The following is a 230,686-nucleotide window of genomic DNA, read 5'->3' on the forward strand; positions in this document are numbered from 1 at the left end:
CGTTCGTGCATCAGCTGTAGATAGCGCTTGGTGGCAGGTTCGGTAATCATCTCGGTTGCTCTTTTTTTACTCTGATAAAGCTCAAATGCCATCCATGCCCGTCCCCATTCACGCATTGCAGGTATGTGGTGGAATAGCTCTTGGAAATCGTCAAATTTCACTTTCCATAGAGTACAGTCGGTCAGGCATTGGATATACTCTTGGGTGGGGACGCGTTGAAATAACGAGGCGACCTCGATAGCCACTTCTTGGTTCCCTTTGAAGTCGGTAGTGATCTCATTGCCTTCGTAATCGTAGAGATAGGAACGAACCAATCCGCTTTCTACAATATAGTATTCGTTGGCGACCTGATCTTTTTGTAACAGGAAATCTCCTTTCGACTTTAGTACTTTCTCATGGGCTTGACCTATTAGCTCGAAGTCTTTGGTTTCAAATAAAGGGTGTTGGTATACGTAGCGTAATATTTCCATTGTTGGATCTAATTTAGCCCAAGTTAAGGAAATGCATCAAAATTCTATAATTCTATTAGAAGGGATCTTCGACTTGAAATGTGATTTCTTTTTTTGTACTGGGGTGTATAAATTGAATAAAGCCGGCATGTAAATGCAGCCGATCTGCACGTCTGCCATAGAGGTCATCCCCGCATATTGGGGCATTTAGTCCCTGTTGGTGGGCAGAATGTACCCGTAATTGATGGGTGCGACCTGTGAGAGGGAAGTAGTGGATACGTGTTTTTTCTCCCTCGATAGCCACTACCTTGTATTGCGTGCGTGCATTTTTGCCATGCTCATAACATAGCATTTGGCGGGGACGGTCCTCGAGGTCGACCCGTAGTGGAAAGTCTATCGTTCCTTCCTGGCTTTCAATAATACCATCCAATAAAGCGGTGTATCTTTTTTTAACGGTATGTCTGATAAACTGGTCTTGTATAAATTGGTGTGCCTCTTTATTCTTAGCCAGAACAAGGATGCCTGATGTTGACATATCGAGCCGATGTATGATCAGCGGTCCTGTTATTTCAGGATTACGTGCTTGTATTCTGGTTTGTACAGAATCTTGGATGTGTATACCCGGAACGGACAGGAATTCTTCGGGTTTGTTGACCACAATGATATCGTTGTCTTCAAATAATATGGGCAATTCTTTTTCCGAGGCAGGGTTTTCCAGTAGAGGATTAGGATCTACATCCAGTCCTTGTAGCATGTGGCTTAATATGGGCTCACATTTTCCTTTGCAAGCCGGGTAGAAATATCGGTGTTTTCTGATCTCGGAACCTGGAGAGGCTCCCCACCAAAACTCGGCCATGCAAACAGGGATGAGTTCATTTTGATAGGCGTACTGTAATAGCTTGGGCGCGGCGCATTCTCCCGCACCTGCGGGTGGGAGCATGTGTATGGCTTCCTCAAATATCGGTAATAGTGATTTTGAATAACCGTTGGCATTTAAAAAAATATATTGATCAAATAGCTGCTGCTGTAGATTCGCTGACAGTTGCTTTCGGAACTCCTTCTTTTCTGTAATTTGAAGCAAAAGGGTCTCTAGTTGCCGTTCTATCTTGTTGATACTTTCTTTGGTCTGTTGCTTGAGGATATCATATTCGTGTTGATCTCTGTAGCTTTGTTTGACCAGGTCCTGTTCCAGAGTAAGGTATTCTTCATCAGAAAGTAGTGAGCGTTGTGCTGTGCGTATCTCTTTGCGTTGCTTTTTGTTCTGTTTGTGCAGATTTCTCATGTTGCTCAAAGCGCTGGCTACTTGTTGCTCGGTGTCAGTCAATTGTTTTTGGAGAGCTGGAATATCAGGAAGGGACTCTAAGTTTTCAATCTCCCGGTTGAGTTGATTTATCGTAGCTTCTTGTCGTAAAAAGAAACCATCGGGATTGAGCATGTCAAAAAGTGGAGGGACGAAATATTTATGAATATTGGTGCCTGCTAATTTTCCTGAACAAGCGGCTAGATAACCTAATGTACCTTGTTTGTTTTCAACGACTAATACACCAAACATCTTACCGATAGGATTACCGCCCTGTCCTTGATCAAGACCAAAATTGTGCTGAAAGTCTTGTTGTTCGCTTAGGTACTGTTGCAATTCCTGCGCAGCCTGTAGGCTGAGCGGATGTGGGTCATAACAGAAAGGAAAGGTGAATCTTTTGGGCTTCTCCATTTTATTAATGTCCTGTTTAAACGTATGGAAAAAAGGTGTCGATTCATTCATCTCGCTTCAATTCTTTATGAAATGCAAAAGTAGGAAGAAATATATTAAGAAGTTATGAGGTTAAGAAGTTATCGAGTTATCAAGTGAACTGGATCACTCGATAACCAGCATAATAACTGACTTAAATATTACATGATAACTTCTGAAATGATTCGAAAAATGGGTAACTTGTAATACTTCAAAAAACGATATACTTATGCGAGATAAAAGACGATTGGGGAGCTCTTCCCTGGAAATAGTTCCTTTGATATTTGGTGGAAATGTATTTGGATGGACCTTGGATCAACAGGCTTCTTTTGGTATTTTGGATGCTTTCAAAGATCTAGGCTTTAATGCGATTGATACAGCTAATAATTATTCGCATTGGGTTCCCGGCAACAAGGGAGGCGAATCGGAAACTATTATTGGTAACTGGTTACAGGAGCGGGGAGGCCGCAGTGATGTCGTTCTGATGACTAAGGTGGGAGGTCGCTTTGGGTATGACAGTAAGCCAAATGTACGGGGAACCTATATTAAGGAGGAGGTGGAGAACTCGTTGAGACGATTGCGTACAGATTATATTGATCTTTATCAAACACATTATGATGACGAAGCTATTCCTGTGGAAGAGACTTTGCGTGCTTATGATGATTTAATACAGGAGGGTAAGGTCCGTTTTATCGGTGCTTCGAATATATCTCCAGAACGTCTGGTAGAAAGTCTGGATACTTCGGTGGAGAAAGGCATTGCGTCTTATGTTTCACTTCAACCTGAGTATAATCTTTATGATCGGTCCAAATTCGAGAACTTGTACGAAAAAATAAGTTTTGAAAAACAAATTGGCGTTATTCCATATTATTCATTAGCGAGTGGTTTCCTGACTGGAAAATATATAGCAGAATCCGACTTCGGTCAATCTGCTCGCGGGGCGGATATTCAAAAGAAGTATTGGAATGATCGTGGGCGTCGTATTGTGACCGCGCTTAAGGAAGTAGCCGATTCTTATTCTGTTTCTGCCTCAGCTGTAGCATTGGCTTGGTTGCTTGCACAACGTGCGGTTACTGCTCCTATAGCGAGTGCGACGAAGAATCAACATATGGATGCCTTTGTCGAGGCTGTCAGTTTACGATTGGATGCTGCTAGTTTGGCAAAATTAGAACTGGCAAGTAGTTAGAGAAGCTGAAAGGTAGAATTTTAAATAGTTAAGAAGTTAAATCAAATTATACATATCATGAAAGCAAATATTGGAATTAAAGAAAAGGATACAGCAGCGGTTGCTGTGTTATTGAACAAATTATTGGCTGACGAAAATGTATTGTACATCAAAGTCCGTAATGCACATTGGAATATTGAGGGAGTGGATTTTCATGCACAGCATTTGTTTTTTGAGGGAATATATGATGAGTTGGCAGAATTGATCGATGAGATCGCTGAACGTGTACGTGCTATCGGGCATTATGCTGTGGGCACGATGAAGCAGTTTTTGGAGCTTACGCAGCTTACAGAGATGAAATATGGTAAAAATGATAGCCAAGGTTATATCAAAGAGTTGTTAGGTGACTTTGAGAGCTTGATCATTACGCTCCGAGAGTATATCGAGACGGCGGAGAAGCATGGTGATGCAGGTACGGAGGATTTCTTGGTGGGTATTCTTGGTCAGCACGAAAAGACAGCATGGATGCTACGAGCACATCTAAAATAGTAGACCTACAAAGGCTTTCGGAAACGGAAGCCTTTGTAGTTATTTAGACAATTAACTTTTTGTATTACCTATTGCGCGAATGCAAAGCATTTTGCATAAGTTTGTACTTTGTTAACATCATTAACATCTAAGTATTAAATATGATTATTCAACCACGTGTAAGAGGTTTTATCTGTTTGACTTCACACCCTGAAGGAACAGCACAGAATGTTAAAAACCAAATTGAATATGTAAAATCAAAAGGCAAAATCGCCAATGGTCCCAAGAAAGTATTGGTTATAGGAGCTTCTACAGGCTTCGGCTTGGCTTCGCGGATTACGGCTGCTTTTGGTTCGGATGCAGCTACTATCGGTGTCTTTTTTGAGAAGCCGGCTGCTGAGGGTAAGCCAGGTACTGCTGGATGGTATAACACCGCAGCATTTGAGAAAGAAGCACAGTCTGCTGGCTTATATGCTAAGAGTATCAATGGTGATGCATTCTCGGATGATATTAAAAAGCAAGCTATTGAGTTGATTAAGAAAGACTTGGGTCAAGTTGACTTGGTTGTTTATTCTTTAGCATCTCCTAGACGTACACATCCAAAAACTGGTGTTGCACACGCTTCTGTATTGAAGCCCATTGCTAATCCTTTTACGAATAAAACAGTGGATTTTCATGCTGGAGTAGTTTCTGATATTTCGATCCAACCGGTAGAAAATGAGGAAGATGTAGCCAATACTATAGCCGTAATGGGCGGAGAGGATTGGAAGTTCTGGATCGAAGATCTGAAAGCTGCTGGTGTATTGGCTGACGGAGTGAAGACTGTAGCTTATTCTTATATCGGCCCTGAGCTTACTTATCCTATCTATAGAAATGGTACGATCGGTAAGGCAAAAGATGATTTGGAAAATACAGTGCCGGTTATCAACGATTTGTTGAAAGACCTGAACGGTATTTCTTATGTATCTGTAAACAAGGCTTTGGTTACACAGTCTAGTTCAGCTATTCCGGTAGTTCCTCTATATATTTCATTGCTTTACAAAGTGATGAAAGCTAAAGGCATCCATGAAGGGACGATTGAGCAAATGCAGCGCTTATTTGCGGACCGTCTTTACAGTACGGATGGAAAACTTACTTTGGATGAAAAAGGGCGTATTCGTGTCGATGACTGGGAAATGCGTGCTGATGTACAGGAAGAAGTAGCAAAACTTTGGGATGAGGCTACTACTGAAAACTTGGAAGAAATTTCGGATATCAAAGGATACCGTGATGAGTTCTTTAACCTTTTCGGTTTCAACTTCCCTGAGGTAAATTACGAAGCAGATACGAATGAGGTCATTACTGTCCCGAGTATAGAAGGCTAGTTTTAGTCTCCTGTCTTGAAATATAATAAAAGCCATCTCGAAGTCAATTCGGGATGGCTTTTATTATAATAGTTTAGATTTTTGCTTTTCTTTCTTTGAAAAACTGAGTGATCTCTTTTAGGCTGAACGCATTAAGGCATTTTTCTTTTGTCAGTCCTCCTTTACGGGCTACATATATGCCGTAATGCATATCCAAGAGTCCTTCTGTGCGGTGGGCATCAGGGTTAATGGAAAGAAGCACACCTTTTTCTAACGCATAACGGTGCCAGCGCCAGTCCAAATCGAGACGTAAAGGATTGGCATTGATTTCAATGACTACGTCGTTCGCGGCACAGGCATCTATAACCTTTTTGAAGTCTAGTGGGTATCCGGCTCTAGAGAGCAGTAAGCGTCCCGTAGGATGTCCTAAGATTGTTGTATAGGGGTTTTCAATTGCTTTGATCAATCGAGCAGTGGCCTTTTCCTCATCCATCTTTAGGTTGCTGTGTACCGAAGCGACTACGAAATCAAATTGAGCCAATATTTCGTCAGGATAATCTAGGGAACCGTCGGAGAGTATATCGCTTTCTATTCCTTTAAAGATCTTGAACGGAGTGAGCTCTTGGTTTAGCTTGTCCACTTCAGCCCATTGTTGCTGTAGGCGCTCCTCTGTCAGACCATTGGCATATACGGCGGTCTTGGAGTGGTCGCAGATACCAAAATAAGAGAGCCCTAATTGATCTTTGCAGTATAAAGCCATTTCTTTTAGACTGTGCACACCATCCGAGTAGGTGGAGTGATTGTGGACAGTGCCCTTTACATCGCCAAACTCTATTAATTTGGGAAGGTTGTGTGCCTGCGCCAATACTACTTCGTCCAGGCCCTCACGTAGTTCGGGAGCGATGTAATCCAGTCCCATAGCCTGGTATATATCAGTCTCGGTTGCTGCAAGAGGGAGTATTGGATTTATTTCTTTTAGTAAATCTAAATGTGCCTCTGAACCTGTGCGGAGCAGCCAATCCTGAGCAAACGTATATGTAGTCGAGGTATATATGATAAAAGGGCAGGTCTGCTCGTCTTTAAAGGAAATGCTGTTGTTGTTTTGGTGGACTTCCAGTTCATAGTTTAATCCGGCAATAGCCTTTTGCAAGCTAGAAAGATCGGTATCTACGATCAATTCTACTTGTGACAGTACTTCGCATTTTCTACGGAAATCGCCTGTGAATTCTACGTGATTATTGGGGATTGCCTGTTTTAATTTGCTTAATAAGGTGTCGGCGGAACTCTCCACTTTGGCATATAAGAACCATCCCTGATTTGCCAAAGAAAACTCAATTGCCTTTTTGATGTCCTCTTGCGTTTTTAAGCCAAAGCCTTTCGCTTCGATAAGTCTATTTTCATTGCAGGCATAGTACAATTCTCCTACGGATTCTATTTCTAGGTCATTCCATATGGTCTGCACTTTTTTAGGGCCCAGTCCTTTGATTTTGAGTACTTCGAGGATTCCCTCTGGAGTTTTGGCAAGCAGTTCATCCAATTCCGGAAAAGTGCCAGTGGTAATAATTTGTGTTATTTTTTCTGCTGTACTCTTACCGATGCCTGGTTGTTCGCTGAGTTTTTCAAGACTTGCTTCTGCTGCTTGGAAGGGCAGTTTATCTATTTTGAACGAAGCACTGGCCACGGCTTTACTACGGAAAGGGTTTTCATTATGCAGTTCCATTAATTGACCACATAGCTTAAAAGTGCGTGCTATCGTTTTATTGTCCATATTTATATAAATTTTGAAGGTTGTCCAAAGTTAACAAACTTAACTTGTGTTCGGAATAGTTACCAGGGGATACTTGTTTTTTTGAATGGTGTAGATGAAAGGAATATTAAAATATTTTTTGTTGTTGCTGGGACGGAGCCTTCTTTGTTTTTCAATTTAAAGGTATTCCCCCCTTTTTGTGGGTTTGCTTGACGAATAGAGAAGCAAACAAATCAAGATTTGGGTTCTTTCTGATTTCTTAACGCGACAGCGTCCTAGGTCGTTTTCTTTAGCTTTTTCTTAATTTACGGAAACCTTCTAGTAGATGCAGATTGAACGTGACCTGGTAGCGTATGGAGTCAAAGGTCGCGAAAGTAGGCAATAATCAAGAAGTAAACTACTAGCAGATCCTTTCACCTTGAAATGTCACCTTGTCGGGGTACTGGTTGGAGGAATGGTCCTGTATCTCACAATAAAGGCTATCCTTTTGAGATAGCCTTTATTGTAATCTTATTTTACTGTCTGTTCTTTGTCGTGATTGATAGGTAACGGTCTTTCGTATTTGTTGACGATCAGTCTTATGCCGGAATTCTTTGTTAAGAATTTGATAGACCAGTTGACGAAGGTTACGACTTTGTTGCGGAACCCGAAAATGGAGACTAAGTGAACGAACATCCATGTCAACCAAGCGATAAAGCCTTTCATATGCAGTTTGCCCATGTCTACGACTGCTCTATTACGACCTACAGTAGCCATAGAGCCCTTGTCGAAGTATTTGAAGTTTTCTTCGTTGGGTTTTTCTGAAATGATATTCATGATATGCTGTGCCACATATTTACCCTGTTGCTGGGCAGCAGGTGCTACTCCAGGAAGCCCTCTAGGGGTGTCTTCTGTGATCATAGCAGATACATCACCGATTGCATAGATGCCATCAAAACCTTCTACTTGGCATTGTCCGTTAGTACGGATGCGGTTACCTCTTTCGATATAATCTGCGTGTATGCCTTCGGGAAACTGTCCTTTTACTCCTGCACCCCAGATTACTGTTTTGGTCGGTATGCTCTCGCCGTTATTGAATGTGATGGTATTGCCGTCATAACCTGTTACCTGTGTGCTGAGCATAACCTTGACACCAAGTTCTTTGAGATAACGTTCGGCATCCCGTGATGACTTTTCCGAAAGTGCTCCCAATATTTTACCTGTACCTTCGACCAGGTAGACTTTCATTTCATTTTCAGCAAGTTCGGGATAGTCTTTTTTCAACATGTGCAGTTGAATTTCGGCGATAGCGCCCGAAAGCTCAACTCCTGTCGGTCCACCTCCTACGACTACGAAGTTAAGGTAACGTTCGCGATCAGATATGTTTTTGCGAAGAACAGCCTCTTCTAGATTTTGTAAAACGTAGCTTCGGATATTTAAGGCTTCTTTGATACTTTTCATCGGTAGTGAATATTTTTCCACTTCTGCATTACCAAAGAAATTGGATGTTGCTCCTGTTGCGATGACCAGGTAGTCGTAATCATACACGCCCACAGAGGTGTGCACTTCCTTTTTGTCTTTATCTATGCGTAATACTTCAGCCATACGGAATCGGAAATTCTGCTGCGACTTAAACATTTTACGAATAGGAAAGGAGATGGCATCTTCCGCCAGGGTTCCTGTAGCCACTTGATACATCAAGGGTTGGAAAGTATGAAAATTGTTTCGATCGATCAATACGACTTCTACCTCTTTGTCCTTAAGCTTGCGCGCAACTTCCACACCTCCAAAGCCTCCACCAATAATGATTACTCGAGGGAAAGAACGTTCTGTACGATTCAACAACATATATCGTTAGTTTTTATTGTTATAAATTAATGCAAATATCTTAAAAAAATATAATATTTCAATAGCAAATTTTTATTGATATCACCTTATTTTTATGATTAAAACAGTGTTGTCTACCGCTTGAAGGCCTTTCTAGTTGTTTAAACAATATTCACTTAGTGTTTCTTGTACACAGTTTATTGTAGCGCTCCTCTTAACCTAATCGATAATCCATGGTCTTGATCTGTCAGGTGAATCTGACAGGCTAATCTGCTGTTGTCGTCTGCATCCGGCAGGGTATCCAGCATGTCAAGTTCTTGATCCTCAGGTTCGGCAAGATTCTCTCCTCCCGATTTGATTTCTACGTGACATGTGGCACACAGTGCCATTCCTCCACAGGTTGCAAGGACCTCGTATTCGGATGCCTTTAGAATTTCCATCAAGCTAAAATTAACATCCGTGGGAACTTCGATGGTCGCTGTGCTGCCATCTCTGTCTTCTATTTCTATTTCGATGATGTGGTTTTCCATTTTTATGTTCTATTGTTATCTTGTTAACATGTTATCTTGTTAACTCGTTCACTTGATAACATGTTCACTTTCTAAAATGCATGTACTCCGTTGACGGTTGTATATTTGAAACTCAATTTTTGGTCGGGGTATACATATTTAAATGCCGACTGAACCATTAGGGTTGCTTCATGGTAACCGCAAAGAATCAGCTTCAGTTTGCCTGGGTAGGTGTTGATATCACCGATGGCATAGATGCGCTCTACATTGGTTGAATAGTCAAAGGTGTTTACTTCGATTGCATTCTTGTCAATGTTGAGCCCCCAATCCGCTATTGGCCCTAATTTAGGTGTCAGTCCATAGAGAGGGATCAGATAATCAGCATCCAGTAAATATTCCTCTTTACTTTTATTGGCTACTTTTACTTGAGCGAGTGATCCATTGCCATGTACGCTGAGTAGATTGTGTGAAAGTAAGAGGTCTATTTTTCCTTTCTGTGCCAGATCGTATACCTTATCTGCGGAATCCGGAGCTCCACGGAAGCTGTCGCTTCGGTGAACCAAAGTCACTTTTTTGGCGATATCGCTCAAGAATATAGTCCAATCGAGTGCCGAGTCACCGCCACCTGCAATAACGAGTGTTTTGTCGCGATAGGTTTCGGGATTTTTGACCATGTAGTCTATACCTTTGCGCTCAAAGGTATTCACACCTTCCAGTTCCGGTTTTCTAGGTTCGAAACAGCCCAAGCCTCCCGCAATTGCTATGGCTTGGCAGTGTACCTGTGTATTGTCTGAGGTGATGACGATGTAAGAGCCATCATCTTGTTTTTCGACTTTCTCTACGCGTTCACCTAAGGTAAAGGTGGGGGCAAAGGGTTTAATCTGCTCCATCTGGTTGTCTATCAGCTCTTGTGCTTTGACGATGGGGTATCCAGGTATGTCGTATATGGGTTTGTGAGGATATATTTCGGACAGCTGTCCACCTACCTGTGGCAATACGTCGATCAAGTGGCAGCGCATTTTCAACAAACCGGCTTCAAAAACGGCAAATAGTCCAACTGGACCGGCACCTATAATGCAAATATCTGTTTGTATCATACTGGTATTTTTAAGTTAAGTTATCGTATATGGTGTTTAATATCCTTGTGAAATGGGCAAAGTCTTCTTTGTTTAGATTTTTCCATGCCTGCATACGGAAGTCGGCAACTTTGGGTGCGATTTCCTGTATTTTGTCTTCTCCTTTTTGTGTTATATGTAGTCGTAAAGACCTACGATCGGAAGGGTGACTGACGCGTTCAGCAAATTCTTTTTTTATCAATAGATCGATGATTCTCGTTAAGGTCGGCTGATCTTTGCCGCATAGCTCGGCCATTTCCTTGTTGCTGAGAGAAGGGTTTTCGTATATGGTACGGAGGACGATCCATTGATCTACGGTAAGGTCGAACTGTTGTTCGGCAAAAGCAGTCTGGGCGTACTGTTTCACCTTCCTCGCCGTTCGGTCGAGAATAAAAGAGTATTGATTGTAACTTTCGTTTAGCATAACAATAATTAGTGTGACAAATATATGTTATAATCTTGAAAGTTATATCTCAGGAACGTCAAAAAAATATAAATAGTATTGTTATTTATCGCAGCCAAGTGATAGGAAAAAAAACGTCTACTCTCCAGTAAGGAAAATAGACGTCTTTTTTTTATTTGATAGGATGTTGTTGTTATTTGGCTATACCATAGACAAAGTCGTTTGGATCGTTTATCTTTTGATAGGCTCCCATTATAAGTTTGTTATGGGCCGGATTGGTACTGTTTATCCACTTCTTGATAAATGTGCTGTTTTCGAAATATGCTTTGATCGGTTCGAACGACTTTTCGTGAACTTCCCAGTTGCCACTCATCGTGCCCTCGCCTAAGGTGAACTGATTTCCATCATAAGTAACAGGGAAAACGCAGTCTGAGCTAAATTGGTTTTCTGACGTAGGATCTCCAAAAAAATCTGCTTTACTGTAGTTGATTATGATCTGGAATTCGGAAGGACCTGAAAAACGGAAGCTGGCGAATTGAATAGCACGTCCCGTAGCCTTGAATTTAGTTTTTACATTGTTCCATACGTCATTGAAGGCCGACTGTATCTCATAAGGAAGTCGGTGATCATTGATCTGTATGTAGGTATATGTTTTACCATAACCTAGGCTTTCCTGTACATTTGCAGGATAGCTGGTTTGGTTGTCTAGATAGACAGGCGTATTTCCGTCCAACAGATAGAAATTTTGTTGTGCCTCATCCCATTGGAGACTTTTGTAGGATTTTCCTTTATATAGCAAGGGCTTGACAAAACGTACTTCATCCAAATCGAAGGCATACCCCAATTGCTGTATAGGCCCTGTTTTGCCGTTTTCGAATGGTGTAAATGTTATTTTACGTTTGCTGGTATCCAGTCCGATTAGTAATTGACTGTTATCGAATTGGAGATAGGGAAAGTTGCTTTTACTGTAATAGTCTGTAAATCGATTAATAGTCTGTGCCCATCCTCCTTGCACGATACGTTGGGCACGGGCGGCATCTAGCTTGGTTAGGCCTGCATAGTTTTTGTTGAAATTGCCATAAAGCGCTATACTGTCCGGGTGCAAACCCAAGAATGAAAAGCTAAAGTCGGCGGCGGATCCCTTGCCACGATCGCCGTCATTGACGTTAGGTTCGGGATCACTTACTAGGTGTAGATAATTATAAGTGTCAAAAATAATCGATGGCCGCATCAGTGCTGCTAGGCTGTAGTTACTTGTCATTGGTACAGATGCATAGGTTTGATTGATTTCTGACAGCATCTGTACACGACTTTCGTCCTCAAATTTTAAAAGGAAGCTGTAAAACTGTCCTGATCGTGTCGGTAGGTCAAGCTGCCAATATTGCTCATGATTCGCGAATACCTGCGCGTATTTGTTCAGGGTGTCGGTGACTCTTTGGTCGGGGCTTTCTAATAGTGGAGTGAATTTCTCCGTACAGGACTGTGATAGCAGCAGTACCGACAGAAATATGAATATTATTGATTTTGATTTCATGTTCGTTAATTAATAAATGGTTGCCGAGAAATAATCGCTTGCATTGTTTACATTGATCAAAGAGGCTTTGTATTTATCGGTATTATACGTTGTGATTTTTCCTGTAAACTCCGTCTTAAACGTTGTTGTGCTCAAGTAATTCAAGAAAGGTTCGAGACCAGGCCATATGTTTGTTGCCGTGGAACCTACCGCAACAGGATTTGATAGTTTGATGGTATTTTTAGTCTTGTCAAAATCCAGTGTAAAGTTGACCTGAGCTGTTGCTGAAGAAACAGAACCAATGTGGGTAAAGCGAATGAATAGTTCTGCTCGTTTAGCTTGTGGATTGTCAATGATATTGAGCACATAATGATCTAATGACCGTCCTTTTCCTTCCCAGGTTATTTTGGTTTCGAAGTCTGCTTTCGAACGTTCCAAAGCCGTTTTTGCTGCTCCGAAGAATTCACTCTCGCCATCTTTGAGCTGAAATTTGTAGAATCCTTCTCCCAGCATATACTGCATTGGTATGGGTTCGATTGGATAATCTATGTAGTCGTTAGCGTCTTCGATATTCGTCAATCTTGCCATCGAGTTTTCTTTGGTATAGACGGTACTGCCTTCGTTAAAGGAAATGCGGAATTTGCGACTGGTCAGATAATCTGTCAATTGGTTAAGACCTGGTTTTATAATATCATATACTGAATTCGGTGCTGTCGTCACCTGTTTGAAAGTTAAGATATTATTGGTCCTGTCAAATTCTGTTTCGAGATTTATCGTTTGGAGCGCGCGATAGGAATTAGGAGTTGTGAAATTATATTTATTAAGCTCGTTGTATAGCAAAAACCTGGTAAATAGGGCTGTTGAATTGGGAGTTTCGGGATTGAAATTCAATCGTATAAACGAGAATTTACGTTGTCCAGCATCTGCGTATAACTTTGATTTCAAATCCTTCACTACGGCTAATGCTTTGCCTGACCATAAACCTTCATTGTAGATACTCAAGTTGATATACGGATAGGCATGTCCAAATACTCGGTGCATTTTGATGTCGTTCAACATACCGTACGCATACTCGTCTGGATTGGTGGCACTAAGGAGACCTCCAATTAATTCGCCCTGCGTATTGGGTTCTTGTCCTTCTTTGAAATTGAGCTTGAATTCTTGGCTTGTGAGGTAGGTCAAAAGTGGATCCATCTCATTCCTAACCAAAGTAGCGTTGCTGCCTGATTCTGTTGGGTTGGAAAAGCGTATGCGGTTTGTTTCTTTGTTGAAGGACGTCTTTAGATAATAAGTCGCAGTAGCAGATGATAGTTGATTCTTAGCTGTAAATCGAATCATCACATCTGTTTTATCCACTTTGTTAGAGGAAAAATAAAGCCGTATATAATCAAATTGACGCCCATCTTTGGTCTTGATCCTCTCTCTTACCTGTCGGATTGCCTGTATTCCCATTGGCCCCCAGAGGGACTCGTCATGGATATCTAGGTTGATATATTGGTATTGCTCTCCGATATAATCGTGCAGGTTTAAAGGGGTTATTCCATTTATCGACTCCTGTGTTTTCTCGATCAACTTATCAAAGTCTATGTTCCAGTAGGTTTTATAGTAATCTACGATCAATGCCTCCTTGGCTCTTAACTTACTGACAGCGGTCGGGTTTGAAATGTTGGCGAGCATCTGTTCGTAGGCTTGACGGCCTTCGGTAACCATTATAGATACCATTTCGGCGATATCCTCGCCCGGTGCGCTGGCAGCATAGCTGGATACAAAGCCAAGATCATTTGCTTGTTGTGCTGAAAGCTGTGCGAAGGTCGATGTATATTCTTGCGCGGATATCAGTTCGAACTCTGGTTGATAGTTTTTCTTTTGATTGAGTATGTGTAAATATTCGTGGTGAACGGTTTTCAACATTCTTTTGATCAACGATCTGTTTTCTATATTGAACCAGTTGATACGAAAGATGGCTATTTTGGTGCCACCTTCTGCAAAACCAGTTGTCAATCCGCCACTGGAATTGTATTCAGCGCTGCCTACCAACAGGTATTGTTTAGGGGAGTGTTTTTTGATAAACTCGGGATCTCCCATGGCGTTGTACACATCAATCCAGGATTTCTGGATAATGTCCATCACTGGAATAACGTGTTTTTCCTCCGGTGGTACCAATGTATTGGTTGTGGACAGCTCGGAAGCATCCCAGCGGTATAATACTTCGATATTGTACGGTTTCAAGTAGTGCTCTTGCAACCATGCATCTATCTCGGCATTGCCGGGTTGTCCTGTACCGAAGCGTAATTTACTGTCGTCTACGATTTCCTTCTTGCAGCTTAAAGAAAGGAGCGTGAAGACTATGATTATAAAAGATATGATTCTGTTCATATGTGTAAGTCTCAATAATTATTGGTGTATCATTTATCTTATCTGGGATTGGCATCCAATCCGCTGGAAATGGCCAATGCGGGAAGCTGTATGACTTTTTTTGCATCATCTTCCTTCAGTTTAATGGTGTTGCCTTCGCGGGTCTGATGGGTTACGGGAAGTTTATGCCGTAAGATATCAAACCAGCGCATACCTTCGGAAGTGAATTCCATTCTCCTGAACTGAAGACAGGTTTTGACGATGCCGTCACGTAGCTCATTGGCTGTTATTGTTTCAGCTTGGTTTTTTCCATAATAGTAGGATTTTATAAGATCTTCATTGATGATATATGGTGCGCCATAGTTCGCATCCAGGACCCGGGCTTTTACGAAAGTGTTGATGTCCTTGAGAGCCTGTTCGGCATTTTGGTTGTAGGCATAGGCTTCAGCTCTGTTAAATAAAACCTCTTCAGCAGTGAATAGGGGAGCGATGGCCCAGCCCACTCCAGTGGTCGAGTTGACACTGTTGGTAATCCATATCTCGTTAAACTTGCGTACATAATGGATATAGGTACTGCCAATCCAAGTTTTATAGGCATTGGGACGAGGTGTAATACCTTTGTCATAGATGTCTGCACGTAGGGTACCTGTCATGGAATAGTGTTGTTGACTGAGTTGACGTGCATACCATGAAGTTGTTTCTGTGAGCAATAGGTTCGCATTTTCTGTGGCACTGACGTATTGATACCCATATGCGGTAGAGCCCAGTCCATAATATATACCTTTTAAGTCTCTCAACTGGGATTCGGCTTGTGTCTCAGGCAAGACCCTATTGGCATGTAGTATGACTTTGTCATATTCCTTTTTGTAGAGATAAAATCTCGAAGCAAAAGCATTCGCTGCTTTGCTGTTAAAATGGAACTTTGGTTTTTTGTAACTGTCATCATTGATTAAGGGAAGGCCTTCGAGTAGGTCTTTCTCTATCATTTGGTAGACATAATCAACGGTATGTCGCTCATATTTTTTGTTGACCGTTGTTTCTGGTTCGGTCACATAGGGTATACCTGGGCTGCTGTTGTCAGTCTCTGGATCATAGAATTTAGCAAAAAACTGTGCCAACATAAAATGTCCGTATGCTCGGCAGAGTAATGCTTCTCCTTTTTGCGCATTGAACTGACGTGGGTTTGCCGCATTTTCAATTTCGCGGAGTACATGGTTTGCTGCCGCTATTGCCTTGTAGGTATTGTTCCAGAAATAATTTGGTGCATCTTGGCTTTCGTCATCCAGATCATTCCAGAAGTATCCTGTTGTATTGGTGTTGACGTAGGTCGTTATTTCAGGATTGGATGTGACATTGTCCGTCCGACTCTCCGCCATATTGAAATAGTTGGCGTTGGAATAAGCTGATGTCAGTAATTCGGACATTTTCTCTGCTGTAGAGATGTCTGTACGTAGATCAGGGTCCTTGTCAAGGTATTTGTCACAGCCTGATAGGGATACAACAATAAGTAAGGGAAATATATATCTTTTCATTATAAACCTAATTTGAGCGTGAATGTAAATTGTTTGGGCATGGGTAAGGCTACGCCTTCGGAATTGAAAAATTCGGGATCTTGTCCTCTTAATGCTTTGTCTGCATAGAGTAGTGCTATGTTGTTGGCATTGAATGCCAGTGCGGCGCTTTTTAGCTTCATGCGCTGTGCGAAGCTTTTTGGAACCGTATAATTCAAGGCGATGGTTTTCAAACGTACGAATGAGCCATCTACAACGCGTACTGTCGAATAGTTGTAATAGTTGTATGGAAAAGTTGATATCAAGTCTTTATTGGTCTGCCAATCTATGATAGATGGTATATTGGTATACTGTTCATCGCCTGGCATGATCCAGCGATCCTTGAACTCGTTGGGCATAGCATCAAGGTCCGAATAAGTCGCCTTGAATTTGGAATCCAATCTGATCTTGTTTTGCAACTGGTAGCTGATGAAGATGTTTAAAGACAGTCCTTTGTAGGTAAGTGTGTTATTGAACCCACCGGTAATCAATGGGTCTACTGATCCTTCATAGTTGAGGTGGTCTAGGTTGGTAGATTGCAAACTTACGTAATTGCTAACCTGTCCAGCTTGATTGATAAATTGTGGTATACCCGTAAGGTGATCTAGGGAGTGATAAACCACAGAATAGAGTCCCCTTACTGGACCGCCTTCGATGGCTCCTCCTTCGGCGCGTACCAGATCCCATATACGAGGTGTGTTCTTGAGGTTTCGGATGGTATTGGTATTGTAACCAAAGGTAAAGTTGGTGCGGTATGCAAAGTTTGTATTCGAATAGACGCGGCCTCCCAATGTCATCTCGATTCCCTTGGAGTCCATATCGGCATAGTTGGCTATTTTGGTAGACTGTCCACCTATACCGTGTACTTTGATGGTATTGATCAGGTTGAAGCTGTTGCGCTTGTACATGTCGATATTAAAATTGATACGATTGTTGAACAATCCCAGATCCAATCCAAGATTTGTTTCGTATTGACTTTCCCATGTCAACTCGGAGTTCTCTAAGCTGGCAATGTCGATCATGTTTTCGTTGTTGGTCAGATTGCCTCGCTTAGTAAGCGTGTTGTTATATATGACGGCAGTGTTTATGGCATTTCCCATACTTGCTGTGAGTCCGTAGGTACCACGCAATTTAAGTTGAGATATAGGAGTGACCTGTTGCATAAACTCTTCTTCGTCTATGTTCCATGCTCCACTGATGGTCCATGTAGGAAGGTAACGTGCTGTTTTGCTTTTCCCCATTTTATTCGACCCGTCGTAACGCCCCGTCAGGTTGATAACATATTTGTTGTTATAAGCGTAGTTGATGTTACTGAACATGGATACGAAGCGATCGTAGGAATAATCAACTCCAAAATAGCTGTAGTTGTTTTCGCTGGCTTGTTTGATAATGTGATAGTCTGTAAAGACGGTTCCGCCTTTATAGTATTGTAGTCCATAGCCATTAAAATAGGTGTTTTGTCTATCTGCGTAACGGATTTCCTGTCCCAAGAATGCGGAAATCTGATGTATATCATCGATAGTCGTTTTATAGCTCAGTGTATGCCTTCCATAGAATGACTTGAGAAAATCTTCATTACGGATGTAGAATCCACCTTCAGGTAGTACACTTAGATTGTCACGTATTGGGGTATCGGGATCATTGTAGAGGTATCCGTTGCCGTTCGCTATGATTCCGTCTCCGTTGCCATCTGCTCGATAGGCATTGGCCATGTTTGAATATTCGGTAGCCATGTGTTCGCGTGTGTTTTTGACGTATCGGAAAGAGCCTAGGACTTTATATTCCAGGTTGTCGAGAAATTTGTAACCTACTTCGGCTTGCCCTTTGATATCCATTACATTGATGTTGATCTTGTTTTCAGCGAGCTCGTTGATGATATTGAACGGAGCATAGTTTTTAGTGAAATACTCTAAGTCTCCATATTCGTCCCAAGCTGTCAATGTTCTGCTCGTGTTGAGCGCATAGCTGTAGGGGTTGATGTCAAAGTCCCGAGATACTTCGCCAAACACTGCGCTGTTGAGTCTGCCTTGGGTACCTGGAGCCAATTGGTCGCGTAATGATGCAGTGACTATGGTACTGGCTGAAAGTTTATCATTGAATTTGTAGTCGGTACGGATGTTTGCCGTGTATCGTTTTACATCATCTGCAATTGTCCATCCGTTGTCTTTGTAAAATGAACCTGAGAAATAATGCTGTACGTGCTCTGTACCTGAGGATACGGACAGTGCATGTTCTTGGATAAATGAGTTATTGAAGAGGATGTCAAACCAATTGGTATTCGTTCGAGCATATCGTCTTAAGTAGTTTTCTTTTGCTTCGGGTGTATTTGGCATCCCGTATGCCCCTGTAGTGTTGTCGTATAGGTCTATCTGTTGGTACATTTTTGCAAATACTCCTCCGTTCTGTGCTCTTAAGTTCTGCGAAAAGTTCAACAGCCCCTTTTTTTCCATTTCCAGGTATACTGACATTTGGTCGACGGAGTTCATGATATTGAAAGAACCATAACTTGGTTTGAGGTAAGTGGAATAGTTGCCCGAGTAGTTGACCTGTGGCTTTCCAACTTTTCCTTTTTTTGTGTTTATGACTACAACCCCGTTCATGGCACGGGCTCCATACATTGCTGTTGCCGAGGCATCTTTTAGTATTTCTAGGCTTTCTATATCTTCGGTGTTGATGCCCGCTACAGAAGAACCTATCAAGGTGAGGGCATCGCCACTGGAAAGTTGGTCGTTGGAGATATTGACCACATCTTCGAGAACTACACCATCGACGACCCATAAAGGCTTGTTGTCTCCAGTAATTGAAGTGACACCGCGTACGCGCAATTTAGGTGCAGAGCCAAATGTCCCGGATACATTCTGAACGGATACACCTGCAACCCGCCCTTCCAGCATACGGCTTACATCGGTAGTACCCTCTATTTTGATATCTTTCATCTGTACCGTAGCAGCTGATCCGGTAAATAGTTTTTTGTTTATTGTCTGATATCCTGTGGAGACTACATCGACTTCTTCTATTATATTATTTTCTTCCTGTAATACAATTTTTATGGGTGCAGCTGTTATTTTTATGCGTTGTACTTGGTATCCCAAGAAAGTGATGAGCAACGTATTGCCTACTTGAGCGTCAATAACGAAGGAGCCATCCTGTCTACTGGATGTCTGTTTGTTGGTTTCGATAACCGTGATGGTGACCCCGCCTAATTTTTTTGCGTTTACATTTTCTATCGTTCCGGTAATGGGCGTTTGCTTGTGGGATATACTTGTTGCCTTAGGCGTATTGCTCTCGGCTATGGATATCGTGTTTCCTACTATTTTGTAGGTCAAGTCGGTCTTGGATAATATGGTTTTTAGAACGTCCTCGATGTTGTCAGAGTAAATATTCAGATCCGACACGGCAACACGGTCGATCAAGGCCTTTTCGTAGAAAAAGTTGTACTTCGTTTGTTTGGATAATTCTTCGATAACTTTATGTACCGTACTGTTATCGGTCTTTAACTTGATCTGTTGATAACTTGCAAAAGATGCCTGACTGAGCAACAGGAATGTACATAGGGCTTTTAGTTGTCTGTTTAAGGACAATCTACCCCTCCATCGAGTAGGAATAATAGGTTTAATTGGCATTGTTTATTTTTTCTTTGTGACGATTATAGTATTTGTATCAGTGATATGTAATGTGTAGGATGTTCCGAAGTTGAGAATATCCAGTGCTTCTTTAAGTGGCAGGTTGCGGTCTATGGCTCCACTGTATTTTCTTTGGGACAGGCTGTTGTCCTGAATCTCGAATTTTACTTGGTACCATTCACTTAGTTCGCTTAGTATCTGTGCGATGTTCTCATTGTCAAAATAGAATTGATTGTTTTTCCATGCTATTACTTTTTTTAGATTTGGTGTATATTTTGATAACCCTGTTAGCGATGCTCGTGCTGCTTCACCTGGGAACAAGTCCAGTTCTTGTGAGGCCGTTGTGAGCTGTATTTTTCCTGTGAAAAGTGTTGCGTCAACTTGTTTTCTTAGGTTGTTGGTCTTGAGATTGAAAGTTGTGCCAAGAACTTTTGTTTCGGTTCCCTCAGCGACTACGACGAACGGCGTATTGTTTTTAACGACATCGAGGTATACTTCTCCCTTGATGAGTATTCTTCTTTCGTTACTGTTAAAGTGTTCGGGGAAAGTGACTTCACTGTTGGCATTGAGCCATATCTTACTTCCATCAGGTAAGGTGAAGTTATAGGTGTTTGAATTATGGGTGTTGACGCTAAGCTGGTTTAGTGAACCGGTATTGTGTTCTTTAGGCAATGTATTGATTATATCTTCGATGCTTTGATCGGATAGATTGCCTGTCTTTTTTGCATTAACGGATAATGTTACAGCTTCATTTCCACCTACGATATGGGTGAGTGAATGCTGGGAGTGATGGAGATGTTCTTGATTGTCGTGTAAATTGAGGACCAAATAGGTAAAGCCTCCGATCAGTAATATGGCTGCTGCCGCAACCCAGCGAGTACTTATCTTGCGGATAGATCTTGGGCGTATATAGGACTGATAAAGGTGTTTCCAATTCTTGTCGGGCTGTGGATCGGCCAATAGCCATTCCGTTTGAAGAATACGGTCTAATTCGCTACGTTCTTCGTCGCTGATATGTTGTTCAACTTGTTTGTTAAGTAGTTCTTCTTTTCTGGGATTGTCCATGTATTAATAATGTGGCTTTATTAATAGGACAATGCTATTTTAGATTTGTACTAGTGCAAAGACGAAAAAATTAAAAAAGGTACCAGACTAGGAAGGTAAGGAAGTGGAGCTTCTTGTTTAGGAACTGGTCTTTTAGGGTATTGGTGGCGGCCAACAGGTGGTTTCTTACGGTGTTCTCAGAGATATGTAGCAGGTCTGCTATTTCTTTTCTACTATGTCCTTCAAGCTTTGCCAGTTCGAATATTCTTCTTTGTTGTGGCGGTAACGTGTTGAGTATCTGTAGTAGGAAGTTCTCGGTTTCCTTAAATGCGATAGCGTGTTCTGTATAATTACATTGTAATTCTTGTGTTGAAGCATAGTTGACGATGTGCTTTTCTATGTTTTTCTGTTGTTTCAACATGTTTAGCGCCATGTTTTTGGTCATGGTGTAGAGATAGGCATTAATGTTTGTTATTTCTACGGCTTTATTACGGTCATCCCAAAAACGGGCAAAAATGGATACAAGAACATCTTCTGCATCGGCGTCTTCCTTGAGTATGGAGTGGGCTAGGGTGTACACCTTGTGCCGGAATCTATTGTACAGCTCATTAAACGCAGGCTCATCTCCAGCGGCTATTTTTAGTAACAACTGTTTCTCTTTATGCGTAGCTTCCGTCGGTATAACAGGCATCTGTATTCGTATATTAGGCTTGGGGCCAAACATAAAAAATTTTTTTCAATTTTGAAGTATACCGCTTTTGACCGCTATTTATTCTTAACAGTCTTTTTCATGGAGCACTCTTGTGTAGTGTTAATTTGTTTTCAAGTTTCCGTCATTGTTTTTTGTGGGATTTTTATTGGTTATTATAATGGATTATAAGTCGCTATAATACCTACGGGGTTTAAGTCTTTGGAATTTAATAGGGAGGTATGGTTTCCGTATTTGGTGATATAAAGTATTGCCAGAGATACTACGATACTATTGTATTTGGTGTTGTTTACGTCATGGACGAGAGTCTGGGGATCAATTCCTTCTCCTTGTTGGCTGTATATGGGCAATTCGATTTCGTGGCTCCCGATTGTTTCAAAGTGCCTGAAACCAAAATTAAAACCTACAGTTTCTATTTTTAGAATGATATGGCTACAGTTTTTGGGTATATGAAAATTGCGCTGTGCGTTGAGAGAAGGTAACGATATGGATGTTGTACCGTTAGACTCGAACGTGACTTGCGGATCACAATACAGGTAATCATGGATATGGCATTTTTCATTAAATTGGAAGTCAACCAGTCGTTGAATGTTACCATCACTGACGTTAAGCATTCCGGAGTATCGTTTTCCATACCCGCGCAGCACACGCTGCATGTGCTGCTGTAAGCGATTGTGCATTCCACTATCGTGCATATCCAGATGTAGGGATCTGAAGGCTCGCCGTATTACTGCACCTGCTGCACTAGCGGTTCCGAAATCGGTTGCTGCGTTTTGTGTCCATTGGGTCTGCTTTAGCTTATCCGATGGTTTGGTCTGTACAACATTTTTGTTGCCTACTTTTCGATTGACCAGATTCCCGATCTGGCCTCTCAGATATCCATTCTCTATAATCGCCATAATCTAAAGATAGCTATTTAAATGTTTGAAAAACAATATTTTGTAACTTTTTCGGAATTGGAAAACGTGATGTATTGGCTGTTGTGAAATTTGAAATTGGTGGTGCTTTACGATTATGAAATTGGCAATTGGATACTATGTCCAAGTACTGTAGCTATAGTATAGATAGTACTTAGATTCGGTTAAGAGAGTAACTGTGTCCGAAGTGTCTTTTAGGTGCTAGTGATTTGCTACTGACTGAGACACGCTGTCAACTCGGAGAGAACACGGACTCAACACGGAGAGAACGGCCTTTTGAATGGCATATGCTGTGCTTTATCCGTGGATGATTAGCGGATAAGACCACTTTGGTGAATATACGATGTTTTGTTGAATAGAATGGTGGATATTGGATCTCGTTTTAGCTTTTTATATTCCTCTCTTGGCATCAGCTAACTCTTTTTCTAACCGTACGATTTTTTCGGATTGAAGTTCTTTTGTCTCTTCTAGTAGTACTAGTTGCTTTTGTAATAAACTAATCATTGTATTTGGTTCTAATTCATGGGAGACTAGTGGGGCTTTTAAGACATCTGTTTTGTTGGGTTTTAACATGCTGCCTTTTCCAGTCACTAGCCACTCTGCATTTAATTCTGGATAGCTTTCTAGTATTTTGGATAAATTTATATCTGATATTCCAGATTTTTGATGCGAACGGTCTACAAAACCTTTTGCTAGGCCTGTTTTTAATAAAAAATCTTTTGGTCTAATGGATTGATTTTCAATAAAATCTATGATTCTTTTTCTGGCTGTATCCAAAATATTTGATATTTATTTGTTTTTATCTAAAATATTAGTCTATCTTTGTTTTGTTGATTAAGACAGTTTAACACTACACAAAACTAATAAAAAACGCGATAACTGCTATAGGTGTGTTGTCCATGTTTTGTGCATAAAAAAGATGTTTTGTTCCTGTTTTAAATCAATGAAAGATACCCGATTATGAACTATTCCTGCCGCAGATTTGCGCGATAGGTGATAATATTAATATAAACTAATTGATTATGGAACTAAACAAAGACTTATTAATCGAACGATTGTCTTCAAAATTGGAGCTACGGGGCGTTTTCTTGTATGAAGACTGGCTTGGAGATACGTGGGTTGAACATCTCATGCTGGTGGTTAGTGCTGTAAAAGGTGTTTCACCTACTACTATGGCGCCTATAGTCAGGTTGTGTATGGTAGATATGCCCGAAATCCCCTTTCATATTATTATTGAGGGGGAGTGGCTGAATCAGTTACGCAAAGGATCGTTGTACCATAGTTATGCCTCTCTGCCTATACATCGTATCTACTATTCCCGACCTAAGGAGATCGATCTGTTATTAAATAAGAAAATTATCAATTCTATGGCGGAGGTGAACCAAAAGGAATATGAGAAGGCTTTAGGTTATGCGAAGGAATACTTAAGTGCGAGTAGCGAATTTGCATTGAAAGAGAAGTATGACCAAGGAGTCTTTATGCTACATCAGTATTTAGAAGTAAAGATTCGTGCTTTTTATGGGCTAATGGGGGGACAGTTTGGGAAGACGCATAACCTCGAGTATATTATCAAGAAAGTCAGAAGTGCTGCTCCGTCACTTTTGTCGATATTTGCTTATGACGTTGCTGACGTGGAATTGTATAGGTTGCTGGATACGGCTTATAAGTCTTGTGTGAAGGGAGGTTCTATGGAGGTGTCGGCCGAACAATATGAATTTGTAAGAACGCAAAGTGTCTTTCTGGCGGAGCTACTTGATGCGATGGTGAACCGTATGATAGCAGAGGTGGCAACTTACCGCGCTCAGTTGCCCACGGATAAGCCGAAGGAGGAGAAGAGGTCTGCTGTCCAAGTTGTGGAGCAGAAAGAGAATTCGAATAAGTCGCATCAGGTTGTTGTTGAGGATTTTTCGGATTTTCCTTGGCCTCAACGATATAAAGATGATGCTAAAGCGTTATTGGATGATATTTATTCGAAGCACAGACCCGAACAAATTCTGTTGGTCAATTATAGAACCGGAGGGTTGACCAAAGGAAATCCTTTTCAAGAAAAGGCGTCTAAGCCTATGGAAGAGCTTGAGATGCATTTGGTCGTGTTGATGAAGAACAGAGGGCCATTTCGTTATCGCGAGGTACGACGAGGTGTAGTTTGCGTGACTATGGTTTTTTTGAACGTTTCTTATGTCGAAAGAAGTCTTAAAGAGGGCGGACGATTTGTGAATGCGGTATGGAAGAATGGTTGGCTGTTGCGGAAGAAGGCTACGTTTGATACGCCTTTGGTTCCTGTTGAGATCGATTGGAAGGAGAAGGCAGTCAGAATGGATACGCTCGTGTGTAACGCTGAGGCTTCTATGAAAAACATGTTGAGTTTGATAAAGGATTCTCCGGTTTTGATGGATGATACGAGTTTGCTTCTATTGCATCAGTTGATCGATATGGGAGTTAAGACATATCTGAGATGTGTAGTAGGATTTATTCCAGAAGGTGTCAGTCTGCACAGGTTAATGGATTGGTGTGCTATTGCGGATACACAGGTTATTGATTTCTTTTTCGAGTGGAATGAAGTGGAAAAGAAGGTTCTTGTTCTCGCCATGGAGTCCGAACGGGTTTGTTGGATGGGGGAGGCAAAGAATTTTAGTTCGGAGTCTAAGCAAGTTGTTCGAAAGAGGGCAGAAAGATTGGTGGAGTTTTTTTTGCATCTGTGCAAGGAGTCCGTTCAATCTATGCAATCCCGTATTGTAGAGCCGATAGCTGAATCGGCAACTATTTAAAAACTAAACGAAAAACTATATGAAAGATACAGTAAAGACGGATGCCACAGAGGCATCTGCAGCCACCGCTTTGTCTAAGCGGAAAGCTTCTGAACCTTTTTTTTATTCAATTGGCGAGGAGAGGGTTGTTTGACTAATCAAAACTATAAATTATGGAAAAGATAGCAATAGGCCGTAACAGCTACGCTGGCGTGATGTATTCATCTGACTTTGTGTATTGGTACACTTATCTGAAGCGACGCATAGCAAAGGGATGGTCTTCTGAAGAATTATCCTTCTTATTGGGGAAGGCTCCTTTTTACTATAATGATTTTGAGCTGATGCATGTTGTTGGAAAGTTTTTACAAAATGAACGTATTATGCTGGATCGGATTTATCAGGACTCTACTGTAGAGCCTATTATGCCTTCAAGGAAGTCTTATGAAACGAATGAGGAGCGTCTAATTCGGGTTAATATTGAGGAGGGAGAGTTTTATCGGGAATTTGAGCTTATTGTTCCTTGGACTTTTTTGCGTGAAGAGCGGTACAAGGAGGATGGCGTATCAAAGTGTAAGAAGTATAGGCTGCCCGAGCTAAGATTTAAGGAATGGTTTTTAGAAGAAAGTCTAGAAATGGTTTCGGATGCGACCATCGATATTCGTAATAAGCTGAATAGATTTCTCGATAACAGAGGTCTAAAGGACGGAAAGATGGCGATGGAGTTGTTTCGAGAAGTGGAGTTTACAGGACGACATAACTTCAAGATATATCCGAGGCACCTGAAAAACGGTTTGTATAATCTGATTAAGGCTGGAAAAGTGTATGTGCGGAATATGAATCAACGGTATGTGTTTTTTGAGGCTTAAAGGAGAAAAAATATGGAGGGATTATTCAACATAGGGAATGACGTGGTGAAAAAAACATTCACGATGGCATATGCTAGCTCTGTTTATTTGTTGATAGTGAATAGAATAGCTAAGGGGTATTCAGCAAAGGAGCTTTCTTTTCTTCTAGGACAAGATGATGGGTTTGTAGATGAACTTCAACGCTTGAAGCGCTCTACTAATGATTTGGAATTATTGGTGGCATTAAATAATATTTTTCGTGAAGGAAATCTGGTTATTGGAGAATATGATGATGAACAGCGCTATCAATTTGAACAACGTATTTGGAAGGAGACTTTTGGGACGTGTTATCGTATGGGATATTATCTTAACGAGGTCGAATCTATTGTTTTCTTTCATTTAATAGATCATATAAAATACGATGAAAGCCAGGAAAAATTTATTGAAGAGCGAATCTTGATTGAAGTTGCAATACAAGATCTTATCGATGCAGACTACTTCAAAAGACTGAGAACACCTCTAGAATTGTACAATAGAATTCAATTATGGTTAGAACGTAGTATTCGGCCAATGTCATTAAAACTGGTGTTAGACAACTACTGGGGAAGAAAGGGGAAAGCTCCTCTTAAGCGAACGAGACAGCGAAGTTTTGGTTACCGTTTTCAGCAGCATAAATCAGATTCTTAATATTAAAGCGATGAAAGAAGTAAATACCAGTGTTATTGAAGTGCCTGAATCTTTTCGATTGGCATGTGAACTTTTCGGAATTACAGTGCCAGACTTTATACAACTTTTTGTCAATCACTATTCGTTTGTGGATAATTTTTTTCACGATAATTCTCCGTATGACTTGGCAACCAAATCGTTCCCGTATGTTATGGAGGGTAAAGGAAAAGGCGTGCAGCATGATAACCCTAAATTGGAAAAAGCACAAATTGGGCATCTGCAAAAACTAATGCAGCGCATTATAAAGGTTTCTATAAATCGAAGCTATAGCTATGGTCAGCGGCGAAACCGAGGTAGAGTGCTGACTAATAGTATGTTCGATATTCTATCAAAAAACAAGAACGTGAAAACCGTGATCTATATGGATGAGGAGACTAAAATAAACTTGAATAAAGATATTTTGGTTAATTCGATTTTTTCAGGTGTATCTGTTGCAGAGTTCCTAAACAGAGTGATGCGTTGTGTTACATTGCCAGATCATTTAGCCCGAATGCATTTAGATAAAGGAGTATATAATCCAGTTATTGCATTATATATAAGAGTTTATGATGGATATGGAGATATTGTTGATGAAGAGTATAGATCCACTGCATGGGCAAAGGAATTTATTATGGACATTCAGGAATTAGATAAAAGGTTCTTTTTCAATAGAAAGATTGAACACCGAATAGCTGCATATGAAGATTGGTTAGACGATTACTTATTAAACAATAAATATTAATGGAAACTTTAAACAAGATAGAATTAACAAAAGAGTTTACACAGTTTTGTGATATTTTTGGTTTTACAGCTTCTGAAGTGCTTCAGGAGTTTGTCAATAATGTGGATATTGCAAAGTACCTATGTTATCCCCTAGATCCCTATCGTTGGGCAAACCTCTTTATGATGGAATACCTAATTGCACTTACCAAATCTGAGGATATATTGATGAAATATGGGGAGTTTGGAGAAAAGTGGGCTGCTGTAATGCAGAAAGATAAATCGGATGCATTAAACAATACTCGGGCGCTGCTGGATGATTGGCATAAAGCTGTATTGGAAAATCGTATTCACGAAATTATGAAGGATGATAGTGATACAGAAGATGGTGAGCTAATAACTGAAGAGTAGTTGTATTATTTGTTATCCCTGTTCCATAGACTGTTTCCTACGGAAATTACATTTACACGAAATAGGGGTCTTAATATAAAATTATGCTCAAATAAAAAGCAATGCCATACTTAAATTGCTTTTTATTTGAGCAATAAAAAAAGGTTTCCCGTTTTGTAGCGAATAAATAAACTGCTGAATAAACCAATCGCGTGTTAACTAGTCTACCTTTATAAAGAACCTTATGGGTATGAAGAAACTTATAATTGTCCTAGCACTGGTATTGTCTTCCAGTCTGCTATTTGCCCAGCGAGGTACGGTGGACACTGATATATTTGGTAATCTGCAATTTAAATCTATTGATGGAAAGTATAAAGCCAGTTTAGAGAAAAATATTTTTGATGATCTGGTTTTTACGGACAGTAGAAATAACAAGTTGCACTACGAAAAGAAGTATCTTGATAAAATGGAGCCTGGCTTAAGGGGGGATAAGGAGGCACAGGCCCATATGCTGAGAAGGTTGGTGCGGGAGAATAAACGGAGCTCGGAGTATAAGGCTACTTTCAAGATAGATATCTTTGACAAGACAATAATTGAGGATAATAAGGGCTATAAATTAGAAGAGGGTAAGGATATATTCGGTAATACCAATATTCAGGAGCAGTCGAGTGGGAGGAAGTCGGTATTTAAAAGGAACTTGAGGGGTGGATTGGAATATACGGAAGGTAGGAATACAGCTTCGCTTGAAAAGGATATCTTTGACCGATGGCTGTATAAAGATAGTTTTGGAAATGAGATACAGTTCAGTAAAGAAACTTGGAAGCGTGTGTTACAGCAATATGGTAGTGATGAAAAGTTTTTTTGGGACCTGCTCGATCGCTGGTTTTATTGATGGAATGGTTTTGTGAAATAAACGCCCTGGCATTCGAGATGACAGGGCGTTTATTTTATCCATATATCCACTTGAACTTGTACTGTAGTTCGGGGATTTTGATGCGGTCGGCCAATCTGGCCAAACGATCGGGAAGTTTCATCAAATAGTCTCGTGCTTTTTCGCCCTGCTCATTTAATCCTGATACTTGGTCGATTTTCCACTCGCTAAGCAATTCTTTTAGGATGTCGATATAGTCTAATGCTGTATATACTTCCATTCGCTGTGCGGCATCGGAAAAGTGTGCGAAGGCTTCTCCTTGTGGGCCGCCTGATTCTCTTAAGAAATGGGCAGGCATCACGATTTTCTTGCGCATCATATCCTCAAAGGCCAGCATGACCTCGCTGGCGTCAACAGTCAGTGCTTTGGAAATAAAAGACATATAGGCTTTGGCGTGTCTGGCTTCATCGGCCGCAATAACGCCGCACATTTTAGCCAATAATTTGTCGCCGCTTTTTTTGGAGATACCTGCTACGCGACGGTGTGATACGTTGGTTGCCAGCTCCTGAAAAGAGGTGTATATAAAGTTGCGGTAGGGATCTGCACCTGTACCTATATCGAAGCCGTCAGCGATAAGATATTGGGTGCTCATCTCGAACTCGCGCATGTTGACCCTGCCGGATAGGTAGAGGTATTTGTTTAACAAGTCTCCATGTCTGTTTTCTTCTGCTGTCCATGCACGTACCCATTTCATCCAGCCACCTTGTTCGTTTTTCTCTACGTCCTCTACCATGGTCAGCCAAGACTCGTAAGTGGGAAGAGCTTCCTCGGTGACTGTATCGCCGATTAAAACGGCTACTAGGTCATAGGGGAGTTCTCGAGAACTTTCTTGCAAATCCCGAACCTCTTCAAAGAACGTACTGCGGGAAGCATCAGGCAGAAAATCTGCGGGTTGCCACATTTGCTCTACGGGCTTAAGATACTCGCTCATTTCATTGAGCATGAAGGGCTCTAGGTAAGTCATTACTTCTTTACGGGATCCTTCGGGTATATTTAAGGGTTTTTCTTGCATAGTTAATACAAAATTAATTAAAATGCTTAGCATTCACGAATGTGGAGGAAAAAAGCTTGATTTAAATATTGGTGTATAGATGATTTTTAATGAAGGTTTTTTTGCGCCTCTATGCCGGCGCAAGGCATGTTACTTTTGTCTTGACACAAAAGTAACCCAAAAGTCAAGGCTGTACCTTATTTGTTGTTCCAGTGACGCCATAGTGTAAGTGCAGCTCCAAGGTCTCCTTCGCTCCCCCCCGCTAAAGACAAGGGATCTGCTGGAGATAGTGCAATATGTAAGGATCAGCGTACACTATGCCTACTTTCACTACCAAATAAGCTAAGGCCGTTTTTTGTATTCTTTACAATAGTTGTTGGCAATTACTTTCGTATTAGAAAAATGTCACTGTGCCAGCTTGCCACAACGGGTCACCATTACTACAATTGGCAACCCGACAAGGTGACATTTTTCAAAGTGAAAGAAGCTGCGAACAAGGTGTAAAATTTTGAGTAAGCGACCTTATAGCATAACATAAAACCAAAAAGAATACACTATCTTGATACTATTTGGTGATATATATAGTAACTTTGTACCTCAAAATTACTTAGAAACGTCTTGAAAACATTTGATATCCATAAAGTACGTGCTGATTTTCCATTGTTGAAACGAGAGGTGAATGGTAAGCCTTTAGTGTATCTGGACAACGGTGCTACTACGCAAAAACCGCAATCGGTCATCGATGCTATTATCCATTATTATTCGGATATGAACTCCAATGTGCATCGTGGGGTGCATTATCTCAGTCAAATCTCTACGGATGCATTTGAAGTGACTCGCCGTAAGGTGAAAGACTTTATTAATGCTGCGGAAGAGGTGGAGGTAATCATTACGAAAGGCACAACAGATAGTATTAACCTTGTAGCGCAATGTTACGGTAAGGCTTTTATCGGTGAGGGTGATGAAATCATTATCTCGGCAATGGAGCACCATTCGAATATTGTGCCTTGGCAGATGTTGTGTGATGAGAAGGGCTGTGTGCTGAAGGTGATTCCTATGGATGAGCGGGGTATGTTGGATATGGAGGCTTATGCGAAATTGTTTTCGGATAGGACTAAAATTGTATCTGTGACTTATGTTTCTAATGCGCTGGGTACTATTAATCCTGTCGAGGAAATTATTTCTGTAGCTCATAAACATGATGTCCCGGTATTGTTGGATGCTGCACAAGCGGTACAGCATATTGCGGTGGATGTTCAGAAACTGGATGTTGATTTCTTGGTGTTCTCGGGGCACAAGATGTATGCTCCTACGGGAGTGGGGGTGCTGTATGGTAAGGCGAAGTGGTTGAATGCGATGCCTCCTTATCAGGGTGGTGGGGATATGATCAAGGATGTTTCTTTTGAGAAGACCACTTATAATGAATTGCCATTTAAATTCGAGGCTGGCACGCCTAATATTGAGGCGGGAATATGTCTAGCAGCTGCTATTGATTATATCAATGAAATCGGTATTGACAATATCAAGGCTTATGAGGATGAATTGTTGGCGTATGCGACAGCGAAGTTGGGCGAGATAGAAGGGGTGCGTATCGTCGGAACAGCTGATAAAAAGTCTTCGGTATTATCTTTTGTAGTGGATGGTGTGCATCCTTATGATATCGGTGTTATCCTTGACAAGCAAGGTATAGCGGTGCGTACGGGACACCACTGTGCTCAACCGATCATGGATCAGTTTGAGATACCGGGTACAGTACGCGCGAGTCTGGCGATGTACAATACGAAAGAAGATGTGGATGCTTTTATTGCTGGTCTGGAGCGTGCATTGAATATGTTGCGCTAAGGGATAGGTAAAAAGGTGAAGTTGTAAAAAGGTAAATTCGAGAATTAAGATGACGATAAACGAAGTACAGGACGAATTGGTAGAAGATTTTGCTTTCTATTCGGATTGGATGGAGAAATATGAATATATCATTCAACTGGGAAAAGAGTTGCCCTTAATAGAGGAGCAATATAAACAGGAGCAATATATCATAAAGGGATGTCAGTCCAAGGTGTGGTTGTATCCGGAGCTGAAAGATGGTAAGTTGTATTTTTCTGCGGATAGTGATGCGATCATTACAAAGGGACTGGTGAGTCTGATGGTGAAGGTGCTGTCTGGGCACAGTCCAAAGGAAATCTTGGATACGGATTTATATTTTATTGATCAGATAGGCTTGAAAGATCATTTGTCACCGACGCGTGCAAATGGGTTGTTGTCTATGGTCAAACAAATGAAGCTTTACGCTTTGGCATTACAGAATAAATAGAAAGTATAAAAAAGCCCTAGAAATATTTCTAGGGCTTTTTTATACTTTAATGTGTTCTGCAGTGATAGGTTTTCCGAAAAATATGGTTGCTTTCTCTTCGAAATCTTCAGCACTGTCTGTTGTGTAGAAGTTCAACTGTTTTCTTTTACTACATATCTCTTCTATCTCGGGATGTCTCTGTAGATAGTTTTCTAAACTTTTTGCTACTAGCTCGCCCTGTGATAAGATAGTTATACCTTGGGGTACATATTGTTCAATAATAGGCAATAACAGGGGGTAGTGGGTGCAGGCCAAAACGAGGGTATCGATATTGTTGGATTGGGATAATATAGATTCGATGTCTTTCTGTATAAAATAGTGTGCTCCCTCGCTATGGATTTCGTTGTTTTCTACCAAAGGTACCCAAAATGGGCAAGCGTGCTGGAAAACTTCTATGTCGGGATGGAACTTCTGTATTTCTATTTTATAGGATTCCGATAGGACTGTACCTTGTGTGGCCAGTATGCCAACTCTGTTGGTCTTGGTATATTGATCAACTGCTTCGGTGGTCGGCCTGATGACTCCCAGTACTTTTTTGCCGGGAGGTAAATCTCGCTGTTGTATGGTACGAAGGGCTTTGGCTGATGCAGTATTACAAGCCAATATGACTAAATTACAACCCAGATCGAATAGTTTGAATACGCATTCTTTGGTGAACTCGTAGACCGTATCGAAGGAACGCGTCCCATAAGGTACGCGAGCGTTGTCTCCCAGATATATGTAATCATATTGAGGTAGTCGTTTTTGTATTTCTTTAAATACTGTTAGTCCACCGTAGCCCGAATCAAAAATCCCAATAGGTCCGCTCATGATATGTTTTCAAAAAATAAGGAGATTTGTCCCTTGTTCTAGGTGCAAATCTCCTTAAAAAAAATTAATGTCAAGCTATTTTAAGTCAACAAATGTGGCTTTTCTTTATAGGTCTTCCAAAGTAGCTCTCCAAAGAGAGTATTGGCCCAAGCGAACCAATGACGTGTGAATTTTTTGGGATCATCTTTGTGAAAAGATTCGTGCATGAAGCCGGTGTCTCCATGTGTGGCTGCTAATGTCTTGATACAGTCACGAATCTCGTTATCGTCTGTCGAGGTGAAAGCACGCATGATGATCGCCATGGGCCATATCATGTCTCTTCCGATATGCGGTCCTCCAACTCCTTCGGCAGCTGTCCCTTTGAAGAAGAAGGGGTTGTTTTTAGACAGTATATATTTTCTGGTACGTTGGTACACTTCGTCTTTGACGTCAACGGACTCGAGGTAGGGGAGAGCGAGGAGTGATGGCACATTGGCATCGTCCATCATCATAAAGCTGCCAAATCCATCTACTTCAAATGCGTATACACGTCCGTGTTGTGGGTGGTCAACGATACCGTGCTTGTGTACAGCTTGTTGTACTTCATCGGCTAGGCTTTCCATTTTATTTGCCAATTCGGTATTGTTGATCTTTCTGAGAATCTCTGCGGATTGGCGTAGGCTTTTGATAGCAAATAGATTGGATGGTATCAAGAAAGGAAACATCGTGCAATCATCTGAAGGACGGAAGCTTGAACATATCAGTCCAACGGGATTGACAGGATATCCCCAGCCATCAACTTGTAGGGTGTCTGTCCCACGAGAGGTTGTACGTGAAAAATTGTAGGGACCCAGGTTGTCTTTGCGCTGTTGTTCTACAAATGTTTTGTAGGTGTTTTCCTGTGCTCTGATCCAATCGGTATCAAAGGGTGTCGTATCTCCGGTTTCTTTCCAGTAGCGATGGGCCAACCGTATGGGGTAGCATAGGGAGTCTATCTCCCACTTACGTTCGTGGATACCGGGTTTCATTTGGGTATGATCTGAAAACCATTCTCCTTTTTTTGTCGGATCATTATAGAACGCGTTGGCATAGGGGTCTATATTGATACATTGCGACTGTTTGTTGATCAAGCCTAAGATAAGATCTTTGAGCTTTGTATCCTTTTTCATGAAAGGAATATAGGGCCATACCTGCGCACTGCTGTCACGGAGCCACATCGCATCGATATCACCAGTGATGACGTAGGTCAACTTTTTATTCGCGGTGGATTCGTCGTATATCGTGGTGTCCAGTGTATTAGGGAAGCAGTTATTGAATAACCAGCCTAGCTCTGGGTTTTTAACGTTTTTCTGGAACTCTTTTATCGCATCTTCCACAACAGGGCTACTGAAATGTCTCTTGTCCGCGGTAACGCGTACGGTTGGAAAGGTATGTGTGGTGTTCGCAAAAGAGAGTTTGCTAGCTAAGGCGCCTGCTCCTAAGAGGGCACTCTGTTGTAGGAATGTTCTGCGTTTCATTATAATTTATGTTGTGTTTATGGTCCAAATTTAGATAGCAATATGCAAATAAAAATTTACAGAAACAATAGTAAAAACGTTTTAGCAATGTTTGTTGTCAGGTGTTTTTGTTTTTTAATTGATGATTTGATTCTAGCAACCCCATTCTTTGCACCTAGAAAGAGGCGTTAATAAACATTCTTTTAAAATTGACTGTTTTAGTGCGTTTCAGAAAAAAACTTACCTTTGCCTCGAGGATTAGGAACAGATTTTGAGAATAAGGTTAAAATTTAAAAAATAAGAGAATATGAATAGAAAGATTACTACAGGTTTATTAGCAACGTTTTTGTTGTCAGGATCCGTGATTACTTTACGTGCGCAAGTGCAGAATCAACCCTATTCATTTCAGCAAACACAAAAATATAGTGATATTCTATATTCTCCAGATACTCGTTTTCATACTGCGTCTAAGCCCTTTTTATATAATGGTAGGCTTTTGGACCGTAAGGATTCGTTAGCATCTGCCAATCCTACGGACTCTCAAAATTGGTTTATGCGTAAGCTGTTCAATGAGCATCTGGTGCAGGTGGAAAAGGAAGATCATACCTTTTACATGGATTTTTTGCCGGATTTTCAGATTGGGTCGGAATTGATGGGGACGGACAAAAGAACGACCTGGCTGAATGGGCGTGGTTTTCAGGCGGGATTGACAATCGGTGATAAACTAACGTTCTATACGAACTTTTTTGAGAATCAAGGGGTATATCCACAGTATATTGATGATTATGCCTTAGCAAATGGTGTAATGCCTGGACATGGAACGGTGAAGAACCAATCAAAAAATGTAAAGGATTGGATGTATGCAACTGCTAGTCTTACATATGATTTTAGTCCTTATTTTCAAACGACCTTAGCCTATGATAAGAATCATATTGGGGATGGTTATCGTTCGATGTTATTGTCTGATTTTTCAGGAAACTATACGCATCTGAAGTTAACAGGGACAATAGGTAATGTACAATATACCTCCATATGGGCTTATATGTTGGACCAGAAGAACCCACGGATAGATCCTACAGATCCTACAGCTAGACTGGGCGACGGTATCAAATGGGGGGCTTTTCAATACTTGGATTATAATGCGACTAATAGATTGTCTATAGGTTTTTTTCAGGCTATCACCTGGGCGAACGAAAATGAGGCTGGACATCGGGGATTTGATTTTAATTACCTGAACCCTGTTATCTTCTTAAGACCTGTAGAATCTAATAATTCTTCTTCTCCGGATAAGATGTTCTTGGGACTGAATGCAAAGTATAAAGCGTTGAAAAATGTGTCTGTATATGGACAATTCTTGCTTGGCGAGTTTACGGCTAAGGAGTTCTTTGCTAACAACGGCTATGCCCACAATAAATGGGGAGCACAGATCGGTGTGCGTGGGTTTGATGCCTTTGGTGTAAAAAATCTTAACTTCCTTGGTGAGTATAATCTCGCTCGACCTTATACTTATCAGCATTTTTCTTCAACATCGAATTATAGTAATCATGGTGAGCCGTTGGCACACCCTCGTGGGGCTAACTTTAGAGAGTTGGTCGGTATAGCGAACTACTCCTGGAAACGTTTTGACTTCTCTTTGCAAGGAATGTATAATCTGTATGGTACTGATCCGGCGGATGGTTCGAATATGGGGGGAGATATATTCCAATCGTATACCACGATCCCTAATATGTACAATAATAAAATCGGTCAGGGAGTAAAGAACAATCTGTATTATGCGGATGCGAAAGCTGCTTATGTATTGAACCCGAAGTATAATTTGCGGTTGGAGCTGGGCTATACGCAACGGTACCGTAAAATCGAGGATCAGGCGACTCAAAAATCGGGTGTGATCTCTGTTGGATTGCGCTCGTCGTTCCGTAGTTTTTACAACGATTTTTAATATATTTACTTTTTTAAGCGGTAGTTATTATAACGTGCTTGCTTAAGCTGACAATTGTTCTGGATTTATGAAGAAAATATTGATAATGAATGGACCCAACCTCAACTTGTTGGGGATTAGGGAAAAGAGTATATATGGGGATCAATCCTTTGAAGAATACTTTGAGACTTTGAAAAACAAGTATGGGGCTGTAGATCTGTCTTATTTCCAAAGCAATACGGAGGGGGTGCTTATTGATAAGCTTCATGAAGTGGGATTTGACTTTGATGGTATTGTGCTTAACGCTGGGGCGTATACGCATACGTCAGTGGCTATAGCGGATGCTATCGCCGCAATACATACGCCTGTCGTCGAGGTACATATTTCTAATGTACATCAACGAGAGGCTTATAGACATCATTCTTATCTTTCGAAGAATTGCAAGGGTGTAATCTTGGGCTTTGGTCTAGATAGTTATCGATTGGCCCTAGAAAGTCTGCTCTAAGATCTCGCTTGTGCTCTGGCGGGGTGGAACAGCAAAAAGATGTAATAGCAAAGCAATACAAGCACAACTGCACATGACCAATAGCATCGGTACTTCCGTTCCATTATGAAAGAGGCTGACTATACCGGATGAGACGGCTCCTAGTCCCATCTGTAGACAACCTAGCAGTGCCGAAGCACTTCCTGCTGTCTGTTTAAAGGGTGCAAGGGCCATGGCAGAGGTGTTGGGGAATATAAAGCCTTGACATAAGAGATAACCGAATACTAAAGCGATTAGAACTTGGAGGTTGAGGGTATGTGTCCATACAGTCACTAACATCGCTATGCCTACGAGTGCCTGCCCACAGTTTGCTATCCTGCTAATTTCAGACATTGACCAGCGTTTTAGAAATTGGCGGTTCAATTGTGTCGCTATAATGAGAGCAGAAGCGACAAAGGCAAATATTAACCCATACTCTTTTTTGGAAAGCCCGTATAATTCTTGGATAATAAAAGAGGAGCCGGCAAGGTAGGCATATAGACCTGCTGCTGCGATAGATCCGATAAGGCAATAGCTGATAAAGGTTCTGTTGATAAACACGCTCCAATATTGGCGTATTATGGCTGGGGGAAGTAGTGAAAAATCGGGATTCCCTTTGTAGCTCTCTGGTAAAAAGAAAATGGTGCCTATAATGATTAGTACGCCCAGTGAGGCCAATGTTATAAAAATGTAATGCCAGTCTAGATGTTCCATTAGAAATGCCCCTGCGGAAGGTGCTAATATCGGTGATATGGCCACGACGAGCATCAATAGGCTGAAAGTACGAGCGGCTTCCTGCGGCTCGTAGTAGTCTTGTACCATGGCTCTTGATGCTACCATTCCTGCACAGCTGCCGAGTGCCTGTAGAAAGCGAAGGGCTATGAGGCTTTCGATATCTCTTGTGAATACACAGAGTATAGAGGTGGTGATATAGATGAATAAGCCAATAATCAATGGTTTTTTACGTCCGAATCGGTCTAAAAGGGGACCATAGATAATCTGTCCTATTGCAATTCCTACAAAGAATGCGGTAAGTGATAGTTGTACCCTGTCAATTGAGGTGTTGAAATCTTTGGAAATAGTCTCGAATGCAGGAAGATACATGTCGATGGAGAATGGGCCTATCGCTGAGAGGAGGCCAAGGATCAGCAGGATTACTTTTTTGTTTTTATGCATATTGATAGTCAAAATAAAAGCCCCTTGGTAAGGGGCTCTATGTTTATCTTTTTATAGTATTGTCTTTATGTTTTCGAAATATAAAGTATAATCCTATGATTATTAGTGGTATGCTGAGTAGTTGTCCCATGTTGAAGAGCATGCCTGCCTCGAAATCTTCTTGGTTTTCTTTGAAGAACTCCATTACGAAACGTATAGCGAATAGCACAGCGAAAAATAGACCAAATAAAAGTCCTGGCTTAGGGGCTTTATTCTTTTGGTACATGGCCCATAGAATAAAGAACAAAATGACATAGCCAATTGCTTCATATAATTGGGCTGGATGTCTAGGTAGCATATTCAACTCGGCAGGTCTTAGCCCTGCATTCTGAAATACGACTGCCCAAGGTAGACTCGGATCAGCAGGCTTACCAATGATTTCAGAGTTGAAGAAGTTGCCTAAGCGCACAAAGGCTCCAGCTATAGGGACAACAAGTACCAAGCGATCTGCAACCCATAGGAAATCGGTCTTTGTTTTTTTTGCGTAAAGGTATAGTGCTATGAGTGTGCCTACTACTGCTCCATGGGATGCCAGGCCTTGGAAACCGGTAAAGTGCCATTCGCCACGGGCATCGATTTGAAAGGGAAGGAACATCATCCAGGGTTTGGTGATATATTCGTCAAACTCATAGAAAAGACAGTGACCGACACGGGCACCTATCAATATTCCCAAGAAAATATAAATGCTTAGTTTGTCCAGATCTTCTTGAGTTTTACCTTCTCTTTTGAATACCTTGAGCATCAAAATATAGGAAACTGCGAAGGCGAGCAACCAACAAAGGGAATAGTAGCGAATTCCAAAAGAACCTATTTTGAATAATTCCTGGTCTATATTCCAATGAATAGCATTAAAGATAAAATCCATAGTGTAATTTTTTGCGAAGTAAACTTAGATAAAATGCACGGGATTCACCAATTGTTATTGTATAATTTTAGGATTAGCATAATTATTTTTATTTTGGGAGCAAACTAATTAGATATGGCAAAGAAGAGTAGTAAAGAAGTAGAACACCAATCTGTTGTTACGAAAACATCACTGACATTTTTTGAAAAATATATAAATAATCCTTCGCCTACGGGTTTTGAGTGGGCAGGACAGCGACTTTGGTTGGATTACTTAAAGCCTTTTGTCGATGAGACTTATATTGATAACTATGGTACGGCGGTAGGTATTATCAATCCTAAAGCTAAATATAAGGTGGTTATCGAGGCACATGCAGATGAGATATCTTGGTTTGTCAATTATATCACGAAAGATGGGTTGATCTATGTGATTCGTAATGGTGGTTCGGATCATCAGATTGCGCCATCTAAACGGGTGAATATCCATACGGATAAGGGGATTGTGAAAGCCGTATTTGGTTGGCCGGCAATCCATACACGCTCGGGCGAGAAGGAGGAAGCTCCTACGTTGAAGAATATTTTTCTAGATTGTGGCTGTACGTCTAAGGAGGAGGTTGAGGCACTGGGTATACACGTGGGATCGGTGGTGACTTATGAAGATGAATTTATGGTGCTTAATGATCGCTACTATGTGGGACGGGCCTTGGATAACCGTGCCGGTGGATTTATGATTGCAGAGGTTGCGCGCCTGTTGAAAGAGAATAAAAAGAAGCTTCCTTTTGGTTTGTATATCGTCAATTCGGTACAGGAGGAAATCGGCTTGAGAGGTGCTGAAATGATCGCTGATTATATCAAACCTAATGTGGCTATTGTAACGGATGTGACGCATGATACGCAGACTCCTATGATCAATAAGATTACACAGGGGGATCTTGCTTGCGGAAAGGGACCTGTAGTATCTTATGCTCCAGCTGTGCAGATTAACTTGAATCGTTTGTTGATTGAAGTGGCTGAGAAAAATGGAATTCCATTCCAACGCCAGGCTTCTTCACGGTATACAGGAACGGATACGGATGCTTTTGCTTATTCTAACGGCGGAGTTCCTTCGGCACTGATTTCGCTGCCATTGCGTTATATGCACACGACGGTGGAAATGATCCATAAGGAAGATGTGGATAATGTGATACGTCTTATCTATGAGATGGTGCTGACGATAGAAGATGGTCAGGATTTTAGAAGTTTTACTAAATAATGGTATCAAGTTATCGTGGTTAACAAGTTAACTTGTTAAAAGGTGACGATGTAACTGGAGATTAGAATAAAAATATACAAAAAATGAATAACGATAATAACACGCCTAATGGCGACAATAACGAGATCAGTATTGAACTGAGCGAAGAAGTTGCTGAGGGAACGTATTCTAACTTGGCTATAATCACACATTCGAATACGGAGTTTGTGTTGGATTTTGTACGTATTATGCCAGGATTACCTAAAGCGAAAGTAAAATCTAGGATTATACTTACTCCTGAACATGCTAAACGTTTATTGGGAGCATTGCAGGATAACGTTAACCGCTTTGAGGGGCAGAATGGTTCCATATCTTCTAAGGATGTGCCGTTTCCCTTGAACTTTGGAGGAACAAAAGGAGAGGCTTAGGTAGCGCTTGCTCGGGGAGAGGCGTCTTGTTTGGCTATGTATTCTACGGTAATTATAGCTAGACAAGACGCTTTTTTTATGGAGTTTCTTTAGGTATAATATTCAAGATTACGGCCAGTACAATAGCGTTTGGGTTATTTCTAGCCGTAATTCAGTAGAATTATGAATGTTTTGCATAGAATGGTATCACTTTTGAATGATTAATTTTAAACTGTTTAGCTTAAATATATACTGTAGAATATATGATGGATATTAAAGTAAGGTTGCTTTCGAAAGAAGATTATAAAGATCTTAAAAAGTCTATGTCGGAAGCATACCAAGGTGTAGGTGAGGTGTGGACCCGAGAGAATATTGTGGATCTGATCGATGTTTTTCCTGAGGGGCAGCTCGCTGTTGAAGTGAACGGTCGCGTAGTAGCCTGTGCACTATCGATTATTCTGAATTCAAAAAAGAGTAATATCTACGACAGTTATTACGAGATTATCGACGACGGTAAGTTTTCCAAGCACGATTACGAAGGCGATACGCTGTATGGTATAGAGGTATTTGTACATCCCGACTACCGATCGTTGCGTCTGGGACGGCGTCTGTATGATTCTAGAAAGGAATTGTGTGAGGAGCTGAATCTAAAGAGTATTGTGGCAGGTGGACGTATTCCCAATTATTTTAATTATGCTGATGAGATGAGCCCTCGGGTCTATATCGAAAGGGTGAAGCGTAAGGAAATATTTGATCCTACATTAACCTTTCAGCTGTCTAATGATTTTCATGTCAAGAAGATTCTAAAGAATTATTTGCCGGAGGATAGTGAGTCTATGGAGTTTGCGACGTTGTTGGAGTGGAATAATATCTACTATGAACCGGATGCTCGCTCTCACTCTGCTTCTAAACAGACCATACGTTTGGGACTGATCCAATGGCAGATGCGCTTGTTTACCGGGTTGGAGGATTTTTATGATCAGGTAGAGTTTTTCGTTGATGCGGTCAGTGACTACGGTGCAGACTTTGCGTTGTTCCCTGAGTTTTTCAATACCCCATTGATGCGGTATTATAATGATCTGCCAGAGCGAGAGGCGATGGAGAAGTTGGCTGGGCAGACAAAAGAAATCGTCAATAAAATACGACAGTTTGCGGTATCTTATAACGTGAATATTATCGCGGGATCGATGCCTTTGTACGAGCGGAATAAATTGTATAATGTGTCTTATCTCTGTCACCGTAGCGGGAACATTGATTCATTTCGTAAAGTGCATATTACACCCAATGAATTCAAGCATTATGGTATGGCCGGAGGAAATGAGGTGAAAGTGTTTGATACGGACTGCGGTAAGGTGGGACTATTGATCTGTTATGATGTAGAGTTCCCAGAATTGGGAAGGATATTGGCAGACCAAGGTATGCAAATTCTCTTTGTGCCTTTTATGACGGATACGCAAAATGGTTATATGCGGGTAAGGCATTGTGCACAGGCTCGTGCCATTGAGAATGAATGCTATGTGGCAATAGCCGGATCGGTGGGTAACTTGCCTCGGGTGAATAATATGGATATACAGTATTCTCAATCTGCGGTGTTCACCCCGTCTGATTTTGCTTTTCCAAACAATGCAGTAAAAGCGGAGGCAACGCCTAATACGGAGATGGTACTGATCGCGGATGTGGATCTATATGCGCTGCGTGATTTACATGAATACGGTACGGTGAAGATTCTGAAGGATAGAAGAAAGGATCTTTATGAGGTGAATCTCTTGAAGTAATTTTACGGAAAGGAAGAAATCTAAATACTAAAGTAGTCCCTATTTTAGTATTTAGATTTAACTGGGTTGAGCCGTACAGGGTTCTCCGCAGGATCGGAATGAAGGCCTGGAGAGACCTTGGCTAAGAATTCTTATTTACAATAAAAATATATTTTCACTGGCTAACTTTTCTTTGCGTTCAGGATCCCAAATGCTGACTTGTACTTCGCCAATGTGAGCGAGCTTGAGCATAAACATGCATACGCGTGATTGTCCAATTCCGCCTCCTATGGATTCTGGAAGGAGGTCATTTAAGAGCATTTGGTGAAAGGATAGCTCGCTGCGCTCGGTACAATGGCGTATTGCCAATTGTTTTATCAGGGCTTCTTTGTTGACACGTATTCCCATGGAAGATAATTCAAATGCACTATTAAGTAAAGGGTTCCAAACGAGTATATCACCGTTGAGCCCTTTATAACCTGCATCATTCTCGGTGCTCCAGTCATCATAGTCTGCAGCACGGCCATCGTGTGCAAAGCCGTTGGACAGCTCTCCGCCTATACCGTAAATGAAGACGGCTCCGTATTCTTTTGCAATCGCATTTTCTCGTTCTTTGGGGGTATACGTTGGGTACCTGTTCAATAATTCTTCGGATGATATGAAGAATATTTGCTCGGGAAGTATGGCCTTTCTTTCTGGATATTGATGTTCTACAGCTTTTTCTGTTTCTACTAAAGCAGCGTATATTTTGTTTACTGTCTCTTTTAAATAGTTGAGATTACGGTTTTCGCTTTGGATTGTTTTTTCCCAATCCCACTGGTCTACATATATGGAATGTATGGGCGAATAGTCTTCGTCCGGACGTAGTGCGCGCATGTCGGTAATGATGCCTTCTTCTGGCTCGAGTTCAAGCTCTTTTAGACGTACCCTTTTCCATTTGGCTAGGGAGTGTACAACTACTGCTCGTTCTTCATTCAATGATTTAATAGGGAAAGATACCGGACGTTCTATCCCGTTGAGATCGTCGTTTATTCCTGTCCCATCTAAGACTATCAGGGGTGATGATATGGGGATTAGATTTAAAGCTTGCCTCAAATGAGTCGAAAAAGTTTCCTTTACAAAGGTTATAGCTTGTTCTCTTTTTAATAGGTTGCGTACCATATAGTATTACACTTTTTTGCTTCTGTAGAAGCGTCTATCATCAATTTAGATATTAATATAGCAACATTGCTCTACAAATGTAATCAAAATGATAATTGTTTGTTGGTTTTTATTGTAATATTTTAAAATGAAGTCTGCTGAATGTTCGTCTGGACGGGGCTGTGTCTATATGTTTATAAAAAAGAAGACAAAAGCGGAGGGAAGTGGTATGGTACAATAGGTAAAACAAGACTGCTTGTTTTACCTATTGTATCCTGATAAGGAGTATCTTTGTTTTAAACTGAAAAGCTTTCGCCACAAGCGCAAGTGCGTGAGGCATTCGGGTTATGGAACTCGAAACCTTTGCCTGTGAGGCCGTCTGAATAATCCAGCTCTGTCCCGGCTAAGTACAGGTATGATTTGATATCCAAACAGATTTTTATTCCTTTGTCTTCGCAGAATTGATCCCCCTTTTTCTCTTCGTTGTCAAAATTAAGATGATACGAAAGTCCGGAGCAACCGCCGCTAGTAACAGCTACCCGAACAAAATAGCTTTCATCATATTGTTCATCCTCGATGACTTTCAGGATACGCTCTTTGGCTTTGTCTGTAATCGTTACCATAATGTAATTAATTAATCTCTTACAAATTTCGTAATTTTTTTTCTAAACACAAGTGTACCTGGTTAAGGAACTGTCATATTATCCTAAAAGGCCTTTTTTGTACATCTGCCATATAGGCGAGTGTTGCCGAATGGTGCTAACTGCTGTTTTTAAAGCTTCTACGGTCTGGTCTATTTCCTGCGCTGTGGAGTACTTGGACAAACTGAAACGTAGGCTGCAGAAGGCGTCTTCATCAGTGAGTCCCATAGCTTTGAGTACATGTGAGGAGTCTCTGCTGCCTGATACGCAAGCGGATCCTGAGGATACTGCAATGTCGGAAATCTTGGTCATGATCTCATTAGCGCGTACATGCCTGAAGGTGATATTACTGGTGTTACAGATTCTATGTGCTTCTTGAGCATTAACTATAGTTTCTTCTATTTCATGCTGTATGCGGTCTTCAAAATAATCGCGCAGTTGTCTGATTGCTGTATAGTCGACTTCTTTGGTGTGTAGGATGGCTGTCCCCATCCCGACGATGGAAGGGACATTGTAGGTGCCTCCTCGAAGTGCTTGTTCTTGGTTGCCTCCTGTGATAAGGGGGGCTATTTGAATGGGTTTGGTCTTTCGGCGTACGAACAGTGCGCCGATTCCTTTGGGACCATGGAACTTATGCGCACTGAGACAACAGATATCTATCGGGTATGTTGTGAGGTCAAATGCTTGTTTTCCGATGGACTGTGTGCTGTCACAAAAGAACAGGACGTCTTTTGCCTGGCATATTTCAGCGATCTCTTTTATAGGGTGTATGACACCGGTTTCGTTGTTGACAGACATCAAGCTTACTAGTATGGTCTGGGCTGTTATTCGATTTTTTAATTCGTCGAGATCTATAGCACCGCTTTTGTTTACTGGGAGATAGGTGACTTTTGCACCTTTCTTTTCCAGGTATTCACACGTGGTCAAGGTAGCTTTGTGTTCTGTTTGGCAGGTAATGATATGTTTGCCTTTAGATTGGTACCGTTCGAATACGCCTCGAAGTACCATGTTGATACTTTCTGTGGCACTAGAAGTGAAGAATATTTCTTTGGGTTGAGTCTGTAACACCTTAGCGATGGTATTGCGGGCTTCTTCTATAGCCTGGTTTGCGTGTCTTCCCATTTTGTGCTGTAGGCTTGAAGCATTGGCATAATCTTCTCTGAGGTAGGGGAGCATACGGTCGAGAACTCTTTCATCCAACCGACTGGTTGCATTGTTGTCTAGGTATATCATATGTGTTTAGTTATTCGTTAATTGTTTTCTCGATGGAACTCATGAATGCTTCGCATTTATTTCATGATCCGCCAGCTTGCGTACTCATGGGCATTTGTACTTGGGTAAATATGAATTTTTGATAAGGCTAAAGATATTCAAAATATGCAGTAGTATTCCTATTCTCATGTGGATATTTTATAGATTTGTATAACGGATAAATTCAAATATAAAATATTTGCTTATGGAAAATGTTGAAACTAGAATTGAAAAGTTGATCGACCTGATCGTTTTGAAGTTGCCTACTATTGCTGCCGCTCTGATTGTATTGGTGGTGGGACGATATGCGATTAAATTCTTTCTGAAATTTTTAAACAGTCGCTTCGAAAAGCGAAATGTGGATCGTTCGATTCGCAGTTTTGTATCGAGCTTGTTGAAGTTTGTGCTTTATGCCATGCTGGTATTGACCGTAGCGAATACTATGGGAATACAGACTACGTCTTTTATCGCTGTATTGTCGGCTTTTGGCTTGGCAGTGGGTATGGCACTGCAAGGGAGTCTGTCGAACTTCGCTGGAGGGGTATTGATTCTTGTTTTTCGTCCTTTTGAGGTCGGTGATTATATCTCGAGTGCCAATGGGTCTGGTGGGACGGTAGATCGCATCGATATTCTGTACACTACGCTGTCTGATGATAATGGGATTAAGATTTTTAGTCCGAATGGTACGCTTGCTAACTCAGTGATTAAGAACTATACGAAGATTTTGTCGAGAAGATTCGAATTTGTGGTCGGTATTAGCTATGAAGATAACATTAAAGTTGCCAAGGATACGATTTTAACCGTTTTGAGCAATGAAACTGAGGTGTTGAAAACACCTGCACCGGATGTTTTTGTAGGTGACCTGGCTGACAGTTCGGTCAATTTGACTATTCGAGGGTGGGTAAAGAGAGAGGCATTTTGGACGACTACTAATGGACTAAGGGAGAAAATAAAGGTTGCATTGGATGAGAAAGGTATTTCTATTCCTTATCCTCAAACTGATATGCATATCAAAAGTGATGACGGTGGTGTGATTGCTAATGCGAGTATATCGACGAAGTCTTAATCTAAGGCTGATGTGAGGATATAATATCGGTAAGCTACAACAGCCTGTTGTAGCTTGCTTAGTTTTGAGGGGTCTTTGTGGCTGTAACGAGGTAGGATGTATTTGTTGATCCTGTTCAGAACACGGAATATTTTCTTTTTCATCTGCATAGAATTAGCTCATGATCCATTAATTGTTAGATCGCTTTGTTTTATAGTACTATGTATAATCTCCGAACATATGGAAATATATATTGTTCGGAGATTATACAATGTAAACAGATATCGCGCCAAATTTAAGCTGACCTTGTCGGTTCTAGCTTTATTTGAGACGTAGGAATTCTTTTTCCTTATTCCAGGTGAATGCTGTAAATAGTATAGCGAAAACTGAAGCTAAGAGGATGATTTCAAAGGAAGCATCCCAACCACTCTTGTCGACAACAGCCCCTAGTGCGGCATTTGCTAGCAGGTCACCTATGAAATAGCCAAATAGTCCGGTGAGGCCTGCAGCAGTTCCTGCGGCTTTTTTAGGAACAAGATCCAAAGCTTGTACACCGATGAGCATGACAGGACCATATATGAGGAAGCCGATGGCCCATAGGGAAAGGTTTACTACGAGTTGGTTTTCTCCAGGTGTAAGCCAATAGATAGCGACAGCTAGAAAGGTCAGGATCATATAGATGATGGTTACAGGTGCTCTTCTGCCTTTGAAAATTTTGTCACTCATGACCCCACAGAGAATGGTGCCAGGTATGGCGGCCAATTCGTAGATCGAGGCAGACCAAGTGGCCTCGGATGCGGTGAAATGTTTTGCCTCCTGAAGGAAGGTAGGAGCCCAGTTAATAATGCCATTTCTTACTAAATAGACAAAAGCATTTGCAATCGCGATATACCAAAGCAATTTGTTGTTTAATACATATTTGAAGAAAATCTCTTTGGAACTGAATTCTTTTTCCTGTGAGGCTTCATAGGTTTTGGGATAGTCGTTTTTGTACTCTTCAATAGGGGGCAACCCGCAGGACTGAGGGGTATCTCTGACGAGAAATATAGATATGATGGCAACGAGCATGGCTGCGAGTCCTGGAAAGTATAGACGTGCTTGCCAATCTACGAATAATTCTACACCCAGGATCGCTAGGGGGCCTACTAAGAAGCCTCCAACATTGTGGGCTAGATTCCATATGGACATGGCTGTTCCGCGCTCTTTGATGGAATACCAATGTACGACGACACGTCCACAAGCAGGCCATCCCATGCCTTGTACCCATCCATTGATGAATAATAAGATGAACATAACGGTGATGGAAGAGGTTGCAAAGGAAGAAAATCCCATAAAGATCATCGTCAAGGAGGATAGGATGAGTCCTGCCGCTAGAAAATAACGTGCGTTGCTTCGGTCAGAAACGTTTCCCATGAAAAACTTGCTTAATCCATATGCTATAGAAATGGCGGACATAGCAAACCCAAGCTCGGCCTTGCTGTAACCAAGGGAGTCTTGCAGATCTTTTACAGCGAAGGAGAAGTTTTTGCGAACAAAGTAGTAAGCGGCATACCCTATAAATATTCCTATAAATACTTGAAGTCTGAGTTTTTTGTATTCGGGATCAATACGGTCTTCTGGCAGCCTCGCTTTGTGCGAGGCTGGTTTAAATATACTGAACATAGTTAGTTTGTTTTAGAATAGGTTCGGATAGTCGGTAATGATGCCATCGACTTTGAGGGCTTGCTGAGCGATAATTCCTTTTTTGTCATTGACCGTCCACGGAATTATCTTAATGCCGAGATTATGTGCTTCTTTTACAAAGTCTGCATTGACACTACTGTAGTGGGGGCTTATGATGAAAGGTGTGAATCCAAGTTCAGCAACAAGTTCTTTGATACTTTTACTGTTTTTAGCTCCAATCAGATATGATGTTTTGATCTGTGGGTAGTTTTTGTTGATATATTGAATGGTCCTTTTGTCAAAAGATTGTATGACGGTTCTAGCGGCTATGCCTTGTTCTATAACAACCTCTAGTATAAGGTCTGAGAATTCTTGTGGAGCCGGATGCCATTCGTGGTCTTTACCCTCTTTACTTTTTGTTTCAATGTTATAGAACATCGGCGCACGTTTTTTTTCTTTTGCGTAGGCTTCCGATTCTTTGATTAGATCTTTTAACAGGTTTAATGAGGCAGGAGTTTTTTGTTGCTGGGGAAAATCAATGTTTCCTTTGAGGCCTATGTCAAAGTTTCCTAATTCTTTCCAAGTGTATTTATATATAGTACCCTTTATATCCTTTCCTTTAAGCTCGCTGCCATCTTTGTAGGTGACAAACTTGGGGTTTAAATAATCGTCATGATAGACTACTACCTTTTTGTCTTTGGTAATATGGCAGTCCATTTCTAGTGTAGTGACTTTAGGCAGGTCTATCGCAAGCTTCATGGCTCCAATCGTATTTTCTGGATAGAGTCCTCTAGCTCCACGGTGTCCTTCGTAGGAGAAGGTTGGGAATTCAGGGTTTTGCATACGAGCTTGTTTTTGAGTGTTGCAGGAAGATGTTAATAATCCTAGTAGTAAGGCCGTCGCTATAATGTTTCTTTTATTAAATGACATATTCAATTAATTTTATGATTTGTAAAAATAAAAAATAAAGATGTATTCCCTATTAACGCATACTATATGAAAAAGCTTTAGGTCTTGTCATTGTCTCTTCATAAATGTTACCGTACTCATCTTCAACCATGATTTCTAATGTACTTTTAGGACTAGAGGCTGTAACCAGAAACAAATGTGATGTGTTTCCTGATATAAAAGATGAGGTAGGTTCCGCATTGACATTGAGACGTTGCATTGCATAAGAAATAATATGTAATGGATCTTTCTTCGTAGTTTGTTTTACCTCAAGTTCTTTTCCATTTTCCTTCACTGTGATTTTCCAATTTTTGTTATAGCCCCAAACATTCAATAAAACTTCATTTTTCTTGTTTTCTTTGGTGTATTCACCTGCATACGTTGCTGTTTTTGCTTTGTATGTAGCATTTGCTTTCGGTGCATGTGTCTCGGAAGTAATCAGTACATTGTTTAAGTCGTATGTTCTGAATTGGTATTCTTTTGCAAAGCCTATTCCTTTGTAATACGATTTTGTTTTACTTCCTTCAGCTTCCATAATGGAATAACCTCCTGGGCTACCATCTTTACATATATGATTGTCTGCGTAACCTGAACGTCCTGTCCACCACCAAGTTGCACTTACTGCTCCGATGTTTTCTTCACTGATGTGTGGTGTCTCGAGTTTATTAACACGATAGTTTATATGAGTATGGCCGCTCATTATTTTAACATTGGTAAATCCTGCTAAAGCATCGACAATCTCTTGTCCGTTTTTTGTAGCATAATTTGACCCGGATGTGGGATTTGAGTACAATGGTACGTGCATGACTACTACTACAGGTTTTGATTTGTCTTCAATAAAAGATAAGTTCGTTTGTAACCACTTCACCTGCTCGGGAGTAACTATATTGTCATATTCCCTATCTCCAATGATACCATTATTTCCTCCAGTATTGGTGTAAACAACGTTGTCTAAGATTACGTAATGTACATTGCCAAGATTCATAGAATAGTAAGTCGGCCCCAAGATGTTTCTATATTCGGCGGAGGCAACGAAGTCATTCATAGCTATATAGGGGTTGTAGTCGTGATTGCCAATGGTATTGAATATGGTGAAGGGGAGGTCTTTGACATTATCCAAGTATTCTTTTATTTTGAAATTGTTGTCATACCAATAAGCATCCCAAGATTGATCTCCTAAGGTCAAAGCGTAGAATTGCTTGTTTTGTGCTCGATAATATTCGCTTGTTTCTTGTATATCTTTTAGGAAATTTTCTTGAAATTGTTTTATATCATCGTTTCGATTGGCCAAATGGATGTCGGCTAAGAAAGCGATGGCGTGATTTTGTGTATTCAATGGTTTGATTTCAAAATCCCTAATTTCGCTTTCTGATGTAATACCCGTTAAGAGTTTGAAGAATTGAGGGACTGTATTTCTCCTCGCTACCTGGTAGTTACTTGGTATGGTAATATAAACTACTCCATTTTTTTTGGAAGAAGGAAGGTAATAGATACCATCAGCGTCTGTTTTTGTAAAGATCTCACCATCGGTGACCAATACATTAGCTATTCCTTTTCCTTCGGTATGGACAATTCCCTTGACAGTCATGTTAGGCTTGTCAGGTATGTCAAGTCTTAATACGTGGTTGACAACTGTTTTTCCGATGAGCTGAGAGGTAGATTCTCTTTTAATAGTAATGTCATACTTGCCGTCTTCTAAAGCATCGGAATAATCGAGTGTTATACCTTTGTCGTTGAATTCTTTAATTGATAAGTCTATAATAGTTCCCTGTCCACTGCGGGGAGAGAAGCTAATTATATCTTTTTCTTTGAATCCTGTTCCGATAATATTTATGGCATTCCCTTTACTCAGGTTAAGGACTGCCGGCATGCTAAGGTGTTTGAGTTGTAGTGGATTGCTCGTTGCTTCCTTTACAACTGGTTCGGATTTGCTACAACCGACAAATGTATAGTTAAGGAGTGTTGTAGAAAGCAATATAGTTTTACAAAGTGTGTTGAACTTCATGATTCAGCGTTGTTATTGTTTTTTAGATATTTAGTAACTTCTAAAAATGGCTATGTCATCGATACCTAGACGACCATTACTAATTTCGTTGGTACTTCCACCTAATCCAAGTTTGTTTATTCTAAATCTTACCGGACCTTGGATATTCATTAGAAACACAGCCTGTTTGGGTGTCATGCTCTCTGTCGTGGTAGTGGCATCAGAAATGACTTCGCCTGTTTGAGTCCACGTCTTGCCTTGATCTTGAGAATACTCTAGGGTAAACGATGAAGAACGGTCATTCCAGTAGCAACCATACCACAAAGTAACTTTTGATGCGCCATTGGGGACATCAAAATTCATCTGTAATAAGGCGGGGGTTTTGAGGTTTTGTTGAAAACGAACGGCGTGAGTACCAGATACAATACGGTCTCTACCGGGGGTGAAACCTAGAAGGCTTTGGTCGAACAACCAATCTCCTGTTGTTAGTTTTACCATCCGTGCTGCATATCCATCTTTGGGTGCATCAAAAGTGTCAAAGTTTTCCGGCCAACCTGCATAGACACGACCACTGGGGTAGCGCATGTCTGTGTATGATTGAAGTCTTAGTTCAATATCATTTGTGTTTCGAAAGGCTATCCCCGTAAAAGTTGCACTGGGAGCTATGGATTGCTCAGAGAACGTAGCGTCGTCTGCGGTAAATAGGACTAGATTGTTTTTCTCACTATCTACCAATGGTTTGGCTCCTTTTATTGGGGTGCCATTTTCAGGTTCTGTAGCTAGATCTGCAGTGACACCAACAAAGGTTGATTCGTAGTCTGAAAACTTGTTTTTCAATGTCGCTATGGAGACTGATTTTGATTGAACTTTGTTTCCGCTGTTTAACTTCGTGATATTAGTTTCTGCTATCCCTTTTAATACTAGTAAGTCATTGAATTTGCTTAGCATAGGATTGGCTAACCCGATGCGAAGTGAGTCTCCGAATTGATAATTATGATCATTAGGAACTTCGATAAGTATACCACGAGTCTGTCCTCTCCATGTGTTTTGTACAGCAACTACGTTTGTTGGAAAGTTTTTAGTCTGTGCGTTGGAAATAACTAAGCAGTTCAAATAATTGGCACCGTTTAGTTTTTCAGTATCAAGTGCAACATCGTTTCCTTTGTAAAGATTGCGTAATACATAAATCGAGGATTCAGGATTTTGTGTGCCTTCTGCATAATTTGTGTCCTCTTTTAAACAGCTGACTGTTAGGGTTGAAGCAAGTATGCTTAATATATATAATTTGTGTGTTGTTTTCATAACGTAATTATTGAGTTAACCCGATCTGCCACCACATACTCTTGTTTATGGCATCTTGACCTAAACGTGCTACTGCATCATCGTAATTTTTCTTATTTAATGATTGGACGATGAGCGGGTAAGTAAGTCTTATGGGCATTTTACCATCGTTTTCCAGATCGGTTCCTATATAAAGGTCAAGTAATCCGGTTCGGCGATATTCGTACCATTGCTGAAAGTCAGTAAACATTAAAGTAAGGTACTTTTGGAGATGTATTTTTTTAAGACGTTGTTCTTCGTTGTCTGAGTCTAAAAAAGCTACATATTCATTGGCAAAGTAATCAGTTGGAAGGGTGCTTCCCCATAACGTAATAGAAGATTCAACTCCCTCTTTATAGGCCGTGTAAGAATCACCAAAAATTATATCTTTCTCCATCAATTCTGCGATAATAAATTTAACTTCAGCATAATTCATGATATTTCCAAGTAAAGCTGTGCCTTTAAGAGTGGTAGGAAATACAGATTGCACTTCAGGAACCGATCCTTTGGGATAGCCGGATTGCATGCCTCCATATACGCCTAGTGAAGCTTCAGTAGCCCACGTTTTTAGTCGGGGATCCTGTAAATTCAGCATGTTGTTTATAAAGAACTCAGAATAGCCTTTGTTGCCATTAAAATCGATGTCACGCAGGTTAAAAAATGGATTGATATACGGTTCCTGACTTTGAAAACGTAAAACAGCCGAGTCATCGTTGGACAACATAATTGGGTATTCTGCAGTATTTGATTCTAATATCTCTTTTAGTTTAACTATCGGATTTAGTTCCGCTTTATGGGAGACGCGAAGTAATAAACGTAGGTAAAGAGAGTTGCCGAATTTTCGCCATTGTTCAGGGTTTGTTGCGAAGAGTGGATCAAAGTTACTGTAACTGTCCTCGACTTTTTTGTTTTCCTTTAATAGAGCGTTAGCTCGTTCCAGTTTTAAAAATAGGTCGCGATAAATATCTATCTGTTTGTCGAAATAAGGAGTGGTATTATTTTCTTTATAGCCCAAATTACTCTCGAAATATGGAATGTCTCCATACATATCTGTGAGCAAGGAGGTCGTCCAAGCATCTAAGATTAAAGATATGCCTTGATAGGTTTGGTAGCCAGGTTGTAGTCCTTGTTCGGCACGTTGATACATATCACGTATATTAGTCAGTTCTAGAAACCAACTTCTCCACATGTATTCTGTTTCAGAGCTACGTATGCTGTAGCGGTGAAATTCTCTATTTTCATTAGTAGTAACGGTTACCTGCATAAACTCGTTGTTGACACGTAGGTTACGGTCTAAGTTTGCGCTTACCATTTTATATATAGTTGGTCCAATCAGACTTTGAGGAGCTACGGCCGCACTTTGATTAGGGTTAGTGTTGATATCCACGAAGTCTTTCGTGCAGCTGCTAAAGGATGTCGATATTACTATCGCGATTAGACTGGCTTTTATGACATTTTTCATGTTTTATCAGATTAAAAAGTTAAGGATAAGTTGATGCCGAAATTTCGAGTTGATGGGAATTGAGCGATTTCGGCGCCTTTTTCAATACCGCTGCCATTTAGCGATGCAAACTCTGGGTCGAAAGAAGGCCAGTTTGTGAATACAAATAAGTCACGTCCGTAAAGACCGATAGTTGCTTTTTGTAGCTTATATCTTTTTAATACATCTTTTGAAATGGTGTAATCAAATCGAACTTCTCTTAATTTAATGAAATCGGTTGAAAATGTGTTTGATTCGATATTGTCACGATTAAAGTGTGTGCTGTAATATCGTGCTGCTGATACTGCGGTGCTATTTTCAGAGAAGACGTTGTTACCATTGTCTACCATACCGTGTCCTATAATCCCATTATAGCGTCCAGGAATAGTCTTTTTTAACTTACCTTCTTCCATTAGTACAGCATGTGTCAATGAATAGCCTACTCCTCCAAATTGGCCGTCAATCAAAAAGTTAAAGCCAAAGTTTTTGTAGTTAAATTGATTTCCGAAACCAAATTTTGTAGTAGCATTGGCATTGCCGATATAAATTAAATCTTCGGTGAGTTGCGGCAATCCATTTTTATAGATGATATCTCCATTTGTGTTTCTCAGATATCCTAATCCGTACATGTCTCCAAAACGTCCCCCTGTCCGTGCTTCAACCGATCCTCTAGAACCATATATTGTCGATAAAACCAGTGCGTCTACATTATTGGGCAGTTCGTTAATGCGGGTGTTGTAATTAGTGAAGTTTCCGAAGACAGACCAACTAAATCCATCCGCTTTTTTGAAGATGTCGTAGTTCGCCTCTAACTCGAAACCGGTGTTTTCTACTTCGCCAGCATTGATTATCTGTGTGCGGTATCCGCTAGATGGATCAATTGGTGTTTCTAGGATTTGGTCATATGTATAGTTTTTGTAGACGGTCATGTCTAACTTTAATCTGTTTCTGAACATCCTGAAGTCTGTACCCAACTCATATGATACCGTATTTTCGTACCTTAAGTTTTCGTCTGGGATTGCTGTCGGATTGGATGAGCCACCAGGGAATTGTTTTACTCTAGGATAACTATATGTATTTAGATAAGGTCTTTTCCCTCCTCCTCCTACGGCAGCTATAGTTGCACGCATTTTCCAGAAGCTGATTTGACCCGGAAGGTCTAAAATCTCTGATAGAATAAGACTTGTGTTTAGAGATGGATAGAAGAATGGTTTTACCTCATCGCGTATTGGCGAAGCAAGCGTACTTGCCCAATCAACACGAATTGTTCCGTCTACAAAGAGAAAGTCCTTATAGGAGAAATTAGCTAACCCATATAAGCTATGCACAGCGTATTCGGCTTGATATGGGTCGTAAATTATAGTGTTAGCAGCGTTAGCGAAGCTGTATACATTCGGGTACATCAATTTGTTGGTCGAAGCATCGTCTCTATTGTATTTGTTACGCATCATCGAACCTCCAAAATTACCTCCAAACTTAAAGTCTTCGTGTCGTTGGTTGTTGTACGTGAACAAAAAGTCGGTATTGACTTCTTGGCTGTAAATACCTTGCTCCCTGTAGTATCCATAAGCGTATTTATAGGTATCGAAGGGTCTAGATTGTTTTCGCTTGTCGAAGCTGAAGTCTATCCCTGTACGTATCATTAGGTTTAACTCTTCGCTAAACTTGTAGTCTGCTTGAATATTACCGATGACATGATTTTTACTTTGAGCGTTAATCATATCATAAGACATGGTTTTTGGGTTGTCTAATAGATTTGAGAACGGAGTGGTTTGCGTAATCCCATATTGCCCTGGTCTCCAGTTTTCTTCAAACCATTCAGGATTCATATTTGGTGTGAGTCCGCGTACAAAATACATGTAACTCTGATTGTTGTATCCGCTATTAGGCAGGTTGTCAGAAGATCTATTATTGTAGTTTATTTTCGTGGACACACTGAATTTGTCAGTAAGCCTATTGGTTAGATTTGTAGCGACTGAATGCCTATTATACCCCATATTAGGGACTATCCATGAATTGTGTACATTCGTGTAGGAAAATCTCGCTGATGTTTTTTCGGTAGATCCTGATACACTGATACTGTTGGTTGTAGTAACTTCTGGATCAAAAAAATCACGTTGATTATTTTTATAAGGGCGCCAAAGGGCTCTTTCGGGAGCACGCTCTCTGTAATATTCAGGATTGTATTGGTAGAACATTTGCCCGTCAAATTTTGGTCCCCAAGCTGATGACGTACTGAAGGTAGAAGAACCATCATCTGATTGTCCATAGGAATAGTATAAGTCTTGACCATCTGTACCTTGTCCATACTCGTATTGATAATCTGGCCAACGGTTTATAGTTCCTATTGAAGTATTGGAGTTGATGGAGATATTAAATTTTCCATCACCTACGCCGGATTTAGTTGTAATGATAATGGCTCCACGAGAACCTCTGAACCCATAAAGAGCTGCAGCTGCGGGGCCCTTCAAGACTGTGATTGAGGCGATATCGTCAGGATTGATATCGGATAATGAGCTACCAAAGTCTACAGGTGAATCTGAGTCAAGATAGTTGGAATTACCGCTTCCTGTCATGGCCTTGCCTGCTTCCATAACAATACCATCTATAACAATCAATGCTCCATTGTCTCCAGATAAGGATGTCTCTCCGCGCAAAACGATTTGATTTGAACCTAGTGGACCTCCTCCTGATTTAACAATGTTTAGTCCTGCAACTTTGCCAGTTAATGCGTCTGACCAATTGTTGGAGATGGCATTGGTTAACTCGTCTCCCGATACAGTAGTCGCTGCGTAACCTAGTGCCTTCTGATCTCTTTTTATTCCCAACGCTGTAACCACGACCTCTTCAATGCCTTCAGATGTTTCTGTTAATTGGATTATCGTATTTGTATTCCCGCTGCTGAATGTTTGCGTGATACTATCATACCCGATCAGTTGAAAACTGACGCTTGTTCCGGGAGCGAGGTCAATAGTGAAAGTCCCTTCCAAGTTACTGGAAGCGATCGTTTTTCCATTGACTCGGATAGAGACACCTTGTAAAGGCGATTTGGTGTTTTTGTCTACTACTTTACCCTGAATTTTTATTTTTTCCTGGCTAGTTGTTTTCTCGAAAGAGATGGAGTGATTGGCATAGACCTGAGCTCCAGAATAACAAGCAGTAGCTAAAGCAATCCACAGGAGTTTAGATCCTATACGGTGTGGCTTAACTTTTTCTTGATTGTTTGTTAACATAAGTTGTGTGATTAAATTGGTCGCTAAATTGATGTTTTAATATTAACTCAATGTTAATTGTGCGTTTTGTTTCGCGTTATTTTAATATAATGAATAATAATGCAGCTAACGATGCTCCTATAAGCGGCCCCACTACAGGTACCCAAGCATAGCGGAGGTCGAAGTGTGCTTTGTTTTTGATGGGGAGCAAGGCGTGTATGATCCGCGGGCCCAAATCTCGGGCAGGATTGATGGCATAGCCTGTGGTACCCCCTAAAGATAGTCCAATAACCCAGACGAGAAATGTCACAGGAATAGCGCCTATCGAGCCTAAGCCAACAGGTGAGTGGTCTGCCAAGCTTGCATCTTTGAAGTGTAATATGGTGAATATCAAAACGAATGTTCCTAATGCTTCACTAAATAGATTTATTGGGATATTTCGGATGGCTGGTGCTGTACAGAATACGGCTTGTTTAGCTCCGGGATTATCGGTTTGATCAAAATGGTCTTTGTATGTAATCCATACGAGGGTGGCTCCGGCCATCGCACCTAAAAACTGTGCTCCAATGTAGGATAGGGTAGATTGTAGGTCAATATTCCCCATGATGTAGTTGGCTAATGTAACCGCTGGATTGAGGTGTGCACCACTGTAAGGACCTGCTATGGTCACTCCAACAAATACTGCGAATGCCCAAGCTGTGGTGATGACAATCCAACCCGAATTGTTTCCTTTGGTCTGGTTTAAGACGACATTGGCGACTACGCCTCCTCCAAGGAGTATCATCGCGGCAGTTCCTATTAGTTCTGCTGTAAAAGGTGTCATAGTATAGGGTTTATTTGATTGGTTAGCGGATTATTGATTGTTATAATTTGCCCAAAATTTGGCTGTTTCGGTCGCTCGTTTCCATTCTGCGAGTTGTGTACCGTATTTACTTGATTTTGTAGGGGCAAATATTTTATCTTCTTCCCATAATGCTTGGAGTTCTTTTGTGTCTTTCCAGAATCCAACAGCTAATCCGGCAAGGAATGCAGCCCCCATTGCTGTCGTTTCAGTAATAGCTGGTCGAATTACTTTGGTTTTTAAAATATCGGCTTGAAACTGCATGAGGAAGCTATTCTGTGTGGCTCCGCCATCTACCCGTAGTTCTTTTATTCGGGAAGAGGAATCTGCTTCCATCGCTTTTAAGATATCGTATGTTTGGTATGCTATGCTTTCTAGTGAGGCCCTGGCGATGTGCGCGGCATTGGATCCGCGGGATAGACCTACCATCGTGCCCCGTGCTTCGGCATTCCAGTGGGGAGCACCTAATCCAGAAAATGCAGGTATAAGGTAGACGCCATTGGTGTCTGGTACGCTGTTAGCCAGTTTTTCTACTTCATGGGATTTACGTATAATACCCAGTTCATCCCGGAGCCATTGTACTACAGCTCCTCCAATAAAGATGCTGCCTTCTAGCGCGTAATTGACTTCTTTTCCAATCTTCCAGGCAATGGTGGTAACCAGTTTGTTGTTAGATATGACTGGTTTTTTTCCAATATTCATTAACAAGAAGCAACCTGTTCCATAAGTGTTTTTGACCATGCCTTTTTGGGTGCATAATTGCCCGAAAAGAGCTGCTTGCTGATCTCCAGCAATGCCGGCTATAGGAACTTGGACCTTCGTGATTTCTTGCGTAGTATGGCCATATACTTCCGAACTGCTGCATACCGTTGGTAACATGGACTCTGGTATTTCGAAGATATCCAGAAGTTCTTTGTCCCATTGCAATGTGTGTATATTTAGCAGTAAGGTACGTGAGGCGTTTGAAACATCGGTGATATGCTTCTCTCCATTGGTGAGATTGTACACTAGCCAGGAATCTACCGTGCCAAAGGCAAGCTCTCCTTTTTCTGCCAATTGTTTGGCTCCTTTTACATTATTGATTATCCAATTGATCTTGGACGCTGAGAAGTATGCATCAATCAGTAGACCTGTTTTTTCTTGTATAATCCGTTCGAACCCTTTCTCTGCAATTTTTTTACAGTAATCAGCTGTTCTACGATCTTGCCAAACGATAGCATTGTAGATTGGTTTTCCTGTTTTTTTGTTCCATACTATGGTGGTCTCCCGCTGATTGGTAATACCTATAGCTTTAATAGCTTCTAGTTTTAATTTTGTTTTGGCTATGACCTCGGTCATGACTGCAAGTTGGGTCGACCATATTTCCTGCGCATCATGCTCTACCCAACCTGATTTGGGGTATATCTGGGTAAACTCTTTCTGAGCAATCTCTACGATTTCTCCTTTTTGGCTGAAAAGGATAGCTCTGGAGCTGGTGGTTCCTTGGTCCAAAGCGAGTATGTATTCCTTCTTCATCATATATCTGGTTTATTATTAGGCGTTTTTATGATTATAGCGTGTAATTGTTGACTAAGATTGTATAATCTTCGATTTCTCTAGCTATCCATGCTTCATCTTTGCCGAGTTCTTGTGCCATAAGCATTGCTACCTTTGGTGCGGCTTGAAGCGAGGCTTTGGCATCTAATAGGAGAAAGCGTACTCGTCTTGCTAAAAAGTCTTCGATCTTGGCAATCATTTCATAACGGCAGGCCCAAACCACTTCAGCCGCTAGAAATTCATAAGAAGGGTGAAGTTTCTCTCCTAAGGCAGGAGATTCTGATGCTAATTTCATCAGGGGCACAATATCTGAACCGTATACTTGCCAGTGTCCTGGCTTTTTCTCCAGGGAATAACCGTGTATAGGAAGGTTGTGTGTCTTGCATGCTGCAGGTTGTAAATTTGCTGTTGTTATGGCTAAATTTACTGTTTCCTCAGCCATTTTTCGATAAGTGGTCCACTTTCCGCCAGTGATTGTAATCAGTTGTGAATTACTCTTGATAAGTTTATGATCTCTCGATATTTCTTTGGTGCTTTCAGAGTTGCCATCGGTAGGGGCGGCTAGTGGTCGTAAGCCTGCGAATACGCTCAAGACATCTTTTTCTGTAGGAGCGTTCTCCAAGTAGTCGTTTGCTGTTTTAAGAATGAACTCGATTTCCTCATTCAGTGGTCTAGGTTCGATTTGATGAGCATGCAAGGGAGTATCTGTCGTGCCAAGTAATACCTTGTCATGCCATGGCACTCCAAATAGTACGCGTCCGTCACTGGTTTCTGGTATCATCAGTGCGTCTTCATTGCCCAAGAACTTCTTGTCAATGACGATGTGTGCACCTTGACTTGGACGAACGATGTCCTTATGGGTAGGAGTATCCAGTTTGAGTATATCATCTACAAACACTCCAGTCGCGTTTATGACTGCTTTGGCTTGAATAGTAAAGTTGTCTCCCGTCATGGTGTCTGTTAGGGTCAGACCATTTGTCTTTCCTGAGGAGTCTTTGGTAATATTGATTACCTCCGCATAATTCAGTAGTGTAGCGCCATGAGCAGAGGCTGTTTGTCCTAAATTGATGGCTAATCTTGTATCATCAAATTGACCGTCATAGTATTGTACACCGCCTACGAGTCCTTTAGTTTTTATCTTTGGCAGTTTTAAACTTACTTCGTCTTTGTTTAATAATATAGATTTTCCTATTCTGAGTTTTCCGGCCATCCAGTCATATAGTTTGAGGCCGATTAGGAATTTCAATTTATTAAAAGTAGAATAGGAAGGTATTACAAAGCTCTGTACAAAAGAAACATGGGGGGCATTTTTAAAGAGCAGACCTCTTTCTTTTAACGCAGACAGCACCAATTTCACATCGCCGTTTGCCAAATAGCGTACGCCGCCGTGTACGAGCTTTGTGCTTTTACTTGAGGTTCCCTTTGCAAAATCATATTTTTCGACAAGCAGTGTACGGTACCCTCTTGACGCGGCATCAACGGCAATTCCTAAGCCTGTCGCGCCTCCGCCTATAATGGCAATGTCCCAAGTCGGTGTATTTTGAATGCTTTTTAAAGCTTCGTTTCTTGTGAATTTCATTTTGATTTACTGTGTTTGTTTATGCTTTGTTTTGTAAAAATAACAAAAAACGTAAATAAACGAAAGTTTATGAAGTCTTTTAGATAAATGCCTTGATTTTGGAATAACTTAATTATCTTGGGATTGTGAATGTTGTGGGCAGCGATTCTGTGCTAATAGCTGCTACGGAAAGCAAGGAATAATCGTTAAGCAAATAGTATTATCAAAAATATATAGTAATAATCCCTATGAATAATGTCGAACGACATCAGTATATTATTAAACAGGTAAATCAAAACGGACATGTTTCTGTGTTGGATTTATGTGAAGAATTGGGCGTTTCTTCTGTAACAATCCGTAAGGATTTACAGTTTTTGGAAGACACGGGGTTGGTTTATCGAACACATGGAGGTGCTACAAGGCAAAATCCCTATCAAACAGATAGGCCTGTTATTGAAAAGGAAAAGCTGTATGAGGATGAGAAAATTCGTATAGCTGGTGTGGCTTCTCGTTTAGTGCTGGCTAATGATTCTATTATCATTGGTTCTGGGACAACAACTCAGTTTTTGGCTAGGGAAATCATGCCGCAAGGTAACTTAACGGTGGTCACTTCGGCCTTAAATGTGACTTTGGAGCTACTGAAGCATCAAAATGTAGAGGTTATTCAATTGGGTGGGTCTGTACGACGGACGTCTTCGTCGGTGACTGGCCAATATGCAAATAATATCTTAGATCATTTTTTCTGCTCTAAATTGTTCTTGGGGGTTGATGGAATTGACCTGGACTATGGTATATCTACGACAAATGCTCAAGAGGCAATGTTGAATCAAAAGATGATTACGGTCGCTCAACAGGTCATTGTATTAACAGATTCCAGTAAATTTGGTCGGAAGAGTTTTGGGAAAATAGTTGATTTTTCGCATATCGATATCATTATTAGTAATGAGATACCGCCTGCTTTTCAGGAACTTTTTGACTCGCTGGGAATTGAAACGATAATCGCGAAATAGCGAATTTGTATCAACAAAAAGGGGCTTAATTGTAATTAAGCCCCTTTTTGTTATATCTGTGTTCTTTTAGAACTTAGCACCTAACGTCAGGACGCCGCTTGTTCTTTTGTGATCAATAGATGCTACCGGGCTAGGAGCTTTCCAAAAGTCCTCTGCTATAGCGTAAGCGGTTTGATTATACGAATTGACTTGATGTACAACAGCTAGATCCATATAAAGGGAGTTTGTTAATTTTACACCCAACCCTAAGCTGCCACTGTAGTTTTCATCTTTAATGCCATCTTTATAAGGATTGCCAAAATAATTGAAGCCAGCACGACCACTTAAGATATTAGTAAATAAGAATTCTCCTCCGATTCTGAAGTTGACAGCGTTTTTATATAAATTTTTAATATCCCTGTTTATATTATCGTAGTTTCCTCCACCTGAATAATTGGCCGATGAATAACGCATGGTATTGTATGTGACATACTCCATGTCTGCTGTTAAGAGTCCTCTACTGAAGAACTTGGATAGACCTAAGCCAAATTTCCAAGGGGTAGTCATGTTGTAGTCGTATTCTCCAGGATGAAAATCAGATTTGTATACATGAAATGGATCTTTGGCAGTATCATCATCATAGTAATACACATCGGTGTAGGCTCTTGTATCATCTTGGATGGTCATCCAAGTGGGGGTACTGATTGTCAAACCAATATTCCAATCTGTTGCTGGTTTATAGATCATGCCTAATTTGATGTCGACACCGGATCCTTCTGTCACCTGATCTTGATTGTCAAAGAGTTCATAACTTGCTTCTACGAAATCATATTCATTATTTGCCGGATCCGCATAGACAGAATTTGGATTATCTGCTAATATTTCATCTCTGCTTTTGGTCCAGCCATTTTCAATAAACTGGGTGTTCTTTTCGTATCGGAATGAGGTGATTCCAAGTGTAGCACCAATGTAGAATTTATTATTGTAGTTGGAACCAAAAGCAATAGCTGTTTTGCTGCGGTTACCACGTGTAATAATATCGTTGTATTGCCTTTTGTCAGATGCCTCTTTGGCTAACGAAAAGTATCCCATATTAGGATCTTCGAATTGCTCTACAATGTTTGATTTAGCGAAATCACTTCTAAAATCACCAATTTTATCATTTGCCATCAAATCCGAAAGTGCATTTACAATCGTGGTTTGATTGTTTACTCCTTCGTAGGTTAGTCTATTGTTAAAATTTTGTGTTTTATTATAGCTTAATCCTACATTGAAATTCAACCATCCGGAATTGGAGCGGTAGTTCGAGGACGGGAAACTGAATACAACACCTGCCTGATCTATTCCAAAGTTGTCTTTTTTACTGTTAGAATTCATGCCTTGGTAAGCGGTTTTGTTTGTATTTCCGAGGTAATCAAAGGTAATAGACATATCTGAGCGACTGAAAAAACCGAGTCCAGCTGGGTTTCCGCCAATAGCTGAAATATCGCCACCTAGTGCTGTCTGGGTATTTCCCATTCCTTTCATTCTCGCCGATCCCCCATTGTCCTCTCTTGAAAATATCAATGCGTCGTCTACGGACTGGGCATGTGACTGTGTCCAAAATACGCTAGATACGAAAACTGATAGGATTATATATTTAAACTTCATAAAGTATTATTTGTCCGTTAAATAAACAGCCAATCATATAATTGGCTGTTTATAAACTATATAAATATTTGTATTTTTAATTTTAAAGAACTTCAGTTGTGCACATTCCTCTTGTTTCTAGATAGCTGTAACAATCTAGCGTCTTGATGAACCTGATGAACGCGTCGATGAAGCGCCACCTCCGCCTCCGCGGGACATAGAACCACCACCACTGGACATGGATGAACCGCTGCTTCTAGAAGGAGGTGTGTATGTACTTCCGGAAGATCGAGAGCTGCCGCTATTTGAACGACGACTTTGTGGGGCTGTAGTTGGTCTCGAAGTGCTTGATCTGTCTGTAGTCGTAGGCCTTGCTACGGTACCCTGGTTTGTGGTCTGTCCACGTCTACTACTTGTTGCACGAGTGGCTGTTCCTCTTCCTGAGTCCATATTTCCTCTATTTACTTCAGTAGAAGTTCCTCTACGTGATGTATTGGCTGAGCCTCTTAGGCTTCCAGCATCTCCGCGAGATGTTCCTACTCGGTTTGATATTGTACCATCGGTAGTACCTCTACGACTTGATGTGGTGGACCTAGTGTCGATACGACCGTTAGCATCACGGACCACTCCTGTGGAACCTCTTCTACTAGAGGTAGATCCTGCGTCTCTACGGCTAGAGCTTGCTGTTCTCGTGTTGAATCTATCTCGGTTGGTAGAGCGTACAGAAGAATTAGCAGGACGTCTACTGCCATAATAACCATTGTTATAATAGTAGTTGTTATTGTATCCGTAGTATGGGTGTCCCCAAGAATTGTAATAGGAGTTGTGCCCCCAATAGCCGCCATACCCGTAGTATGGTCTTCCCCAGCCGTATCCGTAATAGGGTGAGCCCCAGCCGTAGCTGTAGTAAGGAGAGCCCCAACCAAATCCAATCGACCAGCTAGATCCCCATCCCCAATTGGACCATCCTAAACCAAAACCACCGTATCCGTACCACGGGTCAAACCAAGGATCGTAATAGGTCATCCCAGGTGATGAATAATAGAATCTGTTTATACGGTTAGCGTACTCTAAATCTTGATATCCGCCATCGTTGTATTCTTCATCTGAATATTCATCTGAATAGTATCCGTTGTCAACATTTGAATTAGATGGTTGTTGTTCCGTGTAGTAGTAGTCTGGACTTTGATAAACTGGTGCCGGTCTTCCCGCAGCTTGATTGTTATAGACATCGTCTCTATACGTAACTTGTCTACTCGTCGAGCAGGAGCTCAATACGGCAACAAGTGCTAAGGTCCATCCGCCGATAAGTAATCTATTTGTTTTCATCTGCTTGTTTTTTATTTAGTTTCCAGAAGGAGTCTTTGTTGTGAATAGTTCATCAGATTCTGTGATGTTCACATTGGGGCTCTTTATATCTTTATCACTAAAGTGTCTATATAATCTAGTGTCTTTTTACTATCTTAGACGCATATTTTTGCAAAGGTTTAATCCCGGTCTTAAAAATATAAATAAATTTATTAGCGAAAAAAGATATTGCTACGGATTGTCCGTAACGACAATATATTGTTACAAATTAAATAGTTATAAAAGAACAATGAGCAAAGGAATAACGAGTAGAAGCGAGGATTATTCTCAATGGTACAATGACCTGGTGATTAAGGCTGATTTAGCAGAGAATTCTGCTGTGCGCGGTTGTATGGTCATTAAGCCCTATGGGTATGCAATTTGGGAGCGTATGCAGGCCATCTTGGACAAGCGCTTTAAGGAGACAGGGCATAGTAATGCTTATTTTCCCTTGTTTATTCCGAAGTCTTTTTTTTCGAAAGAAGCTTCTCACGTAGAAGGTTTTGCTACAGAGTGTGCTGTGGTGACACATTATAGGCTCAAAAATGATGGAAGCGGAAATATTGTTGTTGATGAAGAGGCTAAGTTAGAAGAGGAGCTTATTGTACGTCCAACGTCGGAAACCATTATCTGGAATACCTATAAGGGCTGGATTGAGTCTTATAGGGATTTGCCAATCTTGGTCAATCAATGGGCTAACGTGGTTCGTTGGGAAATGAGGACACGTTTGTTTTTGAGAACTGCAGAGTTTTTATGGCAAGAAGGACATACAGCACATGCTACAAGTGAAGAAGCAATTGCAGAGGCCGAGCAAATGCTGGAAGTATATGCGGATTTTGCTGAAAACACGTTAGCGGTTCCAGTAGTCCGTGGCCGAAAAACAGAAAACGAACGTTTTGCCGGAGCACTGGATACTTTTTGTATAGAAGCCTTGATGCAGGATGGTAAGGCGTTACAGGCTGGTACTTCTCATTTCTTGGGTCAGAATTTTGCAAAGGCTTTTGATGTTAAATTTACCAGTAAAGAAGGAAAGCAGGAGTATGTATGGGCAACATCGTGGGGTGTGTCGACCCGTCTGATGGGTGCACTTATCATGGCTCATTCGGATGATCAAGGTTTAGTATTGCCTCCAAAATTAGCGCCTATACAAGTCGTTATTGTGCCTATCTATAAAACAGATGAGGAGAAAGCTAACATTGATGGATTTGTTAAGAATCTACAAAAGGAGCTGAGCGGTAAGGATATCTCTGTTAAGTATGATGACCGTGATACACAGCGTCCTGGGTTTAAATTTGCGGAATGGGAATTGAAAGGGGTGCCCGTACGTGTGGCGGTAGGTGCACGTGACATGCAGAACGGAACAGTGGAACTGGCGCGTCGTGATAAGCAAACAAAAGAAACAGTAGCGCAAGAAGATCTAGCCAATACGATAGAAGTACTTTTGGAAGATATTCAACAGCATATCTATCAGAAAGCGATTGATTTTAGGGCGTCACATACTACGGAAGTAAATTCTTATGAAGAATTTAAACAGGTTATAGAAGGTAAGGGCGGTTTTGTCTCTTGTCATTGGGATGGTACGGTAGAAACGGAAAAGCGGGTGAAGGAAGAGACAAAAGCTACTATCCGCTGTATTCCTTTAGACGCTAAAGAAGAAGAGGGAGTATGTATTTTTACAGGTAAACCTTCGTCTAGAAGAGTTCTTTTTGCGAAAGCATATTAGATATAGCACGACGTATTTGTATAAAAACAGTGAAACCGTAAAATTCGACAATTTTACGGTTTTATTATTTATGTTATTTTAGGAGGGAGAAATCTTTATGGTTAACACCGATTCGCAAAAATCCAGTCAGCGTATTCTTATTTTAGGGGGTGGCTGGGTAGGTCAAGATGTCGCCGCGCTTATGTATGGAGCTGGATATGAGGTGTGGATGTCTACGACTTCATTAGATAAAGTCATTCTGTTTGAGAGCTTGGGATATCATGGGGTTTACATTGACTTCGATGAGGAATTGGAAGGGGAGATAGCGTTGCCTGATTCCGTTGATTTTGTTCTGAACTCTGTCCCCGCTGCATCGAGAAATACCGCAGAGGTGCTCGGCAGTAGGTTCCGTAATGTTGCATGTCTTTTGCAACGGATTGTTTTTAAAAAACATATTTTTTTGAGTTCTATCGGTGTATATCCAGATAAAGACGGTTTGTATGATGAAGAATGGACGGGTGAATTGGATGAAAGACTGTGTGCGGCCGAGCGGATTATGGTGGAGTTACCTGGTACGCTTGTATATCGATTGGGGGGACTGTTTGGTAAGGAACGGATATTCGCAAAATATTTTGGCGGGAGAGTGTGTCAAAGTGGGGAGCAGCCTGCTAATTTTGTGCATTTGGAAGATGTGTCTGCGTTGATCAAGCAGGGATTTGAATCGTTGGCTACTCCTGACATTTATAATATTGTAGCTCCAATGCATCCAATGAAAAAGGAGGTCATCCTAACGTCCGCATCCAAGTACGGATTACCTCTTCCATCCAGTTTTGATACTACAGTTAGCCATCAAAAGTTCGTATCGGGGCAGAAGATTATCGATAAGCTGAAATATTCGTATAAGTATCCTTCACCACTAGATTTTTAGTAAGTTTATATGAACAAAATTTTTGAATACTATGGCTTATAAGTTTGCAACCCGTGCTATACATGCCGGACAGGAAGCAGATCCTGCCACTGGAGCTATTATGACTCCTATATATCAGACATCCACCTATAAGCAGCCGTATCCAGGAGAGCATAAGGGATTTGAATACTCGCGGGGAACGAATCCGACGAGGAAGGCTCTAGAGGATTGTTTGGCGTCGCTAGAAAATGGTAAGTATGGTCTAGCCTTTGCATCGGGGATGGCTGCCACGGATTGTGTGTTACGTCTGTTAAAACCAGGTGATGAGGTATTGACCGGTGATGATCTGTATGGTGGGTCTTATCGTATTTTTACCAAGGTGTATGCTGATTATGGAATTCATTTTCGTTTTGTCGATACTACGGATGTGGAGGCTATAAGGCAAGCAATTACGGAAAGAACGAAGTTAATATGGATTGAGACGCCTACCAACCCTACCTTGCAGTTGGCAGATCTGGAGGCCATTGGTCGTATTGCTAAGGCTACTTCTGTATATTATGTGGTTGATAATACATTTGCGTCACCTTATTTGCAGAACCCATTGGATATGGGGGCTGATATCGTAATGCATTCTGCTACAAAGTACATTAATGGACATTCGGATGTTGTAATGGGGGCTTTGATCATGAATGATGAAGTACTCTACAAGCGGTTGCGTTTTTATTATAATACCTGTGGTGGGACGCCTGGCCCTCAAGACTGCTTTTTAGCCTTGCGCGGTATAAAAACGCTTTACTTGCGTATGCGTGCACATTGCGAAAATGCTAGAAAAGTGGCCGAGTTCCTGAAAGATCATCCTAAGATAGAAACTATTTATTGGCCAGGATTCGAAACGCATAAGGGACATGAGATTGCGAAAAGGCAGATGCGGGATTTTGGTGCGGTGGTTTCTATTGTGCTACGGGATGCCGATTTGGAGGAGACATTTCGTATCGCTTCTAGGTTTAAGCTATTTTCGATCGCAGAGTCATTAGGAGGGGTGGAGTCGATGGTTAATCATTCGGCGACAATGTCCCATGGTTCTATGACCAACGAAGAGCGTCTGCGTGTAGGTGTGGTTGATAATATGTTACGGCTTTCTGTCGGTATTGAAGATGCCGATGATTTGATTGCCGATTTAAAGCAAGCGTTGAGGTAGTATGGGGAGTTTTAACCTGAAGGAATTTCTTGATAACAAGGTGGATGAGTATAATCGTCCGGATTTTATAGAAAATGACCCGATATTGATTCCTCATCTTTTTAGTGATAAAAAGGATATCGAAATCATGGGTTTTATTGCTGCTATCTTGGCGTGGGGACAGCGGAAGACTATTATTAATAAATGTAAAGAACTAATCGACAGGATGGATGGTACACCTTATGATTTTATACGAAATCATAAGGATACTGATCTCAAGAGCTTGTTGGGATTTAAGCATCGTACTTTTAATGATACGGATCTGCTTTACTTTGTTGCTTTCTTTAGGCATCATTATATGGAATCTGATTCGTTGGAGGATGCTTTTTTGATAGGGCAGGAAGCGGGATATCCGTTGATCGACATTGAGATAGCATTAAATAGGTTTAAGGCTTATTTTTTTTCTTTAGCGGATTATCCCACACGTACGAGAAAACACGTGAGCTCGCCCTTCCAAAAGTCGACTTGTAAGCGGCTAAATATGTTTTTGCGCTGGATGGTGCGTCGTGACGAGCAGGGAGTAGATTTTGGTATATGGAAGCGAATATCTCCAGCTCAGTTGGTGTGTCCTTGTGATGTGCATGTGGAGCGCGTAGCGCGTAAGTTTGGATTAATCACTTTAGATAAGGTCAATTGGAAGACGGCCCTAGAACTGACGGAGAATCTTTTGATCCTAGATCCGAATGATCCCGTGAAATATGATTTTGCCCTGTTTGGATTGGGGGTGGAACGAGAAATGTAATCGTTTGTGAGAGAATATTTACAACATCTTAAACATTTCACGATGTGGTCCTATTCCTGGGATATCAAATTCGTCGGACATGTACTCAAATCCTAAGGCTTCGTAAAAGGGAAAAGCGATTACTCTTGCATTGAACCATAGGTATTCTATGTGGAGCTGCGAGCGGAGATGTTCCATCGCTGCTCCCAGTAATTGGGCAGCATATCCTTTCCGTCTTCCTTCGGGAGCGGTGGCCATCCCACGCAATCTATATGCTGATTTCGGAAGTTTACCGTGGTTCTCTTGCATACAGGTAAGTATACATACTAGGTCGTCTCCCTCGTAATATCCCATGTGAAATGTTGTTGGATATAGGTCATGATCAAACATACATTCGGTAGTAGGAAGGCTACCTCGAAGTACAAGAGATCGTAGCTGTAGAGTCTGCTCTGCTGTTATAAAACGAATCACAGTTTGCTTATTTTGTCCAATATATCTACTAATCTGTTGGAATATCCAAACTCATTGTCGTACCAACCTACTACTTTGACCAAGCCTCCGACAATGGAGGTCAGCTGAGCGTCAAATACGCAAGAATAGGGGTTGTTTATAATATCAACGGATACAATAGGATCTTCTGTATAGTATAATACTTGTTTGAGATCCCCTGCAGCAGCAGCTTTGAACTTTTCGTTGATCTCCGCAACAGTAGTTTTTTTCTTGAGTGTACAAGTGAAATCAGTTAATGAACCATTCAATACAGGAACGCGTATGCCAGCTCCGCCTAGTTTTCCTTCTAAATGTGGAAAGACATTGGTAATGGCTTTAGCTGCTCCTGTGCTGGTTGGTATGATGGATGAGGAGGCAGCTCTTGCTCTGCGCAAATCTCGATGAGGAGCGTCATGTAGGTTTTGGTCTCCAGTCATCGAGTGGACGGTGGTAATATAGCCATCTTCAATTTGCCAGTTTTCGTCGAGGATCTTTACTAAAGGTGCTACATTGTTTGTGGTACAGGAAGCGTTAGAGAAAACAGGAGCTCGCCAATCAAAATCTATATCGTTTATCCCTAATACTACGGTAGGTACATCCTTGTCTGAAGATGGAGCAGAAATAATTACTTGTTTGGCTCCAGCATCAAGGTGTAGGCTCGCTTTGTCACGAGAGGTGAAAAAACCTGTGGATTCTACAACTATATCAATTTGCAAATCGGACCAAGGTAGCTCCACAGGATTTTTTTTGTTGAGTATCGTTATTTTCTTCCCGTTTACATTCAGAAAATCTTCGCCATGGGTTATTTCTCCTGGAAAGGGGCCATGTACTGAATCGTATTTCAATAGATGGGCTAGCGTAGCGGGGTCTGTCAGATCATTGATTGCTACAATGTTGATGTTAGGAATCTGACGAACCAGTAGGTTGCGTAAGGTATGTCTACCTATGCGACCAAAGCCATTTATTGCTATTTTCATATGTAAATTATATGTTTTTCAAAGGCCATCAATTTGTCCCAATTTGTCGAGATGGAATATCCAAGCTGTTTTTATTGGCGCTTGTGCATCCAATGTTAGATGGATATTTCATGATGGATATAACTTGTTGTGTCGAGCTTATTATTTTGTGTAGGCTGCTATTATTTCATTGATGTTTTTGTCACCATCCCAATGTGTCTGTAGTTTATTGTCTTTCCCATAGACATAGTTAGCAGGGAATTGTCCTGGGACATGGAATTTTTGTATGAATTCCTGATTTCTGTCGTACAGCACCTCAACGTTGGGTTTGCCAACTAATTCTTTGGCAAATGTTTCTAAGAAAGAAGCCATCAATGCTGGGTCGTTCATGGAAACAAAGTATATATTGACACCTTTAATCCGGTCGTAGTTTTTTCCTAATGCTGCTGCCTCTGTTCTGCAGTGGGAACATCCCGGGTCAAAAAGAATGAAAACTGTTTTTTTTCCTGTAGGGATATCGCTATTCGTAAATGAAATACCTGATTTTACTTTATAAAAAGTAAAGGCCGGAATCTGTGCTATAGGATCGCCTTGAGCAAGATTGCTCATGTTGCTTTCGGGAGTTTGAGGGGCTGCACTATTGGTATTATGTTCATGCGCACTATGATCGTGACCGCTGTGATCGTGACCTTGATGGGCGTCCGCTTCTGTTTTGGTTTTTTCCGTATTACTTGGGGTATTAGAGCAACTGGATAACCCCAACGATACGCTTACAATAAGATAAGCTGGTATAATCATTTTCTTCATACGTTTGTTTTTTGTCCTTACAAACTTAGATAAAATGCTTTGTATTTAGCGAATGCCTATAGGAAAAAACTGTGAATCTGACGTTGTTATGTTGAATCTAATAGACATAAAAAAAGGCTATCATTCGATAGCCTTTTTTTATAATATCTGATGACAGATTAAGGTGTCACTACTTTTACTTTTTCCTCAGCTGGCTTAGCAATTGCTTTGTCTTTACCTAAGTCATATACTGTAGGAGCCGCTAGTACAATCGAAGAGTATGTACCTACGACAATACCGATCAGGATCGCAAAAGAGAAACCTCTGATAACCTCTCCACCGAATACGAACAATACTGCTAGTACGAAGATAATTGTTAATGAAGTAATAATTGTACGGCTCAATGTGGTATTGATTGCTTGATTTACAACATCTCCAAAGTATTTATTCATACCTTTTGACTTGCTTACATCTTCACGTATACGGTCAAATACAACTACTGTATCATTGACCGAATAGGCCAGTACAGTAAGGAATGCCGCTACAAAGTGCTGGTCAATATCCAATGAGAATGGAACAATGCCATCTAATATAGAGAATAGACCTAATAGAATAATACCATCATGTATCGTTGCGACAGCTGCACCCACTGAATATTGCCATTTGTGGAAACGCACTAAGATATAAGCTGCAATAATCAATACAGAAAGTATACTAGACCAGGCTGCTCTTCCTTTAATATCTGATGCAATAGATGGCCCTACCTTTTGAGAAGAAAGGATTTCGTATTTATTTCCTTGCTCTTTGGATAGACCTTCATTTAATTTTGCTAATACTTCCGCATCAGCTTCATCCGAAGTTTCTGTGATATGATAAGTTGTTGTTACACGAACCTGGTTCTCACTACCAAATGTTTTTACCTCTGTGGTGGACTGGAAAGTTTCATCTAAGTTTTTACGAATAGTTTCTAGATTAACAGCTTTGTCATAACGAACAGTATAGGTACGTCCTCCTTGGAAATCTACACCTAAAGTGAATCCTTTGGTGAAAACGAAACCTAAAGAGATTGCTACAGCGATCAGTGATACGATATAGAATTTTTTACGGTTTTTGATAAATTGATAGTTTGCGTTTTGAAGTGTTTTCTCCGACCAAGGGAATGAAACTGATATTTTCATATCTCTGTCTAACATAAACTCGAAAATCAAACGCGATATAAAAATAGACGTAAATAGCGATGTGATAATACCAATCATCAATGTTGTCGCAAAACCTAAGATAGGTCCTGAACCAAAGAAGAATAATACAACACCAACTAGACCTGTCGTAATCTGGGAGTCTAAGATGGATGGTAATGCATGTTTATAACCATCGGCTATAGCTTGACGAACACTTTTGCCTAGGCGAAGTTCTTCACGTATACGTTCGTATATCAGTACGTTGGCATCCACAGCGGTACCCATTGTCAATACGATACCAGCAATACCAGGTAGTGTCAATACTGCGTTTAATGATGCTAAAATACCTAATAAGAAGAATACGTTGAATAATACCGCAATATTAGCTGCCCAACCTGCTCTATTGTAATAGACAACCATGAATATCATTACGACTACAATACCAATTATCGCAGAGTTAACTCCTGAGTCAATTGCTGCCTGTCCTAATGAAGGACCTACAATAGCTTCTTCTACGATTTTAGCTGTTGTAGGAAGGCGACCTGCCTTCAATACGTTAGCTAAATCTTTCGTATCTTCAATAGTGAAGTTTCCTGAGATTGAAGAACTACCTCCTGGGATTTCATTGCTTACGGTAGGGGCTGAATATACCACGCCATCTAAGACGATAGCGATTGATGCTTTAGTCTGCGCTGCTTTAGCAGTGATACGTCTCCATTCTTTAGCACCATAAGAATTCATCTGCATGGATACTTCAGGAGCATTGGTTTGTGGATTGAAAGCATCTCTAGCGTCTGTAATAACTTCACCTGTCAATACTGCTCCGTGTTCTCCAGGAATCGGTTTGATCGCATATAGGGACAGGAAATTAGGGCTACGGTGCTCCGGTTTTACAGCCCACATCAATTTTAAGTTTGAAGGGATCTGTGATTTAATCTCTGGTCTTGCTAAGTAAGCATTTACTTTAGCTGTATCTTTTAGGTTTGCTATACCTACTTGGGCGCCAGGTGCTAACTGTTGTTGACCATTCTCAGCTTGATATATGGATGGCATCAATACACTGAACAGTGGGTTTTCGTTTGCTAGATTGGCAGCTATGGTACTGGAATCTTGTTTGTCTCCTTTATTCGTTCCAAGGTTCGCAAGTAGATTGTCCTCTTTTTTGGTGGTATCTACTGCTGTTGAATCTGTTGTAGAAACTGTTTTTGGTGTTTCGTTAGTTTTCAGCGAGCTTGCTAGAGAACGATTTATGTTCTCTAATAAAGGATAGATCTGCATGTTGTCATGCGTTTCATAGAACTCTAATTTGGCTGACCCTTGTAAGAGTTTGCGCACGCGACTTTCATCATTGACACCAGGTAGTTCGATAAGGATACGGTTTGTTCCTTGTTGAATCTGAATGTTTGGAGATGCAACACCAAATTTATCAATACGTGTACGTAATACTTTGTATGAATTTTGGATCGCATTGTCTGCTTCTTTTTGAAGGAAACTTTTTAAATCTGAATCTGAACTCGTTGCTTTGATGAAAGCGGAGTTATCTTTTGTCGCAAAAAATGAAGCTAAACTAGCTGATGCACCACTAGCTTTATAATCTTCGATGAAAAGATCGACAACAGATTTGTTTGACGATTTACTTTTTTGAATTGCTGAGTTTAGAGATGCGTTAAACTTTTCGTCCTTTGGATTGTTAGCTAAGTTTTTAATTAACTCATCTAAGGAAATCTCCATAGTGACGTTCATCCCACCTTTAAGATCTAGCCCTAGAGCAAGTTCATAAGATTTACATTCTCTGTACGTGTACTTGGCAAAGCCCAAGTTATAAACCGTTTCACCCGCAATGGAATCGAGGTATGCCTTTTCCTTTGCGATATCGCCTCCTGCATATGCCTCAGCTTCACGTTCCACTTTTCTTGTTACAAAAGTGAATGATAAAGAATAGAGACAAGCTAATGCCACTATTATTACCAAAAATTTAATCAGCCCTTTACTCTGCATTTTCTGTATTCGTCTATTAGTTTGATATAGTTTATGTTTTTTAATTGCTTTAAATCTCGTGAAAATATGTCAAAGTATCGTTAATCATTGGGCTAAAAAAGGACTGTGAAGTCTTTTTAGAGGCTTGGATTATACTTAACACTTTAACAAAATATATTTTACCAAGAATCGCAAAGGTATAAAAATTTTGTATAATGAAAACAAAATATATAGATAACTATTGAAAAGTTTTTGTTATGGGAATATGAACAAAATATTAGCAAAAGTGTCTAATGAGGAGACACCTATGGCGCAATCGGACTTTTTGTTTCCGATTGCGCTATGAAAAGGCTTTTTGTTTCAGCTATGCGTGTTTATTGGCTATAGCATAGGATTGAAGTGGTTGTGTGTGTGTTATTTTAACGTGAATTTGAATCCCAGGGTGAATCTTGACGGCTCGAAGCTCGAATTGTGGGTTAAGTTCCACCAAGGTTTCCAGTCAAAATGAAAGGCCAACGGAGCGGAAGGTATTTTGAATTCGAGACCGACGGCGGGACGAATAGCGACATGAGTGTGATTATCACGGTGTTTGTCGTCAAACCAGATACTGTTGTTGTTAAGAAAGGTCAACTGTGGACCTATGCCAACGTACCAACTGAGTCCGCGAGCGCCACGGATCGGCTGATTGTAGGAGTAATCTACTCCTATTAATGTAACATTGTCACCGAATAGAACCTGTGCATTCCCCGCGTTTTGATTATCAAAAAAATGTTTGACCTGTGGGCCGCCTAAGGTGGGGCCATCACCTACATCTATGCCTACCCCTAGGGCAGTTCTATAGGACTGTGCTTTTACAATAGTCGAGGAGCCAAGAAACAAAGCTATCGCAAGTACAGATAGAGCCGATTTTTTCATATGTATATAATTTGATTTTCAGTTGCCATATGGAATATCCAAAATATATTCATTCGTGTTTGTGAAGTTGCTGCTACATGGATATTTCATATGTATATAATTATTTCGTGATCCGCCAGTTGGCGGATCGGTTTGTTTTTTATTGTCTTATGGAGTACTCAAGAGGAATGCTTCGCTAAACATGAGTATTTCATCTGAACTTGTATGTATTAGTATAATTAAATAAAAGGTGATGAAGCTTTACTGTGGTCGCATACTCTGTATATTGAAGATAGCGGCAAAGGGTGCTTCGGTCTTTTATAGTTGTGCTTCGTAAAGCTAAGCAAAGAACTTGCCAAAATGTTGCGATTGGCTTTAATTGTTGGTTAAAAAAATGAATATAATCTGAGCGTCATTAAATGGGGGCTGTTATTTTTATTTTGGTTTTTTGATAAAAAATTGTAATTTTGCCTGGCAAATAGAAAACCCACAAGATATTTGCCATGCAATTAGATCCACAAAAATTCGTAGCTGAAGGTCTCACATATGACGATGTATTATTAATACCAGCTTACTCCGAGATTCTACCTAGAGATGTAGATACAAGCACTTTTTTAACGAAGAAGATAAAACTAAATATACCGTTGGTTTCGGCTGCGATGGACACAGTCACGGGATCTGATCTGGCAATCGCTATTGCACAGGCAGGTGGAATAGGGATGTTACATAAGAACATGACTATTGGTGAACAAGCTGCTGAGGTGCGTAAAGTAAAACGATCAGAAAGTGGTATGATTCAGGATCCTGTCACATTGTTGGAATCAGCTACAGTGGGAGATGCATTCAGTATCATGAAAGAGCATAAAATCGGCGGTATTCCTGTTATAGATTTGGATGGCAAGTTGGTTGGTATCGTTACGAATCGGGATTTGCGTTTTCAAAAGAATATGGCTCGTCCTATTAATGAGTTGATGACAAAGGATAATCTTGTTGTTGCTCCTGAAGGAACGGACCTGGTCAGAGCAGAGGAGATTCTTCAAAATCATAAAATAGAGAAGTTGCCTGTGGTCGACAATAACTATATGTTGAAGGGACTGATTACCTTTAAAGATATACAGAAATATAAGCATTACCCTAATGCAGCAAAAGATGAGCATGGACGTTTATTAGTTGGTGCAGCTGTAGGGGTTACGGGAGATACTTTGGAACGGGTTGATGCATTGGTGAAAGCCGGGGTGGACGTAATCACGATAGATACGGCACATGGGCATTCTCTAGGTGTAATTAATAAGTTGAAGGAGGTTAAGTCGAAATATCCTGAGTTGCAGGTTATCGTTGGAAATATTGCAACTGGAGCAGCAGCAAAAGATCTTGCGGATGCAGGTGCGGATGCTGTCAAAGTTGGTATTGGTCCAGGTTCAATATGTACGACCCGTATCATTGCAGGTGTTGGGGTTCCTCAGTTATATGCTATTTATGAAGTCGCTAAAGCGTTGAAAGGTACCGGTGTACCTTTGATTGCAGATGGAGGAATCAAGCAGACAGGGGATATTGCTAAGGCTATTGCTGCTGGGGCATATACAATTATGGCTGGTTCGCTATTCGCCGGAGTTGAAGAAGCGCCAGGTGAGACCATTTTACTCGAAGGACGAAAATTTAAATCTTATAGGGGTATGGGTTCTATCGAGGCAATGGAGAAAGGTTCGAAGGATCGGTATTTCCAAGACGTAGAAGATGACATTAAGAAGTTGGTACCTGAAGGGATTGTCGGTCGAGTGCCTTACAAAGGAACTTTAGCGGAAGTTGTGTATCAATACATAGGTGGTTTGCGTGCTTCGATGGGCTATTGTGGTGCAGCGTCTATAGCGAAATTACAGGAAGCGCAGTTTGTGCGAATTACCGGAGCTGGCTTGAGAGAGTCACATCCTCATAATATACAGATTACAAAAGAGGCACCGAATTATAATAGTAGGGGGTAGTTTATTTTTTGTAAAAAAGTAAAAAGGAAGGTGCCTAGATAGGTGCCTTCCTTTTTTTTGTTTGCTTTTCCATATTTATTACTGTAAATTGTCATTGGTTATCAACTTTATATATCATTTATTTAAAAATATAGTTATGGGAAAAGGAGATAAGAAGACAAGAAGAGGTAAGATTATAATGGGATCTTATGGAAAGCGAAGACCCGGACGGAAAAAAGAGCTTGGAAAGAGCCAGACTGTCCCAAAAGATAGTAAATAGGCAACCGAAAGGTTGCTTTTTTATTAGTGAGGCTTTTTAGTTGGTGGATATTATGTTTTTTTGTTATTGTTTTTGTATTAAATTGTGTTTTAAAATATGAATTTAATAAAAATATAAGCTTTTTGATATTAAATTGTATATTTGTTGCGTGCTTTTCAGGAGATCCTATTGCTAAGACGATCCTGTATTGGCAAACTAATCAGTGATACGAAAGGATCATACATAATTTATTGAAATGAAATTAAGTCAAAAACAAGCCGTATTTGAGAATGAAGTGCTCACGCGCTTTGATTTATTTAAAAGTCTATTCTTAACATTGCCTTTTCAACGTGTAAAACATACAGGTACATTGCTTCCATTTTTTACGACACATTGTGAGCAGGGTGTAGAAAAGAACTCGACTCCAGAGGCTATCATTGATAGTTTTTTTCAACAGTATGAGCAATATATCCAGGATGAGGATCGGGTTGATCTTCTTTTTCGGATTGTTCAGTACATAGAGCGACAGGTTGTTTTATTTGATGCAATAGAGGATTCTTCTTTTCAGTCTGTAGGTAAAAGTGATGAGATCGGAGGGTTAAATTCTTTGTTTCGGTTGGCTCAGAATGATGGCAAGCTAAAAAAACAGCTCGTAGAGAAGTTGCGTGATTTTTCAGTACGTCTAGTGTTGACTGCTCACCCTACACAGTTTTATCCAGGTCCGGTGTTGGGGATAATTAATGATCTGATCGAAGCTATAAAAGCAAATGATATTTCCAATATTCACTTATTGTTGCAGCAATTGGGGAAAACACCTTTTATCAAACAACAGCGGCCTACTCCAGTGGATGAAGCGATAAGTCTGGCCTGGTACTTGGAAAATGTTTTTTATAAGGTTACTTCTGGTATCCAATCTAAAATCGATGATGAACTGGAGGTTCCCTCGGAAGATGTAAAGCAGTTGATAGAGTTGGGTTTTTGGCCGGGGGGGGATCGGGATGGAAATCCTAATGTAACCGTGGAAAGTACGAAAAAAGTAGCGGGGATGTTAAGGACTATTTTATTCCGGTGCTATTATCGCGATTTTAGGGTGGTGAAGCGACGGATTACCTTTAAGGGCGTGGAAAGTTACTTGGAGAATCTTCAGGAGATATTCTACACTAATAGTTTTCATACAGTGGATAATCCTACAGATGATACGACAGAAATTCTTAAGAACCTACATGCTATTAGGGAGGTACTTCATTCTTTACACAATGGACTTTTTGTTGAGCTTGTTGAGGATTTGATCCGTAAGGTAAATACGTTTGGGTGCTACTTTACGACATTGGACATTCGTCAGGATAGTTCCGTATTGCGACAGACTATGGATTATTTGGTTCAGGAGCATGGGGAAGAGGTAGGTGTTGAGCTGAATCAGCTAACAAGGGACGAGGAGAGGAAACAACGAGCGCTTCGTTTTACCGAGAATGATTTGGCATATCAAGAGGATGCTGAGCCGCTTGTGAAAGATACAATAGGGGTAATACGGCTTTTGAAGGATATTCAGCGTTCGGGAGGTGAACGTGCTGCACAACGTTTCATTATTTCAAATTGTCAACAGGCTTCGGATATATTGGGGCTGATGCAGTTGTTTTTGTGGGAGGGGTGGGAGACCGATAAGTTGTTTGTTGATTTTGTGCCTCTCTTCGAAACTGTGGATGATTTGTCTCGTGCGGCAGCAGTGATGCGTACATTATATAGTAACCCTCATTATGCTGCTCATCTCAAAAGACGAGGAAATAAGCAAACTATTATGCTTGGTTTTTCGGACAGTACGAAAGATGGTGGATACTTGATGGCCAATTGGTCTATTTACAATGCCAAAGTGGAATTGACTGCACTCGCTAGGGAATATGGAGTTGATCTGGTATTTTTCGATGGCCGTGGAGGTCCTCCGGCACGTGGGGGTGGCAAGACGCAACGTTTCTACGCGTCTATGGGGACAGAAATTGAGAACAAACATATTCAATTGACTATACAGGGGCAGACCATCAGTAGCCAGTATGGATCGTTGGATACAGCGCAGTATAACATTGAACAGTTACTTCATGCAGGATTGATTTCGGAGATAAAGCAAAATCAAGGAGATACACTGACGGAAAAGCAGAAGCAAATTATCGAAGATATGGCGGAAGCAAGTCATACTAAGTTTTTGTCTCTGCGTAATCATCCTTTGTTCTTGACCTATCTAGAAGCATTGAGTCCGTTGAAAGCACTTTCTTCTATCAATATCAGCAGTCGTCCTGTGAAAAGGAATTCGGATAAAGATCTTCGGTTAGAGGATCTTCGAGCTATATCGTTCGTTACTTCATGGAGTCAGCTAAAACAGAATATTCCTGGTTTCTTTGGCGTAGGGACAGCTCTTCAATGGGCTGAGGAGAATAACCTTTGGTCTTATGTGCGGAATCTTTACGAAAACTCTGGTTTTTTCAATACGCTGATTGATAATTGCATGATGTCTATGACAAAATCTAATTTTTCTATCACGTCTTATATGAAGGATGATCCGACTTTTGGAGAGTTCTGGAATATATTGCATGACGAGTATACAAAGACTAAGAATTATCTGCTGAAATTGAGCGGAGCTACTGTACTGATGGAAAATTATCCGGTCGAACGTGCTTCTATTTTGGAACGTGAAAAGATAGTACTGCCGCTATTGATTATCCAGCATTATGCGATCCGTATATTGCGTGCAGGGGACTTGTCTGCTGAGCAGGAGGAGGTTTATAGAAAGCTTATCGGGCGTACTATATATGGTGTTGTCAATGCTGGAAGAAATCTTGCATAATAGATAATCCGAAAGTATGGCGAATTCTGATAGATATTTTATATTTTTGTATTCGAAAAAAAAGAATTAAAATGAAATTAAATACTTTGTTTTTTGCCGCAGTATGTGCAGGTACGTTGTTCAGCTCTTGTGTAGACAAAACAGCAAGAGAGAATCAGTTGAAATATACTCATACTACTTTGGTAGATGGTGATGCTTTTTCTGCTTTCCAAAAAGTTGGCGAGACGGCACAGGTAGGTGTAATTGTAGCTGAACACGAAGAAGCTAGTGGTGATGCTAAATCAAAAGAGGTGGCTGCTAAAGTGAAAGCTTACTACGAACAATTTATCCCGGCTTTGGACACGATTGCTAGAACGGTACAAATCGATTTTCCGATCAAAGGTGTACCTGCTCCGGAGTTAACAGGAAGTGTGGCTACTGACTCTACTGAAGCTACTAGTAGTATACATACAGATTATGTGCATAACGCACAGCATGAAATTGGCTTGATTAAAGATCAATTAACCCGATTGACTCGTAACACAAATAAGGACTTACGTGCTTTTGCAGAAAAACAAGTGAGTATTGTTTCTGACCTTTATAAGCAAATAGGTGGTAAGGAAGAAGCGCATGCGCACCATTAACAGCAGTTTTTGTGCTATAAAAAAAGGGAACATCTATGTGTTCCCTTTTTTTATATGTTAATTCTAACGTTAATTTAATGAAAAATTAATATTAAAACGTTATTATTGGCAGATTAAAAAAACAATGCCGGTGAGATACGCAGCTATAGATATAGGTTCCAATGCAGTCCGATTGTTGATTGCGGATATTTTAGAAAAGAAGGATGAAGTGGTGTATACTAAGAACACCCTGCTCCGAGTGCCATTGCGTTTAGGTGATGATGCTTTTATTGATAAGCATATATCTGTGGGTAAATTCCAAGATATGGTCAAAACAATGCGTGCTTTTAGAAACCTAATGGACGTCTACAAGGTCACGGATTACATGGCTTGTGCAACATCGGCGATGCGGGATTCGGATAATGGTGCAGAGGTGGTTAAAGCTTGTCAAAAGGAAGGTATCGACATACAGATTGTAGATGGAGGGATTGAAGCTAAAATTATCTATAATTCTTATTTGAGCAGTACTATTGATAAGACTAAGGTATACCTTTATATTGACGTGGGAGGGGGAAGTACGGAGATAACCTTATTTGCGAATGGAGAGCTTGTTGACTCCCAGTCTTTCAATTTAGGGACTATTCGTATATTGGACAATCAGGATGAACCAGAGACTTGGGATAAGATGCGGCGTTGGGTCAAGGAGAAGACAAGGGGATATAAGAATATATATGGTATAGGTACGGGGGGCAATATTAACAAATTGTCACGTATTGCCAATGAGAAAGGTGATAAACCGATGACTTATGCGAAACTTAAAGCTATTTTCGATCATTTAAATTCTTTTTCCTTGAAAGATCGTATTCATGAGTTGGGGTTACGTTCGGATCGAGCCGATGTTATCATTCCTGCCTCAGAAATTTTCCTGACGATTATGAAGGTAGGTCATTTGAAAAACATTGTGGCTCCGCGAGTTGGCTTGGTTGATGGAATTATTCAGACACTTATTGATAAAAATTTAAAAAATAATAAGCAGAATTAGCTTGTGACTTTAAAAAAAAGCTATATTTTTGTCGGAGTAATACCCAGGTGGCGAAATTGGTAGACGCACCATCTTGAGGGGGTGGCGCTCGCAAGGGCATGGCAGTTCGAATCTGCTTCTGGGTACAAAAAAAGCGATCATATTCTGTGATCGCTTTTTTTATGTCATTTTCAGGTTTTAGAGATTGTTGACTCTTGCTGTAATTTCTGCGATATCAAGTACCTGTATTTCTTTTTCCTTTATTTTTACGCCATCCTGTAACATCGTCATGCAAAATGGACATGCTGCTGCTACAACAGTTGCGTTGGTTTCTATCACATCTTCTATACGTTCAATATTAACGTCCTTGTTGCCAGCTTCTGGCTCTTTAAACATCTGTGCACCGCCAGCTCCACAGCATAAACCATTGCTTCGACAGCGCTTGAGCTCGACTAAGTCTGCGTCTAGCACCTCTAAAGCTTTACGTGGAGCTTCATACACCTCATTGGCGCGACCGAGATAACATGGGTCGTGATAGGTAATGCGCTTGCCTTTGAAGTCATGACCGTCAGCAGGCTTTAACTTACCTTGTTCGATAAGGGATTGAATCAATTGTGTATGGTGTATTACTTCATAGTGTCCTCCAAGATCAGGATATTCATTCTTTAAGGTGTTGAAGCAGTGGGGACACGCTGTGACTATTTTCTTGATTTCATATCCATCGAGTACCTGTATGTTCATCATAGCCTGCATCTGAAACAAGAATTCGTTTCCGGCCCGTTTGGCAGGGTCGCCTGTACAACTCTCTTCTGTCCCCAAGATGGCGTATTTTATGCCGACATGGTGGAGTATCTTACAGATGTCTCTTGTGATCCGTTGTGCCCTTTCGTCAAAAGAGCCAGCGCAACCGACCCAAAATAGTATATCTGGAGACTCGCCTTTGGCAACTAATTCAGCAATTGTAGGTATGTGTATTTGATTTTCCATGTCTAAGAATCTTTATTGATTGGCCCAATTCGCCCGATCAGCTTGTGCATATTTCCAGGGAGCTCCGTTATTTTCCATATTTCCAAGCATTCCGTTGATACTGGTAGGGGCTTTGGATTCTTCCATGACAACGTATTGCCTAAGCCCCATTATGATCTCTAATGGGTTGATATTTACAGGGCATTGTTCAACGCAGGCATTACAACTTGTACAGGCCCATATTTCCTCCCTAGTGATATAATTGTCCAGTAACGATTTATTGTCGTCTACAAAGGACTTGTTCGTGTCTATATTCTTGCCAATTTCTTCGATACGGTCTCTTGTATCCATCATAATCTTACGCGGTGAAAGCAATTTTCCTGTGATATTGGCAGGACAAGAGGAGGTGCAGCGGCCACACTCTGTACAGGTATAGGCATCGAGTAGGTTTTTCCAAGTCAAGTCCACGGCATCTTTTACACCAAATCGGGACACTTCACCACTAGGAGGAGGAATGCTCGGATCCAACATAGCTTTTACTTCTTCGGTAACAGAGGACATGTTCTCAAATTTACCCTTTGGCTCTAGTTTTGTGAAATAGGTATTTGGAAAAGCAAGAATGATATGAAGATGCTTGGACAAAGGAAGATAGTTGAGGAAAGCAAATACTCCTACTATATGGAACCACCAGCAAATACGTTCTATTAAAACCAGGTTGGTAGAAGCTTCTGGAAGTAAGGGCAGAAGAAAAGTGCTTATGGGAAATGCGCCAACGGCAGTGTAATGGGAATAGTTAAGTATCTGTAGTTTTTGATCTGCGGCATTCATGATAAGAAATGCAGCCATTAACAAAATCTCCGTTATCAAAATAATATTTGCATCTGTTTTTGGCCAGTTATTTAATTCGTGTTGATTTAGGCGTCTCAGTTTTAAGATATTTCGTCTAATGAAGAAAATAACACAGGATAACAAAACGAGTAGTGCAAGTATTTCGAAGCTATAGATTAAAAAATTATAAAATCCGCCCATAAAGGACAGCACACGATGGGTGCCAAATATCCCATCGATTACGATTTCCAGCATTTCAATGTTGATGATACAGAAACCAACATATACACATAGATGGAGCAATGCTGGTATCGGACGCTTAAACATCTTTTTTTGGCCAAAGGCTACAAGTAGCATTGTCCTTAATCGCATACTGGGATTATCAAATCGATTGACCGTTTTGCCTAATTTGATGTTTCTGTAAATCTTTGCTGCATTCTTGTAAAAGAAAAATCCTGCAGTAATGAGTAGGAATGTAAATATTAATTGACCAATCATAGTTTTATAATCAGGTTCAAAACAAATATAATTAATATATGGATATTATGCGTGCATAACATGTATTTAGAAGGATTAAAAATTAGGTAGGAAAAGTGTGGGAAAAATGGTGGGATAGTAGTATGCGAACCATCTGGTAATAAAAAATATAACGTTTTGTTCTTTTTTTTAGATAAAACTGCTATATTCGTTTACGTACACGATATCCTTTTAGAGCTTTATAAACCTATGATATCCCTTAGAGCTTAAGAATTGTGTGAGATAGAAGCAAAAGCTTTTATTTAATCGAGTATAGTAATCAGTTTAATAAAGTAGAATTATAAATTTAAAATTATGAGATCAAAAGTTTACATGCTTTGTGTCTTTTTGGGCTCACCGTTTTTAAGTCATTCTTCCTTCTATAGTAGTGGAAAGGATAGAGTTAAAGTCGATTTGGTGATTTCTCAACAGAAGCTTATTGGAAAAGTTGTTGATAGTAACGGCAATCCTCTTCGGGGAGTTAGTGTTAAAGTTAAGAATACGATACAGTCTGTAGGTACTAATGGCGATGGTGATTTCGAACTTTCGGGACAACTTCTAGGGAAAACTCTGATTTTTTCAAGTGTCGGGTACGTACCAAAAGAAATTGTGGTTTCGAGTTTGAAGGATCTAGCCGTTGTTCTTGAACTCGATGAAGGTAATCTTGAAGAGGTTGTTGTTGTTGGTTACGGTACTCAAAAAAGAAAAGAACTGACTGGTTCAATATCGTCTGTTAAATCTGCAGATCTAGAGAAGGTAGCTAGTAATTCTTTTACTGGGGCAATACAGGGAAAAGTTCCAGGGGTAACTATAACGAATACGAGTGGCGCACCTGGTGGCGCTAGTTCGGTTAGAATCCGTGGTGTAGGGACTACGGGCGGGAATCAGCCGTTGTATGTTATCGATGGATTTCCTGTGGGAGGTAGTAATATGTCCGTCAGTGGCAATTCGGATCAGGTTGATGGGATGTCGATTGTCAATCCCAATGATATTGAATCTATAGAAGTGCTGAAAGATGCTGCTGCGGCTTCCATTTATGGAGCTCGGGCTGCAAATGGGGTTATTTTGATTACAACCAAACGAGGGAAGGATGGAATTAGTTCGGCAGATCTAAGTACATATACAGGATTCCAAGAGCTTTGGAAGAAACCGAAGTTTTTGAATGCGGAGCAATTTGCTACCTTGGCAAATGAACTGTTCGCAAACTCGAAGATGACCTCGAATCCAGAGTGGGCGAATCCCTCCGCATTAGGGAAAGGTACGAACTGGATTGATGAGGTATTTAGGACAGCACCTATGTATAACGTTGATCTGTCTGTGATGGGGGGAAATCAAAAGGTGAAAAATGCTTTGTCGATAGGTTATCGAGATCAGTCTGGAACACTTATCGAAACATGGAATAAACGCTATACGGGGCGCGCCAATGTGGATATTCAAGCCAATGAACGACTGAAATTCGGCGGTAGTTTGGCTTTTGCTTACACGAATGGGAAGGGATTGCAGAATGAAGATTTCAGACTAGGAGTATTTAATCTGGCGCAACAGTTTTATCCTACATTAGGCTTGGAAGATGTAGTGGACGGTTCTTCTGCCTATTACTCGACTCAAGGAGATAATCCCTACCTACGCGCAAAGTCTGTTGATAAGCGGCTTCGTAACATGCGATTATATGGAAATGCGTTTGGTGAGTTAGTCATTTTTCCGGGGCTGACATTTAAATCGAGTATCGGGTTGGATTATGCTGCTAATCGTACAACTAGTTGGGAACCTAAAGTACAACGCGGGTTCTACAGCAATCCTCTTGCTATATTGAGCGAAACACAGACTCAGGGGCTGAATTGGTTGATTGAAAATACATTAAATTATAATAAGCAGTTTGAAAAACATAGCCTGTCCGCTGTAATCGGCCAAACTGCGCAGCGTAATGCGAGTGATTGGATCTCTATTACAGCGAGAGATTTTCAAAATGAAACGATTCGTGTCGTCAATACCAGTTCGGATGCAAATCGTAGGGGTACAGGTACAGGATCAGTGTATACGCTAGCTTCTTATTTAGGTCGGGTCAATTATTCGTACGCAAACAAGTACTTGTTCTCTGCTAGTATTCGTCGTGATGGATCGTCAAATTTTGGTCCCTCTTACAAATGGGGAAATTTTCCGTCTGTATCTGCTGGATGGAATATTTCGGACGAAGAATTTTTCAATCAGACAGGGCTAGTGAACAGCCTGAAATTGAGAGCGAGCTGGGGACAGCTGGGAAATGATGCAATAGGTGCGTTTGGCTACTCCAGTACGTTTGGATTAGGCCGGGTATTGGATAATTATATCTTAGGGGCCAATCAAGGCCTGATCACTGGTGCCAGCATGATACGTCCTGGCAATATGGATCTAAAATGGGAAACGAGTGAGCAGTTGAATTTTGGGGTAGATGCTACTTTTTTGAATAATCGGGGGTATTTAACCGCTGAATATTATATCAAAGACACTAGAGATATGTTAGTGAGTCTGCCGGTTTCCTTGGAAGCGGGATTTGAGACCGCACCTTCTGTAAATGGTGGTAAGATACGTAATTCAGGATTTGAATTGTTGGTCGGTTATACTGGAGGGAGCGCCTTTAAATATGATGTAAGTGTCAATCTTTCGACTTTGAAGAATGAGGTCTTGTCTATGGGAGCAGGTAATCCTATATCAGGACCCTTAGTGGGCTTCACAAGTATGAATAGCTCTTATACACAGGTAGGTCAGCCTATAGGTTCTTTTAGGGGGTATATTGTAGAGGGTATTTATCAGAATGATTCTGAGGTTGATAAGACTTTCCAACCGAATGCTTCGGCAGGAGACTTTAAGTATCGAGATGTTAATGGAGATCGGGCGCTGACGGATGACGATCGTGTTATATTGGGTAATCCTTGGCCCAAACTAACCTATGGTATGAATATGGATTTTTCATATAAAGGATTTGATCTGAATTTGCTTTTACAAGGGGTTGCTGGAAATGATATTTTTCATGTTAATAAATTTTCTACCTATCCTATTAAGTACTTTGGAGGTAGTGGGGTCATTAACGCATCTGCAGATGTATTGGAACGTTGGACTCCGGAAAAAGGAGGGAGTACTGTTCCTATTTTGAAATACACAGATTTGAATGGCAATTACGCGAACCTTTCTTCTTTTTACATCGAAAATGGAGCTTATCTGCGATTACGCAATGTAACACTTGGATACACGTTGCCTACGGTACTTTTCGAAAATAGCAAAATGATCAAGCGTGTACGTATATATAGTTCAATTCAAAATGCTTTCACTATTACAAAGTACAGTGGTTTTGATCCAGAGATTGGGTCTACTAATCCTCTTGCTTCTGGTGTAGATGATGGGGTATATCCTGTGCCGCGTACGTATATGTTTGGGGTAAAGGTAGGGTTTTAATTAGTTGATAAAATAAGATGAGACAAGTAAAAAATATAGTGCTGTTTGCTTTGTTGAGCACGGCTACAGCATGTAGCGATAGCTTTCTTTCGTTATCGCCTACGGATACTTTGGTAGAAGATAAGTTCTTTGCTAATATTTCAGATGCCGAGGCTGCATTGGTCGGCGTATATGGTTCTCTGCAAAAAGAAGAAGCGTTTTCGAATGTAAGGGATGCTGCTGACATTGAGTGGGCGATTTCGGGAGATATGTATGAGATGGATCGAAGCGCAAATCGGATCGAGCTGCACTCTTTGGTTTTTCCGGCCACCAATACTATACTACGTGATGTATATACAGCAGCGTATATTGGAATTGGTAGAGCTAACATGGTTATTTCAAAAGTCTCTGTCATGAATGACGTGGACGAAAAATCTAAGAGTAAAATAATTGCACAAGCAAAATTTATTCGTGCATTATTTTACTATCGTCTGGTTACTTATTTCGGTGGAGTTCCATTGATAGATGCACCTTTAGATGCCAGCTCAAACCTCCAAATACCTCGTGCTAAAGCAGAGGATATCTGGGCGTTTCTAGAGAAAGATCTACAAGAAGCAAAAGAGAGCTTGCCAATTAAGTGGGATAGTAAGGACGAAGGGAGAGTAACGTCTGGAGCATGTAGAGCATTATTAGGGAAAGCCTTTTTGTGGCAAAAGAAATATCCAGAGGTTATCTTGGTTACGGAAGAATTGTTCGATGAGAAACGCTATAAGCTGCTCGATGATTATCGTTCAGTTTTTATGGAAAGTAATGAAAATAATGATGAAATATTGTTTTCTACTCAATTTAAGGAAGGGGTGGATGCCGAGGGGAATAATCTAGTGAAGCGTACCGCTCCACGTGGTGCTTCTAAAGAATTCACAGGAGGAGATGCTTGGAGTAACTTTGTTCCTGATAAACACTGGGTGAATGCGCATGAAAAAGACAGCAATGCTCAGATTAAAGATAAGCGTTATTGGGCAACGATTATAGGACCAGGTGAAAAACATCAAAATATGCCTGCTTTTGTGATGCCGACGGATGTGCCTGCAGGGTGGTCGCATTCGGGATTTATCATGACAAAATATTGGCAAAAGCCAACTCCAACATTTTCTGGCGTTAATGCTCCAGTCATCCGTTTTGCTGAGGTGCTCTTAAACTATGCGGAGGCATTGAATGAAGAAGGTCGGGGAGATGACGCTATAGAAGAGGTTAATAAAATTCGGACAAGAGCTGGGTTGGATGATTTGTCGAATGGTCTTGCTAAGGATAAGGTCTTGGATGCCATTTTTCAAGAACGGCGAATGGAATTCATATGGGAGCCCACTGGTGGTTTTTCTGATTTAAATAGAAGTGGACGTTTCCTGGAGTTTATCGCTGCGGAAAGACCTAACTATGATGAATTGAACGTCGATCAGAAACCTTGGTTAAGTACCAAGCCTATCGTGTTTCCGATACCTAGAGATGCATGGGATCGTAATAAGGCTTTAAACCAAAATGATTATTATAGTTTCTAGAATTACTATAACATTTTCCTCGTGTTTATTCAAAGAGATCTTTTGTTCGCTTTACAGTGCGAACAAAAGATCTCTTTAGGGGGATTGAATGGATTGAAAAGTTATTTATATAGATGTTTATTTTTTGAAATATGAATTTACTTTGGATGAAGTCTAAAAAAGTTGTATTTTCGTGTACGTACACAATTGTACTATTAACCAAATAATGAAGAAAACGTTATATTATAATGCTCGGATAATTCTTCAGGACAGTATCGTCTGGGGAGCCGTACTTGTAGAAGGAAAAAGAATAAAAAGGATTATTGAGGGAAAGATTGTAGGGCTTGACGAATTTCAAGATACAGATTTCCTAGATCTAAAGGGCAACTATCTTTCACCTGGTTTTATTGATATTCATATACATGGTGGGGGAGGATATGATTTTATGGATGGAACGGAAGAAGCATTTCGCGAAATAGCTGTTGTCCACGCCCAATATGGTACGACTGCTCTTGTCCCCACGACATTGACAACTACAAAGGAACAGCTTGAAGAAACTTTGAATAGTTATACAAAAGTTAAAGAGCAAATTATTAATGGAGCGCAGTTTTTAGGAATGCATCTCGAAGGCCCTTACTTCGCATTATCACAACGAGGTGCACAGGATCCTCGTTATATTCGTAATCCGGATCCTGATGAATACCGCTACTTGATTGAGAATTATTCAAGTATTGTAAGATGGAGTGCGGCTCCCGAGCTAGAAGGGGCTTTGGAGTTTGGAAAGTACTTATCTCAAAAAGGAATTATTGCTGCTATTGCTCATACTGATGCAATTTATGAGGATGTTGTAGCTGCACATAACATAGGGTTCAATCTTATGACTCATTTTTATTCGGCTATGTCCAGTGTAAGTAGACGTAATGCTTTTCGCTACGCAGGAGTTGTTGAGGCGGGGTATCTCATCGATGATTTCGATCTGGAATTGATCGCAGATGGTATTCATTTGCCAGATCCCTTATTGCGGTTGATATATAAAGTAAAAGGACCTGACAAGATGGTTTTGATCACTGATGCTATGCGAGCAGCTGGCACAAATGTGAATGAATCTGTCTTGGGAAGCTTGGAAGATGGTTTGGAGGTGTTGGTTGAAGACGGAGTGGCAAAACTGAAGGATCGTTCAGCTTTTGCCGGGTCCGTTGCTACTGCTGATAGATTGATCCGAACAATGCTTAAGCTCGGAGACATTCCGCTAGAAGAAATAATACGGATGATTACTTTTAATCCGGCTCGAGTGATGAAGGTAGCTGATCGGAAAGGCAGTATTGCGCTAGAGAAGGACGCTGACCTTGTTGTTTTTGACGATGATGTCCGTGTTTTGATGACAGTAGTTAACGGACGGATAGTATATCGAATAGATTAATTATTATGAAAAGAAAAGTAGAGAACTTGAGCGTGGGTATTTATGCAACGCGAGAACTAATGGGGGATGCTGTAGCGCAAGATGTGCACGATGCTATCCACGAGTTGTTAAAGAAGAGGGATACTGTGAATATTATATTCGCGGCAGCACCTTCACAAAGAGATCTGTATGCAAGCTTATTGAATATGAATATTCCTTGGGAGAGGGTTAATGCCATGCATATGGATGAATATGTAGGGATTAGCCCCGAAGAGCCTCAGAGCTTTCGTAATTATTTAAAGACGAATCTTTTTGATAAGATTCCGCTGAGGTCAGTTTCGTACATCCAGGGGGAAAGCAAAGATATTGTTGATGAATGTCAACGGTATACTTCAATATTGAGCAACAATGTCCTAGATATTGTATGTATGGGGATAGGAGAGAATACTCACATAGCTTTTAACGATCCTCCTCTTGCGAGATTTGATGATGTAGAAACGGTCAAGGTCGTCGAATTGGATCCAATCTGTCGCCAGCAACAGGTTAATGATGGCTGTTTCCCTAGTCTAGAGGATGTTCCAACACACGCTTTGACATTGACCATACCTGTATTGTTGTCTGCAGAGTACATTTTTTGTGTAGTGCCAGGAAAGACTAAGGAACAAGCAGTTTATCATACTCTTTATGAGGACGTTTCTGAAACTTACCCGTCGACTATTCTTAGACAACATGTAAGAGCAAAACTATATTTAGATACAGAAAGCAGTAGACTTTTGGAAAGTTAAAAAAAAATTCTTTACTTGAAGGCTAATTGGTATCCATATGCAAAAGAATAATGAACTGTCGGGCGTAAAAGAAATTGCGAGAAGAGCTAATGTTTCAATTGCAACAGTGGATCGTGTGATTCACAATAGAACTGGGGTTTCTGCAAAAACAAAGGAAAAAATTGAGGCTATCATTAAGGAGATGGACTATAAGCCTAATCTTTTGGCTAGAAGTTTAGCCTCCCGAAAGGTCTTTCGCTTTGCTGTTTTAATTCCACGTGAATCTCAAGAAACGGAATATTGGAGAGCTCCGCTTGAAGGTATAAATGCCGCTTGGTCAGAAATTCGGATGTACGGAGTAGAGGTTGTTTTTTTTCATTATGAACTCAACGACAGAGAGACATTCAATCAGCAAGCGAATAGTATTCTTAAGGAAAGTTTTCATGGTGTTATTTTAGCACCTTCTTTTATTAGTGAAGCCCTGGAGTTTTTTTATAGATGTGAGGCCAAGAAGATAAAATGTGTTTTCATTAATTCAGATATATCGAATGTCAACCCGTTGAGCTATGTGGGCCCCGATTTGTTTCAGTCTGGTAAATTGGCTGGTAACCTATCGAAGTATCTTATTCCAGATGGAGGGAACATTCTTATTTTTAATGTGTCTAGGGAGTTGGGGGCGGAACATCATTTGCTAAAGAAGGCGACAGGTTTCAAAAGCTATTTTGAAGAGAATAAATCAACTTCTGTCGTCAATATGTTGACAGTTCATAGGACTGATTATGATTCCGTAATGGCAGAGTTGGGGAGGTATTTGCAGGAAAATGTAGTGGATCTGCTGTTTGTCACCAATTCTCGGGTTTCTACGGTAGCCAAGTATTTTGAAGCCAATAATATTACAAATATAAAACTGATTGGATATGATTATCTTACTCAGAATATAGCGTATCTAGAGAAAGGTATCATCGATTTCTTGATCTGTCAAAAACCAATAGAACAGGGATATAAAGGACTGTTGACACTGTATGAGTACTTTGTTGAAAGTGAGAAGATTGAAAAGGTGCAACTGATGCCTATCGATATTCTAACAAAAGAGAATTATAAATACTACAAGAATTAAATAGATGGAAATTTATTTGCGAATAAATTTTCGGGTACGTACACTATTTACTATCTTTATAATATAACATAATAAACCGCATTATGAAAAATCTAAGTAGAAGAGACTTCGTTAGTATGAGCTCCTTGGCTTTGGGCGCGACGATGATAAATACAGCGTCCGCAATTCCTTTCTTTCAAGACAGAGGGAAACGTATTGGTATCATTGGTTTAGACACCTCCCATGCTATAGCTTTTACGAAATCCTTGCATGATAGTCCTGAAAAATTTCGTGATTATAAAGTAGTGGCTGCTTATCCCTATGGTACAAAGACGATTCCTTCAGCTACGGATCGTATTCCTAAATATATTGCAGATATTGAAAAGTTAGACGTAAAGATTGTAGATTCTATCTCGTCTTTGTTGAAGCAAGTTGATTATGTGTTGCTGGAAACCAATGATGGTCGGTTGCACCTAGATCAAGCTCGCGAAGTTTTCAAAGCAAAAAAGCCTGTTTTTATCGATAAGCCAATAGCAGCATCTTATAAGGATGCACAGGAGATAATGCGTCTGTCCAAAGAACATAATGTTCCTTTTTTCTCTTCTTCTTCGTTGCGTTATATTACCGGTATGAAGGATATTATAGAAGGCAAATATGGGAAAGTGTTAGGAGCAGATGTTTATTCGCCCGCAGCCCTAGAACCTAGTCACCCGGATTTCTTTTGGTATGGGATACATGCTGTAGAAATGTTGATCACTGCAATGGGGGTGGGGTGTAAATCGCTGAATCGTACCCATACTGATGGGACTGATATCATAGTAGGTGTTTGGGAAGACGGACGTATAGGAACCGTAAGAGGAACGCGTACAGGAGCCGCAGCCTTCGGTGGGACTGTCTATTGCGAAAAAGGCGCAATAAAGTTAGGTGATTTTGTGGGGTATGCCCCATTATTAGAAGAAATAGTTGCATTTTTTGACTCAGGAAAAGTTCCAGTTGATGGGGCCCAAACTTTGGAAATATGCGCTTTTATCGAAGCTGCTGATCTGAGTAAAAAAATGCAGGGACGAACAGTCAATTTAACAGATATAACCTTAAAATAAAAACTTACTATTATGGATAATAATTCGAGAAGAGATTTTATCAAGAAAACATTGATCGCATCTACTGCTGTAGGATTGGGCGGAGTCTTGCCTGGTTTTAGTGCTAAAAGTTATAATAGGATTGTCGGTGCTAACGAGAAAATGCGAGTCTCTGTAATGGGGGTTAACTCTCGAGGTGCGGCGTTAGCTCAAAATTTTGCTAGTCAGGCACAGAGTGAGGTAATTCATATATGTGATGTCGATAGTCGAGCTATTGATAAGTGTAAGACAGGACTGACTAAGTTCCAAAACACAGGAGTAACAGGATTTAAAGACTTTAGAAAGTCGTTAGAAAGTAAGGACGTAGATATTTTTGTTGTCGCGGCGCCGGATCACTGGCACGCTCCAGCAGCTATTCTAGCGTCCCAAGCTGGTAAAAGTGTTTATCTAGAAAAGCCATGTGGCCATAATCCTAGAGAGGGAGAATTATTGGTTGCTGCAGCAAACAAGTATGGAAATGTTATCCAGATGGGGAATCAACGAAGATCGTGGCCTAATGTGGTTAAAGGTATTGAAGAGGTGCACAATGGTACTATAGGTAAAGTGTTTTATGCTAAGACTTGGTATACGAATAATCGTCCTTCGATTGGGATTGGGAAAAAAACGGCTGTTCCTTCTTGGTTAGATTTTGATCTATGGCAAGGGCCTGCTCCTCGTGCAGCGTATCAGGACAATTTATTGCATTATAACTGGCATTGGTTTTGGAATTGGGGAACCGGAGAAGCTTTGAATAATGGTACACATATGGTTGACTTAGCACGCTGGGGCTTGCAGGTGGACTATCCTACTCGAGTAAGCTCTAACGGTGGTCGATATGCGTATAAAGATGATTGGGAAACACCAGATACGCAGGTTATAAGTCTTGAGTTCGGTCCGGATAAAATGATTACTTGGGAAGGACGAAGCTGTAGTGCTATGACAACCGAAGGTTCTAATGTCGGTGTGATGTTTTATGGATCTAATGGCTCTCTGCAAATCGATGGAGCAAATTCTTATAAATTGTTCGACATTAAAGGTAAATTGGTTAAAGAGGTAAAAGACAGTGGACCTATTAATACGGCTAGTCTTAGTAGTCCCTCACAGCAATTGGATGCATTACATATGCAGAATATGTTTTCTGCAATGAAGAAGTCAGGTAACCTTAATTCGGATATTGTTAGTGGACATAAAAGTACATTGTTGGTACAATTGGGAAATATTGCGCTTAGAGCTGGTAAGCAGTTGGAAATAGATCCTAAGAATGGACACATTTTGAATGACAACAATGCTATGAAAAATCTGTGGTCAAGAGAATATGCTAAAGGGTGGGAGCCTAAAGTCTAAAGCGATATGGGAGTTAGTAATGTTAAAACTGCAGCTAGTCTGACGAAAAGAGAGACTATCGTATCTATAGGAATTATAGGTGTCCTGTTTTTTATGTTTGGTTTTGTCAGTTGGGTTAATGCCATACTGATACCTTACTTTAAAATAGCTTGCGAACTGACCAATTTTCAGTCCTATCTCGTCACATTTGCATTTTATATTTCCTATTTGGTCATATCCATGCCTTCTTCTTATCTTCTTAAAAATAAAGGGTTTAAGAATGGTATTATGATTGGCTTTTTTATTATGGCATTTGGCGCATTTATGTTTATTCCTGCTGCCTTGACACGTACTTATGAAGTGTTTTTAGTAGGCTTATTTTCGTTGGGTGCTGGGTTAGCGATTTTGCAGACTGCTGCCAATCCTTATGTAACTATATTGGGGCCTAAAGAGCGCGCTGCACAGCGCATCTCTATCATGGGGATATGTAATAAGGCTGCCGGGATCTTGGCTCCTTTAATCTTTGCTACAGTGGTTTTGCGTGCTACTGATTCTGATTTGTTCAAGAACCTTGAAATGATGGATGTAGCACAGCGCTCGCAAGAACTTGACGTTTTTATCCGACGCGTGATAGCGCCTTATACGGTTCTGGGCTTCATTCTGGTAGGGTTGGGGTTACTGGTTCGTTTTTCCCCACTACCGGAGATTGATACTGAACATGAGGATGCGGATGTGGCGGCAGCCAATTCGTCAAAAAACAGTATCTTTCAGTTTCCACATCTGATCTTAGGAGCGATTGCTATTTTCCTACATGTAGGTACGCAGATTATTTCAATAGATACTATTATAGGCTATGCGGGATCAATGGATATTGATCTCTTAGAGGCTAAGGTTTTTCCTTCTTACACCTTGTTCCTGACTATAGTGGGGTATCTTTGCGGAATCGTTTTGATCCCCAAAGTAATGAGTCAAGTTACTGCTCTGAGAGTGTGTACGATTCTAGGATTGATTCTGTCTCTTGGGATAATCTATCTTAATGGAGATATTACATTGTTAGGACATAAAGCGGATGTTTCAATATGGTTTATCGTTTTGTTAGGCTTCGCGAATTCGCTGGTTTGGGCAGGTATATGGCCATTAGCGTTGAGTGATCTTGGAAGGTTTACGAAGCAAGGAGGCGCTTTGTTGATTATGGGGTTGTGTGGTAATGCAATCATGCCAATGATATATGGTCACTATGCTGATGTATTTGATTTGAGAACGGCCTATTGGGTATTGGTTCCGTGTTATCTGTATTTGATTTTTTATGCGGTCAAAGGCCATAAAATTCGTAAATGGTAAAAATGAGATTAGATAGGAAAATTTATTTATGGAGTGCTTTGTGCCTATTGGGAACAGGCTGTGTTCAGAATCAGTCTTCCAATGGGGATGACGATCGTATTAATTTGGTAGTAGTACAACCAGAACACTTCCATGCCGCGCTTGTGCAGAAGTATAAAAACTCGGAAATAAATTCAGAGGTACATCTTTTTGCAGATACGATCACCAGTGCAGAAGCTTATCAAAACCTTATACAGCAGTATAACTCAAGATCGGAAAGTCCTACAGATTGGAAAGTCATTCCCTATTATGGGAATGACTTTCTAGACAAGGCTTTTAAGAGCAATGTTGGAAATGTTGTGGTATTGGCAGGTGACAATAAAGAGAAGATAGAGTTTATATCTCACTCAGTAAAGAATGGTAAAGATGTTTTTGCAGATAAACCATTGGTGATAAATATTGACGGTTATAGTAGGCTTGCTGAATTTTTCAATACTTCTTCGCCTCAGTCTCCATTAATATTTGACATTATGACTGAGCGCTATGATGTGAAGAATATTATTGCTAAGACATTATTGAATGATATCGGGTTTTCGGGGGGAATTGATAAAGATGGAGGCGAACATGCTGTTAAATTTAATAGTACCCATCATTTTATAAAGGAGGTTTCTGGGAAACCATTGATACGTCCAGCTATGTTTTACAATACATTACAGCAGGGAGAGGGATTGGTTGATGTGACTACTCACTATATTGATTTAGTCTATTGGATGCTTTCTTCGGAACAAACAATAGATATAAATAAAGATTTAATATTGGACAGTGCATTTAGATGGTGTACAAAGGTGACTAAAAATGACTTTGAAAAATCCACTGGTATGAAACAGTACCCTGGTATGTTAAAGCAGTCTCAAACAAACGAAGGAGATCTTGATGTATACAGTAATGGAAAAATGGCTTTTAATTTTAAAGGTGTTCCAATCTCTATTGCTGTTCAATGGAATGTGGAATCTCTAGACAAAAGAGGTGATCAGTTTTCTGCGGTTTTTAATGCCAAAAGACTCCGTTTAGAGATAAAGCCAGACGAAGCAGAAGTAATATCTGTATTTATAATACCAAAAGAAGATAACGGAAAATTTGAGGCGGATTTGAGACAAGCGCTTCAAGGGATAAAAGACTTACCAGGATTAGATATTATTAAGAGCAAGGGGGCTTATAAAGTTATTATACCTCAAAAACTATATCTAAGTCATGAGGATCATTTTGCTAAGGTTTTGGAGCAATTTGTAGCTTATCGAAAAGCTAAGGCTTTACCCGAATGGGAAAAATCTTTTATGTTAGCTAAGTATTATTTAACGACCCAAGCTTTGGCGAAGGCGAAGAGTATTGAATATGAAGAAAATTAGTTTTTTTATCCTTTCATTTTTATTTTGCCAAATTTTATTAGGACAAAAAAATCGTTTGCACGAGAAGATAAGCCCTTATTTCTATCCTCCGGATTCGTTGCGTAATGATTTTGGAAGTTTTCGTTCTCCACTATTATTCAGCAATGGTAAACAAGTGAAATCTGCAAAAGAGTGGAAAGAACGTAAAGCGGAAATAAAGCGGGACTGGGAAGGTTATTTGGGAGCCTGGCCCGATCTTTATACTGAACAAAAATTTGAGTATATCGATACGGTGTATGAAGACACGTATACGCAATATAGTGTGCGCTTTAAATGGACTCCAAATGAATGGACGAAAGGATATTTACTAGTTCCTAAAAATAAAGTAGGTAAGATGCCTGCGGTAATCAGTGTATTTTACGATGCAGAAAGCTCTATAGGGATAGGAAGCAAAAGTAGGCCATGGCGACCGTGGCGAGATTTTGCAAAACAACTGGCAAATAGAGGGTTTGTCACTTTGGCTATTGGTACGAAGGAGGCTTCGGAACGCAATGAATTTTCACTTTACTATCCTTCTATTGATTCGGTGTCTGTTCAACCGCTATCGATGCTTGCTTATGCAGCAAATAATGCCTATTATGTTCTCGCTAACTGTAAGAACGTAGACAAAAAACGAATCGGTATTGTGGGGCATTCTTTTGGTGGTAAATGGGCTATGTTTGGATCCTGTCTTACCGATAATTTTGCTGCTGCTGCCTGGTCTGATCCAGGAATCGTGATGCAGGAGGGGAGAGAATCTATTAATTATTGGGAGCCGTGGTATCTTGGTTTTCATCGTAAACCTTGGCGTAAGAGAGGTTTGATTACCGATCAGAATCCAGCGTATGGTGTGTATAATCAGTTGAGAAAGGATGATAGAAACCTACATGAACTACATGCTTTGATGGCTCCAAGACCCTTTTTGGTTTCGGGAGGGGCGGAAGATCCGGTCACACAATGGAGAGCGTTGAATCATAGTGTCGAAGTGAATAAACTCTTGGGGCAAAAGGAAAGAGTGGCTATGACGAATAGACCTACACATTCCCTGACTGAAGATGCGACGGAAGCGATATATACATTTTTTGAATATTTTTTAAAATAGTATTGTTTCAGTCATGCACTAGAGATGGTATATTTGTTATAATAAATCTAGTATTGTAATATACTAAAGTTGTTTTTTAAACCGGTTTCTAAAGCCTCTTTATGAAAGATCATGAAGATCAAGTTTTACTGATTCGCCTTTCTGAAGGAGATGAAAAAGCGTTCCTAATGCTGTACGACAGGCATTGGGAACGCTTATTTATTTATGCTGTCCATATAGTAAAAGATCAGGATGAAGCTGAAGATGTGATTCAGGAGGTTTTTGCGAAGCTATGGAGGATTAAGGAAAGTCTGCTTGATGTTAAGAATCTCAGTGCGTACCTCATTACAATAACAAAAAATCAGGCGCTGAGAAGTATTTTAAACAGTAAGCGAATGAATGATGGACTACATTCGTTTGTGGATTATATAGACGCTCATTATCCTTCTATAGAGAAAGAGTACGAAGCTAGGGAATTGGCAACATTGATTGATAAACATATTGACCGCCTGCCCGAAAAGATGAGAGAAATATTTGTGCTAAGTAGAGAGAATGGTCTTTCTAATAAGGAAATCGCCAAGTCTTTAAATATTTCAGAACATACGGTCAAGAAGCAGATTAATAATTCCCTAAAGCGGATCCGTTCCAATATCCGTTATATCTTATTGATTTTTATTTCCTAGAAAAGTAATTCTATTTTTTTTTCACTTTTATCTAATACCTCTTCTTCTTTTTAGGCTCTATATAAGAAAACCTAAAAACTAAAGTGACAATAGAAGAAGCAAAATCGTTATTGGAAAGATACGTGAAGGAACAATGTAGCCCTCAAGAAAAGCGTATGGTAGAGGGTTGGATTGATAAGCAAATTGGTTCCCAGTCCTTCATATGGTCGAGCGAAGAACAAGCTTTGCTCGCCAAAGCTAGAATCAAGAAGCAATTGGAGAGGCAGATAAGCGTCCCTGTTAAAAAAAATCGCTTGGTATTACTCAGGTGGGGGGGAGGCTTTGCTGCTGCAGTCCTGTTAGTTTTTTTTGCAATTTGGTCGATTCGTTCATATGAGCCTAAATATGGTCAACTAGAAGTAGCGGTAGGAATAAGCAAAGTGGTCCAACCTGGCTTGTATTCAGCCACATTGACGATGGGAGATGGATCGGTTATTGATCTTGATGCATCAGATAGTGGCTTATTGCTAGACAACAGTGTAGTACAGGTCAATAAACTTAACGATGGGCAGCTTGTTTATAAACGTAACAGTAACAGCTCGTTGGCAAAGGTGGATACCAATGAAGTTGCTGTACCAATAGGAGGAAATTATAAAATAACACTGCCAGATGGCACCAAGGTCTGGTTAAATGCTGCATCCAAATTAAAATACCCAATCCTGTTTACAACCAATACACGTATGGTGCACTTGGAAGGAGAAGCTTATTTTGAGGTTTCCAAGAATGTAAAGCAACCTTTTGTCGTTAGAGCGGGAGATACCGAAACTCTCGTTACTGGCACTAGTTTCAATTTATCTGCATATAAAGAAGACAGGCGTATCGTTACTACTCTAGTAGAGGGTGAGGTGCATGTGTCAAAAGGAAGTGAACGATTTAAATTATCACCAGGACAACAATCTATCAGTACCCCTGATACAAAGCTTACTAAACGCGAGGCGGATATTGATGCAGTCTTGGGGTGGAAAAGTGGATACTTTGTGTTTGATGATCAGGAAATAGAAACTGTATTTAGAGATATAGCGCGTTGGTATGACGTCGATATTTACGTCGATAGAAAGGAAATAGTTGGCAAGCGTATCGGGGGGGCATTTTCCAAGAAGCGTGATATTGAAGAGTTGTTGCATTACTTGGAGAAGCTTAAGGTGCTGTCATTTAAAAAAGAAGGAAGGAGGATAACCGTTATGATATAATCTAAATTATCTGTACGGCAATGCTTTTAAATGAGAAAACCAGAAGTGTTCGTACCACTTCTGGAATCCCTGCTCTGAATACCATAGCAATGTCGGTTAAATGAAAGTCATCTATTTAATAATCTTTTTATAACCTAACTAATCAAATGTACCAAAAAAAGATGTTAAATCCGTGTGTCATGAAGTACTATGCACGGATGAAGTATTTCCTATTTATGATAAAAATTATTATCTCTATCGTGCTGTTCACAACTTGTAATTTAAGTGCTAGTATAGTTAACGGACAAAAGGTTAATCTGAAGGTGAAAAATGTGGACTTGAAAGCAGTCTTTCGAGAAATTCACAAACAGACAAACTACGATTTCTTGTATGTTTCTGCTGATTTAAAGGGAACGACTACTATTGACATTGAGCTTGTGGATCAACCGCTGAGACAAGCTTTAGAGAGTATTCTGAGATCTCAGCCTATCGATTTTGAAATAGATAAGAAAACCGTCTTAATTAGGAGAAAGAAAACCGTAATTGAGGCTAAGGTCATTCAAGAAGCTATTTCGGTAACAGGAAGAGTAACGGATTCACTTGGTAGCCCACTAGAAGCGGTCAATGTTCGGGTAAAAGGTAAAAATGTAACTACGGTATCCAACTCAGAAGGTTACTATAATATTAACGTACCGCAAGCAGGCGATATTTTAGAATTTAGGATACTAGGGCACCTGAGCCAAGAATACATTGTAAATACGAATACGAGGATACTAAATGTAGCTATGAAACTGATGCGCCAAAATATAGAAGACGTGGTAGTCATCGGCTACGGCGAGGTAAAGCGCAGAGATCTAACGGGCTCGGTGGGCTCGGTGAATATGTCAGAGCTTGAAAAAGCTCCGGTTATGTCCTTTGATCAAGCATTGGCAGGAAGAGTAGCTGGAGTTCAAGTGTCTTCTGCAGACGGACAGCCGGGGTCCGAAGGAATTAACATTGTCATACGAGGAGCCGGTTCATTGACGCAAAGTACCGCTCCGCTGTATGTCGTGGATGATTTTCCTATAGAAGACTTTGATGCGGGCAGTCTGAATATGGACGACATCGAATCCATAAATGTGCTTAAGGATGCGTCAGCTACGGCAATATATGGTGCGCGAGGTGCAAATGGTGTGGTGGTGATCGAAACAAAGAAAGGCAAAGTGGCACAACCCGAGATTGCCTATAGCGGTTCATTGGGGTTTCAACAGACGATTCGTCAGATGTCACTCATGAGTCCCTACGAGTTTGTGAAATATCAGAGGGAACTCACCAACCACAATGAGCAGACATATAGTCTTTACACGCCGAAAGATCTTCCCGAGACAAGCCCGTTTTACAAAGCCGATGGACGGACATTGGAAGACTACCGTAATATGCAAGGCATCAATTGGCAGGATCAGGCTTTCCGCAGTGGCAAAACAAACATACATCAATTGTCCTTGCGGGGCGGAACACCACAAACGCGTTACTCACTCTCTAGTTCGATCTTTAATCAGCAAGGTGTCATTATCAATAGCGGTACCAGTCGTGTGACGGCACGACTATCCTTGGATCAGACGATCAATAAAAAATTGAAAACGGGTGCTGTTGTCAATTATTCCAGTAATCCTTCTTTCGGAAGAGTCATATCTGGAGAAGAGACCCATGGATACAGCTATCTCATGTATTCCGTCTGGGGATACCGTCCTGTATCGGGAAGAGAAAACGAGTTTGGTATTGACGAAGTACTGCTGACCGGTGAAATAGACCCAGAGAGCGATGCAACTAGTTTTTTGATCAATCCGGTCTTGAACCTACAGAACGAATATAGCCGACAATCTAAAAAGAACCTAACCGGAAACGGCTATGTGGACTATCGTATAAATAACGCACTGACACTGCGTACAAATGCTGGTTATACGTCGTATGAGGTCGAAGATAGGGGCTTTTTTAATTCGATGACAAATAGGGGTACGCCACGAAACCCCAACAACCGGGGTACGCAAGGCACACTGGGATATACAAATCTTATTACATGGAAATCTTCAACATTTCTGACATACCGAAAGCGATTTGATCGGCTGCACAACGTAAGTGTCATGGCGGGGATTGACTTTCACCAGACATCAACAAAGCGATACGGGTTTTCGACCAACTATATAGAAGAAGCGTCTTTGGGTTTTAGTGGTATGGATGATGGCTTACCAGCAACCACGACCATGGTATTTAGCAAAAATAGATTGAATTCGTATTATGGTAGGGCAAACTATGGATTCAAGTCGAAATATCTTTTTACTGCTACATTTCGGGCTGATGGATCGTCTAAATTCCCTACTAAGAATCGATGGGCATACTTTCCGTCAGCAGCTCTCGCCTGGAGAGCTAGTGATGAAAACTTTTTGAAGGACATTTGGTGGATATCTGAAGCGAAACTACGGACAAGTTACGGTCTTACGGGTAATAATCGGGTAACTGATTTTGCCTACAAGCCAACTGTTATTGCTACCGATATAGCGCAGGCATATTCGTTCAACAATGCCAACCCTGCACTTGGCTACTATCCGGGGAGCCGCGGAAACGACGATCTGAAGTGGGAAACCACCAGACAGATGGATATTGGTATAGATCTGTCTTTGTTTGATAAACGGGTGGAACTGGTAGCGGATGTGTATAGGAAAAGTACGGAAGACTTATTGTTGAATGCAAATACACCATCTCATACGGGGTTTACCAAAGCTTATAAAAATATAGGTTCTCTACGCAACGATGGATTGGAGATCACACTCGGCATCACCAACATCAAGAAAACCAATTTCAAGTGGCGAAGTGATTTCAATATCAGCTTCAACCGCAACAAGATTACAGCACTGACAGATGACGAAAGCCGGATGTTTTCACGCGTATCATGGGATGCTATTCATAACAATTCCTATCTGTACTCGGCACAGGTAGGACAGCCGGCCTCTATGTTTATCGGCTATCTGTTTGACGGTGTCTATCAGGTAGATGATTTTACCTGGCAGGGAGGCAGTGATCCTTCTATTCCGCACGCGTCTAGGGCATACCTACTGAAAACCCATTTGCCGGATAACGGAAGCTCTTCAAGGGACAAGGTCCAACCAGGTGACATCAAGTACAAGGATATCAACAGCGATGGTACCATCAATCAATATGACGAGACGATCATAGGGAATCCAATGCCCGTTCATGTCGGAGGTTTTGCTAATAATTTTAATTATAAAAATTTTGAACTGAACATTTTTTTCCAGTGGTCTTATGGCAACGAAGTATATAATGCCAACCGCATTTATTTTGAGGGAGGAAGACCGGTAAATGCGCGAAACCAATTTGCCAGCTATGTCGATCGTTGGACATTTGAAAATGCCAGCAACGAACATTTTAGAGCAGGCGGACAGGGTCCATTAGGCAGATACTCTTCCAAGCAAGTTGAGGATGCATCTTACCTTAGGCTCAAGACAGTATCTCTTAGTTACCTGTTCCCTAAAGAATTTACAAATAAATTTAAAGTAAAGAATCTCAGTGTCAATGCGACTGCTCAGAACCTGATCACTTGGACCAACTATTCGGGTATGGATCCCGAGGTCTCTGTACGCAACCATGTGCTCACACCCGGTTTTGACTGGTCGGCATATCCGAGAGGAAGAACAATTGTATTTGGTATTAAAGCTAATTTATAACCTGATGAAAAAGATAAGTTTACAAATAATCATTATTGTCACCTTTGGCCTCAGTTTATTCAGTTCGTGCAATAAATTTTTGGATATAAAATCGGAGGATTTTCTGACTTCGGAAGAATATTATGAAAATGACCGACAACTGCATGCGGCGCTGAATGCTGTCTACTCTGTATTAGGAGATTATAGGCTTTATGGGCGGGATATGCTGCGTATGGGATTGGATGCCGATGATGGCTTCTATAATGTGGTCAATACGCTATCTGGTGTAGAAATATATGATGTCGCAGCCGCCGACACAAAAATCGGTAATTTTTGGACAGCCTGTTATCTAGGTATAGATCGTGCCAACTCGTTGTTGGCAAATGTCGATCGGTCGGACGCTATTTCGGTAGGAGTGAGAGACCAGATAAAAGGAGAGGCTTTGTTTCTTAGATCTTACTTTTATTTTTTATTGGTCAGTAATTTCGGCGGAGTACCTTATGTGACGCAAAATACACAGGTTGTTCATATTCCCCGAACCGCTCCCGAGCTTATTTATGCCAATATCGTCAGCGATATGGAGCTAGCAGAGAGTCTCGTTTTGCCGATCAAAGAGATAGGCTATGGCGGACGGGTCAGTAAATCTGCCGTGCGAGGTATATTGGCACGTGTCAATCTTTTCATCGCCGGTCAACCCGTAAACGACCAAAGCCGTTATGCGGAAGCGCGTAAATGGGCCAAGATGGTAATAGACGATGCAGAAGCAGCACACGAGCTGAACCCGGATTTTTCACAGGTCTTCATCAATTATGCAGCAGATAAGTACGATATTAAAGAGAGTATATGGGAAGTGGAGTTCTATGGTAATCATCAGGATGTCTATAGGGAAGGAGGGCAGATTGGTGCCTACAATGGGATTAGGTATATAGGGATGACTGTCAACGGAGAACGCGTAATGGATCCGAACTACGGCTACTCTCTTGGCATGGTGAATGCTTCTGGGACATTGTGGGACAAATATGAAGATCCCGGCTCTCTGGTTTCTCCGGACCTAAGAAGGGACTGGGCGATAGCTCCATTTTCAGTCTCTGGAGTTCCCGCCGTAGAAAAACCGAGGACCATCGAACAGATCTATGAGCGTAACTGTGGAAAGTACAGAAGAGAATACGAAGTACTTTTGCCAAGAGACCATCAGTACACGCCGATCAATTTTCCGCTTCTTCGTTATGCAGATGTACTACTGATGTTTGCCGAGGCCGATAATCATGTGAATGGGGGGCCTACGCAAGATAGCTATCAAGCTATTAACAGTGTCCGGAGACGGGGATATGGTCTTCCCATGGGCCAAACTGCTCCGGGTGTCGATCTGCAAGGTTTGGATCAGGAAAAGTTCTTGAAAGAACTGCAGAACGAGCGATCGAGAGAATTGTCTTTCGAATATCTGAGGAAAGGTGATCTGGTGCGATGGGGGATTTTTTGGGACAAAATGGAAGATGCCCTTGACCGTGCCGAGCAGTCTGGTCTGCAGTCTAGTATGTCGCACGCACTGACATATTTTAAAAATGTGTCGAAAAGAGATGCCCTGTGGCCGATACCCTCTTATGAAAGAGGGGTGAATTTGAAATTGGATCAAAACCCCGGTTGGTAATACACAAATGCAATAACATGAAAAATTATCATATTTTATTTATCGTTAGTGCCGTTCTTTTTTTCGGATGCCGAAAGGAAGAGGTAGAGACTCCCCATTTTGATGTCGAGGTCGAAGCTTTAGAATACAAAGTAGGGGAAGAGGTGAAATTCAATTTTTCGGGAGAAGTCGACCAGTTGTCTTTTTTTTCCGGTGAAATGTTGCAATCCTACGAATATAGTAAGGAGAGTCGGATGTCTACAACCGAAACAGTAAAAGTATCATTCCGAACAAACGTAACATACAACACTCAACCCGATCAATTGGCTGTTTTTGTGTCCAATGACTATAATGGTAGCGGAGCTTATTCAGACTTGGTATCGGCCACCTGGCTAGGAGAAAATGATTTCTCACCATGGTTTAAGGTGGCACCAGAAGATAACCCTTGGGGGCAATCTAATAATTATTATTCAGGCGAGATCGACCTTATTGATGCATTCAAGAAGGATAAGCCTCTCTATATCGGATTTCGCTATAAGCATACCAAAGGTACAGGGATTCCTCGGAATTGGTATGTCTATAACATGAATGCAACAGCAAGTACATTACTAGGTACGAGCACTTTGTTTAATACTGTAGGTGTGTTTTCACTGGTTTATGACAATAATTTTGTGAATGAGGCCTTAAAAACCAGTCAGATAACGACCTATATGCTACTTCGGCTACCTACGGATCTACGATCTGTTGAAGAAGCAGAGGTTTGGGCTGTTTCCCCACCGATTTATCTGGAGGAGATTGATCACGGTCCAGACAGGTCTGTTCCTGTTAAAGGGTTCAGAGATCCTATGCCCAGTGAGTTTAAACATACCTATACAGATCCTGGCAAATACATAGTCACTTTTGTAGGAGGCAATACCACTGTAAACGGTGAGAAAGAAAAGATAAAGCAAATCGAATTGATCATTAATGACTAAACCTAAAAAGAAAATGAAAAAGAATATATTATTACTGATGGCAGCGGTCTTTTTTCTGGCGGCCTGTGGAAAGAAAGCGTCTCTTCCTGAACCTGAACCAACTCCTGAACCTGAACCCGAAGTGGTTATTCCGGATTTTGATGTGACATTGGTCGACGGATCGTATAAAGCAGGAGACGAAGTAAAGTTTGAGTTTACAGGGAAAGAAGTGGATGAAATCTCTTTTTATTCAGGTGAATTTCTGCATGAATATGCATATCACGATAAGGATCGTATATCAAAGAGCCAATCTTTAGTAGCTTCTTTTAGAACGAATGTAGAGTTAGGGGCATCGCCACGCCAGCCTGATCAAGTATCCGTGTTTGTGTCGACTGATTACAATGGCGGAGGGACTCATGCAGATGTAGTTAATGCTACTTGGAAAGGAAAAGAAGACTTTGACGATTGGTTCACTCTTGCGCCAAATGATAATCTTTGGAATCAAACAGACTATCTATCCGGAAGCATTGATCTTTTGGAGGTCTTCGAAGAAAATAAACCTTTGTACTTGGCTTTCAGGTATCGGAACAAAAAAAATGGCTCAGGAGGAACGGAGGCAGGATATGCTCGAAGCTGGTATATATATAATCTAAATGTGACTACTACATTACTGTCTGAAAGTAAATCTCTACATACCAACTATCTTGGCTTTTCTTTAGTTTACGGAGATGAATTTAGTAGTGACGATCTGAAAACGAGTTTAATCACTGCCACTGGAGGACATATGAACTTGAAATTGCCAGTCGGGCTTCGACAGGTCGAAACAGAACTATGGGCCATTTCTCCTGCAATCAATTTAGAGGAAATAAACCACGGTCTTGACATTCCCAAAGCCACGGTAAAAGATGTTAATGCTACTATGCCGAAGGAATTCAAGTACGCCTTTGCCGAACCGGGGAATTACAAAGTAACCTTCGTTTACAAAGAAGGTGAACTAAAGAAGACAAAACATATTGAATTGACTATTTCAGAATAACATGTTACTAATGAGGGAATTACTATCTATACTGCCGTTGTTGTTGGTCTTCGTCTATGCCCCTGTCGAAGGCTCCATTAATATTCCACAGGAAGAGGATAGGGTTTTCTTGAACAACGGCGAAGTGGTGCTGGAGTTTGAGAGTAAGGACACATTCAGATTGTTGGGACTGTCGGGTAGCAAAGGCAAGACATGGGCCGTGAAAAGACAGCAAGATCTGGTATGGCAGATATTCATAGTCGGCCAAAATGGTCAGCCGGTCATGGTCAACTCCCAAAACGCAACGTACACGGGAGCAGAGAGTGTCGAACAAAAGGACAAGAAGTCTTTCGTGTTTTCGTGGTTATATTCCTTGCCGGATGGGACATCGGGAAAAATATTCATGACTGTATCGGTAAGCAAAGGTAGCTCCCTTTCCAACTGGGATATTCGAAGCGAATTTCCCCAAGGTTGGACAGTAAATAATTTGACATTCCCGATCATTACCCTTGAAAAGTCGGCGAATCAAAAGATGATCATGCCAGCCAACTGGGGAGCGGAATATGATATAAACGCTATCACGAACGATCGGTTTTTAGGGAGATACCCAAGTAGCCGTCATACGATGCAATTGATGTTACTGCACGACGATAGGCATACGTTTTATTTTGCTACGCATGACCCCAAAGCCAATCTGAAAGAATTTTCAGCACGTATAACGGCTAAAGATGTTGAATTTTCAAAGAACATCGTTCCATCGGAGGCATGGAATGACCAAGGCAAATTTAGCTTGCCCTGGTCTACCGCTATTGGACTATCGGACAAAGGTTGGGAAGATGCTGTCACGAAGTGGTACCGCCCGTTCACTTTCGAAACGGAATGGGGGAAAAGGAAGATTACGGAAAAAAAGCATCCTGAATGGTTGCTAAATTCTGACCTATGGTTAGTAGGAGGCCATGTCAACGATCAAGAACTCGCACGGGCGCACAAGGCCTTGGACTATTTTGGAGTACAGACCGCTTTTCATTGGTACTATTGGCATAATTCTCCCTTCGATACCAAGTATCCGGAATATCTTCCCGCTAAAGAAGGATTTGATCGTATTGTTAGGGAAATTCAGGAAAAGGGCAGTCATATCGTACCTTATGTCAACGGCCGGTTGTGGGATGTGGATACAGAAAGTTATCAGCATCAGGGAGGGAAGGAGGCGACTGTTCTGAAGAAAGATCTGTCTCCATTTACGGAGATGTATGCCTCCGGTGCAACAAATGCGGTCATTTGCCCTAGTTCGCCTGTATGGAAAAAGGTATTGGTCGATCTGACGGATAAGATACAAGGGGATGTTGTTAGTACGGATGGTGTTTATTACGATCAGGTGGCATCGGCACGGGGACTTCCGTGTTTTGACCCGAGCCACGACCATCCGCCCGGAGGAGGTTCGTTTTGGGTAGATGCGTACAGGGATATTTTCGGCGAGGTAAGGACCTCGCTTAAACCAAATAGTATTATTTCTGTAGAACAAAATGCCGAGCCCTATCTGGATATGTTCGATTTGTTTTTAATGGTCAATTATCCACAAAGAACTGACTTTCGTCCGGTGCCGTTATTTCCGATAGTTTATTCAGACCGAGCTCTTTTGTATGGCTTTTATATCTACAATCATCAAAATCTCAGCTATCGGGTCAAAAATGCTTTGACGCTTTTATGGGGCGCCCAACTCAATGGTGGAAGGATCGAATTTGTACAATACTCTGCGATGAAGGGGCATGTAGCTTTTTTGAAGGATCTGGTTTCTTTTCGGAAAGAAAACCATGATCTCTTCATAGGCGGTAGATTGATGAAAGAAATCACCCCTGGTGGTAACAATCCTGTTTTGACGGTGCCGAACTGGCCTGCGCGTGCATCTGTAGACGGCACTTCGCCCGCTGTGAGGGGGGCAGTTTGGCAAAGCCGTACAGGTCGATATGCAGTGGTATTAGTCAATGTTGATGAGCAAGCACATGAGATCAGCCTGCCGCACCTTGGCCAGCCGATCAAGATACAGGCCGGAGCGTGTCTGCGGATCGATGTCGATCAATCAAAACTTAATAGTCTCTGAATTAATGCATAGCATGAAGAAAATACTTTTTGCAGCACTAACCGTTCTATTAACGACCTCGACGTATGCAAAGGCTCCCCGTCATATCGTCCAGAAGAAACAGCGTGTATCGCTGAGCAACGGCGAGCTGCTGTTGGAGTTTGAAAGTGGGGACTCTTTTAAGTTTCTTGCGCTATCGCAGAGGAACGGAAAAAAATGGACGGTGACACGACAACAGGATCTGGTTTGGAAATTGGCGGTAGTCGGCGCAGGCGGGACATCCGTTACATTGAACTCACGGGATGCGGATTATATAGGTGTAGAAGCAATAGAGGAACGAGATAAGAAATCATTGGTCTTTTCATGGTCATATCCATTGGCAGGGGCTAACCCCGGAAAAATTTTCATGCATGTTTCCATCAATAGCAGCAACACCCTTTCTGATTGGGATATACGCGGTGAATTTCCGGCCGGTTGGAAGGTCGAAGACTTGACTTTTCCGATCGTCACATTCGAAAAGGTTGCAGATGAGAAAATGATCATGCCGGCCAACTGGGGTGCTGAATATGACGTAAATACTATTAACAACGAGTTGTTCTTGGGAAGGTATCCCAGTAGCCGTCATACGATGCAATTGATGTTGCTCCACGAAAAAAAGAACGTATTATACTTCGCCACCCACGATCCTAAAGCGAACTTGAAAGAGTTTTCCGCAAGAATATCTCCAGCAGACATCGAGTTTTCGAAAAACATCATCCCATCTGCTGCATGGAATAATCAGGGGAAATTTCATTTACCTTGGTCTACATCGATTGGTGTATCAAGCGATGGATGGGAGAATGCCGTCACTACGTGGTACCGGCCTTTTACTTTCGAAACCGAATGGGGCCAAAAAAAGATTGTTGATAAGCAGTATCCCGAATGGCTGATCAATTGTGATATGTGGTTGACAGCCAGTACACCGAGTGTTGCAGAATTGCAAAGGACACATACAGCGCTTACTTATTTCGGATCACAGACTTCTTTCCATTGGTATTATTGGCACAATGCCGATTTTGATACCGAGTATCCAGAATATTTCCCCTCGAAACCAGAGTTTGCAGGCATCATCAGGGAGGTTCACGATCGTGGAAGCCATGTAGTGCCCTATATCAACGGTAGGCTATGGGATGTCGCTACGCCAAGTTATGAAACTGCTGGAGGGAGAGAGGCTACGGTACTTAATAAGGATCTGACACCGTTCACCGAGACATATGCTTCGGGAGCGACAAACGCTGTGATTTGCCCATCTTCCATCGTATGGAGACAGAAGATGGTACAATTGACCAATCGTATTATAGGCGATGAATTGGAGGCGGATGGTGTCTATTTTGACCAAGTAGCTTCTGCGAGGGCACTTCCTTGTTTCGATCCAAACCACGACCATCCACCGGGAGGAGGTTCTTTCTGGGTGGATTCATACCGGGAAATCTTCCGCGATGTGAGGTCTTCACTAAAGGCAGGGAATATGATTTCTACCGAACAGAATGCAGAACCTTACTTGGATATGTTTGATTTATTTCTGATGGTCAACTATCCTCAGGGAAAGAATTTTGCACCAGTTCCTCTATTTCCGATAGTTTATTCCGACCGGGCTTTTTATTATGGTTTTTTTATCTATAACAAGGTAAATATGAGCTATAGGGTCAAAATAGCCCTGATGTTACTGTGGGGCGCTCAGATCCATGCCGGGCAGACCGTACTGACACAATACTCCAACATGGTTCAGAATTCAGCTTTTGTGAGAGATTTAGTCGCTTTCCGTAAACGTAATCATGATCTATTTGTGGGCGGTAATCTACTGAAAGAAATTATCCCAACCGGAGATAATCCTATTTTATCTGTCCCCAATTGGCCGGCAGACGACTCTACTAATGGAACTTCGTCAGCGGTTAGGGGGGCGCTTTGGAAAAGTCGTAACGGTCAATATGCCATAGTACTCGTGAATGCGGATGAAAATCCGCACAACGTAAATTTACCTACGGGCGAATCGCTTTCCTTGCGAGCAGGCGAATCCGCAAGGGTTAATATTAACGAATCACAACTTAATAAATTTTTATTACTATAATTTTAAAATCATGAAAAAACTATCTTCTTTAATTTGTTTAATCGTTTTAAGTATCAGTGTTTACGCGCAGGAAAATCTTATTGTAGACGGGAAATTTGAACAATCTTCTTTTAGTGTTAACGATATAAACCGAAAAATACCCGGTGCTGGGAAATGGTTTCCATATTTAACATCGGACAAACAGGCGGTAATGTCTGTTATAAAAGATACAGAGAAAGGCAATGCGGCATCTATACAGACTTTATCCAGTGTAAGTTATGCTTATTCCTTTATCGGGCAACGAGTTGATAAGGCGCCGGCAGCCGGAATATATACTGTTACGTTTTGGGCTAAGGCTACACATGAAGTTCCTACTTATTTCGGCATTTATATAAAAGCCAATGCACCTAAAGGACAAACTTTATATTTCCCACTACAAGGTTTTGATCCGCAGGAAACCCCTTCACGGTCGGGTGCCTTGAGACAGTCTCGGATAACAAACGAATGGAAGGAATATTCCGTAGATTTTGATCTTTCTAAAGTAGTCAATGCCGTAGCTTCTCCGAAAGTTGCGAAAGAAGATGTCGTTTTGAGTGCGTCGACTGATGAACATAGGAAGCTTTTTGATTTAAGCATAGCCTGTATGACTAAAAACTCGGGTATGCTGTTTACTGATGTTAGTTTGACAAAGAAAAACTAATGTAACCAAAACTTACAAAGGCTTCTGGAAATTATTTGTCACACGGCAATGCCTTCCGGAAGTCTTTGTTTGAAATCGGATACCATATAATAAATGAATTAGTTTTTGCTTTAGAGGCTTTTTCGTAAGAGATACCTGCTTTGAAAGCCATGATTTATATGCCAAGGAAACTTACTTTAACCAGAACATACTATGATCCTAAGACATACTGCCTCTCTCTTTTTCTTCGTTTTTATACTGTTTAGTCTGTCGTGTGGCGCAAAAGTACCGATGCTGTCTGATGAACCCGTCATGTCTGATCAGATGAGGCCAACTGTAGCAGGTTCTTCAATTTCGTTGCCACAGATATTTATGGATGGAATGATCCTCCAACAACAAAGCGAGGTAAAAATATGGGGGAAGGGAAGTCCTGGAAAAACGCTTGTTGTAGAGACTGGATGGGATAATGGAAGGTACAGCGTTACTGTCGGTGCCGATAGCTTATGGAAGGTGTTGGTGTCGACGCCAGAAGCCTCATTCGACAGCTACGTCGTGAGGGTGAAGGAGGGCGACAACGAGGTTGTCCTAAACGATGTTCTGATAGGTGAGGTATGGCTATGCAGTGGACAGTCCAATATGCACATGCCTATGAAAGGATACTTTAACCAACCCGTTAATGGTTCTTTGGACGACATTGTTGCATCAAAGAATAATTTTCTACGCTTCTTTAACGTCAAACAAAACAGCTCGATATTACCACAGTTTCAATGTGAAGGCATGTGGAAAAGTGCATCTGTTGAAACCACCCCAAATTTTTCTGCGACGGCGTATTACTTCGGGCGTCTATTGCAAAAAACACTCGGCGTCCCTGTCGGACTAATCCACGCCAGTTGGGGAGGGTCAAAAATCGAAGCCTGGATGTCGAAAGAGTCGTTGGAAGCATTTCCAGAAGTTTCCATTCCCACCGAAGAGCCTGAAAAAAAAGTAGCCCCGCTCCGAGCTACAGTAATGTACAACGGAATGATCCAACCTGTCGCCGGATATGCGATAAAAGGCGTTATATGGTATCAGGGCGAAGCAAGTGCAAACCAGAAGGAGTATCAAAAGTACCCGGCGCTTTTCAAAGCTATGCATGCAGACTGGACAGAGAAATGGGGCGCAAAGTCACACTTCCCTATCTACTTTTGCCAGATTACACCGTATGCCCATTACACCTTAAAATTAGGTCATTTCATGCGGGAGGCACAACTAAAAATTGCACAAAGCCAACCTAATACGGCAATGGCCGTATTGATGGACGTGGGCGAGGAAGATATCTTGCATTGCGCCAATAAGAAAGTTCCGGGTGAGCGACTGGCTTATATAGCGCTGGCCAAACTGTACGGGTTTGATAAATTATCGTACAGGAGTCCCGAATTTAGGTCAATTAATACGCTGGACCAAAAGATGATCGTCAGATTTAATCATGCAAGTGACGGGCTGAACTCTTTTGGACGAGAATTAACGGGCTTTGAAATCGCAGGCGCTGATCGGATTTTCTATCCTGCCAAGGCAGAAATCGTTCTAAATACGGTCGAACTTTCTTCTTCTTCCGTGAGTGATCCGATAGCGGTTCGGTATGCGTTTGATAATTATGCTGAGCCTTCGTTATTTGGCATTAATGGATTGCCGGTATCGTCCTTCAGAAGTGATGACTGGGATGATATCCAATAGCCGATATTGGATTGTCCATACATGCAATAAAACAGAGTACCACCTACAAAAAAGTGCTATGAATATTAGAAACATCATGAGAAATATCTTCAGCAAGACAAAATATACCTATGGGATCGTTTTTCTTTCTTTCACACTATTTACTTTTTCCTGTGGCGCGAAGCCTATAGTGCTCGATAACGAAATCATCTCGCCAAATCAAGATACACGAATGCCCCCACCTGTAGCGATAGGGGAATTAAACAAGAACGCACGGTCGATCAATATTTATATGAATAATGGGATTGAATTGACTTTCAGACGGGCAGAAAAGGATTATATCCCGGATAAGACAAGCTTCTATGATATTTGGCAACTCTGGGAAGCTTTCGGAAGCAAGGAAGACGGTAGCAGGGACATTCGCATAGTCCGATCAGGCGAATGGGAGACCGCAATTAAAATCAACGATGATTTTGTAGGCGGGGTGAATCACGGCTTTGAGCGAAAGACTTCGGTTCAATTTCTTTTGGACGGTCAGCCCATTGCCGAAGAGGAGGATATTGTGCGTCGGCCTTTCCATAGCTTTTATGTTCTACAGGAAACTGATCTATATGCATACAACAGTACGGATGAAAAGATTGCTCGGATCATGAAACAGTGGGACTTTAAAGAAGGAGGTACTATAGAGCTTCGTCAGACGGTAAAATGGCTCAGTCCACAGTCTTTGCGCAATACGTATTTGGCCATGCTACCTGTCTCCAGAGATGAAAACGGTATAAATATCACCTCTAAAGCGGAGAGAGATGATATCAGGAAAGTCTTCGATGTGTCACAGGCTGGGCATAAAAATCCACTAGGGCCAGGGGGAAAGAATAGTGCTTCAACTTCACTGACACTATGGGGAGATACATATAAGCTCCGGGTCAGCATCGATCGGGAAGATATTCTGGCAAACAGTAGTTTATGGTTGTCAAACTCAAATATTTACAACAAAATTTATTTCGATTATACCGGCAGACACGAAGTAAAAAAGGATGAAGTATTCGATATATTGGTTCGTTTTGAGCTAGGCAAAACAGATTGAATTCGGTCAATATGGACCGATGAGAAAGGAGTCTCATCGAATAGTTGTCCGATTACGGTATCCGTCCTGCCAAGTACGTATTTATTTATCGTGTAAAGATTATACGGCACGAATGCTCCAATATTATTCGAACAAGAGGGACTGCTAGCTAAAGATAGGGAAGTGATAGTCAAAAAAGAAAAGCTATTGATAATTATAATTTTATAACCATGTTTTATTGCCATTTTAAATTTATTTATTTTTTATTCTTGTTTAGTCTTGTTTCGTGTGGGAAAGAAGCTGTTGTTCCCGCCAAATCAGAACCTCCCGTGTCTGTGAGGGAAGATATTGACGAAGAACAGGAAGAGACAATCATATTGTATGTTGCGCCTGATGGAATTGGGAAAAGCGACGGATCATCGGAGCACGATGCAGCTTATTTTGCAGATAAGACTTTTTGGACTCAGGTTCAGAACAGCTTAGCGCAGTCTGAAGTTGAAGTAAAGTTTCTTGTAGGAAACTATGTACGGGCTTACACTCATGATCCGTTTGTTTTTAAGCAAATGGGTAATAAGGATAACCGTTTAATACTAAGAGGAAGCGAGGGAGTTGAGTTTAGGTTACCTCAAACAGGGGGAGTGGCCAATTATATTATGGATTTTCAAGGATCTCAAAATATAACAATTGATAATATGCACTTTAGTGGGGACGGTGCTATACAGTATGTGATGAGATTTACAAGATCTGGAACTGTTCCTACGACTAATATCCTTGTGGAAAATTGCTCGTGGATAGGGATGTCTGGTGTACAGTATGGAGCATCAGGCTGTCATTATGAAACAACAAGTCATATTACTTATAAGAACTGTACATTTAAACAAATTGGATCTACGACAAGTGCCCATATGATTTACAACGCCTATGGAGCTACCCATATTCATATTATAAACAGCCATTTTGAAGATTGTGCAGGTGACTATATCCGTTATAGAGATCAGAGTGACTATGGATTGGTAAAGGGATCGACTTTTATTCGTAATAAAAAGATTGCCAACTTGGATTTTATATGGCTTCCCGCCTTTATAGCACTACCGGTATTTAACGACATAGATCCGGGAGATGAATTCTTTACTAACAATATTGCAGTTGTAGATAACAAGTTTGTTGATAATGCTGTTAGTAAAACAGATAAAGTCGTTTCTTTTCACCATTCTGGGTTTTCTCCTGATGGCAGGAAGTATCTGCTAACCGCAGCAGAAGGAGCTGTTTTGAAGGAAGGTCCAGATTTCGATAAACGGGAATTATTGATTAACAACTTCGGTATTGATCCAAGTAAGGTTAGAATACATGGCAATACCTATCCTCCGAACACCACAAACGTTGTTATATTACAGACTGTTGCCAATTACGGGGCTGTGGATCTAGGTTTTAGAGGTTTCGGAAATATAGCAAGTTTAATAAACACCAGTTCAGTACCGTTTTCTTGGGAAAAATAATTTAGACTTATTGTAATATGAAGACGTTTTGTTTTGGAATGGTTCTGTCGATTTTTGCCGTATCCTTTTTATCCGCACAAACCCCAGGGGCCGGCAACATTCTCTATGTCAAAAAAGGCAGTAGCGGAAATGGTACTTCGTGGGAAGATGCTTTGGGGGAGCTTTCAGAGGCTTTATCCTGGGCTTCGGGGTGGGATCCGGCAAATGAGGGCATGCTCCGTATTTGGGTAGCAAAAGGGAAATACCTGCCGACCTCGGATGAAACAGATCGAAATGCTTCTTTCCAATTGGTAAATGGTGTACACGTTTATGGCGGTTTTTTAGGAGATAGAGGTACAGAAGGCGACCTTTACACACGTGATTGGGAAAAAAATGAGACTATTCTATCCGGGGATATCGATCGGAATGATAAAGCACAAGTTATTAATGATCCTAATACACAAATTATAGGGAAAAATAGTTATGCAGTCGTCAATGGCTCGCATGCTGAAGGTCGGGCGGTACTTGATGGCTTTATCATTACGGGAGGCCATGTAGATGAAAATAGTAAAATGAAATGTGGGGGAGGTATATACAATTCTAATGGCAAGCCTACATTAAGAAATTTGATTGTTACCGGAAATATCTCGCTACAAGGAGATAGTATATGTAATGTAGATAGTGGTTCCCCCGAGTTGACAAATGTAAAAATAGTTAATAATCGATAGTGTGACTGGGAGAGTACAAGACTTAGACCAATCGATATCTTTCTAGGTTAAAAACTGGATTTGTATCAAGTAAGCGAACAATCATTAAAGAACATGGGAGCTATTTATTTAATCATTTACAGGTCAATGGGGCGGTTCGAAAATAGAGGCAACAAAATTACCTGTTTTTTTATATCACCAACCTATTTGTTAGCGTTAGCTTTTTCCTGTTTATATAACGCGTCTCTTTCGGCACAGACACCCTCGTCGGATAATATCCTTTTTGTCAAACAGGGGAGTGCAGGAGATGGATCTTCATGGGCAAATGCGCTCGATGAATTATCTGAAGCTTTGTCTTGGGCAAATCATAATTGGGATGCTGATAGTAATGGTCCCCTGCAGATTTGGGTAGCAACTGGCAAGTACTTGCCCACAAACAGCGCAACTGACCGAAATGCAGCCTTTCAGCTAGCAAACGGGATAAAAGTCTACGGAGGTTTTTTGGGTACTGAAGGTGCTTTCACCGAACGGGATCGAACGAAGTATATGACCATTCTCTCTGGAGATATCGATGGCAACGACGAAGCAACGGTCATTACGGATACAGAAAAAGAGATAAAAGGTAACAATAGTTATACAGTAGTGAATGGTTCGGGGACTGACTGTACAGCTGTTCTGGACGGTTTTATCATTACTGCAGGTAGTGCCAACGACAATACAAAAGAAAGTTTAGCCTCATGTAATAGCGGAGGAGGTATCTATCTCTATCAAGGGAATCCAACATTGGCAAACCTTGTTATAATGGGCAATCAGGCTGTGTTTGGTGGCGGTATTTATAATCGGGAGAGTTCGCCAAGTTTAACGGGTGTTAATATCAGCAATAATAAAGCGCTAAGTGGTGATGGGGATGGAATATTCAATGAAAGCAATAGCCAGCCTGACTTAACCAACGTAGTGATTATTGGGGGGTGGGAGAATGGTGTAGGGGATTACTCGATTACCATGAGTAATGGCGATATTGTCCCTATCTTGACTATAGTTGCCCATTCTGACCAGAGCAAAGTGTACAGTGGTGATGATCCGATCTTGACTTATACGGCAAGCGGATTTCTCCATGGAGACGGTAATTCGCTCCTGTCAGGATCATTGTCCAGGGAAATAGGGGAAGATGTAGGGAAGTATCTTATAAACCAAGGGACGCTTTCAGCTACCAATTATATCTCGTCCTTCGTGAGCGCAGACTTTTTCATTGTAAAGTCTCCGCAAGAGATTGCTTTTACATCACCCAAAGAGCTGTTGCTCAGTACAAGAATACAACAGTTGACCGCATCAGCAAGCAGTGGGCTACCCGTTACACTCCAATTAGACCATACCTCCATAGCATCTTTGGCGGAAAAAACGCTTCACATGTACAAGACAGGAACCATTACTGTCACTGCTTTACAGAACGGCAATAATAACTATGAGGAAGCAGAGTTAGTAAGCATATCGATACGCATTGTCGATCCCGTTCCCGAAAATATTCCATTACGAGTGTGCAAAGTTTTATCTCCAAATGGGGATGGTATTAATGACTTTTTGGTTATTGAAGGAATAGAGAGATATCGCGACAACAAGCTAATCGTTTTTGATCAAGGCGGTAATATCCTTGCAAATATCGAAGGATACAATAATGGAACCAAGGTATTTGACGGGAAAGGTTTGAGTAATGATACATACTTCTATTATTTGGATGTAACAATAGATGGTAAACAGAGAAGACTAAAAGGCTTCTTTGAGTTGAGAAACTACTAGATAAATATGGCAAGATAAAACAATTCATTACGTAACAATTTGAAAAACAAGTCTTAGCCTGTTATTGACATTTTGACCGGCAGATAATTCTGAAAAGATAAAATATTCCAATTTTTTCCAAGAGCTGTTCCGTTAAGGAATGGCTCTTGTTTATGGAGGTCAAGAGGAATAGGTTGCTATTTTATTTTCTATTACTTACATTTGATTCTACTAACCATAGAGATTATAAATTTGAAGTAATGGACAGAACCTTTACAGAATCGCGCATTAAAGCACTTTTTGTACAGTATTATGTTGTGCTTGTAGAGTATGCAACGCACCTAATAGACTGTAGGGAGACCGCTTTAGATATTGTTCAGGATGTCTTTCTCAAATTGTTAGAAAGAGAAAAAGACCTGCCAGAGCAGGAAAGGCAACTTAAGAGCTATTTGTATACCGCTGTAAAGAATGCTTCCTTAAACCATATAAGACACTTGAAAGTGGTGAATGGTCATCATAAACAAAGTGAATGGGAAGAAGAGTCAGACATACGACTTTTGGATGCGCTAATCTATGCGGAGACAATTGATAGTTTGTATAGGGCGATAAATAAACTTCCTCAATCCTGCCAAGAAGTCTGTCGCTTGACCTACTTGGAAGGAAAATCCAATGATGAAGCTGCAGAACTGTGCGGGGTGTCTGTGAATACCATAAAAACTCAAAAAAGACGCTCCGTAGAATTGTTGCGAGTAAGACTTGAACCCCTGATCAATACCATTAAAATTTTGCTTCTCTTTTTCATGTAGGGGACTATTTTGAACTTTCTTAAAAATATTTTCATTTCTTTTCATCCTTTATGAAGACATGCGTGTCTTAGTAGTAAGGAGGAGATGAATGAGGAAAATTATAATCATTTTTACTGGAATTAACCAATGGATCAACAACAGATAAGATCAGCTGAACTCGTTGCGAAGTATTTGAAAAATACGCTTTCTTCTGAAGAAACGAAGGAACTGGAATTATTATCAGAAAAGTTTCCTCATCTGAAGTCGTGGCTAGAAGATTCGGACCAATCTATGGCTCAGATTAATAGTAGAATATCCAAATACCCACCTTTGGATTTAGAAAAGGATTGGCAGGACATACTCACCCGAAGGAAATCGGTCCGGAACACTGCAAAAAGTATGAGAAAATGGTGGGCAATAGCGGCTTCCATTTTGGCGATTAGTATAGTCGGAGCAGGACTATTTGCTATTAGGTACGATCAGAAATCGTCGATAGAGGAGAATCATACGGCTGCGATACTTCCTGGGACCGATAATGCGGTACTGACACTCTCCGATGGGGCCAAAATCGTATTGGAAGCAGGAGGTAGCCATACTATTGTAGATGGAGACGTTCAATTACAAACTGTCAATGATATGTTGGATTATCGTTCTGTAAAGCATACCGAATCTCAGAGGCATGTTTTACAGGTTCCTTTAGGAGGGACTTACCATATACAGCTTTCGGACGGTACAAAGATTTGGTTAAATGCAGATTCTGAATTAGACTTTCCTTCATTTTTCACAGGTAATGAACGGAGAGTGAAAATTCGAGGAGAAGCTTATTTTGAGATTGCTAAAGATGCTTCTAAGCCTTTTAAGGTCGATATACACGGGACTGAAGTGGAGGCATTGGGTACGGCATTCAATATCAATACACATTTGTACAGTGGTAAGATAAAGACCATTCTTACTGAAGGAAAGATCAAGGTAACCAATGGTGCCGAATCTAAGATTATTAACGCCGGTTACGAAACAATAAGCAGTATGTCGGGAATCGAGGTGAAGCAAGCAGATATAGAAGAGGCTTTGGCATGGAAAGAAGGCTATTTTTATTTTAATAGCAAAAGAATTAAAGAAGTATTGGAGGATATCGCAAGATGGTACCAATTAGATTTAGATATTCTCACGCCCTTGGCCGATAAGAAATATATGGGAGGTATTAAAAAGAGCGCATCGATAGATAAAGTGTGCGCCATTTTGAATGACCTGACACCTTACGAAGTGCTGGTTGATAACCGAAAACTGATTATAAAACAGAAATAAATCACTAAAAACCTAACGATATGATATAAGAAAGTATGAAATGAGTGTGTCGAAAAAACTGAGGGTAAGGCAATACCCTCAGTATACAGACAAGGCTATACTAAATGCGTTAATTATTTAATTATTAAACCTTAATCTATACAAAAGTATGCATAATATTTGTATGCGACAACGGTATCGAGACCGTTGTGCCCATCTATTCAAAATCATCTTTGTAATGAAATTGATTATCATAATTATTACCATCGCAAGTCTGAATGCGATGTCTAAAGGATTAGCACAGACGCTCTCCCTGAAACTGAAGAATAAAACTATTGAGGAGGCTTTTTCGGCTGTAAAACAACAAACTGGCTATAGATTTATCTATCCAGAAGAAGTGTTACGGGACGATCGAATGATAAATTTAGACGTAAAGAATGCTTCTTTAATATCTGTATTGGATGTTTTGTTTAAGAATAGCGGGCTTAGCTACCAGGTGCATGACGGAACCATTGTCGTAAAAAAGTCCTTTAATACCAAGTTGGGAATTAGAGAAGAATCCATAAGTCAACAGATGTTTTCGGGTACGGTAACGGATCAGTCAGGGGGAGGCCTGGCAGGTGTCACGATTCGGAATCTGACAACGGGAACAACATCGGCGACAAAGGAAAATGGGAGGTTTGAATTGTCTGGTGTTCAATTGGGCCATGAACTCGCTTTTTCGTTGATGGGATATCAATCCTATCGATTGAAAGTAGAGAATCTTGAATTCAAATTGGTGAGATTATCAGTAGAAGATCAGCATCTCGATGAGATTATTGTGATAGGCTATGGTGAACAGACTAGGCGGAATGTGGTGGGATCTGTTAGCCAGATCAACGGAGACGAATTACAGAAGGCTCCTGCTATGAATATTACCAACGTATTGGGAGGTAGATTACCAGGCCTCACTACATTGCAGCAGTCTGGGAGACCAGGAGCAGATAATGCGAGCCTAAGAATCCGAGGGATAAGTAGTTACGGTAATAATCAAACGCCTCTGATTATGATCGATGGAGTCGAGCGCCCTTCATTTGCTTATCTCGATCCTTCAGAGATCGAGACGATTTCGGTTTTGAAAGATGCAGTATCCACAGCAGTGTATGGATTGCAGGCTACGAATGGAATAATTTTGATAACGACGAAGAAAGGTAAAGCGAACGATACGAAGATAAACTATGACGGTTCGTTTCAAATAGGTAAAAACACCCGTTTCCCCAAATTTTTGAATGCTATCGATTATATGCTTTGGTATAATAAAGGGACAGAAATGGATAATGATTATCGGTTGAATCAAAATCAAGAACCTGTTCCCTATGTCTATGGACCTCAGTTAATCCGATCTATTTATGACGGGACTAATACCAATCCTCTGTTTGGACAGACAGATTGGGTCGGCGAATTACTTGCAAATAATAGTTATTCACAGCATCATGCCGTTTCTATTTCAGGCGGAGGTGAAAAATCAAAGTATTTTTCGTCACTATCCCATTTAGATCAAGGGGGTGTTATAAAAAACACAGATTTTAAACGGTACAACATCAGAAGTAATGTTTCTTCTAATTTGACGAACTACTTGTCGACGGATCTAAAACTAGCTTATCGAGTAGAAGTAGGCAAAACGCCAGGTATTTCACCAGATAATACTTCTTTTCTTAATCCCTTCTATCAAGCAGCAATGATGTTACCCAATCTTCCTATGTATGCGGATAACGGTGTATATACAGCACATAATAGTTCTGTCGGGTGGGTAAGTCCATTAGCATCTGTAGAACATTCTGGATATCAGCATAGAAATAACCATATCTTTCAAGGGGATGCCAATATCAAGTTTGTTGTACCTGGCATAGAAGGGTTAGATGTTCAGTTGTTGGTTGGTTATGACAAGACTAATTTAGAGTCGAAGATTTGGTTAGAGCCTTATAAGCTGATGGGGAGGGGACGTGACCAAAAAACAGGAACCTATACGGAAATGAATACGGTACCAGGTATTACCAAGACTTCATTAACGCAAGCTCGTAATGAAAATAGTAGGATGACCTTTAGACCTTACATCAACTATTTAAAGACGTTCGGTTTGCATGATATTAGCTTTTTGGGACTTTATGAGTGGTCAAAGTATCAGTCTAGTACTTTGTCTGGGATAGCTCGTAATTTTCCTTTGGAGGGGATACATGAACTGGAGTTTGGTAGCACAGATCCGTTGGATATAACCCGTCCGGGAGGAGGCAGCTCTCAAACCGCTAGAGCGGGGTATGTGGCAAGGTTGAATTATACGTTCAATAAAAAGTATCTTTTAGAAGCTGCGTCACGTTGGGATGCATCTGTAAATTTTGACAAAGCGTACAGGTGGAGAATGTTCCCAGGTTTAGGGCTTGGCTGGATTCTTTCAGAAGAGCCTTTTTTTAAAGAAAATGTCGATTTTGTCGATTTTTTTAAATTCAAATATTCTGTAGGCAGAACTGGTAATGATAAGTTGAGCAGTTCCCTCGAATTTGCCTACCTGCAGACCTATGAACGACCTGATAAGGGAGCTCCTGTTTATGTGATTGGTGGTGTGCCCGTAACTTCGATATATACAAGTAAACCGCCAAATCCAATGCTGTCTTGGGAGACGAGTGTTACACACAATATCGGATTTGAATCTCAGTGGCTTAATAATCGTTTTGGATTTGACTTTGAGTTTTTTAGGCGATATACCACGGATATCATTAATAATGCATCCAGTGAGTACCCTCCAACAATGGGTGGATATTTCCCCGCTCAGGTCAATGATGGCGAAATGTTAAACAGGGGTATCGATGCACAGGTGAGATATCGCGATCAAGTTAATTCATTTAAGTATAGTATAACAGCTAATTTTAATTGGGCAAAGAACAAGATTATAAAGCGACGGGAAAGTGAAAATTTGCCTGAATGGCAACGGACGGTTGGACGCTCCTACGGTGAAAAACTAGGTTTTATAGTCGATGGTATTTATCAGACATGGGAAGAAACTAAGGATGCGGTTTCTCCATCTGGTGGAGTAGTAGCTCCTGGGTTTTATAAGTATAGAGATCTTAATGGCGATGGAAGAATATCACGTGCTGATGATATGACTTTTATCGGTCGCAGTAATATGCCAGAGATGATGTTTGGGTTAAATATAGACTTGCAATATAAAGGTTTTGATTTTTCTACTTTATTTCAAGGAGCTGCATTGTCTAGTGTACTGATGTCAGGGTTATATGAGGGGTCTTCTGCTACTGAAGGTTTGGAATCTACTACAGTAATGTCTAGAGCATTCTATCAGAATGGAAATGCCCCCTATTTTTTGGTAGAAAACTCTTGGACACCAGATAATCCTAATGCTGAGTTTCCACGGCTCACAGCAGGAAAGGCTTCTTTAGGCGCTCATCATGCTCATAGTAATTCTGGCTTTTTGAGAAATGGAGCCTATCTCCGTGTCAAGTCTCTGCAGCTCGGATATACGATCCCAACACACATAATACAAAAAGCTAAGCTGGCGGGCATTAGGCTACATGCAACAGCATCTAATCTATTTACCTGGGACTATCTCAAATATTTTGATCCAGAAATGCCTAATGTGAACAATGGATTTTATCCTCAACAAAAGCTTTTTGCTTTTGGATTATCAGTCACCTTTAAATAGTAACGATTTATGAAAACGATTAAAATAAAGATATTATTGCTAGTGACATGCATGATGAGCGCTTGTTCTATAGATTTGGTGCCTACAGATCGGTATACCGAGGATGTCATTTGGGATAATGAAAAGAGTATTGAGTTATACATAAATGGGATGTATGCTGAGTTCAGAAATTTTGAATTTGGAAGGTTATCTTTTATCGGTAACGATAATGCTTCAGATGCACTAACTGATCTGATGAAATATACCTCCAATTCTGCGGGCCGTGGCACAGTCAATGTACTGGCTACGGATGCTTCACGATATACAGCTACATCTCCAGGAATTGCTTATTGGACAAGTGCCTATAATCGTATACGTCGAATAAATGAATTTTTATATAGCTTAAAGACACATGCTAAGATCTCAGTCGAGCAGCAACAGATGTATGAAGCAGAAGCACGTTTTATTCGAGGGTATGTCTACACTTGGCTCGCACGTATTAATGGAAGCTTCGTTATAATAGATAATATTGAACAGCACGCTTCGATTTACAGTGAGAGATCGTCAGAAGATGAATGTTGGAATTTTATTGCCAATGATTTTGCATTTGCTGCAGAGCATTTGCCTCGGGAGCAGTCTGTGAATATTGGTAAAGTTACCAAAGGTGCAGCTTTCGCAATGCTTGCCAGGACCTGGTTATATGCGGCATCTATAGCTGAATTTGATAAAAAGCTTTATAATAGTGATACTAAAACAGGTGTCGATGCTGCTAAGGCAAAGACATACTACGAAAATGCTATTGCTGCTGCACAGAGTGTTGTAGACTTAGCCGATGGAGGGCTGTATGATTTGGATTCCAATTATGAATCTATTTTTACCAACTCCAAAAGTAAAGAATCTATTTTTAGAATTGACTATGTTGGTCCTCTGATTACGCATCAATACGATTTCGGTTTTGCACCCCCAGGAGATGCTCCAGAGGGACTTACCTACGGAATGCCGACAGCTGAGCTTGTAGATGAATTTGAGATGGCAGATGGAAGTAAGTTCAGTTGGGCAAACCCTGTACATGCCGCTAATCCTTACGCAAATAGAGAACCACGGTTTTATGCAACTATTTTATATAATGGAGCGAATTGGAAGGGGCGAGTGTTGGATATTACTGATGGAGGTGGTGTAGACGGTTTTGTTCAGGCAGGAAGTATTTCTGAACCGAAAAATACAATAACAGGCTACTATCCAAAAAAAATGCTAGACCCGAAAAACACTAGTTTTGTACAGAATAGAAGCACCCAGAGTTGGCATGAAATAAGGTACGCGGAAGTTCTGCTTATCTTAAGCGAAGCTCAATTATTTGCTGATAGATTGGCCGAAAGTAAGGCTACGTTAAACAAATTAAGAACGAAAAGAGGAGTCCCTGGCGTCAATGCAAATACTAAAGATCAACTCTTTGCTGCACTACAACATGAAAGAATTGTGGAGCTAGCACTTGAAGGCCACCGCTATTGGGATTTACGAAGATGGCGACTAGCCCATGTCAAACTTAATAATGTGCGTTTTACGGGGCATCGAGTTAGCAGGCAAGGCAGTAGTGTTGTCTATACAACTGTCAGCTGCGACACTAAAGACAGGGAATTTATCGGTAGGATGTATTATCTTCCTATTCCTCTTGCCGAAACACAACGAAATGAGGGCGTTAAACAGATTCATGGTTGGTAAAAACAAGATACGATGAAAAATAAACTATTATACATAAGCTTTTTACTAAGTTGTTTGATTACTTCTTGTAGTAAAGAAATAAAAATAGAGCGGGGGACGGAGGGAGTAATAACCGATATATTTGCAAATATTGAAGGGTCAGGTCCTCAACGACTGTTTGAGGCCAGATATAGTAACGACACTATTTATTTTGATATCCCCTATTATTACCCAATCAACAGCGATTATGAGACAGATTTGACCAAGATTATCGTTCGTGCATCCATATCCTCTGATGCTAAAGTTTCCACTCCTTTTGGAAAACCGATGGATTTAACAAGCCCATTTAGCTTCACGGTTGTATCAGGAAGTGGAGTAGAAACTAAGTATGTAATCAAAGCTCGTAAATTGGGAGATATAGGAATTGCAGACGCAAAAATAAGTTTTGAGTTGGATGGAGAGATAGAGGAGGTAGATGGGATATTGATCAATGATGAGCTTCGTTTTTTTATTGTTCCCGGTCAGGATATGAGCCAGACTAAGTTAACATTTAGTATAAACAAGCATGCGACTTCTTCTATAGAATCCGGTAGTGTGCTGGATTTAAATACGCCTAAAATATTAACGATATCGGGGCCAGGAGGAGCGAGCAAGAATTACAATATTGTCTTGACCGAACCAGTTAAGCTTGAATATGGTTTCGGGGTGCATCGGAAACTATGGTTTAAAGAATGGGCAGAATTTGGTTTTGGAGGCATTGGTGCAGGTGAAGCAGAGCAGAGTCTTGCTGTCAGTGGAGACTATCTGATAATTGGCAAGGCGGGGACTTCCGGCAACGCGCGATATATGGTTTATAATCGTTTTACAGGAGAGTATTTAAGGGATATGTATATGCCTTTTACAGCATCTTCTGGAGCTTTTGCAGACAGTCGTCAGCTTATTGCCGATGAAAAGGGAAATTTACTTGCAATCAATCGTTCATTGATCAATAACGGCCTCCAAGTTTACAGATATAATAGTCCTTTCGATTTGACTCCGCAGCTTATGATAAATACAATTAATAATCAGGGAGCAGGTACGACAGGATTGAGATTAAATGTAACAGGGGATTTAGATGGTGATGCAGTAATTGTGTCTACCAAGTCATCTACAAAATCTTTTTACAGATGGGAAATTAAAAATGGGGTGCTACAATCTCAACAACCGACATTAGTTACAGTTGGGGTTGCTAAAGGGAGTACATTTGGTATCTATCCTGAAGTTCAATACATTCATCCAACAGTTTCTTCCAATTACCTTTTGGCGTTCCAGAATGGTTTCTTTCATGTCAACGGCAATACCGATCAGCAGATCCATGAAGTTAATATGAGTGCTACATTTTTTATGAATGCATTATCCATAGCGAGGTTCAATAAAGCAACCTATACATTCTTAGGACGATATTATTCCAACCTAAAAACAATGGGACTCTCGATGTTCGATATCACTGATCCGCAGATGTTCGGTACTCCGACTTCGTCCTCTTTGTATCCTTTGTTTAATGTATTTAATTCAGAGAGACTCAGAGCAGAACAAGATAGTCCAGGTACAGGAGACATAGCGGTAGGATATTCGCACGACGGAGATCGGATGCAAGTCTATATGCTGCATGTCGGTTCTGGAGTATTGGCGCACGAATTTACTGTTTATTCACAAAACTAAATGAATATGAAAACGAATAATCAAAAGAATATATATATGCCACATTTTATGCTGCTATTTACAATTCTGACCACCATGATGCAGAGTTGTAAAGATCAAATAGCCAAGTTGCCAATGCCTGATACACATGAAGAAGTTATCGAAACCTGGAATCCAGGACATGATGCATTTGTATGGGTAGATGCTACCGCAAATATATTCCAGGGACCGGGCAGATTTAGGGATAAAGAAGATATCAAATTGATATTGGACAGTCTTAAGTTCGTTGGGATTAACGGTTTGGTTATAGATGTAAAACATAATACTGGAATGACATTATTCGACTCAGAGTATACTGAAAAATTAACGACACATAATGGTTACGCATTGATACCAGATTATGTAGAGTTTATGGTTAGTGAGGCCAAGAGTCGGCAAATGAAAATATACTTTTCAATGAATACGTTTGTGTATGGTAATTCGTCAGGAAAGGGATATGTGTACAGCAATCCTGATTTTAGAAAGTATGAGTGTATGGCGATGAACGCTGATGGAACTAAATCACCCATGTCAGCAAAAGGTAGAAGTTGCTTTCTTAATCCTGCGGCAAAGGAAGTCCAGGATCTTACCATCAATATAATTAAAGAGGCCGCTGTAAAGTATAAACCTGATGGTATTATATTAGATTATTGTAGATATCCTGGTATTTATGCAGACTTTTCAGAATTGAGTAAAGAGCTCTTTATTCAATTTTTAGAAGAAAAATATAATGATAACAATGCTCGGTTTATGGATTTTCCAAAGGATATCGTTAGTTCATGGAAAGCTGATGGGAATAACGCAAAGCCCAATACTACTGGGAAATATTATAAAAAATGGCTGTATTTCAGGGCTAAAGTATTAAGAGATTTTTTTGCTAGAACGAGGCAAGAACTAAAAGTCGCAGCATCTAGCGTTGAATTAGGAGCTTATTCTGGAGCTTGGTACAACACATATTATGAACAGGGAAACAACTATGCTAGCGAGACCTATGATCCTTTTAATGATGAAGAGCTTACTTTTTCTGCTTTTGCCATCCCCGGATATCAAGAGAGCGGTTATGCTGAGCAATTGGATCTTTTCTTCTCCGGAAACTATTTCAAACAACTTTATCTAAAGGATAATTCAGCGACAGCGCACCTAAAATATCATTGGTGGAGTATTGAAGGTTCTATGAATGGTATAGAATACATTACTAGAAATAAAACAAAAGTATATTCAGGAATAGATGTAGGTAACGTGACTTATGATTCCGAGGAGGATATCAGTAAGGCGATTAACTATATGTATAATCGTTCGAATGGAGGAGTTTTCGTGTTCGATGTTTGCCATATTACCGTACCTCGTTATAATCCCTTGAAGAAGGGACTGTGGGACGCGGTAAAAAATGGATTGATTAAAAACTAATATTAAATATAATAGAACTAACTTAAGCCCCAATAACACATTGAAGTTATTGGGGCTTTATTAATAATTTAAAGTTTTCCATCTTTGAGTTGCTCGACCGCATAATTTGCAGCTCTAGCCGATAAGGCCATAAAAGTCAAGGAAGGGTTTTGGTTTCCAGCACTTGTCATACAGGCACCATCTGTTACGAATACGTTAGGACAGTCATGTAATTGATTGTATTTGTTGAGTACCGAAGAACTTGGGTCGTTCCCCATACGAGCGCCCCCCATTTCATGAACTTCTAAACCAGGCTGACGACCAAGTTCCAAGTGTTGATCTATAGTTTTTATATCCGTGCATCCTGACTCCTTCAGCATTTCTCTCCCAGCTTTAAAAAAAGCTTCCATCATATTCACATCATTAGGAGAGTATCCGACAGAAGTTATTAGTTTCGGCAAGCCATATTTATCTTTCTCTTTACTAAGACGAACGTGATTTTCAAAGATAGGAACAACTTCTCCCTGCATCATCATACCGACTCTCCACTCTCCGGGTTCAGTTAGGCTGTCTTTGAATAGAGGACCTACTTGAGTGCCAATAGGGCGTTTCCACCCCTCGCGATGGGCACTGAATGCAATCAGGTAGGAACCTTCGAAGCTCGGACTTTTGGTTTGAATGTTTTCAAAGGCAGGAATAAATACCTGAGTAGGGCGTCTACCATAGTAATATTGATCCTCAAACCCCGCTATTTTAGCTTGTATCTTACCTCTGTAGTTATGAAACACAATATAATGCCCCAAAATTCCGCTGCTATTTCCTAATCCATTGGGAAAGGTGGGAGAAGTAGAATTTAGCAATATCAAGTTCGAGTTTAAAGTGGAGGCATTAAGGAAAATTACTTTAGCGTTATATTGTTTTTTTTCTCTTGTATGTGCATCTATTACCAGTACGCCAGTAGCTTTTTTTAACTTTTCATCATAGATGACTTTTTCGACGATACTATCTGTTTTCAAAGTTAAGTTTCCTGTTTTTTGTGCGACCGGAAGGGTCGAAGAGTTGGCACTAAAATAACCTCCAAAAGGACAGCCTCTTTCGCAAAGTGATCGAGCCATACATTGGCCTCTTCCTTGTGCTTTCTGTATATCCGTAACCTTTGCAAGATTGGCTGTTCGACCAATAATAGGGAAGCGGTTAGGAAAATTTTTACGTATTGATGCAGAGATATAACTTTCCACCGAATTCATTTCGAATGAACCGACGACCTCAGAATCGGGAAGGTTTTCGATTCCATCTCGATTCCCAGATATGCCTATAAACTTTTCAACATGGCTATACCATTCCGAAAGGTCATCATAAGCTATAGGCCAATCGACAGCAGTATTGAAATTTTTAGGGTTGTTGAACTCAAAATGACTCCAGCGTTGTGTTTGTCTCGCCCAAAGTAATGATTTGCCTCCTACTTGGTATCCTCTTATCCAGTCAAAAGGCTTTTCCTGAATATAAGCTTGATCGTCGTCATTGATGTAAAAGTGTGAAGTTGCATCGCTGTAGTTATAGTGTTTACTAATTAAAGGGTTAGCTTTTTTCTTTTCTAGCTTGACATTTCCTGCATAAGGAAATTCCCATGGATCTAGCATGGCTGTGGGGTAGTCCTTAATGTGTTCTACCTGGCGGCCTCGCTCAAGCAGTAGGACTTTTAGGCCTTTTTCACAAAACTCCTTGGCAGCCCAACTACCCGAAATGCCTGAACCAACAATTATAACGTCAAAGGTTTCCTTCATAATTTAATGCCGTGTACGTAAACATCACTAATTTAGTTCTTTTTTTAAACAGTTGATAAATATTCACTGTAAAATTTTTACTGTGAATAACAACTAAGAGGATAAAACTCTTGATATAAAAAAAGGAGGCTTTAAGCCTCCTTTTTTTATATCAATCTATGTAAAGATTATTTAACGCCTAATTTTGCTTTTACTGCTTCTGTTACATCTTCACCACCTTGATAGTATAAAGCTGCTCCAGAACCGATGTCAAAAATGTAAGCGTAACCTTTTTCTTTAGCAACAGTACTAATTGCATTCATCAATTTAGTTTGAATAGGAGCCATTAATTCTTGTTGTTTTTTGCCGAGATCTTCTTGCGCTACTTTTTGCACTTCTTGGACACGGGTTTGCATTTGTTGGAACTCTTGACCTATCGTCTGAAGTTTAGTCTGTGTCTCAGCTTTGTTTGCTTCACTTTGGTTCAACATGAGATCGTTAGCTTCTTTTTCCTTCTTTTGGAGTTCTGCGTACATTCCTTCCAGTTCTTTTTGCTTGGCGTCACCCAATACTTTTAACTGCTCTTGAGCAGTTTTGAACTCAGCTGTTGCCTGAAATACTTGATCAGCATCAATATGCCCAATTTTTTGTTGTGCACTTGCTACTTGTACTCCTGCAAATAACCCTACTGCTAAAATTGCTCCTTTTACTAAATTTTTCATTCTTTTCATGTTAAACTCTACAATTACAAATGTAATTATTTTAATAATTCTCTATGTTAATAAATTAGTTTCTATTATTTATTGTGTTTTTTCTGCTAATGATGGGTCTGGTTTGAATCCCAATTTAGTAATTATATCATTACTTTTATCTAGTCTAGAGCTAGCAAATAAAAAAGTAACCTCACTGCCTTTATCTAAAACTAAATCTAGTCCCTGAGTAGTTGCAATATCCTGAATTGCCTTAGCAACACGCTCCTGTATAGGTTTTACTAAACGGACACGTGTTTGAAACAGCTCTCCTTCATAACCAAATTTTTGCTTTTGAAAATCCTTTACTTGTTTTTCCTTGTTAACGATCTCATCTTCTCGTCTTTTGCGCATATCATCGTTCAACAATACTTGGTCATTTTGATAGGCTTTGTATAGACGCTCTATTTCGCCATATTGTTTGTCAACTTCGGCCTGCCATTGTACTGACAAGTCATCGAGGCGTTTTTGAGCTGATACATATTCTGGGATATGCTTTAGAATATATTCTGAATCTACATAAGCGACACGTTGCGCAAAGGAAGCGCTAATGCTACAAGTTATAAAAGCTAAAATTGCGAATATCTTTTTCATCTCTATCTTATTTTTCTATTTAATAACAATTTTCATTCCTAAGCTATAATTCTATGACAACAATTATACTAAAAAGTTTAAATATTAAAAACCTCCCATGTTTTGCATGATACTGAATGTAAAGCTTTGTTTCCATTCACTCGAACGCATTCCTGGAATGGGATCAAACGCATGACCGTAGTCAATCCCCAACATACCAAAGATCGGAAGGAAGATACGAGCTCCCACACCAGCTGAACGACGTACTTTAAATGGATTTACTTCAGAAAATTTATTCCAAGTATTACCTGCTTCAGCAAATGCTAAAGCGAAAACAGTAGCCTGATCATTCAACATGATCGGATGGCGTAATTCGACTTGGTATTTTGCATATATAGGACTACCCGAATTGATTGCTACACGCTGCATATTATTTCCTGTAGATTCTGGTATGATTGTACCATTGGCATAACCACGCATTGCAATGATTTCCGAGCCTTGTAAGAAGTCAAACCCTTGCATACCATCACCCCCCAGTTTGAAACGCTCAAATGTAGATGTTTCTGTACGGTTAGTATAGTTTCCTAGGAAGCCAAATTGAGCTTGTGTCTTAAGGACTAATTTTCCTGCTACTTTCATGTACCATTGTGAATCAAACTTCCACTTATGATATTCAGTCCATTTGAAACGGACTTCATCTGGATCTGTTTTATAGTTGATATTGTTCCAAGATGAATAAGGAGGAGTCAACTGTACACTAAGACGGATATGCGAACCTGAAGTCGGATATATAGGAGCATCTATTGAGTTTCTACTGATCTCCTGCGTAAAGTTTAAGTTATAAGCCGTCCCGTTGGCAAACAAGAAGTAATAGTCATAGTTCTGAAGCTTGTAACGCTGGAAAGATAAGGAACTGTTAATTTGGAAATAGTTGTCTGGCCATTGTAGGCGCTTACCTAGAGATGCAGTAACTCCTGTCATCCAAATACGCTGTAGTTCTGAATCTTTGACCATCTGTTCGCCCGTATAGTAGTTGAATCCACCATACGACGAGTTTGATGTATATGCACTTAAACCGAAATAAATAGGTTTTTTGCCTCCAAGCCAAGGCTCAGAAAATGAAAAGCTATAGGATTGGTAGCGTTTACCAGAAGTTTGTCCACGTACGCTCAATTTTTGTCCATCACCACGAGGCAAGGGCTTCCAAGCATCTTTCTTGAAGAAATTACTTGTGGAGAAGTTGTTGAATGTCAGACCCAACGTACCAATAATCTGTCCCGCACCATAACCACCAGATAATTCAACTTGGTCAGAAGGTTTCTCCACAACGTTGAAGATAATATCTGTAGTTCCTTCTTCATGATTCATTGTTGAAGAAGGGATGTCAGGCGTGATCTTCTGTTCGTCAAACATCCCTAATTGAGATATTTCACGTATGCTTCGCATGATCAACTCTCTAGAGTATTTTTGTCCTGGTTTAGTGTATATAGATCGTAACACTACTCGGTCATTGGTGACATCGTTACCTTTTACAATGACATTGTTGATTGTATACTGCTTACCTTCACTGATCTGTATTTCGAGATCAATGGTGTCACTATAGATTTTCTTTATTACAGGATTAATGTTAAATGTTAGATAACCATCATTTTGATAGAGAGCACTGATATCATCACTGTTCCGCGTCGGCCCCATCAGTTTAGCATTAAGCTTTTCCTCGCTATAGATGTCTCCTTTTTGAACTCCTAATAAAATATTAAGAATAGAATCTTTGTATCGCGTATTACCTGTCCAGTCAATATTCCCGACATAGTATTTCGGACCTTCATAGACATCCATATTGATACGAACTTCTTTTTGTCCGTAACGATACACACTGTCTGATAAGATTTGAGCATCGCGGTATCCTTTGTCTTGAAGTTTTGCCACTAATTTTTCTTTCGCTTCCTTATATTTGTCATCTTTGAACTTACCAGGGCCAAATATTCTGAACCATTTGCGAGGTTTTACTCCTTTAAGGTATTTTGTTAGATCGGCATTGCTAAAGGTTTCATTTCCCGTGAAAAGAACCTTGTTTACTTTGATCTTTTTATTTTTTTCAACATTGACATTTAAGATTTCATTATTTGCTTGAGCCGAATCTTTAAATGTGCTTATTTTGATATCTGGATAAAGGAATGATTTTTCACGTAAAAATCGCTGAATGGTAGCCCTAGTCGATTGAATTAAATTTTCGTTAACAATACGACCCGAACTGGAGTTCAGACGTTTGTTAACTTCTTCTGTTTGGGACTTGCTGAGTCCTTTGATATCTATCCGAGTCAAGCGAGGTCTCTCTTGAACACGAATTTCGAAGAAAATAGTTTCACCATCAATTCGAGTTGCCCATAGTTGGACGTCTTCAAAGAGATTTTGAGCCATTAAATCTTTAATAACACTAGCAGTAGCTTCGCCAGGGACTTCAATATACTGACCAATTACCAATTTAGATATGGTGATCAACACATCGGTATCCAAGTATTGTGCTCCCTTTACTGTAACTCCACCTATGACATAATCCTTTGGCTGTAAATAAGAAATCTCGTCTGGGTCTGAAAGGTTGACAGGCCCACGATTTGCTATTTGAGCAAACGCAGAAGAAGTGGTCAACAAAAAAAACGCTGCTGTTAGTATATATAGTTGCTTCATTTACTTGTTATTATGGATGCTAAAGTACATCAAACTCTTGTTAATTTTTGTTAAAAGTATAATTATGGTAACAATCTGTATAGTAGTTTGTTATCTTGTTTTTTTTGAGCTTTGTTAAAGCTGTTCACTTGTTTTTCCAAACCTTCTTTCACGCATTTGGAAGTCACAAATAGCGCCATATAAATCCTCTCGATCAAATTCCGGCCACATTTTAGGTGAAAAAATAAGTTCAGTATAGGCTACTTGCCATAAAAGAAAATTACTTATTCGATATTCACCACCTGTTCTAATCATCAAATCAGGGTCGGGGATGTTATAGGTATAAAGGTTATCTGCTAAAAGCTGCTCTGTGATATCATCTAATTTTAACTCTCCTTTGAGCACTTGATGAGTGATACGTTTACTTGCTTCTACTATCTCAGAACGACCACCATAGCTCAACGCGAGACTTAATGTGCACTTTGTATTGTCTCGTGTGGCTTCCATCGTCTCTAATAATGTTTTTTTAGCATTGGTCGGCAGGTCATCAATATTACCGATTGCATTTAGCTTGACACCATTTTTTTGAAATGTCTTGAGCTCTTTGTTCAGGGAGTTAATCAATAACTCCATTAAGGCCTGTACTTCCAATTTTGGACGATTCCAGTTTTCTGATGAAAACGCATATAACGTTAAAAAAGGAATACCCAGTGCTATACTGCCTTCGAGAACTTCACGGACAGCGGTAACTCCATTTTTATGGCCAAAAATTCTTAATTTGCCCAAACCCTTTGCCCATCGGCCATTCCCATCCATAATAATAGCAATATGGCGAGGAAGTTTTTTTAGGTCTATATTTTCTTTAACACTCATTGATTTTACTAAACTATTACTGCCACCAATAACATTTTTTACTAATTATCGTATAGGTCAGTGTAATTCCCGCGGTCATATAACCATCAAATTTTTTGCCGTCCCCTCTTGCTCTACCTTGGTTAAGGTCTAAATTTCGGCTAGGATCAGCTAAAAAAATCAAATCCTCTTTCGTTAAGTTGTTTTTATTTGGAGATGGTAATTCAATCGCGTCTTCACTGCTGTAATATTCACCAATACCATCAATATTGTCACTTAGCGCCATACGGTATACGATCTCAGCACCAATTGACCATGGACCTTTAATATTATATTTAAATCCAGCACCAACAGGAATAGAAAAAGCAAATTTTGAATATTTTACAGGTGTCCCTTCCTTGTCAACTTCTAATTTTAGTTCGCGTAGCAGCACCTTTTTAGAATCATAATTCAAAAAAGGATCATGCATGATGCCAGCAAGCCCCGCAAGTATGTAGGGCGTGTACCTATTTAGCTCCCTGCCAGCAATATACCTGAAGAAGTTAAATTCCGCTGTAATTGCAAGTTCGGATATTGCATTATTGAATTGAAGATCTCGATATTTTTGAGTACTGAAATCTCGATCGCCAGCAGAGAGATAGAGATGGTTGTAGCCAAGACGGATACCCCAGGTGGGATTGAGATTATATTTCGCAAAAAGACCTCCTCCTATGTTTTTGAAATAGAAAGGATTGCTCGTGTTGATATCGCCCATATATCCAGATCCTACTCCAGATATACCAAATTCATACTGTTGGGCGTAGATATCCGACAGCATAAAAGAGAATATGGTTAATATAGCAATACGAATTTTAAACAACTTTTACTGATTTTGGTTGTAAAGATAAAGTTTTTGCCATAATTGTATAACCTTAATTTATGTTAAATCAATTATTAAGTTAATAATTACGAACATCGATTCCCCAAAGTAATTTTTCCCGCAGTGTACGGAAGTACCCGTCATTTTCCAAACGGATCAAGTTTATGCTGAATGGGGCTTTACGAATGATCAATTCAGTTTCCGTAGGGAGTGTTTCACTTCTAGAATCACAACTTAGAATGAATTTTTCAGTCCTACTTTCAATACGTAGGCGCAGAGTCATGTTTTCAGATACAACGATGGGGCGGACATTTAGGTTATGTGGAGAGATAGGCGTGATTACAAAGTTGCCACTCCCAGGCATGATTATCGGACCACCACAACTTAAAGAATAGGCTGTAGAACCTGTGGGAGTTGCTATTATAAGGCCGTCTGCCCAGTAAGAGTTTAACAATTCATCGTCTATTTTTGCATCTATAGTAATCATCGAGGAACTGTCGAAACGGAACACCGTGATGTCATTTAATGCGAAGTTTTCACCATTAAATAGGTTTTTATGACTGCTTTCTACACATAATAATGCTCGTTTTTGAATGTGGAACTGATTGTTTAGAATCTGGTTTAGGGCGGATTCTAACTCGTTTTTTTGGATGTTTGCCAAAAAGCCCAATCGTCCAAAATTGATGCCCGCTATGGGGATTCCTGAGTCTCGAATGATAGATACTGCAGCGAGCATAGTTCCATCTCCACCTAGACTCAGTAGAAAACTAATGTCTTTTGGCAGATCAGCATGATTCGTAAACGTCTCTATATTTCGAGCAGGAAAATCATTCTTTAATAGAAAATCATAAAATTCTATATGTACTGAAATCAAGATCTCCCGTTTCTTGAGATAATCAAAAAGGTGATCGACATAAGGAATTACTGTCGAATTAAATATTCTACCAAAGATTGCAATTTTAGTTTGCTCCATTGCTATAGTACCATTTCTAAATCACAAAGGTGCAAAGAATAGGTTATAAATTTAAATAATTCATCAAAAGGTCGTAGCGATCTTGTATGTCAGATTGTTCACCACCGTCACGGAATGTGGCTTTTACAATATAATCATTCCGCCATAGTGATGACACTACTGCTGAAATATTGGTTTTATTGACTTTTATAGTCATTTCTAATTTGGACGAGTCCGGTAAATGATGTATCGCTGTACTTAAGATATTGGTGTTCTCAGCTTCTATAATCCGAGCGATGTGGGAAAGGGCATTGTCGCGTATGCCAAGTTCAAGCACAATAATAGCACCTTCATCATTTCCTAAAGTCTCATTGAGAGCGACCAACAAGTCCTGTTTGGTAAGTACCCCTACATACTCGTGCTTTTTGTTCAATACAGGAATAAAGCAGTAATCATAGGTTGTGATCAATTGTAGAGCGTCGTAGATGTGTTGATAGTCAAATAAGTATACGGACTTAAACTGTATTTTAAGATTTTCAATGGGGACCGTTGTATCTATTTGGTCTAGTAAAGATTCTTCTGAAACCAAACCGTGAAAAACATTCCCCTGGACAACAGCAAGAAATTTAGAGTGACTTTCAGTCATTCTCTGAAGGACGAATTCTACGGAGTCTGTGTGTAAAACTTCATGATAATCAGTGGATATGTATTGCCCGATAAACATAGCTGCTGCTTTTAATATTAAACACTCAATATACGAAAACGTTTAATCACTAATCAAAAATAGACATAAAAGCCAACAAACTTGTTTTTAAATGTATTTTTCTTAGCAAGATACAGCAATATTTTTTTATTTTTACGCTTCACGAAATAGGAGCAACCTGTGCTTTCAAAAACGATGGCGATAGAAAAAGATAAGTTCATACAAGTAAGAGAAGTCATACGAAAGAAGAGTCCCGGACTTGCTAAATGGATACCAAGTCCACTCGTAAGTTATTTGGAACGAACTATACATGAGGATGAGATAAATGATATCATGTATCGTTTCAGAGATTTGCAGGGGTTAGATTTTGTAGATGCGCTGATCAAGGATTTAGGAGTAGAAGTGGTACTTGAAGGCGAAGAGAATATTCCTGAATCCGGTGCTGTGATATTTGCATCCAATCACCCATTGGGAGGTCTTGATGGGATTGCCTTTATGCATGCTATAGGACGATATAGAAGAGATGTGAAGTTTTTAGTGAACGATATTCTGATGAACGTTGGGAATTTGCAGCCTTTGTTTGTCGGAGTCAATAAGATCGGAGGACAGGACAAAAGTACGATTTCAGCGATAGAAGAAGCCTATGCAGGTGAGCATGCCCTGTTGGTATTTCCGGCCGGATTAGTGTCCCGTAAAAACCATGGTAAGGTCGAGGATCTGGAATGGAAAAAAAGTTTTATCTCTAAAGCAAAGAAATATAAAAAGGATGTTATCCCGGTTCATATCGACGGTAAGAATTCAAACTTTTTCTATAATCTATCGCTATGGCGTGCGAAACTAGGCGTGAAATTTAATGTGGAGATGTTGTATTTAGCAGATGAGTTTTTTGCACAACGTAATCAACGTGTAGTAATAAAAATTGGGAACAAAATTCCATATACGTTCTTTGACACCTCAAGGAACGAAAGACAATGGGCCGCTTACACAAGGCAGTTGGTATATGAATTGAAGACGGAGAAATAATTGTATGGAAGAAATAATTGCCCCAATAGACAGGGGGTTGATCAAAGCAGAGTTAACTGAGGAAGCATTTCTACGTTACACCAATAATGGAAATAATGAAGTCTATCTAGTAAACTATCATTCCGCGCCGAATATCATGCGCGAAATAGGTCGTCTACGAGAACTGACATTTAGGGGAGCAGGGGGAGGAACTGGTCTTCCATTTGATATCGATGAGAACGATACTTGTCAGCATAATTATGACCAGCTAATTGCCTGGAATCCGGAAGACGAGGAAATTATAGCTGGGTATAGAGTAATCCGTTGCGATCAAGCAATGGATGAAAAGGGGGAGATTCACCTCTCCACACTGCATTATTTTACTTTTTCTGAAGAATTTGTAAAGGATTACTTGCCTTATACTATTGAGCTTGGGCGATCCTGGGTACAACCGAAATATCAGCCTTCTATCGATAACAGAAAAGGACTGTTTTCTTTAGACAATCTATGGGATGGGTTGGGAGCATTGGTGGTCATCAATCCAGATATTAAGTACCTGTTCGGTAAAGTGACTATGTATGCACATTTTAATGCACAGGCTCGGGATTTACTGCTGTACTTTATGGAATGCTATTTTCCGGACAAAAAGAACATGGTCATACCTCATGAAAGACTTTCTGTAGGCTATAAGACAGATATCACACCATTTCTAGGGATTTTCGATGGACTATCCTATAAAGAAGGGTATAAAGTACTTAATAAACACGTGAGGGATCTGGGCGAAAATATTCCACCATTGATCAATACTTATATGAACCTTTCTCCGACAATGATGACATTCGGGACAGCGTTGAATGATGAGTTTGGGGAAGTTGAAGAGACAGGGATATTGATTACGTTGGAAGATATCTATCCACCCAAAAAGGAAAGACATATTGCATCTTTCGAGAGGGACAAAATCTATGGGACTAGACAAAGCACAAAAGAGAACTGATCAGTTCTCTTTTGTGCTAAATTAAAAGTGTGTTTAACTGTAATTAAGAGAGGCAGCTTTTTACAAGTTCTGATATCGTCTTACCGTCAGCCTGTCCCGCTAGTTTTTGATTAGCTGCGCCCATCACTTTTCCCATATCTTTCATTCCCGAAGCTCCTGTCTCCGCTATGATAGTACGGATGATTGTCTCTACCTCGGCACGATCCAGTTGCTTAGGAAGATATTCCTCGATAACTTGTTGCTCTTCCAATTCAATTTGAAATAGATCTTCGCGTCCCTGACCTTTGTAGATCTCTCCTGATTCTTTACGTTGTTTGACCAGTTTTTGCAGCACTTTGATCTCGGTGTCTTGATCCAGCTCTTCTATTCCCGCTTTTTCCGTTTTAGCAAGTAAGATTGCTGCTTTGACCGCTCTTAATCCGCGAAGACGCACACTATCCTTAGCAATCATTGCTGCTTTGATATCTTGATTTATTTGTTGTTCTAGTGACATGATTGTATGAGTTTATTTAGTTTCTGACTATTACTGTTCCTGTGGCTTGGGCTGTAGGCATGATCAGCAGATCATTGATATTGACATGTGCTGGGCGAGAAAGTACAAAACTAATCGTCTCTGCAATATCTGTTCCCGATAAAGGAGTCACGCCGGTATAGACATTTTTCGCTCTCTCTTTATCTCCTTTAAAACGAACCTCCGAAAACTCGGTTTCTACCATACCTGGATTTACTGCTGTGACCTTAATACCAAAAGGTAATAAGTCTATACGCATGGCTTTGTTTAGAGCATCGACAGCATGTTTGGTCGCACAGTACACATTGCCATTCGGGTAAACCTCTTTACCGGCAATGGAACCTATATTAATAATATGTGCCCGTTGGCTTTTTTTTAGTAAAGGGATGACAGCTTTACTAACATATAGCAATCCTTTTACATTGGTGTCGATCATACGGTCCCAGTCGTCTGTATCCCCATCTTGCAAGGCATCAAGACCTTGGCTTAGTCCCGCATTGTTTATTAGAACATCTATGTTTTGCCATTCCGGAGGGAGTGAAGCGATTGCTTTTTTTACTTCTGCGTTATCTCGTACGTCAAGTGTAAAGCTGTGTATATCGACGTTGGGGTGCAGTATGTGGATTTCTTTGGTCAGCGAGGTCAGACGGTCTGCTCTTCGCGCACATAACAGGAGTCTATAATTACTTTCAGTTGCTAGTACTTGTGCGCAGGCAGCTCCAATCCCAGAGCTTGCGCCAGTTATTAATACTGTTCTCATTTTTATAATTTTAGAAGTCAAGAATATCTTCTAAGACAGGGTATTGGATACCTTATTGGAAGATCAAACTGACATATATATTCCGAATCAAACCTTTCTGAATCGGCTCCATGAATTTATTATCTTTTGCTAATTCATGATTAGAAGCAAATGCATTTCCGAAGCTCTGGTTGAATTTTATTTCCGGTGACATCTTAAAATATGCAAAAAAAATGTCCGCTCCTAGTCCAGCTTCCCAAGATAGATAGCCCGGTTTCATGATCAGTGACTGAGGCCTCGTTGTCTCCGTATCGTTTAATAGGCTTCTGTACTCGTCATTTATTCCAATCCATCGCGTATACCGGGCGCCGCCGATAAGATAAGCTCGATAACGGTTGAATTTGTTTTTTAAGATCTTTTCGTCCGAACGAAACTTGATCGAAAGAGGAAATTCAAAAGCATTGAAGTTGGATCCGTCAGAAGATGTAGAGACATGTCTTTGCTTTCTTGTTATAGTTCGACCTTCCCACTCAGGCTTCGATCCTGTAGACTGATACTCGATCCCTAGTCCATTGAAAAATAAGAAAGAGGGATTGAATGTGAAATAAAGATTTTCATTTGCTCGTATATCTACAGGGATTCCTACCGAAAAACCAAAGTTCGGCTTAGATTGTATGCTTTTAAGCTCTCCAAGCGTATTGGCATCATTGTCTCCAAAATAGATATTATGTTTTTGCCATCCCTCCTTTAGCTGCAGTTGGTAGCTCTGGACAACCATATTATATTGTATGCCCAGCAGGATTGTTGCATCTTCATTATAAGAGGAGGAGAACGGCAGCGAAATTTTTCGTTGAGCCAAACTACCTAAGCTTAAAAATACTCCTACTATTATAAAGAAAATATGTTTCATTCGAGTGGCGGTTATTTTATTGCCTCATATATGGTACAAAAACCGAATGTTTGTGGCCTTACTTTCGTTTCTTTGAAGCCAACCCGAGCTGTTATGTCTGCAAATCTCTTCCCGTCAGGAAATTTAGATACCGATTCGGGCAGGTAAGAGTAGGCACTCGAATCTTTAGAAATCAGTTTGCCAATCGCAGGTATAAACTTGTGAAAATACAACTGATAAAACTGTTTGATAGGAAAGGTAGTCGGATTTGATAATTCCAATATAACAGCTTTTCCACCAGGTTTGAGCACGCGGTTTATTTCAGCAAGTCCTTTTTCTAAGTTTTCGAAATTACGAACACCGAAGGCAACAGTCACAGCGTCAAATGTGTAATCATCAAAAGGCAGGTTTTCCGAGTCAGCTAATTTTACCTCCAATTGTTGCGCAAGTCCTTTCTTTGCAATTTTTTCCTTTGCCACATCGAGCATTCCCTGGGAAATGTCAATACCTATAATCTTTTTAGGTTTCAGTAAACGTAGTGATTCAATAGCAAAGTCACCCGTCCCTGTAGCGACGTCGAGCATAAGCTGCGGTTTGATCGATTGTAAGGATCGAATGGCTTTTTTTCTCCAAATCACATCGATTCGCATAGTCATGATCCGATTCAATAAATCATATCTGTGGGAAATGTTGTTGAACATGTCTGCAACTTGTTCTTTCTTGCCACCTTCTTTTGATTTGTAGGGCTTTAATGTTGAGGCTCCATTTGACATAGAGCAAAGATAATATAATATTTTCATTGCAATATAATTATTTCGGGATGCGCTGATCAAATGTTTATAGGAGCTTACTTGACAGTTAGTTGGACTTTAATGTGTTGAAAATGAAAACTTAATGAAGTATGCTTTGTTGAACACTTCAGTATGACCTATTAGGATGGTTGTTAACAATCTCTAAAGTTTTCCACAATTTTATAATTTATTGATAATGAATTACGTTCTTATGTTATCAACAGTTTGTTAACAATGAGTGTTAAAAATAAAGGCTTGTAGGATAGGAGAGATGCATGGCTTGATCTTTTTACTTTTTTTCGATGTGCAGAACTAAAAAACTAGAGAGCTAGTATTTTTGCTAACTTTGTTTAACAATATTTTAGCAGCATAACACGATACTCTATTTTATTGTTTAACGCGATAATCTTAATCAAAAATGGATCAGGAACACACAGGACAATCATCTAATGCGGGGCGTACAGGTTTTAGTAAGAAACGAACAGGATTGAATAATCTTGTCAGTGGCTTAGGAAAGCTTCCACCTCAAGCTTTGGATCTAGAAGAGGCTGTGTTGGGCGCATTGATGTTGGAAAAAAATGCGTTGAGTGAAGTGATTGATATTTTGAAAGTTGAGTCTTTTTATAAAGAGGCGCATCAAAAAATATTTGAAGCTATTTTTAGCTTGTTCCAAAAGACGTCACCTATCGATATCCTTACTGTTACCTCCGAGTTACGACAAATGGGGGCTTTGGAGATGGTGGGCGGTGCTTTTTACATCACTCAGCTTACCGATCGCGTTGTTTCTGCTGCAAATATTGAGTATCATGCCCGTATCATATCACAAAAATACATTCAACGTGAGCTGATTAAAGTTTCTACCGAAATTATCAATTCTTCTTACGATGAAACCAGTGATATTTTTGATCTTTTGGATCATGCCGAAAAGAGTCTTTTTGACATCGCCCAGAATAACTTGCGGCGGGACTCTAGGAAAATGGATGACATTATGCGGGAGGCGATCAGCAACTTAGAGGCCTTGCGGGATCGTACAGATGGTTTGACAGGCGTACCTTCCGGATTAACAGCCTTGGATCGCATGACATCAGGCTGGCAACCTTCTGATTTAGTCATTATCGCTGCGCGTCCTGCTATGGGTAAGACAGCTTTTGTATTATCAGTAGCCCGGAATGCTGCGGTAGATCATGATAAGGCCGTTGCTGTATTCTCTCTGGAGATGTCGTCCGTACAGTTGGTGAATCGTCTAATAGCGGGAGAAACAGAGATTGAACAGGAAAAACTAAAAAAAGGAAATCTGGCGGATCATGAGTGGCAGCAATTGCATTCCCGTATCGGACGATTGACTGAAGCGCCTCTGATTATTGATGATACACCCGCTTTGAACGTTTTCGAATTTAGAGCCAAGTGTAGACGCCTTAAGGCGCAGCACGATATACAGATGGTTATCGTCGATTACCTGCAATTGATGCATGGTAAATCGGAAGGCAAAGGTGGTGGAAACCGTGAGCAGGAAATCGGTAGTATTTCCCGGGCTTTGAAATCGGTAGCCAAAGAACTTAATATCCCTGTATTAGCGTTATCGCAGCTGAGTCGTGCGGTAGAGTCGCGTCCAGGTAATGCCAAACGTCCAATGTTATCGGATTTGCGTGAATCGGGATCTATCGAGCAGGATGCAGATATGGTTCTTTTTCTATACCGTCCAGAATATTATGGATTGACAGAGGACGAGGAAGGTAGACCTACTGCTGGCGTCGGTGAGGTGATTATTGCCAAGCACCGTAACGGTGAAACGGGTATAGTACCTTTAAAATTTGTGGGTAAATTTGTTAAATTCGTCGATCTCGAGGATGACTTTGCCGGTATGGGAGGAGATTCTTTCGGAGGCGGTGGCGATTCTCCATTTGGTGCGTCACCTATGATGCCTTCATCCTCTTTTGAAGATTTCGGAGGCGGAGGCATTACGATGCCATCTCGAATGAATGACATGCCAGATGATGCACCGTTCTAGTTGAGGTTTTACTGTACTGGAAAATCAAAATACCGATCTTTAAAGGGTTCATTATTCAATGTGTAATGCCACCATTCTTTGGAGTAAGCTCTGAATCCCTGCTTTTCCATAGCATAACGAAGCAGCTCTCGATTTTTTAATTGCTCCTGACTCAATTTTTTGTAGTGATGTCCGGAAATTTCACCCAAAAAATCAAAAGGGCTGCCCATATCCAATTCGATTTTGCTGTCCAACATAATAATGGTCAAATCTACGGTGCTTCCTCGGCTATGTCCCGATTTCGAGGCGATATAGCCTCTTTTAAATAAAAGGCCTTTATCTTCTGTAGGGTAGAACTCCGCTTTTCCTAGCGTGTCTTTTGGGTCTTTAGACCAATTAACAAAATGATTTACGGCACTCTGGGGACGATAGGCATCATATATTTTCAGCCCCATATTGTTTTTGTTTAGCTCTTTCTCTACCTTTGCAAGCGCTTCTGTGGCTTGTTTTGAAAGAATGGCTCGAGGTTCCAAATAACCTTTTACGGGCTTGCCGATAAAATTGTGATGACCACAATATCGCAGATCCACCTCTATGTGTGGAATGATATCTCTGATGTATGCAAAACCATCAGGCAATTGTTTGGAGACCTGTTGTGTCGGAGCAGTAGCAAGTAGCATCAAGGACAAAGAAGCAAGAAATACAGATTTTGTCATAATGGGGCTTTTTGTTTCGTAAAGGTAGCTATTTATCAGAATAAATAGTAGCATATACAAGTCCTATTTGACAGTAATTTAGTAACTTTACAATCTATTTCTAACGGAAAAAACTCTTTTTATTTTGGATTATTTAGCAGGATTAAATTCCACGCAGCGCGATGCTGTAGAGCAGACAGAAGGTCCGGTGATGATTGTGGCAGGAGCGGGTTCAGGAAAAACCCGTGTTATCACGTATCGAGTAGCGCATCTTATTCGAAAAGGTGTAGATCCTTTCAATATCTTGGTATTAACATTTACCAATAAGGCTGCAAAAGAAATGCGCGAACGTATCATGAAGGTAGTCGGCGCCGAAGCAAAGAACATTTGGATGGGAACATTTCACTCCATTTTCGCAAGGATACTTCGTGTAGAGGCAGAATTGATCGGCTACCCAAAGAACTTTACCATATACGATACCGATGATACAAAGAGTTTGCTACGGTCTATTTTGAAGGAGATGAATCTGGATGATAAGCTATATAATGTAAATCAGGTATATGGTCGTATATCATCTGCAAAGAATAATTTAATATCACCGCAGGAATACAATAAAAACGAAGCTTTACTTGCTGAGGATAGAGAGAATGGTAGACCACAGATGGGACAGGTTTACTTTACCTATGCTCAACGTTGTTATCGTGCCGGAGCAATGGATTTTGATGACTTGCTGTTCAAAACGAATGTTTTGTTGAATAAACATCCGGAAACATTGCACAAATACCAACATCAGTTTAAATACCTAATGGTAGATGAGTACCAGGATACGAACTTTTCTCAATATCTTATTGTCAAACGTTTAGCTGCAGTCAATCAAAACATATGTGTGGTAGGGGATGATGCGCAAAGTATTTATGCTTTCCGGGGAGCGAACATTCAGAATATTCTTAACTTTCAGAAAGACTATCCTGAAGTCAGGGTGTTTAAGCTAGAGCAGAACTATCGCTCAACGAAGATGATTGTCAATGCTGCAAATAGCATTATTGCCAACAACAAAAATCAGTTAGAGAAGAATGTCTTTTCTGAAAATGCGGATGGGGATAAGATTAAGGTAGCGCGGGCATTTTCTGACAATGAGGAAGGAAAGATCGTTGCGGAAGCAATCTTACAAGATAAGGCATTGAATTCACAGCAGTTCAAGGATTTTGCTATTTTGTATCGAACCAATGCACAGTCGAGAGCCATGGAGGAGTCGTTACGTAAGCTTAACATTCCCTATAAGATTTATGGAGGTACTTCCTTCTATCAGCGTAAAGAGATAAAAGATTTAATTGCCTATTTCAGGTTGACCTACAATCCTAATGACGAAGAAGCACTAAAAAGGGTTATCAATTATCCCAGACGAGGGATAGGAGACACCACTATCGACAAGATTATTGTGGCTGCAGATAAGCATCAGTACCGACTTTGGGATATCGTAGCTAATGCGCAGATGTTTTTAGACGGTCGTAGCGCGACTGCTGTGTCTACCTTTGGCACGATGATACAGAGTTTTCAGGCGATCGGAAACCAAGAGAATGCCTTTGATACGGCCATGCATATTGCACAACATTCCGGTATTTTAAAGGATCTCTACGAAGACAAGTCCGTCGAAGGCTTGAGCCGCTATGAAAATATCCAAGAGTTATTGAACGGTATCAAAGAGTTCTCGGAACGTGAGGATATCGAAGAAAAAAGCCTCGATATCTTTTTACAAGATGTTGCACTGTTGACGAATGATGATAATGATAAAGATCCGAATGCAGATACCGTATCCTTAATGACTATCCACTCTTCAAAAGGACTCGAGTTTCCCAACGTATTTATCGTAGGCTTGGAAGAAAATTTGTTTCCATCACAATTATCCGTAAATTCACGAGCAGAATTGGAAGAGGAAAGAAGGCTGTTTTATGTCGCAGTGACACGTGCTGAGACAAAATTGCACATTTCCTATGCCACTTCAAGGTATCGCTGGGGTACTTTAAATAATTGCGAACCCAGCCGTTTCTTAGATGAGTTGAACCCTGCGTGTTTAGACCTGGATTTTAAACCAAGAATGAATGCAGCTGCTGGAGAAGGTGCGATGAAGTCGGATCGAATAGCTTGGCAACAGAAAGATAGCTTCTCCAAACCAAAGCCAAAAGTAGTCAAGACAACATCGATTTTACCGAAAGCGCACGTTCCCACAGAAGGTTTTGCACCTTCGGATACCAGCGGTCTACAAGTAGGTATGGAAGTAGAGCACGAACGTTTTGGTTTTGGCAAAGTCATTAATTTGGAGGGAAATAGTCCAGACTTAAAAGCAATTATTTTTTTTAAGGAGTTGGGACAGAAACAATTGTTGCTTAAATTTGCGAAACTAAGAATTGTCCAATAAATAGATGGACAGAATATTAAATAAAAAATAACGTTTTATATTACGTTTAACTTCATTATATGAAATATCCAGGCAGTGCAGATTGTACAAACATACATAGTCACGTAGTCGTATGCACACTGTCTAGCTACAAAAACGTGCATAGTACGCGTTGGATATTCCATATGACCGTTAAAAAGCAAATTAATACATATGAATTTTGATTATAACAGTACCCGTCCTAAGTTGATATTGGCTGAGTATGGCAGGAACGTGCAGAATATGGTTGATCATATCTGTACAGTACCTTCTAGGGAAGAACGGAACCGATTAGCGCAGGTCGTTATCGATATGATGGGCGTTTTAAATCCCCATTTAAGGGATGTTTCCGATTTTAAGCATAAGCTTTGGGATCATTTGTATATCATTTCAGATTTTAAAATCGATGTTGATTCTCCATATCCAGTTCCGTCTAAGGAAGAGATACGCCACAAACCTGAACCGCTGCCCTATCCGCAGCACAGGATTCGGTTTAAGCATTATGGACATATTGTAGAATCTATGATCCAAAAGGCTATGGCTGTATCTGATGTAGAAACCAGACAGAAGATGACACTAGGAATAGCCAATTTTATGAAAATGGCCTATCTCACGTGGAACAAGGATTCTGTTAATGATCTTCAAATTATTCAAGATCTGAAAGAGCTTTCTGGTTTCGTACTAGTATTGCCAGAAGATACGGTATTGACTAAGTTGGATTTTCGTACGCCGCCTCCGGGCAACCGTATTAAATCGCAAGCTACTTCGAATAATAACAATCAAAAGCAAGCTTCGGGATCAAATAACAATAAGAAACAATATCAGAACAATAACAACAATAATAACAACGGTCGTAAAAGGCAAAACAATAATACCTCTGGTAAGAGACCTTATCAGAGTAGTAATTATAAGAAATAGAAGGGTATATCCGATTACTTCTATTGAAGAGGATATCTACAATTTCAAAATACAGACAGGGGTTGCTTCGATTTGGAGAGATTTTTGTTCGTGTTTCGTTCTGAAGATATCCTCTTGTTGTATATGTATTGAAGGGGCTTAGAAATTAGCTATATCTATATTCATTATAAAATTAATATATGAACGCATTTGAAATTCACGGTGGGAAGCCGTTAAAGGGAGAAATAATACCTCAGGGAGCAAAGAATGAAGCATTACAAATTCTATCAGCAGTATTGCTGACCGAAGAAAAAATGACGATAAGCAATATTCCCGATATAAAGGATGTTAATAAGTTGATTGACTTGTTGCGTTCTTTAGGTGTAGTTGTGAATCAATTGAATAAGGATACATATGAATTTCAGGCTAAAGATATAAATATAGATTACTTTACTTCTGAAGAGTTCAAGCAGAAGGGTGGAAGTTTACGGGGATCAATCATGATCGTAGGTCCCCTATTAGCTCGATTCGGTAAAGCTGCTATTCCCAAACCGGGAGGAGACAAGATTGGCCGTAGGAGATTAGATACCCACTTTTTAGGATTTGAGAAATTAGGTGCGAAATTTGTTTATGACGCTGACAATCATTTTTTCAATGTGGATGCGACTGCACTGAAAGGTACCTATATTTTGCTAGACGAGGCCTCTGTTACAGGAACGGCCAATATTATTATGGCCGCTGTTTTGGCAAAAGGGACAACTACTATCTATAATGCAGCTTGCGAACCTTATTTGCAACAGTTATGCAAGATGTTGAATCGTATGGGGGCTAATATTTCCGGAATAGGTTCTAACTTGTTGACTATTGAAGGAGTTGATTCACTGGGAGGTACGGAGCACCGTATGTTGCCTGATATGATCGAGATAGGTTCTTTTATTGGTTTGGCAGCAATGACGGGATCCGAAATTACCATTAAAAATGTAGCCTATAAAGAATTGGGTATTATTCCTACGGTATTTTCCCGTTTAGGTATTAAAATGGAACTGAAAGGAGATGATATTTTTATTCCAGCGCAGGACAGCTACGAGATAGATACTTTTATTGATGGTTCTATTTTAACGATATCGGACGCCCCATGGCCTGGTTTTACGCCCGATCTTTTGAGTATTGTATTAGTGACTGCTATTCAAGCGAAAGGAAATGTATTGATACATCAAAAGATGTTTGAAAGCAGGTTGTTCTTTGTGGATAAATTGATCGATATGGGGGCGCAGATTATTTTATGTGACCCACATCGTGCTACAGTTATTGGTTTGAATAAGCAAACTCAACTTAGAGGGATACAAATGTCTTCTCCTGATATACGAGCCGGAGTTTCCTTGTTGATAGCAGCATTATCAGCACAAGGTAAGTCAACAATATTTAATATTGAACAGATCGAGCGTGGTTATCAGGATATCGAACAGCGTCTGGTGGCATTAGGTGCTGATATAAAGCGGGTTGAAGCACAGCCAATGGGACATTGATAAATTGTCTGAATAATGTTAATTAATTGAAATAGACTTTGTTTTTTAAAAAGCAATTCTATTTTTGTAAAAATAAACGTTTAAACATATATTATCAGAAAATGAAAAAATTAGTTTTATTCTCAGCTGCAGCAGCAATGGTCCTTGCTTCTTGTGCTGGAAATCCTGAAGGTAAAAAAGCTGAAACCAAAGACTCCGTAGCTACTGTAGACAAGGTGGCCGGGGTTGCCTATGTGGTGGATACGGAAGCGAGCCAAATCATGTGGAAGGGAACAAAAGTTTCTGGTTTCCATGAAGGAACTGTAAAAGTGAAATCAGGTGAGTTGAATGTGGACAATGGCGCAGTAACTGGTGGAAACTTTGTATTGGACATGAGTACAATTTCAGCTACAGATTTAGAAGGAGAATATAAAGATAAATTAGACGGGCATTTAAAAGCAGACGATTTCTTTGGCGTAGCTACCCATCCCGAGGCAAGTTTCACTATTACTGAAGTAAAAGCTGGAGCAACTGCAAATGATGTTGTGATTTCAGGTAATTTGGTGATCAAAGGAACTCCAAAAAACATCACTTTTGATGCGAAAGTTGAAGAAATTACAGATACTACAGTAAAAACCTCTGCGGACTTTAATATCTTACGTGAAGATTGGGGAGTAAGTTACGAAGGAAAGAAAGATGATTTAATCTCTAAAGAGATTAACTTCCGTGTTAATATCGTTGCTAACAAGTAATTAATACGTAAATAAGAAAACAGAAAGCGCTTGTAAATTTTACGAGCGCTTTTTGTTTTACGAATGAACTCGTCAGATAAATTGATACCAAGAATGCTAGGAGGAAATGGTTTTAGTAAAAGGATATAAAAAAAAGGCTAATCTTCTGATTAGCCTTTTGTACCTAGGGCGGGAATCGAACCCGCACTCCCTTAACGGGAACAGGATTTTAAGTCCTGCGTGTCTACCAGTTCCACCACCTAGGCAACTGAGCGAAAGACGAGATTCGAACTCGCGACCCCAACCTTGGCAAGGTTGTGCTCTACCAACTGAGCTACTTTCGCTTGACGTGGTGCAAATATAGAGTAATAATGCAATTCTGCAAAGAAAAAAGTGAAAAATAAAAACTTACATTAAACCCTTATTTTCTCAAAAATAAGAGCATTCTCATAACCCTTGCTTTGCAGATAGCGTATGAGCTTGGCTTTATCCTGTATAGTAAGTTGTTGAATATCTCCGTTTATTTTCTTTTCGATAATAGTTGTCAACTTTTGCTCATACTCATCGAGATCGATTTGTTGTAGCGCCGCTTTTATTAAAGGAGGAGATACCCGTTTTGCTTTAAGATGCTGTTGTATCTTGATTTTTCCCCAGCCCTTGATTCTGAATTTCCCCAGAACAAAAGCGGTAGCGAAGCGTTCTTCATTTAGAAAATTGGTCGCTATCAATTCGCTGATTATTTGTTCCACATCCTCCAGGTGTAATCCCCATTCGTAGAGCTTGTCTCTTACCTCTTGTTGGGATCTTTCCTGATAGGCACAATAGGCCTCTGCTTTTAATTTTGCTTGATGCGGCGTGAATACTTTTTTATGTGGGCGCTGCTCTTCCATTCTACAAACTTATGTAAAAGCATAGGATAATTCACTTTTACTTATTAAAAATAATGATGAAATTTGTTGCTTATTCAGAAGTTGTTTTCAACTCCTCACTATTCGTTAATTCTTAGCTATGTATACATTAGATACGATTCTTCCGCATATCGGTAGCCGTAAGAGTCACTTAACCTCGCCGCATGCCACTTTTTCTGCATTAGCTTATGATACGCGAAAAATTAGAATAGGGAAGGACAGTCTTTTTTTTGCCTTGGTTCAACAAAGAGATGGACACCGCTATATAGAGGAAGCCTATGCAAAGGGTGTTCGGAATTTTGTGATATCCGATAATGATTTCGATATCTCCCCATATATAGACGCAAATTTTGTTTGGGTAGAAAATGCGCTTCGAGCATTACAGCAATTAGCTGCCTATCACCGCAACCATTTCTCGATTCCAGTAATTGGAATAACAGGAAGCAATGGGAAGACCATAGTTAAGACTTGGCTTCATCAATTACTAGCACCGGAGTACAATTGCTATCAGAGTCCCAAAAGCTATAATTCTCAACTGGGCGTCGCGTTATCATTATGGAATCTTACAAAAGAGCATAACTTGGCCCTTATCGAAGCCGGTATTAGTAAAGTGGGAGAAATGGACGCTTTGCAGGATATAATACGTCCGACGTTGGGCATACTGACAGGAATAGGCCCTGCCCATCAAGAAGGATTTGATTCGGAAAAACAAAAGATAGGCGAAAAATTGAAACTATTCAAAGAAGTAAAGACTGTTGTGGTACCGTCCGCAGCATTATCCTCTGCTTCATTCATCGATTCCAACTATATCACATGGGGAGATCAACAGACTGATAACTTAAGACTTTTAAAAGTACAGAAGGATAAAGAGACAACCATACTAATGTTACGTTATGGAGCTTTAGAATATGCTATGACTGTTCCATTTATTGACAAGGCTTCCATTGATAACGTATTGACTTGTACGTTGGTCATGTTGACTCTGGGATATGAAATGGAGGTCATTAGAAAGCGTATAGCCTGGCTACGCCCCTTGGAGATGAGGTTACAGCTGAAAAAAGGCAAACACAATAGTAACATCATAGATGATACATACTCCAATGATCTAGCCTCTTTACAGATAGCTTTGGATTTTTTGGAACAACAGAACCAAAGTCCCGTAAAAAAGCTGGTTTTAAGTGACTTTGAGGGAGAAGAATGGACTCCCTCTTCTATCATAAGATTGGCCCAACTGCTTAATGTACAATCCTTGAGTCAGGTAATTCTTGTGGGAAATAGATTGACCAGTCTACAGCAGCACCTCGTTGCCCCCTCTTTATTGTTCGAATCGACAGATAAACTAATAGATTCTCTAGAACAATTAGATTTAAAGGATAGTGTTTTACTGTTGAAAGGAGGACGTAGATTTGAATTAGAAAGGCTTAGTCGTCTGTTGGTCGAGAAATCGCATGATACCGTCTTGGAAATCAATTTAAAGGCATTGGAAAACAATCTTTCACAGTATCGTTCGTGCCTTAAAAAGGGCGTGCGTATGATGACGATGGTTAAAGCTTTTTCATACGGTAGTGGCAGTTTTGAAATTGCGAATATGTTGCAGTTTAGTAAAGTTGATTACCTTACTGTTGCTTTTGTCGATGAAGGAGCAGAGTTACGACGGGGAGGTATTAGTCTGCCTATTATGGTTCTTAGTCCGCATAAGAGTACGTTTGACGATATCCTGCTATATCGTTTAGAACCTGAGATCTACTCCTTAAGGATACTGAAAGCATTCGTAGCTTTTCTAAAAGAACGGGAAATGGAAGCATATCCTATACACTTGAAGTTGGATACAGGAATGCACAGATTAGGATTTATGGAAGGAGAAATAGAGGAAGCTTTGGCGATCATTGCTGCCCATACGCAGCTTCGTGTAGCCACGGTATTTTCCCATTTGGCCGGAGCAGGAAATGAAGAGCTAAAAGATTTTTCGACACAGCAGATAGCACTATTTAAGCGCATGTCGAACCAAGTTGAAACCACTTTAGGGTATACCGTGATAAAACATATCTGTAACACTTCAGGTATAGTTCATCACCCCGAAGCCCACTTTGATATGGTGCGATTAGGGATCGGGGCATACGGATTTGATATGGCCCCCAACAGTCTGTCGTTGCAAGAAGTAGGAAGCTTGAAAACTACGATCACACAGATTAAAGAACTATCTGCCGGCGAGACCGTAGGCTATGATAGAAAAGGAGTGTTACAGCGCCATTCAAGAATAGCCACCGTAAAAATAGGCTATGCAGACGGCTATGATAGGAGATTGGGCAATGGAGTAGGAAAGATGGCTATTAACAATAGTCTTGTTCCTACCGTAGGAAATATATGTATGGATATGTGTATGCTAGATGTAACCGATATAGTAGCGAGAGAAGGAGACGAAGTATTGGTATTTCCTGATATATATCAATCTGCAAAAAATATAGGAACTATTCCTTATGAATTGTTAACAGGTATTTCATCTCGTGTAAAAAGAGTGTATTTTTACGAGTAATTATGTTAAGGAAGATTTTTCAACGGTTACTGTATTATTTGATTAAGGGCACGCTGGTCGTTGTTCCTTTAGCAGGTGCAGTTTTTTTAATTGTGTGGATCGTTGCGTCACTGGACAACGCATTGAATATTACCCAGCATTTTTTAGAGGATGAACAGGGGCATCCCTTATATATCCCCGGAATCGGTATCCTTACGGTCATCGTACTATTGATTATCGTAGGGATAGTATTTACGACGTTAGTGACAGCACCTATTAAAAGCTGGTTGAACAGAACGGTGAATAGAATTCCGTTGTTCAATACCTTATACTCTTCGATTAAGGATTTCACCGAAGCTTTTGTAGGAGATGCGAAGAAATTCAACGAGCCTGTATTAGTAGAAGTGAATGAAACCGGATTGAAAAAAATAGGTTTCCTCACCCAAAAAGAGTTGGGGAAGTTGGGGTTGCCTAACGAAGTAATTGTATATTTTCCATATTCCTATTCGTTTGCCGGTCAGGTTGTGATCGTCCATTCTTCACGTGTTACCAAATTGAATATGACTGCTACTGATGCTATGAAATTAGTCGTCTCTGGTGGTGTGTCAGGAATTGAGTAAGTACCATGTCGACATTTCTAAGGCGTATATTTAATAAAGAAGTGCCCAGAGAGGACGAGCTTTTACAGTTGGAGTCCAAGCTGTCTTTGGAGCGTAGCAAATTGGATGTGCAGCTGTTGTCGGCGCATTTTGAAGATGAAAAACCGATTCCTCCTGGTTTCAATAACTATATGCAGGCTGCGATTAATGCTCAGGCAGGCGATAAGATCCCATTGATGGAAGAACAGCATAATCTGGAACGCTATATTGCATTTTATAGGTATTATAAGGGAGATGAAATTCTCGTTCAATATGATTTCCCCTTAGAAGCGCAACAGTTTAGTATTTTCCCTTTTATATTATTTCCATTAATTCAAAATGCCCTCCATTATGGATATCATGTCGGAGCAAAGTTTCCCCTGCGAATAAAAGGACGAGTTAGGGGAAATTATTTAATACTGGAAGTGAGTAACAGAGTCAATCACCACGTTCAAGATCAGAGTAAGATGGAGTTGATTCGACTTTTCAAGTCTCGATTAGAACAAGAATACCCTGAGCGATACGAGTTAATTTTGAATAGTAACAGTAATATCTTCCGTTCTTCATTACGCTTGCAGTTATTGGATTGAAACCTTAAAATTATGTTAATATTAATGTAATTATTTTATAACAATTGATTTTTAAAAACACATTTAGTTATATTTATATAGGAGTTATTAAATAACTAATTGTCGGATTTAAATACGTTTAAAATGATCGGAACATTAATAGAAAAGGAAAGCATCAATAATTACAAAATTATCGCCGCAGAGGACAACAGAGTGGAGGAGTTATGCGGTAAATTGAAAGATGCACAACGTTTGGGAAATGAGTTTAAATCGAAAGTGACCATTGTGTTCAATACAGAAGATGGCCCTATGCGGATAGAGACGACAGTATGGTCTCTAACGGATAAATACATACAAATAAAAAGTGGTGTACTAATCCCATTATCTTCCATTATATCTGTCGAGTATTAAAAAAAAGGTCCAATATTTTGGACCTTTTTTAATGCCTTAAAAATCAAACTTAATTCGTGCACGTATACCCCATTTGGATACATTGGGATGATCCAAATAATTCAATCGTTTTACGTAATCCACGCGTAAAACCTTAAAGATATTGGCGAGCCCCACACTGGCTTCCATATAAGGATCCGAACCAAAGGTGAATGAAGATACTGCACCATCCGAATTCGTCTGCCAAGAGTAGACTTGATTATTCAGTGTCGGGTTATTTTCATTTCTAAGACCTCCATAGAGCCCTTTGAAACTGAATACTTCTCGAAGCTGCAAGCGTTTTATCAGAGGAATTTTATTCAATATAAATCCATTCATATAGTACTGTACGTTTAGACCTACGTGGTGATCTGATATGAATTCCATAAAATTCATAAGGTTGTAAGATTGCAATTGATAAGCATAGGTCTGATTGGCCCGGTGTATCGTCAGTAGAGGATAAGGAATATCATTACCCAATGTATAACCTCCATCTAGAGTAACGTCAGCCTGGCCTAATTGCGATAGATAGAATCGTTTAAAGGCACTTGCCGTAAAATTATGATAGTTGTACTCGCCTTCCATGAATCCTTTAATACCGGCCGTATAATTAACGGTAAAAATCGGGTATTGATTGAAAATAGGAGTACGGTATAACTTCCCTTGATAGTACTGTTCCTTCGGAGCCCAGCGCAATCCGACAGATACCTCCGTTGTATTGAGCTCTTGTACTAAATAAGGATCTCCCTGTTCAGGCCGCATTTCATAGCGAATTACTCCCGCAGGTTGTTGTTTCCATTTACTAAGGCCTCCCATCAACGAAAGATGATTCTGAAATTCAGCTTTATATTCCAGTTTATAGATATCATTATAAAGATAACTTTCATTTTCTCCGCGTTTGAATGATAACAAAATATTATCCTCTTGAATAAATTCAAGATTTTGACCCGGTATTTTGGTGTCATGCTGTACCGATGCGCGGATATAATGTTGTGGAAATTTATACACCGACTTATTGTTTAAAGAGTAAGTACCGCTTACAAAATACTTCCACTTTTTATCATTAAAACCATACGCTGCATAAGCCTCGGAATAGAATCGTGTGCTCAGACTTTCTGTCGTTCGTCCCCCTATGCGGAGACGTAACCCTTCGACAGGGTTATAGCTGTAAAACGTATTAACTGGACCTATTTCCACCGGCCCCGCTTGTTTATATCCCGAAAGAAGCAGTGCGCCAATATCCATTACCCTTCGAAAAGATGACATCAGCTGTAGACTGTCGATATTATGATAGATATTCATTTCCGCACCACTTAGTGGTTCATGACGTAAACCGGCCCAGTAGCTTTCGCGTACTTCTTCGGTCTGAGGAGGAGCTGGAACCTTTACGACTTCATCACCGGCATATATGCTATCCGCCTGTTGTCTTCCATTGATATAGTCTTTATAATATACAATACGGTTTCCTCGGATTCCTTTTCCCTTATCTGTTAGCGCAAAGTCAATTCCTAGACTGCTCTTATTTAAGAAATATCTGTTGCGGTTATCCTTGTCGAACGCCAGTTCGATATTCAAGTCCCGAACAAAGTTAAGGTTGATATCATCACTGACTTTCATCTTTGCTCCTTGCACAGCATACTGACCATCCAATGTAACATACAGCTTCCCTTGAAATAAGAAGTCACTTTTATTACGCGGAAAGAAACTCAATTCAACTAGCCAAGGCTGATTTGTCTTAATGGTATCCGTAATATAGAAGCGATAAAATGTAGGAGCACTATTGGCGATAGGGCTTAAAAACTGATTCGTCAATAAGCTAATGTTACTGTCGTAAATATCTACCTTTTCGTACAGCTTGTTAAAGTAACTAGACAGTCCGTCATTGTCGACGAATTTAGGGTCAAACTCTGCTCGTTGCTCCGCAATAATGTATTGCTTCGTTTTTTTTGGATCACTTCTATAGTAGATCTTAGATACTTTCTCTTCTATGAAAGCAGGTAACACGTAGCTCTCTGTTGCTGTGGAATCGTCCTTTTGAAACAGAAACTGGTAGTTTTTAAAGACCTTTTTGTTGACAAATTTTGGTGAAAGATTGCTCAGTCCTAAAGAAATTTTCTCGTATTGCTCGTACTCTACAAAATCTTGACCGGTCATTCGATTTTGGTCCCGGTGAGCGATTACCTGGCGAATAAGCTCCACTGCAGGGTTGTTCTTATTCGAATACTTAAGTTTAGGCCTTTTAACAACGACTTCGTCAATCATGTTTTCAGGATCTAATAATAAGTCAAAATTTGTCTTATTCCCACTTAGATCCAACATCTGCTCATGATAACCTACATAAGATACACGGACTTTTACTTGTCTGTTCGGTAGTGTGATGTTAAAATTTCCATTATCATCAGAGTATGTCTTCTGGTGTCCACCTACTACAGCTACAGTAGCAAAAGAAATAGGTTCATTATTCTGTTTGTCCAGAATGCGACCACGGATTTGAACTTCCTGTGCATTAGCGAAGCTGAAGAAAAGTACACCAATAAGAAGAAATATAGCGTTGTTAATTAGCTCTCTCATGTTTAAATAACCTTGTTTTTACTTTTGACTTTAAAACAAATTTATTCAAAAGTTGTAATGCAAATTACGCGCATATTTTTCAAATATAAAAGAGCCTAAAATGAGTTTGACCTTTTTATGATAAAAGTCTAATTGACTAGCTTTTGGACTGATAAGAATACTTCTTCATGACGAGAGACGTGATAATATATTACGCATTTGCTTTAGGAACCATGGGTTTTTTTACAAATTTTTTAAATATACTTTGGTTCTGTTCGGACAGCCACTCGTAGAGTTGAGCGCCGTGGCTCAAGCGTTTTATGCCCAATTTCGACAGTTTGTCCACGTCAGGTAATTTGGGGGTCAGAAACAAATTAATAGGTAGAGAACACGCTTTTACCAAAGATCGGATATCTGACTCGGTTTCCGCCAAAGGGATAAATAGACCGTCGGCACCGGCGTCTTGGTAAATACTTGCTCGTTTGATAGATTCCTCTAAAGCATTCGCATGTTTTGTGGTATAGGTGTCCATTCGTGCATTGATAAAAATGTTGCGGTGATGTGCCTTTATTGCCTGTATCTTTTGCTGTAGCAGATCCACAGATTGTAGTTGCCGTCCCTCTTTTATGACTTTCCCGTCTTCAATATTGATTCCCACGACACCAAGGTCTACAAGATGGCCCACATTGGTTGCTACCTGCTCCGGATCATCGGCATATCCTGCTTCAAAATCCACAGATACCGGTATATTCACAGCTTTCACAATGCGCTCGATCATGAATAGCATTTCGTCTAGCGATATCTTTTCGCCATCCGGATAGCCCAGTAGATTGGCGATGGCGTGACTTGATGTGCCTAATGCTTGAAAACCGCTCTCTTCGGCGAGTGATGCCGATTGTGCATCCCAAACATTTCCTAAGACCAGTAGTTCCTCTTGTTGATGTAGCTTTTTGAAGTTTGTATATGACATGTTCCTATTTCTTGTTTCAGTAATAGAACATAGATAGCAGGTTTTTGTTTTATGGGCTATCAATTAACAGCCTTCATTTCTATAAGTTCCGCAGCAATCTTACCATCCCAGATATATTTAATCCGCTTCCGTGTCTTTTTGTAATGGTATTCTTGCGCATCTTCATCAATGACTTCCCCCTCTTCTATATCCTTAATGATCAGATTGGGATCTAGGTTATGTTCAGACGGAAAGAGAATTTTTTCTTCATGATAATAGATTCCGGCATCTGATACGGTATATCGGCTAAACATAGGTATGACCTCCTTGCCATCCCAGCTGAAGTAGTAGTAAAAACTTGGTATACCACATGCTTCACCCAAAAATCCAATCCGGACAATATTTTCTAACCCTTCTAGCCCCATGTGGGGTAGTAGTTTATGTTCGGAGTAACGTTGTTCAGACAATTCGGCAGGATAATAATCCTTTGCTTTTAGATGACCATTGCTATCAAAGCATTTTACTTCCAGCAGATACGTTGCAGCGCTGTATGATGTTTCTTTTTCATAACGTAAAAAGCCTATATTGAAAATTGTACCGTCTTTTTGCTGAATGCGTCCTATGGACAAAAGGCCTGACCAGATAAATCCTTCTTTTTCTTTACCATCTTTAACATAAGAAATCTTGCGCCAAGGTGCCTCAAATCCCCTGGCTATAGAGTTGTTATAACTATCTGATTTAATAATAACCCTTGTTTCCTGTGGAATAGAGTCAAGGAGTTTGCCTTTCGTGCTGGGATAATCTCTTATATAGGCCATATCAGCAAAGACATACGCTGTATCCCCCTTTTCTTTCATCCAGAAGTCATATCCATCTTCCAGAACATAAGCCGCTGGCTGCTCTTGTGCGAATACGATATTCGTATACATCAGCAGGCATAAACCAAAAAATAACTTTTTCATATGTGTATTATTTTTTCTTTAATGATCATCTACCAGTTGACCGACTCATGGGGGGCTTCGCTAGACAAGAGTATTTCATGTGTTGTTATAACATATTTTATGCGAATTACTGAAAAAAAAAGAAGGCTCACAATACCTGAAAATAGGGATTAAAAAAAGCCTCACAGAGGTGAGGCTTTCTATCTATACGATGTTTTTTTATCCTAGTGATACTAAGCTTTCTTCTAATATTTCGATTTTCGCTAAGGCATCTGTTTTTTTATTCCGTTCGTTCTGAATTACTTCAGGTTTTGCATTCTGTACAAAACGTTCGTTAGATAATTTCTTGTCTACTGACACCAAGAAACCTTTCAGATAGTCGATTTCCTTACGGATACGCTCTTTTTCAGCATCCATGTCCATATTATCCGTGGCCAGTTTGACATAACACTCACTTTTTCCAGCCAAAAAGCTTAATGCACCTGTCACCTTTTCCTGTACAAAACTCAATTCAGAAATATTTGCGAGTTTGATAATACTCTCCTGATATTTAGAAAAATCCATGTCAGTAGCATTTATGGCCAATGGAAGTGCTGTTTTTGGAGACATTCCTTTAGCATTACGTATGCTGCGTACTTCAGAAATAACCTGTTGAACCGATGCAAACTCTTTAATGAGCTGTTCGTTAAAAGTCGTCACCTTAGGAAACTCAGCAACAATCACACAGTCTTTTACACCACGGGCTCCAAATAACTCATCATGCCATAATTCTTCGGTCAAGAATGGCATAAACGGATGAGCCAGTGTCAGGACTTTTTGAAATAAGGCTTTGACTGTTTCTAATGTTTCTGATTCGATCGGTGTTTGGTAGGCAGGTTTGACCAATTCCAGGTACCACGCGCAGAAATCGTCCCATATCAACTTATAAGTTGCCATTAAGGCGTCTGATAGGCGGTAATTATTGAAATGTTCTTCAATTTCAGCAACAGCTTGATGGAAACGGTTCTCAAACCAATTTGCAGCATTTTGTTGAGCAGCGGTTGCCGGAGCATCTACACTTTCCCAACCTTTGACCAAGCGGAAAGCATTCCATATCTTGTTGGCAAAGTTACGACCTTGTTCGCAGTAAGAAACATCAAACATAAGGTCATTTCCTGCTGGAGAAGATAATAACATACCGACACGCACACCATCCGTTCCATATTGTGCCATGAGCTCAATAGGGTCCGGAGAGTTACCCAGGGATTTGGACATCTTGCGACCTAGTTTGTCCCTAACGATACCGGTGAGATATACATTACGGAAGGGCGGCTTCTGCGTATAGTCATGGCCCATGATAATCATACGTGCTACCCAGAAGAAGAGTATCTCCGGTGCGGTTACCAAATCATTGGTTGGATAGTAGTAGTTGAATTCCTCGTTGTCCGGATTGCGTACACCATCAAAGACAGACATTGGCCACAGTGCCGATGAGAACCAGGTATCCAAGACATCTTCTTCCTGATGAATGCCTGTAGAAGATTTACCTGTCTTTTCGAATTCTTGAATAGCATCTGCTTCCGTTTTTGCAACTACCCATTCATTTTTATCATTATACCATGCCGGAATACGCTGTCCCCACCACAATTGACGAGAAATACACCAATCTTTTACATTCTCCATCCAGTGCTTATAGGAAGCAAAGAACTTTTCAGGAATTAGTTTTATCGTACCATTTTCGACATACTCCAGAGCGGGTTTCGAGAGCTCTTCCATTTTACACCACCACTGCATTGACAGCTTGGGCTCGATGGCGGCGTCAGTCCGCTCCGAAAAACCAACCTGAGATTTATAATCTTCGATTTTTTCGATTTGTCCGGCTTCCTCCAATTGCTTCGCTATCTTTTTGCGGGCAATAAAGCGATCTTCACCCACGAGTATTTCTGCTTTCTCGTTGAGCGTACCATCATCATTCAGGATATCGATGACCGGAAGATTATGTTTTTGACCAAGCTCATAGTCATTAAGATCGTGTGCAGGTGTTACTTTAAGACAGCCTGTACCAAATTCCATTTCTACATATTCATCTTGAATAATAGGGATTTCACGATTGACCAACGGTATCAATACAGTCTTGCCTTTTAGGTGCGTATAACGTTCGTCATTCGGGTTGATACACACCGCCGTGTCTGCCATAATAGTCTCTGGACGAGTGGTAGCTATGATAATATACTCATTACTATCCTTGATCTGATAGCGGATATAATAAAGTTTCTGGTTGACCTCTTTACGTATTACCTCTTCGTCAGAGAGAGCCGTTTTTCCTTGTGGATCCCAGTTGACCATACGTACACCACGGTAGATATAGCCTTCTTTGTAAAATTTAATGAACGTATCAATTACCGATTCCGACAACTCCGGATCCATCGTGAATTTGGTGCGTTCCCAATCACAAGAAGCGCCTAGTTTTTCCAGTTGTTTGAGGATAATACCTCCGTATTTTTCTTTCCATTCCCAGGCATGTGCAAAGAAATCTTCTCTATTTAAAGATTTCTTATCGATACCTTTCTCTTTCAGCATGGCCACCACTTTAGCCTCTGTAGCAATCGATGCATGGTCGGTTCCCGGCACCCAGCATGCATTCTTCCCTTGCATCCGGGCACGGCGAATCAATACATCCTGAATAGTATTGTTCAACATATGTCCCATATGTAGTACTCCAGTTACGTTAGGTGGAGGCATCACTATGGTATAAGGTTCGCGCTCATCAGGGGTAGAACGGAAAAAACCATTCTCCATCCAATAGGAATACCATTTGTCTTCTGCTTCTTTTGGATTATAAGTTTTTGCTATGCTCATTGCTATAAATATGGCGTAAAAAGTGTACAAAAATAAGGATTTAAGCTGTGAAATCCCACTTTCTTTGGTTAAATAAAGAGCAGTAACCATTTAAACTGTTAAAAATATGTTAATATGTAATTAAGAGATTGATAATTAAGCGTAAATTTGCTCGTTTTAGAATAAAATCAGATGCAGAACTTGGTTAATGAGTTAAAGGCCTTAACTCGTTATTTTTTATTTTGGTTGATCATATGTATGATTGATCGTTTTATTTTTATTATTTCTTTTTTTGAAAAGTTAAAGGGGAAGCCTTTTACCGATATATTAAAGGTGTTTTATCACGGATTATTTTTGGATTTTTCCGCAGTAGGCTATATCTGCGTCATTCCCTTTTTATTGTATTGCATTCTTAGCTTTTTTCCGCAAGTCAAGTTAAAGCGTAAGGTTCTCGATGTCTATACATTGGTGGCCCTCTTGGTTTATTTCGGCGTGTCCTTTATCAATATCAATATTTACAGGGAATGGGGCGATAAGATTTCTAAGCGGGCTATAGATGCCTTTTGGGCCTCTCCATCTGGTGCCATAGCCTCAGCAGAGTCTACCCCAACTTTCGTCCCCATTGTAGGTATTATATTAGGTGTCGTTCTGGGGTATTATCTCTATAGATATCTATTCAAACCTGTTTGTTTTTTTAATATCAAGCGAGTGTTACCTAATGTTGTAAAGCTTTTAGTAGGTGTTTTTGTTTTATTTACCTTTATTCGTGGTGGATACGGAAGAGCACCATTGAATCCAAGTAAAGCCTATTTTTCAGAAAACACATTTTATAATCATGCTGCTGTAAACACACAATGGTCTTTATTGCGGGATTATTTCACGAGAAGTACCTTGTTACTTAACCCTTATCCTTTTTATGCTGATGAGGGAGCTATTAAGAAATCGATTGAGCCTGTATTTGTTCATAATCCAGACTCGGCTATGCAGGTATTAACAACGACCCGTCCTAATATTGTATTGATTATGATGGAGAGTTTTGTCGGTGATTTAGTTGCTTCTTTGGGGGGAGAGCAGGGCGTGACCCCTAATCTTGAAAAACTGATTCAACACGGGGTTCTTTTTGATCATATCTACGCGGCGTCAGATCGATCGGACAAAGGCATGATAGGTATATTGAGTGGTTTTCCAGCACAAGGACCCGAAAGTATCATCAAATACATACCAAAGCATGAAAACATACCCGCGATTGGGCAAGATCTTGATAAGTTGGGATATAGTAATTCCTTTTATCACGGTGGACAGAGTGAATTCTATAACTTCAAGTCCTATATGCTCACACATGGTATAGATCGGGTAGTCGATCAAGCCAACTTTGGACTGCACGAAGAGCGAGCATCTTGGGGCGTATATGATCATGTTGTTTTTAATCAAATGATTAAAGATTTTAAAAAGGAGCCTGAGCCTTTTTTCTCTACGATGTTTACGCTGATTAATCACGAACCTTTTGAATTGAAAGGAACATATAAGTTTGGTAAGGATAGTAATCCCAACAAATTTAGAAGCACAGCCTATTACACCGATTCCGTTATCTTCGATTTTATCGAACAGGCCAAAAAGGAGTCTTGGTATGAAAATACGCTTTTTGTACTAATTGCAGATCATGGACACCGGTTCCCTACAGAACAATGGGATCTGTCTCATCCCAATAGGTTTCACATCCCGTTGATATTTTTTGGCGATGTTATAAAGAAAGAATATAGGGGAAAGGTGTTCTCTCGAATTGGAAATCAAACTGACTTGGTAGCCACGTTACTGAGGCAATTGAGAACAGGGACAGAACGATACCCTTGGAGTCGGGATCTTTTTAATCCAACGACGCCACAGGTCGCATTTTATAATTCAAAGGATGCTTTTGGAATCATTACACCGGAGCAGGTCATATCTTTTGACAACGTCGGCAAGTCCGTCAACTACATCGGCAATCCTTCTTATTCTAAGGAGAGAACTGATAGCTTGTTGAATATAGCAAAGGGATATTATCAAGGTGTTTATAGTGAGTTTTTAGCATATTAATTTTGTTTTCTTATGAGGAGTAGGTGGAATTTGAGCGGTTATTGGAATTCATTGTTGTTTTTGGGAATCACATTTGTCCTATTACTGATATTTTATGCACTATTACGGCTTGGGTTTTATGGCGTTAACCATAGTCTCTTTCTGCATGTCGATACCCAATCCCTGCTGACCATGTTTGTGGGGGGAATCAGATTTGATACAGTGGCTATTCTATACGTCAATATTCTTTTTGTTTTATTACAGATAATACCGGCCCCATTTAAGTATAACTTGATATATCAAAAGGTTTGTAAGTGGGTGTTCGTAATTACCAATAGTATAGGGATTGCTTTAAGTTTAATCGATTATGCCTATTACCCCTTCACGTTGAAACGTACAACGGGAACTGTTTTCGGACAGTTTTCCAACGAGCAGAATCTGGGCAAATTGACTGTAGATTTTCTGTTAGGCTATTGGTACCTTGTTGTTGCTTTTGTGGTATTAGTCTGTCTTTTGGCCTGGTGTTATGATCGAGTAAAACTCCTTCGTCCAGTTAAGATGGGATGGACTTTCTACCTCATTCAGGTGCTATCTTTCTTTTTAGTGATATTTTTGTTTGTTGGAGGAGTACGTGGCGGCTGGGCACATAGTACTAGACCTATTACTTTAAGTAATGCTGGAGACTATGTGAAGAACCCTGAAGAAATGAGCATCGTGCTGAATACGCCATTTAGTATTCTAAAAACTCTAAAAGCAATCCAACTGCAGGAGAAAAATTATTTTTCTCCACAAGAAGTTAACGAGATTTATCCTGTTGTACATCAGTCCAAAGATTCTTCGTCATTTCAAAAGCTGAATGTGGTCTTTCTGATTTTAGAGAGCTTTGGAAAAGAGCATATTGGCGCTTTGAATAAACACATAGATGGCGGGAGTTATAAGGGCTATACACCATTCTTGGATTCTCTGATAGAGGAGTCTTTTACATTCAACCGTTCGTATGCTAACGGTAGAAAGTCGATTGATGCGTTACCTTCTGTCATCACAGGAGTACCTTCAGTTGGCGAGCCTTTTGTTCTTTCTATATATTCAGGTAATAGAACGACCAGTATAGCAAAACTATTAGGAGATGAAGGTTATGAAACTGCTTTTTTTCACGGTGCGCCGAATGGAAGTATGGGGTTCTCCGCCTATACACAGTTAGCAGGTATCAAGCATTACTTTGGAAAGAATGAGTATAACAACGACGCTGATTTTGATGGTATATGGGGGATATGGGATGAGCCTTTTATGCAATTTATGGCAAGTAAGATGGATGATTTAGCTCAACCCTTTTTTGCTAGTTTTTTCTCGCTTTCATCACACCACCCATTTAAGGTTCCCGAGCATTATAAAGATGTTTTTCCCAAAGGCCCGGTACCACTACAAGAACCTATCGGTTATACCGATAATGCTTTAAGACAGTTTTTTAATAAAGCTTCCAAGAGCGATTGGTACAACAATACCTTATTTGTTCTCTGTGCAGATCATACTAGCCTAAGCCACTTGCCTGAATACCAAACTTTGCCCAATACTTTCGCCATTCCAATTATATTTTATTATCCTGGAGGGAATTTAAAGGGAGTTTCTGATAAATTAGTACAGCAGATGGATATTATGCCTACCGTATTGAATTATCTAAAGTATCCCAAACCCTATTTTGCATTTGGATTTGATGCTTTTGACAAGAATAGCGATAACTTCGTTGTTAATACGATAGGGGACACCTTTAATTTTTTTAATGGTGATTATTTTATGACCTATAATGACAATAAGCCTACTTCCCTTTATAATTTAAGAAAAGATAAGATGCTCCAAGAAAATCTTCTCGAGAGCAAGCAAAGTGTCAGAGATAGCTTAACCCAAAAACTTCATGCATTTATGCAACAGTATAATTATGGAATGATACACAATAAGCTAGTCGCTGAATAGCGACTGCTTATAACTCTTGAATGCTGAATTGTTTTTTATACTTTAATGGTACGGGCAACTGATCTCGCTTTTTGCTCAACTGGATCATCAACTCATTGTTATCTTTATCTTTTAGATATAGGCCATTATCGTAACCTATCCTAGCTTCTGCAGCTTGAAGCTGTAGATAGGGAATATATACGTCTTCTTGTAGATAGCTGACTTCAAAAAGGCTTTCCGTATTGGATATCTGCCAAAAAGGCTTTTTCGCTGACCCACCCATGCTTATTGGAGCTGAAAAATCAGCATAGCCCAACTCGACCTCATCGTTTGGATATTGAGCTTTAAAGTAGTCCTCGACAATATCACGATCATATTTATCGGCGGAAGCGATCGTTTTTAAGATCTTAAAATTACCGTCTAGAATCCGAATACTATCTTCTATTGGTATACAGACGACGTCAAATGGAGCATCATAGTAGAAGTGCCACGGTTTTAGTGCTGAATTCCAATTGCTTCTAGAAGCTGAAAACATCTGCATCTCGTCTCCTTGTTTGTCCGATTTTGGAGTCTTTTTAAGTTTGTAAAAAGTAAAAACAGAAGTAGGTTGTTTCCCTCCAAACAGTTTGTCATCATCTACTGCTATTTTTGCAATTAAAGGCATGTTACGCTCATTCTTAAAAATATAAGTATAGGTAACCTGTTTTGGAGCTTCAATTTTTCTAGGAGGAGTAATTGTAGGAGGTTTATTTGTGTTTTTTCCCTTTTGAACAGGCTTCTCTTTTGGTATAGGAGGATATACAATTTCATAGCTTATCGCGTATAAAAAATCCTTGTTTATCATGTAGACATTTTGAAAAGATAATTTCTGCAATGCTTTAGGCATTGGAAGTTTCTCTCCAGACTTTTGACTCCATAGAAAATGCTGCCCTTGATTCTCTACATTTGCAAAATATTGATTGTCTAAAAAAATACTGTTTCCTTCGAATTCATCAAATACGTCTTTTTTACCCGTCTCTAAATTAATCAGTACCTGTTTTTTATCTTCAGCGGTGAAAAGTGCATAGTCTGTTATTTTGTCACTGTGGCTAGTGAATTTCCCCTCTATTAATTCGGTTCCCTCCACATTGGTTAAACCAAAATGTGTATTGTATTTATACACAAAGTATTTGTGCTGCGCAAAGATGGTGTGAGGAAGAAGTACAAAAAGGACTACTAGTGTTTGGTATATTCTGCGGTACATAAAAGTATGAATTTTCAATCTCCTTACAAATTGTATGCCGTAAGGGAGAGCCTTTGCTATTTTTGTTTGCGCCATAGCGATTGGCCAAAGTTGTAGCGTAAAACGAACGCCTGTTGGTTATCTACTTTTCCAGAAGAAAAATGGAAGGAGACGACGAGTTTGGCTTCTATGGCACGCGTTTTAAATGGAGACCAGCTGAAGTCTAAACGGTCGTATCTATTTCGGCGGTAGAATGGGTCTCCATTAGGTAGATATTGCGCTTGGCCCAGATATAACGTGTTGTTTAAGGCAACTTTTTTGTAGCCGATATATTGTGAGGCTATAAAACCCTTTGTGATACGCATATCATATTCCGTACGGACCCGATCAAAACCAACAGCCGCTCCGATATCCATTTTTAACGAATCGAATATTGTTTTCCTGCTGAGATCTATTCCAATAGCTGCAGTTATCACCGCATTATCCTGGACATGTTCTTTTAGGTTCTCATTGCTCGTCACCGCATTATGATATAATATCCCCGCATGGCTGACATAGAATAATCCAGTCTGGTATTTTCCCGAAATTCCCGCAACAAACTGTTCTCGGTATTTATCACTTTGTTTGCTGAGCCAATCTATGAAAATACGTTGGTCAAAGTTACCTTTCTTATATTGAAAATACATTCCCTCCAGATTGGGGCGGTCATACATAAAGGTGTCTGCGAGAACGATTCGGGGAATATCTTTGAGTCGCTCGTACCTAGGCATAAATCCTATTGCAAAATTGATGTTTGTAGAGGTGTAATTGTAATAGGCAATTGGGTTGAATTGACGTTTATCTTCCGGATGGCTGCCGAAGTCTTGATTGTAGTAGCCTCCCCCGAATAAGGTATGGTTTTCACTGAGCTTAAAATAGATTTGGGGAGCTATTAAGGTTCCAAAGATTGTTTTATCTTGGGTGTAACGCGCGCCATACTCTCTATTGTCTGCATATCCGAAAAAATTTACTCGAAGTCCAATTTCTTGTGCGTTAAGGTTTAGGTAGTTGATTGAAAATAGGAGAAGGCATGTAATACGTAATAGGCGTAGCATATAAACTTTAATTAATCGGAAAAGAAAAGGCCGTCCGTGTGATGAACGACCTTTTCCTACTTGTATTCTTTTTAAAAGATTATACCTCTAATAGTAAGCGGGCAGGGTCTTCTAATAATTGTTTTACACGAACTAAGAAACTTACCGATTCTCGCCCATCAATAATACGGTGGTCATAAGAAAGAGCCACATACATCATAGGACGGATTACAACTTGACCATTTTCAGCAATCGGACGTTGTACGATGTTGTGCATACCCAAGATAGCTGATTGCGGAGCATTGATGATTGGTGTTGACATCATAGAGCCAAATACCCCACCGTTAGTGATCGTGAATGTACCACCTGTCATTTCTTCAATGGTTAATTTACCATCTCTCGCTTTAGTTGCCAAATTGATCACCTCTTTTTCTACTTGGTACAGCGACATAGATTCTGCATTTCTGATAACTGGTACCACTAATCCTTTTGGAGCGGAAACAGCGATAGAGATGTCTGCAAAATCAGAGTATACAATTTCGTTCTCTTCGATACGAGCATTGACCGCAGGCCATTCTTTTAATGCAGTAGTTACCGCTTTAGTAAAGAAAGACATGAAACCTAGACCTACACCATGTTTCTCTTTAAACATGTCTTTGTATTTAGCTCTCAAATCCATGATCGGTTGCATGTTCACTTCATTGAATGTAGTTAACATAGCCGTTTCATTTTTTACAGATACCAAACGTCTAGCAATAGTTTTGCGCAGAGAGCTCATTTTTTCGCGGCGTTCGTTACGTGCGCCAGCGATAGCAGGAGCTGCTGCAGGTGTCGCGGCTGGCTTAGATTCAGCCTTAGGAGCTGCAGGTTTTGCTTGTGCCTTTTCTGCGTCTTCCTTGGTGATACGGCCGTCTTTGCCTGTACCTTTTATAGTTGAAGGATCAATTCCTTTTTCTCTCAAAATTTTAGCAGCTGCAGGAGATGCTGTTCCGGCAGCATAAGAATCTGGATTTTCAGATGCTTCTGTCGATGGAGATGCAGCTGTTGTTGTTGCAGCAGGAGCTTCCGCTTTTTTATCTCCAGTAGGAGCATCGCCATCTTCAATTGTACATACTACAGCTCCGATTTCTAACGTATCGCCTTCTTGAGCGATAATACGCAGGATGCCAGCTTTTTCTGCTGGGAGCTCAAATGTAGCTTTGTCTGATTCCAGTTCGGCAATGTTTTCGTCCATTTCGACGTAGTCGCCATCTTCTTTTAGCCATTGGGCTAAGGTTACTTCGGTAATTGATTCACCAACCGTAGGGACTTTGATTTCTAAGCTCATATGTGTTCTTATTTAAAACCAACGTTGTATATCGTATAATATACAACGTTTGGCTTCTATAAATGTTTATTCGAATGCTTTATTAATGATTGTTTCTTGTTGAGCGATATGCTGTTTCATATAACCAGTTGCTGGGCTACCACTTTCTTTTCTAGAAATAACATCCGTAAATTCGATATCGGATTTGCGGAATGTACGGCAGTAGTAAGGCCAAGCGCCCATATTTTCGTTTTCTTCCTGAACCCAGATGAATTCGGAAGCTTTATTGTATTTCTTATGGATAGCTTGTAGTTGTTCAACTGGCGCTGGATACAATTGCTCAATACGCACGATAGCAACATCATTACGTTTATCAGCTTGTTGTTTTTCCAATAGGTCGTAATAGATCTTTCCGGAACAGAATAAGACACGTTTAACAGAAGCTGCTTTTACAGCAGTATCATCTATAACCTCTTGGAAATTGACTTTTGTGAAGTCAGCCTGTTTTGAGACTACTTTAGGGTGACGGAGTAAACTTTTTGGCGTAAATACAATCAGTGGTTTACGGAAGTCACGTACCAATTGACGACGTAACAAATGGAAATAGTTAGCCGGTGTCGTACAGTTGGCGATAATCATATTATCGTTGGCACACAATTCTAAGAAGCGTTCGATACGACCAGAAGAGTGCTCTGGCCCTTGGCCTTCCATACCGTGTGGCAACATCATAACCAATCCATTAGAACGTTTCCATTTTGTTTCCGCACTGCTTAAGTATTGATCGACAATAATCTGTGCACCGTTGTAAAAATCTCCAAATTGCGCTTCCCAAACAGTGAGTGCCTGTGGGTTGGCTGAAGCATAACCATATTCAAAACCCAATACTCCATATTCCGAAAGCAAGGAGTTATAAATGCTGAATTTGTCGCCGCCTTTGACATTAGCCAATGGTACGTATTTCTCCTCAGAATCCTCTAAAGTCAGTACCGCATGGCGATGCGAGAACGTACCACGTTGTACATCTTGTCCCGAAATACGAACACGCTTACCGTCATTCAATAGTGTTGCATAAGCCATCAACTCACCCATTGCCCAATCGTACGAATCTTTACCAATCATGGCCGCACGATCTTCAAAAAGCTTAGAGATCTTACGGAAGAATTTCTTGTCTTTTGGTAGAGAAGTAATCTGTGTAGCCAGTTCTTTAAAAACCTTATCACTGACTTTGGTCTCCGTTGTTTGGAAGATGTCGGCTCTTTTTGCAGGGCGTAAACCTTTCCAAGCACCACCAAACATCGGAACTTCTTCTTCTAGGTTCTCTACAGCCTTAGAAGCATCCAATTGGCTCTGTAAGTAGTCTTTAAATTCTTTTTCGACTTCTTTGGCATATGAAGTTTCTATAGAACCCTCATCGATGAGTTTTTTCGCATAAACCTCTTTAGGGTTAGCATGTTTTTCGATAAGCTTGTACAGAAGAGGCTGTGTAAACTTAGGTTCATCAGCTTCATTATGTCCATAACGGCGGTAACACAATAAATCGATGAAAACATCGGTTTTATATTTTTGACGATATTCTACCGCCAGATTGATTGCATATACTACGGCTTCGGCATCATCTCCATTAACATGGAATACAGGAGAAGATGTTATTTTGGCAACATCTGTACAGTACGTGCCTGACCGAGCGTCTTTGTAGTTAGTGGTAAAACCAACTTGGTTATTGATTACAATATGGATAGTACCACCAGTTTTGTAACCATCTAATTTAGACATTTGTGTAACCTCGTATACGACACCTTGCCCAGCAATAGCAGCATCACCATGAATCAGGATAGGAGCGATTTTAGAAGAATCCCCATCATACTTCATGTCAATTTTAGAACGAACCATTCCTTCAACGATAGGATCTACCGTCTCCAGGTGAGAAGGGTTAGGCGCTAATGATAAGTGGATATGTTTTCCCTTATCAGTGGTAATATCCGAAGAGTAGCCTAGGTGATATTTAACGTCACCGCCAAATTTCAATTCAGGATCTTCTTCTTTATACATCTTACCTTCAAATTCAGATAAGATGGTTTTGTAAGGCTTACCCATGATATTAGCCAATACATTTAACCGACCACGGTGCGCCATACCGATCATAAATTCTTGAAGACCCAAGTCTGCACCTTTTTCCATAACAGAGTCCAAGGCAGGGATCAAACTTTCGGCACCCTCAAGAGAAAATCTCTTTTGGCCCAAGAATTTGGTGCCTAGGAAGCTTTCGAATACAACCGCTCTGTTTAGCTTTTGAAGAATACGTTTCTTTTGCTCTGTAGAGTAGCTCGGGGTATTACGGTCAGCTTCCATACGATCCTGCAGCCACTTGATTTTTTCAGGATTACGTATATACTTAAACTCAGCACCGATAGAACGGCAATAAGTATCTTCGATAAGTTGACGGATATCGCGCAATTTGGCAGGTCCCAAGCCGACTTCAATACCTGCATTGAACACAGTATCCATGTCTGCTTCCGATAAGCCGAAAGTTTCCAGTTCTTTGCCTGGGTAGTACTTCCTGCGCTCACGGACAGGGTTGGTGTGCGTAAACAGGTGTCCGCGGTCTCTATAGCCGTGAATCATGTTTAACACGTTGATTTCCTTCAGAGCATGCTCTGAAACATTTTCGGTGTCAATGCTGACTGCTTCAGCGCCTTGACCAAACTCAAAACCTTCAAAAAATTTTTGCCATCCAAAATCTACCGAATTCGGATCTTGCCTGTACGCTTGATATAACCCATCGATATAGCTCGAGTCGGCGTTACTCAAATATGTCAATTTATCCATTTACTTTTGATATAAGTCTAAAGAATTTGCCAAATTTAGGAATTAAATAGGAGTTTCGAGTACTGAAATTGAAGTTTTTGTACTTAAATCGTGTCAATTCGGTAGCCATAAATTTAAATGGCAAACTTGAATAAATAATTGTGATTTTAATGCTAAACGACGTCTTTCGGAAGCTCCGCTTTTACTTTCTCCCAATCTGCTATATTTTTATTGTTTTTGATACTTGTTCCCTGTTCGGCGATATGCGCCCAAAAACCATAAATTGTTGCTGGTGCATAGTCGATCAATTGCTGCTCGAACCAAGCTGCCCCCGCCAACCAGTCCTCATTAAGTTCATAGATGAGATGCATGGCTACGATCTCCCTTTCTCTGCGGGTAAGCCTTCCTGTTGTGTTGAGTTGGAGAATTAGTGTGTTCACTACGCTGTTCGATGTGTCTCCGCTAGTCCATGACGCCAATGCGGCGTGCTCCGGGCTTTTTCCCTTGCTTTTAAAGTAGCAGTTTGGATATTTTTTTAACATGAATCGAAAATAATCCCTCAACATCAGATTCTCTAAAAAGACATTGATCCCTTTTTTATTTTTAGGGTTGATGTTTTCTGTGAGAAAGTGAAAGGTATAGGCTGGAGAAAGTACGCCCAAAGCAAGGTAGGGGGATAGTTCGGTGTAACTTTCCATATTTACCTCTGTCTCTTTGACTAGTTTTTTTAACATAGCATTTGCTGCATTTTCGCCAAAATCACTTTTTGATTGGGAAAAATCCAAATCAAAAGGGAAAACAGTTTTTTCAAGATGAGGAGGGATATTAACTACTTGCACATCATCTATACATCCACGAACAAAGCTTTCTTTTGCAACTTTTTTGCGAAAAGTGTTGAAATCATTAGGGATGTCCCGAATTGGGAAAGGCAAATCTTCCTTATGATACAGGGTGTGACCAATAAAGTGACGTAAATTTCTTTTTACTTTCCAAAGTTCCTCCTCCACAAGTTCTGAAATATCCGTTTCTCGCTTCGCGACCTCGCGATGATGATAGACTTCATCTGCGTCATATTTTTGAACGAGTTGTGGGATGATCTGCTCGGGATAACCTTCATAGGTCAACAAGTCTCCGCCGAGAGATTGCAGTTTCTCCTTTAGAGAAAACACTGTCTGTGCGATGTAGTCTGCTCGAAATTCTCCGGTGTTCTTAAAACCAAATTTATTCTCTTGGTAATAGCGGGGGTCGAAAATATAAACTGGAATAATAAAATCTGCTTTCTGAATAGCACTTTGCAATACCTCATTGTCATGGGTACGAAGATCATTCCTAAACCAAACTAAAATAACCTTTTTGCTCATTTACCTACCACGTACTTATTTAGATTAAATTCAAGTTCTGTAAAGATATTACATTTAAAGGATTGTCGGATGATCAAGCTTGAATATTTACAATATTTAAACAATTTGGAGCTTGTTGTGGCTAAAACAATCATTTAGCTTTTTTTAACGAACAGAATCCCTAGAGTATTTTATTTTTGTTGAAACAAAAAAATGGAAACTAAGCTTATTTCTAATGGATATACTATGTAAGTGTAAACTAGGATGACGAATTTATTGTTATGTGGATTGAATTCTTATCTCGGTCGTGCAGGATTAACTTATCTGACGGGTGAGGGCTATCGGGTTTTTGGTATTGTTCGGGATGTTGGCCTTCTGAAGAGGACGATGGTTGAAGATGTTAATGCGACACTGTTTTCAATTGATCTTATAAAGAGAAAGGAAGCCTTTGATAATTTTCATGTTGGAGATTTAGGTTTGTCTATATATTTTGCTCAGATTCCGAATCAAAAAGATCAACTCGGTGTACAGTATGAGTTATTGGCATTGCGTAATTTTATTTTTCTGTCGCAACGTAACGGATGTAATCGTATTATTTATGTAGGACGGACCTATGATAAGTCCTATTTGGATGCGGTCGAATCTCTTTTTGTTGAATCGGAGGTAAGCTATACTATTCTTCTTAAAGATTTGGCTGTAGGGCCTGGGAGTTCTTTTGAGGGGCTGATGGACGAAGTCCTCCAGAACAAATCGATATATATATGCCAGCGTCTGGCGCGTATAAAATTTAAGCCTATTATATTGTCCGATCTTTTCGCTTTTATTAAAAAAGTAGATTGGCAGTCTACTTTTATCAACCAACGAATAGAGTTCGGCGGAGAAAGACTGATGAGTGTTAATGAATTAATACATTGGAATATCAAAAAATTTGGTAAGCATATCAAATACAATGTTTTTTCGTTGCCGAGTAGAACATTGTCTATATGGCTCAATAAAATTTTGTACGGAATAGACGTCGAAGTGTATAATGACTATTTGTTAGGAATTATGGGGGCCCAGGAGACTGACAATTCGGTGTGGAGAGAGCAGGTTGATTTTACAGTTTCGCCTATTGAGTAGATATTTGCTAGAACTTATAAGACTTTTTTTAGCTGAAATATTCTGCTATTTTTGTTGCTCACTTAAGCAAAGATATGGGATACTCTAGTTTGGCGGCTTGTATAGCTGATTTGGAACAGCATGGGCATTTGGTACGGATAAAAGAAGAAGTGGATCCTTACTTGGAGATGGCCGCTATTCATATGCGGGTGTTTGATGCAGAGGGGCCGGCATTGTTGTTTGAACGTATAAAAGGATCGGAGTTTCCGGCGGTATCCAATTTGTTCGGCACTATGGACCGTTCTAAGTTTATGTTCCGTGATACGCTGCCTCATATAAAGAAACTGGTCGATGTAAAGATGGATCCCACTGCTGTCCTAAAAAATCCATTGCAGTATATTGGATCTTCTGCAGTAGCTCTTGGTGCACTGCCTTGGAAGAAAAAATCAAACGCACCTATTCTTTACGGTAAGACAAGTGTCAGTAAGCTTCCTCAGATTGTGAATTGGCCTATGGATGGGGGAGCTTTTGTAACGATGCCACAAGTGTACACGGAGGATGTTGAGCATCCGGGAGTTATGAAAGCCAATCTGGGTATGTATCGCATTCAGCTATCCGGCAATGACTATATTCAGGATCAGGAAATAGGACTTCATTATCAACTGCATCGTGGCATTGGAGTGCATCAACAAAAAGCAAACGCTCTTGGCCGTCCTCTTAAGGTCAGTATATTCGTTGGAGGGCCACCCTCACATCCCTTGTCCGCAGTGATGCCCTTACCAGAAGGACTGTCCGAGATGATTTTTGCAGGCGCCCTGGGTAATCGCCGATTCCGTTATTTCTATGATCACGAAGGTTTCTGTATTTCTGCTGATGCCGATTTTGTTATTACAGGTACCGTATATCCCAATGAAAATAAGCCTGAGGGTCCCTTTGGCGATCATATCGGATATTATAGTTTGACACATCCATTCCCGTTAATGCGGGTGCATAATGTCTACCATAAAAAAGACCCCATCTGGTCCTTTACTGTAGTAGGACGCCCCCCTCAGGAGGATACAAGTTTTGGTGCTTTGATCCATGAAATAACAGGAAGCGCTATTCCAAAAGAAATAGCAGGATTGAAAGCTGTGCACGCCGTAGATCCGGCAGGTGTACACCCGCTACTGTTTGCTATTGGACGAGAAAGTTATACACCCTATCAGGAAGTGGATCGGCCACAAGAGATATTGACTATTGCTAATCAGATTTTAGGCAAAAATCAATTAAGTCTTGCTAAATATTTGTTTATAACAGCTGATCAGGATAATCCTCAATTGGATATCCATGATATTCCTGCCTATTTTAGTCATGTGCTCGAGCGTATAGATTTAACGCGCGATCTGCACTTTCATACCAACACCACAATAGATACACTGGATTATTCCGGAGATGGTCTGAATGCCGGATCTAAGGTGGTTTTTGCCGCAGCAGGTGCCAAGAAGCGTACCTTGTTGACAGAGGTGCCGGGCAATATGAGTCTACCAAGGCCATTTAGTAATGCTAAGTTGGCGCTACCGGGGATACTCGTTTTGGATGGAGCAGCATTTACTTCTTATGAAGAGGAGCAACGCATTTTGGAGGCTTGGTGCGAGGCGGCGAAAGAGATTGATTTTGGAGGGATTGCTATGTTGGTTTTGGTCGATGATGCGGGATTTGCAGCAGAGAGTGTCAATAATTTTGTGTGGATTACGTTTACCAAGTCCAATCCAGCTTTTGATATCTACGGTATCCAATCCTTTACGAGGTATAAGCATTGGGGCAGCGAAGGACCTGTTATTATAGATGCACGCCGTAAGCCGCATCATGCACCTGATTTGATTAAGGACGAGACTGTGGAACGCCATATCGATCGATTGGGTGTTAAAGGCGGATCGTTGCACGGTATTATTTAGGATGTGTTAAAAATCTTAAAAAAATAGGATAAGCCGAATGTATTCCTTTATATTGGAGTTGCAAATCCAAATTATGAAGGTATACTGGTTCTACTATAAGCAAATTCTACCGGTTAATGTAGCATTAACTACAGCGTTTAGTATGATGTCGATAGATCTTTTCTATTGGGTTTTCGTTTCTTTCGGCTTTTTCCTCAGCGTATGGTTGTATTCTTTCTTTTATAAAAAAGCAAGGTATATCTATTGTAATCTAGGATACTCACAACTCCGCTTGGTTTTCGGTTCATTTCTGATAAACACTGCCGTCGGTGCAGTTTTTTTACCCCTGCTGTGGATATGAAGGAGTTGTATGCCGATTCTATAGCATTTAGCTATAGAAATCAATATAGCCTATTGTCTGGCGTTTTTATCAATTGTAAGCCGGGGGAGGTTGTAGCCCTACTGGGGCGTAATGGTTGTGGTAAATCGACACTTCTGAAAATTTTATTTGGTATCCAGAAACCTAAGAATGGTTTGATCAGGCTTGACGGAAAGCGTATTCGTTATCCTTATCTTTCCAAGGAAGTATGTTATCTACCACAGCACCGTTTTCTCCCTACCAGTAAAACTGTTGTACAGATGATTTCTTTTATGTTGAAGGATGGGAATGAAAAAGAACAGATAATGTCAGATCCAATCCTGCAAAAAGTTCTTTCTCAGAAAATAGCCGATTTGTCCGTAGGAGAACAGCGCTATTTGGAATTGTTGCTTTTATTGGGACAAAAGGCCACCTACTACCTGTTGGACGAACCTTTTTCTGGTGTAGCGCCTTATTTGAAAGAACGTATACAACAACTTATCCTACGTTACAGTCATGCTAAAGGTTTTGTTATTTCAGACCACCATTATAATTCGGTCTTGGATATCAGCAATAGGATCCTGCTGTTGCAAAATGGTGGGTGTAGGCAGATCGAGAATAAGAGGGATTTAGAAAGTTTCTACGTACCCGAAGGAACTTTTGATGATTAAAAAATAGGTGCTGAGCGTTTTGTTTAGTAAGTTTGTGTATCATTTTAATCTACTCAAATCAAGATATGTCATCTCTTTTAATAAAAAACGCACAAGTTGTAAACGAAGGAAAAATAGAAGCACTGGATCTATTTATAAAAAATGGACGCATTGAAAAAATAGGTAAACAGTTGGATTTACAGGCCGATAAGGAAATCAATGCAGAAGGCCTTCACCTTCTACCCGGGTTGATAGATGATCAGGTCCATTTCCGCGAGCCTGGGTTGACCTACAAGGCTGATATTTTTACAGAGAGTAGAGCTGCGGTCGCAGGCGGTACGACATCGTTTATGGAGATGCCCAATACCATTCCTAATGTGTTGACACAACGTTTATTGCAGGATAAATATGATATCGGACAAGATAGTTCGCTGGCCAATTATTCTTTCTTTATGGGAGCTGGCAATGACAATCTGGAAGAGGTGTTGAAAACAAATCCTCGGGATGTGTGCGGAATTAAAATATTTATGGGCTCTTCTACCGGTAATATGCTAGTGGACAATGAGCAAGCCCTGGATCAGATATTTAAAAATGCGCCTACACTCATCGCTACACATTGTGAAGACGAGGCGACGGTTAAAGCTAATCTGGCGCATTATAAAGAATTGTACGGTGAAGAAGTTACTATAGACATGCATCCGCTCATCCGTTCCGAAGAAGCCTGCTTTCTATCCTCCTCTAAAGCGGTGAACTTAGCGAAGAAAAATAATACACGTTTACATATACTGCATATCTCGACAGGTAAAGAGACAGCACTGTTTGAGAATAATGTACCTTTAGAACAGAAGAGGATTACGGCGGAAGCCTGTATACATCACCTTTGGTTTTCAGATGCCGACTATCAGCAGAAAGGTAATTACATCAAATGGAATCCTGCTGTAAAGACGGCGCAAGATAGAGATCAGATTCTTGCTGCGGTGTTGGATGGACACATCGATGTGATCGCGACAGATCATGCACCCCATACTATGGAAGAAAAAGAGCAGACATATTTACAGGCTCCTTCTGGAGGGCCGTTAGTACAGCATGCTCTACAAGCATTGTTGGATATGGTGCAACAAGGTAAAATGACCTTAGCGCAATTGGTTCAAAAAACCGCTCACAATACTGCCATTTGTTTTGAAATCGAACAACGAGGATATATTCGTGAAGGCTATTGGGCCGATTTGGTTTTGGTAGATCTAAATAAACCTTATCAGGTCAATAAGAGCAATATTCTTTCCAAATGTGGTTGGTCTCCTTTTGAAGGGCATACCTTTTCATCAACGATTGTACACACCATCGTATCCGGAAACCTTGCTTTTTCAGAGGGTAAGATTATAGAGGTCGGCTCCGGACATCGGTTGTTGTTTAACAGGTAAAGTAAGTTATAAGGTTATAAAGGGATGTAGTTAACAAGTGATGTGGTTAGCGTGATTGTAAGTCCACCTTATAACAGAATAACACGTTCACTCGATAACAAGATAACACGATAACAGAATGAACAAAAGAGATTTTTTAAAAGCGTTAGGCATTGGTGCAGGTGCAGTATCACTTTCAACAATTGCTCGTGCTGGAGACTATATAGCTACAGCCGGGAAGCTGTTAAAAGGATCTGTGCTAAAGGCAGGAGATACGATTGGGCTTATCGCTCCTGCGGGAGCAGTAGAAGACGAAGAGTCTATCACCATGGCCAAGGAGGTGTTCTCTTATTTTGGTTTTTCCGTGAAAGAAGGTAAAAACCTCCGCGCCCGTTATGGAAACCTAGCGGGTACCGATCAACAGCGATTGGAAGATCTGCATGGTATGTTTGCAGACAAGTCCGTAAAGGCGATTGTTTGTATTCGTGGCGGAAATGGTGCCTCACGTCTATTGCAGCATATCGACTATGACCTGGTCGCCAATAACCCTAAAATACTATTGGGTTACAGCGATGTTACGGCTTTGCTATTAGCGTTTTATGCTAAAGTAGGCCTTGTTTCTTTTCATGGTGTCGTAGGGATTAGCACCTGGAGCAATTATGTTGCTAAGCTGTTTAAAGATCAGTTTTTCGACAATAAGCTAGCCTCGTTTGAAAATCCAAAAAAGTCGGACAGCCAGATTATTCAATATAAAGATCGAATTCAGACCATCACTCCAGGTGTTGTCGAAGGAACTATTTTGGGAGGAAATCTCACCCTGTTAGCAGGGCTCTGCGGCAGCCCTTATTTACCAGATTTTCGTGATACGATATTGTTTATAGAAGAGATTGACGAGAAATCAGATCGTTTAGATCGTATGTTTTGCCAACTGATGAATACGGGAATCTTATCGCAAATTAAGGGTTTTATATTTGGTAAATGCACGAATTGCGGGCCATCCGGTGGTTATGGAGCGCTGACCGTGGAGCAGATGCTCAACGATTATATCAAGCCGCTAGGTATTCCGGCATATTCTGGCGCGATGATTGGTCATATCTCCGATCAGTTTCTCATGCCCGTTGGTGTGAGAGCGCGTATGGATGCAACTTTAGGGAAGATCGAGTACCTGGAGAGATCATTGATATGATACAAGCGACTCCGATCGATCCCTAATTATAGAGGCTAAATAAGGAAATTTACATGAAATTCTTTGCGATACTTTTAATTCTTGGAGCAATCACTACCTGTGATAGGCAAAAAACGCCTGTAACAGAACATTCTTCAGCTATGAATTTAGATACAACAACTTTTAACAACATCTACAATACCTATAAAGAGCAAACACTTCAACATCGTAGATTCAAACATACCGATGTAGATTTTTTAGTTCAGCAACATAAAGAAAAACAAATACTGGAAGTCGAGCCGATCGGTACGTCATTTGAAGGAAGGTCTATTTATGAGCTCAGGTATGGGGCAGGTGATAAGGTGGTCATGCTGTGGTCGCAAATGCATGGAGATGAACCTACGGCAACCATGGCTCTGTTTGATCTCTTCAATTTTCTAGAAGGCAAGGAGGATGGGAATGATGCCGTTCGCGAATTGCTCAAAGCGAAATTAAGTTTACACTTTATCCCGATGCTAAACCCGGATGGGGCCGAACGCTATACCAGGCGTACCGCGCAGAGTATAGACATGAACAGAGATGCACGAGCTGGTCAGACGGTGGAAGGTGCATTGTTGAAACAGCGGGCGAACGTATTAAAGCCGAGATACGGCTTTAACCTGCATGATCAGAATATTTATTACAATGTGCCAGAAACAAGTAATCCTGTACAGATTTCGCTATTGGCGCCAGCTTACAATTACGAGCGTGAGATCAATGAAGTACGGGGCGATGCGATGAAGATAATTGTCGGCATGAATGAGTTGCTGCAGCAGTATATTCCGCATGCTGTTGCTAAATATGATGATGCTCATACACCTCGTGGATTTGGAGACAACTTTCAGTCCTGGGGAGCGAGTACCATCCTAATCGAGTCCGGAGGACGTAAAGGAGACCCAGAGAAACAAGAAATAAGGAAACTTAATTTTATTATCATTCTCAATGCCTTGATACAGATTGCGGAAGGTTCTTATGATCGATATCCGATTGGTGACTACGAGAAGATACCATTTAACGCTTCACAGCTTCATGACGTAGTAATCCGCAACCTGGAGATTAAGACAGATTCTACAAGTTACCGTACCGATATAGGAATACGTCGAGGGGAGACCACGGTAAACCGAGACTATTTTGTTCGAGGACGTATAGAAGATATTGGAGATCTATTGGAATCCTTTGGTTACGATGAGGTCGATGCACAAGGCTTACAGTTTATACCAGCTAAAGTGTCAACTGTAGTTCTGGACAGTGCTTCTGTACTTTCACAGACAGATGCTTTTGGCCTATTGAAAAGAGGAATCATGGCCGTACCGGTTAAAACCATCGGAAGTACCAAGGCAAGCAGTTTGCACAATTACCCTGTTCACTTTTTCACGCAGAAGCAGTTCTTTCCAACGACAAGTTTAGATCTTGGTGGCACCACTAATTTTTACATTGGCGATCAAAAAGGCGGCCTCCGCTATGCTGTTTTCAATGGCTACCTCATCGATTTATCGAAGGATATAAAAGGACAGCTGTTTAAAAGCAGGATCCACTAAGGTAACGTATTTATGGATCATAATCCTTTTATTGTTATAGGAGCGGGCCCTGCCGGTCTAATGGCGGCACAGTATTTGGCGATTCGGGGTCATAAAGTACATGTGTACGAACAAAATAAGGCGGCGGCAAGAAAATTTCTGGTAGCAGGAGATGGTGGTTTCAATCTTACCCATAGTGAACCTATTGATCATTTTGTTGAAAAATATGATGCGCAGCAAATCAAGGAAATAGTTCGGTCGTTTGATAATCAATCGACTAGAGATTGGCTGTCAACCATAGGTATCCCCACCTATATAGGCAGCTCGGGAAAGGTTTTTCCCGAAAGGCAGGTCAAACCCATTCACGTACTACAAGCTTGGCTGCAATATCTCCAAAAATTAGGAGTCATTTTTTTCTATCAACACCAGTTCGTCGATTTTGACAAAGATTATGTGTATCTAAATCATAAAGACGAACAGTTACGTCGACCTTATCAAAAATTAATACTTGGATTGGGAGGCGGTTCTTGGGCAAAAACAGGTTCCGATGCATCTTGGGTTGGGATATTGGAAGATAGAGGTATACAAATAAGACCCTTGCAATCGGCAAATTCTGGATACAATACCTTGGACGATTGGTCTGCTCTCGAGGGACAGGTCTTAAAAAATATTGCTGTTCGTTATGGAGAGGAAGTACGCTTGGGTGAGATCGTATTTACCCAATACGGTATAGAGGGGAGTCCGCTTTATTATATGAATCGATTTACAAGGAAAGATGTGTTTCCTATTGATCTGTACCTGGACCTTAAGCCCAACTTAACGGAAAATACCATTAGCGATAAGTTACGTGTTGGAGGAAGTGTAACCCACTTATTAAAAGAAAAGCTAAATCTTTCCAAAACGGCGATCTACCTGTTAAAGAGTGCTGAAAAGACCATTTTTATGAACCCAGTTGCATTAGCAAGATTGATTAAATGTTTTCCTATACGTGTTGTAGGATTACGACCTATGGATGAAGTCATCTCGACAGCCGGAGGAGTTTCCTTTGACGAGCTGGGTGAAAACTTGGCATTGCACAAATACCCCAATGTTCATTGCGTAGGTGAGATGCTGGATTGGGAGGCTCCTACAGGAGGATATTTATTGCAAGCCTGTTTCAGTACAGGTGCTTGGGTAGGCAGAGCTTAAGCTAAGCCTGCTCCAGTTCTTCAAGACTTTCAAATTTTCGCCCTTTTTGATTCTGCTTTTTTTCTACCTTCTGAAGAAAAATATAAGCTAAGACAGCGCCTGTGGCGGCCATGGCTACACCAATAAGCGATGGGTAATTATAAGCAAAACCATACGCTATCGGAATGGCACCAAAATATGCACCCAATGAGTTCCCTATATTAAAAGAAGCCTGTCCACCTGCGGCAGCAAAAGTTTCAGCTCCTTTGGCGTTATTGATCAGCATCATTTGTAAAGGAGAACCGATACTAAATGCGATCATTCCGGTTATAAAAGCCATCGGGTAAGCCAAAGCTGTAATATGGGCAACGAAGAATAAGATCAGAAGACAGCAAGCCATAGCCGCGAAACTGGTGATCGCAGCCTTGCTTGGGGATATGCGGTCTGCCAACCTGCCACCAATGAGGTTGCCGACAAGCATGCCTGCACCGATTAGGATCATAACGGTCGACACCTGGTCTGGGGATAGACCAGAAACGGTCGTTACCAATTTGGAGATATAACTGATCCATGCAAAAAGACCTCCTGTACCGATAGCGATCACGGCAACCATCAGCCAAGCGTCCCATCGTTTGAAATAACTGATTTGCTGTACGACATTATTGTTTTTGTTAGCTGGAATGACCGGCATCCAGAAATAAATAGCCAGAAAGGTGATGAGTCCCAGAAGAGATATGGCTCCGTAGGTGAATCTCCACGAGTAGTGATGGCCTATGTAGGTGCCTAAAGGTACACCTGCTAGATTGGCGATCGTCATTCCTGTAAACATCATGGAAATGGCCTGTGCCTCTTTACCGGGTTTGGCCAGTTTGGCTGCAACAACGGAACCGATTCCAAAAAAAGCCCCATGGGGTAGACCTGAAATAAATCGCGAAGCAAAAAGACTCCAATGATTAGGTGCAAAAGTGAAAATTGCATTAAAGACGAAAAACAGCAGCATCAGGAATAGCAATACCTTTTTTGCCGGATATTTTGATGTCGCGGCAACTAGCGTAGGAGCCCCAACAACTACGCCCAGGGCATATAGACCAATCAAGTTGCTGGCCGTAGGGATATCAATTTCTATATCTGCTGCGATATCGGGCAGAATTCCCATCATGGTGAACTCGGTCATCCCGATAGCCAGTCCCCCGAATGCAAGTGCTATTAAACCTTTATTTATAGACATTTAAAACCTTTTTTGGAAAAGAAATCATCTTGATGATGTCTGTTTAGCACCTTCGATAAGGTGTTTTAAGGCTACAAAACTAAGGTTTTATATCTAATTGTAAAGTAAAAAAGGTTATAGACATAACTCCATAACCTCCTAATGATACAACTTACTTGGTAAACATACCTACCAAAGAATCCAATACAGAGCCTTTTTGATCTGATTTTTTTTCTTTGTTGAAAAACTCACCTGCGAGATCGCCAATATTACCCATGTTTGGGGAGTTTTGTTGTGCATCGGGACTTCCACCACCCAAGACAGATCCTAATATGCTGCCCAACAGTCCTCCGCCTGCAGAGGATTCTGAACCCCCAGACAATATACCTCCCAGAAGATCACCCATGCCACCACCATTACTTTGTGCCTGTTTCTGTTTGCCCAAGTATCCCATGACGATAGGAGCGAGTACAGCTAGAGCGCTACCTATTTTATCCGAGGAAATGCCGGTCTTGGCGGAAAGGTTATTTTTAACCATTTCGGTGTTACTGCCAAACATATGGTTGACAATCTTATTGTCATCATCCGAAGGAGCCTGACCAAGCAAACCTCCCAATTGGTCCAGGATACCGCCATTATGCTGATCCAGTGCTTTGTTAATTCCAGCTTCTTGGTCCTCGCCTTTTTTGGAATTATAGTTGAGCGCAGCAATCATTAAAGGGACCGCTGCTGCTACCAGCCATTTTGCTTTGCTCTCTTCAATATGCAATAAATTGGCAATCGTAGATATGGCTTTAGAGCCAACGCCACCTGTAACTAAGTCTGTAAGGTTCATGTTTTTTAGTGTTTTGTTTTTCGTTTCTATTTGTGGTAAGGCATCATAGCCTTGATAGTTTCAAGGAATTGTAATATTTTTAAAAGAATCTCATTTAAAGCTAGATAAAAATACAAAATGCAAATCAAAAAATATATCCCTTTAGCCCTGGTGTACCTTCTTTCTTTTTCTGGATGTAGCCATAATTCGATAACGGAAAGGAAAACTGATTTTACAGATAGTGCTGGTATTGTTTTGACGGAAAAACAAGCTGCTCAGATTTTTTCTTTACCTATTCATTGTTTAGAAATTGAATACCCCAATAAGCTGGGGCAAGTACTGGGTGCTGATGCAGATTTGAAATCCCCGAAAAAGCTAAGGCCTATTTTTTATGGATGCTTTGATTGGCATTCGTCTGTCCACGGTTATTGGTCGATCGTGGAACTGCTGCAAAAGTACCCTCAGCTGGATAAGGAAGGAGAGGTTAGAGCGCTTCTGAATAAGCATATTACCGCTGATAATGTTGCCGTAGAAATGGCATTTTTCAACGACGTTAATAATATGAGTTTCGAACGCACCTATGGATGGGCATGGTTATTTAAGCTTCAGGAGAGTTTAGTACGATGGGACGATGGCGATGCAAAGATATGGAAGGCTCATCTACAACCGTTGGTAGACCTTCTGGTAATGCGTTATAGAACTTATCTGCCCAAGTTGGTTTATCCTATTCGCGCAGGCCAACACGATAATTCCGCATTTAGTCTTTCGTTGTCTTTGGATTATGCGCGTACGGTAGGAGATACTGCTTTTGAAGCAGATATTGTGAAACACAGCCAACGCCTTTTTGGTCATGATATGGAGTGCAATCTTGTCTATGAACCCAGCGGTTACGATTTCTTGTCTCCCTGTCTGGAGGAGGCTTACTTGATGAGTAAGACACTCGATAGTAAAGCATATAGCCATTGGCTGAAGAAGTTTATGCCCTCGCTGTTTAATGTAGACTTTGCTATTTCTCCTGCTGTTGTTAAAGATCGTACCGATGGCAAATTAGTTCATCTGGATGGATTGAACTATAGTCGTGCAGCTTGTCTTTACGGAATCGCTAAAGCCATACCAGAGCTCGATTATCTGAAAAAGATAGCCGATGAACATATTGGTTTTTCACTGCCCAGCCTTTCCGCACAAGATGACTATATGGGCTCACATTGGTTGGGCACATTTGCGCTGTACGCGCTTGATCATGCCCATTAATCTCTTCCAATAGAGGGGTCGCCGTTTATCGGAACGAGCGTGTTTTCGACCAGTTTTACGGGTACCGACAGGATACTCGTAAAACCGTCATTTTTGGTGACAATATGGGAGAGGTCAATACCCTTCTTCGAAAAAGCAGCGATAATGGCTGTTCTAAAAGTCGCTCTCGATGAGCCCCATCCCTGACTTTTGACAGTCTCATTGTTGAGATGTATGAGCTCTTCTGTGGAGTAAGCCGAAAACTTTTCGAGTAGATGCTGATAGAATGAACGTGTTGTAGACATACAATTTAAAAATTTAAATGTTAAACTATAAATTGTATCCAGAAATCTGTGGGAAAAACAAGCGTCACTATAACGTTTATTTTGGCTTCGCACCCGTATTATTTTACCACCGCGGTGACTACACTCGGTTGGTATTGCTTCATGCAATTCTGAATACTCTACAAAATTAATGGACTTTTTGATAAAAACAAAAACTTTTGCAAGTTATTGGATTGTTGTATCAACAAAATAGATGCATTCATAAAAAAAACGTCTCTTTTTGGAGGTTTTCCTGTATATGTATGTTTCTTTATAGGATATTAACAGCTACTTTGGCTGATAATACCTCTTTATTTATGATGGGTTTATAGAGCAATAATAGAGGGTTTGTAGAGGGTTCATAGAGGTAAATCTCTATAAACCCTCTATTTCTACTCAGTTAATTATCTGTTTAGACAATTTAAAATATAATTTAGGGCCTAAGATGGGGATAAGCAGATAGGAATGACAAAACTAGAGTACTTCTGACCGGTCAATCTGACATTCTGTCTTAAAGTCAATTTTGGAACAGCCCTTGATAAGTTGATTGCAGTAATAAATAGTTAAACAGTAAAATACATATGCAAGAAAAGGGTAGTATTTCGATTCATACCGAGAATATATTTCCGGTGATTAAAAAGTTTTTATACTCAGACAACGAAATTTTCTTAAGAGAGCTGGTTTCCAATGCGGTAGATGCCTCTCAGAAGATTAAAAGATTGGCTTCTCTTGGACAATTTAATGGTGAAGTTGGGGATTTACTGGTCGACGTTAAATTTGACGAAGAAGCAAAAACTATTACCATATCGGACAATGGTATCGGAATGACGGCTGATGAAATAAAGAAGTATATCAATCAGATAGCTTTTTCGGGTGCCACAGAATTCATGGAGAAATTTAAAGAAGCAAACGATGCGAACGAAATCATAGGTCGTTTCGGTTTGGGTTTCTACTCCGCTTTTATGGTTGCTGATCGTGTGGAGATTCAATCGCTCTCCTTCCAGAATGGCGCTGAACCAGCGCATTGGACTTGTGATGGCAATACTTCCTATGAAATCTCCGAGGGAACACGTACGACACGTGGAACAGACGTGATTTTGCACGTTAATGCAGATTCGACAGAATTCCTTAGTAAATTTAGGTTGCAGGAAATTTTGGACAAGTATGCTAAATTTTTGCCAGTACCTATCCGTTTTGGTACGAAGACGACATCGGAGCCCGATGGCGAAGATGAAGAAGGTAAGCCTAAATATAAATCAATAGAGGTCGATAATATTATTAATAATACGAATCCTGCATGGACAAAATCTCCTAGCGAGCTGAAGGATGAAGATTATTTGGCCTTCTACCGTGAGCTTTATCCCGCTTCCATGGATGAGCCTTTATTTTGGATTCATCTCAATGTGGATTATCCTTTCAATCTGACAGGTATTCTTTATTTTCCCAAAATAAAGAATGAGTTAGAAATTCAGCGCAATAAAATCAAGCTTTATTCTCGTCAAGTATTTATTACGGATGAAGTTAAAGACATTGTCCCTGAGTTTTTAATGTTATTGCATGGTGTGATCGATTCTCCGGATATTCCGTTGAATGTGTCCCGTTCTTTTCTACAGGCAGACAGTAATGTTAAAAAAATAAACAATTACATCACTAAGAAAGTAGCCGACAAACTTCAGGAGATTTATAAAGCCGATCGTAAGGGCTTTGAAGATAAATGGACTGATATCGGTCTCTTCATCAAGTATGGTATGTTGAGTGATGAGAAGTTTGCGGAGAAAGCGAATGAATTTTGTCTGTTGAAAAACACTTCCAACGAAAGTTTTACGTTGAAAGAGTACTATGAAAAAGTGAAAGATATTCAGGTCGACAAAGAAGGCAACATTATATACTTATACAGTTCAGACGTTAATCAACAAGACGGTTTTATCAACACAGCTACGGCTAAAGGTTACGATGTACTGGTTCTAGATGGTCCATTGGATACGCATTTTGCTTCTTACTTAGAGCAAAAGGGAGGTGAAAAGGTACAATTGAAACGTATCGATTCAGATATCATCGACAAACTTATCCAGAAAGATGAGAAGATTGATCTGCTATTGAATGAGGACGAGAGTAAAAAGGCTACGGAGTTATTCCAAAAAGCTATTAACCGTCAGGATATGAATGTACAGATCGAGGCCTTGAAAGAAGATGAGTTGCCCGTGTCTGTAACTTTGGATGAGTTTATGAGACGTATGAAAGATATGGCTAAAACTGGTGGGGGTATGGGCTTCTATGGTAATATTCCTGACAATTATAAAGTGACCGTAAACGGTAATCACCCGTTAGTAAAACGTATTCTAGAAAGCAGTGAAGCTGAAGGAGAGAAGTTGGCTAAACAGGCTTTTGATCTGGCATTATTGTCCAGAGGTTTGTTAACAGGAGCTGATTTGACATCGTTTGTCAAGCGAAGTGTAGAGATGATTTAATATGGGCGAAAAATAATCGCTTAATCCTCATTGTGTTATTATGCAATGAGGATTTTTTGTTAAAAACATTTGGAGTATATCGATAAAAAACCTACTTTTGTATCACAAACACGGTAGGTATAGCTCAGTTGGTTAGAGCACTAGATTGTGGTTCTAGGGGTCGTCGGTTCGAGCCCGATTACTTACCCGCTTCTAAAGGCTTCTCAGAAATGAGAGGCTTTTTTGTTTTTACTGTAGCCTTAATTTAAAGACGGGTTTTTGGGAAAATTTGCCACGTGAGCATATTTAGGGCCGAGACTGATTAACGCTTGTTTCCAGAGATCATCTCCATCCAGTACAAACGGAAGATGGCTATCGAATGAATTATGTACCGCCCATGAGTTTTGCGCTATCTCTTCCTCTAGCTGCTTGGGTGACCATCCAGAGTATCCGAGAAAGAACTTAATGTTGTCTGGTGTTAATATGCCTTCCTGAACAAGAAAAATAGCTTGATTTAGATCTCTTCCTAGAGCGATGTCTTTGGTAATGGGTGTTCCCCCTGCTAGGTCTGTCGTACGATGTAAAAAGAACAGGGCGTCATTCTGTACTGGTCCCCCGATATAAATAGGTGTATCGACCTGAATGCCTTCAATGACATCTGATAATAGTAAATTCGAGCGGTGATTTAGAACCAATCCAAGTGTGCCGTCTTCGTTGTGCTCGCAAAGCATAATAACTGAGCGCTCGAAATTGGGATCGAGTATGAAAGGCTCGGATACGAGCAGACTTCCCCGAGTGGGCGTATTTTGATTGAACATCGTTTCTGTTATTAACTATATGACATAAACATAAGTAAAATAGGTATTATATCCAATTTGTGAACCTTCGAAGCCGCCGATTCTATGGAAGCAGCCCGTAATGGGGGATGACTTTGGTATCGTTTCGAAAAAGGAATAAAGATGACAATCTTTTGTGTTGCATTTAGTAAGTTTGTCTATCACAAACAAAACTATTCTCATGGCAATCGATCATAAAGATATTGCGGCTATCCGCGAGGATTATTTGAAGGATTCTCTCTCCGAAGAGCATATGTCGGCGAATCCTTTTGAGCAGTTTGAAAACTGGTTTGGACAGGCATTGGAGGCTCATGTTATCGAACCTAATGCAATGACTTTATCCACGCTTGGCGAGGATGGGTTTCCAGCTTCTAGGATCGTGCTGTTAAAAGACATTAAACTCAACGGCTTTAGTTTTTTTACGAACTATCAAAGTAAAAAAGGATTGGATATGGAAGGCAGTTCGAAGGTAAGTCTCTTGTTTTTTTGGCCTGAATTGCAACGCCAGGTCCGCGTGGAAGGACTCGTTGAACGGTTATGTGAAGAAGATTCCAATGAATATTATGCGTCGCGTCCCAAAGGAAGCCGTATTGGTGCGTGGGCTTCTCCGCAAAGTCAGGTTATCCCGAATAGAGAGTTTTTGGAAGAAAGGGTTAGTTTTTACGAAAAGAAATTTAAAGACACTGAAATCGTTCCTCGTCCAGAATTTTGGGGCGGTTATTTGGTTAGACCACTTAAGGTTGAATTTTGGCAGGGGAGAAGCTCACGGCTGCATGATAGGATTACCTATGTATGGGAAGCTGATGATTGGGTTATCAATAGATTAGCACCATGATTGAAAGAATCAAGAAAGATCTGGATTTAAAGTTTGGGGCCATGGCATCTGAGGTTGTCGAATGTGGTATTCAGGCTACGTTGTTGATCAAAAAAGAGGTGTTCTGTGAGGTATGTTTTTGGTTAAGAGACCATCCCAGCTACTACTTTGATTTCTTGGCAAATGTTACGGCGGTGGATTATTTTCCGGAGCCTAAGTTTGCTGTAGTATACCACCTAACTTCTATTCCTTTTCAATTGCAATTGACATTACGTGTTGAGGTTGCACGTGATGGCGTACCCGAGGTTCCTTCTGTAAGTTCTGTATGGCGAACAGCAGATTGGCATGAACGGGAGGCTTTTGATTTGATGGGAATTTACTTTGATGGACATCCCGATTTACGAAGGATATTGTTGCCCGATGATTGGGAAGGTTTCCCATTGCGTAAAGACTACGAAGATCCTGAAAGTTATCGTGGTATTCCAGTTAAGATTTGATAAAGAGTATGCACACAAAATATAATCAAGGGTACCTGCAATATTTGGAACGAATGAAGCAGATTGGATCCACGGAAATGGTTATTAATATGGGACCCCAGCACCCGTCGACACACGGTGTGCTGCGGTTGGAGTTGATCACGGATGGTGAAGTTGTAAGGGATATCATACCGCACTTGGGTTATTTACACCGTTGTTTTGATAAGCATGCGGAATCGATGAACTATGGGAAAACTATTCCTTTTACGGATAGACTGGATTATCTGGCATCGATGAATAACAGCCATGCGTTCGTCATGGGAGTGGAGCGTATGCTTGGGATCGAACATAAGATTCCCAAACGGATAGAATATATACGTGTCTTAGTGTGTGAACTCAACCGGATCGCCTCGCATCTAATAGCGATAGGCACATATGGTATAGATATCGGCGCTTTTACACCATTTATGTGGTGTTTTAGAGATAGGGAACATATCATGAACCTATTGGAATGGGCGTCTGGCTCCAGAATGCTGTATAATTATATCTGGGTGGGCGGTTTGTTTTATGATTTGCCCGTCGGATTTGAAGAGCGCTGTCAGGAGTTTGTCCAATATTTCAAACCTAAGCTTGTCGAATTGGATGACTTATTGTCAACGAATCAGATTTTTATATCAAGAACAGCAAATATAGGTGTGTTGCCAGCAGATGTCGCAGTAAACTATGGCTGTTCGGGACCGATGTTGCGAGCGAGTGGCATCAAATGGGATTTGAGACGTATCGACGGGTACTCGGTGTACCCAGAATTGGATTTTGAAATTCCAATCGGAAAAGGCGAGGCTGGAACAGTAGGCGACTCTTGGGATCGGTACAAAGTGCGTGTGGATGAAATCCATGAGTCCGTAAAAATAATAGAGCAATGTCTTGCACGGTTGTTGTCTGATTTTGCACGTTTGCCGGACTTTGATCCGCGTGCATTAGTCCCGAAAAAAGTAAATCTGAAGGCTCAGAATTATTATGTACGTGCCGAAAATCCAAAAGGAGAGTTGGGCTTTTACTTTGAGACACAAGAAAAGACAGACATTCCTAGGCGTTTAAAGGCTAGAGGGCCAAGTTTTAATAATCTTTCGGTACTTCCGGAATTAGGAAGGGGTGTTTTGATAGCTGATTTGATAGCAATCCTGGGCTCAATAGATATTGTATTGGGAGAAGTGGATAGATAACGAATAAAAATGCAAAAAAGCGCATAAAAAATTTGGAGTTTAAACATTAAGTTGTATCTTTGAGTTCTCATAATTTAAGTTTATAATTGGTTAATAGGAAGTCTGCATCCGCCCGGATGCAGGCTTTTTTATTTTGGTAGAGACCATATATTCCGTGTTATCAGGATCGACAATAGAGCTACTTGATTTTTTACTAAAAGTTGTTGTATTGGAGAGATTTATCTAAGTTTATATGTCAAAACGATAACCAATAACAAAGATGAAACCCTTTATCCTTTCAAAGTGGAGGTATGTATTGACCGTAAAATGTTTGAACAGACCTGTATTCCATTTGCTACAAGTTGTTGCTCTGTCTCTTCTTGTGTTTTTTGGAGGGTATGCTAACATTTATGCGCAGCATTGGGACTTCAAGGGTAATAAAAGTAGTGTAACTATACCTATAGAGATCGTCAATCATATTATTACTATCCCTGTACAGCTTAATGGAGAGGAGTTGAGATTTATTTTAGACACAGGTGTGAAGGAAACTTTATTGTTCGGAAATATAGATTCTGTAGTTCTTCATAATGTTACGTCAATAAACTTTAATGGACTAGGGATTTCTGAGGGGCTCAAAGGGCTCCTGTCCCTAAGCAATGTATTGGTATTGGGAGATTCTGCGTTGATTGATCATAGACATGATCTCTATGTTGTGGTGGACAGTAGTGTCAACCTATCCAAAAATATAGGTATTCCTATCCATGGGATTTTAGGAAGCCATTTTTTTAGCTCTCATATCGTTCGTATTGATTATGTGAAAAAGAAATTGCAGGTCTTTAAGTCTTTAAATGGGATCGAGAAGATGCTCCAAAAATATACAGTTTTCAAAATGGATCTTTTGAAAGATCGTCCTTTTGTAGCGGTGGACATACTGACGGGGAGGCAAGAATTCGAAAGTTTGCGCATGTTGGTCGATTTGGGGAATTCTGATCCTTTAATGCTGTTTACTACAGCACTTCAAGATTATATGATCAACACGCCTTATGTGTACGAATTTTTAGGACAGGGATTCAATGGTGATATCTATGGTAAAAGAAGTCGAATTGCTAAAGTACGCATTGGCCGGTTTAGCTTGAACGAACCCTTCGTTTCTTATCCGGATACCAATTCGTATAACGAGCTTAGGTTGGCAACAGGACGTGTCGGCTCTATTGGCAACCAGGTGATGTCACGCTTTGACGTGGTTTTCAACTATACCGATAGCCTACTGTATCTTAAGAAAAACAGATTGTTTGCCGACGCCTTTAATATTGATATGAGTGGGTTGGAGATTCGCCATGAGGGATTTACTTGGGTAAAGAATGAAGTGCTACCACAGGTAAATGATTCAAAGATGAAATATGACGCTAAAACCGTGAATTTGGGAACAGATGTTACGTATCAGATAGCGTTGGTACCTTCTTATGTGGTGTACCATGTACGCAAGGACTCTCCTGCTGATTTGGCAGGGATCAGGATTGGAGATGTTATTTATAAGATAAATGGTAGTTATGCTGGAAAGATTGGGCTGGAGAAAATAAGACAAAAATTGCAGGTCAGAAATAATTATGGAGTAAGTCTTGAGGTCAAACGCGATGGAGAGTTGCACAAGTTCAGATTTGCGCTGATAGATCCTATTTTATTGAAATAAAAAAGGGCTGTGAAAACAGCCCTTTCGTGATTATTCGAAGTATTCTTTGATTCTTTCGAAGAATGATTTCTCCGATTTCCCAGGTTGTGGTTTGAAATTTGCCGAACCTTTCAGTTTCTCTAGGATTTCACGCTCTTCCGAAGAAACTGCTTTGGGAGTCCAAATATTTACATATATCAGTTGATCTCCTTTATGGTAAGAGTTTACTTCAGGAATACCTTTGCCTTTGAGTCTTAGAATCTTTCCTCCCTGTGTTCCTGCATCAATCTTGATCTTCGCTTTGCCATCTATCGTTGGGACTTCTACACTAGTGCCCAGAGCGGCATCTGCAAAATTGATGTAAAGATCATAGATAACATTGATACCATCACGTTTCAGTGATTCGTGTGGTACTTCTTCGACCAAGATGATAAGATCTCCAGGTATTCCTCCCCGAGGAGCTGCATTTCCTTTCCCTGTCATGGAAAGCTGCATTCCTTCACTTACGCCTGCAGGGATATTTATCGTTATCGTTTCTTCACCTCTTTCCAGACCATCTCCCTTACAGGTGGTACATTTAGCGGTGATTTCTACACCTTCTCCGTTACAGGTAGGACAGGTGCTTGTCGTCTGCATTTGGCCTAGGATAGTATTGGTGACCCGTCTTACGGAGCCCGAACCGCCACAGGTGTTGCAAGTATGAAAAGATGACTTGTCTTTAGCTCCGGAGCCATCACAGGTCGTACATACAATCTGTTTGTTGACTTTAACCTTTTTCTCCGTTCCTTTTGCAATCTCTTCTAGGGTCAGTTTTACTTTGATTCGTAGGTTACTTCCTTTTTGAACACGGCGGCCACTGGAACGAGAACCTCCACCAAAAAAGCTTTCAAAGGGATGGCCTCCGCCAAATATATCGCCGAACTGGCTGAATATGTCATCCATATTCATACCGCCGCCGCCGCCAAAACCACCCGAGTTGCCCGCGTGGCCAAACTGATCGTATCGTGCTTTTTTTTCTTGGTTGCTTAGTATTTCATAAGCTTCAGCGGCTTCTTTAAAGTTTTCTTCAGCCTCTTTGTCTCCCGGATTCTTGTCCGGGTGAAATTTAATAGCCAGTTTGCGGTAAGCTGATTTTATCTCGGCAGCATCGGCTTGACGCGATACCCCAAGTACATCATAATAATCTCTCTTAGACATTCCTCTTCTATTCTTATTGTCCTATCACTACTTTAGCAAAACGAATTACTTTGTCATTTAGAAAATATCCCTTTTCTACGGTATCTACCACTTTATTCTTTAAGTCCTCGGAAGGTGCAGGGATACTTGTTATTGCCTCTTGAAAATCGGCATCGAAAGGTTGTCCTGTGGTATCCATTTCTTTAAGACCTTCATTTTCTAGGAGCTTTCTGAACTTGTTGTTTACCAGTTCTACACCTTGTTTGATGGCCTCAAGATCTTGTGCATTGTTCATCGAGGCAAGTGCGCGGTCGAAATCATCCAATACCGGTAATAATTTGGAAATTACGCCTTGCCCTGCAGTTTGTATTAACTCTACACGTTCTTTGGACGTTCTCTTTTTGTAATTGTCAAATTCGGCAAACAACCGAGCAAACTTATCGTTAGCTTCTGCCAGTTGATTGGTTAAAGACTCTTCCATAGATAATTCTGCAGCTTCGTTTTGCTGCGTGTCGTCTTTTGCTGAGTTTTCGTCTTGAATATGTTCTTGTTCGTTCATCATCACCCTGTTTTTTATCTGCGTTAATAGCTTGCGTATGGTATTCAAAAAATTTGCCATTATAAAAATATCCGACAGCTTGTCAGTATTTTGAAATAAATACATGCAAAGTGTCGGATTATGATCTGTTTTGTCAGTTGCCTTAAATGCTTACATTGTCATGCATGGCACCGTCTTCTGTTTTGATAATGCGTGCCGGCATGTTACGGATGATTTGATAATCATGTGTAGCCATGAGGACGGCTGTGCCTGAAGAAGCGATGTCACGGAGTAACAGTACGATTTCTTCTGAAGTGGCTGGATCTAGGTTACCTGTTGGCTCATCCGCCAAAATGATTTCAGGATCATTAAGCAATGCACGTGCGATAACGACACGTTGCTGTTCCCCACCAGATAGCTCATGTGGCATTTTCTTTAATTTGGAACGAAGACCTACTTTTTCCAATACATCTAACATGCGGTTTTGAATCAAGCCTTTGTCTGTCCATCCTGTTGCTTTTAAAGCAAATTCTAAGTTCTTTTCTATGGTACGGTCATTGAGTAAATGGAAGTCCTGAAAAACAATGCCTAATTTTCTTCTCAGAAAAGGCACTTCAGACTCCCGTAGCTTTTTCAAATCAAATCCGGCGACCAAGCCTTCTCCGTTTGCGATATAAAGATCACCATAGATAATCTTTAATAAACTACTTTTTCCTGTTCCGGATTGCCCGATAAGGTAAAGGAATTCTCCTTGAGCAATTTCCAGATTGACATTGGACAAAACCAAATGTTTTTGTTGGTATATATCTACGTTTCTTAGTCTTATTACAGTATTTTGTGCCATCTATTAAAGTTCTATTTTCTTAATTTGACCAAAGGGCAATTCATTGACTAATTGCATAATCTGTTCGGCTTTATCACCTAATCCAATTTTGTCAAGAGATTTATCTGGTCGATCTACTCGGAAATACGCTAACAAAGTAAACGAATTGTCTCGCAATTGGACATAGTCGGGTATTTTAGCGACACCTTTTACTTTTATTACATACATAAAACAAAGTTAATTTTTTTTTTCAAATTAAAGAATTATTGGTGTTGTGCTAAGAAATCAAGGGTATTTACCCCATCGGCATAGTCATTAAGAGCAGGGTGCTGACTTCTTCCCAATCTAAAAAGCGGTGGTGAAATCTGCAGGTCTTGTTGACAAACCACACACTGAATGTTATCTTTTTGTCCTTCAATAGCGGCTATTAATTGGTCCGTATTGTTATACTCTTCATAGAATACAACAGCTAAAGGGGAAGAAAGGGTATTGTCTTCTTTCAATAACAAAAAACCATTGTCGTAGTGTTTGTCTTTATTGATGAGATAGATGGATTTATTATAGTCGTAGTTGTTGTTGTATTTGAAATGTTCTCTGATAGGGCTGAATTGCTCAATTGCCTCAAAAAAGTTGGCAATGGGATAGTTCTTGGGGATATAGAGTTTGGATACGGATCTGCATCCCAGACCGAAATAATCAAAAATATCTGACCCTAAAGCTGTAAGTTCCTGAGGGGTTTCTTGTCCGGTAAGTACGGCGACAGCATTTCTGTTTTTTCGTATAATATGCGGTTTTTTACCAAAATAATACTCGAAATATCGTGCTGAGTTATTGGAGCCTGTCGCAATGACAAGGTCATAGTTCGTCAGTTTGTCGACCTCTTGGATTTTATCTTTAAACGAAGGGCATATTCGAATTAATTGACTGATCACAAAAGGGGTGAGTCCAGCATCGTCCGAGGAAAGCTTTACTTGTACGCGAAACCCCATAATCAAGCAGGAAAGTATATCGTGGAACCCAACTAGAGGAAGATTGCCAGCCAAAACAAGCCCCACGGTTTTATCGGAATCCTGCGCGGTATAATCTTGGATCCAAGCATTCAATTTTTCGGGGGTGAGCTGATGTCCTATGGCATTCATCTGACGCAGTACATTATCTGCTGTATACCAGGGGTTTTTATGGTGAAATTGAGCTGTTTTCTCCGTTGTTTCTGTATCGGGATGGGTTAACCATTCTCCTAATTTAGCAAAGGCTGCTATCCGTTCTTGCTTTGTCAAAATATATTATTTAGAATCGTTCTGATGAATATTTCGTTTATCTTTGTAATGTCAAATAATTGGATAAACGACTAAAGTTGTATACTTTTTTTTCGCTAGTTATAAATCCAATATTTACCTTTGACGTACAAAATTAGTTTATTTATTATAATTGTGAGGTTATAAATGGCGATAAAAATTACAGATGAATGTATTAATTGCGGCGCGTGTGAACCGGAATGCCCAAATAATGCAATATATGATGCGGGGGTACCTTGGAAATTTGCTGACGGTACGGCTTTGGATGGAGTAATTGATTTCGGGGATGGTGTTACTATTGATGCTGCTGCGTCGCAGGATGCTATTTCTGATGAGGTGTACTATATTGTTTCGGATAAGTGCACAGAATGTGTGGGATTTCATGACGAACCACAGTGTGCGGCGGTATGTCCTGTGGACTGTTGTGTGGAGGATGAGGATATCGTAGAGACCGAAGAGGAGTTATTGGCTAAAAAGGCTTGGTTACACGCTGAGTAGAACGATAAATATCGAAAGGTAACAAAAAGCACGACCATTAGGTTGTGCTTTTTTTTGTAGCCTTTCTGTTGAAATTTGTTTGCTAAGCCTTTCTATTTTTATATTTTTGTCGTAATCATAAATTATGTAATCACAAATATTATTAATAGATGTCAAAAAAGAAAGTAGGTTTTGTAACGCTCGTTACAATAACTATTGCGATAATTATAACTCTATTCTACGAATTTGATTTATTTGGTGTTTCTCCTTCCGTGATGATGGGAGTCCGTTGGTTAAGTGCGCTAGTATTGGTTGTGAATGCTTTGACAAGGAGGAATTTGACGACCTGGATATTGACTTGTTTGATTTTAGGCGTGTTTGTTGGGTTAGATTTTCCTGATTTAGCAATAGCTATGCATCCATTGAGTCAAGGGTTTATCAAGCTTGTCAAAACTATTGTGGGGCCGATCTTGTTTGCGACGCTGGTGTTTGGTATTGCGGGGCATTCGGATCTGAAATCTGTGGGACGTATGGCTTGGAAGTCTATGCTTTATTTTTTCTGTGCTACGACCTGTGCTATTTTTATTGGCCTGGTTGTAATTAATATTACAAAAGCGGGGGTTGGTGTCGATATTGAGCATATGCCTCATGAAGAATTGCCCACAACTTCAGCGGTGACTGATGCAGATCAAAAAGTATTGGACCACATTTCGGAAAGCGTACATGGTATATATAAGTTTAATGCATTTATACGGGATACTTTTCCTGAAAATATCGTGAAGTCGGTCTACGAAAACAAGGTTTTACAAATTGTAATATTTGGTGTGCTTTTCGGGATAGGCTTGGCTATGGTCAATGAAAAGAAGCGGAAGCCTTTGGTTGACTTTACGGAAAGCTTGGCCGAGGCAATGTTTAAGTTTACGAACCTTGTGATGCTTTTTGCACCGATAGGCGTGGGGGCGGCAATGGCGTATACGGTTGGGCATTTAGGAGTAGATATTTTGAAGAATCTCTTTATGTTATTGATGAGTCTCTATATTGCATTAGTGGCCTTTCTGCTTTTGGTTCTTTTCCCGGTGGCTTTGTACCTTAAAGTGCCTGTTAAACAATTCATAAATGCGATCAAAGAACCGGTATCCATTGCCTTTGCTACAACAAGCTCGGATGCTGCGCTTCCTAAAGCCATGGAGAATATGGAGAAGTTTGGTGTTCCACGTAAAATAGTATCTTTTGTTATCCCTACCGGCTATAGTTTTAATTTAGATGGCACATCGCTCTATTTGTCTTTGGCTTCTATATTTGTCGCACAGGCTGCCGGTATTGATTTGAGTATTGGCCAACAGCTGTTGATTGCATTTACATTGATGATTACGTCCAAAGGTGTGGCGGCTGTGCCTCGGGCATCGCTGATTGTTTTGATCGCTACGGCAGATCAATTTGGCTTGCCGACGTTTGTCATTGCTGCTATCCTTGGTATCGATGAGTTGATGGATATGGCTCGTACTTCGGTTAATGTCATTGGTAACTGTCTGGCTACGGTGGTGGTGGCGAAGTGGGAAGGGGAGTTTGACGAAACTGCTGCGCAAAATCCGAATTTTTTGGAAGAAGGCGAGTAGATTACTTGTTTGCCTTGTGCTTTTATTCAGGAGAGACTTGCAAAACGTAGGGATTTTTTTATATCTTTCTAAAATGAAAAGTTATCTCCCTTATTTAATTGCGACTATTCTAGTCTCGTGTTTATTTACGTTGAATGTAGTCAAAGCACAAGACTTTTCATTGCTAGAAGATCAATTTGCGAAGTCTAGTATATTGCCTAAACACCATTTTGGGTTTAGTCTTTATGACTTAGATAGCAATAGGTTTGTTTTTGGGAAGCAAGAGGATCAGTATTTTACCCCTGCTTCTAATACGAAAGTGTTTACACTGTTTACCGCATTGAAAACCATAGGAGACTCAATCCCCGGTATTCAATATGTACAACGAGGGGATTCTCTTATCTTCTGGGGGACGGGAGATCCCACCTTTTTACATCCTAAGTTAGATACCCGGCGGGTGTATGATTTTTTGAAATCCTCGGAAGCTAAGCTGTATTATGTTCCTCAGTCTCCTTCTGAGCCTGCTTATCGAGAGGGATGGGCTATAGAGGATTATGCCTATGACTACCAGCCTGAGGTTACTGGTTTTCCTATTTATGGTAATGTGGTAAGGTTTAAGGCCAGCGGTAAAGAATTGATCGCTGTTCCAAGTTATTTTAATGGAACAATCGGACTCAGTGACAGATCCAATACGTATTTTTCAGTAACTCGGGCACTTAATTCCAATCGATTTGACAGAAGCGTGCAAAGCATCCCATCTGGGTATAGCTCGAGCAAACCTTTTATTTGGTCGGATAGCTTGTTGGTAAAACTATTGCAAGATACCTTACACAAGCCGATAGCGGTTTTACCAGGTTACGGAAAACCTGTGGATATACAGGTTTTATATTCTTCCCCCCGCAATCAGGTTTTGCGAGAGATGATGCTTCCCAGTGATAATTTTCTCGCGGAACACTTGACGATGGTGGCCGCGGATATCCGTTATCAAGGATTTTATACGGATTCGCTGCGGTCTGAAATATACAACACGTATTATAGCCATTTTTTAGATCGTATCGAATTGCGTGACGGTAGCGGTCTGTCGACCTATAACAAGGTGTCTCCAAGGAGTTTGATCGAAGTTTTATTGAAGATAAGGGAGTTGATACCGGATGAGAATCAACGTTATTTATTTTTTCCTGCTGGTGGAGTGGATGGAACTTTAAAAAATGCTTACGCGCTGGATCAAGGAACTCCTTTTGTATGGGCAAAAACAGGTACTATACATGCTGTCCATTGCCAATCGGGCTATATTGTCACGCGGACGGGTCGACGGTATGCATTCTCTTTTCTGAATAATAATTTTATCACGAGTACTTCCAATATCCGTAAGGAAATGGTGAGGATCATGACCTTTATTCGCCAGAATTATTAATATTTCTTAACAATTGCTATATTCGCTAGTCAATTTTTAATATGCAAGATCTTATAAAGAATGACAAGAAGATGATTCGTTCTTGGGCCATGTTTGATTGGGCCAATTCAGCTTATAATCTTGTTATTACTTCCACCATATTTCCGATATACTATATCGCTATTACGACTTCAAAATCCGGGGGTGACGACTGGGTTCAATTTTTTGGATTTGAAGTTATCAATACGGTGCTCTCCAATTATGCGCTGGCCTTTGCCTATCTTGTTATGGTTTTAGCTTTGCCGTTTCTCTCTGCACATGCGGATGCTAATGGTCGAAAGATGCAGGTGATGAAGGCCTTTACGTATATCGGAGCCTTCGCCTGTATGGGACTTTTCTTTTTCAAGTTGGATACTTTGGAGTGGGGGATTGTGTGTTTTACACTAGCCGCTATGGGTTATATCGGAGGTGTAGCTGTCAATAATTCTTATCTGCCGGTGATTGCGACACCGGATCAGCAGGATGCGGTAAGTGCAAAGGGATTTGCCTACGGTTATGTGGGCTGTGTCACGATTCAGATCATCTGCTTTGTTTTTGTATTGAAACCAGAATGGTTTGGAATAGCGGATGGATCTTTCCCGGCTCGTCTGTCTTTCTTGTTGGTTGGTATTTGGTGGTTGGGATTTTCGATAATCCCTTTCCGAGTATTGCCCAATAATCATCCTTCCGATCATGCTTCGGGAAAGAAAATTTTTGAAAGGGTGAAAACGGAATTTTTAAGTGTTTGGGAGCAGATACGACTTAATAAAGGAATAAAGCGGTTTTTGCCGGCTTACTTTTTTAATTCTGTGGGCGTACAGACCATTATGGTTGTAGCGACGATGTTTGGGCAGAAAGAACTTAATCTCGAGCAGGAGTCTCTTATTATTACTATTATTTTGATTCAGCTGGTCGCTATTGTTGGAGCTTACGCGATGTCTTATTTAGCCAAGATTTTTGGAAATATTAAGGTCTTGATGTTAGTCACCCTGCTTTGGGCAGGTATTTGTGTATCTGCTTATTACTTGAACAGTGAGTTTCAGTTTTATGGTTTGGCATTTATGGTGGGGTTATTGATGGGGGGGATCCAATCCCTTTCTCGGTCTACGTATTCCAAATTATTGCCTCAAGAAATGGAGGATACGACTTCATTTTTTAGTTTTTATGATATTACCGAGAAATTGGCAATCGTGGTCGGCTTATTTCTTTTCGGATTGATTGAACAGATCACTCATAATATCAGATATTCTGCTTTATCGTTATCGATTTTTTTTATCTTGGGGTTTTTACTGTTGATCAGAGCGCTGAGATACAATACATATTTAAAACAGGTATCCAATGGATAAGAAAGTAGAGTTGTTTGTTCCTTGTTTTATAGATCAACTATATCCTGATACGGCGTTTAATACGATAAGGTTGTTGGAACGTGCGGGATGTGAGGTGCTATATAATAGCGAGCAGACCTGTTGTGGACAACCTGCATATAACGCCGGTTTTTGGGACGAAGCCAAAGAAGTAGGGGCTGGTTTTCTTAATAATTTCTCGGAGGATAATTATATCGTGTCGCCCTCGGCCTCTTGCGTAGGTATGTTAAAGGGTGGCTACAATGACCTTTTTACAAATTCTATAGAGCATAACCGCTGTAGAAATATTCAGCGTCATGTGCATGAAATTTCGGATTTTTTGGTTAATGTAATAAAAAGGGATTATTTTGGTGCTGAATTAGTTGGCACAGCGGTGTACCATGATTCATGTGCTGCACTGCGGGAGTGTGGAATCAAAGAGGAACCTAGAAAATTGCTGGCTCAGGTGGGGGGATTGGAATTGTTAGAAATGAAGGATGGCGAGACGTGTTGTGGTTTTGGTGGGACTTTCGCTGTCAAGTTTGAAGGTATATCTGTAGCAATGGCGGAACAAAAAGTGAAAAATGCGCAAGCTGTTAATGCGGATTATATTATTTCAACAGACGCTTCTTGTTTATTACAGCTTCAAGCGTATATTGACAAACATCATATTCCGATCAAAACGTTACACTTGGTTGATGTATTGACCTCGGGATGGGCAAATATATAACAAATCTGAAGGAAGGGGATGAGTTGGTGTTGGTGACCGAAGAAATCAAATAACAACAACATAAATCTAAACAAGCTAAAAATGAATTCAAGAAGAGATTTTATCAAGACTTTGGGCCTTGCTACTGCTGGGTTAGCTATCGCACCGAATCTAGACCTTTTTGCGGGCAAAAAGAAATGGTTTGAAATTTCACTCGCCGAGTGGTCGTTGCACCGCACATTGAGAAAAGGGGAATTGAAAAATATTGATTTTCCTGAGTTTGCTGCCAAAAAGTTTGGTATATATGGTGTTGAATATGTCAATCAGTTCTTTAAAGATAAGGCGCAAGATATGACCTATTTGAAAGACCTGAAGGATAGGGCTAAAAGTAACGGGGTTACTAATGTGCTGATTATGGTGGATGGTGAAGGGGAATTGGCCGGTGCTGACGAAACTAAACGCAAGCAAGCTGTCGAGAATCATTATAAATGGATTGATGCAGCGCACTTTTTAGGATGCAAAGCGATTCGTGTCAATGCTGCTGGAAAAGGTTCCAAAGAGGAAATGAAAGGCCGTATGGTCGAGAGTTTGTCTACGTTGGCCGATTATGGTAAAAAGGCAAAGATCAACGTGGTGGTGGAAAATCACGGCGGGACTTCTTCTCTTGGTGACTGGCTGGCAGACGTATTGAAAACTGTAGGTAAGAAAAATTGTGGCTCGCTGCCTGATTTTGGAAATTTCTATGAATACGATCGTTATCAGGGAGTGACGGATCTTATGCCATATGCTAAAGGAGTAAGCGCTAAGTCTAACGTATTCGATGCTAACGGTAATGAAGCTGTAATTGATTATGCTAAGATGATGGAGATTGTTAAAATGGCAGGGTATAAAGGCTATGTAGGCATTGAATACGAGGGAAAAGATCTTAGTGAAATTGATGGTATCATCGCTACAAAAGCATTGTTGGAGCGTTTTCAATAGAACATGTTACGAAATTACTTTCTGTCGTTTGCGTTGTTGATTATTTGTTCATGGACCTATGGGCAAAATAATAGCAAAATGAATATGTGGCAAGATAGCTTGGTGAATCTTGGCTCGAAGATGTTTGGAACGGGAGCAGAAACCGAACGGATAGAAAGTAATTTCGCTTTTGTGAAAACCTTGGTTTCTGCCCTTAAGGAACCAAATTCTTTTTATTTTGATTTCGAGGCTTTAGATGTAGTCTCTATTTTGCAAGCTCCAAATAGGTCATTCCGGATTATAAGTTGGAATCTACCGCTACAAGATGGTTCTTACCTATACTATGGTACACTACAGCATAAATCAGGAACTATCAAACTGACCCCACTGCTCGATAAGACTTTTGAGATTAAATCTCCCGGAGAGGATATTGTGTCCAATAAAAATTGGTATGGTGCACAGTATTATGATATTAAGCCTCTGGATAAGAATAGATATATTCTCCTGGGATGGAAGGGTCACCATAGGGATTATATGAAGAAGGTAATTGACATTTTGAACATTGCTCCTGATGGTGATGTTTCCTTTGGAGCAAAGGTCTTTTCGGATGATCCTCAAATAACTCGGAAAATATTTTCTTTTACTAGAGAGGCAGCGATGTATCTGAAGTACAATGCGAAAGAAGCTCGTATCGAGTTTGATCATATTGTGCCCGCCGACCCTAGTTTGAAAGATAATTATAAGTATTATGGCCCCGATCTAACGCACGATGCCTATCGAATGAAGGATGGGAAGCTTGTTTTCGAAGAGAATATCGTGATAGAAAACTCTTCATTGAAAGACGATGGTAGGTATATAGATCCCGTAAAACCCAATAAAAAACATAAGAGCGGTCTATAAGATAAATGTAACTATTTTATTGGGTTATGACGCTTTATTAAGAAATTATGTTTTCTTTGTTATTTATTATAACTAAAATATTGATATTGATCTAAGATTATGATTGAACAGAAAGATGAGGTGTTGGCTAACCATTTGACCAATAGGGGAATGGATGATAAGATGGTTATGGGACACCCCGCAGGATTATTTGTCTTGTTCTTTACGGAGATGTGGGAGCGCTTTAGCTACTACGGTATGCGTGCCTTGTTGACGACTTTTTTAATCTCTGAAATCGCCAAAGGTGGTTGGGGATGGACCAATGAAAGCGCTATGAGCTTATACGGTTGGTATACCATGTTGGTATATGCTACACCGATAATTGGCGGATATATAGCAGATAAACTGACCGGACAAAGAAAAGCTATCCTCATTGGCGCCTTGCTAATGACGCTAGGGCACGCATCTATGGCACTTGAAGGATTTGAAAAGAACTTTTTCTTTTTAGGCCTGGGGTTAATGATCTTGGGTAATGGTATGTTCAAACCTAATATATCTTCAATGGTAGGGCAATTGTATCCGAATACCAGTTCTAAGAAAGATGCTGGTTATACCATTTTCTATATGGGAATCAATGCAGGTTCATTTTTAGGTTCTTTATTATGTGGATATCTTGGGGAAAAGATTGGGTGGCATTATGGCTTTGGATTAGCTGGAATTTTTATGTTCTTTGGTATGTTACAGTTTTTTGTTGCACAAAGAGTGTTTGGTGTGATCGGAGAACAGCCAAAGAAAGAGACAGCCGCTATCATGGATGAAGAAGAAACACCAAAGAATGTGGTGCGTGACCGCTTGGTGGTCGTTGCTATATTGATGATTGCCAGTATTTTCTTCTTTTTAGCATTTGAACAGGCTGGTGGCTCCATGACAATTTTTGCAAAAAACTATACGCAAAGGGTATTGGATGGCACGCATGCTATCACTTTTAAATGGCTGGATGCTCTGTTGACCATTATCCCTATAGGAGCAGTCACATTTGTGTTGTTTAAATTGTCAGCAAAGATTTTTGATAAATATCCACTGACGATTATATTTACGCTATTGTCATTTGCTTCGATTGCTGCGTTGGGAATATGGAAAGTATATCGGGAGTTTACGGCAGTCGATACGGAAGTAACGGTAGCTTGGTTTCAGATATTGAACGCATTCTTTATTGTAACTTTTGCTTCTTTGTTCAGTAAGCTGTGGGAGAAAGTATGGAATCCATCTGGACCAGTCAAGTTCGCTCTAGGATTGATCTTGGTTGGAATTGGATTTATCGTATTGGCCTATGGCAGCAGTTCTATACCAAAGGGAGCAGAAACTGCAGCTGTTAGTATGATCTGGCTAATATTGGCTTACTTTTTCCATACGATGGGTGAACTGTGTCTTTCACCGGTCGGTTTGTCTTATGTAAGTAAGCTGTCTCCCAAAAAGTTGTTAGGATTAATATTTGGCTTTTGGTTCTTAGCATCGGCGATCGCCAATAAGATCGGTGCTTCGATGGGAGGTATGATTGATAAAATATCGCAAGAGTATTCGATGTCTGTTTTCTTCTTGATTATTGCGGCTCTGCCAATCGTTGTTGCATTGGTGTTATTGCTGCTGAATCCGATGCTGAAGAAAAAAATGCACGGTATCAATTAAAACTGCAGGGAATAAATGGAAGGTTCAGCGAATTATATGGTCTGGACCTTTTGTATTTTCAGTAGTGCAATATTAGTATTGAAATTGTATTTTTGATAGTTTTTATAGTAAATAGATAAGTATATAACGTATGAGTCAAGTTTCGGAAGCTTCTTTTTCGGAAGAATTAGAGAATCAGGGGATAGATGGTAGTTTGGTCTTAGGACACCCATCTGGATTGTTTGTTTTGTTTTTTACAGAAATGTGGGAGCGTTTTTCCTTTTATGGAATGCGCGTTTTGTTGGTGTTGTTCCTTACGGCAGCTATTACAGGAGGCAATCCTGGTTTAGGATGGTCTGCAGAGAATGCGGGCGCATTATATTCTACTTATGCGATGTTGCTTTATATAACTCCTATTTTCGGAGGGATAATAGCGGATAGATTTATTGGGTACCGTTGGGCAGTGGTGATAGGTTCTATCGTTATGACTTTGGGACATGTGGCCATGTTTTTTGACGGTACGATTCCTTTATATTTGGGACTTACCTTATTAGTTGTGGGGACCGGTTTTTTCAAACCTAATATGACGTCTATTCTTTCGGAGATGTATAAAAAATTCCCACAGAAAAAAGATGGTGCTTATACTATCTTCTACATGGGGGTCAATGCTGGGGCCTTTTTTGGAATGATGCTTTGTGGTTATTTAGCGAGCAATTTAGGGTGGCATTATGGATTTGGATTAGCCGCTGTATTTATGGGCTTGGGAACCTTACAGTTTTGGTTGGCTAAACCTCTTTTTGGTAAAATCGGGGATGTTCCAACTAAGGAGGATAAAGTACAAAGTGTAGCTGATGATGTCGATAGTAAAAGAAACCCTTTTTCAACATTAGATTATATTTTAATAGGAATAACGACTGTTATAGGCCTATTATTCGCTTTTGATGCGCCACTCCACGTTATTGGAAACATAGATTTACTACCATCAGTAGATTTGTCATTTTTGGGGTTAGATACATTGAGAGGGATGTACGTATTAACGATAGCAGGCCTTTTGGTGTTCATAGGGTTGATTATATCTCGGCTTGTTCGTTATGAAAAAGTAGTGAGAGACAGAATGATTGCTGTAATCATTTTTGCCTTTTTTACGATTTTCTTCTGGATGAGTTTTGAACAAGGAGCTTCTTCATTAGTGATTTTTGCCAGAGATAATGTAGACCGGGCATTAGAGGGGACTTCTTTGACGGCTTTTAATACTTTTAATACGTTATTAACTGTTGTTCCATTAATCCTAATATCGTATGTTTTAATATTGTTGACGAAAAGAACTTGGAACAAAGCGCCTTCGACCAACATTGTATTAGCAATAACATTTTTGGTTGTATGGGGAGTAGCGGGATGGATGTTGTACAATGAATACACCAAAGAGGCGTCGGAAATCGAACCTTCATGGTTTTCTATCATGAATTCATTTTTCATTATCACATTTGCTTCATCAGTATCAAAAATATGGGACTCAAAATTCAATCCGCCAGCCGCTATTAAATATGGATTAGGCTTAATCATCATGGCAATTGGATTCGGATTATTGGCATATGGTTCTTATGGCATCCAAGAAGGTGTAAAAGTATCTATGCTTTGGTTGGTGTTAGCATACCTATTTCATACTTTAGGGGAGTTGTGTTTATCGCCGGTAGGCTTGTCTTACGTATCTAAGCTAGTGCCTGCTCGTATGATTGCATTTATGTTTGGTATGTGGTATCTAGCGATTGCAATCGGAAATAAGTTGGCCGCGTTATTGGGAGGACAGATAGAAAATATTACAGAAGCTTACTCGTTGAGCACCTTCTTTTTGATATTTACAATTGTACCTATTGTAGCAGGAATACTTGTGATGTTGCTACATCCCGTCTTGAAAAAATTAATGCACGGAGTGAAATAAAAAGTAAATGCCTTCCACATCGGAAGGCATTTTACGATTAGTTATATATTAGTTATGTCAATAGAGACACAGAAATCATTAGCGGAAGTTCAGAGCTTCGAAGGTAAATATCCGAAACAGATATGGAGTTTATTTTTCTCTGAAATGTGGGAGCGTTTTTGCTTCTATGGTATGCGAGGAATGTTGGTTTTCTTTATGATTACCCAATTGAACTTTGGTGAAAAAGAAGCAAATTTACAGTATGGTGCTACACAGGCATTTGTATACGCATTTACCTTTATCGGTGGATTGTTTGCCGATAAAATTTTAGGATTTAGGAAGTCTTTGTTTTGGGGTGGGTTGTTGATGATTGTTGGTAGTGTTTTGCTTGCGATCGACACGCATCAGTTTTTCTTTTTTGGTCTAGCATTCATTATTATAGGTACGGGTTTTTTCAAACCTAATATTTCTACAATGGTGGGTGAGCTCTATAAGGATGGAGATAGCCGAAGGGATGCTGGTTTTTCTCTTTTCTATGCCGGTATTAATTTAGGTGCTTTTTTAGGTGGCTATATCTGTGTGGCAATCGGTAAAGGGTATATGTTAAGTTCGGTTATTGATGAAGCACACCGCTGGAATGTGGCCTTTGGTCTTGCAGCAATAGGGATGTTGATCAGTTTGATTAATTTCCACTTTACGAAAAGGAGTCTGGGGCCTATTGGTTTACAGCCAGGACATCCGGATGCGATTGTGAAAACTTCAGCACTGCCCAAATGGGCGGAATATGCTGTTTATATCGGTACCCTTCTTTTGGTTCCATTGATTCAGGTTATGGTCTCTAAGACGGAGTATACGGATTATTTCATGTATACCATCGGCCCGCTGACATTGCTTTATCTTTTTTATGAAATGACGAAGGTAGAGAAGGTAGAACGACATAAGTTGATCGCTGCGCTTGTTTTCATTTTGTTCTCTATTGTATTTTGGGGTATATATGAGCAGAGTGGTGGTTCGTTAAGTATTTTTGCTGCAAAGAATTTGAATGATTCTGTATTGGGAGGTGCGTTCCACCTGGACCCTAATGGGGTGAATAATTCAGGAGGAGCATTTTTTATTATTTTATTGGCTCCTCTATTTGGACTGATGTGGATATGGTTGTCCAAGCGTAAATTGGAACCTAATACAATTATTAAATTTGGGTTAGGTTTTGTATTCTTGGGTTTGGGCTTCTATGTGTTGTATGCTACCCGTTTCTTTGCTATTGATGGAATGACTTCATTGGATATCTTTACGGTAGCCTTATTGGTTATTACCGTAGGAGAGTTGTGTCTGTCACCAATAGGACTATCCATTATGACGAAATTATCTCCTGCAAGATTACAGGGTATTATGATGGGGATGTGGTTTTTGGCTAGTGCTTACGGACAATATGTGGCAGGATTGATTGGCGCAAACATGGCTGAAGCACGAGAAGGAGATTCCTTAATGGATAAGTTGGTTACTTATACGGAAGGCTATAAACAGTTGGGATTGTATTCGTTGATCGCAGGTGCTATATTGATCGTATTGTCACCTTATATCAAGAAGCTGATGCATGGCGTCAATTAGGGGTATACAGAATCGCACTTTGCCATTAAATTTCTTATTTTTGCCTTTTATACTTTTATCATATAGTGGCTGACAGTATTGTAATAATTCCTACTTACAACGAGATTGAAAATATTGAGAATATTATTAGAAAGGTATTCTCACTTGAAGTTGATTTTGATATTTTAGTCGTTGATGACGGCTCTCCGGATGGTACAGCTGATGTAGTAAAGACCCTCATGGTGGAATATTCGAATCGACTTTTTATCGAGGAGCGTAGGGGCAAATTGGGACTGGGGACTGCATATATTCATGGCTTTAGATGGTCGTTGGCACGTAGTTATACATACGTCTTTGAGATGGATGCGGACTTTAGCCACAACCCAGAAGATCTGATTCGCTTACGCACAGCAGCATTGTCCGGTGCAGATATGGTGATAGGGTCACGCTATGTACGAGGGGTGAATGTAGTGAATTGGCCAATGAGCAGGGTGCTGATGTCATACTTCGCATCAGTGTATGTTCGATTGATTACGCGTATCAATATACAAGATGCTACGGCTGGCTTTGTTTGTTTCAATCGTAAAGTACTTGAAAAGTTGGATTTGGATAAAATAAAATTTGTAGGTTATGCCTTCCAGATCGAGATGAAATTTAAAGCCATTCAGTACGGTTTTAATGTTGTGGAGGTGCCTATTATATTTACAGATCGGACTCTTGGTGTATCGAAGATGAGTACCAAGATTTTCAGAGAAGCATTTTTTGGTGTTATACAGCTTAAACTGGAGAGTCTTTTAAAACCTTATAAGTGATGAATGAGAACCTAGATCCGAATCCTGAGAGAATGAATCCTACCGATAAGGAAATGGAGCGGGTCTTGCGTCCGCAGGCATTCGATGATTTTACAGGACAGGCTAAGATTTTAGAGAATCTGTCCATTTTTGTTCAGGCTGCAAAATTGAGGGGAGAGGCATTGGACCATGTGTTGTTGCACGGCCCTCCTGGATTGGGGAAAACGACCCTATCTCATATTATTGCCAACGAAATGGGGGTGGGGATCAAAATTACTTCGGGGCCTGTATTGGATAAACCAGGTGATCTGGCGGGGCTGCTGACGAATCTTGACGAAGGAGATATTTTATTTATTGACGAAATACACCGTTTGTCTCCAGTTGTGGAGGAGTATCTGTATTCGGCGATGGAGGATTTTAAGATAGATATCATGTTGGAAACAGGTCCGAATGCGAGGTCTGTGCAGATTTCTTTAAATCCTTTTACGTTGGTCGGAGCGACCACGCGATCAGGGCTACTGACGGCGCCACTGCGGGCTCGGTTTGGGATTAACTCTCGTCTACAGTATTATGATGCTAAGTTGCTGACGACAATCGTGCAGCGCTCAGCCAGTATATTACAGGCTGCTATTAGTGAAGAAGGAGCATACGAAATAGCACGTAGAAGTAGAGGTACCCCAAGGATAGCGAATGCGTTATTGAGAAGGACTCGAGATTTCGCCCAGATCAAAGGAAATGGCAGCATCGATAAAGCTATTGCTCAATATGCCCTGAATGCATTGAATGTCGATGAGCATGGATTGGACGAGATGGACAACCGTATATTATCGACGATTATAGATAAATTTAAAGGTGGTCCTGTGGGACTGAAAACCATTGCAACAGCTGTGGGGGAAGATGAAGGGACTATTGAAGAAGTGTATGAGCCATTTTTAATTCAAGAAGGGTATATTATGCGAACATCTCGTGGAAGAGAATGTACAGAAAGTGCTTATAAACATTTAGGGAAAATTCATTTTAATAAAGGAAATACCTTATTTTAGCTTTAAATCAGATATGTCTATGTGGAGAGCTATATTTGCTGTCGTTTTTGTTTTTGTAATCATTACGGTTAGGGCACAACCAGGATGTCCTCCACCTTTTGGTGTACAAAATGAGCTGAAAAAATATCACATTGCCGCAGGAGTGGGGTTGACCCATTTGTATGGCGATATCCATAAGGCGGGAACGCTTGGTAAAGCTCTTTTCATAAAGGGAGATTATCAGATAAAACGTGGATTGTATGCCGGTGTGGAAGGACAGTTCGGGATTTTGGAGGCTATGGAAGATAATATTTTAGCGAATAGTAATCGTTATGCAAAGAATAGCTATATGGCTGGTGGTCTTATGGTAACATTCCATCCTTTTGAATTCTTTGCTTTGGGTAATGGATTTCAAACCTCTGCGCTCGATGTTTTGAAAAATTCATTTTACGTCGGAGTGGGGGTATTGGGAATTATGAATAACTATAAAGATGATGTATTTCGGGACGAGGGATATTATCTTCTTGATTACAAGGGGCCTGTTCCTCCAGGGAATTATGGACCGATAGATCATTATAACGAAAAAGGAATTCCAGTGTTTAAAAAGAAAATCAATTCGGTAACGATTCCTACTGTTAACATCGGTTTTGCAGTACCTGTGAATAGACGCTACTCCAAATCAGGTAACTACTGGAGCGTACTTGTTAATGGACAGTTTAATTTTGCTAATAACGATTTGTTGGATGGCTATATGCCCTATGATGATCAGTTTAGAAGAATAGGTACGAAAAATGATATGTATACGATGTATTCGCTAGGAGCTAGGTATTCGTTTTAGTATAGGATAGCCTCTCTAGGCGATCATGTTGTCTTTAATCTTTCAGCTTCTTTAAGATTCTTAAACCTCTGCTTGATAAAGCGGGGGTATTTTTTTTCTCTAAGTCAAATTGGATCTGAATCCGTAATTCATGTGCAAGCCAGGGGTGTTTGACAACGAATGCCAGGAGTATGTCGTATGCGTTACAGCGTACGGCAATGGGGCAGTTGGTATCTGCTAATAGTTGAAAGGTCTTTTCGAGGAGTTTTTCTTCGTTATCTTCATCTGGAAGGTCTAATCCCTTTTTTGAAGCTTTGTGTAGCTCCAGGAGAAGTTTTGAGATGCTTCTTAAGACACTCCAATTCGTCGTAGTGATGTATAAGGTTGCAATCTGTTTCTGGTATCGATGGAGTAGATCGACAGAGGAGAGCAGGATGTGTTCTAATGCCCATGCTGCACGAAACGCAGCACGTTGGTTTTCTGTTGATGTGCTTACGCAAATCAATTCATCAATAGATATATGTTTTAAGATATCCTTATTAAGATCAGAAGCACCGTATTGGTACAGTGCTTCTGAAATAGTCTGGAACCGTTGGTTGTCCATTGTTTCTCTTAACGCCTCAAGGGACGGTCTTTATTTATCTCAGTCATATCTACCTCGTTCATGTTGGAGGAACCCAGTAAATGTTCGCTGAAGTAATCTGCCATTTTCCAGAAGAAATATTCTGTCATATCACCAAAGGCGTGGCGTTGTCCCGGTAATAACACAAAATCAAATCTTTTGTTTGCTTTGATAAGTGCATCTACCATACGTATGGAGTTGGCAGGGTGTACATTGTTGTCAATGTCTCCGGTGACGATTAATAGTTTGCCTTTTAAATTTTTAGCTAATTCGGTGTTTTTCTCAATCTGGTAGTTGAATGAGGTGTCTCCTTTTGCTGATACTTCTTCTTTAACACCGTGATGACGTTCGGACCACCATCTGTTATAGATGTTGTTTTCGTGGTTACCAGCTCCAGATACGGCTACCTTAAAGAAATCAGGATATACGAGCATAGCTGCAGTGGACATAAACCCACCTCCGGAGTGTCCTGTTATACCGACACGGTTGATGTCTATATAGGGATACTTGTTGGCTAGTTGTTCGGCTACCACTTTCTTGTCTTCTAAACCGTAATCCCTCAAATTTCCATAACCGTAAGTATGGTACCACTTTGAACGGGAAGGGTGTCCGCCCCGATTTCCTACGGAAATAACGATGAATCCCATTTGCGCTAAGCGGTCAATTCGATCCATCCCTCTGCCGAAGCTCTTATTTACGGCTTCTGTTTGAGGACCAGGATATACATACTCAATAATTGGATATGTTTTTGTCGAATCGAAGTCGAATGGTTTGTACATCACACCATATAGGTCGGTAATACCATCTCCTGCTTTGACTTTAAAAGGTTCGGGGAATTTGTATCCTGTTGCAAATAATTGGGATAGGTCTGCTTCTTCCAATTTCATGATTAGCTGACCTGAAGAGCTATAAAGATTGGTGGCCGGCTGTGTATTGACGCGTGAGAAGTTGTCAATGATATAGTTGCCACTTTCGCTGACAGCTACCTGATGATCGAAATCTCCAGGTGTTAATAATTTTGCGGCACCTCCATTCTTGTTGATCGAATAGTAGAATGTGTAATAAGGATCTATTCCTTTTTCTCTACCATTGGCTTTAAAAAACAGGTTTCCGGTAGATTCATGGTACGCTGTTAGTTCATCACAGTGGAAGTCTCCTTTTGTGATCTGGTGGATCAGCTTACCTTGTATATCGTACAGATAAAAATGTCCCCATCCATCGCGTTGAGACCAGTGTATGAATTGTTTACCATTGTTGACAAGTTTCGGCGCTTTGATATCTAGATATACATTGGCGCGTTCTTCGACAAGTACGCGGGTACTTCCATCGATATTTACGGCAATAACATCTATTTTTTTCAGGTCGCGACTTGAGCGTGCCATGTAAAACTCTTGGTCATTGCCAAGCCAGTAGTTGATGTAATGTTTGCCTTTGTAACTGGCTTTTGTTCTTTCTTGTCCCCATAGGCTCAAGGTTTGATTTTTAAAAGCTGCTATACTGATTTGTTTGGCTTGGTGTGTGTCGGTGTTAAATAGATATAACTCCGCTTCTGTAGAGTCCTTTTCGCCAGGCATCAAGTACTTGTAGGGCTCTAAGGTAGGACGTTTGCCACCGACATTGTTAATCACCCATAGATCGGATATCTCACGGTTGTCTTTTCTGGAAATGGCAAAGTGCTTTCCGTTTGGAGACCAGTTGAGCCATACCCCTTTACGTTTTTTTAATTCTTCTTCCTTTGACTTTTTGTCGGTCGTGGTGGTGCTGTATTGATCACCGCCCCAGGCATAATAAGGTACGCCATCGGTTGTAATTTGATGTTCGACGATAGTAGAGTCCTTTTCATCTTTGGATGCTTTCAGGTAATTATCATAATCCATCCAATAGAGGTTGTAATTTTTCGCAAAATACACACGGGTAGTGTCTGGATTAAAACTGGCCCAGCTTGGCTTGGCTTTTTCTTTGGTAGTATCGCTTATTTCTTTGAGCTGTTTGGATATAATGTTATATTCAAAGTGAAAAGTTTTACGTTTGACAGTATCTCTTTTGTTGGTTTGTTTTTGGATTTCCTCCTTACTCTTCACGGTATCTTTGGTGCTTTGTACCTCAAAACGGATTAGATTTTCATTGTCCATAAAACGGAGATTCTGTAGAGAAAGATGCTGAGCATCGAATGGATTACGGACTATCGAGGTGACTTTTGCTGCCATTTCAGCATTGTCAAATAGATTGGTTTTTTTTCGTGCGCTCGGGTCAACCAGGTACCAGTTTTTACCCGATGGGGTGGTATATTCATACCAAAACTTGTCACTGTAATTAATCCAGTTTGGTGTCACTTCGGTTGAAAAGATTAAACTTCTCAATTTGTGGGGAGCAAACTTAGCCGCTTGCTGATAGTTCGGTTTAATTGCTTTCTCTATCTCTTGAGTATGTCCCAAGGTGACATATAAGGCTAATATACCTAATAAATAATACTTCATGCCAAATGAAAATGTTAATAATTTAGGAGGGCTAAAATATCCTTTTATTTAGGGAGAAACGATGGAAGCCTGTAATATTTTTGATAGCTAGAAGAACTTCTCATTGAAGTTTACCAAGAATAATTCTTTTGTAGCTCGGGTAATACCGGTGTAAAGCCATCTCAGAAACTCGGTGTTTAGCATTTCATCGGTCATATAGCCTTGATCTACAAATACGAGGGGCCATTGGCCGCCCTGTGCTTTATGGCAGGTGATGGCGTAAGCAAATTTGATTTGTAAAGCATTGTAATAGGGGTCTTTTTTTATAGCCTCCATTCTGTCCTTTTTTTGTGGGATATCTTCATAGTCTCGAGCTATAGATTCGTAGAGCTGTTGCTGTTGTTCATAAGGTAGGGAAGGGGCATCAACGTGCAAGCTGTCTAGGTTGACACGGCAGCGTATGGCATCGCCTTCATTATTATCTGTAAATTCAAGATAGAGATCGGCAAAACGAAAACCGTGCATCTCATGGATATTGCCTACTTTTCTGATGACTGCCATGTCTCCATTAGCTATAAAGCCAGTATGTGTTTCGTCATGCTGTTGTAACCAGTAGTAGTTGTTTTTGACGACCATGATTCGGTCAGAACCTGTTATCTCTTCCTCTCTGAATAAAATTTGATTGCGGATATGTTTGTTGTATAGATTGGCTGATTTGTTGGATCGGCAGATGACCATGCAATTTTCAATATCGAATTTGTCATAAGCATAATGTAGTCCTTCGATAAGCCTGTCGCCATTCATTCTGAAAATATCATTAAATGATTTGGTGACGAATTGAGGAAATGTGTATTGGGGCGATTCTTCATCGAGGCGAATCTCATTCCTGATTTTTGTAGCATTAAACAATATACCTGATGCTTTGTCCTGACGGACAACATCTGTCAATTCATATAGGTAAATGTGAAATCCAAATTCGGATTGTATAAAATCTGGATTTAAAGCAGGGCTGTTGTCTAGTCCAACAGGAGGCAATTGGGCACTGTCGCCTACGAGCATTAAACAACAGTTTTTGCCGGATTGTACATAGGTTATCAAGTCGCTGAGTAGCCCGCTGGAGAACATATTAAATCCCTCGGTGGTGATCATGGAAGCTTCGTCTACTATAAACAGGGTGTTTTCATGGAGGTTTTCGGCGAGTTCGAAATCCATCTGAAGGGACGTGACACTGCGTTTTCTGTAGATTTTTTTATGTATCGTCAATGCATTCCTGCCTGAATAAGATCCCATCACCTTGGCTGCCCGTCCAGTGGGGGCCAATAATACTGTTTTTTTTCGTATAGCTGGAAGACTTTTGACTAATGTACTTATTATTGTGGTTTTACCTGTACCGGCATATCCTTTAAGAATAAAGCAGGAGGCTTCTGAAAAAGTGTGCAGAAATTCCGACAACAGTCCAAAGACTTCCTTTTGTTGATCGGTAGGGGGCCAGCTGAATTGTTGTAAAAGTAAATTGTTGATGAACACGTCCAAAGTTATCTAAAAAGGTTTGGCATTTCAATTGTAAAAGCTAATTTTGTTTGATTGGACGATTTACCTCTATCTTAAAAATTTATACACATGCATTATATAGCAGCCGATTTTTATCTACACTACGTGTCAAATTATTCACTCCTTATTCAGAGTGATTTTCAAACTGACCACTTGATAGTGCTGGATGAAGATAGGCAGGTGTTGGTCTATATGGCTTATGATAACCTAAGTCCTTCTGCGGAGGCAACGAAGATGTTGAGCCTGCCATTTAAGAATGTATCTATAAATCTTCCACACCAAGGGCTGATATGGGTACCTTCGGATGTATACCATGAAACAGAAAAGAATTTGTATGTGGATTATTTTATGGATAGTCAAGTTGAGCATATTATGACAAGTAATATTTCTGTTTTGGGAATCACTGCTTTGTATCAATACGAACGTTCTTTGCTCAATCGTTGGAAAAAGATATTTCCAGAGGCTGGTTTTACGCCCTGTTTTGAGGTTGTTATCAATCAGGTTCAAAGCTATATCCCTATTCAGGGTGAGGTTCTCGGTGTTCATATTTATGATGATCAGGCTGATTTGTTCTTGTTCATAAATGGGGAGATGCGATTGTATAATACATTTGAAGTGGCTACTGCGGATGATCTTAGCTACTTTGTACTGAATGTGTTTAACAATTTTTCTATTAAAGGGAAAATATCGAAGATCTTATTGAGTGGAGCATCTAGGGAGTCTGAATGGTTTGCCCGTTTGGATAGATATGCAGAATGGGTCGATATGATTCAAGCGAAAGACAAGTGGTCCGTAGCGGATGGTGATGTGGAACGAGCATTGGAAGCATTGAATGTTTTAGCGGATAGTGTGTCATGCGTATAATTGGAGGAACATTGGGAGGAATTAGGCTTAATCCTCCAACTAATTTGCCGGTGCGTCCAACCACGGATATTGCTAAAGAGGCTTTGTTTAATATATTGCAGCAATATGTCGATTGGGATGGGCTTAGCTGTCTAGACTTATTTTGCGGTACTGGAAATATTTCGTTTGAATTAGCTTCTAGAGGAGTAAAAGAGGTGCTATCTGTCGATATTCATAACAAGTGTCTACTGTATGTGCGTGATATAGCGAGTAAGCACAATCTTGAAGCTATACGTACGCGTAAAGCAGATGTGGTTAAGTTTGTACAGAGTTGTGGCGATTCGTTTGATTTTGTTTTTGCGGATCCACCGTATGATATCGGTGTGCTGCCCCAGTTGCCAGAGTTGATCCTGTCCAACGGTCTTTTAAATCCGGGAGGAGTTTTAGTTGTGGAACATCCCACTATGCGCAAATTAGGACAACATGCTTTACATGTTGAGACTAGGAAATATGGAAATTCCTCTTTTAGTTTTTATAAGCAGCCTGATTTGCAACCTTAGGCTGATAGTTTGGAATAATAAGTATTATTGATTTTGTTTCGATATGAAAGTAGCAGTTTTCCCAGGTTCATTTGATCCCTTTACTTATGCGCATCAGGATTTAGTGGATCGCTCTTTAACGCTGTTTGATAAAGTTTATATTGCTGTAGGGGTCAATGCTTCTAAGAAGGGGCTTATGACCTACGAGGAGCGAAAATTGGCTATCGAAGAACTGTATAGAGGAGACTCGAGAGTGGTTGTGGATCTCTTTACCGGATTGACAGTTGATTATTGTCAGAAAGTAGGAGCCAACTTTATCCTGAGGGGATTGCGGAATACGAAGGACTTTGAATATGAAGATACGATAGCGCAAAACAACCTTATACTGGCTCCGGGTATAGAAACTTATTTCCTGATAAGTCGTAGTGGTACGGCTCATATCTCTTCAACCATTGTTCGTGATATTCTCGGAAATGGAGGATCTGTCAATAAGTTGGTCCCTCCTGCGGTGCTGGCGTTTTTAAAGGCTAGGTCCTGAAGAACTTTATTTTCTTGCCTTTGATCTTACCGTTTTCAGTATTTTTGATGATGGTTGTCAGCAAATGTCTTTTTATGGCAATATAAGACTCTTTGTCTTTTACTTCAATCAGACCTATATCTGTCTTTTCCAATCCTTCCATTTGTAGCATATATCCAACGATATCTATTTTATTTACCTTATCTTTTTTACCATAAGGGATGTATACGGTTGCATAAGGGGTATTGTCCGGAAGCGGATACCTGTCTTCTAAGATGATCTCTTCGGTGTCGTCTGGAAGATAGGCGAAATGATCTTCAGGTTTTAACATAATGACAACTTGTCCAGCATTGTTCATGCGTGCTGTTCGTCCGTTTCGATGTATAAATGCGTCTTCTTTGTTAGGCAGCTGATAATGTATGATTGTGTCAATCTGAGGAATGTCCAATCCTCTCGCTGCCAGGTCGGTAGTGATGAGTATCCTGTTGCTGTTATTCCTGAATTTAAGTATTGCCAATTCCCGATCACGTTGTTCTAGCCCACCGTGAAACATATCGTGGATGAGTCCTCTGTCTTCTAATAGCTCACTGATATGGTCGACTGCATCTCGGTGGTTACAAAATATCAGTATCTTTTGGTTCTCTAGGCTGCATATTAGGTTGAATAGTGTCTGTAATTTGTATTGTGGCGGACATACTGTCTTTTTGAAATGTATAGCAGGTTTGTTTTCTATGTCTGCTAAGAAGTCTAATTTTATGGGGTTGTTCAATTTGAGAACAGAGGGGAAATCATCTAGATCGGTAGCGGATGTCAATATTTTACGCTGAATAGCAGTACATGCGGAGATGATTCTTTCCAGTTGATCTAGGAAACCCAGTTCTAGCGATTTGTCAAACTCATCCAATACTAGGGTGTGGATACTGTCTGTTGAAAAATGTTTGTGATCCAGGTGGTATATGATACGTCCAGGAGTACCTATTAAGATACCAGGAGCCTCTTTCAATGCATTTCTCTCTGTCTTCGTGTCGTGCCCTCCATAGCAACATACTGTTTTATGGCCTTTTATGACTGTTTTGATAACAAATTCTATTTGTAAAGCCAGTTCGCGTGTAGGAACGACTATGAGGACTTGTACTTCATTTTTTTTGTTTATAATTAACTGCTCTATTAAGAGGCTAAAAGCTAGTGTCTTACCCGAGCCGGTGGGTGATAATAATAGGAGATCTTGTGCTGGAGTGAATTGCGACAAGGTCTGTTTCTGCATATTATTAAGATCTTCGATCTGTAGTCTTTTTAACAGTGCTGATAATTCCATGGCGCAAAGATACTTTTTTCTACCTATTATCTGTCGAATAAGATGTTGCTGTAGTTAATAATGGTTTGTTTTTTGGCATGGGTTTTGTTTGTTATCTAGTATTCATAATTTAGGTTAATAATTGGTTAGTAAAAAAGCGTTCAATCTCCCCGATTGAACGCTTTTTTATGATATAGTATGTAAGCTCTGTATGGATATTTCATATATAATTTCTATTTTTGAATTATAGGCCATATATTAGTGTTAATAATACACTAAGTGTTAGCTGTGTTTGATCATAACCTTATAAAAGAAAATGAGTTTAATTATCGATGTACATGCGCGCCAGATTTTAGATTCGCGCGGAAATCCAACAATTGAAGTTGATGTAACCACACAAAATGGTTTTGTGGGAAGAGCTGCTGTTCCTTCTGGAGCATCTACAGGTGTTCACGAAGCGGTCGAGTTGCGTGATGGCGATAAGGCAAAATACCTTGGTAAAGGTGTTTTGAAGGCGGTAGAGAATGTTAATACAGTTATAGCGAAAGCTTTGGAAGGTGTTGATGTTTTTGAACAAAACGCAATTGATAAGATCATGATTGATCTTGATGGTACAGAGAATAAAGGTAAGTTAGGTGCTAATGCTATTTTAGGTGTGTCTCTAGCTGTTGCAAAAGCTGCTGCTCAGGAGTCCCGTCAGCCGTTATATCGTTATATCGGAGGTGTCAATGCGAATACATTGCCTATTCCAATGATGAATATCATTAATGGTGGATCGCACTCTGATGCTCCTATCGCTTTTCAGGAATTTATGATCATGCCTGTTGGGGCACCTTCTTTTTCCGAAGCCTTGCGCTGGGGAACAGAAGTGTTTCATAGTCTTAAAAAGATCTTGCACGATCGAGGTCTGTCTACTGCAGTAGGGGATGAAGGTGGTTTTGCTCCAACTTTTGAGGGTACTGAGGATGCTATTGAGACGGTGTTGAAAGCTATTGAGTCGGCAGGTTATAAACCGGGGTCGGATATTTGTCTGGCTTTAGATTGCGCTGCATCTGAGTTTTTTGTAAATGGAAAATACGATTATACGAAATTTGAAGGCGATAAGGGAGCTGTGCGTAGTTCGGAAGAACAGGCTGCTTATCTAGCCGAGTTGTCCGAAAAATATCCTATCATTTCAATCGAGGATGGAATGCAAGAGGATGATTGGGCCGGTTGGAAGTTGTTGACGGATAAAATCGGAGGACGTGTACAATTGGTAGGTGACGATCTGTTTGTGACAAATACAAAACGTCTTCAACAAGGTATCGATACAAATACCGCCAATTCTATCTTGGTTAAGGTAAATCAGATCGGATCGTTGACAGAAACGATTAATGCGGTTACTCTTGCTCAAAATAGTGGTTATACCTCTGTCATGTCTCACCGCTCGGGCGAAACAGAAGATTTTACAATTGCTGATTTGGCCGTAGCTTTAAACTGTGGTCAGATTAAAACTGGTTCGGCTTCACGTTCGGATCGTATGGCAAAATATAATCAATTGTTGCGTATCGAAGAAGAGCTTGGTGCAAATGCTAGATTCATCGGAAAAGATTTTAAATTTGCTATCAAATAAAACAAAAAAGGGGCGATCGCCCCTTTTTTGTTTTATTTGATAAAAGTATACAGTGATGGGGGCTTGTTTTTTATCCAAAAGTTTATTTAACTTTAGATGTAAAGTCCGATCATAGTGTTATTTTTGCGTTATGGAAAGAATAGTATCTTTAGTTAAGAATAGATTTCTCATATCAGGCGTTGCTTTTTTAATATGGATGTGTTTTTTTGACAGGTATGATTTTGCTACTCAAATTGGCTATCAACAGGAGAGAAATAAATTAGAGCTGGAAAAAGAGTTTTATTCTACTGAAACAGATAATATCGAAAAAGCAATTAAAGATGCGCAGTTCAATCCTGGAGAAATACAACGTATAGCTCGAGAAAGGTATAAAATGAAAAAGGCAAACGAGGATGTGTATGTAATATCTGAGGTGGATCCTGACTAGTTTTTTGCTGTTTCTGAAATTGAGGTGAACGGCCTCTCCTTTTGATAATCCCAATCTTTTCTTAATTCTGTTAATTTGTGCTTATTGTGTATGTGCGCTGTAGATTGTTTTTCTATATTCTCTCCTTTAGAAGAACCAGTTACCATGATGAATAAGGTACTGATGAGCCATGCTATTAAATTTTTCATTGTTAGGGCGTATTGCTGTATTCAAAAATAGATAGATTGGAAAACTGTTGGCAGCGGTTTTAGGCGAGTATTCTATAAAGATCGGTGAGTCGAGGTTTATGTTCGGTAAAGACATCGTTTTGGACTGCACGGGAGAAGAAATTCCTTATTTGGTGTTTTGGAATAAGTGGGAATAGGTAGACGAAATAATTATATATAAAAAAGGCTAATCTTCTGATTAGCCTTTTGTACCTAGGGCGGGAATCGAACCCGCACTCCCTTAACGGGAACAGGATTTTAAGTCCTGCGTGTCTACCAGTTCCACCACCTAGGCAACTGAGCGAAAGACGAGATTCGAACTCGCGACCCCAACCTTGGCAAGGTTGTGCTCTACCAACTGAGCTACTTTCGCTTGACGTGATGCAAAGATAGACAGAAAAATGAAAAAGTAAAATTTTTATATTCTTAATTTTTGTATGTTCCTGTAAGCGGCTCAATTTGTGTGGATTAATTTTTGATGTGATCAACAAATTCTTCGTTAGCGGCGGTTTATGCATGGTTTTTGCGTAAATTTGAATATTGAATCGATAGAAAGATATGAAGTACTTAGGTTTCCTTGTTTTTTTCTTTATTTTTTGTTCCGTAAAAGTGTACGCAGATACTTATCCTGAGGTGGTATTTGATAACAGTTTGGTGAAGGGAAGTTACGCAAAAAGTCGTGTGCAATACGCAGGAGCAAGTTGGGTGGAGAATGTAAATGGGCATCTTTTGGTTTCTGACACGTTGTTTTTTACACCTGGTAATGCGCTGTCTCTTCGCTATTTGTCGAATGAGCAAGGGCATTGGGATGTCAGTCTACGTTATAGCCGTCAGAAATATCATTATAGATTTTCTAATAAAGATTTTTTAAGTATACGGATATATATAAAGTCGGAGCATACCAAGCTTGCTGATCTGCCTAGAATATACATCGGACAGCGAGATAAAGTTTCTGATACATTGGATATCAGTTCCTATGTGGAGGATTTTGAAGTAGGTAAGTGGTTGCAGGTCAAGGTACCTACGAAAGAGTTCAAGATTGTAAATCTAGAGGAGCCTATTAATGGTATACATTTTATTCAGAATGTCGCTTCTAGTGATCTACATCACATATTTATCGATCAGGTGGAGTTTTTGCCTGCCAAGTATTCGGAAGTCAAGTTAAGTACTAATGCGGTATTAACAGATGCTATTGGATACGATCGTATCGTTCATCTGAAATGGCAACTTCCTTTGACTCCCAGTATACGGTATATAAAAATATACAGGTCGGAAGACGGTGAAGTGTTTAGGCCTATTGGGATAAGGCCCGTTCAAATGCAGTCTTGTCTTGATATCGTTCCAGTAGTAGGGCAGAAGTATTTTTATAAGATAACATGGATGGATTATAACTATGAGGAATCATTGTTTTCTGCAGTTAAGGAAGCATCAACAAAACGTATGGAAAACGATGCCTTGATTACACTTATACAAATGACGCATATCAATTACTTTGTCGAGAATTTCGACATCAATAGCGGTATGTATATGCCCTATCGTTCCAAAGAGAAAGCCATTGTTTCTACCAAAGAAACAGCTCCTGCTGTGCTGGCACTGCTGATCGGCGTAGAACGAAAGTTTATCAACAGGCAGCTTGCTTTCAACAGGATTTCGAAGATGACTTATTTTCTCTTGCGAGCGCAGAATAAATACGGGGTTTTTCCGTCTTATTTTGACGGCAGAAAGGGAGTGCCCGAGTATAGAAGGGGTTTTTCTTCTTATGACGTCAATGGAACGGCTTCGTTGATCGAAGCACTCTTGATTGCTAGACAATATTTTGCAGCAGATAATGAGAGCGAGAGGGATTTGCGAAGTCGTATAACGGCACTTTACGATAATGTAAATTGGCAAAAATTGGTAGTAGAAAACAGCAATAATATTCTTCGATCTAAGTTAAGTTTGATGGAAGAAGAGGTTTCGGAACTACCTGTTGCGGCTTCTCTTCTGTCTGGTCCAAATGATGCGATTAATACTTATTTGTTGGCCATAGGATCCTCTAAGTATCCACTGCCTATTGATGCCTATCGTAATGGTGTGTATAATAGATATGACGTCCGAAGGTATGAACATATCGAAGAATTGGATACGGATATTTATTCCGATAGTGTCAGACAGGACGTTTATAATCCACTTCCTTTTATGAGAGAGAGATTTGATACGGTAGCGGGTCTGTCGGTGATGCAGCCGTCGACACAGTTTGGTGTGTATTTGCCCTTGGGGGAAATTGGCGGAAGTCTTATGGATTTGTACAAGCCATTTCTGACTATAGAACCGCGAGAACTAAAAGATAGTTTGATGGACTGGGATAAGGTCTTGAATTCCTATATCCAATATGTTAAACGAAGGGACAACGAGTCAGGGGTCGGGACGACGAACAGTGATATTTGGGGGTTTTATCAACATAGAGATAGTATTGGGAACTATAGAATAAATCCGGCTATCGCACCATCGTCTATTATTGCTGACAAAGAATTAGGTGTAGCATCGGTATTAGCCTTATATAGTCAATATGGCCATATCTTGTTTACGGAGTATGGTTTTAGGTCTTGGCTGGACTTGCGGAATGATGATGTGTCTGATGAATATTTGGCGCTCAATCAGGGTGCTATAGCTGTTATGCTGGAGAATGCCAAGACAGGCCTGATCTGGAAGCTTTACAAAGAGATTCCGGAGTTGAAAAGGATAAGAAAAGAATTGTTTTTTACACAGAAAGAAGACGTTAACTAAAATTTGTATATATTAGTTTGTGTTTTTGGATAGATCGTTATAATAAGTTATATGAAGAAAATCTTTTTATTTTCAGTGAGTGCTGCTGTTCTTTTTTTTGCAGCTTGTAAACAACAGCAGATTGTTGTAAATCCTGGTGCTGTTGTATCTAAGGACGGGACAGATGATGGTTTGAAAAATGTTAAAAGTGAGTTTGAGGACGCTTCTAGAACCGATGAAGGAATCAAGTTTACCTTGTCGTCGGATGTGCTGTTCCCAACTAATTCGTCTTACTTGACGGACAAGGCTAAAGTGGAGCTGACAAAATTAGCAAAGCTGATGAAGGATGATAAGTCGAAGAAGATTCGTGTAGATGGACATACTGATGCTACTGGTGAAGAGGGGTATAATGTGTGGTTGTCGGATAAACGCGCCGCTTCCGTGAAGAAATATCTGGAAGAGGCAGGAGTATCTGGAGGAAGGATATCGACGAAAGGATTTGGACCTTCTAAGCCGGTAGCAGATAATAAAACTGCTGATGGAAGACAAAAGAACAGAAGGGTAGAGGTGACTATCCTGAAGTGATGAAAAGATATATCTGTGGATAACAAAAAGGTTGTATAAATATATTTATACAACCTTTTTGTTTAAAGGACAACTGTTGCGTAATCCTATGAAATAAATAATAGAACCTAAGATGGGTAGGAAAAGCATCAATAGGATCAGTAAGATGCTGTCTGTGTTTTTTAGAGAAGTCTCTTTTAAAAACATCTACTAAAGCCAATATTACAAATATTAAATTTCGAATAAAAATAATCATGTATCAGCGCTTTCTTTTTTATCAAGGTGTGGAAACAATGTCGATAATATCTTAGCTTATTTGAGTATTTTTGTTTTGATTAAGAGGGATAGACTATGTATATAATATTTGATACGGAAACGACGGGCTTACCGAAGCGTTGGGATGCGCCGATTACAGATACAGATAATTGGCCGCGTTGTGTGCAAATTGCTTGGCAATTGCATGATGAATTGGGTAATCTAGTTGAACATCAAGATTATCTTATTAAGCCAGATGGCTTTGACATCCCTTTTGATTCGGAGAAAATTCATGGTATCTCGACGGCTTTAGCTACGGAGAATGGAGTTCCATTGCAAGACGTACTTGTCAAGTTTAATGAGGCGCTTGCTAAAGCGAAGTTTGTTGTCGGCCAAAATATTGGATTTGATATCAATATCATGGGCTGTGAGTTCTATCGTTATCAGGTTGAATCACCCATGGCCTCTATGGCTGTACTTGATACGTGTACGGAGGTTACTGCAAATTTGTTGAAACTTCCTGGAGGTAGAGGGGGAAGATATAAATTGCCGAATCTTACCGAGCTTCACTCTTATCTGTTTGGTGTTCCTTTTGCTGAAGCGCATAATGCAACAGCCGATGTGGAGGCGACGACACGCTGTTTCTTTGAATTGGTACGGCAGGATGTTTTTACCGCTGAGGAGCTACAGGTTGATACGGGGTATTTCATAGAATTCAAGAAACAGAACCCAGAACCAATAGCCACTGTTGGGCTTCAACATACGAATCTAAAGGCTGCTTCGGATGCTATTCGCCAACGTGATCAAGGAGATAAAAAGATAGTTGTTGATCAGGA

Annotated in this window: 183 protein-coding genes, 6 tRNA genes and 1 riboswitch (2 of these 190 cut by a window edge); of the genes, 106 read left to right on the top strand and 83 right to left on the bottom strand. The window is 40.3% G+C overall.

Going from position 1 to position 230,686, the window contains the following annotated elements; translation table 11 throughout:
• Together M472_RS31770 and M472_RS31775 are read right to left on the bottom strand one after the other, a co-directional pair.
• Positions 1-470, bottom strand: partial view of a Crp/Fnr family transcriptional regulator gene (locus M472_RS31770; RefSeq protein WP_021069933.1) — the 5' portion only. It extends 103 nt beyond the left edge of the window; 470 of the gene's 573 nt are visible here — the first part of the coding sequence; it begins with the start codon at positions 468-470; its stop codon lies beyond the left edge, outside the window.
• A gap of 55 nt (positions 471-525) precedes the next feature.
• Positions 526-2,160: an RluA family pseudouridine synthase gene (locus M472_RS31775; protein ID WP_235049493.1), complete on the bottom strand. Its 1,635-nt coding sequence runs from the start codon at positions 2,158-2,160 to the stop codon at positions 526-528.
• Between the two features lie 247 nt (positions 2,161-2,407).
• Here M472_RS31775 and M472_RS31780 point away from each other — a divergent pair, with 247 nt between their 5' ends.
• The 3 genes from M472_RS31780 (at position 2,408) to fabV (ending at position 5,235) form a co-directional block, all read left to right on the top strand.
• A complete protein-coding gene (locus M472_RS31780; protein ID WP_021069935.1) occupies positions 2,408-3,364 on the top strand; it encodes an aldo/keto reductase in 957 nt (318 codons plus the stop codon).
• A 57-nt stretch (positions 3,365-3,421) separates the two neighbouring features.
• The gene (locus M472_RS31785) at positions 3,422-3,892 is read left to right on the top strand and encodes a Dps family protein (RefSeq protein WP_021069936.1); all 471 of its coding nucleotides are present in this window, start codon (positions 3,422-3,424) and stop codon (positions 3,890-3,892) included.
• Between the two features lie 140 nt (positions 3,893-4,032).
• On the top strand, positions 4,033-5,235 hold the full coding sequence (gene fabV / locus M472_RS31790) for an enoyl-ACP reductase FabV (protein WP_021069937.1): 1,203 nt from the start codon (positions 4,033-4,035) through the stop codon (positions 5,233-5,235).
• 73 nt (positions 5,236-5,308) lie between these two features.
• On the opposite strand, the gene M472_RS31795 is transcribed toward fabV, so the two are convergent.
• From M472_RS31795 to M472_RS44485, 13 genes are all read right to left on the bottom strand, one after another.
• The gene (locus M472_RS31795; protein ID WP_021069938.1) at positions 5,309-6,982 is read right to left on the bottom strand and encodes a DNA polymerase/3'-5' exonuclease PolX; all 1,674 of its coding nucleotides are present in this window, start codon (positions 6,980-6,982) and stop codon (positions 5,309-5,311) included.
• 489 nt (positions 6,983-7,471) lie between these two features.
• Positions 7,472-8,788 carry an NAD(P)/FAD-dependent oxidoreductase gene (locus tag M472_RS31800; RefSeq protein WP_021069939.1) on the bottom strand — a complete coding sequence of 439 codons (1,317 nt, stop codon included), beginning with the start codon at positions 8,786-8,788 and terminating at the stop codon, positions 7,472-7,474.
• Positions 8,789-8,964: 176 nt separating this feature from the next.
• Positions 8,965-9,297 carry a 2Fe-2S iron-sulfur cluster-binding protein gene (locus tag M472_RS31805; RefSeq protein ID WP_021069940.1) on the bottom strand — a complete coding sequence of 111 codons (333 nt, stop codon included), beginning with the start codon at positions 9,295-9,297 and terminating at the stop codon, positions 8,965-8,967.
• A gap of 71 nt (positions 9,298-9,368) precedes the next feature.
• Positions 9,369-10,373 carry an NAD(P)/FAD-dependent oxidoreductase gene (locus tag M472_RS31810; protein WP_021069941.1) on the bottom strand — a complete coding sequence of 335 codons (1,005 nt, stop codon included), beginning with the start codon at positions 10,371-10,373 and terminating at the stop codon, positions 9,369-9,371.
• 10 nt (positions 10,374-10,383) lie between these two features.
• Positions 10,384-10,815, bottom strand: coding sequence for a MarR family winged helix-turn-helix transcriptional regulator (locus tag M472_RS31815; RefSeq protein ID WP_021069942.1), 432 nt, complete (start codon positions 10,813-10,815; stop codon positions 10,384-10,386).
• Positions 10,816-10,987: 172 nt separating this feature from the next.
• Positions 10,988-12,328 carry a DUF4302 domain-containing protein gene (locus tag M472_RS31820; RefSeq protein ID WP_021069943.1) on the bottom strand — a complete coding sequence of 447 codons (1,341 nt, stop codon included), beginning with the start codon at positions 12,326-12,328 and terminating at the stop codon, positions 10,988-10,990.
• 9 nt (positions 12,329-12,337) lie between these two features.
• Positions 12,338-14,683: a substrate import-associated zinc metallohydrolase lipoprotein gene (locus tag M472_RS44480; protein WP_021069944.1), complete on the bottom strand. Its 2,346-nt coding sequence runs from the start codon at positions 14,681-14,683 to the stop codon at positions 12,338-12,340.
• Between the two features lie 38 nt (positions 14,684-14,721).
• Positions 14,722-16,194 (bottom strand): RagB/SusD family nutrient uptake outer membrane protein, encoded by a 1,473-nt coding sequence (locus M472_RS31830; protein WP_021069945.1) that lies wholly within the window; start codon positions 16,192-16,194, stop codon positions 14,722-14,724.
• The gene (locus tag M472_RS31835) at positions 16,194-19,835 is read right to left on the bottom strand and encodes a SusC/RagA family TonB-linked outer membrane protein (RefSeq protein ID WP_051146119.1); all 3,642 of its coding nucleotides are present in this window, start codon (positions 19,833-19,835) and stop codon (positions 16,194-16,196) included. Before M472_RS31835 ends, M472_RS31830 begins: the two co-directional genes overlap by 1 nt.
• Before the next feature lie 3 nt (positions 19,836-19,838).
• Positions 19,839-20,900, bottom strand: coding sequence for a FecR family protein (locus M472_RS31840; protein WP_021069947.1), 1,062 nt, complete (start codon positions 20,898-20,900; stop codon positions 19,839-19,841).
• A gap of 70 nt (positions 20,901-20,970) precedes the next feature.
• A complete protein-coding gene (locus M472_RS31845; RefSeq protein ID WP_021069948.1) occupies positions 20,971-21,603 on the bottom strand; it encodes an RNA polymerase sigma factor in 633 nt (210 codons plus the stop codon).
• Between the two features lie 140 nt (positions 21,604-21,743).
• Positions 21,744-22,487, bottom strand: coding sequence for a hypothetical protein (locus M472_RS31850; protein ID WP_021069949.1), 744 nt, complete (start codon positions 22,485-22,487; stop codon positions 21,744-21,746).
• Positions 22,488-22,895: 408 nt separating this feature from the next.
• Complete coding sequence (locus M472_RS44485; protein ID WP_021069950.1) at positions 22,896-23,282, bottom strand: hypothetical protein; 387 nt, start codon at positions 23,280-23,282, stop codon at positions 22,896-22,898.
• A gap of 245 nt (positions 23,283-23,527) precedes the next feature.
• Here M472_RS44485 and M472_RS31860 point away from each other — a divergent pair, with 245 nt between their 5' ends.
• The 6 genes from M472_RS31860 (at position 23,528) to M472_RS31885 (ending at position 28,804) form a co-directional block, all read left to right on the top strand.
• A complete protein-coding gene (locus M472_RS31860; RefSeq protein ID WP_021069951.1) occupies positions 23,528-25,273 on the top strand; it encodes a HEPN domain-containing protein in 1,746 nt (581 codons plus the stop codon).
• Between the two features lie 152 nt (positions 25,274-25,425).
• On the top strand, positions 25,426-26,118 hold the full coding sequence (locus M472_RS31865; protein ID WP_021069953.1) for a hypothetical protein: 693 nt from the start codon (positions 25,426-25,428) through the stop codon (positions 26,116-26,118).
• A 12-nt stretch (positions 26,119-26,130) separates the two neighbouring features.
• Entirely contained in the window at positions 26,131-26,784 is a 654-nt protein-coding gene (locus tag M472_RS31870; RefSeq protein WP_021069954.1) for a hypothetical protein, read from the top strand.
• 10 nt (positions 26,785-26,794) lie between these two features.
• Positions 26,795-27,544: a hypothetical protein gene (locus M472_RS31875; RefSeq protein ID WP_021069955.1), complete on the top strand. Its 750-nt coding sequence runs from the start codon at positions 26,795-26,797 to the stop codon at positions 27,542-27,544.
• A complete protein-coding gene (locus M472_RS31880; protein ID WP_021069956.1) occupies positions 27,544-27,933 on the top strand; it encodes a hypothetical protein in 390 nt (129 codons plus the stop codon). Before M472_RS31875 ends, M472_RS31880 begins: the two co-directional genes overlap by 1 nt.
• A 229-nt stretch (positions 27,934-28,162) precedes the next feature.
• Positions 28,163-28,804, top strand: coding sequence for a hypothetical protein (locus tag M472_RS31885; protein ID WP_144062692.1), 642 nt, complete (start codon positions 28,163-28,165; stop codon positions 28,802-28,804).
• A gap of 55 nt (positions 28,805-28,859) precedes the next feature.
• On the opposite strand, the gene M472_RS31890 is transcribed toward M472_RS31885, so the two are convergent.
• A complete protein-coding gene (locus tag M472_RS31890; RefSeq protein WP_021069958.1) occupies positions 28,860-29,855 on the bottom strand; it encodes an acyl-ACP desaturase in 996 nt (331 codons plus the stop codon).
• 597 nt (positions 29,856-30,452) lie between these two features.
• On the opposite strand from M472_RS31890, the gene M472_RS31895 reads away from it, so the two are divergent.
• Positions 30,453-31,676 carry a cysteine desulfurase gene (locus M472_RS31895; RefSeq protein WP_021069959.1) on the top strand — a complete coding sequence of 408 codons (1,224 nt, stop codon included), beginning with the start codon at positions 30,453-30,455 and terminating at the stop codon, positions 31,674-31,676.
• 49 nt (positions 31,677-31,725) lie between these two features.
• Positions 31,726-32,142 (top strand): SufE family protein, encoded by a 417-nt coding sequence (locus tag M472_RS31900; protein ID WP_021069960.1) that lies wholly within the window; start codon positions 31,726-31,728, stop codon positions 32,140-32,142.
• A 39-nt stretch (positions 32,143-32,181) separates the two neighbouring features.
• On the opposite strand, the gene murI is transcribed toward M472_RS31900, so the two are convergent.
• Together murI and M472_RS31910 are read right to left on the bottom strand one after the other, a co-directional pair.
• Positions 32,182-32,991, bottom strand: coding sequence for a glutamate racemase (gene murI / locus M472_RS31905; RefSeq protein ID WP_021069961.1), 810 nt, complete (start codon positions 32,989-32,991; stop codon positions 32,182-32,184).
• 80 nt (positions 32,992-33,071) lie between these two features.
• Positions 33,072-34,487 (bottom strand): glycoside hydrolase family 125 protein, encoded by a 1,416-nt coding sequence (locus M472_RS31910; protein WP_021069962.1) that lies wholly within the window; start codon positions 34,485-34,487, stop codon positions 33,072-33,074.
• A gap of 286 nt (positions 34,488-34,773) precedes the next feature.
• Here M472_RS31910 and M472_RS31915 point away from each other — a divergent pair, with 286 nt between their 5' ends.
• Both M472_RS31915 and aroQ read left to right on the top strand, forming a co-directional pair.
• Positions 34,774-36,405, top strand: coding sequence for a hypothetical protein (locus M472_RS31915; protein ID WP_021069963.1), 1,632 nt, complete (start codon positions 34,774-34,776; stop codon positions 36,403-36,405).
• A 67-nt stretch (positions 36,406-36,472) separates the two neighbouring features.
• A complete protein-coding gene (aroQ, locus tag M472_RS31920; RefSeq protein WP_021069964.1) occupies positions 36,473-36,889 on the top strand; it encodes a type II 3-dehydroquinate dehydratase in 417 nt (138 codons plus the stop codon).
• On the opposite strand, the gene M472_RS31925 is transcribed toward aroQ, so the two are convergent.
• Together M472_RS31925 and lgt are read right to left on the bottom strand one after the other, a co-directional pair.
• On the bottom strand, positions 36,872-38,083 hold the full coding sequence (locus M472_RS31925; protein ID WP_021069965.1) for a multidrug effflux MFS transporter: 1,212 nt from the start codon (positions 38,081-38,083) through the stop codon (positions 36,872-36,874). The genes aroQ and M472_RS31925 overlap by 18 nt on opposite strands.
• Positions 38,084-38,126: 43 nt before the next feature.
• Positions 38,127-38,987 (bottom strand): prolipoprotein diacylglyceryl transferase, encoded by an 861-nt coding sequence (gene lgt, locus M472_RS31930; protein ID WP_021069966.1) that lies wholly within the window; start codon positions 38,985-38,987, stop codon positions 38,127-38,129.
• A gap of 114 nt (positions 38,988-39,101) precedes the next feature.
• Here lgt and M472_RS31935 point away from each other — a divergent pair, with 114 nt between their 5' ends.
• The 3 genes from M472_RS31935 to M472_RS31945 all read left to right on the top strand — a co-directional run bounded on the left by M472_RS31935 (position 39,102) and on the right by M472_RS31945 (position 42,378).
• Complete coding sequence (locus M472_RS31935; protein ID WP_021069967.1) at positions 39,102-40,217, top strand: M42 family metallopeptidase; 1,116 nt, start codon at positions 39,102-39,104, stop codon at positions 40,215-40,217.
• A gap of 83 nt (positions 40,218-40,300) precedes the next feature.
• The gene (locus tag M472_RS31940; RefSeq protein ID WP_021069968.1) at positions 40,301-40,624 is read left to right on the top strand and encodes a DUF3467 domain-containing protein; all 324 of its coding nucleotides are present in this window, start codon (positions 40,301-40,303) and stop codon (positions 40,622-40,624) included.
• A gap of 245 nt (positions 40,625-40,869) precedes the next feature.
• Entirely contained in the window at positions 40,870-42,378 is a 1,509-nt protein-coding gene (locus M472_RS31945) for a bifunctional GNAT family N-acetyltransferase/carbon-nitrogen hydrolase family protein (protein WP_031301591.1), read from the top strand.
• A 135-nt stretch (positions 42,379-42,513) separates the two neighbouring features.
• Here the strand turns inward: M472_RS31945 and asnA are convergent, their stop codons facing one another.
• The 3 genes from asnA to M472_RS31960 form a co-directional block, all read right to left on the bottom strand.
• Positions 42,514-43,518 carry an aspartate--ammonia ligase gene (gene asnA / locus M472_RS31950; RefSeq protein WP_021069970.1) on the bottom strand — a complete coding sequence of 335 codons (1,005 nt, stop codon included), beginning with the start codon at positions 43,516-43,518 and terminating at the stop codon, positions 42,514-42,516.
• A 275-nt stretch (positions 43,519-43,793) separates the two neighbouring features.
• Positions 43,794-44,120: a HesB/IscA family protein gene (locus M472_RS31955; RefSeq protein WP_021069971.1), complete on the bottom strand. Its 327-nt coding sequence runs from the start codon at positions 44,118-44,120 to the stop codon at positions 43,794-43,796.
• A gap of 78 nt (positions 44,121-44,198) precedes the next feature.
• Complete coding sequence (locus M472_RS31960; protein ID WP_021069972.1) at positions 44,199-45,371, bottom strand: cysteine desulfurase family protein; 1,173 nt, start codon at positions 45,369-45,371, stop codon at positions 44,199-44,201.
• Positions 45,372-45,594: 223 nt separating this feature from the next.
• On the opposite strand from M472_RS31960, the gene M472_RS31965 reads away from it, so the two are divergent.
• Positions 45,595-46,455 (top strand): mechanosensitive ion channel family protein, encoded by an 861-nt coding sequence (locus M472_RS31965; RefSeq protein WP_021069973.1) that lies wholly within the window; start codon positions 45,595-45,597, stop codon positions 46,453-46,455.
• Here the strand turns inward: M472_RS31965 and M472_RS45615 are convergent.
• The 10 genes from M472_RS45615 to M472_RS32010 all read right to left on the bottom strand — a co-directional run bounded on the left by M472_RS45615 (position 46,452) and on the right by M472_RS32010 (position 60,996).
• Entirely contained in the window at positions 46,452-46,598 is a 147-nt protein-coding gene (locus tag M472_RS45615) for a hypothetical protein (RefSeq protein ID WP_200859611.1), read from the bottom strand. The two genes, M472_RS31965 and M472_RS45615, sit on opposite strands and share 4 nt — an antisense overlap.
• Before the next feature lie 157 nt (positions 46,599-46,755).
• Positions 46,756-48,096: a glycerol-3-phosphate transporter gene (gene glpT / locus M472_RS31970; RefSeq protein WP_021069974.1), complete on the bottom strand. Its 1,341-nt coding sequence runs from the start codon at positions 48,094-48,096 to the stop codon at positions 46,756-46,758.
• Positions 48,097-48,108: 12 nt separating this feature from the next.
• Positions 48,109-48,939: a glycerophosphodiester phosphodiesterase family protein gene (locus M472_RS31975; RefSeq protein ID WP_235049494.1), complete on the bottom strand. Its 831-nt coding sequence runs from the start codon at positions 48,937-48,939 to the stop codon at positions 48,109-48,111.
• Between the two features lie 139 nt (positions 48,940-49,078).
• On the bottom strand, positions 49,079-51,049 hold the full coding sequence (locus tag M472_RS31980) for a calcineurin-like phosphoesterase C-terminal domain-containing protein (RefSeq protein ID WP_022829313.1): 1,971 nt from the start codon (positions 51,047-51,049) through the stop codon (positions 49,079-49,081).
• Between the two features lie 30 nt (positions 51,050-51,079).
• Positions 51,080-52,330: a DUF5689 domain-containing protein gene (locus M472_RS31985; RefSeq protein WP_021069977.1), complete on the bottom strand. Its 1,251-nt coding sequence runs from the start codon at positions 52,328-52,330 to the stop codon at positions 51,080-51,082.
• A 7-nt stretch (positions 52,331-52,337) separates the two neighbouring features.
• A complete protein-coding gene (locus M472_RS31990) occupies positions 52,338-53,810 on the bottom strand; it encodes a SusD/RagB family nutrient-binding outer membrane lipoprotein (RefSeq protein WP_021069978.1) in 1,473 nt (490 codons plus the stop codon).
• A gap of 11 nt (positions 53,811-53,821) precedes the next feature.
• Positions 53,822-57,061 carry a SusC/RagA family TonB-linked outer membrane protein gene (locus M472_RS31995; RefSeq protein WP_021069979.1) on the bottom strand — a complete coding sequence of 1,080 codons (3,240 nt, stop codon included), beginning with the start codon at positions 57,059-57,061 and terminating at the stop codon, positions 53,822-53,824.
• A gap of 76 nt (positions 57,062-57,137) precedes the next feature.
• Positions 57,138-57,863 (bottom strand): MIP/aquaporin family protein, encoded by a 726-nt coding sequence (locus tag M472_RS32000; protein ID WP_022829314.1) that lies wholly within the window; start codon positions 57,861-57,863, stop codon positions 57,138-57,140.
• Positions 57,864-57,893: 30 nt separating this feature from the next.
• Positions 57,894-59,399 (bottom strand): glycerol kinase GlpK, encoded by a 1,506-nt coding sequence (gene glpK / locus M472_RS32005; protein ID WP_022829315.1) that lies wholly within the window; start codon positions 59,397-59,399, stop codon positions 57,894-57,896.
• A 31-nt stretch (positions 59,400-59,430) separates the two neighbouring features.
• Positions 59,431-60,996, bottom strand: coding sequence for a glycerol-3-phosphate dehydrogenase/oxidase (locus M472_RS32010; RefSeq protein ID WP_021069982.1), 1,566 nt, complete (start codon positions 60,994-60,996; stop codon positions 59,431-59,433).
• A 227-nt stretch (positions 60,997-61,223) separates the two neighbouring features.
• Between M472_RS32010 and M472_RS32015 the strand changes: the two genes are divergently transcribed.
• Positions 61,224-61,985 carry a DeoR/GlpR family DNA-binding transcription regulator gene (locus M472_RS32015; protein ID WP_021069983.1) on the top strand — a complete coding sequence of 254 codons (762 nt, stop codon included), beginning with the start codon at positions 61,224-61,226 and terminating at the stop codon, positions 61,983-61,985.
• A 66-nt stretch (positions 61,986-62,051) separates the two neighbouring features.
• Here the strand turns inward: M472_RS32015 and M472_RS32020 are convergent, their stop codons facing one another.
• Positions 62,052-63,614, bottom strand: coding sequence for an OmpP1/FadL family transporter (locus tag M472_RS32020; RefSeq protein ID WP_021069984.1), 1,563 nt, complete (start codon positions 63,612-63,614; stop codon positions 62,052-62,054).
• Positions 63,615-63,749: 135 nt separating this feature from the next.
• Complete coding sequence (locus tag M472_RS44915) at positions 63,750-64,922, bottom strand: hypothetical protein (protein ID WP_081643135.1); 1,173 nt, start codon at positions 64,920-64,922, stop codon at positions 63,750-63,752.
• 268 nt (positions 64,923-65,190) lie between these two features.
• On the opposite strand from M472_RS44915, the gene proS reads away from it, so the two are divergent.
• The 4 genes from proS to M472_RS32045 all read left to right on the top strand — a co-directional run bounded on the left by proS (position 65,191) and on the right by M472_RS32045 (position 69,528).
• Complete coding sequence (proS, locus tag M472_RS32030) at positions 65,191-66,663, top strand: proline--tRNA ligase (protein WP_021069986.1); 1,473 nt, start codon at positions 65,191-65,193, stop codon at positions 66,661-66,663.
• 97 nt (positions 66,664-66,760) lie between these two features.
• Entirely contained in the window at positions 66,761-67,570 is an 810-nt protein-coding gene (locus tag M472_RS32035; RefSeq protein WP_021069987.1) for a Rossmann-fold NAD(P)-binding domain-containing protein, read from the top strand.
• A 31-nt stretch (positions 67,571-67,601) separates the two neighbouring features.
• Positions 67,602-68,747 carry a cystathionine gamma-synthase gene (locus M472_RS32040; protein WP_021069988.1) on the top strand — a complete coding sequence of 382 codons (1,146 nt, stop codon included), beginning with the start codon at positions 67,602-67,604 and terminating at the stop codon, positions 68,745-68,747.
• A 1-nt stretch (position 68,748) separates the two neighbouring features.
• Positions 68,749-69,528, top strand: coding sequence for a TIGR02757 family protein (locus M472_RS32045; RefSeq protein ID WP_021069989.1), 780 nt, complete (start codon positions 68,749-68,751; stop codon positions 69,526-69,528).
• 18 nt (positions 69,529-69,546) lie between these two features.
• On the opposite strand, the gene M472_RS32050 is transcribed toward M472_RS32045, so the two are convergent.
• The 5 genes from M472_RS32050 to M472_RS32070 all read right to left on the bottom strand — a co-directional run bounded on the left by M472_RS32050 (position 69,547) and on the right by M472_RS32070 (position 75,808).
• Positions 69,547-69,978 (bottom strand): GNAT family N-acetyltransferase, encoded by a 432-nt coding sequence (locus M472_RS32050; protein WP_022829316.1) that lies wholly within the window; start codon positions 69,976-69,978, stop codon positions 69,547-69,549.
• The gene (gap, locus tag M472_RS32055) at positions 69,975-70,973 is read right to left on the bottom strand and encodes a type I glyceraldehyde-3-phosphate dehydrogenase (protein ID WP_021069991.1); all 999 of its coding nucleotides are present in this window, start codon (positions 70,971-70,973) and stop codon (positions 69,975-69,977) included. Before gap ends, M472_RS32050 begins: the two co-directional genes overlap by 4 nt.
• Positions 70,974-71,114: 141 nt before the next feature.
• The gene (locus tag M472_RS32060) at positions 71,115-71,759 is read right to left on the bottom strand and encodes a peroxiredoxin family protein (RefSeq protein ID WP_021069992.1); all 645 of its coding nucleotides are present in this window, start codon (positions 71,757-71,759) and stop codon (positions 71,115-71,117) included.
• A 158-nt stretch (positions 71,760-71,917) separates the two neighbouring features.
• Positions 71,918-74,914: a protein translocase subunit SecDF gene (gene secDF / locus M472_RS32065; RefSeq protein ID WP_021069993.1), complete on the bottom strand. Its 2,997-nt coding sequence runs from the start codon at positions 74,912-74,914 to the stop codon at positions 71,918-71,920.
• A 393-nt stretch (positions 74,915-75,307) separates the two neighbouring features.
• Positions 75,308-75,808 carry a hypothetical protein gene (locus M472_RS32070; protein WP_021069994.1) on the bottom strand — a complete coding sequence of 167 codons (501 nt, stop codon included), beginning with the start codon at positions 75,806-75,808 and terminating at the stop codon, positions 75,308-75,310.
• Between the two features lie 482 nt (positions 75,809-76,290).
• Between M472_RS32070 and guaB the strand changes: the two genes are divergently transcribed.
• The 6 genes from guaB to M472_RS32095 all read left to right on the top strand — a co-directional run bounded on the left by guaB (position 76,291) and on the right by M472_RS32095 (position 82,606).
• A complete protein-coding gene (gene guaB / locus M472_RS32075; RefSeq protein ID WP_021069995.1) occupies positions 76,291-77,766 on the top strand; it encodes an IMP dehydrogenase in 1,476 nt (491 codons plus the stop codon).
• Positions 77,767-77,902: 136 nt separating this feature from the next.
• Entirely contained in the window at positions 77,903-78,025 is a 123-nt protein-coding gene (locus tag M472_RS44920; protein WP_021069996.1) for a 30S ribosomal protein THX, read from the top strand.
• A 235-nt stretch (positions 78,026-78,260) separates the two neighbouring features.
• A complete protein-coding gene (locus tag M472_RS32080) occupies positions 78,261-80,837 on the top strand; it encodes a phosphoenolpyruvate carboxylase (protein WP_021069997.1) in 2,577 nt (858 codons plus the stop codon).
• Positions 80,838-80,908: 71 nt separating this feature from the next.
• Positions 80,909-81,460 (top strand): hypothetical protein, encoded by a 552-nt coding sequence (locus tag M472_RS32085; protein WP_021069998.1) that lies wholly within the window; start codon positions 80,909-80,911, stop codon positions 81,458-81,460.
• 130 nt (positions 81,461-81,590) lie between these two features.
• Positions 81,591-82,481 (top strand): Ppx/GppA phosphatase family protein, encoded by an 891-nt coding sequence (locus M472_RS32090; RefSeq protein ID WP_031301594.1) that lies wholly within the window; start codon positions 81,591-81,593, stop codon positions 82,479-82,481.
• A gap of 41 nt (positions 82,482-82,522) precedes the next feature.
• Positions 82,523-82,606, top strand: a tRNA-Leu gene (locus M472_RS32095).
• A gap of 52 nt (positions 82,607-82,658) precedes the next feature.
• On the opposite strand, the gene M472_RS32100 is transcribed toward M472_RS32095, so the two are convergent.
• Positions 82,659-83,447: a (Fe-S)-binding protein gene (locus tag M472_RS32100; RefSeq protein WP_021070000.1), complete on the bottom strand. Its 789-nt coding sequence runs from the start codon at positions 83,445-83,447 to the stop codon at positions 82,659-82,661.
• A gap of 12 nt (positions 83,448-83,459) precedes the next feature.
• Positions 83,460-84,752 (bottom strand): (Fe-S)-binding protein, encoded by a 1,293-nt coding sequence (locus tag M472_RS32105; RefSeq protein WP_021070001.1) that lies wholly within the window; start codon positions 84,750-84,752, stop codon positions 83,460-83,462.
• A 333-nt stretch (positions 84,753-85,085) separates the two neighbouring features.
• Between M472_RS32105 and M472_RS32110 the strand changes: the two genes are divergently transcribed.
• The 30 genes from M472_RS32110 (at position 85,086) to M472_RS32255 (ending at position 130,537) form a co-directional block, all read left to right on the top strand.
• Positions 85,086-88,199 carry a SusC/RagA family TonB-linked outer membrane protein gene (locus M472_RS32110; RefSeq protein ID WP_081643137.1) on the top strand — a complete coding sequence of 1,038 codons (3,114 nt, stop codon included), beginning with the start codon at positions 85,086-85,088 and terminating at the stop codon, positions 88,197-88,199.
• 17 nt (positions 88,200-88,216) lie between these two features.
• Positions 88,217-89,734, top strand: coding sequence for a RagB/SusD family nutrient uptake outer membrane protein (locus tag M472_RS32115; protein WP_021070003.1), 1,518 nt, complete (start codon positions 88,217-88,219; stop codon positions 89,732-89,734).
• Positions 89,735-89,939: 205 nt separating this feature from the next.
• A complete protein-coding gene (gene nagA / locus M472_RS32120) occupies positions 89,940-91,133 on the top strand; it encodes an N-acetylglucosamine-6-phosphate deacetylase (protein WP_021070004.1) in 1,194 nt (397 codons plus the stop codon).
• A gap of 5 nt (positions 91,134-91,138) precedes the next feature.
• Positions 91,139-91,897 (top strand): glucosamine-6-phosphate deaminase, encoded by a 759-nt coding sequence (locus tag M472_RS32125; RefSeq protein ID WP_021070005.1) that lies wholly within the window; start codon positions 91,139-91,141, stop codon positions 91,895-91,897.
• Positions 91,898-91,934: 37 nt separating this feature from the next.
• A complete protein-coding gene (locus M472_RS32130; RefSeq protein ID WP_021070006.1) occupies positions 91,935-92,993 on the top strand; it encodes a LacI family DNA-binding transcriptional regulator in 1,059 nt (352 codons plus the stop codon).
• A gap of 83 nt (positions 92,994-93,076) precedes the next feature.
• On the top strand, positions 93,077-94,072 hold the full coding sequence (locus tag M472_RS32135; protein WP_021070007.1) for a Gfo/Idh/MocA family protein: 996 nt from the start codon (positions 93,077-93,079) through the stop codon (positions 94,070-94,072).
• 12 nt (positions 94,073-94,084) lie between these two features.
• Positions 94,085-95,434 carry a Gfo/Idh/MocA family protein gene (locus tag M472_RS32140; protein WP_021070008.1) on the top strand — a complete coding sequence of 450 codons (1,350 nt, stop codon included), beginning with the start codon at positions 94,085-94,087 and terminating at the stop codon, positions 95,432-95,434.
• A 6-nt stretch (positions 95,435-95,440) separates the two neighbouring features.
• A complete protein-coding gene (locus M472_RS32145; protein ID WP_021070009.1) occupies positions 95,441-96,754 on the top strand; it encodes a sugar MFS transporter in 1,314 nt (437 codons plus the stop codon).
• A 2-nt stretch (positions 96,755-96,756) separates the two neighbouring features.
• Positions 96,757-98,139: a putative oxidoreductase C-terminal domain-containing protein gene (locus M472_RS32150; protein ID WP_158499894.1), complete on the top strand. Its 1,383-nt coding sequence runs from the start codon at positions 96,757-96,759 to the stop codon at positions 98,137-98,139.
• A 55-nt stretch (positions 98,140-98,194) separates the two neighbouring features.
• On the top strand, positions 98,195-99,259 hold the full coding sequence (locus M472_RS32155; protein ID WP_200859612.1) for a dienelactone hydrolase family protein: 1,065 nt from the start codon (positions 98,195-98,197) through the stop codon (positions 99,257-99,259).
• Positions 99,260-99,360: 101 nt separating this feature from the next.
• Positions 99,361-99,921 (top strand): RNA polymerase sigma factor, encoded by a 561-nt coding sequence (locus tag M472_RS32160; RefSeq protein WP_021070012.1) that lies wholly within the window; start codon positions 99,361-99,363, stop codon positions 99,919-99,921.
• 83 nt (positions 99,922-100,004) lie between these two features.
• Positions 100,005-101,150 (top strand): FecR family protein, encoded by a 1,146-nt coding sequence (locus tag M472_RS32165; RefSeq protein WP_021070013.1) that lies wholly within the window; start codon positions 100,005-100,007, stop codon positions 101,148-101,150.
• Between the two features lie 179 nt (positions 101,151-101,329).
• The gene (locus tag M472_RS32170; RefSeq protein ID WP_158499895.1) at positions 101,330-104,848 is read left to right on the top strand and encodes a TonB-dependent receptor; all 3,519 of its coding nucleotides are present in this window, start codon (positions 101,330-101,332) and stop codon (positions 104,846-104,848) included.
• Positions 104,849-104,852: 4 nt separating this feature from the next.
• Positions 104,853-106,475 carry a RagB/SusD family nutrient uptake outer membrane protein gene (locus M472_RS32175; RefSeq protein ID WP_031301599.1) on the top strand — a complete coding sequence of 541 codons (1,623 nt, stop codon included), beginning with the start codon at positions 104,853-104,855 and terminating at the stop codon, positions 106,473-106,475.
• 17 nt (positions 106,476-106,492) lie between these two features.
• The gene (locus M472_RS32180) at positions 106,493-107,428 is read left to right on the top strand and encodes a DUF5017 domain-containing protein (protein ID WP_021070016.1); all 936 of its coding nucleotides are present in this window, start codon (positions 106,493-106,495) and stop codon (positions 107,426-107,428) included.
• Between the two features lie 13 nt (positions 107,429-107,441).
• Positions 107,442-108,443 carry a DUF5017 domain-containing protein gene (locus M472_RS32185; protein ID WP_158499896.1) on the top strand — a complete coding sequence of 334 codons (1,002 nt, stop codon included), beginning with the start codon at positions 107,442-107,444 and terminating at the stop codon, positions 108,441-108,443.
• A gap of 10 nt (positions 108,444-108,453) precedes the next feature.
• Entirely contained in the window at positions 108,454-110,520 is a 2,067-nt protein-coding gene (locus M472_RS32190; RefSeq protein WP_021070018.1) for a DUF6259 domain-containing protein, read from the top strand.
• Between the two features lie 13 nt (positions 110,521-110,533).
• Positions 110,534-112,606 (top strand): DUF6259 domain-containing protein, encoded by a 2,073-nt coding sequence (locus M472_RS32195; protein WP_021070019.1) that lies wholly within the window; start codon positions 110,534-110,536, stop codon positions 112,604-112,606.
• A 10-nt stretch (positions 112,607-112,616) separates the two neighbouring features.
• Positions 112,617-113,285 carry a DUF4627 domain-containing protein gene (locus M472_RS32200; protein WP_021070020.1) on the top strand — a complete coding sequence of 223 codons (669 nt, stop codon included), beginning with the start codon at positions 112,617-112,619 and terminating at the stop codon, positions 113,283-113,285.
• A gap of 192 nt (positions 113,286-113,477) precedes the next feature.
• Positions 113,478-114,977, top strand: a complete 1,500-nt coding sequence (locus M472_RS32205) for a sialate O-acetylesterase (protein ID WP_021070021.1) — start codon at positions 113,478-113,480, stop codon at positions 114,975-114,977.
• A gap of 58 nt (positions 114,978-115,035) precedes the next feature.
• Positions 115,036-116,040 (top strand): hypothetical protein, encoded by a 1,005-nt coding sequence (locus tag M472_RS32210; RefSeq protein WP_144062693.1) that lies wholly within the window; start codon positions 115,036-115,038, stop codon positions 116,038-116,040.
• Positions 116,041-116,354: 314 nt separating this feature from the next.
• Entirely contained in the window at positions 116,355-117,515 is a 1,161-nt protein-coding gene (locus tag M472_RS32215) for a hypothetical protein (RefSeq protein WP_144062694.1), read from the top strand.
• A gap of 17 nt (positions 117,516-117,532) precedes the next feature.
• Positions 117,533-118,222 (top strand): hypothetical protein, encoded by a 690-nt coding sequence (locus M472_RS45195; RefSeq protein WP_021070024.1) that lies wholly within the window; start codon positions 117,533-117,535, stop codon positions 118,220-118,222.
• A 126-nt stretch (positions 118,223-118,348) separates the two neighbouring features.
• Positions 118,349-119,995, top strand: a complete 1,647-nt coding sequence (locus tag M472_RS32225; protein ID WP_021070025.1) for an MBG domain-containing protein — start codon at positions 118,349-118,351, stop codon at positions 119,993-119,995.
• 239 nt (positions 119,996-120,234) lie between these two features.
• Positions 120,235-120,780 carry an RNA polymerase sigma-70 factor gene (locus tag M472_RS32230; protein ID WP_158499897.1) on the top strand — a complete coding sequence of 182 codons (546 nt, stop codon included), beginning with the start codon at positions 120,235-120,237 and terminating at the stop codon, positions 120,778-120,780.
• Between the two features lie 126 nt (positions 120,781-120,906).
• Positions 120,907-122,064 carry a FecR family protein gene (locus M472_RS32235; RefSeq protein ID WP_021070027.1) on the top strand — a complete coding sequence of 386 codons (1,158 nt, stop codon included), beginning with the start codon at positions 120,907-120,909 and terminating at the stop codon, positions 122,062-122,064.
• Positions 122,065-122,281: 217 nt separating this feature from the next.
• Positions 122,282-125,734 (top strand): TonB-dependent receptor, encoded by a 3,453-nt coding sequence (locus M472_RS32240; protein WP_021070028.1) that lies wholly within the window; start codon positions 122,282-122,284, stop codon positions 125,732-125,734.
• A gap of 9 nt (positions 125,735-125,743) precedes the next feature.
• Entirely contained in the window at positions 125,744-127,432 is a 1,689-nt protein-coding gene (locus tag M472_RS32245) for a RagB/SusD family nutrient uptake outer membrane protein (RefSeq protein ID WP_021070029.1), read from the top strand.
• Between the two features lie 12 nt (positions 127,433-127,444).
• On the top strand, positions 127,445-129,112 hold the full coding sequence (locus M472_RS32250) for a DUF5018 domain-containing protein (RefSeq protein ID WP_081643140.1): 1,668 nt from the start codon (positions 127,445-127,447) through the stop codon (positions 129,110-129,112).
• Between the two features lie 6 nt (positions 129,113-129,118).
• Positions 129,119-130,537: an alpha amylase family protein gene (locus M472_RS32255; RefSeq protein WP_158499898.1), complete on the top strand. Its 1,419-nt coding sequence runs from the start codon at positions 129,119-129,121 to the stop codon at positions 130,535-130,537.
• A gap of 68 nt (positions 130,538-130,605) precedes the next feature.
• Here M472_RS32255 and M472_RS32260 read toward each other — a convergent pair whose 3' ends face one another.
• The 8 genes from M472_RS32260 to M472_RS32295 all read right to left on the bottom strand — a co-directional run bounded on the left by M472_RS32260 (position 130,606) and on the right by M472_RS32295 (position 139,655).
• Entirely contained in the window at positions 130,606-132,300 is a 1,695-nt protein-coding gene (locus tag M472_RS32260) for a GMC oxidoreductase (RefSeq protein WP_021070032.1), read from the bottom strand.
• A 167-nt stretch (positions 132,301-132,467) separates the two neighbouring features.
• A complete protein-coding gene (locus tag M472_RS32265; protein WP_031301605.1) occupies positions 132,468-133,001 on the bottom strand; it encodes an OmpH family outer membrane protein in 534 nt (177 codons plus the stop codon).
• 78 nt (positions 133,002-133,079) lie between these two features.
• Positions 133,080-133,622 carry an OmpH family outer membrane protein gene (locus M472_RS32270; RefSeq protein ID WP_021070034.1) on the bottom strand — a complete coding sequence of 181 codons (543 nt, stop codon included), beginning with the start codon at positions 133,620-133,622 and terminating at the stop codon, positions 133,080-133,082.
• Between the two features lie 84 nt (positions 133,623-133,706).
• Positions 133,707-136,289 carry an outer membrane protein assembly factor BamA gene (gene bamA, locus M472_RS32275; protein ID WP_021070035.1) on the bottom strand — a complete coding sequence of 861 codons (2,583 nt, stop codon included), beginning with the start codon at positions 136,287-136,289 and terminating at the stop codon, positions 133,707-133,709.
• 114 nt (positions 136,290-136,403) lie between these two features.
• Positions 136,404-137,141 (bottom strand): isoprenyl transferase, encoded by a 738-nt coding sequence (locus M472_RS32280; RefSeq protein ID WP_021070036.1) that lies wholly within the window; start codon positions 137,139-137,141, stop codon positions 136,404-136,406.
• Between the two features lie 16 nt (positions 137,142-137,157).
• Complete coding sequence (gene porG, locus M472_RS32285) at positions 137,158-137,979, bottom strand: type IX secretion system protein PorG (protein WP_022829318.1); 822 nt, start codon at positions 137,977-137,979, stop codon at positions 137,158-137,160.
• 79 nt (positions 137,980-138,058) lie between these two features.
• Positions 138,059-138,952 carry an NAD kinase gene (locus M472_RS32290; protein ID WP_021070038.1) on the bottom strand — a complete coding sequence of 298 codons (894 nt, stop codon included), beginning with the start codon at positions 138,950-138,952 and terminating at the stop codon, positions 138,059-138,061.
• Positions 138,953-138,995: 43 nt separating this feature from the next.
• Positions 138,996-139,655, bottom strand: coding sequence for a CBS domain-containing protein (locus tag M472_RS32295; protein WP_022829319.1), 660 nt, complete (start codon positions 139,653-139,655; stop codon positions 138,996-138,998).
• A gap of 174 nt (positions 139,656-139,829) precedes the next feature.
• Between M472_RS32295 and M472_RS32300 the strand changes: the two genes are divergently transcribed.
• Positions 139,830-140,657: a 1-acyl-sn-glycerol-3-phosphate acyltransferase gene (locus tag M472_RS32300; RefSeq protein WP_021070041.1), complete on the top strand. Its 828-nt coding sequence runs from the start codon at positions 139,830-139,832 to the stop codon at positions 140,655-140,657.
• Between the two features lie 4 nt (positions 140,658-140,661).
• On the top strand, positions 140,662-141,630 hold the full coding sequence (locus tag M472_RS32305; RefSeq protein WP_021070042.1) for a GNAT family N-acetyltransferase: 969 nt from the start codon (positions 140,662-140,664) through the stop codon (positions 141,628-141,630).
• Between the two features lie 43 nt (positions 141,631-141,673).
• Here the strand turns inward: M472_RS32305 and M472_RS32310 are convergent, their stop codons facing one another.
• From M472_RS32310 to ubiE, 4 genes are read right to left on the bottom strand one after another with little or no spacing between them, the layout of a single operon-like run.
• A complete protein-coding gene (locus tag M472_RS32310) occupies positions 141,674-142,123 on the bottom strand; it encodes a GatB/YqeY domain-containing protein (protein WP_021070043.1) in 450 nt (149 codons plus the stop codon).
• A gap of 16 nt (positions 142,124-142,139) precedes the next feature.
• Entirely contained in the window at positions 142,140-142,901 is a 762-nt protein-coding gene (locus M472_RS32315) for an SDR family NAD(P)-dependent oxidoreductase (RefSeq protein WP_021070044.1), read from the bottom strand.
• 52 nt (positions 142,902-142,953) lie between these two features.
• Positions 142,954-143,790, bottom strand: coding sequence for a hypothetical protein (locus tag M472_RS32320; RefSeq protein WP_021070045.1), 837 nt, complete (start codon positions 143,788-143,790; stop codon positions 142,954-142,956).
• 11 nt (positions 143,791-143,801) lie between these two features.
• Positions 143,802-144,542: a bifunctional demethylmenaquinone methyltransferase/2-methoxy-6-polyprenyl-1,4-benzoquinol methylase UbiE gene (gene ubiE / locus M472_RS32325; protein WP_021070046.1), complete on the bottom strand. Its 741-nt coding sequence runs from the start codon at positions 144,540-144,542 to the stop codon at positions 143,802-143,804.
• 436 nt (positions 144,543-144,978) lie between these two features.
• Between ubiE and dnaB the strand changes: the two genes are divergently transcribed.
• A complete protein-coding gene (dnaB, locus tag M472_RS32330; RefSeq protein ID WP_021070047.1) occupies positions 144,979-146,568 on the top strand; it encodes a replicative DNA helicase in 1,590 nt (529 codons plus the stop codon).
• 8 nt (positions 146,569-146,576) lie between these two features.
• Here dnaB and M472_RS32335 read toward each other — a convergent pair whose 3' ends face one another.
• Positions 146,577-147,263, bottom strand: coding sequence for a M15 family metallopeptidase (locus M472_RS32335; protein WP_031301607.1), 687 nt, complete (start codon positions 147,261-147,263; stop codon positions 146,577-146,579).
• Positions 147,264-147,387: 124 nt separating this feature from the next.
• On the opposite strand from M472_RS32335, the gene M472_RS32340 reads away from it, so the two are divergent.
• The 4 genes from M472_RS32340 to M472_RS32355 all read left to right on the top strand — a co-directional run bounded on the left by M472_RS32340 (position 147,388) and on the right by M472_RS32355 (position 152,830).
• Complete coding sequence (locus M472_RS32340; protein ID WP_021070049.1) at positions 147,388-149,658, top strand: ATP-dependent helicase; 2,271 nt, start codon at positions 147,388-147,390, stop codon at positions 149,656-149,658.
• A 192-nt stretch (positions 149,659-149,850) separates the two neighbouring features.
• A complete protein-coding gene (locus M472_RS32345; protein WP_021070050.1) occupies positions 149,851-150,594 on the top strand; it encodes a DUF4290 domain-containing protein in 744 nt (247 codons plus the stop codon).
• 179 nt (positions 150,595-150,773) lie between these two features.
• Complete coding sequence (murA, locus tag M472_RS32350) at positions 150,774-152,099, top strand: UDP-N-acetylglucosamine 1-carboxyvinyltransferase (RefSeq protein ID WP_021070051.1); 1,326 nt, start codon at positions 150,774-150,776, stop codon at positions 152,097-152,099.
• A 101-nt stretch (positions 152,100-152,200) separates the two neighbouring features.
• Positions 152,201-152,830 (top strand): YceI family protein, encoded by a 630-nt coding sequence (locus M472_RS32355; RefSeq protein ID WP_021070052.1) that lies wholly within the window; start codon positions 152,201-152,203, stop codon positions 152,828-152,830.
• A 160-nt stretch (positions 152,831-152,990) separates the two neighbouring features.
• Here M472_RS32355 and M472_RS32360 read toward each other — a convergent pair.
• The 3 genes from M472_RS32360 to M472_RS32370 all read right to left on the bottom strand — a co-directional run bounded on the left by M472_RS32360 (position 152,991) and on the right by M472_RS32370 (position 153,699).
• Positions 152,991-153,075 (bottom strand) — tRNA-Leu (locus M472_RS32360).
• A 5-nt stretch (positions 153,076-153,080) separates the two neighbouring features.
• Positions 153,081-153,153, bottom strand: a tRNA-Gly gene (locus M472_RS32365).
• Between the two features lie 69 nt (positions 153,154-153,222).
• Positions 153,223-153,699: a regulatory protein RecX gene (locus tag M472_RS32370; protein WP_021070053.1), complete on the bottom strand. Its 477-nt coding sequence runs from the start codon at positions 153,697-153,699 to the stop codon at positions 153,223-153,225.
• A 118-nt stretch (positions 153,700-153,817) separates the two neighbouring features.
• Here M472_RS32370 and M472_RS32375 point away from each other — a divergent pair, with 118 nt between their 5' ends.
• From M472_RS32375 to M472_RS32390, 4 genes are all read left to right on the top strand, one after another.
• Positions 153,818-156,250, top strand: a complete 2,433-nt coding sequence (locus M472_RS32375) for a bifunctional UDP-N-acetylmuramoyl-tripeptide:D-alanyl-D-alanine ligase/alanine racemase (protein WP_021070054.1) — start codon at positions 153,818-153,820, stop codon at positions 156,248-156,250.
• 2 nt (positions 156,251-156,252) lie between these two features.
• Complete coding sequence (locus M472_RS32380) at positions 156,253-156,849, top strand: DUF502 domain-containing protein (RefSeq protein ID WP_021070055.1); 597 nt, start codon at positions 156,253-156,255, stop codon at positions 156,847-156,849.
• A 5-nt stretch (positions 156,850-156,854) separates the two neighbouring features.
• Entirely contained in the window at positions 156,855-157,457 is a 603-nt protein-coding gene (locus tag M472_RS32385) for a LytS family sensor histidine kinase (RefSeq protein ID WP_021070056.1), read from the top strand.
• 123 nt (positions 157,458-157,580) lie between these two features.
• Positions 157,581-157,847 (top strand): hypothetical protein, encoded by a 267-nt coding sequence (locus tag M472_RS32390; protein ID WP_021070057.1) that lies wholly within the window; start codon positions 157,581-157,583, stop codon positions 157,845-157,847.
• 36 nt (positions 157,848-157,883) lie between these two features.
• Here M472_RS32390 and M472_RS32395 read toward each other — a convergent pair whose 3' ends face one another.
• The 4 genes from M472_RS32395 to M472_RS32410 form a co-directional block, all read right to left on the bottom strand.
• Positions 157,884-160,436 (bottom strand): DUF5686 and carboxypeptidase-like regulatory domain-containing protein, encoded by a 2,553-nt coding sequence (locus M472_RS32395; protein WP_021070058.1) that lies wholly within the window; start codon positions 160,434-160,436, stop codon positions 157,884-157,886.
• Between the two features lie 190 nt (positions 160,437-160,626).
• The gene (locus M472_RS32400; protein WP_021070059.1) at positions 160,627-161,385 is read right to left on the bottom strand and encodes an isocitrate lyase/PEP mutase family protein; all 759 of its coding nucleotides are present in this window, start codon (positions 161,383-161,385) and stop codon (positions 160,627-160,629) included.
• A 59-nt stretch (positions 161,386-161,444) separates the two neighbouring features.
• Positions 161,445-162,326 (bottom strand): hypothetical protein, encoded by an 882-nt coding sequence (locus tag M472_RS32405; protein WP_022829320.1) that lies wholly within the window; start codon positions 162,324-162,326, stop codon positions 161,445-161,447.
• 198 nt (positions 162,327-162,524) lie between these two features.
• Positions 162,525-165,143 (bottom strand): valine--tRNA ligase, encoded by a 2,619-nt coding sequence (locus tag M472_RS32410; protein WP_031301609.1) that lies wholly within the window; start codon positions 165,141-165,143, stop codon positions 162,525-162,527.
• A gap of 171 nt (positions 165,144-165,314) precedes the next feature.
• Between M472_RS32410 and M472_RS32415 the strand changes: the two genes are divergently transcribed.
• Complete coding sequence (locus M472_RS32415; RefSeq protein ID WP_021070062.1) at positions 165,315-167,195, top strand: LTA synthase family protein; 1,881 nt, start codon at positions 165,315-165,317, stop codon at positions 167,193-167,195.
• Positions 167,196-167,207: 12 nt separating this feature from the next.
• A complete protein-coding gene (locus tag M472_RS32420) occupies positions 167,208-169,142 on the top strand; it encodes an LTA synthase family protein (RefSeq protein ID WP_022829321.1) in 1,935 nt (644 codons plus the stop codon).
• 7 nt (positions 169,143-169,149) lie between these two features.
• On the opposite strand, the gene M472_RS32425 is transcribed toward M472_RS32420, so the two are convergent.
• From M472_RS32425 to M472_RS32445, 5 genes are all read right to left on the bottom strand, one after another.
• On the bottom strand, positions 169,150-170,439 hold the full coding sequence (locus M472_RS32425) for a hypothetical protein (protein WP_031301610.1): 1,290 nt from the start codon (positions 170,437-170,439) through the stop codon (positions 169,150-169,152).
• Positions 170,421-171,437: a hypothetical protein gene (locus tag M472_RS32430; protein WP_021070065.1), complete on the bottom strand. Its 1,017-nt coding sequence runs from the start codon at positions 171,435-171,437 to the stop codon at positions 170,421-170,423. The genes M472_RS32425 and M472_RS32430 overlap by 19 nt, the downstream gene beginning before the upstream one ends.
• Positions 171,438-171,516: 79 nt before the next feature.
• A complete protein-coding gene (gene odhB, locus M472_RS32435) occupies positions 171,517-172,743 on the bottom strand; it encodes a 2-oxoglutarate dehydrogenase complex dihydrolipoyllysine-residue succinyltransferase (RefSeq protein WP_021070066.1) in 1,227 nt (408 codons plus the stop codon).
• Between the two features lie 66 nt (positions 172,744-172,809).
• Positions 172,810-175,548, bottom strand: a complete 2,739-nt coding sequence (locus M472_RS32440; RefSeq protein WP_021070067.1) for a 2-oxoglutarate dehydrogenase E1 component — start codon at positions 175,546-175,548, stop codon at positions 172,810-172,812.
• 152 nt (positions 175,549-175,700) lie between these two features.
• Entirely contained in the window at positions 175,701-176,888 is a 1,188-nt protein-coding gene (locus tag M472_RS32445; RefSeq protein ID WP_021070068.1) for a deoxyribodipyrimidine photo-lyase, read from the bottom strand.
• A gap of 243 nt (positions 176,889-177,131) precedes the next feature.
• Here M472_RS32445 and M472_RS32450 point away from each other — a divergent pair, with 243 nt between their 5' ends.
• The 7 genes from M472_RS32450 (at position 177,132) to M472_RS32485 (ending at position 186,195) form a co-directional block, all read left to right on the top strand.
• Positions 177,132-177,986, top strand: a complete 855-nt coding sequence (locus M472_RS32450) for a Rossmann-fold NAD(P)-binding domain-containing protein (protein WP_021070069.1) — start codon at positions 177,132-177,134, stop codon at positions 177,984-177,986.
• A 74-nt stretch (positions 177,987-178,060) separates the two neighbouring features.
• Positions 178,061-179,899: a UbiD family decarboxylase gene (locus tag M472_RS32455; protein WP_021070070.1), complete on the top strand. Its 1,839-nt coding sequence runs from the start codon at positions 178,061-178,063 to the stop codon at positions 179,897-179,899.
• A gap of 336 nt (positions 179,900-180,235) precedes the next feature.
• Complete coding sequence (locus tag M472_RS32465) at positions 180,236-180,907, top strand: ATP-binding cassette domain-containing protein (RefSeq protein ID WP_021070072.1); 672 nt, start codon at positions 180,236-180,238, stop codon at positions 180,905-180,907.
• Between the two features lie 65 nt (positions 180,908-180,972).
• The gene (locus tag M472_RS32470; protein ID WP_021070073.1) at positions 180,973-182,307 is read left to right on the top strand and encodes a dihydroorotase; all 1,335 of its coding nucleotides are present in this window, start codon (positions 180,973-180,975) and stop codon (positions 182,305-182,307) included.
• A 118-nt stretch (positions 182,308-182,425) separates the two neighbouring features.
• Positions 182,426-183,472 carry a S66 peptidase family protein gene (locus M472_RS32475; protein WP_021070074.1) on the top strand — a complete coding sequence of 349 codons (1,047 nt, stop codon included), beginning with the start codon at positions 182,426-182,428 and terminating at the stop codon, positions 183,470-183,472.
• Between the two features lie 140 nt (positions 183,473-183,612).
• On the top strand, positions 183,613-185,028 hold the full coding sequence (locus tag M472_RS32480; RefSeq protein WP_235049495.1) for a M14 family zinc carboxypeptidase: 1,416 nt from the start codon (positions 183,613-183,615) through the stop codon (positions 185,026-185,028).
• A gap of 12 nt (positions 185,029-185,040) precedes the next feature.
• Positions 185,041-186,195, top strand: coding sequence for a BaiN/RdsA family NAD(P)/FAD-dependent oxidoreductase (locus M472_RS32485; protein ID WP_021070076.1), 1,155 nt, complete (start codon positions 185,041-185,043; stop codon positions 186,193-186,195).
• A gap of 1 nt (position 186,196) precedes the next feature.
• On the opposite strand, the gene M472_RS32490 is transcribed toward M472_RS32485, so the two are convergent.
• Both M472_RS32490 and M472_RS32495 read right to left on the bottom strand, forming a co-directional pair.
• Positions 186,197-187,402 (bottom strand): MFS transporter, encoded by a 1,206-nt coding sequence (locus tag M472_RS32490; RefSeq protein ID WP_021070077.1) that lies wholly within the window; start codon positions 187,400-187,402, stop codon positions 186,197-186,199.
• Between the two features lie 151 nt (positions 187,403-187,553).
• On the bottom strand, positions 187,554-188,216 hold the full coding sequence (locus M472_RS32495; RefSeq protein ID WP_021070078.1) for a DUF937 domain-containing protein: 663 nt from the start codon (positions 188,214-188,216) through the stop codon (positions 187,554-187,556).
• Positions 188,217-188,333: 117 nt separating this feature from the next.
• On the opposite strand from M472_RS32495, the gene M472_RS32500 reads away from it, so the two are divergent.
• Positions 188,334-189,446, top strand: a complete 1,113-nt coding sequence (locus tag M472_RS32500) for a DUF2891 domain-containing protein (protein ID WP_021070079.1) — start codon at positions 188,334-188,336, stop codon at positions 189,444-189,446.
• Here the strand turns inward: M472_RS32500 and M472_RS32505 are convergent.
• Positions 189,443-189,730 carry a hypothetical protein gene (locus tag M472_RS32505; protein ID WP_021070080.1) on the bottom strand — a complete coding sequence of 96 codons (288 nt, stop codon included), beginning with the start codon at positions 189,728-189,730 and terminating at the stop codon, positions 189,443-189,445. The genes M472_RS32500 and M472_RS32505 overlap by 4 nt on opposite strands.
• Before the next feature lie 67 nt (positions 189,731-189,797).
• A riboswitch (SAM-I-IV-variant riboswitch) is annotated at positions 189,798-189,892 on the bottom strand.
• A 437-nt stretch (positions 189,893-190,329) separates the two neighbouring features.
• On the opposite strand from M472_RS32505, the gene htpG reads away from it, so the two are divergent.
• Entirely contained in the window at positions 190,330-192,216 is a 1,887-nt protein-coding gene (gene htpG, locus M472_RS32510) for a molecular chaperone HtpG (RefSeq protein ID WP_021070081.1), read from the top strand.
• Positions 192,217-192,329: 113 nt separating this feature from the next.
• Positions 192,330-192,403: transfer RNA gene (locus M472_RS32515), tRNA-His, on the top strand.
• Positions 192,404-192,455: 52 nt separating this feature from the next.
• Here M472_RS32515 and M472_RS32520 read toward each other — a convergent pair.
• Entirely contained in the window at positions 192,456-193,013 is a 558-nt protein-coding gene (locus M472_RS32520) for a YqgE/AlgH family protein (protein WP_021070082.1), read from the bottom strand.
• A gap of 199 nt (positions 193,014-193,212) precedes the next feature.
• On the opposite strand from M472_RS32520, the gene pdxH reads away from it, so the two are divergent.
• From pdxH to M472_RS32540, 4 genes are all read left to right on the top strand, one after another.
• A complete protein-coding gene (gene pdxH, locus M472_RS32525; RefSeq protein ID WP_021070083.1) occupies positions 193,213-193,866 on the top strand; it encodes a pyridoxamine 5'-phosphate oxidase in 654 nt (217 codons plus the stop codon).
• A complete protein-coding gene (locus tag M472_RS32530) occupies positions 193,863-194,342 on the top strand; it encodes an NADH-quinone oxidoreductase subunit C (protein WP_021070084.1) in 480 nt (159 codons plus the stop codon). Before pdxH ends, M472_RS32530 begins: the two co-directional genes overlap by 4 nt.
• Before the next feature lie 8 nt (positions 194,343-194,350).
• Positions 194,351-195,544 (top strand): NADH-quinone oxidoreductase subunit D, encoded by a 1,194-nt coding sequence (locus tag M472_RS32535; protein ID WP_021070085.1) that lies wholly within the window; start codon positions 194,351-194,353, stop codon positions 195,542-195,544.
• A gap of 259 nt (positions 195,545-195,803) precedes the next feature.
• Positions 195,804-197,213 (top strand): PDZ domain-containing protein, encoded by a 1,410-nt coding sequence (locus tag M472_RS32540; RefSeq protein WP_021070086.1) that lies wholly within the window; start codon positions 195,804-195,806, stop codon positions 197,211-197,213.
• A 30-nt stretch (positions 197,214-197,243) separates the two neighbouring features.
• On the opposite strand, the gene dnaJ is transcribed toward M472_RS32540, so the two are convergent.
• The 5 genes from dnaJ to M472_RS32565 all read right to left on the bottom strand — a co-directional run bounded on the left by dnaJ (position 197,244) and on the right by M472_RS32565 (position 201,006).
• Positions 197,244-198,389, bottom strand: coding sequence for a molecular chaperone DnaJ (gene dnaJ, locus M472_RS32545; RefSeq protein WP_021070087.1), 1,146 nt, complete (start codon positions 198,387-198,389; stop codon positions 197,244-197,246).
• A 13-nt stretch (positions 198,390-198,402) separates the two neighbouring features.
• Entirely contained in the window at positions 198,403-198,930 is a 528-nt protein-coding gene (locus M472_RS32550) for a nucleotide exchange factor GrpE (protein WP_316928804.1), read from the bottom strand.
• A gap of 139 nt (positions 198,931-199,069) precedes the next feature.
• Complete coding sequence (locus tag M472_RS32555; RefSeq protein ID WP_021070089.1) at positions 199,070-199,750, bottom strand: cell division ATP-binding protein FtsE; 681 nt, start codon at positions 199,748-199,750, stop codon at positions 199,070-199,072.
• A 3-nt stretch (positions 199,751-199,753) separates the two neighbouring features.
• Entirely contained in the window at positions 199,754-199,957 is a 204-nt protein-coding gene (locus M472_RS32560) for a hypothetical protein (protein ID WP_021070090.1), read from the bottom strand.
• 35 nt (positions 199,958-199,992) lie between these two features.
• Positions 199,993-201,006, bottom strand: a complete 1,014-nt coding sequence (locus tag M472_RS32565) for a hypothetical protein (RefSeq protein ID WP_021070091.1) — start codon at positions 201,004-201,006, stop codon at positions 199,993-199,995.
• 165 nt (positions 201,007-201,171) lie between these two features.
• Between M472_RS32565 and M472_RS32570 the strand changes: the two genes are divergently transcribed.
• From M472_RS32570 to M472_RS32630, 13 genes are all read left to right on the top strand, one after another.
• The gene (locus M472_RS32570; protein ID WP_021070092.1) at positions 201,172-201,522 is read left to right on the top strand and encodes a 4Fe-4S binding protein; all 351 of its coding nucleotides are present in this window, start codon (positions 201,172-201,174) and stop codon (positions 201,520-201,522) included.
• A 149-nt stretch (positions 201,523-201,671) separates the two neighbouring features.
• Complete coding sequence (locus M472_RS32575; protein WP_021070093.1) at positions 201,672-203,117, top strand: dicarboxylate/amino acid:cation symporter; 1,446 nt, start codon at positions 201,672-201,674, stop codon at positions 203,115-203,117.
• Between the two features lie 73 nt (positions 203,118-203,190).
• Complete coding sequence (locus M472_RS32580) at positions 203,191-204,510, top strand: D-alanyl-D-alanine carboxypeptidase (protein ID WP_021070094.1); 1,320 nt, start codon at positions 203,191-203,193, stop codon at positions 204,508-204,510.
• A gap of 41 nt (positions 204,511-204,551) precedes the next feature.
• Positions 204,552-205,874 carry an MFS transporter gene (locus M472_RS32585; RefSeq protein ID WP_021070095.1) on the top strand — a complete coding sequence of 441 codons (1,323 nt, stop codon included), beginning with the start codon at positions 204,552-204,554 and terminating at the stop codon, positions 205,872-205,874.
• A complete protein-coding gene (locus tag M472_RS32590) occupies positions 205,867-206,601 on the top strand; it encodes a (Fe-S)-binding protein (RefSeq protein ID WP_021070096.1) in 735 nt (244 codons plus the stop codon). Before M472_RS32585 ends, M472_RS32590 begins: the two co-directional genes overlap by 8 nt.
• Positions 206,602-206,682: 81 nt before the next feature.
• The gene (locus M472_RS32595) at positions 206,683-207,561 is read left to right on the top strand and encodes a sugar phosphate isomerase/epimerase family protein (RefSeq protein ID WP_021070097.1); all 879 of its coding nucleotides are present in this window, start codon (positions 206,683-206,685) and stop codon (positions 207,559-207,561) included.
• Positions 207,562-207,639: 78 nt separating this feature from the next.
• Positions 207,640-208,440, top strand: coding sequence for a hypothetical protein (locus M472_RS32600; protein WP_021070098.1), 801 nt, complete (start codon positions 207,640-207,642; stop codon positions 208,438-208,440).
• Positions 208,441-208,539: 99 nt separating this feature from the next.
• On the top strand, positions 208,540-210,105 hold the full coding sequence (locus M472_RS32605; protein WP_021070099.1) for a peptide MFS transporter: 1,566 nt from the start codon (positions 208,540-208,542) through the stop codon (positions 210,103-210,105).
• Between the two features lie 130 nt (positions 210,106-210,235).
• A complete protein-coding gene (locus M472_RS32610) occupies positions 210,236-212,023 on the top strand; it encodes a peptide MFS transporter (protein WP_021070100.1) in 1,788 nt (595 codons plus the stop codon).
• Positions 212,024-212,077: 54 nt separating this feature from the next.
• Positions 212,078-213,610, top strand: a complete 1,533-nt coding sequence (locus tag M472_RS32615; protein ID WP_021070101.1) for a peptide MFS transporter — start codon at positions 212,078-212,080, stop codon at positions 213,608-213,610.
• A 65-nt stretch (positions 213,611-213,675) separates the two neighbouring features.
• Entirely contained in the window at positions 213,676-214,401 is a 726-nt protein-coding gene (locus M472_RS32620; RefSeq protein ID WP_021070102.1) for a polyprenol monophosphomannose synthase, read from the top strand.
• Positions 214,401-215,423, top strand: coding sequence for a Holliday junction branch migration DNA helicase RuvB (ruvB, locus tag M472_RS32625; RefSeq protein WP_021070103.1), 1,023 nt, complete (start codon positions 214,401-214,403; stop codon positions 215,421-215,423). Before M472_RS32620 ends, ruvB begins: the two co-directional genes overlap by 1 nt.
• Positions 215,424-215,442: 19 nt before the next feature.
• Positions 215,443-216,240, top strand: a complete 798-nt coding sequence (locus M472_RS32630; RefSeq protein ID WP_021070104.1) for a hypothetical protein — start codon at positions 215,443-215,445, stop codon at positions 216,238-216,240.
• A gap of 34 nt (positions 216,241-216,274) precedes the next feature.
• On the opposite strand, the gene M472_RS32635 is transcribed toward M472_RS32630, so the two are convergent.
• The 3 genes from M472_RS32635 to M472_RS32645 all read right to left on the bottom strand — a co-directional run bounded on the left by M472_RS32635 (position 216,275) and on the right by M472_RS32645 (position 220,824).
• The gene (locus M472_RS32635; protein ID WP_021070105.1) at positions 216,275-216,823 is read right to left on the bottom strand and encodes a hypothetical protein; all 549 of its coding nucleotides are present in this window, start codon (positions 216,821-216,823) and stop codon (positions 216,275-216,277) included.
• Between the two features lie 8 nt (positions 216,824-216,831).
• A complete protein-coding gene (locus tag M472_RS32640; protein WP_021070106.1) occupies positions 216,832-219,318 on the bottom strand; it encodes a S9 family peptidase in 2,487 nt (828 codons plus the stop codon).
• Between the two features lie 87 nt (positions 219,319-219,405).
• The gene (locus tag M472_RS32645; protein ID WP_021070107.1) at positions 219,406-220,824 is read right to left on the bottom strand and encodes an ATP-dependent DNA helicase; all 1,419 of its coding nucleotides are present in this window, start codon (positions 220,822-220,824) and stop codon (positions 219,406-219,408) included.
• A 93-nt stretch (positions 220,825-220,917) separates the two neighbouring features.
• Here M472_RS32645 and M472_RS32650 point away from each other — a divergent pair, with 93 nt between their 5' ends.
• Genes M472_RS32650 through coaD form a run of 3 tightly spaced genes read left to right on the top strand, consistent with a single transcriptional unit; the run spans position 220,918 to position 222,768 of the window.
• On the top strand, positions 220,918-221,712 hold the full coding sequence (locus tag M472_RS32650; RefSeq protein ID WP_021070108.1) for a DUF3822 family protein: 795 nt from the start codon (positions 220,918-220,920) through the stop codon (positions 221,710-221,712).
• On the top strand, positions 221,703-222,251 hold the full coding sequence (locus M472_RS32655; RefSeq protein WP_021070109.1) for an RsmD family RNA methyltransferase: 549 nt from the start codon (positions 221,703-221,705) through the stop codon (positions 222,249-222,251). Before M472_RS32650 ends, M472_RS32655 begins: the two co-directional genes overlap by 10 nt.
• A 43-nt stretch (positions 222,252-222,294) precedes the next feature.
• Positions 222,295-222,768: a pantetheine-phosphate adenylyltransferase gene (gene coaD / locus M472_RS32660; RefSeq protein WP_021070110.1), complete on the top strand. Its 474-nt coding sequence runs from the start codon at positions 222,295-222,297 to the stop codon at positions 222,766-222,768.
• On the opposite strand, the gene M472_RS32665 is transcribed toward coaD, so the two are convergent.
• Positions 222,758-224,062, bottom strand: a complete 1,305-nt coding sequence (locus M472_RS32665) for a DEAD/DEAH box helicase (RefSeq protein WP_021070111.1) — start codon at positions 224,060-224,062, stop codon at positions 222,758-222,760. The genes coaD and M472_RS32665 overlap by 11 nt on opposite strands.
• A gap of 295 nt (positions 224,063-224,357) precedes the next feature.
• Here M472_RS32665 and eno point away from each other — a divergent pair, with 295 nt between their 5' ends.
• Positions 224,358-225,653: a phosphopyruvate hydratase gene (gene eno / locus M472_RS32670; protein ID WP_021070112.1), complete on the top strand. Its 1,296-nt coding sequence runs from the start codon at positions 224,358-224,360 to the stop codon at positions 225,651-225,653.
• Positions 225,654-225,783: 130 nt separating this feature from the next.
• Positions 225,784-226,080, top strand: coding sequence for an FtsB family cell division protein (locus M472_RS0122660; protein ID WP_022829324.1), 297 nt, complete (start codon positions 225,784-225,786; stop codon positions 226,078-226,080).
• On the opposite strand, the gene M472_RS32675 is transcribed toward M472_RS0122660, so the two are convergent.
• The 3 genes from M472_RS32675 to M472_RS32685 form a co-directional block, all read right to left on the bottom strand.
• Positions 226,077-226,268, bottom strand: coding sequence for a hypothetical protein (locus M472_RS32675; RefSeq protein ID WP_021070114.1), 192 nt, complete (start codon positions 226,266-226,268; stop codon positions 226,077-226,079). The genes M472_RS0122660 and M472_RS32675 overlap by 4 nt on opposite strands.
• Before the next feature lie 228 nt (positions 226,269-226,496).
• Positions 226,497-226,581, bottom strand: a tRNA-Leu gene (locus M472_RS32680).
• A 5-nt stretch (positions 226,582-226,586) separates the two neighbouring features.
• Positions 226,587-226,659 (bottom strand) — tRNA-Gly (locus tag M472_RS32685).
• Between the two features lie 185 nt (positions 226,660-226,844).
• Here M472_RS32685 and M472_RS32690 point away from each other — a divergent pair.
• From M472_RS32690 to dnaE, 3 genes are all read left to right on the top strand, one after another.
• Positions 226,845-229,052: a glucoamylase family protein gene (locus M472_RS32690; protein ID WP_021070115.1), complete on the top strand. Its 2,208-nt coding sequence runs from the start codon at positions 226,845-226,847 to the stop codon at positions 229,050-229,052.
• 51 nt (positions 229,053-229,103) lie between these two features.
• Entirely contained in the window at positions 229,104-229,616 is a 513-nt protein-coding gene (locus M472_RS32695) for an OmpA family protein (protein ID WP_021070116.1), read from the top strand.
• Positions 229,617-229,946: 330 nt separating this feature from the next.
• On the top strand, positions 229,947-230,686 hold the beginning of the coding sequence (gene dnaE, locus M472_RS32700; RefSeq protein ID WP_021070118.1) for a DNA polymerase III subunit alpha. The gene runs 3,676 nt beyond the window's last position; 740 of the gene's 4,416 nt are visible here — the first part of the coding sequence; it begins with the start codon at positions 229,947-229,949; the stop codon falls past the right edge of the window.

Origin of the sequence: Sphingobacterium paucimobilis HER1398 (assembly GCF_000416985.1) — a bacterium.
Classification (GTDB): Bacteria; Bacteroidota; Bacteroidia; order Sphingobacteriales; family Sphingobacteriaceae; genus Sphingobacterium; species Sphingobacterium paucimobilis.

Coding starts and splice junctions, on each gene's coding strand:
- M472_RS32490 (WP_021070077.1), bottom strand. CDS start 187,402: ATGTCTATAAATAAAGGTTTAATAGCACTTGCATTCGGGGGACTGGCT.
- M472_RS45615 (WP_200859611.1), bottom strand. CDS start 46,598: ATGAAAAAGAAAATATTCCGTGTTCTGAACAGGATCAACAAATACATC.
- M472_RS31925 (WP_021069965.1), bottom strand. CDS start 38,083: ATGCATAAAAACAAAAAAGTAATCCTGCTGATCCTTGGCCTCCTCTCA.
- M472_RS31965 (WP_021069973.1), top strand. CDS start 45,595: ATGGAAAATGTTGAAACTAGAATTGAAAAGTTGATCGACCTGATCGTT.
- ubiE (WP_021070046.1), bottom strand. CDS start 144,542: ATGTCAAATGGAGCCTCAACATTAAAGCCCTACAAATCAAAAGAAGGT.
- ruvB (WP_021070103.1), top strand. CDS start 214,401: ATGAATGAGAACCTAGATCCGAATCCTGAGAGAATGAATCCTACCGAT.
- M472_RS32405 (WP_022829320.1), bottom strand. CDS start 162,326: ATGAAAAAGTTATTTTTTGGTTTATGCCTGCTGATGTATACGAATATC.
- M472_RS32555 (WP_021070089.1), bottom strand. CDS start 199,750: ATGGCACAAAATACTGTAATAAGACTAAGAAACGTAGATATATACCAA.
- guaB (WP_021069995.1), top strand. CDS start 76,291: ATGCAATTAGATCCACAAAAATTCGTAGCTGAAGGTCTCACATATGAC.
- M472_RS32370 (WP_021070053.1), bottom strand. CDS start 153,699: ATGGAAGAGCAGCGCCCACATAAAAAAGTATTCACGCCGCATCAAGCA.
- gap (WP_021069991.1), bottom strand. CDS start 70,973: ATGAAAATAGCAATAAATGGCTTTGGTCGCATAGGTAGACATACCTTA.
- M472_RS32485 (WP_021070076.1), top strand. CDS start 185,041: ATGGATCATAATCCTTTTATTGTTATAGGAGCGGGCCCTGCCGGTCTA.
- M472_RS31850 (WP_021069949.1), bottom strand. CDS start 22,487: ATGGCGATTATAGAGAATGGATATCTGAGAGGCCAGATCGGGAATCTG.
- M472_RS31805 (WP_021069940.1), bottom strand. CDS start 9,297: ATGGAAAACCACATCATCGAAATAGAAATAGAAGACAGAGATGGCAGC.
- nagA (WP_021070004.1), top strand. CDS start 89,940: ATGAAGAAAACGTTATATTATAATGCTCGGATAATTCTTCAGGACAGT.
- M472_RS31810 (WP_021069941.1), bottom strand. CDS start 10,373: ATGATACAAACAGATATTTGCATTATAGGTGCCGGTCCAGTTGGACTA.
- odhB (WP_021070066.1), bottom strand. CDS start 172,743: ATGAGCTTAGAAATCAAAGTCCCTACGGTTGGTGAATCAATTACCGAA.
- M472_RS32530 (WP_021070084.1), top strand. CDS start 193,863: ATGATTGAAAGAATCAAGAAAGATCTGGATTTAAAGTTTGGGGCCATG.
- M472_RS32225 (WP_021070025.1), top strand. CDS start 118,349: ATGGGGCGGTTCGAAAATAGAGGCAACAAAATTACCTGTTTTTTTATA.
- M472_RS32080 (WP_021069997.1), top strand. CDS start 78,261: ATGAAATTAAGTCAAAAACAAGCCGTATTTGAGAATGAAGTGCTCACG.
- M472_RS32585 (WP_021070095.1), top strand. CDS start 204,552: ATGCAAGATCTTATAAAGAATGACAAGAAGATGATTCGTTCTTGGGCC.
- M472_RS32640 (WP_021070106.1), bottom strand. CDS start 219,318: ATGAAGTATTATTTATTAGGTATATTAGCCTTATATGTCACCTTGGGA.
- M472_RS32335 (WP_031301607.1), bottom strand. CDS start 147,263: ATGACAAAATCTGTATTTCTTGCTTCTTTGTCCTTGATGCTACTTGCT.
- M472_RS32425 (WP_031301610.1), bottom strand. CDS start 170,439: ATGGCGCAAACAAAAATAGCAAAGGCTCTCCCTTACGGCATACAATTT.
- M472_RS32210 (WP_144062693.1), top strand. CDS start 115,036: ATGAATATTAGAAACATCATGAGAAATATCTTCAGCAAGACAAAATAT.
- lgt (WP_021069966.1), bottom strand. CDS start 38,987: ATGGATTTTATCTTTAATGCTATTCATTGGAATATAGACCAGGAATTA.
- M472_RS32560 (WP_021070090.1), bottom strand. CDS start 199,957: ATGTATGTAATAAAAGTAAAAGGTGTCGCTAAAATACCCGACTATGTC.
- M472_RS32060 (WP_021069992.1), bottom strand. CDS start 71,759: ATGAAGAAAATGATTATACCAGCTTATCTTATTGTAAGCGTATCGTTG.
- M472_RS31955 (WP_021069971.1), bottom strand. CDS start 44,120: ATGGTAACGATTACAGACAAAGCCAAAGAGCGTATCCTGAAAGTCATC.
- M472_RS32255 (WP_158499898.1), top strand. CDS start 129,119: ATGAAAACGAATAATCAAAAGAATATATATATGCCACATTTTATGCTG.
- M472_RS32040 (WP_021069988.1), top strand. CDS start 67,602: ATGGCTTATAAGTTTGCAACCCGTGCTATACATGCCGGACAGGAAGCA.
- M472_RS31870 (WP_021069954.1), top strand. CDS start 26,131: ATGGAGGGATTATTCAACATAGGGAATGACGTGGTGAAAAAAACATTC.
- M472_RS31830 (WP_021069945.1), bottom strand. CDS start 16,194: ATGAAAAGATATATATTTCCCTTACTTATTGTTGTATCCCTATCAGGC.
- M472_RS31985 (WP_021069977.1), bottom strand. CDS start 52,330: ATGAAAACAACACACAAATTATATATATTAAGCATACTTGCTTCAACC.
- M472_RS32675 (WP_021070114.1), bottom strand. CDS start 226,268: ATGAAAAATTTAATAGCATGGCTCATCAGTACCTTATTCATCATGGTA.
- M472_RS32145 (WP_021070009.1), top strand. CDS start 95,441: ATGGGAGTTAGTAATGTTAAAACTGCAGCTAGTCTGACGAAAAGAGAG.
- M472_RS32475 (WP_021070074.1), top strand. CDS start 182,426: ATGAACAAAAGAGATTTTTTAAAAGCGTTAGGCATTGGTGCAGGTGCA.
- M472_RS32135 (WP_021070007.1), top strand. CDS start 93,077: ATGAAAAATCTAAGTAGAAGAGACTTCGTTAGTATGAGCTCCTTGGCT.
- M472_RS32375 (WP_021070054.1), top strand. CDS start 153,818: ATGTATACATTAGATACGATTCTTCCGCATATCGGTAGCCGTAAGAGT.
- M472_RS31860 (WP_021069951.1), top strand. CDS start 23,528: ATGGAACTAAACAAAGACTTATTAATCGAACGATTGTCTTCAAAATTG.
- M472_RS32110 (WP_081643137.1), top strand. CDS start 85,086: ATGAGATCAAAAGTTTACATGCTTTGTGTCTTTTTGGGCTCACCGTTT.
- murA (WP_021070051.1), top strand. CDS start 150,774: ATGAACGCATTTGAAATTCACGGTGGGAAGCCGTTAAAGGGAGAAATA.
- M472_RS32130 (WP_021070006.1), top strand. CDS start 91,935: ATGCAAAAGAATAATGAACTGTCGGGCGTAAAAGAAATTGCGAGAAGA.
- M472_RS32235 (WP_021070027.1), top strand. CDS start 120,907: ATGGATCAACAACAGATAAGATCAGCTGAACTCGTTGCGAAGTATTTG.
- M472_RS32635 (WP_021070105.1), bottom strand. CDS start 216,823: ATGGACAACCAACGGTTCCAGACTATTTCAGAAGCACTGTACCAATAC.
- M472_RS32540 (WP_021070086.1), top strand. CDS start 195,804: ATGAAACCCTTTATCCTTTCAAAGTGGAGGTATGTATTGACCGTAAAA.
- M472_RS32480 (WP_235049495.1), top strand. CDS start 183,613: ATGAATTTAGATACAACAACTTTTAACAACATCTACAATACCTATAAA.
- M472_RS32415 (WP_021070062.1), top strand. CDS start 165,315: ATGCAGAACTTGGTTAATGAGTTAAAGGCCTTAACTCGTTATTTTTTA.
- dnaJ (WP_021070087.1), bottom strand. CDS start 198,389: ATGTCTAAGAGAGATTATTATGATGTACTTGGGGTATCGCGTCAAGCC.
- M472_RS32420 (WP_022829321.1), top strand. CDS start 167,208: ATGAGGAGTAGGTGGAATTTGAGCGGTTATTGGAATTCATTGTTGTTT.
- M472_RS31995 (WP_021069979.1), bottom strand. CDS start 57,061: ATGTTAACAAACAATCAAGAAAAAGTTAAGCCACACCGTATAGGATCT.
- M472_RS32455 (WP_021070070.1), top strand. CDS start 178,061: ATGGGATACTCTAGTTTGGCGGCTTGTATAGCTGATTTGGAACAGCAT.
- htpG (WP_021070081.1), top strand. CDS start 190,330: ATGCAAGAAAAGGGTAGTATTTCGATTCATACCGAGAATATATTTCCG.
- M472_RS32440 (WP_021070067.1), bottom strand. CDS start 175,548: ATGGATAAATTGACATATTTGAGTAACGCCGACTCGAGCTATATCGAT.
- M472_RS32265 (WP_031301605.1), bottom strand. CDS start 133,001: ATGAAAAATTTAGTAAAAGGAGCAATTTTAGCAGTAGGGTTATTTGCA.
- M472_RS32650 (WP_021070108.1), top strand. CDS start 220,918: ATGCATTATATAGCAGCCGATTTTTATCTACACTACGTGTCAAATTAT.
- M472_RS32595 (WP_021070097.1), top strand. CDS start 206,683: ATGAATTCAAGAAGAGATTTTATCAAGACTTTGGGCCTTGCTACTGCT.
- M472_RS31780 (WP_021069935.1), top strand. CDS start 2,408: ATGCGAGATAAAAGACGATTGGGGAGCTCTTCCCTGGAAATAGTTCCT.
- secDF (WP_021069993.1), bottom strand. CDS start 74,914: ATGCAGAGTAAAGGGCTGATTAAATTTTTGGTAATAATAGTGGCATTA.
- M472_RS32465 (WP_021070072.1), top strand. CDS start 180,236: ATGAAGGAGTTGTATGCCGATTCTATAGCATTTAGCTATAGAAATCAA.
- M472_RS32355 (WP_021070052.1), top strand. CDS start 152,201: ATGAAAAAATTAGTTTTATTCTCAGCTGCAGCAGCAATGGTCCTTGCT.
- M472_RS32495 (WP_021070078.1), bottom strand. CDS start 188,216: ATGAACCTTACAGACTTAGTTACAGGTGGCGTTGGCTCTAAAGCCATA.
- M472_RS31940 (WP_021069968.1), top strand. CDS start 40,301: ATGAATAACGATAATAACACGCCTAATGGCGACAATAACGAGATCAGT.
- M472_RS45195 (WP_021070024.1), top strand. CDS start 117,533: ATGAAGACGTTTTGTTTTGGAATGGTTCTGTCGATTTTTGCCGTATCC.
- M472_RS32450 (WP_021070069.1), top strand. CDS start 177,132: ATGACGAATTTATTGTTATGTGGATTGAATTCTTATCTCGGTCGTGCA.
- glpT (WP_021069974.1), bottom strand. CDS start 48,096: ATGTTCAGTATATTTAAACCAGCCTCGCACAAAGCGAGGCTGCCAGAA.
- M472_RS32570 (WP_021070092.1), top strand. CDS start 201,172: ATGGCGATAAAAATTACAGATGAATGTATTAATTGCGGCGCGTGTGAA.
- M472_RS32015 (WP_021069983.1), top strand. CDS start 61,224: ATGAATAATGTCGAACGACATCAGTATATTATTAAACAGGTAAATCAA.
- M472_RS32200 (WP_021070020.1), top strand. CDS start 112,617: ATGAAAAAACTATCTTCTTTAATTTGTTTAATCGTTTTAAGTATCAGT.
- M472_RS31880 (WP_021069956.1), top strand. CDS start 27,544: ATGGAAACTTTAAACAAGATAGAATTAACAAAAGAGTTTACACAGTTT.
- coaD (WP_021070110.1), top strand. CDS start 222,295: ATGAAAGTAGCAGTTTTCCCAGGTTCATTTGATCCCTTTACTTATGCG.
- M472_RS32205 (WP_021070021.1), top strand. CDS start 113,478: ATGATCCTAAGACATACTGCCTCTCTCTTTTTCTTCGTTTTTATACTG.
- M472_RS32345 (WP_021070050.1), top strand. CDS start 149,851: ATGAATTTTGATTATAACAGTACCCGTCCTAAGTTGATATTGGCTGAG.
- M472_RS32590 (WP_021070096.1), top strand. CDS start 205,867: ATGGATAAGAAAGTAGAGTTGTTTGTTCCTTGTTTTATAGATCAACTA.
- M472_RS32150 (WP_158499894.1), top strand. CDS start 96,757: ATGAGATTAGATAGGAAAATTTATTTATGGAGTGCTTTGTGCCTATTG.
- M472_RS32280 (WP_021070036.1), bottom strand. CDS start 137,141: ATGAGTGTTAAAGAAAATATAGACCTAAAAAAACTTCCTCGCCATATT.
- M472_RS32410 (WP_031301609.1), bottom strand. CDS start 165,143: ATGAGCATAGCAAAAACTTATAATCCAAAAGAAGCAGAAGACAAATGG.
- M472_RS32520 (WP_021070082.1), bottom strand. CDS start 193,013: ATGTTCAATCAAAATACGCCCACTCGGGGAAGTCTGCTCGTATCCGAG.
- M472_RS32230 (WP_158499897.1), top strand. CDS start 120,235: ATGGACAGAACCTTTACAGAATCGCGCATTAAAGCACTTTTTGTACAG.
- M472_RS32185 (WP_158499896.1), top strand. CDS start 107,442: ATGAAAAAGAATATATTATTACTGATGGCAGCGGTCTTTTTTCTGGCG.
- M472_RS31840 (WP_021069947.1), bottom strand. CDS start 20,900: ATGGACAATCCCAGAAAAGAAGAACTACTTAACAAACAAGTTGAACAA.
- M472_RS32395 (WP_021070058.1), bottom strand. CDS start 160,436: ATGAGAGAGCTAATTAACAACGCTATATTTCTTCTTATTGGTGTACTT.
- M472_RS31835 (WP_051146119.1), bottom strand. CDS start 19,835: ATGCCAATTAAACCTATTATTCCTACTCGATGGAGGGGTAGATTGTCC.
- M472_RS31990 (WP_021069978.1), bottom strand. CDS start 53,810: ATGAAAAATGTCATAAAAGCCAGTCTAATCGCGATAGTAATATCGACA.
- M472_RS32695 (WP_021070116.1), top strand. CDS start 229,104: ATGAAGAAAATCTTTTTATTTTCAGTGAGTGCTGCTGTTCTTTTTTTT.
- M472_RS31890 (WP_021069958.1), bottom strand. CDS start 29,855: ATGCAAGAAAAACCCTTAAATATACCCGAAGGATCCCGTAAAGAAGTA.
- M472_RS32505 (WP_021070080.1), bottom strand. CDS start 189,730: ATGTCTACAACACGTTCATTCTATCAGCATCTACTCGAAAAGTTTTCG.
- M472_RS32300 (WP_021070041.1), top strand. CDS start 139,830: ATGGCGATAGAAAAAGATAAGTTCATACAAGTAAGAGAAGTCATACGA.
- M472_RS32665 (WP_021070111.1), bottom strand. CDS start 224,062: ATGGAATTATCAGCACTGTTAAAAAGACTACAGATCGAAGATCTTAAT.
- M472_RS32390 (WP_021070057.1), top strand. CDS start 157,581: ATGATCGGAACATTAATAGAAAAGGAAAGCATCAATAATTACAAAATT.
- M472_RS32305 (WP_021070042.1), top strand. CDS start 140,662: ATGGAAGAAATAATTGCCCCAATAGACAGGGGGTTGATCAAAGCAGAG.
- M472_RS32615 (WP_021070101.1), top strand. CDS start 212,078: ATGTCAATAGAGACACAGAAATCATTAGCGGAAGTTCAGAGCTTCGAA.
- M472_RS32160 (WP_021070012.1), top strand. CDS start 99,361: ATGAAAGATCATGAAGATCAAGTTTTACTGATTCGCCTTTCTGAAGGA.
- M472_RS32140 (WP_021070008.1), top strand. CDS start 94,085: ATGGATAATAATTCGAGAAGAGATTTTATCAAGAAAACATTGATCGCA.
- M472_RS32385 (WP_021070056.1), top strand. CDS start 156,855: ATGTCGACATTTCTAAGGCGTATATTTAATAAAGAAGTGCCCAGAGAG.
- M472_RS32580 (WP_021070094.1), top strand. CDS start 203,191: ATGAAAAGTTATCTCCCTTATTTAATTGCGACTATTCTAGTCTCGTGT.
- M472_RS32310 (WP_021070043.1), bottom strand. CDS start 142,123: ATGTCACTAGAACAACAAATAAATCAAGATATCAAAGCAGCAATGATT.
- M472_RS32430 (WP_021070065.1), bottom strand. CDS start 171,437: ATGCTACGCCTATTACGTATTACATGCCTTCTCCTATTTTCAATCAAC.
- M472_RS31820 (WP_021069943.1), bottom strand. CDS start 12,328: ATGAAATCAAAATCAATAATATTCATATTTCTGTCGGTACTGCTGCTA.
- M472_RS31800 (WP_021069939.1), bottom strand. CDS start 8,788: ATGTTGTTGAATCGTACAGAACGTTCTTTCCCTCGAGTAATCATTATT.
- M472_RS32180 (WP_021070016.1), top strand. CDS start 106,493: ATGAAAAATTATCATATTTTATTTATCGTTAGTGCCGTTCTTTTTTTC.
- M472_RS32020 (WP_021069984.1), bottom strand. CDS start 63,614: ATGAAGTTTAAATATATAATCCTATCAGTTTTCGTATCTAGCGTATTT.
- M472_RS32195 (WP_021070019.1), top strand. CDS start 110,534: ATGAAGAAAATACTTTTTGCAGCACTAACCGTTCTATTAACGACCTCG.
- aroQ (WP_021069964.1), top strand. CDS start 36,473: ATGAAGAAAATATTGATAATGAATGGACCCAACCTCAACTTGTTGGGG.
- M472_RS44920 (WP_021069996.1), top strand. CDS start 77,903: ATGGGAAAAGGAGATAAGAAGACAAGAAGAGGTAAGATTATAATGGGA.
- M472_RS32045 (WP_021069989.1), top strand. CDS start 68,749: ATGGGGAGTTTTAACCTGAAGGAATTTCTTGATAACAAGGTGGATGAG.
- M472_RS31910 (WP_021069962.1), bottom strand. CDS start 34,487: ATGAAACGCAGAACATTCCTACAACAGAGTGCCCTCTTAGGAGCAGGC.
- M472_RS32320 (WP_021070045.1), bottom strand. CDS start 143,790: ATGAAACATATTTTCTTTATAATAGTAGGAGTATTTTTAAGCTTAGGT.
- M472_RS32085 (WP_021069998.1), top strand. CDS start 80,909: ATGAAATTAAATACTTTGTTTTTTGCCGCAGTATGTGCAGGTACGTTG.
- M472_RS31945 (WP_031301591.1), top strand. CDS start 40,870: ATGGATATTAAAGTAAGGTTGCTTTCGAAAGAAGATTATAAAGATCTT.
- M472_RS32125 (WP_021070005.1), top strand. CDS start 91,139: ATGAAAAGAAAAGTAGAGAACTTGAGCGTGGGTATTTATGCAACGCGA.
- murI (WP_021069961.1), bottom strand. CDS start 32,991: ATGAGCGGACCTATTGGGATTTTTGATTCGGGCTACGGTGGACTAACA.
- M472_RS32260 (WP_021070032.1), bottom strand. CDS start 132,300: ATGAAGGAAACCTTTGACGTTATAATTGTTGGTTCAGGCATTTCGGGT.
- M472_RS32610 (WP_021070100.1), top strand. CDS start 210,236: ATGAGTCAAGTTTCGGAAGCTTCTTTTTCGGAAGAATTAGAGAATCAG.
- M472_RS32445 (WP_021070068.1), bottom strand. CDS start 176,888: ATGAGCAAAAAGGTTATTTTAGTTTGGTTTAGGAATGATCTTCGTACC.
- M472_RS32175 (WP_031301599.1), top strand. CDS start 104,853: ATGAAAAAGATAAGTTTACAAATAATCATTATTGTCACCTTTGGCCTC.
- M472_RS32000 (WP_022829314.1), bottom strand. CDS start 57,863: ATGACACCTTTTACAGCAGAACTAATAGGAACTGCCGCGATGATACTC.
- M472_RS44480 (WP_021069944.1), bottom strand. CDS start 14,683: ATGAACAGAATCATATCTTTTATAATCATAGTCTTCACGCTCCTTTCT.
- M472_RS32500 (WP_021070079.1), top strand. CDS start 188,334: ATGCAAATCAAAAAATATATCCCTTTAGCCCTGGTGTACCTTCTTTCT.
- M472_RS32245 (WP_021070029.1), top strand. CDS start 125,744: ATGAAAACGATTAAAATAAAGATATTATTGCTAGTGACATGCATGATG.
- M472_RS32535 (WP_021070085.1), top strand. CDS start 194,351: ATGCACACAAAATATAATCAAGGGTACCTGCAATATTTGGAACGAATG.
- M472_RS32315 (WP_021070044.1), bottom strand. CDS start 142,901: ATGAGAACAGTATTAATAACTGGCGCAAGCTCTGGGATTGGAGCTGCC.
- M472_RS32295 (WP_022829319.1), bottom strand. CDS start 139,655: ATGTTTATCGGGCAATACATATCCACTGATTATCATGAAGTTTTACAC.
- M472_RS31875 (WP_021069955.1), top strand. CDS start 26,795: ATGAAAGAAGTAAATACCAGTGTTATTGAAGTGCCTGAATCTTTTCGA.
- M472_RS32290 (WP_021070038.1), bottom strand. CDS start 138,952: ATGGAGCAAACTAAAATTGCAATCTTTGGTAGAATATTTAATTCGACA.
- M472_RS32170 (WP_158499895.1), top strand. CDS start 101,330: ATGAAGTACTATGCACGGATGAAGTATTTCCTATTTATGATAAAAATT.
- M472_RS32190 (WP_021070018.1), top strand. CDS start 108,454: ATGAGGGAATTACTATCTATACTGCCGTTGTTGTTGGTCTTCGTCTAT.
- M472_RS32690 (WP_021070115.1), top strand. CDS start 226,845: ATGAAGTACTTAGGTTTCCTTGTTTTTTTCTTTATTTTTTGTTCCGTA.
- M472_RS32100 (WP_021070000.1), bottom strand. CDS start 83,447: ATGGAAAATCAAATACACATACCTACAATTGCTGAATTAGTTGCCAAA.
- M472_RS32550 (WP_316928804.1), bottom strand. CDS start 198,930: ATGATGAACGAACAAGAACATATTCAAGACGAAAACTCAGCAAAAGAC.
- bamA (WP_021070035.1), bottom strand. CDS start 136,289: ATGAAGCAACTATATATACTAACAGCAGCGTTTTTTTTGTTGACCACT.
- M472_RS31885 (WP_144062692.1), top strand. CDS start 28,163: ATGAAGAAACTTATAATTGTCCTAGCACTGGTATTGTCTTCCAGTCTG.
- M472_RS32655 (WP_021070109.1), top strand. CDS start 221,703: ATGCGTATAATTGGAGGAACATTGGGAGGAATTAGGCTTAATCCTCCA.
- M472_RS31845 (WP_021069948.1), bottom strand. CDS start 21,603: ATGTTTGGCCCCAAGCCTAATATACGAATACAGATGCCTGTTATACCG.
- M472_RS32575 (WP_021070093.1), top strand. CDS start 201,672: ATGTCAAAAAAGAAAGTAGGTTTTGTAACGCTCGTTACAATAACTATT.
- M472_RS31785 (WP_021069936.1), top strand. CDS start 3,422: ATGAAAGCAAATATTGGAATTAAAGAAAAGGATACAGCAGCGGTTGCT.
- M472_RS32600 (WP_021070098.1), top strand. CDS start 207,640: ATGAATATGTGGCAAGATAGCTTGGTGAATCTTGGCTCGAAGATGTTT.
- M472_RS32010 (WP_021069982.1), bottom strand. CDS start 60,996: ATGAAATTCACAAGAAACGAAGCTTTAAAAAGCATTCAAAATACACCG.
- M472_RS44915 (WP_081643135.1), bottom strand. CDS start 64,922: ATGAAAACAAATAGATTACTTATCGGCGGATGGACCTTAGCACTTGTT.
- M472_RS31975 (WP_235049494.1), bottom strand. CDS start 48,939: ATGCAAAACCCTGAATTCCCAACCTTCTCCTACGAAGGACACCGTGGA.
- M472_RS31900 (WP_021069960.1), top strand. CDS start 31,726: ATGACGATAAACGAAGTACAGGACGAATTGGTAGAAGATTTTGCTTTC.
- M472_RS32380 (WP_021070055.1), top strand. CDS start 156,253: ATGTTAAGGAAGATTTTTCAACGGTTACTGTATTATTTGATTAAGGGC.
- M472_RS32400 (WP_021070059.1), bottom strand. CDS start 161,385: ATGTCATATACAAACTTCAAAAAGCTACATCAACAAGAGGAACTACTG.
- M472_RS31980 (WP_022829313.1), bottom strand. CDS start 51,049: ATGAAGTTCAACACACTTTGTAAAACTATATTGCTTTCTACAACACTC.
- M472_RS31935 (WP_021069967.1), top strand. CDS start 39,102: ATGGCAAAGAAGAGTAGTAAAGAAGTAGAACACCAATCTGTTGTTACG.
- M472_RS32035 (WP_021069987.1), top strand. CDS start 66,761: ATGGTTAACACCGATTCGCAAAAATCCAGTCAGCGTATTCTTATTTTA.
- M472_RS32115 (WP_021070003.1), top strand. CDS start 88,217: ATGAGACAAGTAAAAAATATAGTGCTGTTTGCTTTGTTGAGCACGGCT.
- M472_RS31915 (WP_021069963.1), top strand. CDS start 34,774: ATGAATAGAAAGATTACTACAGGTTTATTAGCAACGTTTTTGTTGTCA.
- M472_RS32270 (WP_021070034.1), bottom strand. CDS start 133,622: ATGAAAAAGATATTCGCAATTTTAGCTTTTATAACTTGTAGCATTAGC.
- M472_RS31815 (WP_021069942.1), bottom strand. CDS start 10,815: ATGCTAAACGAAAGTTACAATCAATACTCTTTTATTCTCGACCGAACG.
- M472_RS0122660 (WP_022829324.1), top strand. CDS start 225,784: ATGGAAAGAATAGTATCTTTAGTTAAGAATAGATTTCTCATATCAGGC.
- M472_RS32070 (WP_021069994.1), bottom strand. CDS start 75,808: ATGAAAAAATCGGCTCTATCTGTACTTGCGATAGCTTTGTTTCTTGGC.
- pdxH (WP_021070083.1), top strand. CDS start 193,213: ATGGCAATCGATCATAAAGATATTGCGGCTATCCGCGAGGATTATTTG.
- glpK (WP_022829315.1), bottom strand. CDS start 59,399: ATGATGAAGAAGGAATACATACTCGCTTTGGACCAAGGAACCACCAGC.
- M472_RS32250 (WP_081643140.1), top strand. CDS start 127,445: ATGAAAAATAAACTATTATACATAAGCTTTTTACTAAGTTGTTTGATT.
- M472_RS31865 (WP_021069953.1), top strand. CDS start 25,426: ATGGAAAAGATAGCAATAGGCCGTAACAGCTACGCTGGCGTGATGTAT.
- M472_RS32605 (WP_021070099.1), top strand. CDS start 208,540: ATGATTGAACAGAAAGATGAGGTGTTGGCTAACCATTTGACCAATAGG.
- M472_RS31795 (WP_021069938.1), bottom strand. CDS start 6,982: ATGGACAATAAAACGATAGCACGCACTTTTAAGCTATGTGGTCAATTA.
- proS (WP_021069986.1), top strand. CDS start 65,191: ATGAGCAAAGGAATAACGAGTAGAAGCGAGGATTATTCTCAATGGTAC.
- M472_RS32240 (WP_021070028.1), top strand. CDS start 122,282: ATGAAATTGATTATCATAATTATTACCATCGCAAGTCTGAATGCGATG.
- M472_RS32470 (WP_021070073.1), top strand. CDS start 180,973: ATGTCATCTCTTTTAATAAAAAACGCACAAGTTGTAAACGAAGGAAAA.
- asnA (WP_021069970.1), bottom strand. CDS start 43,518: ATGGTACGCAACCTATTAAAAAGAGAACAAGCTATAACCTTTGTAAAG.
- fabV (WP_021069937.1), top strand. CDS start 4,033: ATGATTATTCAACCACGTGTAAGAGGTTTTATCTGTTTGACTTCACAC.
- eno (WP_021070112.1), top strand. CDS start 224,358: ATGAGTTTAATTATCGATGTACATGCGCGCCAGATTTTAGATTCGCGC.
- M472_RS32630 (WP_021070104.1), top strand. CDS start 215,443: ATGTGGAGAGCTATATTTGCTGTCGTTTTTGTTTTTGTAATCATTACG.
- M472_RS31775 (WP_235049493.1), bottom strand. CDS start 2,160: ATGGAGAAGCCCAAAAGATTCACCTTTCCTTTCTGTTATGACCCACAT.
- M472_RS32105 (WP_021070001.1), bottom strand. CDS start 84,752: ATGATTGGTCAATTAATATTTACATTCCTACTCATTACTGCAGGATTT.
- dnaB (WP_021070047.1), top strand. CDS start 144,979: ATGGATCAGGAACACACAGGACAATCATCTAATGCGGGGCGTACAGGT.
- M472_RS31960 (WP_021069972.1), bottom strand. CDS start 45,371: ATGATATACCTAGACAACAATGCAACCAGTCGGTTGGATGAAAGAGTT.